The sequence below is a fragment of the Syntrophaceae bacterium genome (assembly GCA_013177825.1).
Classification (GTDB): Bacteria; Desulfobacterota; Syntrophia; order Syntrophales; family PHBD01; genus PHBD01.
Window position 1 is genome coordinate 112,677 of sequence record JABLXX010000005.1, and the last position, 230,686, is coordinate 343,362.

At 59.5% G+C, this 230,686-nt stretch carries 215 protein-coding genes, 12 tRNA genes, 1 other RNA gene and 2 riboswitches (2 of these 230 only partly in view); of the genes, 48 read left to right on the top strand and 180 right to left on the bottom strand.

Translation table 11 applies throughout. The features are described 5' to 3' along the window. The 51 genes from rpsD to ffs all read right to left on the bottom strand — a co-directional run. Window positions 1-89: the start of a 30S ribosomal protein S4 gene (gene rpsD, locus HPY65_11475; GenBank protein ID NPU85098.1), read on the bottom strand. 538 nt of this gene lie to the left of the window's left edge; the window shows 89 of its 627 coding nt (coding positions 1-89); it begins with the start codon at window positions 87-89; its stop codon lies beyond the left edge, outside the window. Between the two features lie 66 nt (window positions 90-155). Further along, entirely contained in the window at window positions 156-548 is a 393-nt protein-coding gene (rpsK, locus tag HPY65_11480) for a 30S ribosomal protein S11 (GenBank protein ID NPU85099.1), read from the bottom strand. 24 nt (window positions 549-572) lie between these two features. Then, window positions 573-941 carry a 30S ribosomal protein S13 gene (rpsM, locus tag HPY65_11485; GenBank protein NPU85100.1) on the bottom strand — a complete coding sequence of 123 codons (369 nt, stop codon included), beginning with the start codon at window positions 939-941 and terminating at the stop codon, window positions 573-575. A 20-nt stretch (window positions 942-961) separates the two neighbouring features. Then, a complete protein-coding gene (gene rpmJ / locus HPY65_11490; GenBank protein NPU85101.1) occupies window positions 962-1,075 on the bottom strand; it encodes a 50S ribosomal protein L36 in 114 nt (37 codons plus the stop codon). Between the two features lie 64 nt (window positions 1,076-1,139). Continuing rightward, complete coding sequence (infA, locus tag HPY65_11495) at window positions 1,140-1,358, bottom strand: translation initiation factor IF-1 (GenBank protein NPU85102.1); 219 nt, start codon at window positions 1,356-1,358, stop codon at window positions 1,140-1,142. A gap of 45 nt (window positions 1,359-1,403) precedes the next feature. After that, window positions 1,404-2,153, bottom strand: coding sequence for a type I methionyl aminopeptidase (gene map / locus HPY65_11500; protein ID NPU85103.1), 750 nt, complete (start codon window positions 2,151-2,153; stop codon window positions 1,404-1,406). A gap of 24 nt (window positions 2,154-2,177) precedes the next feature. Next, window positions 2,178-3,485 (bottom strand): preprotein translocase subunit SecY, encoded by a 1,308-nt coding sequence (secY, locus tag HPY65_11505; protein NPU85104.1) that lies wholly within the window; start codon window positions 3,483-3,485, stop codon window positions 2,178-2,180. Window positions 3,486-3,487: 2 nt separating this feature from the next. Further along, window positions 3,488-3,931, bottom strand: a complete 444-nt coding sequence (rplO, locus tag HPY65_11510) for a 50S ribosomal protein L15 (protein ID NPU85105.1) — start codon at window positions 3,929-3,931, stop codon at window positions 3,488-3,490. Then, entirely contained in the window at window positions 3,931-4,125 is a 195-nt protein-coding gene (gene rpmD / locus HPY65_11515) for a 50S ribosomal protein L30 (GenBank protein NPU85106.1), read from the bottom strand. The genes rplO and rpmD overlap by 1 nt, the downstream gene beginning before the upstream one ends. Before the next feature lie 19 nt (window positions 4,126-4,144). Beyond that, entirely contained in the window at window positions 4,145-4,612 is a 468-nt protein-coding gene (rpsE, locus tag HPY65_11520) for a 30S ribosomal protein S5 (protein NPU85107.1), read from the bottom strand. Between the two features lie 49 nt (window positions 4,613-4,661). After that, on the bottom strand, window positions 4,662-5,027 hold the full coding sequence (locus tag HPY65_11525; GenBank protein NPU85108.1) for a 50S ribosomal protein L18: 366 nt from the start codon (window positions 5,025-5,027) through the stop codon (window positions 4,662-4,664). Window positions 5,028-5,062: 35 nt separating this feature from the next. Continuing rightward, window positions 5,063-5,608 carry a 50S ribosomal protein L6 gene (rplF, locus tag HPY65_11530; GenBank protein ID NPU85109.1) on the bottom strand — a complete coding sequence of 182 codons (546 nt, stop codon included), beginning with the start codon at window positions 5,606-5,608 and terminating at the stop codon, window positions 5,063-5,065. Between the two features lie 36 nt (window positions 5,609-5,644). Further along, window positions 5,645-6,046, bottom strand: coding sequence for a 30S ribosomal protein S8 (rpsH, locus tag HPY65_11535; protein ID NPU85110.1), 402 nt, complete (start codon window positions 6,044-6,046; stop codon window positions 5,645-5,647). Between the two features lie 24 nt (window positions 6,047-6,070). Further along, window positions 6,071-6,256 carry a type Z 30S ribosomal protein S14 gene (locus HPY65_11540; GenBank protein NPU85111.1) on the bottom strand — a complete coding sequence of 62 codons (186 nt, stop codon included), beginning with the start codon at window positions 6,254-6,256 and terminating at the stop codon, window positions 6,071-6,073. 34 nt (window positions 6,257-6,290) lie between these two features. Then, complete coding sequence (gene rplE, locus HPY65_11545) at window positions 6,291-6,830, bottom strand: 50S ribosomal protein L5 (GenBank protein ID NPU85112.1); 540 nt, start codon at window positions 6,828-6,830, stop codon at window positions 6,291-6,293. Between the two features lie 10 nt (window positions 6,831-6,840). After that, window positions 6,841-7,152, bottom strand: coding sequence for a 50S ribosomal protein L24 (locus HPY65_11550; GenBank protein ID NPU85113.1), 312 nt, complete (start codon window positions 7,150-7,152; stop codon window positions 6,841-6,843). A gap of 43 nt (window positions 7,153-7,195) precedes the next feature. Then, window positions 7,196-7,564 carry a 50S ribosomal protein L14 gene (gene rplN / locus HPY65_11555; protein ID NPU85114.1) on the bottom strand — a complete coding sequence of 123 codons (369 nt, stop codon included), beginning with the start codon at window positions 7,562-7,564 and terminating at the stop codon, window positions 7,196-7,198. Between the two features lie 44 nt (window positions 7,565-7,608). Then, a complete protein-coding gene (gene rpsQ, locus HPY65_11560) occupies window positions 7,609-7,866 on the bottom strand; it encodes a 30S ribosomal protein S17 (protein NPU85115.1) in 258 nt (85 codons plus the stop codon). Between the two features lies 1 nt (window position 7,867). After that, on the bottom strand, window positions 7,868-8,062 hold the full coding sequence (rpmC, locus tag HPY65_11565) for a 50S ribosomal protein L29 (GenBank protein ID NPU85116.1): 195 nt from the start codon (window positions 8,060-8,062) through the stop codon (window positions 7,868-7,870). Continuing rightward, window positions 8,052-8,474 (bottom strand): 50S ribosomal protein L16, encoded by a 423-nt coding sequence (rplP, locus tag HPY65_11570; GenBank protein NPU85117.1) that lies wholly within the window; start codon window positions 8,472-8,474, stop codon window positions 8,052-8,054. Before rplP ends, rpmC begins: the two co-directional genes overlap by 11 nt. A gap of 76 nt (window positions 8,475-8,550) precedes the next feature. Continuing rightward, a complete protein-coding gene (rpsC, locus tag HPY65_11575; protein ID NPU85118.1) occupies window positions 8,551-9,201 on the bottom strand; it encodes a 30S ribosomal protein S3 in 651 nt (216 codons plus the stop codon). Between the two features lie 19 nt (window positions 9,202-9,220). After that, window positions 9,221-9,553 (bottom strand): 50S ribosomal protein L22, encoded by a 333-nt coding sequence (gene rplV / locus HPY65_11580; protein NPU85119.1) that lies wholly within the window; start codon window positions 9,551-9,553, stop codon window positions 9,221-9,223. A gap of 40 nt (window positions 9,554-9,593) precedes the next feature. Next, window positions 9,594-9,875 (bottom strand): 30S ribosomal protein S19, encoded by a 282-nt coding sequence (gene rpsS, locus HPY65_11585; protein NPU85120.1) that lies wholly within the window; start codon window positions 9,873-9,875, stop codon window positions 9,594-9,596. Window positions 9,876-9,881: 6 nt separating this feature from the next. Next, on the bottom strand, window positions 9,882-10,703 hold the full coding sequence (gene rplB, locus HPY65_11590; GenBank protein NPU85121.1) for a 50S ribosomal protein L2: 822 nt from the start codon (window positions 10,701-10,703) through the stop codon (window positions 9,882-9,884). Between the two features lie 18 nt (window positions 10,704-10,721). Further along, on the bottom strand, window positions 10,722-11,009 hold the full coding sequence (gene rplW, locus HPY65_11595) for a 50S ribosomal protein L23 (protein ID NPU85122.1): 288 nt from the start codon (window positions 11,007-11,009) through the stop codon (window positions 10,722-10,724). After that, on the bottom strand, window positions 11,009-11,632 hold the full coding sequence (gene rplD, locus HPY65_11600; protein NPU85123.1) for a 50S ribosomal protein L4: 624 nt from the start codon (window positions 11,630-11,632) through the stop codon (window positions 11,009-11,011). Before rplD ends, rplW begins: the two co-directional genes overlap by 1 nt. A gap of 19 nt (window positions 11,633-11,651) precedes the next feature. After that, window positions 11,652-12,284, bottom strand: a complete 633-nt coding sequence (gene rplC / locus HPY65_11605; GenBank protein NPU85124.1) for a 50S ribosomal protein L3 — start codon at window positions 12,282-12,284, stop codon at window positions 11,652-11,654. A gap of 58 nt (window positions 12,285-12,342) precedes the next feature. Further along, window positions 12,343-12,651: a 30S ribosomal protein S10 gene (gene rpsJ, locus HPY65_11610; protein ID NPU85125.1), complete on the bottom strand. Its 309-nt coding sequence runs from the start codon at window positions 12,649-12,651 to the stop codon at window positions 12,343-12,345. A 22-nt stretch (window positions 12,652-12,673) separates the two neighbouring features. Then, window positions 12,674-13,867 carry an elongation factor Tu gene (gene tuf, locus HPY65_11615; GenBank protein NPU85126.1) on the bottom strand — a complete coding sequence of 398 codons (1,194 nt, stop codon included), beginning with the start codon at window positions 13,865-13,867 and terminating at the stop codon, window positions 12,674-12,676. Window positions 13,868-13,976: 109 nt separating this feature from the next. Beyond that, window positions 13,977-14,450: a 30S ribosomal protein S7 gene (rpsG, locus tag HPY65_11620; GenBank protein NPU85127.1), complete on the bottom strand. Its 474-nt coding sequence runs from the start codon at window positions 14,448-14,450 to the stop codon at window positions 13,977-13,979. Between the two features lie 15 nt (window positions 14,451-14,465). Continuing rightward, window positions 14,466-14,837, bottom strand: a complete 372-nt coding sequence (locus HPY65_11625; GenBank protein NPU85128.1) for a 30S ribosomal protein S12 — start codon at window positions 14,835-14,837, stop codon at window positions 14,466-14,468. A 63-nt stretch (window positions 14,838-14,900) separates the two neighbouring features. After that, window positions 14,901-19,109, bottom strand: a complete 4,209-nt coding sequence (gene rpoC / locus HPY65_11630; protein ID NPU85129.1) for a DNA-directed RNA polymerase subunit beta' — start codon at window positions 19,107-19,109, stop codon at window positions 14,901-14,903. 41 nt (window positions 19,110-19,150) lie between these two features. Then, entirely contained in the window at window positions 19,151-23,242 is a 4,092-nt protein-coding gene (gene rpoB / locus HPY65_11635; protein NPU85130.1) for a DNA-directed RNA polymerase subunit beta, read from the bottom strand. 90 nt (window positions 23,243-23,332) lie between these two features. Continuing rightward, on the bottom strand, window positions 23,333-23,716 hold the full coding sequence (rplL, locus tag HPY65_11640) for a 50S ribosomal protein L7/L12 (protein NPU85131.1): 384 nt from the start codon (window positions 23,714-23,716) through the stop codon (window positions 23,333-23,335). Window positions 23,717-23,756: 40 nt separating this feature from the next. Next, a complete protein-coding gene (rplJ, locus tag HPY65_11645) occupies window positions 23,757-24,281 on the bottom strand; it encodes a 50S ribosomal protein L10 (protein NPU85132.1) in 525 nt (174 codons plus the stop codon). Window positions 24,282-24,504: 223 nt separating this feature from the next. Beyond that, the gene (locus tag HPY65_11650; GenBank protein NPU85133.1) at window positions 24,505-25,203 is read right to left on the bottom strand and encodes a 50S ribosomal protein L1; all 699 of its coding nucleotides are present in this window, start codon (window positions 25,201-25,203) and stop codon (window positions 24,505-24,507) included. Between the two features lie 22 nt (window positions 25,204-25,225). Then, complete coding sequence (gene rplK / locus HPY65_11655) at window positions 25,226-25,651, bottom strand: 50S ribosomal protein L11 (protein ID NPU85134.1); 426 nt, start codon at window positions 25,649-25,651, stop codon at window positions 25,226-25,228. 57 nt (window positions 25,652-25,708) lie between these two features. Further along, complete coding sequence (gene nusG, locus HPY65_11660) at window positions 25,709-26,239, bottom strand: transcription termination/antitermination protein NusG (protein NPU85135.1); 531 nt, start codon at window positions 26,237-26,239, stop codon at window positions 25,709-25,711. 5 nt (window positions 26,240-26,244) lie between these two features. After that, window positions 26,245-26,448: a preprotein translocase subunit SecE gene (gene secE, locus HPY65_11665; GenBank protein ID NPU85136.1), complete on the bottom strand. Its 204-nt coding sequence runs from the start codon at window positions 26,446-26,448 to the stop codon at window positions 26,245-26,247. Between the two features lie 44 nt (window positions 26,449-26,492). Next, a tRNA-Trp gene (locus tag HPY65_11670) sits at window positions 26,493-26,569 on the bottom strand. Between the two features lie 28 nt (window positions 26,570-26,597). Next, window positions 26,598-26,747 (bottom strand): 50S ribosomal protein L33, encoded by a 150-nt coding sequence (gene rpmG / locus HPY65_11675; protein ID NPU85137.1) that lies wholly within the window; start codon window positions 26,745-26,747, stop codon window positions 26,598-26,600. 26 nt (window positions 26,748-26,773) lie between these two features. Next, window positions 26,774-26,849 (bottom strand) — tRNA-Thr (locus HPY65_11680). Between the two features lie 78 nt (window positions 26,850-26,927). After that, window positions 26,928-27,003 (bottom strand) — tRNA-Gly (locus HPY65_11685). An 11-nt stretch (window positions 27,004-27,014) separates the two neighbouring features. Continuing rightward, window positions 27,015-27,099 (bottom strand) — tRNA-Tyr (locus HPY65_11690). Window positions 27,100-27,115: 16 nt separating this feature from the next. Then, window positions 27,116-27,190, bottom strand: a tRNA-Thr gene (locus tag HPY65_11695). Window positions 27,191-27,317: 127 nt separating this feature from the next. Further along, window positions 27,318-27,884: a TRZ/ATZ family protein gene (locus HPY65_11700; GenBank protein NPU85138.1), complete on the bottom strand. Its 567-nt coding sequence runs from the start codon at window positions 27,882-27,884 to the stop codon at window positions 27,318-27,320. After that, on the bottom strand, window positions 27,884-28,735 hold the full coding sequence (locus HPY65_11705; protein NPU85139.1) for a fumarate hydratase: 852 nt from the start codon (window positions 28,733-28,735) through the stop codon (window positions 27,884-27,886). Before HPY65_11705 ends, HPY65_11700 begins: the two co-directional genes overlap by 1 nt. Before the next feature lie 8 nt (window positions 28,736-28,743). Next, window positions 28,744-29,343: a recombination protein RecR gene (recR, locus tag HPY65_11710; protein ID NPU85140.1), complete on the bottom strand. Its 600-nt coding sequence runs from the start codon at window positions 29,341-29,343 to the stop codon at window positions 28,744-28,746. 12 nt (window positions 29,344-29,355) lie between these two features. Beyond that, the gene (locus HPY65_11715) at window positions 29,356-29,670 is read right to left on the bottom strand and encodes a YbaB/EbfC family nucleoid-associated protein (protein NPU85141.1); all 315 of its coding nucleotides are present in this window, start codon (window positions 29,668-29,670) and stop codon (window positions 29,356-29,358) included. A gap of 30 nt (window positions 29,671-29,700) precedes the next feature. After that, the gene (dnaX, locus tag HPY65_11720) at window positions 29,701-31,413 is read right to left on the bottom strand and encodes a DNA polymerase III subunit gamma/tau (GenBank protein ID NPU85142.1); all 1,713 of its coding nucleotides are present in this window, start codon (window positions 31,411-31,413) and stop codon (window positions 29,701-29,703) included. Between the two features lie 24 nt (window positions 31,414-31,437). Further along, window positions 31,438-31,536: signal recognition particle sRNA small type (ffs, locus tag HPY65_11725), an RNA gene on the bottom strand. Window positions 31,537-31,836: 300 nt separating this feature from the next. On the opposite strand from ffs, the gene HPY65_11730 reads away from it, so the two are divergent. Next, window positions 31,837-32,190, top strand: coding sequence for an STAS domain-containing protein (locus HPY65_11730; protein NPU85143.1), 354 nt, complete (start codon window positions 31,837-31,839; stop codon window positions 32,188-32,190). A 63-nt stretch (window positions 32,191-32,253) separates the two neighbouring features. Then, window positions 32,254-32,814: a hypothetical protein gene (locus HPY65_11735; protein ID NPU85144.1), complete on the top strand. Its 561-nt coding sequence runs from the start codon at window positions 32,254-32,256 to the stop codon at window positions 32,812-32,814. A 40-nt stretch (window positions 32,815-32,854) separates the two neighbouring features. On the opposite strand, the gene HPY65_11740 is transcribed toward HPY65_11735, so the two are convergent. The 10 genes from HPY65_11740 to HPY65_11785 all read right to left on the bottom strand — a co-directional run bounded on the left by HPY65_11740 (window position 32,855) and on the right by HPY65_11785 (window position 41,705). After that, the gene (locus HPY65_11740; GenBank protein NPU85145.1) at window positions 32,855-34,843 is read right to left on the bottom strand and encodes a SpoIIE family protein phosphatase; all 1,989 of its coding nucleotides are present in this window, start codon (window positions 34,841-34,843) and stop codon (window positions 32,855-32,857) included. Beyond that, window positions 34,818-35,774, bottom strand: a complete 957-nt coding sequence (locus tag HPY65_11745) for an ABC transporter substrate-binding protein (protein NPU85146.1) — start codon at window positions 35,772-35,774, stop codon at window positions 34,818-34,820. The genes HPY65_11740 and HPY65_11745 overlap by 26 nt, the downstream gene beginning before the upstream one ends. Before the next feature lie 148 nt (window positions 35,775-35,922). Continuing rightward, window positions 35,923-36,017, bottom strand: a tRNA-Ser gene (locus tag HPY65_11750). An 82-nt stretch (window positions 36,018-36,099) separates the two neighbouring features. After that, window positions 36,100-36,193: transfer RNA gene (locus HPY65_11755), tRNA-Ser, on the bottom strand. A gap of 2 nt (window positions 36,194-36,195) precedes the next feature. Then, window positions 36,196-36,717 (bottom strand): nucleoside deaminase, encoded by a 522-nt coding sequence (locus HPY65_11760; protein ID NPU85147.1) that lies wholly within the window; start codon window positions 36,715-36,717, stop codon window positions 36,196-36,198. Between the two features lie 16 nt (window positions 36,718-36,733). Continuing rightward, window positions 36,734-38,341, bottom strand: coding sequence for an MBL fold metallo-hydrolase (locus HPY65_11765; protein ID NPU85148.1), 1,608 nt, complete (start codon window positions 38,339-38,341; stop codon window positions 36,734-36,736). A gap of 85 nt (window positions 38,342-38,426) precedes the next feature. Then, window positions 38,427-39,173, bottom strand: a complete 747-nt coding sequence (cobS, locus tag HPY65_11770; protein ID NPU85149.1) for an adenosylcobinamide-GDP ribazoletransferase — start codon at window positions 39,171-39,173, stop codon at window positions 38,427-38,429. Next, window positions 39,170-40,234, bottom strand: coding sequence for a nicotinate-nucleotide--dimethylbenzimidazole phosphoribosyltransferase (gene cobT, locus HPY65_11775; protein NPU85150.1), 1,065 nt, complete (start codon window positions 40,232-40,234; stop codon window positions 39,170-39,172). The genes cobS and cobT overlap by 4 nt, the downstream gene beginning before the upstream one ends. Before the next feature lie 65 nt (window positions 40,235-40,299). After that, complete coding sequence (gene cobU / locus HPY65_11780; protein NPU85151.1) at window positions 40,300-40,911, bottom strand: bifunctional adenosylcobinamide kinase/adenosylcobinamide-phosphate guanylyltransferase; 612 nt, start codon at window positions 40,909-40,911, stop codon at window positions 40,300-40,302. Then, a complete protein-coding gene (locus HPY65_11785) occupies window positions 40,911-41,705 on the bottom strand; it encodes a sugar phosphate isomerase/epimerase (protein ID NPU85152.1) in 795 nt (264 codons plus the stop codon). Before HPY65_11785 ends, cobU begins: the two co-directional genes overlap by 1 nt. 110 nt (window positions 41,706-41,815) lie before the next feature. Between HPY65_11785 and HPY65_11790 the strand changes: the two genes are divergently transcribed. The 4 genes from HPY65_11790 (at window position 41,816) to HPY65_11805 (ending at window position 45,683) form a co-directional block, all read left to right on the top strand. After that, complete coding sequence (locus HPY65_11790; GenBank protein ID NPU85153.1) at window positions 41,816-42,712, top strand: ABC transporter substrate-binding protein; 897 nt, start codon at window positions 41,816-41,818, stop codon at window positions 42,710-42,712. Window positions 42,713-42,716: 4 nt separating this feature from the next. Next, a complete protein-coding gene (locus HPY65_11795) occupies window positions 42,717-43,484 on the top strand; it encodes an undecaprenyl-diphosphate phosphatase (protein NPU85154.1) in 768 nt (255 codons plus the stop codon). Window positions 43,485-43,598: 114 nt separating this feature from the next. Further along, window positions 43,599-44,609, top strand: coding sequence for a hypothetical protein (locus tag HPY65_11800; GenBank protein ID NPU85155.1), 1,011 nt, complete (start codon window positions 43,599-43,601; stop codon window positions 44,607-44,609). Window positions 44,610-44,636: 27 nt separating this feature from the next. Next, entirely contained in the window at window positions 44,637-45,683 is a 1,047-nt protein-coding gene (locus tag HPY65_11805; GenBank protein ID NPU85156.1) for an XdhC family protein, read from the top strand. Between the two features lie 23 nt (window positions 45,684-45,706). Here HPY65_11805 and hisC read toward each other — a convergent pair whose 3' ends face one another. The 4 genes from hisC to HPY65_11825 form a co-directional block, all read right to left on the bottom strand. Then, window positions 45,707-46,816 (bottom strand): histidinol-phosphate transaminase, encoded by a 1,110-nt coding sequence (hisC, locus tag HPY65_11810; GenBank protein ID NPU85157.1) that lies wholly within the window; start codon window positions 46,814-46,816, stop codon window positions 45,707-45,709. Then, window positions 46,813-48,147: a hypothetical protein gene (locus tag HPY65_11815; GenBank protein ID NPU85158.1), complete on the bottom strand. Its 1,335-nt coding sequence runs from the start codon at window positions 48,145-48,147 to the stop codon at window positions 46,813-46,815. The genes hisC and HPY65_11815 overlap by 4 nt, the downstream gene beginning before the upstream one ends. A 1,222-nt stretch (window positions 48,148-49,369) precedes the next feature. Next, a complete protein-coding gene (locus HPY65_11820; protein NPU85159.1) occupies window positions 49,370-50,008 on the bottom strand; it encodes a response regulator transcription factor in 639 nt (212 codons plus the stop codon). Then, window positions 50,005-52,263: a PAS domain S-box protein gene (locus HPY65_11825; protein ID NPU85160.1), complete on the bottom strand. Its 2,259-nt coding sequence runs from the start codon at window positions 52,261-52,263 to the stop codon at window positions 50,005-50,007. Before HPY65_11825 ends, HPY65_11820 begins: the two co-directional genes overlap by 4 nt. Window positions 52,264-52,422: 159 nt before the next feature. Beyond that, window positions 52,423-52,612, top strand: a riboswitch (cobalamin riboswitch). Between the two features lie 11 nt (window positions 52,613-52,623). Here HPY65_11825 and HPY65_11830 point away from each other — a divergent pair. The 4 genes from HPY65_11830 (at window position 52,624) to HPY65_11845 (ending at window position 57,781) form a co-directional block, all read left to right on the top strand. Further along, the gene (locus HPY65_11830; protein NPU85161.1) at window positions 52,624-53,652 is read left to right on the top strand and encodes an iron ABC transporter permease; all 1,029 of its coding nucleotides are present in this window, start codon (window positions 52,624-52,626) and stop codon (window positions 53,650-53,652) included. Then, on the top strand, window positions 53,652-54,482 hold the full coding sequence (locus tag HPY65_11835) for an ABC transporter ATP-binding protein (GenBank protein NPU85162.1): 831 nt from the start codon (window positions 53,652-53,654) through the stop codon (window positions 54,480-54,482). The genes HPY65_11830 and HPY65_11835 overlap by 1 nt, the downstream gene beginning before the upstream one ends. Next, a riboswitch (cobalamin riboswitch) is annotated at window positions 54,442-54,609 on the top strand. (Overlaps the previous gene by 41 nt.) A 49-nt stretch (window positions 54,610-54,658) precedes the next feature. Further along, window positions 54,659-56,713: a TonB-dependent receptor gene (locus HPY65_11840; protein NPU85163.1), complete on the top strand. Its 2,055-nt coding sequence runs from the start codon at window positions 54,659-54,661 to the stop codon at window positions 56,711-56,713. A 198-nt stretch (window positions 56,714-56,911) separates the two neighbouring features. After that, the gene (locus HPY65_11845) at window positions 56,912-57,781 is read left to right on the top strand and encodes a ribonuclease D (GenBank protein ID NPU85164.1); all 870 of its coding nucleotides are present in this window, start codon (window positions 56,912-56,914) and stop codon (window positions 57,779-57,781) included. Between the two features lie 583 nt (window positions 57,782-58,364). Here the strand turns inward: HPY65_11845 and ccsB are convergent. The 9 genes from ccsB to HPY65_11890 all read right to left on the bottom strand — a co-directional run bounded on the left by ccsB (window position 58,365) and on the right by HPY65_11890 (window position 68,990). After that, complete coding sequence (gene ccsB, locus HPY65_11850) at window positions 58,365-59,204, bottom strand: c-type cytochrome biogenesis protein CcsB (protein NPU85165.1); 840 nt, start codon at window positions 59,202-59,204, stop codon at window positions 58,365-58,367. Further along, complete coding sequence (locus HPY65_11855) at window positions 59,201-60,586, bottom strand: cytochrome c biogenesis protein ResB (protein NPU85166.1); 1,386 nt, start codon at window positions 60,584-60,586, stop codon at window positions 59,201-59,203. The genes ccsB and HPY65_11855 overlap by 4 nt, the downstream gene beginning before the upstream one ends. A gap of 179 nt (window positions 60,587-60,765) precedes the next feature. Further along, on the bottom strand, window positions 60,766-61,224 hold the full coding sequence (locus HPY65_11860; protein ID NPU85167.1) for a DUF1499 domain-containing protein: 459 nt from the start codon (window positions 61,222-61,224) through the stop codon (window positions 60,766-60,768). A 41-nt stretch (window positions 61,225-61,265) separates the two neighbouring features. Next, a complete protein-coding gene (locus tag HPY65_11865; GenBank protein NPU85168.1) occupies window positions 61,266-62,057 on the bottom strand; it encodes a hypothetical protein in 792 nt (263 codons plus the stop codon). 55 nt (window positions 62,058-62,112) lie between these two features. After that, on the bottom strand, window positions 62,113-63,984 hold the full coding sequence (locus HPY65_11870) for a cytochrome C (protein ID NPU85169.1): 1,872 nt from the start codon (window positions 63,982-63,984) through the stop codon (window positions 62,113-62,115). Window positions 63,985-64,005: 21 nt separating this feature from the next. Further along, window positions 64,006-64,809: a hypothetical protein gene (locus HPY65_11875; GenBank protein NPU85170.1), complete on the bottom strand. Its 804-nt coding sequence runs from the start codon at window positions 64,807-64,809 to the stop codon at window positions 64,006-64,008. Further along, window positions 64,802-66,790 carry a hypothetical protein gene (locus HPY65_11880; GenBank protein NPU85171.1) on the bottom strand — a complete coding sequence of 663 codons (1,989 nt, stop codon included), beginning with the start codon at window positions 66,788-66,790 and terminating at the stop codon, window positions 64,802-64,804. The genes HPY65_11875 and HPY65_11880 overlap by 8 nt, the downstream gene beginning before the upstream one ends. Window positions 66,791-67,053: 263 nt before the next feature. After that, complete coding sequence (locus tag HPY65_11885; protein ID NPU85172.1) at window positions 67,054-67,944, bottom strand: sulfurtransferase; 891 nt, start codon at window positions 67,942-67,944, stop codon at window positions 67,054-67,056. Window positions 67,945-67,967: 23 nt separating this feature from the next. Continuing rightward, complete coding sequence (locus HPY65_11890) at window positions 67,968-68,990, bottom strand: hypothetical protein (protein ID NPU85173.1); 1,023 nt, start codon at window positions 68,988-68,990, stop codon at window positions 67,968-67,970. Between the two features lie 880 nt (window positions 68,991-69,870). Between HPY65_11890 and HPY65_11895 the strand changes: the two genes are divergently transcribed. The 17 genes from HPY65_11895 (at window position 69,871) to HPY65_11975 (ending at window position 84,112) form a co-directional block, all read left to right on the top strand. Then, window positions 69,871-70,446, top strand: coding sequence for a phospholipase D family protein (locus HPY65_11895; GenBank protein ID NPU85174.1), 576 nt, complete (start codon window positions 69,871-69,873; stop codon window positions 70,444-70,446). A 51-nt stretch (window positions 70,447-70,497) separates the two neighbouring features. Beyond that, entirely contained in the window at window positions 70,498-71,043 is a 546-nt protein-coding gene (locus HPY65_11900; protein NPU85175.1) for a DUF4142 domain-containing protein, read from the top strand. Between the two features lie 200 nt (window positions 71,044-71,243). Next, complete coding sequence (locus tag HPY65_11905; protein NPU85176.1) at window positions 71,244-72,809, top strand: flavocytochrome c; 1,566 nt, start codon at window positions 71,244-71,246, stop codon at window positions 72,807-72,809. A gap of 72 nt (window positions 72,810-72,881) precedes the next feature. After that, a complete protein-coding gene (locus HPY65_11910) occupies window positions 72,882-73,595 on the top strand; it encodes a hypothetical protein (protein NPU85177.1) in 714 nt (237 codons plus the stop codon). 195 nt (window positions 73,596-73,790) lie between these two features. Further along, window positions 73,791-75,164, top strand: a complete 1,374-nt coding sequence (locus HPY65_11915; protein ID NPU85178.1) for a sigma 54-interacting transcriptional regulator — start codon at window positions 73,791-73,793, stop codon at window positions 75,162-75,164. Window positions 75,165-75,326: 162 nt separating this feature from the next. Then, entirely contained in the window at window positions 75,327-76,223 is an 897-nt protein-coding gene (locus tag HPY65_11920; protein ID NPU85179.1) for a sulfurtransferase, read from the top strand. 235 nt (window positions 76,224-76,458) lie between these two features. Continuing rightward, entirely contained in the window at window positions 76,459-76,860 is a 402-nt protein-coding gene (locus tag HPY65_11925; protein ID NPU85180.1) for a NifB/NifX family molybdenum-iron cluster-binding protein, read from the top strand. 232 nt (window positions 76,861-77,092) lie between these two features. Beyond that, entirely contained in the window at window positions 77,093-77,953 is an 861-nt protein-coding gene (locus HPY65_11930; protein ID NPU85181.1) for an Mrp/NBP35 family ATP-binding protein, read from the top strand. Window positions 77,954-77,978: 25 nt separating this feature from the next. Next, window positions 77,979-78,329 carry an ATPase gene (locus tag HPY65_11935; GenBank protein ID NPU85182.1) on the top strand — a complete coding sequence of 117 codons (351 nt, stop codon included), beginning with the start codon at window positions 77,979-77,981 and terminating at the stop codon, window positions 78,327-78,329. 34 nt (window positions 78,330-78,363) lie between these two features. Beyond that, complete coding sequence (locus HPY65_11940) at window positions 78,364-78,807, top strand: iron-sulfur cluster assembly scaffold protein (protein NPU85183.1); 444 nt, start codon at window positions 78,364-78,366, stop codon at window positions 78,805-78,807. Continuing rightward, window positions 78,804-79,832: a class I SAM-dependent methyltransferase gene (locus HPY65_11945; GenBank protein ID NPU85184.1), complete on the top strand. Its 1,029-nt coding sequence runs from the start codon at window positions 78,804-78,806 to the stop codon at window positions 79,830-79,832. The genes HPY65_11940 and HPY65_11945 overlap by 4 nt, the downstream gene beginning before the upstream one ends. A gap of 3 nt (window positions 79,833-79,835) precedes the next feature. After that, window positions 79,836-80,345 (top strand): tRNA (N6-threonylcarbamoyladenosine(37)-N6)-methyltransferase TrmO, encoded by a 510-nt coding sequence (tsaA, locus tag HPY65_11950; GenBank protein ID NPU85185.1) that lies wholly within the window; start codon window positions 79,836-79,838, stop codon window positions 80,343-80,345. A gap of 46 nt (window positions 80,346-80,391) precedes the next feature. Next, window positions 80,392-81,417 (top strand): (Fe-S)-binding protein, encoded by a 1,026-nt coding sequence (locus tag HPY65_11955; GenBank protein ID NPU85186.1) that lies wholly within the window; start codon window positions 80,392-80,394, stop codon window positions 81,415-81,417. 91 nt (window positions 81,418-81,508) lie between these two features. Beyond that, window positions 81,509-81,766 carry a redoxin domain-containing protein gene (locus HPY65_11960; protein ID NPU85187.1) on the top strand — a complete coding sequence of 86 codons (258 nt, stop codon included), beginning with the start codon at window positions 81,509-81,511 and terminating at the stop codon, window positions 81,764-81,766. A 9-nt stretch (window positions 81,767-81,775) separates the two neighbouring features. After that, window positions 81,776-82,234: a redoxin domain-containing protein gene (locus tag HPY65_11965; GenBank protein ID NPU85188.1), complete on the top strand. Its 459-nt coding sequence runs from the start codon at window positions 81,776-81,778 to the stop codon at window positions 82,232-82,234. Between the two features lie 246 nt (window positions 82,235-82,480). Next, a complete protein-coding gene (locus tag HPY65_11970; protein NPU85189.1) occupies window positions 82,481-83,437 on the top strand; it encodes an MBL fold metallo-hydrolase in 957 nt (318 codons plus the stop codon). A gap of 270 nt (window positions 83,438-83,707) precedes the next feature. Beyond that, window positions 83,708-84,112, top strand: coding sequence for a 4Fe-4S binding protein (locus HPY65_11975; protein NPU85190.1), 405 nt, complete (start codon window positions 83,708-83,710; stop codon window positions 84,110-84,112). Between the two features lie 123 nt (window positions 84,113-84,235). Here the strand turns inward: HPY65_11975 and HPY65_11980 are convergent, their stop codons facing one another. The 17 genes from HPY65_11980 to HPY65_12060 form a co-directional block, all read right to left on the bottom strand. Beyond that, window positions 84,236-86,317 carry a molybdopterin-dependent oxidoreductase gene (locus HPY65_11980; protein ID NPU85191.1) on the bottom strand — a complete coding sequence of 694 codons (2,082 nt, stop codon included), beginning with the start codon at window positions 86,315-86,317 and terminating at the stop codon, window positions 84,236-84,238. A gap of 446 nt (window positions 86,318-86,763) precedes the next feature. Continuing rightward, complete coding sequence (locus HPY65_11985) at window positions 86,764-87,054, bottom strand: GYD domain-containing protein (GenBank protein NPU85192.1); 291 nt, start codon at window positions 87,052-87,054, stop codon at window positions 86,764-86,766. Window positions 87,055-87,313: 259 nt separating this feature from the next. Beyond that, window positions 87,314-88,153 (bottom strand): MBL fold metallo-hydrolase, encoded by an 840-nt coding sequence (locus HPY65_11990; protein ID NPU85193.1) that lies wholly within the window; start codon window positions 88,151-88,153, stop codon window positions 87,314-87,316. A gap of 70 nt (window positions 88,154-88,223) precedes the next feature. Beyond that, window positions 88,224-89,096: a 4Fe-4S dicluster domain-containing protein gene (locus HPY65_11995; GenBank protein NPU85194.1), complete on the bottom strand. Its 873-nt coding sequence runs from the start codon at window positions 89,094-89,096 to the stop codon at window positions 88,224-88,226. A gap of 143 nt (window positions 89,097-89,239) precedes the next feature. After that, window positions 89,240-90,187 carry a radical SAM protein gene (locus HPY65_12000; protein NPU85195.1) on the bottom strand — a complete coding sequence of 316 codons (948 nt, stop codon included), beginning with the start codon at window positions 90,185-90,187 and terminating at the stop codon, window positions 89,240-89,242. Beyond that, window positions 90,184-90,450 carry a zinc ribbon domain-containing protein gene (locus HPY65_12005; protein ID NPU85196.1) on the bottom strand — a complete coding sequence of 89 codons (267 nt, stop codon included), beginning with the start codon at window positions 90,448-90,450 and terminating at the stop codon, window positions 90,184-90,186. Before HPY65_12005 ends, HPY65_12000 begins: the two co-directional genes overlap by 4 nt. A 3-nt stretch (window positions 90,451-90,453) precedes the next feature. Then, window positions 90,454-91,302 (bottom strand): P-loop NTPase, encoded by an 849-nt coding sequence (locus HPY65_12010; protein ID NPU85197.1) that lies wholly within the window; start codon window positions 91,300-91,302, stop codon window positions 90,454-90,456. 97 nt (window positions 91,303-91,399) lie between these two features. Then, on the bottom strand, window positions 91,400-91,762 hold the full coding sequence (locus HPY65_12015; GenBank protein ID NPU85198.1) for a dinitrogenase iron-molybdenum cofactor biosynthesis protein: 363 nt from the start codon (window positions 91,760-91,762) through the stop codon (window positions 91,400-91,402). 93 nt (window positions 91,763-91,855) lie between these two features. Continuing rightward, on the bottom strand, window positions 91,856-92,218 hold the full coding sequence (locus HPY65_12020; GenBank protein NPU85199.1) for a DUF5320 domain-containing protein: 363 nt from the start codon (window positions 92,216-92,218) through the stop codon (window positions 91,856-91,858). A 31-nt stretch (window positions 92,219-92,249) separates the two neighbouring features. Then, entirely contained in the window at window positions 92,250-92,852 is a 603-nt protein-coding gene (locus tag HPY65_12025) for a hypothetical protein (GenBank protein NPU85200.1), read from the bottom strand. A 176-nt stretch (window positions 92,853-93,028) separates the two neighbouring features. Next, window positions 93,029-94,426 carry a sigma 54-interacting transcriptional regulator gene (locus HPY65_12030; protein NPU85201.1) on the bottom strand — a complete coding sequence of 466 codons (1,398 nt, stop codon included), beginning with the start codon at window positions 94,424-94,426 and terminating at the stop codon, window positions 93,029-93,031. Between the two features lie 263 nt (window positions 94,427-94,689). Continuing rightward, on the bottom strand, window positions 94,690-96,771 hold the full coding sequence (locus HPY65_12035) for a molybdopterin-dependent oxidoreductase (GenBank protein NPU85202.1): 2,082 nt from the start codon (window positions 96,769-96,771) through the stop codon (window positions 94,690-94,692). A gap of 221 nt (window positions 96,772-96,992) precedes the next feature. Continuing rightward, a complete protein-coding gene (locus HPY65_12040) occupies window positions 96,993-97,967 on the bottom strand; it encodes a transporter (protein ID NPU85203.1) in 975 nt (324 codons plus the stop codon). Between the two features lie 37 nt (window positions 97,968-98,004). Next, window positions 98,005-100,191, bottom strand: coding sequence for a ferrous iron transport protein B (feoB, locus tag HPY65_12045; protein NPU85204.1), 2,187 nt, complete (start codon window positions 100,189-100,191; stop codon window positions 98,005-98,007). Further along, window positions 100,188-100,415, bottom strand: a complete 228-nt coding sequence (locus HPY65_12050) for a ferrous iron transport protein A (protein ID NPU85205.1) — start codon at window positions 100,413-100,415, stop codon at window positions 100,188-100,190. Before HPY65_12050 ends, feoB begins: the two co-directional genes overlap by 4 nt. Continuing rightward, entirely contained in the window at window positions 100,412-100,663 is a 252-nt protein-coding gene (locus tag HPY65_12055) for a ferrous iron transport protein A (GenBank protein NPU85206.1), read from the bottom strand. Before HPY65_12055 ends, HPY65_12050 begins: the two co-directional genes overlap by 4 nt. 500 nt (window positions 100,664-101,163) lie before the next feature. Beyond that, on the bottom strand, window positions 101,164-101,601 hold the full coding sequence (locus tag HPY65_12060) for a transcriptional repressor (GenBank protein NPU85207.1): 438 nt from the start codon (window positions 101,599-101,601) through the stop codon (window positions 101,164-101,166). A gap of 354 nt (window positions 101,602-101,955) precedes the next feature. On the opposite strand from HPY65_12060, the gene HPY65_12065 reads away from it, so the two are divergent. After that, window positions 101,956-104,061 carry a hypothetical protein gene (locus HPY65_12065; GenBank protein ID NPU85208.1) on the top strand — a complete coding sequence of 702 codons (2,106 nt, stop codon included), beginning with the start codon at window positions 101,956-101,958 and terminating at the stop codon, window positions 104,059-104,061. A gap of 49 nt (window positions 104,062-104,110) precedes the next feature. Next, window positions 104,111-104,674, top strand: coding sequence for a hypothetical protein (locus tag HPY65_12070; protein NPU85209.1), 564 nt, complete (start codon window positions 104,111-104,113; stop codon window positions 104,672-104,674). A 127-nt stretch (window positions 104,675-104,801) separates the two neighbouring features. Here HPY65_12070 and HPY65_12075 read toward each other — a convergent pair whose 3' ends face one another. The 3 genes from HPY65_12075 to HPY65_12085 form a co-directional block, all read right to left on the bottom strand. Then, on the bottom strand, window positions 104,802-106,559 hold the full coding sequence (locus HPY65_12075) for a biotin/lipoyl-binding protein (protein ID NPU85210.1): 1,758 nt from the start codon (window positions 106,557-106,559) through the stop codon (window positions 104,802-104,804). Window positions 106,560-106,730: 171 nt separating this feature from the next. Continuing rightward, entirely contained in the window at window positions 106,731-107,546 is an 816-nt protein-coding gene (locus tag HPY65_12080) for a cytochrome b/b6 domain-containing protein (GenBank protein ID NPU85211.1), read from the bottom strand. Continuing rightward, window positions 107,539-108,552 carry a 4Fe-4S dicluster domain-containing protein gene (locus HPY65_12085; GenBank protein NPU85212.1) on the bottom strand — a complete coding sequence of 338 codons (1,014 nt, stop codon included), beginning with the start codon at window positions 108,550-108,552 and terminating at the stop codon, window positions 107,539-107,541. Before HPY65_12085 ends, HPY65_12080 begins: the two co-directional genes overlap by 8 nt. A 360-nt stretch (window positions 108,553-108,912) precedes the next feature. Between HPY65_12085 and HPY65_12090 the strand changes: the two genes are divergently transcribed. Then, the gene (locus HPY65_12090) at window positions 108,913-109,386 is read left to right on the top strand and encodes a tetratricopeptide repeat protein (protein NPU85213.1); all 474 of its coding nucleotides are present in this window, start codon (window positions 108,913-108,915) and stop codon (window positions 109,384-109,386) included. A gap of 72 nt (window positions 109,387-109,458) precedes the next feature. Next, window positions 109,459-109,926 carry a DUF3617 family protein gene (locus tag HPY65_12095; protein ID NPU85214.1) on the top strand — a complete coding sequence of 156 codons (468 nt, stop codon included), beginning with the start codon at window positions 109,459-109,461 and terminating at the stop codon, window positions 109,924-109,926. On the opposite strand, the gene HPY65_12100 is transcribed toward HPY65_12095, so the two are convergent. The 3 genes from HPY65_12100 to HPY65_12110 are packed head-to-tail and all read right to left on the bottom strand — an operon-like array spanning window position 109,886 to window position 113,204. Continuing rightward, window positions 109,886-110,863: a D-alanine--D-alanine ligase gene (locus tag HPY65_12100; protein NPU85215.1), complete on the bottom strand. Its 978-nt coding sequence runs from the start codon at window positions 110,861-110,863 to the stop codon at window positions 109,886-109,888. The genes HPY65_12095 and HPY65_12100 overlap by 41 nt on opposite strands. Continuing rightward, on the bottom strand, window positions 110,860-111,879 hold the full coding sequence (locus tag HPY65_12105) for an ATP-grasp domain-containing protein (protein NPU85216.1): 1,020 nt from the start codon (window positions 111,877-111,879) through the stop codon (window positions 110,860-110,862). The genes HPY65_12100 and HPY65_12105 overlap by 4 nt, the downstream gene beginning before the upstream one ends. Before the next feature lie 11 nt (window positions 111,880-111,890). Then, a complete protein-coding gene (locus HPY65_12110; protein ID NPU85217.1) occupies window positions 111,891-113,204 on the bottom strand; it encodes a KamA family radical SAM protein in 1,314 nt (437 codons plus the stop codon). Between the two features lie 242 nt (window positions 113,205-113,446). Here HPY65_12110 and mutM point away from each other — a divergent pair, with 242 nt between their 5' ends. Continuing rightward, window positions 113,447-114,229, top strand: a complete 783-nt coding sequence (mutM, locus tag HPY65_12115; protein ID NPU85218.1) for a bifunctional DNA-formamidopyrimidine glycosylase/DNA-(apurinic or apyrimidinic site) lyase — start codon at window positions 113,447-113,449, stop codon at window positions 114,227-114,229. A gap of 144 nt (window positions 114,230-114,373) precedes the next feature. On the opposite strand, the gene HPY65_12120 is transcribed toward mutM, so the two are convergent. The 5 genes from HPY65_12120 to HPY65_12140 form a co-directional block, all read right to left on the bottom strand. After that, window positions 114,374-115,033: a hypothetical protein gene (locus HPY65_12120; protein ID NPU85219.1), complete on the bottom strand. Its 660-nt coding sequence runs from the start codon at window positions 115,031-115,033 to the stop codon at window positions 114,374-114,376. 1,475 nt (window positions 115,034-116,508) lie between these two features. Then, the gene (locus HPY65_12125; protein ID NPU85220.1) at window positions 116,509-118,686 is read right to left on the bottom strand and encodes a CoA-binding protein; all 2,178 of its coding nucleotides are present in this window, start codon (window positions 118,684-118,686) and stop codon (window positions 116,509-116,511) included. 285 nt (window positions 118,687-118,971) lie between these two features. Next, window positions 118,972-119,502 carry a TetR/AcrR family transcriptional regulator gene (locus tag HPY65_12130; GenBank protein ID NPU85221.1) on the bottom strand — a complete coding sequence of 177 codons (531 nt, stop codon included), beginning with the start codon at window positions 119,500-119,502 and terminating at the stop codon, window positions 118,972-118,974. Between the two features lie 586 nt (window positions 119,503-120,088). Then, window positions 120,089-120,883 (bottom strand): thiamine biosynthesis protein ThiF, encoded by a 795-nt coding sequence (locus HPY65_12135; GenBank protein ID NPU85222.1) that lies wholly within the window; start codon window positions 120,881-120,883, stop codon window positions 120,089-120,091. A 376-nt stretch (window positions 120,884-121,259) separates the two neighbouring features. Next, window positions 121,260-121,346 (bottom strand) — tRNA-Leu (locus HPY65_12140). A gap of 97 nt (window positions 121,347-121,443) precedes the next feature. On the opposite strand from HPY65_12140, the gene HPY65_12145 reads away from it, so the two are divergent. Both HPY65_12145 and HPY65_12150 read left to right on the top strand, forming a co-directional pair. Next, window positions 121,444-121,519, top strand: a tRNA-Ala gene (locus HPY65_12145). A gap of 409 nt (window positions 121,520-121,928) precedes the next feature. Next, the gene (locus HPY65_12150; GenBank protein NPU85223.1) at window positions 121,929-122,822 is read left to right on the top strand and encodes a 3-hydroxyacyl-CoA dehydrogenase family protein; all 894 of its coding nucleotides are present in this window, start codon (window positions 121,929-121,931) and stop codon (window positions 122,820-122,822) included. Between the two features lie 323 nt (window positions 122,823-123,145). On the opposite strand, the gene HPY65_12155 is transcribed toward HPY65_12150, so the two are convergent. Together HPY65_12155 and HPY65_12160 are read right to left on the bottom strand one after the other, a co-directional pair. Continuing rightward, window positions 123,146-124,729 (bottom strand): HDOD domain-containing protein, encoded by a 1,584-nt coding sequence (locus tag HPY65_12155; GenBank protein ID NPU85224.1) that lies wholly within the window; start codon window positions 124,727-124,729, stop codon window positions 123,146-123,148. A gap of 400 nt (window positions 124,730-125,129) precedes the next feature. Then, window positions 125,130-126,260 carry an epoxyqueuosine reductase gene (locus HPY65_12160; GenBank protein NPU85225.1) on the bottom strand — a complete coding sequence of 377 codons (1,131 nt, stop codon included), beginning with the start codon at window positions 126,258-126,260 and terminating at the stop codon, window positions 125,130-125,132. A 282-nt stretch (window positions 126,261-126,542) separates the two neighbouring features. Here HPY65_12160 and HPY65_12165 point away from each other — a divergent pair, with 282 nt between their 5' ends. After that, entirely contained in the window at window positions 126,543-127,178 is a 636-nt protein-coding gene (locus HPY65_12165) for a TetR/AcrR family transcriptional regulator (protein ID NPU85226.1), read from the top strand. Between the two features lie 194 nt (window positions 127,179-127,372). Here the strand turns inward: HPY65_12165 and HPY65_12170 are convergent, their stop codons facing one another. The 15 genes from HPY65_12170 to HPY65_12240 all read right to left on the bottom strand — a co-directional run bounded on the left by HPY65_12170 (window position 127,373) and on the right by HPY65_12240 (window position 146,921). Next, complete coding sequence (locus tag HPY65_12170) at window positions 127,373-128,998, bottom strand: AMP-binding protein (GenBank protein NPU85227.1); 1,626 nt, start codon at window positions 128,996-128,998, stop codon at window positions 127,373-127,375. A 231-nt stretch (window positions 128,999-129,229) separates the two neighbouring features. Further along, a complete protein-coding gene (locus HPY65_12175; GenBank protein NPU85228.1) occupies window positions 129,230-131,095 on the bottom strand; it encodes an acyl-CoA dehydrogenase in 1,866 nt (621 codons plus the stop codon). 85 nt (window positions 131,096-131,180) lie between these two features. After that, complete coding sequence (locus HPY65_12180; GenBank protein ID NPU85229.1) at window positions 131,181-131,921, bottom strand: crotonase; 741 nt, start codon at window positions 131,919-131,921, stop codon at window positions 131,181-131,183. Between the two features lie 308 nt (window positions 131,922-132,229). Further along, complete coding sequence (locus HPY65_12185; protein ID NPU85230.1) at window positions 132,230-133,363, bottom strand: acyl-CoA/acyl-ACP dehydrogenase; 1,134 nt, start codon at window positions 133,361-133,363, stop codon at window positions 132,230-132,232. 36 nt (window positions 133,364-133,399) lie between these two features. Then, complete coding sequence (locus HPY65_12190; protein ID NPU85231.1) at window positions 133,400-134,596, bottom strand: acyl-CoA dehydrogenase; 1,197 nt, start codon at window positions 134,594-134,596, stop codon at window positions 133,400-133,402. 111 nt (window positions 134,597-134,707) lie between these two features. Further along, window positions 134,708-136,321 (bottom strand): AMP-binding protein, encoded by a 1,614-nt coding sequence (locus tag HPY65_12195; GenBank protein ID NPU85232.1) that lies wholly within the window; start codon window positions 136,319-136,321, stop codon window positions 134,708-134,710. A gap of 158 nt (window positions 136,322-136,479) precedes the next feature. Beyond that, window positions 136,480-138,474: an FAD-dependent oxidoreductase gene (locus HPY65_12200; GenBank protein ID NPU85233.1), complete on the bottom strand. Its 1,995-nt coding sequence runs from the start codon at window positions 138,472-138,474 to the stop codon at window positions 136,480-136,482. A 40-nt stretch (window positions 138,475-138,514) separates the two neighbouring features. Further along, window positions 138,515-140,122 (bottom strand): AMP-binding protein, encoded by a 1,608-nt coding sequence (locus tag HPY65_12205; GenBank protein ID NPU85234.1) that lies wholly within the window; start codon window positions 140,120-140,122, stop codon window positions 138,515-138,517. Between the two features lie 247 nt (window positions 140,123-140,369). Next, window positions 140,370-141,506 carry an acyl-CoA dehydrogenase gene (locus HPY65_12210; protein ID NPU85235.1) on the bottom strand — a complete coding sequence of 379 codons (1,137 nt, stop codon included), beginning with the start codon at window positions 141,504-141,506 and terminating at the stop codon, window positions 140,370-140,372. 102 nt (window positions 141,507-141,608) lie between these two features. Further along, window positions 141,609-142,076, bottom strand: coding sequence for a Zn-ribbon domain-containing OB-fold protein (locus HPY65_12215; GenBank protein ID NPU85236.1), 468 nt, complete (start codon window positions 142,074-142,076; stop codon window positions 141,609-141,611). Window positions 142,077-142,136: 60 nt separating this feature from the next. Next, window positions 142,137-142,619, bottom strand: coding sequence for a Zn-ribbon domain-containing OB-fold protein (locus HPY65_12220; protein NPU85237.1), 483 nt, complete (start codon window positions 142,617-142,619; stop codon window positions 142,137-142,139). Window positions 142,620-142,673: 54 nt separating this feature from the next. Then, entirely contained in the window at window positions 142,674-143,840 is a 1,167-nt protein-coding gene (locus HPY65_12225) for a thiolase domain-containing protein (protein NPU85238.1), read from the bottom strand. A gap of 12 nt (window positions 143,841-143,852) precedes the next feature. Continuing rightward, on the bottom strand, window positions 143,853-144,989 hold the full coding sequence (locus HPY65_12230; GenBank protein ID NPU85239.1) for a thiolase family protein: 1,137 nt from the start codon (window positions 144,987-144,989) through the stop codon (window positions 143,853-143,855). A gap of 127 nt (window positions 144,990-145,116) precedes the next feature. Beyond that, entirely contained in the window at window positions 145,117-145,887 is a 771-nt protein-coding gene (locus HPY65_12235) for an enoyl-CoA hydratase (protein NPU85240.1), read from the bottom strand. A 71-nt stretch (window positions 145,888-145,958) separates the two neighbouring features. Further along, complete coding sequence (locus HPY65_12240; GenBank protein NPU85241.1) at window positions 145,959-146,921, bottom strand: 3-keto-5-aminohexanoate cleavage protein; 963 nt, start codon at window positions 146,919-146,921, stop codon at window positions 145,959-145,961. Window positions 146,922-147,212: 291 nt separating this feature from the next. Here HPY65_12240 and HPY65_12245 point away from each other — a divergent pair, with 291 nt between their 5' ends. Next, window positions 147,213-150,368: a sigma 54-interacting transcriptional regulator gene (locus tag HPY65_12245; protein NPU85242.1), complete on the top strand. Its 3,156-nt coding sequence runs from the start codon at window positions 147,213-147,215 to the stop codon at window positions 150,366-150,368. A gap of 171 nt (window positions 150,369-150,539) precedes the next feature. Here the strand turns inward: HPY65_12245 and HPY65_12250 are convergent, their stop codons facing one another. The 29 genes from HPY65_12250 to HPY65_12390 form a co-directional block, all read right to left on the bottom strand. Then, window positions 150,540-152,207: an AMP-binding protein gene (locus HPY65_12250; GenBank protein ID NPU85243.1), complete on the bottom strand. Its 1,668-nt coding sequence runs from the start codon at window positions 152,205-152,207 to the stop codon at window positions 150,540-150,542. A 423-nt stretch (window positions 152,208-152,630) separates the two neighbouring features. Further along, window positions 152,631-154,529, bottom strand: coding sequence for a propionyl-CoA synthetase (locus HPY65_12255; protein ID NPU85244.1), 1,899 nt, complete (start codon window positions 154,527-154,529; stop codon window positions 152,631-152,633). Window positions 154,530-155,001: 472 nt separating this feature from the next. Next, window positions 155,002-156,036, bottom strand: a complete 1,035-nt coding sequence (locus HPY65_12260; GenBank protein ID NPU85245.1) for a nitronate monooxygenase — start codon at window positions 156,034-156,036, stop codon at window positions 155,002-155,004. A gap of 74 nt (window positions 156,037-156,110) precedes the next feature. Then, on the bottom strand, window positions 156,111-156,827 hold the full coding sequence (locus HPY65_12265) for a crotonase (protein ID NPU85246.1): 717 nt from the start codon (window positions 156,825-156,827) through the stop codon (window positions 156,111-156,113). A 111-nt stretch (window positions 156,828-156,938) separates the two neighbouring features. Further along, the gene (locus HPY65_12270; GenBank protein NPU85247.1) at window positions 156,939-158,090 is read right to left on the bottom strand and encodes an isovaleryl-CoA dehydrogenase; all 1,152 of its coding nucleotides are present in this window, start codon (window positions 158,088-158,090) and stop codon (window positions 156,939-156,941) included. Between the two features lie 46 nt (window positions 158,091-158,136). Further along, window positions 158,137-158,943, bottom strand: a complete 807-nt coding sequence (locus tag HPY65_12275; protein NPU85248.1) for a crotonase/enoyl-CoA hydratase family protein — start codon at window positions 158,941-158,943, stop codon at window positions 158,137-158,139. A 304-nt stretch (window positions 158,944-159,247) separates the two neighbouring features. Beyond that, window positions 159,248-160,603, bottom strand: a complete 1,356-nt coding sequence (locus HPY65_12280) for a sigma-54-dependent Fis family transcriptional regulator (protein NPU85249.1) — start codon at window positions 160,601-160,603, stop codon at window positions 159,248-159,250. A gap of 49 nt (window positions 160,604-160,652) precedes the next feature. Further along, window positions 160,653-161,402, bottom strand: a complete 750-nt coding sequence (locus tag HPY65_12285) for a SpoIIE family protein phosphatase (GenBank protein ID NPU85250.1) — start codon at window positions 161,400-161,402, stop codon at window positions 160,653-160,655. After that, window positions 161,402-163,411 (bottom strand): FAD-dependent oxidoreductase, encoded by a 2,010-nt coding sequence (locus HPY65_12290; protein NPU85251.1) that lies wholly within the window; start codon window positions 163,409-163,411, stop codon window positions 161,402-161,404. Before HPY65_12290 ends, HPY65_12285 begins: the two co-directional genes overlap by 1 nt. Before the next feature lie 24 nt (window positions 163,412-163,435). Beyond that, window positions 163,436-163,915 (bottom strand): DUF4442 domain-containing protein, encoded by a 480-nt coding sequence (locus HPY65_12295; protein ID NPU85252.1) that lies wholly within the window; start codon window positions 163,913-163,915, stop codon window positions 163,436-163,438. 2 nt (window positions 163,916-163,917) lie between these two features. Next, window positions 163,918-164,724 carry an enoyl-CoA hydratase/isomerase family protein gene (locus HPY65_12300; protein NPU85253.1) on the bottom strand — a complete coding sequence of 269 codons (807 nt, stop codon included), beginning with the start codon at window positions 164,722-164,724 and terminating at the stop codon, window positions 163,918-163,920. A gap of 62 nt (window positions 164,725-164,786) precedes the next feature. Continuing rightward, a complete protein-coding gene (locus HPY65_12305) occupies window positions 164,787-165,800 on the bottom strand; it encodes a nitronate monooxygenase (protein NPU85254.1) in 1,014 nt (337 codons plus the stop codon). Between the two features lie 106 nt (window positions 165,801-165,906). Continuing rightward, a complete protein-coding gene (locus HPY65_12310) occupies window positions 165,907-167,574 on the bottom strand; it encodes a long-chain fatty acid--CoA ligase (protein NPU85255.1) in 1,668 nt (555 codons plus the stop codon). A gap of 13 nt (window positions 167,575-167,587) precedes the next feature. Further along, window positions 167,588-168,010 carry a hypothetical protein gene (locus HPY65_12315; protein NPU85256.1) on the bottom strand — a complete coding sequence of 141 codons (423 nt, stop codon included), beginning with the start codon at window positions 168,008-168,010 and terminating at the stop codon, window positions 167,588-167,590. 1,628 nt (window positions 168,011-169,638) lie between these two features. After that, window positions 169,639-170,082 carry a Zn-ribbon domain-containing OB-fold protein gene (locus HPY65_12320; GenBank protein ID NPU85257.1) on the bottom strand — a complete coding sequence of 148 codons (444 nt, stop codon included), beginning with the start codon at window positions 170,080-170,082 and terminating at the stop codon, window positions 169,639-169,641. 59 nt (window positions 170,083-170,141) lie between these two features. Beyond that, entirely contained in the window at window positions 170,142-171,338 is a 1,197-nt protein-coding gene (locus HPY65_12325) for a thiolase family protein (GenBank protein NPU85258.1), read from the bottom strand. 13 nt (window positions 171,339-171,351) lie between these two features. Then, a complete protein-coding gene (locus HPY65_12330) occupies window positions 171,352-172,488 on the bottom strand; it encodes a thiolase family protein (protein NPU85259.1) in 1,137 nt (378 codons plus the stop codon). A 17-nt stretch (window positions 172,489-172,505) separates the two neighbouring features. After that, window positions 172,506-172,964, bottom strand: coding sequence for a Zn-ribbon domain-containing OB-fold protein (locus HPY65_12335; protein NPU85260.1), 459 nt, complete (start codon window positions 172,962-172,964; stop codon window positions 172,506-172,508). A 135-nt stretch (window positions 172,965-173,099) separates the two neighbouring features. Further along, entirely contained in the window at window positions 173,100-174,062 is a 963-nt protein-coding gene (locus tag HPY65_12340) for a 3-keto-5-aminohexanoate cleavage protein (protein ID NPU85261.1), read from the bottom strand. 338 nt (window positions 174,063-174,400) lie between these two features. Continuing rightward, entirely contained in the window at window positions 174,401-176,059 is a 1,659-nt protein-coding gene (locus HPY65_12345; GenBank protein ID NPU85262.1) for a PAS domain S-box protein, read from the bottom strand. 162 nt (window positions 176,060-176,221) lie between these two features. Continuing rightward, window positions 176,222-178,087 (bottom strand): acyl-CoA dehydrogenase, encoded by a 1,866-nt coding sequence (locus HPY65_12350; protein ID NPU85263.1) that lies wholly within the window; start codon window positions 178,085-178,087, stop codon window positions 176,222-176,224. A 205-nt stretch (window positions 178,088-178,292) separates the two neighbouring features. Beyond that, window positions 178,293-178,745, bottom strand: a complete 453-nt coding sequence (locus HPY65_12355) for a hypothetical protein (protein ID NPU85264.1) — start codon at window positions 178,743-178,745, stop codon at window positions 178,293-178,295. A 9-nt stretch (window positions 178,746-178,754) separates the two neighbouring features. After that, window positions 178,755-179,228, bottom strand: a complete 474-nt coding sequence (locus tag HPY65_12360) for a MaoC family dehydratase (protein ID NPU85265.1) — start codon at window positions 179,226-179,228, stop codon at window positions 178,755-178,757. An 83-nt stretch (window positions 179,229-179,311) separates the two neighbouring features. Next, window positions 179,312-180,493: a CoA transferase gene (locus HPY65_12365; protein ID NPU85266.1), complete on the bottom strand. Its 1,182-nt coding sequence runs from the start codon at window positions 180,491-180,493 to the stop codon at window positions 179,312-179,314. 13 nt (window positions 180,494-180,506) lie between these two features. Then, the gene (locus tag HPY65_12370; protein NPU85267.1) at window positions 180,507-181,649 is read right to left on the bottom strand and encodes an acyl-CoA dehydrogenase; all 1,143 of its coding nucleotides are present in this window, start codon (window positions 181,647-181,649) and stop codon (window positions 180,507-180,509) included. Window positions 181,650-181,789: 140 nt separating this feature from the next. After that, window positions 181,790-182,998, bottom strand: a complete 1,209-nt coding sequence (locus tag HPY65_12375; protein ID NPU85268.1) for an acetyl-CoA acetyltransferase — start codon at window positions 182,996-182,998, stop codon at window positions 181,790-181,792. Window positions 182,999-183,017: 19 nt separating this feature from the next. Next, a complete protein-coding gene (locus HPY65_12380; protein NPU85269.1) occupies window positions 183,018-185,732 on the bottom strand; it encodes an SDR family NAD(P)-dependent oxidoreductase in 2,715 nt (904 codons plus the stop codon). Between the two features lie 70 nt (window positions 185,733-185,802). Further along, window positions 185,803-187,077 carry an SDR family NAD(P)-dependent oxidoreductase gene (locus HPY65_12385; GenBank protein ID NPU85270.1) on the bottom strand — a complete coding sequence of 425 codons (1,275 nt, stop codon included), beginning with the start codon at window positions 187,075-187,077 and terminating at the stop codon, window positions 185,803-185,805. An 81-nt stretch (window positions 187,078-187,158) separates the two neighbouring features. Beyond that, window positions 187,159-187,758, bottom strand: a complete 600-nt coding sequence (locus HPY65_12390; protein ID NPU85271.1) for a TetR/AcrR family transcriptional regulator — start codon at window positions 187,756-187,758, stop codon at window positions 187,159-187,161. 658 nt (window positions 187,759-188,416) lie between these two features. Between HPY65_12390 and HPY65_12395 the strand changes: the two genes are divergently transcribed. After that, window positions 188,417-189,514 (top strand): hypothetical protein, encoded by a 1,098-nt coding sequence (locus tag HPY65_12395; protein ID NPU85272.1) that lies wholly within the window; start codon window positions 188,417-188,419, stop codon window positions 189,512-189,514. Between the two features lie 204 nt (window positions 189,515-189,718). On the opposite strand, the gene HPY65_12400 is transcribed toward HPY65_12395, so the two are convergent. The 3 genes from HPY65_12400 to HPY65_12410 form a co-directional block, all read right to left on the bottom strand. Then, window positions 189,719-190,618, bottom strand: a complete 900-nt coding sequence (locus tag HPY65_12400; GenBank protein ID NPU85273.1) for a gluconolactonase — start codon at window positions 190,616-190,618, stop codon at window positions 189,719-189,721. A gap of 32 nt (window positions 190,619-190,650) precedes the next feature. Continuing rightward, on the bottom strand, window positions 190,651-192,570 hold the full coding sequence (locus HPY65_12405; protein ID NPU85274.1) for an FAD-dependent oxidoreductase: 1,920 nt from the start codon (window positions 192,568-192,570) through the stop codon (window positions 190,651-190,653). A 613-nt stretch (window positions 192,571-193,183) separates the two neighbouring features. Continuing rightward, window positions 193,184-193,259 (bottom strand) — tRNA-Glu (locus HPY65_12410). A gap of 438 nt (window positions 193,260-193,697) precedes the next feature. On the opposite strand from HPY65_12410, the gene HPY65_12415 reads away from it, so the two are divergent. The 6 genes from HPY65_12415 (at window position 193,698) to HPY65_12440 (ending at window position 198,020) form a co-directional block, all read left to right on the top strand. Next, complete coding sequence (locus HPY65_12415; GenBank protein NPU85275.1) at window positions 193,698-194,120, top strand: hypothetical protein; 423 nt, start codon at window positions 193,698-193,700, stop codon at window positions 194,118-194,120. After that, the gene (locus HPY65_12420; protein NPU85276.1) at window positions 194,098-194,556 is read left to right on the top strand and encodes a prepilin-type N-terminal cleavage/methylation domain-containing protein; all 459 of its coding nucleotides are present in this window, start codon (window positions 194,098-194,100) and stop codon (window positions 194,554-194,556) included. Before HPY65_12415 ends, HPY65_12420 begins: the two co-directional genes overlap by 23 nt. Continuing rightward, window positions 194,546-195,214 carry a prepilin-type N-terminal cleavage/methylation domain-containing protein gene (locus HPY65_12425; GenBank protein ID NPU85277.1) on the top strand — a complete coding sequence of 223 codons (669 nt, stop codon included), beginning with the start codon at window positions 194,546-194,548 and terminating at the stop codon, window positions 195,212-195,214. Before HPY65_12420 ends, HPY65_12425 begins: the two co-directional genes overlap by 11 nt. Before the next feature lie 28 nt (window positions 195,215-195,242). Then, the gene (locus tag HPY65_12430) at window positions 195,243-195,761 is read left to right on the top strand and encodes a prepilin-type N-terminal cleavage/methylation domain-containing protein (GenBank protein ID NPU85278.1); all 519 of its coding nucleotides are present in this window, start codon (window positions 195,243-195,245) and stop codon (window positions 195,759-195,761) included. An 11-nt stretch (window positions 195,762-195,772) separates the two neighbouring features. Next, complete coding sequence (locus HPY65_12435) at window positions 195,773-197,701, top strand: hypothetical protein (GenBank protein ID NPU85279.1); 1,929 nt, start codon at window positions 195,773-195,775, stop codon at window positions 197,699-197,701. A gap of 97 nt (window positions 197,702-197,798) precedes the next feature. Beyond that, window positions 197,799-198,020: a hypothetical protein gene (locus HPY65_12440; GenBank protein ID NPU85280.1), complete on the top strand. Its 222-nt coding sequence runs from the start codon at window positions 197,799-197,801 to the stop codon at window positions 198,018-198,020. 129 nt (window positions 198,021-198,149) lie between these two features. Here HPY65_12440 and HPY65_12445 read toward each other — a convergent pair whose 3' ends face one another. The 10 genes from HPY65_12445 to HPY65_12490 all read right to left on the bottom strand — a co-directional run bounded on the left by HPY65_12445 (window position 198,150) and on the right by HPY65_12490 (window position 208,177). Further along, the gene (locus HPY65_12445) at window positions 198,150-199,736 is read right to left on the bottom strand and encodes a hypothetical protein (protein NPU85281.1); all 1,587 of its coding nucleotides are present in this window, start codon (window positions 199,734-199,736) and stop codon (window positions 198,150-198,152) included. A 301-nt stretch (window positions 199,737-200,037) separates the two neighbouring features. After that, on the bottom strand, window positions 200,038-201,138 hold the full coding sequence (locus HPY65_12450; GenBank protein NPU85282.1) for an AAA domain-containing protein: 1,101 nt from the start codon (window positions 201,136-201,138) through the stop codon (window positions 200,038-200,040). 236 nt (window positions 201,139-201,374) lie between these two features. Beyond that, a tRNA-Leu gene (locus tag HPY65_12455) sits at window positions 201,375-201,461 on the bottom strand. A gap of 128 nt (window positions 201,462-201,589) precedes the next feature. Beyond that, complete coding sequence (secG, locus tag HPY65_12460; GenBank protein NPU85283.1) at window positions 201,590-201,961, bottom strand: preprotein translocase subunit SecG; 372 nt, start codon at window positions 201,959-201,961, stop codon at window positions 201,590-201,592. Window positions 201,962-201,976: 15 nt separating this feature from the next. Then, window positions 201,977-202,735, bottom strand: a complete 759-nt coding sequence (locus HPY65_12465) for a triose-phosphate isomerase (GenBank protein ID NPU85284.1) — start codon at window positions 202,733-202,735, stop codon at window positions 201,977-201,979. A gap of 9 nt (window positions 202,736-202,744) precedes the next feature. After that, complete coding sequence (gap, locus tag HPY65_12470; GenBank protein NPU85285.1) at window positions 202,745-203,755, bottom strand: type I glyceraldehyde-3-phosphate dehydrogenase; 1,011 nt, start codon at window positions 203,753-203,755, stop codon at window positions 202,745-202,747. Window positions 203,756-203,918: 163 nt separating this feature from the next. Further along, entirely contained in the window at window positions 203,919-204,467 is a 549-nt protein-coding gene (gene amrA / locus HPY65_12475) for an AmmeMemoRadiSam system protein A (GenBank protein ID NPU85286.1), read from the bottom strand. A gap of 49 nt (window positions 204,468-204,516) precedes the next feature. Beyond that, on the bottom strand, window positions 204,517-205,347 hold the full coding sequence (gene amrB, locus HPY65_12480) for an AmmeMemoRadiSam system protein B (GenBank protein NPU85287.1): 831 nt from the start codon (window positions 205,345-205,347) through the stop codon (window positions 204,517-204,519). 43 nt (window positions 205,348-205,390) lie between these two features. Continuing rightward, complete coding sequence (locus HPY65_12485; GenBank protein ID NPU85288.1) at window positions 205,391-207,700, bottom strand: cysteine--tRNA ligase; 2,310 nt, start codon at window positions 207,698-207,700, stop codon at window positions 205,391-205,393. Between the two features lie 63 nt (window positions 207,701-207,763). Then, window positions 207,764-208,177, bottom strand: a complete 414-nt coding sequence (locus HPY65_12490; GenBank protein NPU85289.1) for a DUF1178 family protein — start codon at window positions 208,175-208,177, stop codon at window positions 207,764-207,766. Window positions 208,178-208,267: 90 nt separating this feature from the next. Here HPY65_12490 and HPY65_12495 point away from each other — a divergent pair. Further along, window positions 208,268-208,344, top strand: a tRNA-Pro gene (locus HPY65_12495). A gap of 23 nt (window positions 208,345-208,367) precedes the next feature. Here the strand turns inward: HPY65_12495 and HPY65_12500 are convergent. From HPY65_12500 to rfaE1, 8 genes are read right to left on the bottom strand one after another with little or no spacing between them, the layout of a single operon-like run. Further along, window positions 208,368-209,579 (bottom strand): type II secretion system F family protein, encoded by a 1,212-nt coding sequence (locus HPY65_12500; protein ID NPU85290.1) that lies wholly within the window; start codon window positions 209,577-209,579, stop codon window positions 208,368-208,370. Between the two features lie 15 nt (window positions 209,580-209,594). After that, window positions 209,595-210,374, bottom strand: a complete 780-nt coding sequence (rlmB, locus tag HPY65_12505; protein NPU85291.1) for a 23S rRNA (guanosine(2251)-2'-O)-methyltransferase RlmB — start codon at window positions 210,372-210,374, stop codon at window positions 209,595-209,597. Between the two features lie 23 nt (window positions 210,375-210,397). Beyond that, window positions 210,398-211,153 (bottom strand): orotidine-5'-phosphate decarboxylase, encoded by a 756-nt coding sequence (gene pyrF, locus HPY65_12510; GenBank protein ID NPU85292.1) that lies wholly within the window; start codon window positions 211,151-211,153, stop codon window positions 210,398-210,400. Continuing rightward, window positions 211,137-211,409 carry a DNA-directed RNA polymerase subunit omega gene (locus HPY65_12515; GenBank protein ID NPU85293.1) on the bottom strand — a complete coding sequence of 91 codons (273 nt, stop codon included), beginning with the start codon at window positions 211,407-211,409 and terminating at the stop codon, window positions 211,137-211,139. Before HPY65_12515 ends, pyrF begins: the two co-directional genes overlap by 17 nt. Before the next feature lie 18 nt (window positions 211,410-211,427). Beyond that, window positions 211,428-212,033: a guanylate kinase gene (gene gmk, locus HPY65_12520; GenBank protein ID NPU85294.1), complete on the bottom strand. Its 606-nt coding sequence runs from the start codon at window positions 212,031-212,033 to the stop codon at window positions 211,428-211,430. A 7-nt stretch (window positions 212,034-212,040) separates the two neighbouring features. Further along, complete coding sequence (locus tag HPY65_12525) at window positions 212,041-212,922, bottom strand: YicC family protein (GenBank protein ID NPU85295.1); 882 nt, start codon at window positions 212,920-212,922, stop codon at window positions 212,041-212,043. Next, window positions 212,919-213,458 carry a DUF4416 family protein gene (locus HPY65_12530; protein ID NPU85296.1) on the bottom strand — a complete coding sequence of 180 codons (540 nt, stop codon included), beginning with the start codon at window positions 213,456-213,458 and terminating at the stop codon, window positions 212,919-212,921. The genes HPY65_12525 and HPY65_12530 overlap by 4 nt, the downstream gene beginning before the upstream one ends. Further along, window positions 213,455-214,444 carry a D-glycero-beta-D-manno-heptose-7-phosphate kinase gene (gene rfaE1, locus HPY65_12535; protein ID NPU85297.1) on the bottom strand — a complete coding sequence of 330 codons (990 nt, stop codon included), beginning with the start codon at window positions 214,442-214,444 and terminating at the stop codon, window positions 213,455-213,457. Before rfaE1 ends, HPY65_12530 begins: the two co-directional genes overlap by 4 nt. A 237-nt stretch (window positions 214,445-214,681) precedes the next feature. On the opposite strand from rfaE1, the gene HPY65_12540 reads away from it, so the two are divergent. Genes HPY65_12540 through rimO form a run of 3 tightly spaced genes read left to right on the top strand, consistent with a single transcriptional unit; the run spans window position 214,682 to window position 219,055 of the window. Beyond that, window positions 214,682-215,428 carry a 1-acyl-sn-glycerol-3-phosphate acyltransferase gene (locus HPY65_12540; GenBank protein NPU85298.1) on the top strand — a complete coding sequence of 249 codons (747 nt, stop codon included), beginning with the start codon at window positions 214,682-214,684 and terminating at the stop codon, window positions 215,426-215,428. 4 nt (window positions 215,429-215,432) lie between these two features. Continuing rightward, window positions 215,433-217,709, top strand: coding sequence for a DNA translocase FtsK (locus HPY65_12545; GenBank protein ID NPU85299.1), 2,277 nt, complete (start codon window positions 215,433-215,435; stop codon window positions 217,707-217,709). Continuing rightward, window positions 217,706-219,055 (top strand): 30S ribosomal protein S12 methylthiotransferase RimO, encoded by a 1,350-nt coding sequence (gene rimO / locus HPY65_12550; GenBank protein NPU85300.1) that lies wholly within the window; start codon window positions 217,706-217,708, stop codon window positions 219,053-219,055. Before HPY65_12545 ends, rimO begins: the two co-directional genes overlap by 4 nt. A gap of 67 nt (window positions 219,056-219,122) precedes the next feature. On the opposite strand, the gene HPY65_12555 is transcribed toward rimO, so the two are convergent. Further along, window positions 219,123-219,506, bottom strand: coding sequence for a hypothetical protein (locus HPY65_12555; GenBank protein ID NPU85301.1), 384 nt, complete (start codon window positions 219,504-219,506; stop codon window positions 219,123-219,125). A 135-nt stretch (window positions 219,507-219,641) separates the two neighbouring features. Here HPY65_12555 and HPY65_12560 point away from each other — a divergent pair, with 135 nt between their 5' ends. Further along, on the top strand, window positions 219,642-220,328 hold the full coding sequence (locus HPY65_12560) for a glycosyltransferase family 2 protein (GenBank protein ID NPU85302.1): 687 nt from the start codon (window positions 219,642-219,644) through the stop codon (window positions 220,326-220,328). A gap of 46 nt (window positions 220,329-220,374) precedes the next feature. Here HPY65_12560 and HPY65_12565 read toward each other — a convergent pair whose 3' ends face one another. From HPY65_12565 to HPY65_12610, 10 genes are all read right to left on the bottom strand, one after another. After that, on the bottom strand, window positions 220,375-221,304 hold the full coding sequence (locus HPY65_12565) for an NAD-dependent epimerase/dehydratase family protein (protein ID NPU85303.1): 930 nt from the start codon (window positions 221,302-221,304) through the stop codon (window positions 220,375-220,377). 58 nt (window positions 221,305-221,362) lie between these two features. Next, complete coding sequence (locus HPY65_12570; GenBank protein NPU85304.1) at window positions 221,363-222,331, bottom strand: glycosyltransferase family 2 protein; 969 nt, start codon at window positions 222,329-222,331, stop codon at window positions 221,363-221,365. A gap of 23 nt (window positions 222,332-222,354) precedes the next feature. Further along, window positions 222,355-223,113, bottom strand: a complete 759-nt coding sequence (locus tag HPY65_12575; GenBank protein NPU85305.1) for an ABC transporter ATP-binding protein — start codon at window positions 223,111-223,113, stop codon at window positions 222,355-222,357. A gap of 4 nt (window positions 223,114-223,117) precedes the next feature. Next, on the bottom strand, window positions 223,118-223,906 hold the full coding sequence (locus tag HPY65_12580) for an ABC transporter permease (GenBank protein NPU85306.1): 789 nt from the start codon (window positions 223,904-223,906) through the stop codon (window positions 223,118-223,120). A gap of 34 nt (window positions 223,907-223,940) precedes the next feature. After that, complete coding sequence (locus HPY65_12585; GenBank protein ID NPU85307.1) at window positions 223,941-225,314, bottom strand: glycoside hydrolase family 99-like domain-containing protein; 1,374 nt, start codon at window positions 225,312-225,314, stop codon at window positions 223,941-223,943. Further along, window positions 225,314-226,516 (bottom strand): glycosyltransferase family 4 protein, encoded by a 1,203-nt coding sequence (locus tag HPY65_12590; protein ID NPU85308.1) that lies wholly within the window; start codon window positions 226,514-226,516, stop codon window positions 225,314-225,316. The genes HPY65_12585 and HPY65_12590 overlap by 1 nt, the downstream gene beginning before the upstream one ends. Before the next feature lie 16 nt (window positions 226,517-226,532). Next, window positions 226,533-227,570 (bottom strand): glycosyltransferase family 4 protein, encoded by a 1,038-nt coding sequence (locus HPY65_12595; GenBank protein ID NPU85309.1) that lies wholly within the window; start codon window positions 227,568-227,570, stop codon window positions 226,533-226,535. Between the two features lie 42 nt (window positions 227,571-227,612). After that, a complete protein-coding gene (locus HPY65_12600; GenBank protein NPU85310.1) occupies window positions 227,613-228,698 on the bottom strand; it encodes a radical SAM protein in 1,086 nt (361 codons plus the stop codon). 80 nt (window positions 228,699-228,778) lie between these two features. Next, window positions 228,779-229,678: a glycosyltransferase family 2 protein gene (locus tag HPY65_12605; GenBank protein ID NPU85311.1), complete on the bottom strand. Its 900-nt coding sequence runs from the start codon at window positions 229,676-229,678 to the stop codon at window positions 228,779-228,781. Next, window positions 229,666-230,686 carry the 3' portion of a glycosyltransferase family 4 protein gene (locus tag HPY65_12610; protein NPU85312.1) on the bottom strand. It continues 230 nt past the right edge of the window, so 1,021 of the gene's 1,251 nt are visible here — the last part of the coding sequence; its start codon lies beyond the right edge, outside the window — the gene reads right to left on this strand; its stop codon occupies window positions 229,666-229,668. Before HPY65_12610 ends, HPY65_12605 begins: the two co-directional genes overlap by 13 nt.

Sequence of the window (230,686 nt, forward strand, 5' to 3'; positions counted from 1 at the left end):
TTTTCACTGTAACAACGGTCTCCCTTGAGGAAAAGCTTCAGCCCTTCTCTCCGGCACCGCCTGCATGCGGATTCCGTATATCTCGCCAACGGTTCCTCCCTCAGGTCATCTGCAAATGTTGTTGAAAATCTGCCCGGACGAAATTTGCCCAGGTCTTACACGCGCCGCCTCTTTGGCGGACGGCATCCGTTATGTGGAATCGGGGTAACGTCTCTGATCAGGCTGATGTTCAGGCCGGCAACCTGGAGCGCCCTCAGGGCCGACTCCCGCCCCGCACCGGGCCCACGCACATACACCTGAACGGTTCTCATCCCGTGTTCCTTGGCCTTTTTGACCGCATCCTCCGCAGCCATTTGCGCCGCGAAGGGAGTGCTCTTCCGGGAGCCCTTGAAACCCTGTACTCCCGCAGAGGACCACGCGATCACGTTCCCGCTGAGGTCCGTAATGGTGATGATCGTGTTGTTGAACGTCGACTGGATATGGGCAACCCCTTCCGCGATGTTCTTTTTTTCCTTTTTCTTGCCCGTCTTTCGCGCTGGCCTAGCCATGATTCCTCCGTGAGCGCTTCGTCTCTACTTCTTCTTGGCTCCGACACCCCGCCTGGGACCCTTCCGGCTCCGTGCGTTGGTTCGGGTACGCTGCCCCCGTACGGGCAGTCCTTTCCTGTGCCTCAGACCGCGGTAGGAACCCAGATCCATCAGCCGCTTGATGGCCATGGATATATCCCGCCGAAGATCCCCCTCCACCTTGTGATCCCGGTCGATGATATTCCGGATGGCGGTAATCTCCGCATCTGCAAGGACATCCGTCTTGGTCTCTGGAGCAATCCCCGCTTCCTTGAGGATCTGCAGGGACTTCGTCCGACCGATGCCGTAGATGTAGGTCAGGGCGATCTCCATCCGCTTGTTTTTCGGCAAATCCACTCCGGCAATGCGCGCCACTGAAAACCTCCTGGTACGAATTATCCCTGACGCTGCTTATGCTTCGGATTCTCACAGATGACCCTGAGCACGCCACGCCTCTTGACGATCTTGCATTTATCACAGATTTTCTTCACGGAAGACCGTACTTTCACGACACTCCCTCCCTGCTTTCAGGTTCCCCGACCTCTGATCGATCCGGGGAGATCCGTTGGCCTCTCATTTTGCCCGATATATGATCCTGCCCCGGGTCAGGTCATACGGAGACAGCTCCACAGTAACCCGGTCCCCAGGCAGAATCTTGATAAAATGCATCCGCATTTTTCCTGAAATGTGAGCCAGGACGCGGTGGCCGTTTTCCAGCTCCACCCGAAACATGGCATTCGGCAGCGGTTCAACGACCCTGCCTTCTACCTCAATGGGTTCTTCCTTTGCCATGGCTTCGTATCGGCTCCCTCAAATCCTCTGCTGAAGATTCTGTTCTCAATGAAGGCGGCTCAGGATTACGGGACCGTTTTTTGTGATGGCGATGGAGTGCTCGAAGTGAGCGGACAGCCTTCCATCGGCCGTCACAACCGTCCATCCGTCTTCCATCACCCGAACCCGCCATCCCCCCTGGTTGACCATGGGTTCAATGGCAAGCACCATTCCCGCCTTCAACTCGATTCCGCGCTTCTCTATTCCGTAGTTCGGAATCTGGGGTTCCTCGTGAAGCGTCTTGCCGATTCCATGACCGACGAAATCCCTTACGACGGAAAACCCCGCATTCTCAACATGTCTCTGGATGGCCGAGGAAATATCACCCAGTCGCTGACCGCCCCTCGCCTGTTCAATCCCTTTGTAGAGGCATTCTTCGGTAACGCGGATCAGCCTTTTTGCTTCTTCGGAAACTTCACCCACAGGAACCGTGATGGCGGCATCCCCATAGTATCCCTGGTACAGGGCTCCAAAGTCCAGCCCGACGATATCCCCGTCCTTGAGAACCCGGTCAGACGGCATCCCGTGGACGACTTCTGCATTCACGGAGGCGCACAGCGAAAAAGGGTAACCCCTGTATCCCTTGAAAGCGGGCTTCGCACCTTTTTTCCTGGCCAGCATTTCCGAGTGCCGGTCCAGATCCCGGGTCGTAATCCCCGGTTCCACCATCTCTTCCAGTTCGCCGAGGATTTCCGCCACAATTTGATTGGCGGTGCGAATCGTTTCTATCTCTGCCGGCGATTTCAAGATAACCATAACAGCCGTCTGGGCTTTCCGGTCTCAACGCCGCTTGGCCAGGCGGCCTTTTTTGAGGAATCCTTCGTACTGCCTCGTCAAAAGATGCGTTTCAATCTGGCCGGCCGTATCCAGGGCAACTCCCACGACGATCAGCAGCGCCGTGCCTCCGAAATAAAAAGGAACGTTGAAATTGCTGATCAGAATACTCGGCAGTACGCATACCGCGGACACGTAAATCGCGCCCCCGAAGGTCAACCTCGACAGCACGGCGTCGATATACTCGGCAGTCTTTTTCCCCGGCCTGATTCCGGGAATGTAACCGCCATACTTCTTAATATTATCAGCGACATCGACTGGATTAAAAACCACCGCCGTATAGAAATAGCAGAAGAAAACGATAAATCCGATGTACAGGAGTTCATAAGCCATTCTTCCCGGAACCAAGGCGTCGGAAACGACCTTCATCCACGGGTGGGCAATGAAGTTTGCCAGCGTCGCCGGGAACATGATGATGGAGGACGCAAAAATCGGCGGAATGACGCCTGCCGTGTTGACCTTGAGAGGCAGGTGCGTTGTCTGGCCTCCGTATACTTTTCTTCCCACAACCCGCTTCGCATACTGGATCGGGATTCGCCGCTGCGCACTCTCCACGAATACGATCACACCGACCACACCGACCATCAGGATGATCAGGAGGATAATGAAGAAAATTCCCATTTCACCGCTGGACATCAGTCGGAACGTGTTGAAGATCGCCGCTGGAGCCCGGCAGACAATTCCGGCAAAAATGATCAGTGAAATCCCGTTTCCGATACCCCTCTCCGTAATCTGCTCCCCCAGCCACATGATGAATGCCGTTCCTGCAGTAAGAGTGATCATGGTCATGAGTCGGAATCCCCAGCCCGGATCTAGAACGATCGAGGCACCGGTGGGGCCGGCCATGTTCTCGAGTCCCACCGCAATTCCGAAGCCCTGGATGATACTCAGCAGGACCGTCCCGTAACGGGTGTACTGGGTGATTTTCCTTCTTCCCGCTTCCCCCTCCTTGGAGAGCCTCTCCAGATGAGGAATGGCGATCGTCAAAAGTTGCAATATGATGGAGGAACTGATGTAGGGCATGATGCCCAGCGAGAAAACGGAAAAGTTACTCAGTGCTCCTCCCGCAAACATGTCAAAGAGCCCCAGGAGGGATCCCTTGGCGTGCTCAAAAAACGCGGCCAGCGCCACGGAATCGATCCCCGGGGTCGGGACATGGGCTCCGATCCGGTAAACCGACAACAGCAAAAGGCTGATCAGAATCCTTTTCTGTAGTTCCGGGATCTTCGGGATGTTTGAAAACCCGCCTAACAAGTTCAGGCCCCCTCGACCACAGAGCCGCCGGCAGCCTGAATTTTCTCCCGGGCCCCCCGGCTGACCATCTCAAGCTTCACAGACAGAGGCCGGTCAAGCAGCCCTTTGCCCAAGACCTTGACACCGTCCCCGAGGCGACGGACAAGCCCGCTCTGAACCAGCAGCGTCTCGTCGACGACGGTTCCTTCCGGGAATCGGTTCAACTGGCTGATATTGATAATGGCAATGTCCTTGCGAAACGGATTGCGGAATCCTCTTTTGGGAAGCCTGCGGTACAGAGGCATCTGCCCGCCTTCAAATCCCGGATTCCGGCTGCTCCCGGAGCGCGCATTCTGCCCCTTGTGGCCGCGGCATGACGTTCCTCCATGGCCGGACCCTTCCCCCCGGCCGACGCGTTTCTTTTTCTTTCGCGAGCCTTCGGCAGGCTTTAATGATCCCAGATTCATCAGCTTCGGACCTCGATTTCTTCCACCGCCACCAGGTGGATGACCTTCTGTACCATTCCACGAATCGCCGGCGTATCTTCCAGGATAACGGCCCGATTGATCTTTCCCAGCCCCATCCCTTTAAGAACTTTTCGATGAGCCTCCGGCCGGCCGATATAGCTTTTCACCTGTGTGATTTTCAGTTTCTTCTCCACGACCGCACCCCCCGGATTATCAGGATTTTCCTCGCAGGGCCGCAATATCCTCCGGCCGCCGCAACTGGGAAAGGCCCTCCAGTGTGGCCTTCACCAGATTGTGCGGGTTATGGGACCCCAGGCATTTCGTCAATATGTTATGAACACCGGCGCATTCAAGGACGGCTCGGACGGCTCCACCGGCAATCAATCCTGTTCCTTGAGAGGCCGGCTTCAGGAGAACTCTTCCGGCTCCATATTCCCCGATCACCTCGTAGGGAATGGTCCCCTGGATAACGGCAACGGGAGCCATGTTTTTCTTGGCCTGCTCCATTCCCTTGCGAATCGCTTCCGGTACTTCGTGCGCCTTCCCCAGGCCGGCTCCCACCGAACCCTTTCCATCACCGACGACGACGATGGCACTGAAGCGGAATCTTCTTCCGCCCTTGACGACTTTTGCCGTGCGGTTGATGGTGATGACGCGGTCGAGGAGCTCCGACTCCTCCATCCCTCTCTTTTCCAAGGATCCCTTCCTTCCTTCAAACTCTCGGCTCATATTAGAAATCCAGACCGGCATCTCGTGCCGCATCGGCCAAGGCTTTCACCCGGCCATGAAAGAGATAAGCTCCCCTATCGAATATGACCTGCCGGACCCCCAGATCCATCAGACGGCTCGCCACAAGCTTGCCGACCTCCCTGGCTGCGTCCTGCTTGTTCAGGTCCGTCACGCGGCCTCGAAGATCCGTATGAAGCGTGGATGCTTCAACCAGCGTTCTACCTTCCTGATCATTGATGGCCTGTACATAAATGTGCTTCGAACTGCGGAAAACCGAAAGCCGTGGCCTGGCACCCGTGCCGAAGATCTTGCCCCGCACTCTCTTCTTCCGCTTATCCCTGACCCGCTGAATCCTCTTGGACGACAATGGTTCACCTCTCTGTCGCGGCGCCTCGGCGTTTTTTACTTGGAGCCGATGGATTTCCCAACTTTCCTTCGCACGGCCTCTCCCGTATACCGGATCCCTTTCCCTTTGTAGGGCTCTGGCTTTCGAAGCGACCGGATCTCGGCGGCCACGCGGCCTACCAACTGCTTGTCAATACCCGTGACAAGCAGGTTCACCTGCTTGTCAATTTTTACGTTTACCCCTTCCGGAATGGCGTATTCCACAGGGCTGGAGTAGCCGACAATGAGTTTCAGCCGGTTGTTTTCAACCAGCTCGGCCCGATAACCGACACCCGCGATCTCCAGGCCCTTTGCAAATCCGGTGCTGACTCCCGTCACCATGTTGGCAACGAGGGTTCTCGTCAATCCGTGAAAGGATCGATCGAAACGGTTGTCTGTGTTTCGCTGGATCGTGACTTGCTTGCTCTCCACGACCATCTGAATCCCTTTGGGAATCGACGCTGAAAGGACCCCCTTCGGGCCCTCCACCCGGACGGCATCTCCCTCTTGATGAACCTTGACCCCGTCGGGGAGCGCTATCGGTTTCTTACCAATCCTGGACATGGAATCCGTTCTCCTGCACCTTAGCTTTCTGCTTCGTTACCAAACGCTGCAGATGACCTCGCCACCCACGTTCTGTTCCCTCGCCTCCCGGTCTGTCATAACGCCCTTGGACGTGGACAGAATGGCGATGCCATAGCCGTTCAGAACCTTCGGAATTTTTTCACAACCCACGTAAACCCTTCTGCCTGGCTTGCTTACCCGCTGAATTCCGGTGATGACCGTTTTTCTGGGATCGGGATACCGGAGATAAACCCGAAGGAACTCCATCCCGTCGCTGTCCTTCTTCACATCGAATCCACCGATGAATCCGGACCGCTTCAACACCTTCGCAATATCCAGGTTGATCCGGCTTAACCGGACATCAACACTCTTGAAATGTACCCGGTTGGCATTTCTGATCCGGGTTAGCATATCCGCAATCGGATCCGTCATCCCCATCGTGAAGACTCCTCGAATATTTCGTTACCAACTGGATTTGATCACGCCCGGTACATCCCCTTTAAGGGACAGATTCCGGAGACAAATCCTGCACATGTCGAATTTGCGGTAGTACGCCCGCGGCCTTCCGCAAATGGGACAACGGTTATACTGCCGAACCGAGAATTTCAACTTCCGTTTTGCCTTGGCAAGCAGGGACTTCTTCGCCACGCCCGATCCTCCCGAACTCCTCTTTTTGTTTCTCTCAGTTTCTGAAGGGCATCCCCATGAGCTTCAACAGGTATCTTGCTTCATCGTCCGACCTGGCGCTCGTCACGATCACGACATTCATCCCCTTGATCTTGTCGATCTTGTCGTAATCGATTTCCGGGAAAATAATCTGCTCTTTCAGCCCCATCGCAAAGTTCCCTCTCCCGTCGAAGGACTTCTGTGAAATCCCGCGGAAGTCACGGACCCTGGGAAGCGCTACATTGACAAGCCGGTCGTAGAATTCATACATCCGCTCGCTTCGGAGGGTTACACAGCAGCCAATGGACATCCCCTGCCTCAATTTGAAGGTGGCAATGGATTTCTTGGCTTTTGTGATGATGGGCTTCTGACCGGTGATGAGGGCAATCTCCGCGGCTGCGCTTTCCAAGATCTTCACGTTCTGGATCGCTTCTCCCAGTCCCATGTTGATAACGATCTTTTCAATCCGCGGAACCTGCATCTTGTTCCGGTACCCGAACTCCTTCATCAGAGCCGGGATCACTTCCTTTTCGTAATATGCCTTCAGTCTTGCCATCGCCATGACCCTATGCATCCAATATTTCTCGGCATTTTCGGCAGATGCGGACCTTCTTTCCATCCTCCAGGACCTGGTGTCCGATTCGGACACCCGTGTTGCATTTGCTGCAGAGAAGCATCACGTTGGAGGCATGGATGGAACTCTCCTTCTCTAGAATTCCGCCCTTGCCCTTCGCATCCGGTCTCTTGTGTCTTTTGACGACATTTACTTTCTCAACAACGACCCGGCTTTTTTCACCGACCGTCTTGAGGATTTTGCCGGTCTTGCCTTTTTCCTTGCCGGCAATGACCTTCACCATGTCGCCCTTCTTCAACAACATATCATGCATTGATCGATCCCCAGAATTTACATGCGGAGCCGGTTCAGAGAACTTCCGGAGCCAGTGAGATGATCTTCATGAACTGTTTGGCCCTGAGTTCCCGCGCCACAGGTCCGAAAATGCGGGTACCGATGGGCTCCATCTGATTCGAAATCAGGACGGCGGAATTATCATCAAATTTCAAATAGGAACCGTCCTGTCGCCGGACCTCCTTCACGGTCCTCACCACCACCGCTTTCATCACATCGCCCTTCTTCACCTTGGAGTTCGGAAGGGCTTCTTTTACCGAGACGACGATGACATCCCCCACCCGGGCATATCTTCTCCTCGAGCCTCCAAGCACCTTAACACAGGCAACCTTTTTGGCTCCCGAATTATCGGCGACATTGAGGATTGTCTGCATCTGAATCATGACTTCACCCCGCTGGACTTCATTCCGCTTCCTGCCGGTCGCAGTTACTTGGCTTTCTCAAGAACTTCCCGCATGCGCCACCGCTTCCTCCGGCTTAATGGCCTGGATTCCACGATCAGTACCCGGTCTCCGATTCCGCATTCATTCTTTTCGTCATGGGCCATGTACTGGGCATACTTTCGAATGTACTTTTGAAAGACAGGGTGCTTGACCAGCCTTTCGGAACGGACGACGATCGTCTTGTCCATCTTGTTGCTGACGACGACCCCCTGAATGGTCCTCTTGTTATCCCGCTCCCCCATGCTATCCGATCGCCTCCTTCTCCCTCAACACCGTCTTGACCCGGGCGATATTCTTCCTGACGTGTACCAGCGAGGCAGGCGACTCAAGCTGGCCGGCTGCATGACGCATCCGAAGACGGAATTGTTCCTCCCGGAGGTCCTTCTCCTTCTGCTTCAACTCGTCAGGCGACAATTCCTTGATCTCTTTATTCTTCACTGGACAACTCCCTTGTCAGGAACCGCGTGCTTATGGGAAGCTTATGGGCTGCAAGCCGGAATGCTTCCCGAGCCACTTCACTGGCGACGCCTTCCATTTCGTAGAGCACCGTTCCGGGCTTGACAACCGCCACCCAATCTTCGGGAGCTCCCTTCCCTTTTCCCATACGGGTTTCCGCAGGCTTCTTTGTAATGGACTTATGCGGGAATATCCGGATCCAGATCTTTCCGCCTCTTTTTACGTGCCGCGTCATAGCGATACGAGCAGACTCAATCTGGCGGGCTGTTATCCATCCGCATTCGGTAGCCTGAAGACCGAATTCTCCAAAGGCCACGGTGCTTCCGCGCGTTGCCTTTCCCGACATCCGGCCCCGTTGAAGCTTCCTGTATTTTACGCGTTTCGGCATTAACATCGCTATATTCTCCCTGTCCCGCCCGATCTTTTATCTCTTCAGGTTTTCACTGCCTTCCCCTGAAGCAACGGGCCCCCTATGCCTTTGGCTGTTCTTTCTTTCCCGGCAATACTTCTCCGTTAAAAATCAAGACCTTCACACCGATCTGTCCATAGGCCGTACGTGCTTCGGCAAAGCCCCAGTCAATATCGGCCCGCAGTGTATGCAGGGGAACCCTTCCTTCCCGGTACCACTCGGAACGAGCCATTTCCGCTCCCCCGAGCCGTCCGGCGCACATGACGCGAATGCCTTTCGCTCCAAACTTGAGAGCCCCGGTTACGCACTTTTTCATGGCCCGACGGAATGCAACACGACGCTCAAGTTGGAGGGCGATATTTTCCGCCACGAGCTGCGCATCCACTTCCGGCTTACGAACTTCCAGAATGTTTACGATCACTTCGCTCTTGGACAGCTGCTGCAAATCCTTTTTGAGCTTCTCTACTTCCGCGCCCTTCTTGCCGATGATGATACCGGGACGGGCTGCAAAAATATTTACCTTGGCCTTGCTGGCTGCGCGTTCAATCTCGATCCTCGACACGCCGGCCTGATAGAGTTTCTTCTTCAGGAAGCTCCGGATCCGGATATCCTCGTGAAGGAGGTCATGATAATTCTTGTCGGCATACCACTGCGAGCGCCATGTCTTGATTCCCCCCAGCCTGAAGCCGATCGGGTTTACCTTCTGCCCCAACGGGTCACCTCCTTGCTCTTTATCGCTCGTCCAGGACGACAGTTATATGGCTCATCCGCTTTTTGATTCCGGCCGCCCTGCCCTGGGCTCTCGCCCGCCATCGTTTCAGGGAAGGTCCCTGATCCACGAAGATTTTCTTCACGTACAGGACGTTCTCGTCGATGTTCGGGTTCTGCTTGGCATTCGCGAATGCTGACTTGAGAACCTTGTCGACCATGCCGGCGGCGTTTTTCCGTGCAAACTTCAGGATGTTCCGCGCGTCTTCCACGTTCTTGCCGCGGATCAGATCAACCACCAGCCGCGCTTTTTGCGGCGATATTCGAACGTATTTCGCAGATGCCTTCGTTTCCATGTATCGATCACTCCCGACAACCGGCCTCGACCGGCGACGTTCACTTCTTCACTTTCGATTTCCGGTCCCCGGCGTGGTTGAAGAATGTCCGGCTCGGAGCAAACTCACCCAGCTTGTGCCCCACCATGTTCTCCGTCACGAAAACAGGAATGAATTTCTTCCCGTTGTGGACGGCGAATGTCTGGCCGATAAACTCGGGCGTGATCGTGGACCGGCGCGACCATGTTTTGATGACCGCCTTGCTTGCCGAAGCTTCAACTTGCCGAACCTTACGGATCAGGCTTTCTTCGACGTAGGGACCTTTCTTGATTGAACGTGCCACCGCTCGCTAACCCCTTTTCTTGACGATGTACTTATCAGATCGCTTGTTTTTTCTCGTCTTGTGCCCCTTCGTCGGAATGCCCCAAGGGGTACAGGGATGTCGCCCTCCGGAAGACTTTCCTTCGCCGCCACCCATGGGATGATCGATTGGATTCATCACCACTCCTCGTGTGTGCGGACGTCGGCCAGCCCATCGGGAACGGCCTGCCTTGCCGATACTGATGTTCTCGTGATCCGTATTCCCAACCTGCCCTATGGTTGCCCTGCACTCGAGTCTGATTTTTCTGACTTCCCCAGAGGGGAGACGCACCTGCGCATACCCTCCTTCTTTTGCCATCAACTGACCGTACGTGCCTGCGGAGCGGATGAGTTGCCCACCCCGACCGATCTTCAACTCGATATTGTGGATCAGGGAACCCAGAGGAATGTTTTTCAGGATAACGGAGTTGCCCGGCTTGACGTCCGCTTTCTCGCTGCTGACGACCGTGTCTCCCACCTGAAGTTTATCGGGGGCGAGAATGTATCGCTTCTCTCCATCGACATACTTCAGAAGGGCTATTCGCGAGGAGCGGTTCGGATCATATTCGATGGTTGCCACCTTCGCGGGAATATCCGTTTTATCCCTTCGGAAATCGACCAGCCGATAGCGCCTCTTATGGCGACCGCCGACATTCCGGCTTGTCATCCGCCCTTTGTTGTTCCTTCCCCCTGTCCTGGGTAGCGGTTTCAGGAGAGACTTATCCGGATCCGAAGAAGTGATTTCCCGAAAATCCGAGCAGGTCTGGAACCTCCTCCCGGGTGATGTGGGTTTGTATTTGACGATTCCCATGCTTCCGTTCCTCTCCCCTTACACCCCTTCGTACAGTTCGATGCGACTGCCCGGGGCCAGAGTAACAACCGCCTTCTTCCAGGATTTCCGCCGGCCCAGGATTTTTCCCGTGCGCTTGCGTTTTCCCTCGATATTCAGGACATTTACGTTCAGAACCTTCACCTTGAACAATTTCTCGATGGCCTGGGTGATCTCGATCTTGTTTGCCCTCGGATCCACTTCAAAAACATACTTGTTGGCCTCTTCCTTTGCGACGGTGCTCTTCTCCGTCAGGATGGCCTTCTTGACGATTTCATAGTGTTCCATTATGAAAGCAGCGCCCCCTCTATCTTCTTAACGGAAGGCTCCAGCAGAACCACATGCTGGTACTTCAGGATATCGTACACGTTCAGACCTTCCGAACGGATCATCTTGATCTCCGGGATATTCCGGGATGACTTCTCAAGGACCACATTGGCCTGATCCAGGACAAACAGGGCCGTCTTCAGACCGAGACGGTCAACGACCGCCTGGAACTTTTTCGTCTTGATCTCCCCCAGAGGAAAATCATTCAGAACGATAATCTTTTCTTCTCGGATTTTCAGGCTCAGAGCTGACCGAAGAGCGGCTCGGCGCATCTTCTTGGGCATCTTGAAGGAATAATCCCGCGGGTGGGGACCGAAAACGACGCCACCTTTCCTCCATATAGGGGAGCGAATATTTCCCACGCGGGCTCGCCCCGTGCCCTTCTGGCGCCAAAGCTTGCGGCTGCTTCCATGGACATCGCTCCGCTCCTTGGTCGACGCCGTACCGCTGCGACGGGCGGCCATCTGCATCCTCACCACATCATGAAGAAGAGCCTCGTTGACATCCGCACCGAAAACAGCGTCATTCAACTCAAGCTCCGAGACCTTCTTGAAATCTATATCGTACACATTCACCAGCGGCATGGTTTCACCCCGGAACCGGCTAACTCGCCAATTTTTTCGATTTTTTTATCAGGATATAACCCTTCCGGCTTCCAGGGACCGGCCCCTTTACAAGCAAAAGATTCTTGTCCGGTCGCACCGCAACTACCGTGAGGTTCAGGACAGTCTTATGAATGCCCCCCATCCGGCCGGGAAGACGCGTCCCTTTGAAGACACGGGATGGATCCGCACTGGCGCCGATGGACCCTGGAGCCCGGTGAAACATGGATCCGTGGGTTGCCCTCCCGCCGCCGAATCCGTGGCGTTTGATGACGCCGGCGAACCCTTTGCCTTTCGTCACTCCCACGATATCAACATAATCGCCGGCGGCAAAAAGATCCACTTTCAGTTCCTGACCGATCTCGCAGGGCTCCGGAAATGCCCTGAACTCCCTGAGGACCCTGAAGTATCCGCGGTCTGCCGCCCGGAAGTGCCCCTGCAGCGGTTTCGTCAGACGGCTCTGTTTCACCCGGTCAAAGCCCAACTGAACGGCCTCATAGCCGTCCTTCTCTATGGTCTTCTTCTGAATGACCACAGACGGCGTTACCTCGATGACCGTCACCGGAACGGCAACGCCATCCTCCGAGAAAATCTGGGTCATCCCCAGCTTTTTACCAATCAGTCCTGCACTCATGTCCATCCCAGTCTTCCGCTGCCGGAACAAGCGAACGTCCGTTCGCCGCCCCGGACTGTTACAGTTTGATCTCCACGTCCACTCCGGCGGATAAATCCAGCTTCATGAGAGCATCCACCGTGGACTGGGTCGGCTCGATGATGTCGATGAGCCGTTTGTGCGTTCGGATCTCAAACTGCTCCCGTGATTTCTTGTCCACATGGGGGGACCGGTTGACGCAGAATTTGTGGATGTCCGTGGGAAGAGGAATCGGACCGGCCACGCGGGCACCCGTCCTCTTTGCAGTCTCCACAATATCTCCGACGGATCGGTCAAGCAGCTTGTAATCGTACGCCTTCAACCGAATGCGAATTTTCTGATCTTTCATGTGCCGCTCAATAACCCTTCATCTATTCGATGATCTTGCTCACTACGCCGGCGCCAACCGTTCTTCCGCCTTCCCTGATGGCAAAACGAAGCTGCTCTTCCATGGCGATGGGTGTGATCAGTTGAACTTCAATATTGATGTTATCCCCGGGCATGACCATCTCCACGCCTTCCGGCAGGGTGGCAACGCCGGTCACGTCGGTGGTACGGAAATAGAACTGGGGACGATACCCGCTGAAGAAAGGCGTGTGCCTTCCACCCTCTTCCTTTGTCAGAACGTACACGGCTGCGTTGAACTTGGTGTGCGGCGTGATCGAATTGGGCTTCGCCACGACCTGGCCTCTTTCCACATCCTCGCGCTTCGTACCCCTGAGAAGAACACCGATGTCGTCTCCCGCGCGCCCCTCGTCCAGGGTCTTGCGAAACATTTCCACACCGGTGCAGACGGTTTTGAAGGTCGGACGGATCCCAACGATCTCGACTTCTTCGCCGGTACGGATGATCCCGCGATCAACACGGCCCGTAACAACGGTCCCGCGTCCCGAGATGGAGAAGACATCCCCGATGGGCATCAGGAAGGGCTTGTCCGTGTCCCGTGTCGGTTCCGGAATGTAATTGTCGACTGCATCCATCAGCTCCCAGATCGACTTCACGTCCTCGGAATCGACGTCATCCGATTCCAGAGCCTTCAGGGCCGATCCGCGAATGATAGGGATATCGTCTCCAGGGAACTCATAGTTGGAGAGAAGCTCCCTCAACTCCAGTTCCACGAGATCCAGCAGTTCAGGGTCGTCCACGAGGTCAACCTTGTTCAGATACACAACGATGCAGGGGACCCGCACTTGCCGTGCCAGAAGGATGTGCTCCCGTGTCTGGGGCATCGGACCGTCGGAGGCGGCCACAACGAGAATGGCACCATCCATGTGGGCAGCACCGGAAATCATGTTCTTGATGTAGTCCGCGTGGCCGGGGCAGTCGACATGGGCATAATGCCGCTTTGCCGTTTCGTATTCCACGTGGGCGACATTGATGGTCACTCCCCGTTCCTTTTCCTCAGGGGCATTGTCGATGGAATCAAAGGGCCGAAATTCAGCGAATCCCTTCCGCGCGAGGTGCTTCGTCATCGCCGCGGTGAGGGTCGTCTTGCCGTGGTCAACGTGTCCAATGGTACCGACATTGACGTGCGGTTTGGTCCTTTCGAATTTCTTCTTTGCCATCTCGCTGTACCTCCTTATGCTCTGAATGGTTCGATTTGTTTTCCTGTAAGCCCCTTGATTGTCGTTCTTTCCGTCACGCCTCTCGGCCCACCCGCATTAATCCATGATTTCAAAAACGGTAATGGGCAAAGGCCTTGTTGGCTTCGGCCATCTTATGGACCGCTTCCCGCTTCTTGATGGCGGCGCCGCGGTTGTTTGCCGCGTCGATCAACTCCGCCGCCAGTTTCTCGCGCATGGTTTTCTCGGCGCGGCCCCTGGCATTGGCGATCAGCCAGCGGATGCCCAGGGCGAGGCGTCGATTCGCTGGCACTTCAGTCGGAACCTGATACGTGGAGCCGCCGACTCTTCTCGACTTCACTTCGATCATGGGCTTCACGTTATTGACGGCCTTTTCGAAAACCTCAACCGGAGGAGCGTCTTTGATACGCTTTTCAATAATGTCGAATGCTCCGTAGAGAATGGACTCCGCCGTACTTTTCTTGCCCCGCTTCATCAGGCTGTTGACGAACTTTGCCACCAGCCGGTTGTGAAACTTCGGGTCCGGCAGGATCTCTCTCTTGGTCACTTCTCTTCTTCTCGGCATGGAACGGTCCCCGTATTAACTGGGTTTCTTGGATCCGTACTTCGATCTTCCCTGCCTGCGGTCCTGTACACCGACCGCATCAAGGGTACCCCGGACAATGTGATAGCGGACACCGGGAAGATCCTTGACCCTCCCCCCCCGAACAAGAACAACCGAATGCTCCTGAAGGTTGTGACCGACGCCGGGAATGTAGGACGTCACTTCATAGCCGCCCGTCAGGCGAACCCTCGCCACTTTGCGAAGCGCTGAATTCGGCTTCTTCGGCGTCGTGGTGTAAACCCGGACGCACACTCCCCTTCTTTGGGGGGAACCGGCAAGAGCGGGCGAATTCGATTTTCTTTTCAGCTCGGTCCTTCCCTTCCGGATCAGCTGGTTAATCGTCGGCATGCTTCCCTCTCGAATGGTTGTTGACCCTGGATTTGCGGGCCGTTCAAAAAGATCGCCTCAATATCAATTGACGACCTCGCTGTCAAGCACTTTCTCCTCTCCCGCGGCTTCTCCGTCCGGATTTTCAGCCTCGGGAAGCTCTTCCGCTGTCTTGATCCCGAGCCTCCGGTAAATTCCAAGCCCCGTTCCCGCCGGGATCAGCCTACCCATAATCACGTTTTCCTTGAGTCCCCTCAGATAATCGATTTTCCCTGCCAGGGCCGCCTCTGTAAGCACACGCGTTGTTTCCTGGAAGGATGCCGCAGAGATGAAGCTCTGCGTGGACAGCGAGGCCTTGGTGATTCCCAGGAGCAGGGCCTCTCCGGTAGCCGGACGGCCGCCCTCCGCCAGAACCCTGGCGTTTTCCTCCTGGAACCGGAACCGTTCCACCTGCTCGTCCGCGATAAACGTCGTATCTCCCGGATCATTGATCCGGACCCGCCGGAGCATCTGGCGCACAATGATTTCCATGTGCTTGTCGTTGATCTTGACTCCCTGGAGACGGTACACTTCCTGTACTTCATCCACCAGATAACGGGCCAGCTCCTTCTCTCCCTTGATGGTCAGGAGATCGTGAGGGTTCTGAACCCCGTCCATGAGGGCTTCCCCGGCCTTGATCCGGTCTCCCTCCTGCACGCTGACATGCTTGCCTTTCGGGATCAGGTACTCCTTCTCCTCCCCGATATCGGGAGTGATGACCACCTTGCGCTTCCCCTTGGCATCCTTTCCATAGACCACAACTCCGTCGATTTCACTGATGACGGCATATTCCTTCGGCTTGCGTGCCTCGAAGAGCTCCGCAACCCGGGGAAGACCGCCCGTGATGTCCTTGGTCTTGGTGGTCTCCCGCGGAATTTTCGCGAGAATATCGCCGGCCCGTACAACGTCTCCCTCGGTGACGACGATGTTCGCTCCAACGGAAAGGAGGTGGCGCGCAACGGCAGTTGTGCCTGGCACCTTGGCTGTTTTGCCTTTCTTGTCCTTGATGGAAATGCGGGGCCTCAGATCCATGCCCTTGAATTCGACGATCACCTTCCGGGACAGGCCGGTTACCTCGTCAACCTGTTCCTGCATGGTCTTCCCTTCGATGATGTCGCCGAATTTAACCGTTCCCTCCACTTCGGAAAGAATCGGAATCGAGAAGGGATCCCATTCGGCAATCAGAGTCGACTGCTTTTCCTGCCCGGTCTTGGGATCCTTACCGGGCCCGAAGACCTTCTGGCCCTCCCGGATCTTGAGGTGTGCTCCATAAGGCACAGGATAGCGGCCACGGGCCCTCCCCTGGTCGTCCACGACATGGATCTCCCCGTTCCGGTTCATGACCACCAAGTCCGAACGCCGGACCTTCTCATCGATTTCTCCCTGGTCCGGATCCACCACGTGGAGACCTTCAAACCGGATCGTCCCGTCATGCCGGGCCTCCAGCGTCGAGTGCTCCTCAAATTTGGCCGTTCCACCGATATGGAAGGTCCGCATGGTCAACTGCGTCCCCGGTTCACCGATGGACTGAGCGGCGATGATACCCACCGCTTCCCCGATGTTCGCCAGATGACCGTGGGCGAGATCCCGGCCGTAGCACATGGCGCAAACCCCATAAACGGATTTGCAGGTCAGAACGGAACGGATATTGACCCTCTCGATCCCCACATTGTCGATCTTCTCGGCCAGAGCTTCATCGATCTCCTGATTGGCCGGGATGATTACTTCACCGGTGAAGGGATCTTTGACTTCTTCCAGCGTTACTCTGCCGAGGACGCGTTCTCCGGCGGTCTCGATGATCTCGCCGCCTTCCATCAGAGCGGAAACGAAGATGCCGTCGATGGTTCCGCAGTCCGTCTCTGTAATGATGCAGTCCTGGGCAACGTCCACGAGCCTTCGGGTAAGATAACCGGAGTTGGCCGTTTTGAGGGCCGTGTCGGCGAGCCCCTTCCGGGCACCGTGGGTGGAAATGAAGTACTGGAGAACCGTCAGACCCTCCCGGAAATTGGCCGTGATCGGAGTCTCGAGGATTTCCCCGGAGGGTTTGGCCATGAGGCCGCGCATTCCGGCCAGCTGCCGGATCTGGACAGCGCTTCCCCGGGCACCGGAATCGGCCATCATGTAGATCGGGTTGAAACTTTCCGACTTTTTCCTGGCTCCCTCCTTGCCGTCCAGAATTTCTTTTTCGATCCCGCCCATCATCTCCAAGGCAACCCGTTCCGTTGCCTGCGCCCAGATGTCGATGACCTTGTTGTAGCGTTCTCCGTCCGTGATCAAGCCATCCATGTACTGCTTCTGGATCTTGAGGACTTCCTTGTCCGCCTTCGCCACGATCTCCCGCTTATTGGCCGGGATCACCATGTTGTGGATAGCGATCGAACATCCCGAACTGGTCGCGTACTTGAATCCCAGGTCTTTCAGACGATCCGCCAGGAGAACCGTCGTCTTGTCGCCCAGATTGCGGTAGCAATGGTCGATCAGGTTCGCCAGCTCCTTCTTGTTCATGACCTTATTGACGAGATCGAAGGGAATTTCCTTGGGAATGATCTCGAAAAGGAGCATGCGCCCTGCGGTCGTTTCCTTCAGCACGCCTTCCAGGCGCACCCGGATCTTTGCCTGAAGGTCCACTTCACCTGAATCGAGGGCGCAGCGCACTTCCTCCGGTCCGGAGAAGGTCATTCCCTCTCCTTTGATCCCGGACCGGTCCCGGGTCAGGTAATAGATCCCCAGAACGATGTCCTGGCTGGGAATGATGATGGGCTTGCCGTTGGCCGGCGAGAGGATGTTGTTCGTCGACATCATGAGGACCCGGGCTTCCGTCTGGGCCTCGATGGAGAGTGGAACGTGGACGGCCATCTGGTCCCCGTCGAAGTCGGCGTTGAACGCCGTGCAGACGAGGGGGTGCAGCTGAATGGCCTTGCCCTCAATGAGGACGGGCTCGAACGCCTGGATACCCAGCCGGTGCAGGGTGGGAGCACGGTTCAGCATGACGGGATATTCCCGCACCACTTCGTCCAGGGCATCCCAGACCTCGGCGGATTCCCGCTCCACCATCTTCTTGGCGCTCTTGACGGTGGTTACATACCCCCGATCCATGAGCCGGTTGTAAACAAAGGGCTTGAACAGCTCAAGGGCCATTTTCTTGGGCAACCCGCACTGGTGAAGTCTCAGATCCGGCCCGACGGTAATGACCGAGCGTCCCGAATAATCGACTCGCTTCCCAAGGAGATTCTGACGAAACCGCCCCTGCTTCCCCTTGAGCATGTCCGAGAGGGAACGGAGCGGCCGTTTGTTCGTCCCTGTGATCGCCCTGCCCCGCCGGCCGTTGTCGAACAGCACGTCCACGGCCTCCTGCAGCATCCGCTTTTCGTTGCGGATGATGATTTCCGGGGCGTTGAGCTCCTGGAGCCGCTTCAGCCGGTTATTCCGGTTGATGACACGGCGGTACAGATCGTTCAGGTCGGATGTTGCGAACCGACCGCCATCGAGCGGTACCAGGGGCCGCAGGTCCGGCGGAATGACCGGCAGAACGGTCAGGACCATCCATTCCGGCCGGTTCGCCGATTTGCGGAGGGCCTCCACAACCTTCAGCCGCTTGATGAGTTTCTTTTTCTTCGTGTCGGAGACGGAGGTCTTCAGTTCATCCCGGAGTTCCTCGTAAAGCTGCTCCAGATCAATCTCCTCCAGGAGTTTCCGGACCGCCTCCGCGCCGATTCCCGCGACGAAGGAGTCCGCTCCGTATTCCTCGCGCTTCCGGAAAAACTCCTCCTCGTCTAGAAGCTCTTTTCTCTTGAGGGGGGTATTCTTCGGTTCCAGAACGATCCACGATTCGAAATAAAGAACTTTTTCCAGTTCCTTGAGCGTCAGGTCCAGAATGTTTCCAATCCGGCTGGGCAGGCTCTTCAGAAACCAGATATGCGCCACGGGTGTCGCCAGGGTGATATGCCCCATGCGTTCCCGGCGAACCTTCGATTGAATGACTTCGACGCCGCACTTCTCACAGACGACGCCACGATGCTTCATGCGCTTGTAACGGCCGCACAGGCACTCATAATCCTTCACGGGACCGAAGATCTTGGCACAGAACAGGCCGTCCCGTTCCGGTTTGAAAGTCCGATAATTGATCGTCTCCGGCTTCTTCACCTCTCCCTTGGACCACGAAAGTATTTTTTCGGGCGAGGCGATGCGCATCCGGATCGCGCTGAAGCGGATGGGATCCTTCGGTTTTTCGAAATAGCTGAACACGTCTTCCACGGATTACTATTCCTCCGTTTGCCTGTTGGGGGCGTTCCCCGTCACTCTTCCTCGATAAGATCCACGTCGAGGCAGAGACTCTGCAACTCCTTCACGAGGACGTTGAACGATTCGGGGAGCCCCGGTTCCAGCGTATGCTCGCCCTTCACGATCGCCTCATAGATCCGGGTCCGGCCGGCTACGTCGTCGGACTTGACCGTCAAGAACTCCTGCAGCGAGTAGGAAGCGCCGTAGGCCTCCATGGCCCAGACTTCCATTTCCCCCAGACGCTGGCCGCCGAACTGAGCCTTCCCGCCCAATGGCTGCTGGGTCACCAGCGAATAGGGACCGATGGAACGGGCATGGATCTTGTTGTCAACCAGATGGTGAAGTTTCAGCATATAGATCATGCCGACCGTGACTTCCTGGTCAAAGGGTTCTCCGGTGCGGCCATCGAACAGCAGGGTCTGTCCCTTTTCAGGCAGGTTGGCTGATTTGAGCATATCGCGGATCTGGACTTCCTCGGCCCCGTCAAAAACTGGCGTGGAGACGGCAATCCCCTTGCGGAGTCGCTCGGCAAAATGGAGGATCTCCTCGTCGGTGGCCCCGTCGACGAAACGGTCGAACTCGGGAGTGGAATAGATCGTCTTCATTTCCCGCTTGAGTTCATCGGTCGGGGTCTTGATCCGGCAAAGGTCATGGATCTTCTCTCCCAGGCCCTTGGCCGCCCATCCCAGATGGGTCTCCAGGATCTGTCCCACGTTCATGCGGGACGGAACGCCAAGGGGATTCAGGATGATGTCCACCGGGGTCCCGTCGATGAAATAAGGCATGTCTTCTTCCGGAAGGATACGCGAGAGGACGCCTTTGTTGCCGTGTCGTCCGGCCATCTTGTCACCGACCGACAGCTTCCGCTTGATGGCCACATATACCTTGACCATTTTGATTACACCGGGCGGCAGTTCGTCTCCCGCCTTGAGTCTCTCTACCTTCTCAGCGAAATACGCCTCAACGAGATCGATCTTCCGATCCAGATTCGCCATGAGGACGCTGATCTTGCGCTCCGTTTCCTCGTCTTCCGGCAGGGTGACCCCTTTCCAGAGGCTGAAAGAAGCATTCTCCAGGAATTCCGATGTGATGGCATCCCCTTTCTTAAGAACGATCTTTTTCTTCTTCGGATCGACAACCTTGGCCCCGGAGATTTTCCCCTCCAGCATGGAGGCGATCTTTCTTCTCACATTCTCCGTGATGATCCGGATCTCGTCGTCCCGGTCCTTGAGGATCCCCCGCACGGCCTCTTCCTCGATATACTGGGACCGGGAATCCCGCTCCGCTCCCTTTCGGGAAAAGATCTTGGCGTCAATGACGGTCCCTTCCACGCCCGGCGGCACACGCAACGAAGTGTCGCGGACGTCGCTCGCCTTCTCTCCGAAAATGGCCCGAAGCAGCTTCTCTTCCGGGGAAAGCTGGGTTTCTCCCTTGGGAGTGATCTTGCCCACCAGGATGTCACCGGGTTTCACCGAAACGCCCATCCGTACGATCCCGCTGTCGTCCAAATTTTTCAGCGCATCTTCTCCGACGTTCGGGATGTCCCGGGTGATCTCTTCTTTTCCCAGTTTCGTATCCCGGGCCATCGTCTCGAATTCCTCAATATGGATCGAGGTGTAGACATCTTCCTTGACGATTCGCTCGCTCACCAGGATGGAATCCTCGTAGTTGTAGCCACCCCAGGACATGAAGGCCACCATCACATTGCGGCCCAAAGCCAGCTCGCCGTTGTCCGTGGCCGGACCGTCGGCGATAATGTATCCCGCCCGGACCTCGTCTCCCGGATTGACGATGGGTTTCTGGTTGAAGCACGTATCCTGGTTGGAGCGCTGATATTTGGTCAGATTGTAGATATCGACGCCCGTATCCGTTTCGTCCTGATCATGGACGCTGCAGCGGATGACGATCCTGGAAGCGTCAACACTTTCCACCGTTCCATCCCTGCGGGCCGCCACGACCGCACCGGAGTCCCGCGCGACGACAGACTCCATGCCGGTCCCCACGAGGGGCACTTCGGGCTGCATCAGCGGCACCGCCTGTCGCTGCATGTTCGACCCCATGAGGGCACGGTTCGCGTCGTCGTGCTCCAGGAACGGAATCAGGGCCGCAGCGACGCTGACCAGCTGATTGGGCGAGACGTCCATCATGGTCACGTCGGAAGCGGCCACCGCCATGTAGTTCCCACCCTTCCGGGCGGAAATCAGGTCGTCCTGGAAGTTGCCTTCCATGTCCAGATTGACGTCGGACGGGGCGATGATCCGGCTTTCTTCCTCGATGGCCGTCAGAAACTTCACGTCTTCCAGCACTCTCCCATCATCCACGAGGCGATACGGCGTCTCGATGAAGCCGAACTCGTTGACCCGGGCATAGGTGCTGAGCGAAACAATGAGGCCGATGTTCGGCCCTTCCGGCGTTTCCACGGGACAGATCCGCCCGTAATGTGTGGGGTGAACGTCCCGCACCTCGAACCCTGCGCGCTCTCTCGTCAGGCCGCCGGGCCCCAGAGCGGACAGGCGGCGCTTGTGCGTGATTTCGGAGAGGGGATTCGTCTGGTCCATGAACTGGGACAACTGGCTGCTGCCGAAGAACTCGTTCACGACGGCTGAAACCGGTTTGGCGTTCACGAGATCGTGGGGCATCATGGTCTCGATGTCCTGGAGGCTCATTTTCTCCTTGATGGCCCGCTCCATCCGGACAAGACCAATGCGGTACTGGTTCTCGATCAACTCTCCCACGGAACGGACGCGCCGGTTTCCCAGGTGATCGATGTCGTCAACGCTCCGGTCCTGAACCCCGTTTTTCAGGTCGATCAGGTATTTCACAGCCGCCAGGATGTCCTCGTTCCGGAGAACGGCGACATCCGTAGGGACATCCAAGCCGAGCTTGTAATTCATTTTTGCCCGGCCGACGTCCGAAAGATCGTATGTTTCTTCTTCGAAGAAGAGGCTGCGGAAGAATTTGAAAGCCGTTTCGGGAGTCGGCGGATTGCTGGGACGCAGTCTGCGGTATATCTCGATGATCGCGTCTTCGGCCGAGTCAATGCGGTCCATGATCAGGGTATCCCGAATGGACGCGGACGTCGTGTCTTCATCCAGGTGAATCAGGCGAATTTCCGGGATGCCCTTCTCCCGAATCGCCTCCAGCCCCTGGCCGGTCAATTCCTCGTTACACCGCAGTAGAACTTCACCCGACTTGGGATCAAGAATGTTCGAGGCCAGAATCCGGCCCATCATGTCCGCTTCCTCGACGGGAATCCTCTGGATTCCCGCTTCGCTCATCCTCCTGATCAGCTGCTTGTTGAGCTTTCGTCCCCGTTTGACAAGGACATCCCCGCTTTTCGGGTCCTTGACATCCTCCAGTACCTTTTCCCCGATCAGGGATTCGTCCACATTGACAAACAGCCCCTCCGCGTCCAGTTGCACCTTCTCCACGCTGTAAAAGTAATTCAAGAGGAATTCCGTCGAATTCCCCATGGCTTTCAGGAGGATGGTGACGGGCATTTTCCGGCGCCGATCGATGCGGACATAAAGAATGTCCTTGGAGTCAAACTCCAGGTCGAGCCAGGACCCGCGAATCGGAATGAGCCGCGCGGAATAGATCAGCTTTCCGCTGGCAAGCGTCTTCCCCTTGTCATGATCGAAGAAGATGCCCGGCGAACGATGAAGCTGGCTGACGATCACGCGCTCCGTCCCGTTGACAATGAACGTGCCGTTCCTTGTCATGAGGGGGATCTCCCCGAAGTAGATCTCCTGCTCCTTGATATCCCGGATCGCCCGGTTGTCACTGCTGCGGTCCACATCAAACACCCGGAGCTGGACGACGATCTTCAGGGGCGCCGCATACGTCATGCCCTTCTGGACACACTCATTCACGTCATAACGGGCTTGACCGATTTTATAACTTACGAATTCAAGTGTGCATTTTCCGCTGAAGTCGGAAATTGGAAAGACACTCCTGAACGCGCCTTGAAGGCCGTAATTTTTCCTCTTGTCCGGTTCTGTATCCCATTGCAGGAATTTATCGTACGACCGCAACTGGATATCGATCAGATTCGGAATGTCGAGGATCTTTTGTATCCGGCCGAAACTTTTTCTGAATGCTCCCATAATTCCCCTTCAGAAGTCCGTGTTTCAGGGTGGCAGGCTGAAAACGGGGGCGCAGGAAACCTGTTACCCCCGTTACATTCAGGTTTCCTGCTACTTTACTTCCACGGTACCGCCGACTTTTTCGATTTTGGCCTTAATATCCGCGGCCTCATCCTTGGAAACGGCCTCCTTGACAGGCTTGGGCACTCCTTCCACGAGGTCCTTGGCTTCCTTCAATCCCAGCCCCGTAATGGCGCGGACTTCCTTAATGACCTGAATCTTCTGGTCTCCAAACCCGGTCAGGATCACGTCAAACTCCGTCTTCTCCTCGACGGGGGCTGCGGCCGCAGCAGGACCGGCGGCCACCGCCACGGCAACAGGCGCGGCCGCTGAGACTCCAAGCCGGCTTTCCAGCTCTTTGACCATCTCGGAAAGCTCCAGAACGGTCATGTTCTCGATAAACTTGATTACGTCTTCCTTCGTGATGTTCGACATGTTCAACCTTCCTTCCTGTATGATGCGATGAATGTTTTTTTTACGAAGCGCTTTCCTTCTTGTCCCGGTATGCCGCAAGAACCTGAACCAATCCGCGGGACACGCCGCTGAGCGCCGTTACCAGACCCGTCTGGACACCGATCATGACGGACAGCAGTCTCGCCTGAAGAACCTCCCGACTGGGCAGTTCCGAAAGGTCGCTGATTTGCTGCGCCGTCAGAACCTTGCCTTCCAGCATGCCCGTCCGGAGTTCCAACTCGGCATTTTTCTTGGCGAATTCAACAAGCACCTTGGTAGACTCAACCGCATCGCCGGAATTCAAAGCCATGACGAGGGGTCCCTTGACCTGCCCCTCCAGAGCGCTGAAAGGGGTTCCTCTGGCCGCGATGCGCCACAAGGTGTTTTTGATCACCTGGACATCCGTGTTGGTCTTTCGCAGGGCGTTCCTCAACTCCGTCATCTTCGCCACATTCATCCCGCTGTAGCCGGCGAGGACGGCGAGTTTGGCATCCTTCAGCTGCTCGTGAAGGGAAGCGACCACCTGCTCCTTCGTTTTCCGATCCAATCTCCAACCTCCTTTCCTCTCAAAGTCACCTACGCCCGGGAAGCTTTATGATCGCTTCCTCAGGAAAGCCGGAGACAGGTATCATCATACAGGAAAAAATGACCAGCATGGTCTTTCGACCATCCTGTACGGAACACTCGAACCTCGTCTCGGCAGGCCGGGTATAACCCGATTAAACGCTTCCTGTACCTGCTGTCTCCGACTGTTTCTGACCGGTCAGTGATTATGTTGCCTTAACATCCTGGGGGTCCACCTTGATCCCGGGACCCATGGTGGTGGAAAGGGAAATGCTTTTCAGATAGGTCCCCTTGCTTGATGCAGGCTTCAATTTGATGATCGTTTCGATAACGGCCTGGATGTTCTCCATCAGCTTTTCCGGTCCGAAGGAAACTTTTCCCACCGGCGTATGGACGATTCCCGCCTTCTCCACCCGGAATTCAACCTTACCCGCCTTCAGTTCCTTGACCGTCCTTCCAACATCAAAAGTCACCGTACCAACCTTGGGATTGGGCATGAGTCCCCTGGGGCCCAGAATCTTACCAAGTTTTCCAACGCTTCCCATCATGTCGGGCGTGGCAATCACTCGATCGAACTCCAGCCAGCCCCCCTTGATTTTCTCGACAATGTCGTCCGATCCGACCACATCGGCACCGGCATCGGCGGCTTCCTTCTCCTTCTCTCCCTTTGCAAACACGAGAACCCGTACCGTTTTACCCAATCCGTTCGGCAGAACCACACTGCCACGGACCATCTGATCGGCATGGGCGGGGTTTACTCCCAGGCGAATGGCGGCATCCACCGTTTCATCAAATTTGGCACGGGTGGTGCCAACCAGGATCTCAACCGCCTCCTTCAGGGCATAACGCGTCCCCGGGGTGACCTTCTTTTTCACTTCCTGATAGCTTTTCCCTCTGCTCGGCATGACCGTAACCTCGTGAACGATTCTAACCCTTGATGTCGATGCCCATGGATCTGGCCGTCCCTTCGATGATCCGAACAGCGCCCTCCATGTTTACCGCATTCAAGTCGTTGAATTTCAACTCTGCGATTTCCCGGATCTGTTTCTCGGTCACCGCGCCCACTTTCTCTTTCCTGGGATTGTTTGATCCCTTGGCGATCTTCGCCGCCTGTTTCAAGAGGACGGAAGCGGGCGGTGTCTTGGTTATGAAGGTGAAAGACCGGTCGGCGTATACCGTGATGATCACGGGTACAACCATGCCCTCCTGATGCTGGGTCATGGCATTGTATGCCTTGCAGAACTCCATGATGTTGACCCCGTGCTGGCCGAGGGCAGGACCGATGGGCGGCGAAGGGGTCGCCTTTCCGGCCTTGATCTGCAGTTTGATGTTTGCGATGACCTTTTTTGCCATGTGGAAACCTCTTCCTGTGAAATACCCGGCAGGCATCGGGCCTCCGGGACTGGCGGATCAGCTCTGCACGACCTGAACGAAATCGAGTTCCACCGGAGTGGAACGCCCGAAAATGCTGACGATGACTCTCAATTTCCCCTTTTCCGGCTTCACCTCGTCGATGACTCCGTCGAAGTTCGTAAACGGCCCGTCAATGATCCGTACATGGTCCCCCTCCTCGAACTTGAACTTCGGCTTGGGCTTCAATGTGCCTTCATCGATGCGGGTGCGAAGGAGATCGACATCACCGTCGGGAATGGGAGACGGTTTATCCTTGCTGCCGATGAATCCGGTTACCTTCGGCGTTTCCTTGACGATGTGCCATGTCTGATCGTTGAGCTCCATCTGGACCAGGATATACCCGGGGAAGAACTTTCTTTTGGAGGTCCGTTTCTCACCGGAGATCAACTCGACTATATCCTCCTCGGGAATGAGAATATCCGCAAACGAATCCTGCATGCCCGCCGCCTGGATTCGCTCCTGAAGGGAGTGTTTCACCCTGTTCTCGTAACCGGAGTAAGTATGGACCACGTACCAGCGGAACGCCATTGAATTCAACCCAATATAAGCCGCAGGATTTTGACCAGGCTGAAATCCACCAGCCCGAGGAACAGGGACATGATGATCACAACCACCAGCACGACGGATGTGGACGCCAATGCCTGCTTCGGTGTCGGCCACGTAACTTTCTTGAATTCCGCTTTGGCCTCCGCAAGGAATACCTTTACCTTTTCGAAAGCCTCCTTGACCTTATCCATGAAAGGCTCCTGCCAGTGCGCTCGTCAAACTGAAACAGAAGAGATGGCAGGCCAGGAGGGACTCGAACCCCCAGCATCCGGATTTGGAGTCCGGCGCTCTATCCATTAGAGCTACTGGCCTTTCCCGAACATCGCACAGCGCAAGCCGGCTACTTGGTTTCACGATGGACCGTATGCGTCTGGCAGAACTTGCAATACTTCTTGAGCTCAAGACGGTTCTGCATGGTCCTCTTGTTCTTCGTGGTGGTATAGTTCCTCTGCTTGCAGTCGGTGCAGGCCAACGTAATGATGTTTCGCATAATAAATCCGACTTTCTGAAAAAATCTGGAGCCCACGACCAGGATTGAACTGGTGACCTCATCCTTACCAAGGATGTGCTCTACCGACTGAGCTACGTGGGCGATCATCATCCGGCAGCGCCGGATCCCTTCTCCCGTCCGTGACGGACGGTCGATCCGCAACCGCCTTCCTGTCTGGTCTGGAGCGGGAAACGGGATTCGAACCCGCGACCCTCAGCTTGGAAGGCTGACGCTCTAGCCACTGAGCTACTCCCGCTTGGAAACGCATGGTGGAGGGGGGAGGATTCGAACCTCCGTAGGCTCCGCCGGCAGATTTACAGTCTGCTCCCTTTGGCCACTCGGGAACCCCTCCGATATCTTATGCTATATGGAGCTGGCGATGGGAATTGAACCCGCAACCGGCTGATTACAAATCAGCTGCTCTACCGTTGAGCTACGCCAGCCTACTCAAATAACCGATTTTCAAAGAGAACTGCCGCAAGTCCCACGTTCCTTAAAAACATGCGTCATTCGCCTGTCAAACGCGAATTACGGAGACTATTCTCTGGTATGGTTTTTGTCAAGAATTTTTTATTCATCGACACGGGCAGCCCTGAGAACCATCTCATACAGGTCCCCTCCACGAGCATCGTTGACAACAATGAGAGGAAGGTCTGCGATCTCGAGCCGGAGAACAGCCTCTGGCCCCAAGTCTTCGTAGGCCAGAAGCGTAACACTGCGAATACATCGGGAAGTGACGGCAGCGACCCCGCCCGTGGCGGCGAAATAGATGCCCTGCCTCTTCCGCACGGCTTCCACAATCTCGGGGGATCTCTTTCCCTTTCCGATCATGCCGCGGAGCCCGGCTTCCAGCAACACCGGCGTGTAGGGATCCATCCGGCCGCTTGTGGTGGGACCGATGGATCCGATGATCCGGCCGGGAGGGGCCGGAGTCGGCGCCGCATAGAAAATCGTTTCATTATCAAGAGATACGGGGAGAGGCTCCCCTCTCCGAAGGGCCTCGACAAAACGGCGGTGCGCCGCATCCCTTGCGGTCAGCACCGAGCCGCTCAGCAGAATCCGATCGCCGGCGGACAATTCACGGCAGACGTCTGCCGTCAGAGGGGTCCGCAGCGATATGACGGATGCCTGCATCATCACAGAATCGCCTCCATGTGCCGCACCGCATGACACTGAAGCTGATAGGCAACGGGCAGGGATGCGATGTGGCAGGGCGCCATTTCCGCGTGAACGGCCAGGGCGGTGGTTCTGCCGCCGAGCCCCTGAGGACCGATTCCCAGCACATTGATGTCCGCCAGAAGGGTACGTTCCAGGTCGCGCAGGCGCTCATCCGAACCGTTCGGTTCGCCGATGGGCCTCAGCAGGGCTCTGCGGGCAAGGACAATCGCCGTTTCCATTGCGCCTCCGATTCCGACGCCGACCAGAACGGGGGCACAGGCATTGGCCGCCCCCTGCGCCACCTTCTGCAGCAAGTGCTTCCTGATTCCCTCCCAACCCGCCGCCGGGAGAAGCATGGAAACGCCGCTCATGTTTTCGCTTCCTCCCCCCTTCGGCATGACAACGAGCCGGATCCGATTCCCCGGGACGATCACCATGTGTAGAACCTCCGGCGTGTTGTCGCCGGTGTTCGATCTGGAGAGGGGATCGCAGACGGATTTTCTCAGGAAGGCGTCCCGGTAGGCCTGTCGGACCCCTTCTCTGACCGCCTGCGAAAAATCGCCCCCCACGACATGTACATCCTGGCCGATTTCCGCGAAGACGATGGAAAGTCCCGTGTCCTGGCAAAGCGGTAGGCTCTCCCGGCGGGCCACATCGGCATTTTCCAGAATCTGGTCGAGGATGGAACAGGCTACGGCCGAGGTTTCCGCTTCCCGGGCATCCCGTATCGCCTTCAGGAGATCCGGGGGTGCCTCCGTGTTGGCCGCGATGAACAGGCGGCGGACCGCTTCCGTGATCTCTCGACAGGGAATCTCGCGAACCGGATGCATCGTCACTCTTACATACCTCTTCGGAATTCCAAAGCTTTTCCCAAGGTCATCCGGTCCGTGTACTTCAGTTCTCCACCGACAGGAACGCCCTGGGCGATCCGGGTGATCGTCACTTCCGTCTGGCGGAGCAGTTTCGTGATCAGGAGGGCCGTCGACTCCCCCTGGACGTTGGGGTTGGTAGCCAGGATAACCTCCCGCACTCCGCCCTGAACGACGCGGTTGAACAGTTCCTGGAGACGGAGCTGTTCCGGTCCGATGCCGTCCAGAGGCGCCAGCGCCCCGTGCAGGACGTGATAGGTTCCCCGGTAGCTCTGGCTTTCTTCGATGGCGATGAGGGCATCCGGCTCCTCGACGACGCAGACAATGCTGCGGTCACGGGACGCATCGGCGCAGACGGGACAGACGTCCCCTTCGGAAAGATGGAAACATATGGAGCACAGGTGAATCTTCCGTTTGACGTCGACGATGCTGTCAGCCAGACGCTGGGCGTCTTCACTGGAGCCCCGGATGATAAAGGTGGCCAGACGAGTGGCCGTTTTCTCCCCGACACCCGGAAAGCGGGACAGTTCCTCGATCAGACGACGGATGGGAGGGGCGTAACCGTTCATCGACTTTCCCGTTTACGCCATCCCGGGGATATTGAAGCCGCCCGTGATCTTGGACATCTCCGTCGCCATCATCTCCTGGGATTTCCGCATCCCCTCGTTGACGGCGGCCAGGATCAGATCCTGAAGCATCTCCAGGTCGTCCGGATTGACGACATCCCGCTCGATTCGGATGGACAGAAGCTCGTTTCGTCCATTGACGACCACGGTAACCATGCCTCCGCCAGCGCTGGCCTCTACGGTTCTCAGGGCAAGTTCCTCCTGGAGCTTGGCCATTTTTTCCTGAATCTTCTTCGCCTGCTTCACGATGTTGCCGAAATTTTGAGACATGAATGTTCCTCCACCACCGCCGTCGTCGATTTATCTCGATATGATTTCGCGCACCTCTGCGCCTTCAAACAGATCCAGCACTTTTTGCAGCATCGGAGAATGAAGGGCTTCCTGCCTTTTCTGGTTTCTCTCTTCGCTCTCCGCCCTCTCCCTGCTCCCGTTGTTTGCAGACGTCTCCAGGGCCACCGATTCCAGCTGGACCGTCATCTGCCCGCCGAAATAGGTGCCCGCCAGTTCCTGAAGGCGGCTCTTTTGGAGATGGAGGTCTTCCAGAAAGACGTAATCCGTCGGGAAACCGATCACGATGCGCTGGTCTTCAACAGCCCTGACTTGACCGGACTGGATCTTCGACCAGAGCGGATAGCTCTGGTTCTTGATATACTGCTTCAATCCTTCCCAGAGCTTCGAGGGATCCCCGTCCGCCGGCATGGTTGCGGAATACGATCCGTTCGGCGTCCCGGCCCCCGTGCCCGTTTCGCTCGCTGCCGCGCGTCCGGCGGACTCCATCGCGGGAGGCTTCCGCTCCATCCTTCCCGCCGCTGTTTCCTCCCGCGCCCCGGACGGGCGATTCCCCCCTCCGCCCCCACCCGGGCCGCCGGACAGGCGCGATTCCATTCGTTCCAACCTCTCCAGAACCTGCCCGATGGGAAGCAGCGGCTCCAGATAGGCCATCCTTATCAGGATCGTTTCCAGTGTCAGGCGTGGATTGCCGCTCTTCCGGACATTCTCCTCTTCGGCCAGCAGCATATCTGCATAGCGCTGGAGTTCCTCCCGGCCGACATCCTGCACCTGCTCGGCCAGCCGGGATTTTTCCTCCGGGCTCAACTCCAGAACCTCCGTCTCCGCACCCAGGACCTTTACAAGAAGCAGACTGCGAAAATGATCCAGGAGGGCGCCGAAGAACTTGGCCATGTCCATTCCCGCATAGTAGCCGTCATGAAGCATCCGGAGGCATGCTCCCGCGTCCCGGCGGAAAACGGCATCGGAGAGCTGGGGCAGGAATTTCCGTTCCGTGAATCCCAGCAGCTCTTCCACCTGGCTGTCCTCGATGGACAACCCGGCATAGGCGATCACTTGGTCGAAAATGCTCTGGCCGTCCCGGATGCTGCCGTCGGCCGACTCGGCGATCCACCGGAGGGCCTGATCGCTCAGGCACACACCCTCCGCCTCGGCGATGGCTCTCAAGTTTTCGGCGATCCGACTGATCGGCGCACGGTGGAAATCGTGGCACTGGCATCGGGAGAGGATCGTGGCAGGGATTTTGGACGTCTCGGTGGTGGCGAAAATGAACAGGGTATGCTCGGGAGGTTCTTCCAGGGTCTTCAGGAGGGCGTTGAATGCCTCCCGGGTAAGCATGTGCACTTCATCGATGATGTAGATCTTGTACCGGCAGGACACAGGAGCGAACTTGACGTTCTCCCGCAGCTCCCGGACTTCATCGATGCCGCGGTTGGAGGCTCCGTCAATCTCCCGCACATCCAGCGACACGCCGTCCCGGATCTCTCTGCAATGAACACATTCATTGCAGGGCGTCTCCGTGGGTCCGTGCTCGCAGTTTACCGCTTTCGCCAGGATGCGGGCGACGGTTGTCTTGCCGACACCCCGGGGACCGCCGAACACGAGCGCGTGGGCCAGCCGCTGGTGTCGGATGGCGTTCCGGAGCGTCCTGACGACCGGCTCCTGTCCGACTACATCTTCAAAACGCTGGGGTCGCCATTTCCTGGCCAGGACGAGGTAATCCACAGGTGTCTTTACCGAAAATAAAAGGATAGCCAGGTTTACCCGCGGCACACGCCGGTTTCTGTTACCGCTGCTTCCTTCCGGACCTCACGGGGTTCACAGTCCGCCGTTGCACGGGACCCGGCTATCCGTTCCGAATGCTGAAGAATGCGTGTTCCCTCTCGGAAGGAACAACCGACTGCTTCATCTGCAGAGCATTGGATCATACGGCAGCGGAAGCAAGGATGTCAAGGATTTCGTCCGGGGAAACGAGCCGGCTTTTATCCGGGAAGCGCCCCGGCAAGGCAACCGTTCCTGCCCAGGCGGTCAACTTCCGACAATTAAAAGGTTAACCGGAAGTCAGCATTTTTTTTGACACAAAGAAACATCTGTGAGAAAAGAACGGTCCACAAATATGAAGGTGTGCCACCTGACGATGGAGGAATCATGGAAATAACGACCACCGTGGAACGAGACATCGTTACCGTGGAACGAGACGTCATCACCGTCATACCAAAAGGCCGGATCGATGCCGTGACGGCAGCCGATTTCGAAAAGGAACTGACCCGTCTCGCCGACGAAAACCACCGCTATTTCCTGCTGGACCTGCACGCCCTGGAATACATATCGAGCGCCGGACTCAGGAGCATCCTCGCCTTCGCCAAGACCCTGAAAGGAAAGGACGGACGCCTGGTATTCTCTTCCCTTCAGGGACCCGTCAAGGATGTCTTCCGGATTTCCGGCTTCGGATCCATCTTCAAGCTCTGCGAGACGAAAGAAGAAGCGCTCCGGGAGTTCTGAAGCCAGCCCCTTGCAGCGCTTACGATACAGGCGAAATCATCCGCGCATTCTCGTGGTGACGGCATGAAGGCATGGCTGCGTTGCAAGGCCTGCGGATTCATCGCAGAGGAAAAAGAGCTCCGCGACGTCTGCCCTGCCTGCGGCGTTCCCCGCAAGATGTTCGAGCCATACCAGCATCCTGTCTCCGAGTCGCGGCGTCGCATTCTGGACCTTCACCTGCATCCCGTGATCGTGCATGCCCCGCAGGCCCTGGCCTTTCTTCTTCTTGCCCTGACGGCGCTCCTGCTCCTGGTCCGGGGACCGCTGCAGGCGGACCTGGCGGCTTCCGTCCGGATCATGGCCGTCTGCCTGCCCGTCACGATCGCCGCCGCCCTTGCCTCGGGCATCATCGACGCCCGGGTGCGGTTCCGCAGGGTCGGTACGCCTTTCCTCAGGAAGAAGATCGTGGTCGGCGCCCTGTTCGGCGCGATCTCCCTGGCACCTCCGCCGATCGCTTATCTGCTCCCGCTCGATTCCACAGGAACGGCGGCGACACTCCTGATTCTGGAAGCGGCGATGCTGGCATGCAGCTCCGTCCTGGGCATCATGGGGGTAAGGCTCCTGGACGCGAAGTTTCCCGGATAGACCGCCACCCGCCCGATATCCCGCCGTTCCCTCGTTATTCTCATCCGGCCCCTCCGTCCTCGGAATCCCCGCCGCCGGAAGCAGGCGGACCCGTCCAGCGAACCGCCAGGACCGTGATGTCGTCGGACTGGGGCTCGGTATCCGCAAACGTCCTCACCGAGTCGACGATCCGTCCGACCAGACCCGCCGGATCCCGATCCATTTTTTCATCCACGGTCCGGAGCAGCCTTGCGTCGCCGAAAAAGCCTTTCTCCGGGTTCAGCGCCTCCGTCACTCCATCCGTGTAGAGAAGGATCTCGTCGCCCGGGACGAAGCGGATGCGCTCCGTCCGGTAGACGGCATCCTTGAAAACCCCCAGCAGGATCCCCTCCGGAACGGGGAGCCAACAGGCGCTTCCTCCCAGGGAGCGCAGAACCGGCGGGTTGTGGCCGGCATTGGAATACCGCAGTTCACCCGTACGGACATCCAGAATCCCGCAAAACACCGTGACGAACATGAGCGAATCGTTTTCCCGGCAGAGCTCCCCGTTGATCCGCTCCAGGATGTCCGCCGGGTCGATGTTCCGTCGGGCGATTCCCTTCATCAGGGTAATCGTGACGGCCATGAACAGGGCCGCAGGGATTCCCTTGCCAGACACGTCGCCGACGGCAAAGAAAAGGTGATCGTCGTCGACGAGGAAAAAGCTGTACAGGTCTCCTCCCACTTCCTGCGCCGGTTCCAGGGTCCCGGAAATCTCAAAACCGGCGCCCTCCGGGAAACGTTGGGAGCGCTTCGGAATGAAGCTCATCTGAATGTTCCGGGCGATCAGAAGCTCGCTCTCCAGGCGCTCCTTGGCGGCCGTCGTCTCCCGGAGATTCCGGATGTACTCTTTCAGAGCCAGACGCATCTCCTCGAAAGAAGCCGTCAGTTCCCCCACTTCGTCCTGCGCGTGGAGCGGCGGCAGAGGAACGTCCAGATCTCCCTTCGAGATGGCACCGGCCCGGAACGCCAGCTCCCGGACGGGACGCGTGATGTTACGGGAAACACCGACCACCAGGAGGAGCAGGGCGGACAGGCCGATCCCGGCGATGGCCATGACCGCCAGGGTCAGGCGATGAATGCCCGACAGCAGCTCCCGCTCGGGAATGACGACGCCGATGGACCATCCGGTGGACGGCAGCGGCGCATAATAAAGCCATGACTTCTCCGGGGTGAAACCATCCGGGGCCGGCATGAACCCGGTCTCCCCGCGGACCATGCGGCGTCCCAGCTCCCGGAGCGCCGCATCGCCCTTTTCCTCGGCGATGCTGAAGATGCTCTCCCGCAGGATCAGCTTCCGTTCCGGATGACTTACGAAGACACCATTGCGGGATAGCAGGAAGGCGTACCCGGAGGGCGTGATGGAGATGCGGGAAACAACTTCCACCAGCCAGCCCAGGGAGATGTCCGCCGTGACGACCCCCCTGAATTTGCTCCGTCCCCCGGGCCTCTGGAAGAACGGGGCGGAAAAGGTCGACATCATGATCCCCGCGCCGCCCTCGTCGAAATACGGCTCGCTCCAGCCGTCCTCCCTCATTTCCCGGGGAATCTGGTACCAGTCCCACTGGTCATACCGGTAGGACTCGTTTCCCAGATCCCGCCGCTTCAGGAAGCGGCCTTCCCGGTAGTAGAAGGGGGCATAGTACTTCCGGGCGGGGTCGAAGGCATACGGTTCGAAGGCCACGGCAGAGCTGAAAATGTCCGGATTGGATTCCAGCATGGAACGGATCTGGTCTTCCAACTCGGCCCGGCTCAGGGCCTTCTTTTCCAGCATGGACGCCATGAACAGGGGGGTCTTCTCGACGCCCTGGACGTACAGCTCGATCCGGTTGACGACGGACTGGGTCAGGTAGCGGGCGTTGTCCTCCACATAGCGGAGTGCCAGCTGGCGGGAATAGTAATAGCTGTACCCGAAGGCCGCCAGGAAGATGACGGCCGTTCCGGCCAGGATCGTGAGCGAAAGCCGGTAGGCAAGCCCCCGCCGCCTATTCTTCCCCGGGATCCTGGACATGTACGTCTCCGTAACTGGGAATGGATCGGATGATTCCGGCATCGGCGAGAGCTTGCGCCACCCGGTCATAGTCCACCCGGTCAAGACGCCCGGGCGGGCGGTTGAGGCCGGCCGGCCGGATAAGATCTTTCATCCGGGCGAGCATCCAGCGCTGGTGGGTCCTGCTGCTGTTGATCTTCGCCTCCTCCACGTATTTCATGACGATGTCCAGCGCCTCTTCGGGGTGTTCGAAGGCATACGACCACCCTTCCAGGGTCGCCGCGGCGAAGGACCGGCATACCTCCGGGCTGCGAAGGCAGAGCTCTTCCCGACACCAGATTCCGTCCTCGGGAAAGTTTAACCCGTGATCGGCCATGGCAAAAACCGAGAGTTCTTCCTCATTGAGGCCTGCATTGAGCATGGTATGGTACTCGTTATAGACCATGGCGGAAGCGGCATCGACGCCGCCCCGCAGGAACAGGTTCGGCGTGAAGGTCTGCGGCACAATGTCCGGATGAACATTGTATCTTCGGAAGAAGGCCAGTTGCTGAGCCCGGGAATGCTCCCACACGCTGACGGTTTTCCCTTCAAAGTCCGCAGGATTGAGGATCCCGCCGGACTTTCTGGCCACCAGCAGAACCCCCGAGCGCTGCACAATCTGGGCAACATGGACCAGCTTCAGCCCCCCGTTACGCAGTCGAATCCCCTCGGCCAGGAAAAGTGTCGCAAAGTCCGCCTTTCCCTTGCGGAACGCCTCTTCAGGGGACGCCCCGGGACCTCCGCGCAGCAGAACCAGGTTGATTCCACGGTTGCGGTAGAAGCCCTTTTCCATCGCCACGAAATGTCCGGCAAACTGGGCCTGGGGAAACCATTGGGGCAGGAATGTGACCCGCCGGGGGGATCCTGCGAAGGCGGAAGGAAGCGTGGCAAGCCAGAGGAATGCAATCACCACGGCCGTAACGGACAGCCTCCTTCCGAACGGCGATCTTGGCCCGCGGAGGACGGACAGCGCTGGCGACACGGATGGACAACCTTCAGGGGAAGAGATCCCGCGACGGAGACAACGGCGCATTGCCTGCCGCCGGCGGGGAAAAATGAAATGGCGGAGAGAGGGGGATTCGAACCCCCGGTACACCTTTTTGGGGCATACACACGATTTCCAGTCGTGCCCTTTCGGCCGCTCAGGCATCTCTCCGCTTAAAGATCAGAACCGGCATTTACTTGGAACGGGGACTTGCGCGTGGCGAGACCGTCGGCCGGATACGGGATGAATGAAATGGCGGAGAGAGGGGGATTCGAACCCCCGTGGGAGCTTTTGGCCCCCAAATCGATTTCGAGTCGATCCCGTTACGACCACTTCGGTATCTCTCCGCTCAATCTTGTTTCGGCTGTTCCGAAATGTCGTGGTTTTTTACCCTTTTCCCGCGGAAAAATCCACTCAAAATTTCTCCGCACCGTACCTGCAGAACACCCCCTGTCACCTCGGGCCTGTGATTGAAAAAACCGTCATCAAAAAGCCTCCACCGGGAAACGACGGCTCCCCCCTTTGGGTCGGCGGCGCCAAAGACGACCCGGCGGATCCTGGCATGGACAACGGCCCCCACACACATGACGCAGGGTTCCAGCGTAACGTAGAGGGTCGCATCCGTCAGGCGATAGTTACCCAAGGCTTCACAGGCCCTGCGGATGGCCAGGATCTCCGCATGGGCGGTCGGATCGAGGAGGCCCTGCGGCCGGTTGTGGGCCCGGGCGATCAGGGTGCCTCCGCAAGAAACCACCGCGCCGACGGGAACCTCTCCTTCCGCCTCCGCCTGAAGAGCTTCCTCGACGGCCAGGGCCATGAAGGCCTCGTCGCCGGGCCATGCAACCCCTTCCACCGGATCTTCTCCATCCATGAAAGAGCCCCGTTCCTCAACGCCCGGGAAGGGCGGTCCCCAGGGCCCGGTTCAGCTCCGCCAGGCGGTCCCGCAGGTCCGCCTGATCTCCCCAGTTCGCGGCTTCCAGGGCCGGCCTGGATTCCCGGAGACGCGCCACGGTCGATTCCAGATCGGCCATCAGCGTCTCCCAGTCCACCTTCGGCACGGCCGCCTCCGGCGATACCCGGGCCTCGACCGCCTCGCCCGGAACGAGGGTCACCTCCTCCAGGTAATCGGGAATGTGCGCCCGGATGCCGAACCGCTCGCGGATCTTTTCCGCCAGAACCTGCTGGGCCCCGTATTCTCCGTGGACAAGAAAGATCTCCATGCCTCCGGCCTCGAAGTGGGAAAGCCAGTCGAGGAGCTGGGACTGGCCGGCATGGGCGGAAAAACCGTTGATCGTGAACACCTTCGCCCGGACGGCCACGTCTTCCCCGAGCAGGCGGACCTTTTCCGCCCCGTCGACAATGCGGCGCCCGATCGTTCCCTGGGCCTGAAAGCCCACGAAGACGACGCTCGCCCCTTCCCGCCACAGATTGTGCCGGAGATGGTGCTTGATCCTCCCGGCGTCGGCCATGCCGCTGGCCGAGATGACGATGGCCGGGCCGTCCTGTGTGTTGATGTCCATGGAGGCCTCCGTGGTCTCCGTCAGGTGGAGATTCGGCACGGCCAGGGGATTTTCTCCCTGCTTCAACATCTTCTGCGACTCCTCGTCGAAATAGGAGGCGTTCCGGTTGAAGATCTCCGTCGCCCGGATCGCCAGCGGGCTGTCCACGTAAACAGGGATGCCCTTCGGAAGGCGCCCACTCTTCGCCAGCAGGTGGATGCAATACAGGATCTCCTGGGTCCGCTCCACGGCAAAGGCCGGAATGATCACCTTTTCGCCGCGCCCGTGACTGTAGGCGACGGCCTCCGCCAGTTCGTCAAGGCTTTCCTTCTCGTTCTTGTGGTCCCGGTTTCCGTAGGTTGACTCGAGAAACAGGAAGTCCGCACGGCTGATCACGGATGGATCGTGCATCATCAGCTGGGATGGCCTTCCGATGTCACCGGAAAACACGAGCTTCGACGGTTTCCCCGCTTCGGTGATCTCCATCTCGAGCATGGCCGCGCCCAGGATATGCCCTGCGTCCCGAAAGGTGACCCGGAGCCCCGGGAAGGGCTCGAAGGGCTGGTCGTAGGGAACGGCCCGGAAACGGGGAAATGTGTTCTCCGCATCCTGCCGGGTATACAGCGGCGACACCCGCTTCTCTCCGTGGCGGAGGCGCTTCTTGTTCTGCCACAGGGCCTCCATCTCCTGGATATGGGCGCTGTCGAGGAGCATGACTTCGAGGAGTTCCTCCGTCGGCGGGGTCATGTAGATCGGCCCCCGAAATCCAGCCTGGACCAGCCGGGGCAGGAGTCCTGAGTGGTCCATATGGGCATGGGTGATCAGGAAGAATTCGATCTTTCGTGGATCGTATCCGTTCACCTGCCAGTTGCGCGACTCGATGTCACGGTTTCCCTGGTGAAAACCGCAGTCCACGGCGAAACAGTGTCCCATGGCCTCGACGAGGAAGCAGGAGCCCGTCACCGTGCGGGCGGCTCCGAGAAACTTGATTTTCATCCGTTCATATCCTCCCTTGCCATCATTCGATTTCACACTGCGGGGAATAGAAAATCCGGATCGCAACCGCCGGTTGCGCGGCGTCCTACCCGGCGACGGCCGGCCACAGGGCCAGAACAACGACCGGAACGATCTCCGCCATTTCGCAGGAGGCCCCCAGCGTGTCTCCCGTGAAGCCTCCGATCCGGCGGCGGCAGATCGCCATCCATCCGGTCAGGACTGCGAGGATCGCCGCAGCGGCGGCCAGGCCGGCCCACCCGGCCGTTCCGGCCCCGCACGCAACCAGGAAAACGAGCGCCCAGGACGCGTGAACCGGCGAACCCTTCGCGAGAAAGGCCGTGGCCAGTCCCCCTTCCGGACGGGCATAGGGCAGCCAGGCCATGGACCAGACCAGGGCCGAGCGGCCGGCGACGGGCATCAGCAGGATTGCCTGGCTCCTCAGGGATACGGGAACGGCATCCAGAAAGGCCACCTTCAGCAGGATCGCCGCCACGACCGCCACGACGCCCATGGTGCCGATCCGGCTGTCCCGCATGATCTCCAGGACTTTCTCACGCGGCCGGGCGCTTCCGAAGCCGTCCGCCGTGTCCGCCAAGCCGTCCATGTGGAGGCCTCCGGAAACGGCGATCAGGAGAAGGACGGTACAGACCGCCGCCGGCAGAGAAGGCAGGAAGGCCATGGCCACCCTGTCCGCCGCCATGGCCGCGATCCCTATGAAGAGGCCGACCGGGGGAAAGAAAAGAATGCTGCCTGCCAATTCCCCGGGTCTGTCGGGGCGGCGTCCGAGTGGCAGGATCGTCAGGAAGCGGAAGGCCGCCAGCAGGGGCTTCATGCCGGGGACCGGGAAACGGCCGCTTCCTCGAAGGTGGCCATTTCGGTGAGGATGCGGACGGCCGCTTCCACCAGATTCATGGCCAGGGCCGCCCCGGTTCCCTCTCCGAGCCTCAGGTCCAGGTCCAGGAGAGGACGCTTCCCGAGGGCCTGCAGGGCGATGCGGTGTCCCTGTTCCATGCTCCGGTGGGAGGCGATCATGTACTGCGTGGATATGGGTGCCAGCCGGGCTGCAACCAGGGCTCCCGCCGTGGAGATGAATCCGTCCACCAGGACCGGCTTCCTCCGCGATGCCGCGCCGAGGATCAGCCCGGCGATGCCTCCGATCTCGAAGCCGCCCACGGCCGCCAGGACCCCGACCGGGTCGGAGGGATCGGGCCGGTTCACATCGAGGGCCTGCCGGACGACTGCCACCTTCCGGGCAAGCTGTCCGTCGTCGATCCCCGTCCCCCGGCCGGTCGCCTCGGCGGCGTCGGCGCCGCTGAAGACGGAAACCAGGGCGCTGCTCGGCGTTGTATTGCCGATACCCATGTCTCCGGTAGCAAAGACATCCGTCTCTTCGGCCAGTTCCAGTGCCACGCCGATGCCTTCCTCCAGGGAGCGGACCGCCTCATCCCGGCTCATGGCGGGTCCCCGGGAGATGTCCCGCGTACCGGAGCCCACCCTCCGCGAGAGAATCCGTCCCTCCCGGGCCAGGTCTCCCAGGTCGCCGTCGACCCCCATGTCGACCACAACAACCCGGGCGCCCGCCAGGCGGGCCAGGACATTGATGGCCGCCCCGCCCCCGACGAAGTTGCGCACCATCTGGACCGTCACTTCCCGGGGGTAGAGGCTTACACCGGAGGCGGCGACACCGTGGTCCGCCGCCATGGTTACCACCGTCTTCCCGGCCACGGGAGGAGGCATCCGGCCCGTCATGCCCGCCAGGTCCTCCGCCAGATCCATCACCCGGCCCAGGGCCCAGTGGGGCATCGTCAGCTGCTCGAGGCGCCGCCGGGCCCGGGCGCGTGCTTCCGGATCGGCGGGAGCGATGCGGGAAAACGTCTGTTCAAGGATCGTCATGGGCACGCTATAAAGTCATTGGGGGAAACCGTCAAGGGAAACCGCCGCACCGGCCGGTCGGGACCTCATCCGTCCCGCCGCGAATCGCCGCCCTTGATCATTGCGGCGATCCCGCTGACCATCAGAACCACCCGGTCCGCCCCCCGGGCGACGACCTGGTTGCACCGTCCGGCCAGATCCCGGAAACGCCGGGAAAGGGCGTTGTCGGGGACGATCCCCATGCCGACCTCGTTGGTCACGAAGATCACCGTCCCGGGAAGATCCGCACAGGCCCGGAGTACCTCCCGGCACCGCGCCTCCATTTCGTCCTCCGACAAACCGGAGGATCCGGCCGGACCGGCGGGCGCATTCACGGCTGCCGTCCCTTCCGCCCGATCGGACCGGAGCGTCTCCTCGTACAGCAGGTTGTTCACCCAGAGGGTCAGGCAGTCCACCAGGACGACGCCGCTGCCGGCGGCCCGGCGAAGGGCCCCGGGCAGATCCACCGCCTCCTCGAGGGTGATCCAGCCGGTCCCCCTTGCCCGCTGATGCCGCCGGATCCGCTCGGCCATCTCCTCGTCGACGACGGGGCAGGTGGCGACAAAGGTCCGCTTCCCCGCGATGGATTCGGCCAGTTCCTGGGCGTAACGGCTCTTGCCGCTTCGGCTCCCCCCCGTGACCAGGACGATTTCCGCCATCAGAGCCTTTCCTCCATGGCCAGCAAGGATGTTCGCAGATCCTCCTTGGAAAAGACCTCCACGGAAAGCCCCCCCCGGTACTCCGCCAGGAAGGGCCGGAGCGTCCGCCACGCCTCCTCCGGTACGGCGGCGGCGCTCCGATGGTCCCGTCCGTCCATCAGGCCGTGCAGATGGATCATCTCCACCCTCCGCTTCATCACATCGAGCGCTATGGCGAGGTCTTCCCCGGCGGCCAGGATATGGCCCACGTCCAGGCACCAGGAAAGACCGGACTCCTCCACCAGCGGCCGGATCCATTCGAGGGGATAGCCCAGGTTCTCCACGACCGTCCGGGACCGGTCCAGGCCCCCCGCCAGCACGTCCCGGAGCGACAAAGCCAGGCGCTCCCGCCATCCGCCGAGGGAGCAAGGGCCGTCCAGACCGCCCTCTTCCAGGTGAAGGACCCAGACCGTCGGTCCGAGCGGCCGGGTGCGGTCGCAGAAACGAAGAATCGTCTCGCAGGCACGACGGCGTTCCGCCCCGTTGGCGGCTCCCAGTGACAGGCCCGTGGGCAGATGGATGTTGTACGTCAGGCCCCGCTCCTCCCCCAGGGCGCCCATCTCGGTGATCTCGCCGGGAGCGGGCAGGTTGTCCTCCCGGCCGCTCTCGAAGAGGACGATCTCCACCTCGTCCACCAGGGGAGCCAGGAAGCGGATGTTGGGCAGGATCGGGGCCGGCACGATGTAGGAGGTCGTGCCGAGACGAAAGGGATATCGGCCCTTCAGGGCGGGCCAGGCTTCGAGGGATGGATCCATTCGCGCTCCCGTTTCGGTCAGGATCAGGATGAGGAACAGAACATTCTTGCAGGATCTCTCGGCGGATGCTAAACACGGACCGACTTCCCATGTCAAGAGCCGCCGCCTTCATGAAAGAGAATCCTGCCCCGATGCACCGGTTCCTGCGGACCACTTTCCCCGGCATCGTAATTGCCATCCTTTTTGCATGGGTCTGCTTTTCTCCCTCCCCGGCGGGGGCGAATCCGCCGCAGCGGATCGTGTCCCTGGCGCCGAATCTGACGGAGATCCTCTTCGACCTCGGCCTGGGCGACCGGGTGGCCGGCGTGACCCGCTTCTGCGACTGGCCGGCGGCGGCCGGGAAAAAACCGCAGGTGGGAGGCTACACCAATCCGTCCCTGGAAGCGATCGTCGCCCTCCGTCCAGACCTGGTGGTCATGACCGATGAGGGAACACCGCGGGAGATCCACGACCGCCTTGTCCGCCTCGGGATCCCTGTTTACGTCTTCCGGGCGAAGCGACTGGAACAGCTTCCGCAGGCTCTGCGGGAGATCGGGCCCGCCGTCGGAGCGGAGGCAGCCGCGAAGAAGCGCGCCGCCGCCATCGAAGACGCGCTGCGCCGGCTTTCGTCACGGGCCGGGGAGAGGAAGGGAAACATCCGGACGGCGCTGTTCGTCATCCAGCCGGAGCCCCTGATGGTCGCCGGACCCGGCACCGTCATCGACGACGCCATGACCGTTCTGGGCGTGCGGAACATCGCCGCCGGGACGTCGGCTCCCTACCCGAAAATGAGCATCGAGGAGGTCTTCCACCGGTCTCCCGATGTGATTTTCATCGGCCGCGGATCCATGACCGGCGCCGGCGGTTCGAAACTGCTCCGCCAGTGGAGAGCCCTGCCGGCCGTCCGCATGGGACGGGTGTACGTCATGGGGGAAACTCTGTACCGCCTCTCGCCGAGGCTCCTAGAAGGAATGGAAGAAATGGCAAACCTGCTGGAACGTTCCGGCGGGTCCGCCGGAAAGAGGTAACGGGATGGACTGGCTGACTGCTCTGATTCTGGGGATCGTGGAAGGCATCTCCGAGTTCCTGCCGATCTCGTCCACGGGACACCTGATCCTCGCCTCCCAGCTGATGGGGCTCGGCCACACGGAGTTCCTGAAAAGCTTCGAGATCGCCATCCAGGTCGGCGCCATCCTCTCCGTGGTGGCCCTTTACTGGCGGCGCCTGCTCGTGGATTTCGAGACGATGAAAAAACTCGTTGTCGCCTTCCTCCCCACGGGCATCCTGGGCCTCACCCTTTACCGGGTGATCAAGACGTTCCTCCTCGGCTCGCCGAACGTGGTGCTGTGGTCCCTGTTCCTGGGGGGGATCTTCATCATCGCCTTCGAATACCTGCACCGGGAGCGGGAGGATGCGACGGAGGACCTATCCGGCATCACGTACCGGCAGGCCCTGCTGATCGGCCTCTTTCAGTCCATCGCCATGATCCCGGGGGTTTCCCGTTCCGCCGCCACGATCATCGGCGGGCTGTCCCTGGGACTGCGGCGGAAGACCATCGTCGAGTTTTCCTTTCTCCTGGCGGTGCCCACCATGCTGGCCGCCACGGCCTACGATCTCCTCAAGAGCGGTACAGCCTTCTCCATGGACCAGATGGGATTCCTGGCCATCGGCTTCGTGACTTCCTTCGTTGTGGCGCTCCTCAGCATCAAGTTCCTCCTTTCCTTCATCCAGACCCACACCTTCATTGCCTTCGGCATCTACCGGATCGCCTTCGTCGCCCTCTGGGTGCTGATCCTGTAAGCGTAGACCAGCAACAGCTTCCTCCCTGCGGCCGTCCGGCCGGGAGAAACATTCCCCCTTTACCCGGCACCGGAATTCGCCTACATATTCCGGGAAACCGCCTGAGAGGAGCTCATGAGCCAGCCGGAAGACAGCTTCGAAGTCCGCCTGATGCAGCCGGAAGACTCAGCCGGCACGGTATCGCTTTACCGCGCCACCTACGGGGACGCCTACCCGATCCGGGAGATCTACGATCCGCAGGCCCTCCTGCACCAGCAGGAAACGGGAGAGATGTACCACGTGGTCTGCCGGGCGAAACAAGGTCCCGTGGCGGGCCACTGGGGCCTCTACCGGACATCGGCGCCGTTCCCGGGCATTTACGAGGCCGGGCACGGGATGGTTCTGGCGGAATACCGGGGCCGGGGTCTGAACGACCGGATCGCCCGGTACACCCTCGAGACGCTGATCCCCCGGCTCGGCATCCCCGCGGTATGGGGAGAAGCGGTTGCCAACCACCTCTTCATGCAGAAGACCTGCGCGGTGTCCGGCTACAGCGAGACCGGGATTGAGCTGGACCTGATGCCCGCGGCCTCCTACGAGAAGGAGAAGAGCGCCTCCGGCCGGGTCGGCGCGGTCCTTGTGTTCAGGCTCTATCAAACCAGGGAGCAGACGATCCGCCTGCCGGCCCCGTATGCGGGACTTCTCCGGGAGCTTCATCGGGAGGCCCACGACGCACCCCACGTGTACCGGAACGCCCCCACGGACGCGCCGCCGGGAGGTCCGTCGGAGGTGCAATCCGTTGCCTTCGAGGGGGCGAACCTGGCCCGCCTGACGGTCCAGGCCATCGGATCCGACCTCCGGGAAATTGTAAAGGAAAGAGAGAAACTCCACGCCGGCGGCGGAGCGACGGTCTTCCAGGCCTACCTCCGACTGACGGACCCGGGGATCGGATTCGCCGTCCGGACCCTGCGTGGTTGCGGCTATTTCTTCGGAGGTGTTCTGCCCCGCTGGTTCGACGACGACGGCCTGATGATGCAGAAGACCCTTCACGAGCCGAACGTTCCAGGCATCCGGCTGTACACCGACAAGGCGAAGAGGATCCTGGACTTTATCCTTCAGGACAGGGCGGAGGTGACGGCCCGCTGAGGCCGGCACCCGACGGAAGGCACATCCATGAGGACCCCGTTTCGCTGCATTCGCGATCTCCTGGCTGACGGAACCGGCTGCGCCGTGGCCCAGATCATTTCCACCCGCGGCTCGGCGCCGCGGGCCGCGGGGACACGCATGATTGTCCCGATTGCCGGCCGCCCTGTCGGAACCGTAGGCGGAGGCATCCTCGAGGCCAGGGCCGCGGAGATCGCCCGGGGCGTCCTTGAGACCGGCGAAGCCGTCCTGGAGACCTTCGTTCTCGAAGCGGAGAAGGCGGGCGATGCCGGCATGATGTGCGGCGGTACGGTGGAGCTCTTGGTTTATCGCCTGGAAGCGGCGGACCCGGACACACTTTCGCTCTACCGGGAAGCCGCCGCCATTCTCGAGAGTCGCGGCAGGGCCCGCCTCGTCACCAGGCTCCCCGGAGGAACGGCAGGGGGGCGCATCGCCCAGTGGCTGATCCGGGTGGATGGATCCGTCCTCGGTCCCCCGGAGCCGGAGGGAGGGCTCCATGCACGGGTGCCCGCGGATGCCGGATCGGGAGAGCCGCGGCTCCTGGCGGATGCGGGCGGGCGGTTCCTGCTGGAATCCCTTTACGGCGGGGAAACGGTCCATCTGTTCGGGGCCGGCCACGTCGCCCGGTCCCTGGCCCCGCTCCTGGAGATGACGGGCTTCCGGACCGTTGTCCTCGACGACCGGGCGGAGTTCGCCAACCGGGATCGGTTCCCCGGGGCGGATCGGATCGTCCTGCTCGACGCCTGGGATCGCGCCCTGGAAGGCCTGGACGCCGGGCCGAAGGGATTCCTTGTCATCATGACCCGTGGCCATGCCTTCGACCGGGACGTCCTGCAGCAGGCCCTGCGGACCGCAGCAGGGTACATCGGCATGATCAGCAGCAGGAGAAAGCGGGACGCCATCTTCGCCGCCCTGCGGGAGGAAGGATTCACGGAAGAGGACCTGAAAAGGGTTTATGCCCCCATCGGGCTTCCCATCGGCGCCGAGACGCCGGAAGAGATCGCCGTCAGCATCGCCGCGGAGCTGATCCGTCATCGGGCCGGCATCGAGTCCTGACGGACGAGGGGCCGCCGCTTTGTTTATCGTTTCAGGATTTCATCCAAGGCCGCCACAAAGGCCTCCATGGCCTCCCGGACGGACAGGGTCACCCGGATGAAGTTGGGAAAGCGGAATCCCGTCATGGTTCGGACCATGACCCCGCGGGTCATGAGCTTCCGATAGGCCAGGGTGTCGCTCATGGGAAGACGGATCATGATGAAGTTCCCCTCCCCGGAGACAAACGGCAGGCCCCGGGCGGCCAGTTCCTCCTCCAGATAAGCGCGGCTCTCCCGGACCAGCCGCCGGCTTTCCAGGACATGATTCCCGTCGTCCAGCGCCGCCACGGCCGCCTCCTGAGCCACCGCGTTGACGGAATAGACGACACAGGCACGTCGTATGGCATCCACCACCGGAAGCGACCCGGCCAGGTAGCCGATCCGCAGGCCCGCCAGCCCGTACATCTTGGAAAAGGTCCGGAACACGACGAGGTGGGGGTATTCGTCCAGGAGGGACATGCCGTCGGGATAATCCTCCCGCTCGACGAACTCGCAGTATGCTTCGTCGACAACCACGATCGCCCGGCCGTCGACAGCCTCCAGGAAGCGCCGCAGCCGGTCCCTTCCCCAATAGGTTCCCGTCGGATTGTTGGGATTGCAGACGAAGAAGATCTTCGTCCGGCCGTCCATCCGCGCCAGCATCCCCCGGTCGTCGAAGGCATAATCCCGGAGCGGAACGAGGCGCGCCTCCAGGCCTGAAAAGGTCGCCACCCACTCGTAGACCGCAAACGTCCGGTCCGCCGTGACGATGTTGTCTCCGGCCTCGCAGAAGGCCTTGATGGCGAAGGCGATGACCTCGTTGGCGCCGTTTCCGACGAGAAACTGCTCCGGATCCTTGCCGAAGCGGTCCGCCAGTTTCCGCCGCAGGTAGAAGGAATCGCCGCTCGGATACAGGGCGGCCCGGGGCGGGACAAAACGGCGGATCACCTCCTGTGTCGCCGGCGGGGGGCCCAGGGCATTCTCGTTGTTATTCAGTCGGAAGAGGCGGGAACAGCCGTAGAGCCGCATCAGCTCGTCGTCGGGCCGGCTGGGCACATAGGGCTCGAAGCTCCGTATGTAGGGCGGCAGCAGGCTCTCCAGGGAGAGAGGGCTCATGGGCGCCCCCCTCCTGCCGCGTACTGAAAGAGGACTACATCTCCCCGGCCGCCCGCGGGAAGCATCACCCGGGGACGGAATCCGGCGTCAAGAAGCAGGGGGGTAAAAGGCGCCTGCCAGGGACGGCCGAGATCGATTTCGAAGAAGAGTGCAATCCCCGGGATTTCCCGCAAAATGCTGCGAACGTGATCCTCCAGGTTGGAGGCGGCGTCCCGGCCCCACCAGACAGGTCGAAGCACGGCCCTTCCCCGGGACCTGTTGAAAGTGGCAGACAGGACGGAATACGGATAGGATGCCTCGCCCTCTTCATGGGTCAGCCTGACCTCCCGTGCAAAAGCCAGCCGCTCGCAGGATTCCCTCAGAAACGCCTCCAGGAGGGGATGGACCCAGGATACTCCTCCCTCATCCTCCCGGATCTGCCGGTAATAAACCGGGGTCTCAACCGCTCCATTCGCGGCGGTTTCGATCAGCGATCCCAGGATCTCGAAATACTCCACAGGCAGAAACGGCGACGGGAGGCGGCTGTAAATCCCTGAAACGTCCGACTTCGCGATCGCGGCGATGCATGCCTCGACAAGGTGACGACCCGTCGTCGCCCCCTGCGGCTGGCCGAACAGGTAAGGGCCGAAGAACTCCACCAGGCCCGAACCCTCACGCCACCAGGCAATCCCCCCTCCCAGGGAGCCCCTCGCGTCCTCCGCAACGGCAACTCCATATTCTCCCGACGCTGCCATATCGGCCAGTTTTCCCGGGATCAGGAAGTCGCGGGGACAGATCCCTTCCGGTGCATGGTGCAGCAGGAGGCGGGAGAACAGCTTCAGCGTCTCCGTGTCCGGTGTTTTCACGACCGGCGCGGACAAGGGTCCGGTAATGGGAATTTCACCCAGGTTGGTCTCCGGGTAAGCCTTATCTTTCCGAAAGGTGATCTCCAGGCGGTCTTCTTCGTAATGCGCCCGGATTTTGTCCACCATCCTGGCGGCAATCAGGAGACCCGTCTCGGCCGGTAGCTCTTCCCCGTCACAGGCCACCGACGACGTCAGATTGAAGGCCCGCATATTGAAAAAGCGCGTCTGGAAAGAGAACTTCAGCTCTGCGTAGTAGAACCCGTCCCGGCAGGTCAGCGTCACATTGTCCGCGGCGGCGCCCGGCCCGGTCAGATGGGAAAAGATCTCCTCCGATGCCAGCGTCAGGGAAAGGGCCTCCGCCTTGGCGAGGCCGAAGGAGAGGGCCGATTTCTCGGCAAAGGCCGTGACAACGGGAAGAAAGGCCGCACGGGGCGGAACCGTGAGCGAAACCTCCCGGTCCGGCCTGAAAACATGCATCATGTTCATAATTTACCCTGTTCTTTCCGCTTCCTGGAGGGGACGCCGCCCGGGCGCTCCGCTTGTGGTCGAGGCGCCGTCCCCGTCCGTCGCAAAGACCGCTGGGAACGGCCTGTCGGTCAATCCATGCCCGAGGCAACGCCTCCGGCAGCCGAGGGCAGATTAGCGCAGGATTATTCATTTCTCAAGGGGAACGGTCACATAAGCAGGGAAACGGATTTCAAATCCGTTGTTCCTTCCTTTTTTCTTTTCCTTTCGTGCCAAACCGAATCCCCTTTCCTTTTACATTCAGCGCATCGGCGCGGGGGCTGCCACGGGGGCTTCCGCCGTCGCGGACGTTTTTCCCGCGAGCCGTCATCGACGGTCTGTCAGGCTGGAGGGATGGGAAAAAAGTCCCAATTGCTCCTCTGGAAACCCCCGGTCGCGCCCCCGCGAACATTGGTCGGGGAGGGGGGCTTCCCGGAGCGCGAATAGCGGCTTTTTCGGGGTACCCTGCCGTCGCAGCGCAGCGCCCGCAAAGTCAATTTTCTGTAAAATAAAGGGGAAAAAGGTAGGAGGAACGGATTTGAAATCCGTCCCTCTATCCTCACAAAGAAGAGCCCCCCTCCTTCGAAAAGGAGAGGGGCTCGGGGAGGGGTGTGGCCTCGCATGTCCGCCGGACGGCGGGCAGGGTGGTGGGACTCTGCCTAGGCGATGTCCATCGGGGTCGCCATGGGATCCACCCAGCCTTTTTCGATCTTCCGGGGGATTTTCTTTCCTTTTGCCTTCTCTTCTTTCCGTTTCATGGTTTCTTCTCCTTTCCTCTCTGCTTTATCGCATTTTTTAACCGGCCGCTTCGCCGGCCTTATTTCCCAATCATGTGGGGATAGGACATAGGGTCCACCCACAGGCCGCCTCGCTTGACGGCCCTGCTGCATCTCTCACGGTTATTTTTTTTGATGGTTTCCGTCTTCCGCATCTTCCGACCTCTCATTCCCTTCCTTTTTTTTTCGATTGCAGGATAAATGATCAAGCAGGTTTGCACTATCGGGGAGGCTCCGAAATCGAAGAAGGAAGAGGAAGGAATCTTGACTCGGTCGGGGAGAAAAATCCGGATCGGTGTCTGTCCGATGACACGCCTGCGGGGTATCCAGGACAAAGGCCGGGCAGCGGGAAGACGGACGCCCCGTGACAATGCCCGCGCCCCGGGCCGGTCAATCATCCGGTGGGGCGCGGCCGGATCCCGGCACCCTCAGCCGACGAGCTTGTTTTGGACGGCGTAGAGCGTGATCTCGGCGTTGTTCTTCATCCTCATCTTCTCGAGGATGTGGGTTCGATACGTGCTGATCGTCTTTACGCTGAGGAACAGTTCATCGGCAATGGCGGAAACGGTCTTGCCCGAGGCGATCATGAGCATCACCTGGTACTCCCGGTCCGACAGGAGTTCGTGGGGCGGCCGGGTCATGTCGGTGCCGAGAAACTCGGTGAGGCGCTCCCCCAGGGTGGCGCTGATATACTTCCCGCCCTCCGCCACTTTCCGGATGGCCGAGATCAGCTCGTTGGGAGCGCTGGCCTTGGTCAGGTAGCCCGAAGCGCCCGCCCGGAGGGCCCGGATGGCGTACTGTTCTTCGGGATACATGCTCAGGATCAGGACGGGAAGTTTCGGCTTTTCGTCCTTCAGGTCCTTCAGGACTTCCAGTCCGCTCCGTCCGGGCATCGAGATGTCCAGAAGGACCACGTCGAGCTCCTTTTTCCGGACGCAGGCCATGACCTCCTGCCCGTTTCCCGCTTCGTCCGTTACCTCCATGTCGGGTGTATCCGACAGGACCTGCTTGAAGCCGGCCCTCACAATGGGATGGTCGTCGGCAATGAGGATGCGGATTTTCTTCATGCGGCATCTCCTCTATTCTCATAAGGAATTCGAACCTTGACAGTCGTTCCCTTCCCTTTTTTCCCCGTGATGTTCACGTCTCCCCCCCAATAGGAGACTCGCTCTCGCATCCCCAGCAGGCCGAATGAATCGGGCTTGGCCATCTGCTCCTCCGTGATGCCTTTTCCGTTGTCCTTCACGGTGAGCCGGACCTCTCCGCCGGTCAGCTTCAGGGAAACCTGGACCCGTTTGGCCTCGGCATGGCGCCAGACGTTTGTCAGGGTCTCCTGGAAGATGCGGAAGACCGCCGTGGACAGGTCCGGGTTGAGCTGCATGTCCTCGGGCTCCACCGTGACCCGGCACTGGATTCCTGTCCGCTTGAAGAACTCGCTCGCCTGCCACTCGATGGCGACGGGGAGTCCCAGGTGATCCAGCATTCCCGGGCGGAGGTCCATATAGATCCGCTTGAGGGTTTTCATGGTCATGTCCACGAGTCCCGACATGGCATCGATCCGTTCCCTGATTTCAGGCTGCTCTTCCGGGACCTTGCGGTTCAGGAGGACGAGGTCCGTGTTGAGGGCCGTCAGGAGCTGCCCCAGTTCGTCGTGGAGCTCTCTGGCGATGCGTGTCCGCTCCTTTTCACGGACCGACTGCAGGTGAGCGGACAGGTTCCGCATCTGCTGGCGCGACCTTTCCAGCTCGGTCTCGGCGCGCTTCCGCTCGGTGATGTCCTCGTAGGTGATGACGATCCGTTTTTCCTGGAGGCTCTCCCCCGTCCGGGAGGCGCTGACGAGACAGTCGATATCGGTTCCGTCCTTCTTGCGGCAGGGAAACTCGACGCTCACGGTCCGCTTTTTCTCCAGCGTGTTGTAAAGGATCTCGGCAATGGCCTCGTAGTCCGTGTCCGTCCGGTAGAGAATGCGGCTGCTCATGCCGACGATATCCCGGGCCCGCCAGCCGAAGACGGTCTGAACGCCGTCGTTGGCAAAGATCACCCGGCGATCCTGCAGGCCGATCACGGCATGGGGAATGGCCTCCAGGATCGAGGCCTCCAGGGCCTCCAGCTTCGCCAGCTTGTCCCGGGCGGCGCTCTGCTCCGTGATGTCCATGGAGTTGCCCAGGACGGCCCGCCGGCCCCTGTAGGGGATGAAGGTGACCGTTTCCATGATCCACCGGATCCGGCCGTCTTTCGTGATGATCCGGAACTCGTGGGGGGATCGCCGGTCTCCGTGAAGCATCTGGTGGGAGTTTTCCCTCACCTTGAAGCGATCTTCCGGATGGACGAGCTGCATCGAGTTCATCCCCGTCAGTTCCTTCTGGCTGTACCCGGCGTACCCGGCGGCGTTCTCGTTGACAAACTGGAAGACCCCGTCCTGAACGACATAGACGCCCGCCTGGGAGCTGTCGGCCATGGTCCGGTAGGCCTCCTCGGCGAGCTTGCGGTCCGTGATGTCCTCGAAGGTGATGACGATGTTCTTTTCCTTGAGGCTCTCCCCGATGCGCGAGGCCGTGATGAGGCATTCGATGTAACGCCCGTCCTTCCGGCGGCAGGGGAACTCGGTGCTGTGGGTGCGCTGGTTCTCAAGGGTTGAATAGAGCTCCTGGGCGATGGAGTCCCAGTCCCCGTCGCTCCGGTACAGGACCCGGGTGGTGGCGCCGATCAGCTCCTCCGCTCGCCAGCCGAAGACCCGCTCGACTCCGTCGTTGGCAAAAATGATGCGGCGGTTTTTCAAGCCGATGACGGCGTGAGGGATGGCCTCGAGAATGGACGCTTCCAGGGCCTCCAGCTCCGCCAGCTTGTCCCGGGCCTCGATCTGCTCGGTGATGTCCATCGAGTTGCCCAGAACGGCCCGTTTCCCCTTGAAGCGGATGGAGGTGATGACCTCGGTAATCCACCGGATGTCGCCGCTCTTGGTGATGGTGCGGAATTCATACGAGGAAGTCCGGTTGCCCCGGAGCATCTGGATCGCCGCCTGGCGAACCCGCTCCCGGTCTTCCGGGTGGACGAGGCTCATGGACTCCATGCCCAGGAGATCCTCCCGCGGGTAGCCCCAGTAATCCGCCGCATGCAGGTTGACGAACCGGAATTTCCCCTCCTGGACGACGTAGATGCCAGCGCGGGAAGTGTGCTCCAGGGTCCTGTAGAGCCCTTCCACGAGAGGTCGGTCCGTTCCCGACGGGGCCAGTTTATCGAGTTTCCTCCGAAGCTGCCCAATCTTTCGGACCAACTGTTCCTTGGTATTGGTGCTGGTACTGGTATTCGTCTTCTCTGCCACGCCGGATCCTCCCAGGTACAGGAAATGTCGGACGAATTCTGGTGGATGTTTAACAGGTTTGCCCTTGCTGTGCAAGGTTCGAGTGACCGCTCCGGCAAGCCGCCCCCATTCCCGGCTGCTCTATTTTCACCTTGACAAGCATCGGTCTTCTTTCCTAAACATGCACATCATAGCGCGGATCCACCGCGCGGGACGGATGCCGAGGAAGAGGGGTGGAAAGCCCCCGCTGCCCCGCAGCCGTGAAGGGAACGAAAGCCCATGATGCCACTGCCGCGGGTCAACCGTGGTGGGAAGGCGGGCAAGTAGGTCGCCCGAAGCCGGAAGACCGGTCCGTCCCCATGACCTCGAGGGAGGCAACCCGTGGAAGACACGCTCCACAAAATCGTCACACCGGCCCGGCTGATCCGGGTGACGCTTCTTTTTGCCCTGGCTTTCATCTTCGTTGCCTTTATCGCGATCCTCGTCGGTCCGTCGGAAATCGCCCCCCTGGAGATCCTGAAGAGTATTTTCCGGGATCGGCAAGGGGTGGAAGCGGCCGCCGACCCGGGACGGACGATCCTGTTTTCGATCCGGATCCCCCGGGTCCTCTTTGCCGGGATCGTGGGGGCCGCCCTGTCCACCGCCGGCGTCGTCTACCAGGCCCTCCTCCGCAATCCCCTGGCGGATCCTTACATTCTGGGCGTTTCGGGCGGAGCCTCCGCGGGAGCCGTCGCGGGCATCCTTCTCGGCGCCGCCACCGTCCCCTTCGGTACGCCGCTCCTGGCCTTTGCCGGGGCCCTGGCCGCCACCTTCCTGGTCTTCGGGACGGCTCGGAAAAACGCCTCCCTGTCCTCCAACACGCTCATCCTGGCGGGGGTCATCGTCAATGCCTTCACAACCGCCCTGGTCTTTTTTTTCCTGTCCATCAGCAACAGCAAGGAGGTCCACAACGTCGTTTTCTGGATCATGGGAGACCTCGGGATCGCCTCGGGGAAGGACATCGGCCTCGTCGCCCTGGTTCTCCTGGCCGCGTTCATCCTGATCTACGCCCACGGGCGTTCCCTGAACCTCCTGGTCGTCGGTGAGGAGACCGCTCTCCGCTTGGGCGTCTCCGTCGAGAGCACAAAGAAGATCCTGCTGGCGGCGGCATCCATCCTGACGGCGGCGGCTGTCTCGCTCTGCGGAACCATCGGTTTCGTCGGGCTCATCATTCCCCACATGATGCGGATGCTTCTGGGCGCGGATCACCGCCTGCTCCTCCCGGCGTCCCTTCTTTTCGGGGGTGCATTCCTGATCGTGGCGGATACCCTTGCCCGCGTCCTGCTGGCCCCGACGGAGCTGCCCGTGGGGGTCGTCACCGCTTTTTGCGGCGCCCCATTTTTCATTTACCTGCTGCGGAGGAGAGCCTGATGCCCGCCATCCGTCTCGAAAAGGCAAGCTTCCGGTACGACCGCTCCTGGGTGCTGCGGCATGTCTCCCTGGACGCGGAGCGCGGCGCATTCCTCGGGATTCTCGGTCCCAACGGATCCGGCAAGACGACGCTCCTGAATCTGATCGACGGAGTGATCGCCCCCCGGGAAGGGCGGGTCCTCCTGGAAGGAACCGATGCCGCGTCCCTGGACCGGAACGAACTGGCCCGGATGGTGGCGGTGGTTCCCCAGGACTCTCCGCTGATTTTCTCCTTTACCGTTCAGGAAATCGTTCTCATGGGCCGTGCCCCCCACCTGGGACGATGGCGGTTTGAGGGAAAACGGGACTTCGAGATCGCCAGGGACGTCATGGAAAGAACGGGGACTCTCCCGCTGGCGGGACGGCCCATGAGCGAACTCAGCGGCGGGGAGCGCCAGCGGGTCCTCATCGCCCGGGCCCTGGCCCAGGAACCGCGGATCCTCCTCCTGGACGAACCCACGTCCAACCTGGACATCCGCCATCAGAGCGCGTTCTTCGGCCTGGTGGCGGAGCTGAACCGGACACAGGGACTGACGGTGGTTGCCGTCAGCCATGACATCAACCTGGCGTCCCTCTACTGCCGGCGGATCGTCCTCCTGAAGGACGGAGCCGTCTATGGCGAGGGAAGGCCCGAAGAGACCATTACGGAGGACAGCATTCGGAACGTCTTCGGGGTGCCCGTGCGAGTGGACAGCCATCCGCAGACAGGCAGGCCCCGTGTTACACCCATCTGCAACACACCCCCGGAGCGAGGAAGCCGGTTCAACGCCGGCGCTGCCCCGCAACTGTAAGCGGAACGAAATCTGCAGAAGGCCACGGATCCGGAACATCCCGCCCCATATCGGGGACCGGGTTGATCAAGGGGGATCGGGAAGGCGCAGAGAGTAGGATCGAAAGAGGCCGCAAGCCAGGACACTCGACCGGGGGAAACCCATTCCGATTCCCGAGGGGGAAGAAAGGAGTTTCCATGAAGAGCGTCATCCGTTTCCTTGCCGTTTCCTTTTTCACCTGTGCCTGCCTTTCCATTGCCGTCCCATTGAAGGCGGCCGACAGCCCGGCCGTCATGGAAGAGGTCGTGGTCACCGCCACGCGTGGCGCCGAGGAGGTTCGGAACGTCCCCGCGGCCGTCACGGTGATCACGGAAAAAGAGATCCGGGACTCCGGGGCCGTGAGCCTCGTCGAGGTCCTGGAAAAAGTGGAGGGCATCCAGGTCCGCTCCTACAGCGGCAACTCCCCCCAGTCGATTGTGGACCTGCGCGGGTTCGGAGGAGACAACCCTTTCGGAAAAACCGTGATCCTCCTGGACGGGCAGCGCCTGAACCGGCCGGACATGGCCTCCGTGAACTGGTTCCAGGTTCCCCTGTCCAGCATCGAGCGCGTCGAGGTGGTCCGGGGGGCGAGCTCCGTCCTGTACGGCGACGCCGCCGTGGCCGGCGTCATCAACATCATCACCAGGAAGGGAACCCCGAAGACACGGGCCTACGCCTCCGTGACGGGCGGCAGCTACGGCCTCCACAATGAAAAGGCAGGGGCGTCCGGCAGAACGGGTTCCCTCTCCTATTCCGTCCAGGGCGAAAACTACTTCTCCCTGGGCTACCGGAAGCATTCCACCCTTGCCTCGCAGAGCGCCGGCTTAAATCTCCGCTACGACGCCGCGGATGCCCTTTCCGCCTCCCTGGGGGTCTCCTTCAACCGCTCCGATTATGAACTCCCGGGAAATCTCACCAGGATGGAAATGGCCTCGGACCGCCGGCAGGCCGAACCGGCCCGTCCCTCCTACTGGACCAGTGGCGGATACGAGGATGACGGACTGGACAAGCACACGAACATCAACCTGAAGATCGAATCCCTCCTCGGCGCCTTCGGACGCCTGGAAATGAACGCCCTCTACGGCAAAAAAGAGCTGGATGCCAACATGGCCTCCTGGACGCTGTACACCAATACCGAGGCGGAGACCTACGGCCTCACGCCGAAATACATTCTCGATCACGCAATCTTCGGATTTTCCAACAAGCTGACGACGGGCATCGACGTCTACCGGGAACCCTACGTCAAGAAATTTTACGACAGCCGGGAGCGGAGGGCGAGAACGGCCATTGCGGACCTGTACAAGAACAGCCTCGCCTTCTACGTCCGGGATGAATTCAGCGTGTTCAGGAACCTGATCCTGAGCGCCGGCTACCGGACGGAGCGGGCCGCCATGGGAGGAGACTACAACAATCACACGACTCCCGCCCAGAGCTTCACGAACAAGGAAAAAATCCACCACGGCGAGGCCTGTGAAGGCGGCCTGACCTGGCTGATCGGCAAGAAATCAAGCGTATTCGCCAAGTATGCAACGGTCTTCCGCTTCCCGTTCCTGGACGAGCAGGCCTCCTACAACGGCTATGGCGGCACCCCCTTTTACACGGACATCGAAAAGGAAACCGGCAGAAGCTACGAGGCGGGAACCCAGTTCTTTCCGCTGGATTCGCTCAAGATCGCCCTTTCGGTCTTTCGCATCGACATGGAGAACGAGATCGCCTGGAACAGCCTGACCTACCGCAACGAGAATCTTGACGAGACCCGCCATGACGGTGTGGAGGCCTCCTTCTCCTGGCAGGCCGCGGAATTCGCGCGGATTTATGGAAGCCTCACCTATCACCGGGCGACCTTCGAGTCCGGCGAAAACAGCGGCAAGGAGATCCCTCTCGTCCCGAGACGCCAGGCCCGGCTGGGCGTCGAATTCAGCCTCCCTTACGCCGTGACGGTGAAGCCGGAGGTGCGTTACGTCGGCGACAGCTACATGAGCGGCGACACGGACAACAGCGGGGAAAAGCTCGAATCCCACACGGTGTTCGACCTGTATGCCTTCTACCGGCCGGAATTCAGGGGATTGAAGCTGACAGTGTTCCTCGGGGTGGAAAATCTCCTGAACGCAACGTACTCCTCGTTCGGTGTGGAGGAAACGGCCTGGACGCCCCGGGTGTATTATCCCATGCCGGAACGGACCTTCAAGGGAGGCCTGACCTTCGAGTTCTGAGGGCAGGTCCGGCGGGCCGGGGGGTGAATCCCCCTCCCTCCCCGGCCCCATCCCGCATCCGGGGATGTTTCCTTTCATGACCGGCCAGATCCATGGTTTCTGCGCCATCGTCCGTTGACAAACCCCCTCCCTTGGCGTATTGCAGCTATCATCCCGGCAGGAAATCTCAATACGTCCAGCGAACGGAAAGAACGGGCCATGAAATCGGAAACCGGATGGATCTGGGTGGACACATCGGAAAAGCGGCAGGAGGCCGGCCGCGACATCGCATCCTCTCCCTGGATCGCCCTGGACACCGAATACGACTCCTTCCGCTATTTCCGGGACAAGCTCTGCCTCATCCAGATCAAGACGCCCTTCATGACCTACCTGGTGGACCCCCTGGACGGCATTCCTCCCGAATACCTTACCCGGCCCTTCGCCAGCCGAGAGGTGCTGAAGGTGTTCCACGCCGGCGACAACGACATCCGCCTCCTCCACCGCGATTTCGGTTTCACCTTCCGGAACGTCTTCGATACGTACCGGGCGGCCACGCTCCTGGGATACCCGAACCTGTCCCTGGCGGCGCTGGTGGAGGATTGCCTCGGCATCCCCTTCCCGAAGCGAAAGAAGGTCCAGCGGTCCAATTGGGATGTTCGTCCCCTGACGGAAGAGCAGCTCGCCTATGCAGCGGAGGACACGCTGCACCTGATCCCCCTTTACGAGAGACTGGAAGCGGAAATACGGGAGAAGGGCCTCCAGGAGGAGGCCAAGCGCTCGTTCCGGGAAATCGCCGCCGCCCGCTGGCAGGAGCGGCCCTTCCGTGCGGAAGGATACCGGAGGATCCAGGGAGTCTGGGATCTGACCGCCCCGCAGCGGGAGCGGCTGAAGCGGCTCTATGCCTGGCGGTGGTGGAAATCGAAGCAGATGGACCGCTCGCCATTCATGCTTCTTTCCTCTCAGGAGATGGTGGCCTTGGCGAGTATCGAGAACCCCTCCGCCGAGATGCTCAAGCGGAGCGGGATTCTGTCCCACGAACGAACGGGCCGGTACGGCGCCGAGCTGGTAAAAGTTCTCCGGGAGGCGTGATCGGAGCCGACAAGAGTTATGGGGACGGAATGCAATCCCTCCTCAGATAATAAAGCAGAACGGATTTCAAATCTGTTCCTCCTACCTTTTTCCCCTTTTTTTTTACAGAAAATCAGACGCGGGCGCTGCGCTGCGACGGCAGGGTACCCCGAAAAAGCCGCTATTCGCGCTCCGGGAAGCCCCCCTCCCCGACCAATGTTCGCGGGGGCGCGACCGGGGGTTTCCAGAGGAGCAATTGAAACGTCCCTGCCGGAAGTGTGTGGCGGGCTGTTCAAAAATGCCCGGATGCAAGGCCCCCGAAATCCTGAGCCATGAGTCGTACCCTTTTCGGTACGTCGAATGGCGAAGGATGAGGGAAACGCCGTAGACGGGTATTTTTCAAAAGCCCGTGCGGAAAAACGTCCGCGACGGCGGCACGCCCCCGTGGCAGCCCCCGCGCCGATGCGCTGAATGTAAAAGGAAAGGGGATTCGGCTTGGCACGAAAGGAAAAGAAAAAAGGAAGGAACAACGGATTTGAAATCCGTCGCTCTTTAAGGTGAATGACGAGTGAAACGAAGTAGACGGGCGTTTTTCAACAGCCCGCTACATGTAGGCGTGGAGACTGGGCAGGTAATTCACCCCCAGGTACGTGAACAGCATCGCCGCAAAGCCCACCAGGGCAAGAACAGCCAGCCGGCGTCCCCGCCAGCCCCGCACAAACCGGGCATGGAGCAGAGCGGCATAGACGACCCAGGTGACGAGAGACCACGTCTCCTTCGGATCCCAGCTCCAGTAGGCCCCCCAGGCATAGTGAGCCCAGACGGACCCGGTGATGATCCCCAGGGTCAGGAAGATGAATCCCAGAAGCACGCTCTGGTAGAGCAGCTCCTCCAGGTCGTCCTCGTCCGGAATGAGGGCGAAGAATCGGGAGGGATTCCTTCCGGGCTTCTTCCGGTTCTTGATCAGGTGCAGGATCGCCAGGCCGAAGGCCACCGTGAAGGCGGCGTACCCCATGAAGCAGGTGATCACATGGCTGGTCAGCCAGTTGCTCTGGAGGGCCGGGATCAGGGGCTGGATCCGGTCGCTGACGCCGGGGGAAATGGAGGCATAGGCCATCAGGAGGAAGGCGACGGGAACCACGAAGACCCCGGGGGTTCGGTTCCGGGTCCGCCACTCCACCAGGAGGTACAGAAAGACCACCGCCCAGGCGAAAAACACAAGGGATTCGTAGAGGTTCGAGAGCGGGGCATGCCCCATCCCCAGGGCATAGGATTCCCTCCAGCGGAGGAGAAGGGCGGCCGTGTGGGCCAGAAGCCCCGCCGCCGCACACCAGGAAGCCAGCCTCGCCCACCGGTCCCGCCCGCGGATCAGGCCGATCAGGTATCCGGTGAAGGAAGCGAAATAGACAAAGGTTACCCAGCTCAGAATCTTCGCGCTGATCATCCCTGCGCGTCCCCCTTTTCCCGAAATACCCGGATCAGTTCCGCCAGTTCCCGGTCCAGCCCCGCCGACGTCCGCAATCCCCGCCCCGTCACGGCGACCCGCACCTTGCCTTTGGCTTCTTCCACCAGAACCCACACCCGGCGGTGATCCACGATAAACACGAGCAGCAGGCCCGCCACCAGGAACAGGCCCCCCGCCGCCACCAGGGGCACGCCGGGGTCGGTCGCGGCCTTCAGCACGGTGTAGTACCGCGCGTCGATGCCGCGGAGTGAAAAGACATAGGGGGCGAACAGTCCCGGATTGAAAAGGGGCACCTGTTCGAAGAGCCCCGGATTCCCCTCCCGGATCCGCTCGATTTCCTGAAAGACCCAGAACTGGACGGCGCCCCGGCCGGACCGGACGCCGATCTTCACCGCCGGCCCCATCTGCATCATGTTCTCCTCGACCCGCAGGACCTGCACCGTCCCTTCCCCGTCCGGAAGGGCGAAAGACTCCCCGAGCGTGACGGCTTCGTCCTTCCGGTCGCCGCCTTTCCTGGAATAGGAGAGCCGGGCCTTTCCGTCGGCGGACTGGCCATAGCTCGACTGGTAAAAGCGGATCCCTTCGAAGGTCAGGGGGTGATTCACCAGGAGCGCACCCTGGAGGGCCGGGCGGCCGTCTTTCAGGAACGTCAGGTCCGACCGGTAGGTCTTGGGCATCCCGTTTTCATACGTCTCGATCAGGAAGCGGTCGCAGCGGATTCCGAACCCGAGGCTGTGCTGTCCCTTGCCGCCCGCGAGGTCGGCTGTCGTGGCCGTTTCCCCTTCGCCGATGTGTACGTAGGCGTCAAATCCGAAGAGGGACCCCGCAACGCCCCCGGCTATGATCAGGAGGACGCCCAGATGGACGGCGTACACGCCGAGGTGGGTGATGCGCCCCTTCTGCCCGTGGAGGACGGGTCCCCGGGATACGTCCGTCCTGCGCACGTCGCGGTAGCGCCGGTGGAGCGCCTGTTCTGCCCGCGTGACGATTTCGTCCCGGGTTCCTTTGACGTACGCCGTATGCTCCGGGGGCAGATCCCGAAACAGGTGTTCCTCCGCGGAGGCCTCCGCCTTGAAACGCCGCCAGGAAGCAGGGAAACGGTTGATGGAGCAGACGACGAGGTTGGCCGTCAGCAGGCCCATCGCGAGGAGAAACCAAACGGAGTGATACAGATCGAAGATCTGGAGGGTTGCGAGGATCCGGATCGTCCCCGGCGACAGCCGCTTCGCCAGTTCCTGGGCCGATTCCTGCTGCGGAACCAGCGTTCCCACCACGGCCAGGACGGCCAGAACGGCCAGGAGGACCAGGGTAAGCTGAACGGAAGAAAAGAAGGACCAGACGGGATTTCGCTTGATGCCCAACGGGGCGGACCTCCGACTTGGATGTCGCCTCCCTGTGCCGTCCGGCCCATCCGGCCGGTTCGTGCCATGGAAGCCGGTCCCTCTTTACCATCGACAAAACAGCGTGGCAAGAGGCGAGACGACCGGAGCGTGTGCCCGGGAACGCGCCGCTCCACCTTAATGAAACTCCTTGTTTCCTTTTATGATTTCTCTCCCGAGGCCTCCCTGAACGCCCTGCGGATGGCCTCGACCCGCTTCCGGTTCACCCCCAGGTCGGAGTAGCCGACCCGGGAGGCGGAGCGGACATGGACGGCTTTTTCCGCGTCATCGAAGACGAATTCCACGTCGTCGACGAAGCGGAAGACGGTGGAGGTGAACTCGGCACGGATATACCGCTCCTCCGCAACCACAATCCGCACTCTGGGCAGGGCCTTAAGCACGTCGAGAAGACGGCGCCGGGCATCCTCGGCCGAACCGGCGTAGCGGAAGGGCTCCGCGAAGTGGGTCCGGTCCTCCCGGGGAGCCTGGGAGGAAATGCAGTTGGGCGAGGAGGGACAGGGAGCCAGCCGGCCGGCCTTCAGGCCGAGGCCGTCGGGCCTTGCCCCGGAGCAGCCGGCGAAGCAAAACCCGGCAAGAAGCAGGATCAGCGGTTTCAGAATCCGGCTCACGTCGCCCCCTGCCGGCATACCGGTCCGTATGCTCACTTTCCTGTGAATTCGGGGAGACGCTTGGCAAAAAACGCCCGGGCCCCTTCCTGGTAATCCCGGGTCTTCCCGGCCCGGATCATTCCTGATCGTTCCCGCTCCAACTGGCGCTCCAGGAGATCCATCATGGAGTGATTCATGTTCTCCTTGGCGATGGCGAAGGCCGTCGTGGCGCCCCGGGCCAGGTGCCCGGCCAGCTCGAGGGCCTCCCGCTCCAGCTCCGCGTCCTCCACGACGCGGTTGACGAGCCCCCACTCCAGGGCCTGGCGGGCATCGAACACCGGATCGAGGAGCATCAACTCGTTCGCCCTGGAGAATCCGATCAGAAGGGGAACCAGGAGTGCCCAGGCACCGTCGGGAACCAGGCCCAGGCTCGTGTAGGCCTGGCGGAACCGGGCCGAGGCCGCGCAGAGCCGCAGGTCGCAGGCGGCGGCCAGGCTGATGCCGGCCCCCCCGGCTGCCCCGTTGACGGCGGCGATCACGGGCTTGCGCATCATCCGGATGGCCAGGATGGCGATGTTCAGAAGCTTGATGATCTGCCGCAGGGGCTCCGAGGGATTGGTGTCCAGGGACTCCCGGAACTCGCCGATGTCTCCGCCGGAGCAGAAGGCCCGTCCCTGACCCGTCAGGATCACGCAGCGGACGCTCTCGTCTTCGGCGCAAATCTCCAGACCCTTCACCAGGTCCGTCAGGTGGCCCGTGCTCAGGGCGTTCAGCGACTGCGGCCTGTTCATGCGGACGACGGCGATCGAGTCCTTCCTTTCCAGCACGATGTTGTCGAATGTCATGGCCGTTCCCTCCCCTTTCAAAACACCATGGTTCGGATGGACCCTCCGGAGTGGATCAGGGCGCCAGCATCGCCCACACGATCAGCACCGTCAGGAGGAGACCCAGAAGCAGGCTTCCCAGGCCGAAGACGGCGGCAAACAGCTTCACGGCGATACCGGGGTGCTCCCGCTTGAGGCCTTCCAGTCTCTCTTCCGCCATCACCCGCTCATATTCCAGGGGACGCTGCTCCCTCATTTCATCAAGGGTATACGTGCCCGAGAAGATGAGACGATCCAGGGGAAACTTCGTCGGGATGAAGTGGGTGTTGAAAAAGTGGACCGTAAAGATGAACAGGGCCGCCAGAAGCGCTTCCTCGGAATGGACCAGGGTCGCAACGTTCAGGACCCAGCCGGGGACGATCCAGGATGACCACTCCGTCTTCCACAGGAGAAGGCCCGAGACGCCGATGGCGAACATGCCCCAGAAGACCGCCCAGAAGTCGAACTTCTCCCAGTAGGTCCAGCGCTCGAACTTCGGCATGGGCCCCCGATCGAAGAACCAGAGGAACATGTCCCGGATGTCCCGGATGTCCTTGAAGTTGGGAACCAGCGACTCGGGACCGAATATGCGGCCGACGAGGCCCTTCATACCCTGTCCTTTAGGGAAAAAGTAGATCAGGCCCTTGATCGCTACAATCGTGACCAGGACGATGAGAACGAAGGCCGCCAGCCGGTGGAAGAACCCGGCCACCTCGTTGCTTCCCCACAGTCCCAGCAGGAATTTCGACCAGAGAACGGAGGGATATTTGATGGGGAACCCCGTCAGGATGAGCGTGAAGAACGAAACAATCAGGATCACGTGCATCAGCCGCTCCCAGGGACGGAAGCGCTGGATCTGAACATGGCCGTCGGTTCCCGGGAAACACTGCTCCGGAAGGAGGCCTTCCTTTTCACGCCGGTGCTTCTCCCAGTATACCTTCCGCCACCACAGGAAGGTGTGGGTCCAGAAGAAGAGGAACACCCCTCCCAGGAGAATCTCCATGAAAATGAAGGCCCAGTAGAGGGCGGGGTAATTCTCCCGGTCGTGGTAGTCCGGGTGGGCGCTGTAGGAAACGAAACGGGGATGGAATCCCTGGTGGCAGGCGCCGCAGTTCTTCACGAGGTTGGCGGGATAGAGGCTGGAGCCGGGATCCGTCTTGGGAAGGATGTCGTGCCCCTTATGACAGTCGGCGCATCCTGCAACCTGGGACGGATAGCCGGCGCCGCGCACCTTGCCGTGATAGGTCTGCTCGTAATAGGCGACAATGTTCGGCCGGAGCTTGTTCCGCTTCACAAGATCCGCGTCGGTGTGGCATTTCACGCACCGTTCCGTGTAATGCGTCCGCGCTTCCTTCGGATATGCCCCCCCGGCCGTATGAAAAGCCCGAGTGTCGTGAAGCCCGTGGCAGTCGGCGCAGGAGGCGGCGTCCTCGTTGCCCTTCAGGACGGCCTCGGCATGCCCTGCGGTGACATATTCGTCCCGGCTGTGGCATCGCGTGCAGTCCTCGACGATGGCCTTTTTGACGCTTCCCTCCGTTTTCCGGAGCCCGTGGATCTCCCCATGGCAGTCGGCACACTGGAAATTTCCCCGGAGGAAATGAACGTTCTTCCCGAACGCCCGGGCCACTTCGCCGTGGCAGTCGCCGCAGGCCACAGGCTTCGGCTTCTCCTCACCCCTCATGTGGCGGCCCGCGTCGGTGATCCCCTGGTGGCAGCTCGTGCAGCTGTTCGCCCCGTGGGCGGAACCGGCATATCGGGATTGGAACGGCTCGCTGCTGTGGCAGCCGAGACAGGCGGAGGACGAGACCGAGGCGTAACCGGGGACCGTCGTGAGGATCCAGGCCAGGCATGCACCCGCCGCGAGCAGGAGAGCGCCATACCGACGCAGCCAGCGATATAATCGTTCCATCTTTCTACCTATCGGTTCTTCCTATCGTTTGCCCCGGGATTTCGATTCCTTTTCCAGAAACGCCTGCCACTGCCGCATCCCTCCGAAAAGGCGCACAGCATCGAGCCCCTTTCTCCGCAGATACGACGACGCGAGAAACGACCGCTCTCCGCAGTCGTCCACAACCAGAATCGGTTTGTCGAGGGGGATTTCCGGATAGCGCTCGTGAAGCTCCTCGAGGGGGATATTGAGGGCATCCCCGATATGGCCTTGCTTGTATGCATCGGTCATCCGGATGTCGAGGACCGTCAGGGGCCGTTTCTGCTCCAGCCAACCCTTGAGCACGGCTGGCCGGACCGCAGGCTGGGGCGTCCGGGGAATCCGCCCGGGCGACTCGATGGAGAACCCGGCCTCTTTCCAGGCAGCCAGGCCACCCTTGAGCACCAGGACCTTCGTGTAACCAAGGGGCCGCGCAGCCGCGAGATACGGATCCGCCTGGGGGCATTCCCGAATCACGCAGTAGAGAACCAGCGGGCGATTCCGGTCCGGCGCCAGCCGGGGAAGCAGCACCGCCGGATCCCCAACGGACGGACAGATCGAACCCGGAATCCGGCTGTCCAGGCACTCGATCCGGCTCATGACGTTCAGCACGGTGGCGCCGCCCTCCTCCAGGAGACGGTCCAGGGCCGCCGGGTCGATGGTCGCAGGACCCGCACCGGTGGCGTCTGCCGCCCAGGCGGATCCCGACAGGAGAAGCAGAAGAGCCACCAGGACAAGGCCGCCCGTTTTGAGGCCCCGGGAGACCTGCACGGCGAGCCGCCCGGAACGGAGAATCCGGTTATTCATGGGATGGAACACGGGTCAGCCCCCATTCGCTCATCTGGGGAACCGCATTGGGCTCCTTCAGGTTCGGGTAGTCGTCCTTGAGAAATCCCCTCGGATTCTTCATCTGCATCTTCGTGAAGAAAGGAGCCGCATCGTCGTGGCACTGGGTGCATCCCTTCGCTCCAAGCGTCTTCTTCTGCTTTAGGGGAGTGATGCCGTGCTCCACGGGATAGGATTTGACGGCACCGACCAGCGGCTCCGCTGCAATCCCGCTTCCCTCGGAACGGTAGACACGGTCGGAGATGAAGACCACGTTCCGGAATCCTCTCTTCTGCAGCACCTGGATCATCCCGAGGATGTCGGCATCCGACACGGCGGCGGGGAGGCGAACGTTCTTTCCGTCTCCGCCATTCACCGCCAGGGACGTCAGACCCTGAACCCCGCCTGCGGCCCGCTGCACATGCCGGAGCGGAATCGGACGGATCTCTCCGCTCTTCATTCGCTCACCGAACCACGTCTTTAACTTCGGCACGTGGGACAGGTATTTCTCACGGGACACCTCTCCCGCCCGGCCCCTGGTCTGCCAGGGAAGCCACGGCGTCCGGGCCTGCCGGCCATAGTCCGCCGGGACAAGGGCCAGAGCGAAGCCGTCCGCCGTGAAGCCCGCCTCCCGGCCGGTGCTCATATCGAGAAGTGCCAGACCCCGGGCGGGCCGTTCCGTTGCGTGACAGCCGGTGCATGCGACAAGGGAAAAGTGGAAGGATCCCCTGGGGAAGTTCCTCTCGTGGGCGCTTTGCGGATCCCTGGCCGCCGCGGGCATTCCGGGCCGGGAAGGCTTGTACTTCCTGTCGTAATGGCATCCGGCGCAGGTCTTCATGTCCCGCCCGTCCAGGTCGTTCCGCACCGCCACCGCCGGATTCCATCCCTTGGCAATCTGGTGCCGGAGGCGTTCGGCCCGGGACTTTCCGGCCAAGGGGTGGCAGTCGCTGCAGCGGAGGCCGGCTGCGGCGTGCACGTCATGGGGAGCGTCGTTGATCGTTCCGGTGTTCTTGGCGTCTCCCTCGCGGTGGCAGGCCAGGCAGTTGTCCCGCTGCACCGCCCGGGAAATGACGGATCCGCGAAGACGGCCGTCCTTTGTGAACAGGCTGCCGTCGGTCCAGGAATAGTCCACAACGGGCCGTTTCGTGAAGTTCCATGTCCCCCGGAGAAACGCCCGGGATTCCGATCCCGCTCCGGGAGCGGCATAAGTGAAGACGGCGCCGCTGACTTTCCCGAGGCCGCCGCCCGCCGTGGCGGCCCAGCGGTAATTCCGGCGGTTGATCTGCTCGATCCGTTCTTCGAACCGGTAGCCTTTCCGGTGGCAGATCAGGCAGTCCGCCTCCAGGACGCCGCTCTCCCGGAAATGGCTCCGGCCGTCCGGCGTCAGGTGGGAAGAGTAGTCGCCGTCGAGAGGGGCTTTCGCGGACCGCTCCGCCTCGATGTGGTTCGCAGTCAGGTTGCGGCGTCCGTCGGCCCGGCGTCCGTATTCGAGAGGACCGCCGCCGGGATGGCACCAGCCGCAGGCCACGGACTCGACGCCCGCTTTCTGGTTCCGTTTCCCGTAACCGCCGATCCAGTCGTACGTGGAGAGGTCTATTTCCCGGGCACTGCCGTTCGCCTTCCGGGCGACACGGCCGGCGGCGGCAAAGGGGGACCAGTTTCCGAACATGCCCGGGGAAAGGATCCAGGGCCGCTTTGGATCGTGGCGGTCGCTCATCTCATCGAAGCCCTGCTGGAAATGATAGCCCGACGTGATCACGTCGTAGTTGTGGCAGGCCCCGCAGGACTTCCTGGGGCTGTAAGGATCCGCCCGGTTCGAGAGCTGGGTGATCCGGTCGCCCTGCTCGTTCTTCAGCCAGACATCGGGATGGGCCCGGGCCGGCGCCGGGAGGACGATCACCAGCAGACAAAGCAGTAGGGCCGCGATGACGGGAGAGACATGGGGTGATTTCGTTTGCTTCATGATCCGGTCCCTACCGATTCAAACCGGAGAGCGCGGCACGGTCGGCCGGCTCCATGTCCATGGGGGAAGAAAAGCCATCCGCCCCTCCCGTCCGGAGGGGCGGATGGGAATTTGCACTCCTTTATTCAGCAGCCTGTCGAGTCGTCTTTTCCAGGCGGCTCAAACAGGGTTGAGACAACACTCCCGATGTCCCGAGCCATGGTTCATGCATCAAATGGCAAAGGATGACGGGAACACGGCACCCGGGCTTCCTGCGGAACCTACTAGGGCTCCATGGGTGCGGCCGAATCCTTTGCCCACTCCATGAAGGAGCCGTCATAGATCTTCACATCCCGGTAACCCAGCCAGGACGACATGACAAAGGCCCAGGACGTGCACGTCTTCCCGGTGTCGCAATAGAGGATGATCTCCCTGCCGGGATCCGTCCCGGCTGCTTTCGAGGCCAGGGCGGCGAGGGCATCCTTCGACTTGTAGAGTCCCTCCGGCGTGTAGAGAGCGCTCACGGGCAGGTTGACGGCTCCCTTGATGCGTCCCGTCTTCGGAACGAAGGGCAGCTTTTCCTTGCCTTCAAAGGCCGCCGGAGCGCGGACGTCGACGATCACGGCCTTTCCCAGCCTGTCTGCCACATAGGCCTTGGAAACGAACAGTCCCTTGTTCATCTTTCCCTTGAAAGGCCTGGCTTTGGGTCTGACCATGTCCTGGGAAAGAGCCTTCTTTTCCTTGACCCATTTCTCCTGGCCGCCGTCCAGGATCGCCACCTGGTCGACACCCATGTACTTCAGGGTCCAGGCCACGCGGGTCATGTCGAAGCGCGCCGGGGGAGGAGCCGTATTGCCGATCAGCACGACCCAGGAATCCGCAGCGATTCCCGCTCCGCCGATGGCGTCCGCCAGGTCGTCCGCCGGAGGCAACTCGTTCAGGAGATCCCCTTTCTTGATTGCCCAGGTCCCGTAAAAGACGTTCACCGCCCCTGGGATGTGGCCTGCCTTGTAATCCTCTACCTTCCGGACGTCTACCATGACCAGTTTCGCATTCCCCAGGTTCTTCTCCAGCCAGTCCGTGGAGACGACGGGATCCAGAACCTGCGCCCAGGCCGCCAGGGGCAGCAGCAGCGCTGCCATCACGACCGCCAACAGCATGCTCCTTCGCTTCATCGGTTATCCTCCTTGAATCGATTTTACCGCGTGATCGGCCTGATCGGACAGATCAGCCTGCTGTTCGCCGTGGAGCCGTCCCTGATGAGCTGTTCCCTGGTCAGGAATCCCGTTTTCTCCACATGGCAGGTATCGCAATTCCGGGTCCGGTCCGTCCGCTTCCGGATGTTGTGGACCGGGCTGTCCCAGTAGTTGGGAAGCGCATCGAAATGCTCCATTTTGATGCCTGCGGACGCGAATGTATCGCGCACGGCGGGAACCAGCCGCAGTGTCGTGAGGCTTTTTCCGTCCCTGGGATTGAGGCCCAGACGGAAACCGGCGGACGACTTGGAGCCGGGTCCGAGGTGGCAGCCGCTGCAGTCCCGGTACTGGCCCGAGGAGTGGCATCCGTAGCAGCTCACCTTGTCCTTGTGTCCCTCGTGGGCCGCCCGGACATAGAGCTTCGGACTCGTCATCTGCCTGTGGCAGCTGATGCAGGCAGGCCGGTCCTTCACCGCCTGCTTCGACTGATAGGCCGTACCGTCTCCGTGCATCTCCGCCTTCCGGTGGCAGTCCATGCACATCATGCCCTTCTGGTAATGCACGTCCGGGGAGCCTCCGAATTCTCCGGTAAACTCCGGGTACACGCGGCCGCCGTGGCAGAAGGCACAGGTTTTTCCCTCGTCCTTCTTGACGAACTTGTGTCCCCGGATCAGCCCCAGGCCGATGCCGGACACAGGCGGAGACTTGACATGGCAGTCTCCGCAGGAGGCATGGCAGCTCCGGCACGATTTTTCAAAGACCTTCTCCTCGAAGGCCTTGAATTCGGACGGCGAGAAACGGGGCCGGACACCCTCCCGCTGGCCCGCCGTGGTATAGTGGAGAGACTTGCCGTAGGTCTCCACGATCTTCTTGTGGCACATGGCACACTTCTGGAGATTGTCCGACGGCCTCCGGACCAGCCCCTTGTGGGCCTTGTCTTTGGAGACGATGCTGTCGTCACCCTGGTGGCAAAGCTTGCAGGGGAGCTTCAGGTGGACGTCCTTCCCGAGCAGGTCTTTGTCCACCACGTATCCTTTGTAATACTCATCCGCCTTGACCGGCGGAGGCGCCCCGGCTCACCCTTCCCCTTCGGCCCCCATTGCGGGAGGTTTCACCATGGCCTTCATGATCGATGCATTGGTATGACAGGTGACGCAGGAGCTGGTCTGAGCGGCGTCTGCGGCCAGGACCATGAGAAAAAAAAGCGGAAGGACGATTGGAAACGGTCTGAAAAGCCATCGCATGGCAGGACCCTCACGGTGGATTCACGACTTAGGGTGAATTTATAACAAACCGGTTCTCCCCTGTCAAACACCGTCAGAGAAAACGAAACAATTGTGCCCGGGAAAAGATGCGTCATGCTTTCGGGGTTCCTCCTCCCTTGAAAGTAGGGTGCAACCCTATTGTCCGCCGCCTCCGATTCGTGATTTCAGGAAACCATACCGGCGGCGTCCGGACAATCGGATGGACAAATTACCCGAACGCCGTCGCTTCAGGCTGCACAACCAAGTCCGGTTACGGGGCCTCGATATCCTGAGCCGGGCTTTGCGCCCTGCGGAACGACCACGAACGAAGGATGGGATCGACCCGTCGATCGGGCCTCGTTCAGCGGCCTGCGGAAACCCGCCGAGCGTTCAGCAATCCCGGCGGGAGTTGCCTGAGAGCGCACGATCGAACCCGAGGCTGCTCGTGCTATCATGCCGGTTGCCGCGGGTGAAGCCGGAGGAACCGAAAAAAAACTGCCATTGTTTTTTAAAATGTAGTATAAATTCCGCGCGTCAAGCGAGTCGGAACATCAAAGGCGGTTCCTGGTTTCTTTCGAAGCGTCCCTCGGGTTTTTATCGTCCATCACCCATTATAAACCTACCGAAGCGGCGTGATGCCGTTTCGTTTCGGGGATGAGTCATGTTCCGCTCGAACGGCCGTCCAGACCTTGCCCGTTGCCGCCCACACCCGCCGAAGTTTTTTCTGTTCCTTGCCTTTTTATTTGTCATCGGACCCCACGCAGCCACCGCCGCGGAGCTGATCCTCGGGAAGGACACGCCGATCCGGGTTTTTTTCAGTCCCCGGGGAGGCGCGGTCGCCGGGATCGTGCAGGCCCTGGCCGGGGCCCGTTCGCAGATCCTGGTCCAGGCCCACAGCCTCCTGAGCCCTCCCATTACCCGGTCACTCCTGGACGCCCGGGAGCGGGGCGTGAAGGTCTCCGTCATCCTCGACAAGTCGGAGCGGCAGGAAGGGATGACGCCGGCCGTACAACTGGCCAATGCCGGCGTTACGGTTTTCCTGGACGGGAAACACGCCGCCGCCAACGACCGGGTGATCGTCATCGACGGCCGCACGGTCATCACGGGATCCCTCAACTTCACGACCGTCTCGGATGAGATGAACGGAGAAAACCTCCTGATCATCGAATCCCCGGAGCTGGCTTCCCTGTACTCGGAAAACTGGAAAACACACCGGGCGCATTCGGACCCGTACTGACAAAGGAATGGCATTTCCCGACGGGGAACGGACATTCGGAAAGGAAGAAGGATGAACATCGCCAGGAGATGGAGATGGCTGCTTTACGGCCTTTTGCCGGTTCTCGCGACGTTCGGCATGGCTGTCGCCGGGGATTCGGACCGATCTCTTCCCGAACCGGACCGCTCATTTATCAGGCAGGCGGCGAAGGACAGCCTCTGGCAAATCTCCCTGGGGGCGCTTGCCCTGAAGCAGGCCGCCGGAGGAAACATCCGGCGGTACGGGGAAGACATGATCCGGGAGAATCAAAGGATTCAAGGCAACCTCATCTCCCTGGCACAGGGGAAAGGGATCTCCATCGAGATCATGCTGGATCCGCTGCAGAGCCAGACGCTGGAGTACCTCGCACGGGAGCGCGGGGCCGGCTTTGACCGCCAGTACATCAGCCTCATGATCGACGAGCAGGAAAGGAGCGGACGCCTCTACCGCAAAGAGTCCGACCATGGACAGGACCGGGAGACCCGGGCCTTCGCCGGGGACGTCCTGCCATGGATCGACGAACAACTGAAGCGGGCAAGGGAAATCCTGCTGGGAATCCCGCAGCCCTTTTTAAAATAGAAGATCTTTGTCAGCCATCCAATGAAAGGAGGCATATCGGAACGAATACAGGAAAAAAGCAGGCCGGCATTGGATCGGGCCGTCACGGCGCGGCTCCGCGCCGATTCATCGTGGGAATCGGGGGCGAGAAACCGGGCGCAAGATCGGCTCCATAGGGTTTGCGGACCCAAATCAACGTCTTTTCAAGGAGGTATTGAATGATGAAGCGTGAAGACACGGAAGCGGCAGCGACAAAGGGCGTGAGCAGGCGTTCGGTTCTCAAAGGCGCCGTAGCGATGGGAGCGGCGGCGGCCAGCGGCCTCGCCCTCAACATGGGGGTCCCCGGGACGGCGGAAGCCATGATCAAGAAACTCCCGACCAAGTGGGACGAGACATGGGACGTAGTCATTATCGGTTCCGGGTTCGCGGGACTGGCAGCGGCAGCCGAGGCGGCGGGAAAGGGCGCGAAGGTCGTCGTCCTGGAGAAGATGCCCACGTACGGTGGAAATTCCATCATCAACGGCGGCGTGTATGCCGCCTGGGACAGCGAGTTCCATTATCGCCAGAAACTGAACCTCGGGGACGACAGCCCGAAGCAGCACATCAACGACACGTTGAAGGGCGGCGACTACTACAGCATTCCTGAACTGGTGGAGGTCATGGCCAACGGCGCCGCGGGCGCCCTCAACTGGATGATCGACGAAGGCGGCGCCAAGATCCGCCCGACGGTCACCCGTGCCGGCGGCCACACGGCCTATCGGACCCATTCGGCCGTGGCCGGTGTGGGGCGCGAGTACACCGAGGCGCTTCGGAAGATCGCCGAGAAGCGAGGCGCCAAGACCGTTCTGAACTCCGAAGTCACCTGGATCTGGCGGAAAGATGCCGACCCGAAGAGCCCGGTCCTCGGCGTGGAGGTGAAACGGGGCCGGCGGACCCTCAACATCAAGGCCGCCAAGGCCCTCATCCTCGCCTCCGGCGGATTCAGCCGGGACATCAAGATGCGGATGGCCCACAATCCGCGGCTGGTGCCCGCCTTCGGCTGTACGAACCACCCGGGGGCGACTGGCGAGATGATTCGTTTCGCCCAGTCCATCGGCGCCGACACCCTGCAGATGAACTTCATTCAGCTCTATCCCTTCGCCGAGCCGGAGACGAGCATCCTCGACACACCGGCCGTGTATCCCTTCAACGGCCCGGGGTACGGCATCGTCTATGTGAACAAGCTGGGAAAGCGCTTCGTCAACGAGCTGGAGCGCCGGGACGTCTGCGCCTTCGCCCAGATCAACCTGGGAGCAAACATGAAGCCCACCTGGAGCATCTTCAACCACGCCATGATCCTCAAGATGGGCGGCTCCTACGAGGAAGTGGAAGCGGGCCTGAAGAAAGGCCGGTTCATCAAGGCCGATTCAATCGCCGAGATGGCCGGCAAGCTCGGCATTCCGGCGGACGCCCTGGTGAAGACCATCGAGGACCACAACCGTTATATCGAGCAGGGCAAGGATCCCGACTTCAACAAGCCCATCACGAAGGTCATGATCCCCCTGGTCGAGGGCCCCTTCTACTCCGTCTCCCAGTGGCCGGCGGTGCATCACTGCATGGGGGGCATCCGGATCAACCCGAACGCCCAGGTCATCGACGTCTTCGGCGCCGTGATCCCGAAGCTCTATGCGGCCGGCGAAGTCGCCGGCGGCGTCCACGGGTCGAACCGCCTGGGCAGCAATGCCATTCCCGATGCCGTGTCCTTCGGCCGCGTGGCGGGCACCAATGCCGCCAAGGAAAGGGCGTAAGCACCGTCCCCCTTGCCGGGGAGTCCGCGAAGGAGTTCCTCGCGGGCTCCCCTTTTCCAAGGAAGGTCACCCATGAAGAAGAGATATTTCCTTTTGTTCCTGTTGCCGGCGCTCCTGGCGGTTTTCTTCACGCTTCCCGGAGACAGGGCGGACGGAGCGGCACAGAAGGCGGGGGTCTCGTGCAGTTCCTGCCACGCCGACCTGAAGGCGGTCGTCTCCAAGACCCATCCCCCCGTGACGGGGAACAACCTGGCCGCCTGCCTCCAGTGCCACGCCCCCGACATGGGCGGCGAGGCGAAGAAGAATCCATTCTCCGTCAGGATCCACGCCGGTCACATTCCTCCGAAGGGCAGCCTCGACTGCCTGACCTGCCACACCTGGACGCCCGGCAAGAGCTTCGGTCTGGCCGGCATGAAGGAGAGCTGGGGCGCTCCGTCCAAGGAAGACATGGACCTGCTCAAGGAGATTTACGGCACGCTCGCCAAGGAGGAATTCACGGCCAAGCTCCATGCCAACAAGGGCGTGGCCTGTGCGAGCTGTCACGGCAAGGCGCTGCCCAAGCCGGATGACACGGTCGAAAACGCCCGCTGCCTGACCTGTCACGGTCCGCTGGAGAAACTGGCAAAGAAGACGGAGCCCAAGGACTTTGCGGACAGGAACCCCCACAAGTCCCACCTGGGGGAAATCGCGTGCACCGTCTGCCACAAGGCCCACGGTCCGTCCAAAGTGTACTGCCTCGACTGTCACACGAAATTCCAGATGAAGATCCCCGGGCAGGCAAAATGACTTTGTTCCGTCCGGGACGGCGGTTCGACTGCCGTTCCGGACGGATTCCTTCCCCGGTACCCTTTTTCCTCCGCGGACACAACCCGGACTCTCTCCACCCAAATCGGTGCCTCTCTTCGTAAAGTGCTCAACACCGGTTGAAAACCGCCGGGAGATTCCTTATGATGAAGCCATCTCACCGTCAATGGCAGGCACATGAAACCGACCTTCTCAACGGCCCGGACCGAAAACATCATCCTCGACTCCATCGCCGACGGCGTGTTCACGGTGGATCGGGACTTGCGGATCACCAGCTTCAACCGGGCGGCCGAGCAGATCACCGGGGTCTTGCGCAGGGACGCCGTCGGCCAGCCCTGCAAGGAGGTCCTGAAGGCGGACATCTGTGAAAAAACCTGCCTGCTGCGGCAGACGCAGGAAACGGGCCGGCCCATCGTCAACCGTACCGTCCGCATCATCACGGCCTCGGGGCGCCGGATCCCCATCAGCATCTCGACGGCCATCCTGAAAGACGAGGGCGGAAACGCCATCGGCGCCGTCGAGACGTTCCGCGACATCAGCGTGGAGGAAAACCTGCGGAAGAAGATCCGGGGGGGATACTCCTTCGAAGACATCCTGTCGAAGAATCCCCGAATGCACCAGCTGTTCGACATTCTCCCGGATGTGGCCATGAGCGGCAGCACCGTCCTCCTGGAGGGAGAGAGCGGCACGGGAAAGGAGATCTTCGCCCGGGCCATTCATAACCTGAGTTCCCGGAAAAACGGACCCTTTATCGCGGTCAACTGCGGCGCCCTTCCGGACACGCTCCTGGAATCGGAGCTCTTCGGGTACAAGGCGGGGGCGTTCACGGATGCGAAGCGGGACAAGCCCGGACGATTCCGGCGGGCGGAGAAGGGGACCCTCTTTCTGGACGAAGTCGGAGACATCTCCCCGGCGATGCAGGTCCGGCTGCTCCGGGTGCTCCAGGAAAAAGTGTATGAACCCCTTGGTTCCGTGGACCCTGTCCCGGCGGACGCCCGGATCATCGCCGCCACCAACCGGAGGCTCGAAGATCTGGTCCGCGAGGGGAAATTCCGGGAGGACCTCTATTACCGGATCAACGTCATCCGCCTGGTCCTGCCGCCCCTGCGGGAGCGCATGGAAGACCTTCCCCTCCTGGCCGACCATTTCATCCGCCAGATGAATGCCGTGCAGAACAAAGACATCCCGGGCATGTCCGACGAGGCAACGGCCTGCCTGATGTCCCACGGATTCCCGGGGAATATCCGGGAACTGGAAAACGTCATCGAGCGGTCTTTCATCCTCTGCAAATCGGGCCCGATCCTGCCTCAGCATCTGCCCGAGTTTCTCTGGGCGCGGGAGACGGAGGAATTGACCGGACTCCCCGCGGAGAACCTGTCCATCAAGCAAATGGAGGCCGTGTTCCTTACGAACGTTCTCCGCCGGAACGGATGGAGCCGCGTGAAGACGGCCAGGCAGCTCGGCATTCATAAAAGCACCCTTTTCCGGAAGATCCGGGCACTCGGGATACAGATCCCGGATCGCAGGGAATCGGACGGCACGGATGCATAAACGCGACTCCGGAACGCGTCCCCTATTCCGACGGATCAGCGTTTTCAGCCGATAAACCCTCTGATTCTTTCGACATAACAATCATGCGTATGTGCCGGCGATAATGGCACACCTTGTGTATGTCCATTTTTGGGGTATATTGCCCGGGAAAGGAGGAAGAACATGAAGCATTCATTTCTTCTGAAAAACCTGCTGCCGGTCCTGCTTTTTCTTGTCCTTTCCGTTCCGGCGGGGGCAAGGGAGATTGCGCCGATCGTCTCGGTCGACTGGCTTGACGCCAACCTGGACAACCCCCGGCTGATCGTGATCGACGTGCGAAAGGTCGAGCAGTACATGGAAGGCCACATCCCGAACGCCGTCAGCTCGTTCTACCGTGCCTGGGCCTTCCGGAAGGGGGAACTTTACTCCGAGATCCCGGAAGTGGACGACCTTCAGGAGATGGTCGGCGAGGCCGGAATCGGCACGGATTCCCTCGTGGTCGTCGCGGGCAGCGTCGCCACGCCCCGGGAAAGCTACCAGAGCGCCCGGGTGGCCTGTACCCTTCAGTACGCCGGGATTCCGAACGTGGCTCTCCTTGACGGGGGTATCGATGCATGGCTCCGGGGGAAGAAACGGCTCTCCACCTTACTCCGAAAGCCCGCGGCGAAACCCTTCACGGCGAAGCTCAAGCGGGATTTCATTGCCGACAAGGACTACGTGAAGGCCCGAATGGGAAAGGTCCTCCTCCTGGACGTCCGGGAACCCGAGATTTTCTCCGGCAAGAAGAAACTCGATTGCATTACCCGGGCCGGCCACATCCCGGGAGCCGTAAACATGCCCACTTCCTGCGCTTTTACCGAGGATGGCACCTTCAAGAGTCCGGCGATGCTCGCCGCCATTGCGGAGGCGGCCATCGGCAAGGATCTCTCCCGGGAGGTCGTTACCTACTGCGACGTGGGCCAGTGCTGTCCCACCTGGGCCTTCATCCTGAGAGAGCTCCTTGGTTATCACAGCGTCCGCATCTACGACGGCTCCACTCAGGAGTGGACTGCAGACCCCTCCGCACCGGTCGAGAAGTAAAGGGACGGCCCTTTATGGCAGGATGGCCGGCCGGATACGCCCGGCCGAGAGTCCAGCCTGGTTGCATTTATGCATCTCAGCGGGCACCTGACAGGCGCATAAGTGCGTCTATTTGGACAACCCCTTGCCTTGCATCCTCCTGCGCCGTCTCTTAAAACCTCATCATTCCATTATGTTATTACCTCATACCGCAATCTGGCACGCTTTCTGAAGAGATGCATGCGAGGAAAGTGCCATGAAGATCGCCGTACCGTTCTGGAACGGCCATGTCGCAACCGTCTTCGAGGCGGCCGACGAAATGGTCGTGATCGAAAACCTGCCCGGGGGGGACCGGGTTCAGCGGATGGAATTCCCGAAAGGCTCTTCTCCTCTTGAGCGGGCGGCTCATCTAAAATCCCTCGGGATTGACGTCCTGATCTGCGGCGCCCTTTCGAGACCCCTTGCGCACCGGGTCGAGGCGGCGGGCATCCGGCTGATCCCCTTTGTCCGGGGTCCCGTGGAAGAGGTGGTCAACGCTTTTCGCGAGGAAACACTGGACGGGGAGCGTTATCTTCTACCCGGATGCCGATCCGCATTCAGCAAAAGCGGAGCGCGATGCCGACGCCGACGCGGTCGAGCGGAGGCACCGGATTCATGATTGTCGCCTTTTCACACCTGTTTCGCTCTCGTTGCATCCTTCCTCCTCCGACCTCCCCCGCGCTATGGATGGCGGGGGAGGCCCCGCCGGACAGGACCGCAAGCATGCAGAACCGGAATCTTGGTTGACAAAACGGGCAGACAGAGGGAGCAAGGGAACAGGACGATCCGGGCGGAAAACGACCGCCGCGGGATTCAGAAAACGATTCAAACCTGAAGGAGGATATGGCGAGATGGAAGATTGCGGGGCAGGCGAAAAGAGGATCCCTGAAAAGAGGGAAGCCGATAACAGTGACGAACGGCTGCGGGAGCAGATGAGGCGGATCCGCCACAAGGTCATGGTCCTTTCGGGGAAGGGCGGCGTCGGGAAGAGCACCGTAGCCGCCAACATCGCCGTGGCCCTGGCCATGGAGGGGAAGATGGTGGGACTTCTGGACGTGGATTTTCACGGACCCAGCATTCCCAAGCTTCTTAATCTCGAAGGGCCGCCGCCGGTCTCGCAGGGCGCCAAGCTGTCACCGGCCGTCTACGGGGAAAGCCTCAAGGTCATCTCCCTCGGCTTCCTTCTGCCCGAAAAGGACTCGGCTGTCATCTGGCGCGGCCCGCTGAAAATGGGTGTCATCAAGCAGCTCCTGGCCGACGTTGACTGGGGCGACCTGGATTACCTGATCATCGATTTCCCTCCCGGCACCGGGGACGAACCCCTCTCGGTGGCGCAGCTCATTCCGGACAGCAACGGCGCTCTCATCGTCACGACCCCCCAGGACCTCTCCCTGTCGGACGTGCGCAAGTCCATCGATTTCTGCCGGAAGGTGAAGTTGCCCGTCCTGGGTGTGATCGAGAACATGAGCGGGTTTGTCTGCCCGAACTGCAAGACCGTCATCGACATCTTCAAGCGGGGGGGTGGGGAGAGCATGGCGCAATCCATGGGCGTCCCTTTCCTCGGCCGCATCCCCATTGATCCGCAGATCGTCGAGGCATCCGACAACGGCACGCCCTTCGTGTACCATCACAGCGGCACCGAAGCGGCGGCGGCGTTCCAGCCGATCGTCGGGATGCTTCTCGACCTGAAAGAAAAAACGAGGCTCCACTGAAGGAGCGGTACGGAAAGGAGTTTCCATGAAAACAAACGTAACCATCGCCATCCCCGTCAGCGGAGGCAGGCTCTGCGCCCACTTCGGCCATTGCGACACCTTTGTCCTTCTGGAGGCCGACCGGGACCGCCGAGTCGTTCTCCGCCGCACGGACCTCCAGGCGCCGCCCCACGAACCGGGCGTCCTCCCTGCCTGGCTGCAAGAGCAGGGCGCCGACCTGATCATCGCGGGCGGGATGGGGACCCGGGCTCAGAACCTGTTCGCGGCCCGGGGGATCCAGGTCATCGTGGGCGCTCCGGCGGATGAACCGGAACGGCTCGCAGAGGCCTGGCTGGCGGGAAACCTGGAAATGGGAATCAACACCTGCGACCATTGAGGAGGGCCACCGCTTCGAAACGATGATTCCATCCATGCGAGACCGGGGGCCAATCTTCCCGATCGCCGGGCATGTAGGCCACGGGACGGACTTTTCCGATCGGGTCCTCGATTACGGAACAAACCCCCGAAACTACGGCTCCCTGGACAACCCCGACGGGTATGCAAAATATACGGGGCCCTGCGGAGACACCGTGGAGATGTTTCTGCTCGCGGCCGACGGACGGGTCACCGGCGCTTCCTTCCGTACGGACGGCTGTACGCCGGCCCTGGCCTCTGCATCGGCCGTCACCGTCATGGCGACAGGCAAAACGATCCGGGAATGCGTGAGGATCGATCCGGAGGCCGTCCTGGCACATCTCGGAGGTCTGCCCGACGATTCGCGCCACTGCGCCCTCCTGGCCGTGAGGACCCTTCGAAGGGCCCTCAGGAACCTGGCGAAAGCCGGGAAACCCGACCGGCAGCCACCTCACCCATGATGACGAAAGAGGATTTTTCCGGAACGGTCCGGTCCATCCGGGAACGCCCGCGGGAAGACATCCCCGCCATATGGTGCAACCTGATCCGGTTTCGGGATCTCGTCTTTTTGCAGGGACAACTGTGGGTGGAAGAGAATCCGGCGGGCATCTATCGACCCCTTGCGGCCCTCGTCGATCCGCAGGATCCCGTCGAGCCGAAAGGATTCTGGCCTTCCATCTCGGCACATCCGGTCAAAGCGTCCGAGGAGACCCGCCTGGTCTCTTTCCTATCCGGCCAGGGCCCGAACGACGTGGAGCTGATCGTTCCGGAAAGGAACACCGCCCGCCTGATGGACTGGAACCGCTTCGACGAGGCCCCGGAATATCCGGTTTATCGAAACCAGATCCACCCGGCCGTCGTCGAGGCCGTGCAAGAGATCTGCGACACCATGCCGGCGCGGACAGGAAGTCTCTGCGCCGCTTACCTGTCGGGGTCGGAACGCTCGTCCCTGAAATCCGTGGAGAAGCTGCTCGATGTCGGGTGCGGCTGCGGAGACCTGATCGAGGCGCTTCTCGGCGGCAATCAGGCCGGTCCGGCGGACTGGAGGCTGTGCGGATGCGGAAACCTCTTCCGGGTCCCCGACTGCGGCCGGCCGGCGGCTCTCGACTGCCACGGCATCGACGCCAATCCGGACAATGTCGGGGAAGCGCAGCGCAGGCGTCTCGCAAACATCCACTTCGGCGACGGCGAAGACGTCACCGGATTGCCCGGGGACCTGATGTACGACATCATGATTTTTTGCGGTCTGCTCAATCGCCAGATCCTGTCCCGGGAAAAGGCGGAAAGGATTCTACGCAAATCCATGACGAGGCTTCGCAGATCGGGACACGTGATCATCACCGGTTATACGTCCTGCCACCTGACGGCGGACGACCTGTCCCGCATAGGGCTTGCGGTGCTCCGAAAATGCTTCCCCGGCTGCCTGTTCCTGGATTATAACGAGTACCATCTGCGGCAGTTTTACGTTGCCCGAAAGGATGCCTGACCCATGTCAGACCATTTCCTGTTCCGGCCCATCGGCATCATTCATTCGCCCTTTTCCAACCCTGCCGACATGCCCATCCAGCCGACCGGCGCAAAGGGTGTCCCGGGACGGGCGATCATCGAATCCGCCTACCGGGACGGGCTGAAGGACCTCGAAGGCTTCTCGCACATTCACCTGCTCTATGCCTTTCATCTCTCCGAAGGATACGCCCTCCACGTAAAGCCCTTCCTGGATGACCGGCTCCGCGGCGTCTTCGCGACACGGGCCCCCCGGCGACCCAACGCCATCGGCCTGTCGGTCGTCCGGCTGGTCCGGGTGGAGGGTAATGTTCTGCACATCGAAGATGTGGACGTGATCGACGGAACGCCGCTGTTGGACGTCAAGCCTTACGTACCGGCCTTCGACGTCCGGCCTGCGGAGCGGACGGGATGGCTGGCGTCCCGGGCGGAGGGAGCGGCCGACGTGCGGTCGGACCGGCGGTTTGCAGCACCGGATGAACGGGAGTCCCATTGACAGCAACACACTGAAATGTCATGAAATAAACCGAGAGGAGGGAATCATGTTTCACGAAGACCGATGCGATTTCTGCGGAGACTGCCTGGCACGGTGTCATTACCTGCCCTTCGACAAAGAGACGGGGGCGGCGGCGTTCCGCAAGTTCGTGGAAGAGGGGCAGGCCGACTGGCTCTACGACTGCGTCACCTGCATCGCCTGCAACGAGTACTGTCCGAGAGACGCACGCCCCTTCGACCTGATCCTGCAGAAAATGGAGGAGGCGGGGAACTTTACCGACCCCGCCCTCAAGGCCCAGATGGCCGACCGCTTCAAGGCGGAAGGAACTCCCAAGGCCGTCGCTCCGGCCGAACGGGTCATGTCCCTGTGCGTCATGGAGGGCAGCATGCCCTGGGCCCTCCACGGAAGGCTGTTCGAGGGTCTTCCGCTCCTGAAGGGTCGCCATTACTTCTGCAACGTCCTCTTCGCCCACATGGGGGACGAGTCGATCATGCGGGACCGCCTCCAGGGCCTCGTCGACAACCTGGCCCTGTCGGGAGCGAAGGAGATCGTCTTCGTCCATGACGACTGCTATGCCGTCCTGAAAGGCATGGCACCCGAGTTCGGCGTCACCCTTCCCTTCCGCCCCGTGTCCATCTTCGAGTACCTGCGGGACTACCTGAATGAGCACAAGTCCGACATCAGGCCCCTGAACATGAAGATCGCCTACCAGCGGCCCTGCGCCTCCCGGTACACCCCGGAGAAGGACCCCTTCCTGGACGAGATTCTCGACCTGATCGGCGTGGAGCGGGTCAAACGGGAGTACGACGGTGTCAACGCCATCTGCTGCGGCGTCGAGCTGGCGGGGCCGAACCTGAAGCTCTTTCCCCGGGGGAAGAACTTCGAGCCCTTCCGGGAGAAGAACATCGCCGACGCGAAGGAGCACGGCGCCGAGGCCATGCTGTATCTATGTCCCATGTGCTACAGGACCCTGAGCAAAAAGGCCAAGGGCGCGGGCCTCGCCAACTACATGATCAGCGACCTGTGCCGGCTCGCCCTGGGCGAAACCCTGCCGGAGGACAAGCCCGCCTGAGACGGGCCTTGCTGCGGCCGGTCACCCTTTACAGTGAATCCCCGAAGAGGGATGTGGATATAAACCGCATGATTCCGGAAAGGAGGTTCCCATGGCGAAAGAGATGAAAGTGGGCTGTGCCCGGCCCACGGGGGGCCCCGTGGGCGAGGCCGTGATCGAGGCAACCGGAGGAGAAACCGCGCAACCGCAGCAGAAGGAGGTGAGGCAGATGGTGACGGTCGGCAAAAAGGCCCCGGATTTTACGGCGCCGGCGTATCAAAAGGGCAAGTTCATCGAGGTGAAACTGTCGGAGTACCTCGGAAAGTGGGTCGTCCTCTGCTTCTACCCGGGTGATTTCACGTTCGTATGAGCCACGGAGATCTCGGCGGTCGCCGAGAAATACCCCGAATTCAAAAAGCTGGGCGTGGAGATCCTGTCCATGAGCGTCGACAGCGTCTTCGTCCACAAGATGTGGAATGACCATGAGCTCTCCAAGATGGTCAAGGGCGGCGTCCCCTTCCCCATGCTCTCCGACGGCGGCGGCAAGGTGGGGAGCGTATACGGCGTCTATCTGGAGGACGCGGGGGTGGAGGCCCGGGGCCGGTTCATCATCGACCCCGACGGGATCATTCAGGGCTTCGAGGTCCTGACGCCGCCGGTGGGCCGGAACGTCCTCGAGTCCATCCGCCAGATCCAGGCGTTCCAGGTCGTCCGGAAATCGAAGGGGACCGAGGCAACGCCCTCGGGCTGGAAACCCGGCAAGATGACCCTGAAGCCGGGGCCAGACCTGGTCGGAAGGGTCTGGGAAGTCTGGAAAACGAAGATGGCCTTCGACTGAGGCCTCCCGAAACGATCGGCACCGGTTCTCCCCGGTCCGGCCGGTCCGGGGAGAACGCCATCCGGTCCTTTGCCACGAACGGAACCGGCACCCGATCATCCGGACCGGCCGGCCGGAGACGCGGAGGCGGTTTCTCCGGGCCGACCCGTCACCGGAGCTGCAGAAACGATTTCATGAGGGCAACGGGATGGAGGAATTCCATCCATCCCTGCGAATCCAATAAGAAGCAGAAAGGAGATGTACCTGATGCAGTCCGTCCCCATCAACGAAGTGGACCGGGTGGAAATCCTCACCCTCCAGGACAACTACATTGAAATCACCGCCATGGACAACAGCGCAGTGGTGAACCGCGCCACGGCCCTCAAGGACATGGAGTTCAAGAGCTCCATCCTGGCGGAGCATGGTTTCTCCGCCGTGGTAAAGACCACGACGGGAGACCGGACCCGGACGCTCCTGTTCGACTTCGGCTTCTCCGAAATCGGCGCGGCCCACAACGCCCGCGTCCTGGGGGTCGACCTGTCCCAGGTGGAGGCCATCGCCCTCTCCCACGGGCACTCGGACCACACGGGGGGGTTCATCGACATGATGGCCATGATCGGGAAGAAGGGACTCGAACTGACGGTCCACCCGTCTGTCTTCAAGAAGCCCCGCTACCTGAAGATCGCACCGGAATTCAAGATTCACTTCCCGAAATTCGACCGTGAAACCGTCGAGAAGGCGGGGCTGAAGGTCGTGGAGTCGAAGGAACCGCGGCCCCTGTTGGACGGGGACGTGCTGTTCCTCGGGGAGGTCCCCCGGCGGACGGATTTCGAGAAGGGGTTCCCCATCGCCTTCTGCCAGGAGGGGGGCGAGGAGAAGTGGGACGCCATCGAGGACGACACTTCCGTCGTCATGAACCTGAAGGGCAAAGGTCTGGTGATCCTCTCCGGCTGCGCCCATTCGGGGATCGTCAACACGGCCCTCTATGCCCGGGAGGTGACGGGCGTGGAGCAGGTCCATGTCGTCATGGGGGGATTCCACCTGAGCGGCCCCCTCTTCGAATCCATCATCGGCCGGACCACGGAAGAGCTGAAGAAGATCAACCCCGCCTACGTCATCCCCACCCACTGCACGGGCCGGAAGGCCATCATGGAGATGGAAAAGGAGATGAAGGATGCCTTCATCCTGAACATGTCGGGAACGAAGCTCACCTTCGCGGCGTGACGGAAGGACGTCTCTCTCAAGGAAGAAAGCCACGAGATGCGGCCCGGCGGATTGCTCCGCCGGGCCGCCGGGCGACAGATGAAGCCGCAGGGACGTCATGTCCTTCCCGGCTGAGCAGCAGGAGAAGCGGACCGGAGTACACGACCGTCCTGGCAGCGGTGGTCTTCGTGGCCTGACTTTCAGCAACGAGGGATGCAGAGGAACAGGGCTTGTCGTATCGTCCGCGGAGTTTCCGGCGTCCCAACCTCCAATATCGGCGGCTGGAGAGCCATGGCAGGGCGGCCTCACGACACGGATTGCGAGGTCGCCAGAGCATACGCCGAAAGAACCTACAAACGGCTTACCGGCGAGGACCCGGCTGTCACGGGAGCATATGAAAGGACCGACCACACGGAAGAGACCCTGGACGCCATCGAGGCCTTCCGGTTCAAGGTCCTGACGCAGCTGCCCGGACGAGGCGGAAACGATTGCAGCATGTGCATGGTCTGCGAGGAAGGGTGCCCCTCGGGAGCCATGAATGTCGAAGTCGGCGAGGCGGACCGGGGGAAGTGCATTGCCTGTCTGGGTTGCGTCCGGAACTGCCCGGAAAACGCCCTGAAGATAAACGACATGTCCCCGGGGTGGGCGGGGAAGCGTGGCCCGGTTCGGGTTCGACCTGAACCGCGCCCTGGGTGATATCGACAGGGTGATCTGGGCAAACGGGTCCCGGGCAGGGACAGGGGTCGGATTTGTTTCCGCAAATAAATCCGACCCCTTTTTTTAAATGGGAACGTTGCAGTCAATCTTTTGAAGCTCCTGTCACTCCTTCCGGCTGATCCGGCAGGGCAGGCTCTTGAGGTTCGGCGTGCCGTATTCCTTCCCCAGCTTCACAACGGAAGTGAGCATGTTGAAATTGGCCGACTTCCAGTCGTACTGGGCAGCCGGGTCCGCCTCGGGGAACCACCAGCCGTGGGCGGCACAGACCACCCCCGGCATCAGGGCGTCCGTCAGGCGGGCCGACTGTTCCACCCGCCCGTACTTCGTCTCGATGACCACCGGATCGCCGTCGGCCAGGCCATAGAGGGCCGCCGTCTCCGGGTGGATCTCCACGAGGGGCCGGGGCTCCCTCTTCCGTATCTTTTCCACCCACCGGTAGGAGGAGTGAAGGTAATTCCCGCTCTTGGCGCTTGTCAGGACCAGGGGATAATCGGAATCGTCCTCTTCCGGCAGGCCCTTCCACTCCGGCAGGGCCGACAGGCGGAATTTCTCCGCCACGCTCAACTTCAGCTCCACCTTCCCCGTGGGGGTCCTGAAGCCCTTTTCCTTCCAGGAGCCGAAGCGGTCCGCACCCTTCAGGCAGCCCTTCTCCACAAACTGGGCATAGGTCAGTCCGGCGGGCTTCACCACGTCCTCCAGAAACTGCTCGAAGTCGTCATGCCAGAGCGAGGGATCGCTTACCCGCCTGCCCAACTCGTTCATGATTTTCATGTCGGGCCAGCACTCATCCGGCGGCTCCACGATCTTCGGCCGCGCCAGGATATAGCCATGGCCGATTCCGTAGTGCCCGATGTCGTTGATCTCGAAGGTGGTGGCCGCCGGCAGGACCACGTCCGCCATGGCCGCCGTGGGCGTCATGAAGACATCCGCCACGGCGACGAAATCAAGCTTTCGGAAGGCCTCATGGGTGAGGCGGCTGTCGGCGTAGGACAGCATGGGGTTGGAGCACATGCCGTAGAATCCCTTCACAGGGTAGGGAACTCCCTCCAGGACGGCCTTCCGGAAGTAGGCGGGGGCGATGGTCATGAGCCGCGGGATCACCCGGTGGTGGGCGCTGATCATTTCCTTGCGCTTGTCCGGGATGAGGTCCGCCCGAACGAAGGGGCCGAGGCCCATGATCCGGGGGTCATGGGCCTCCACGTTGCCGCCGGGGACATCCAGGTTTCCCGTGACGGCCATGAGGCAGATGAGAGCCCGGGTGGCGTCGAAGGTGTGGACCGTGTGCTCCAGCGGGTTCCCCCACTGGAGCACCGCCGGCTTGGCGGCGGCGTAGGACCGGGCGGCCTCGCGGATGAGTCCCGCCTCGACGCGGGTTATGGCGGAGACTGCCTCGGGGGTGTATTTTTTCACGTGCTCGGCCAGATCGGCGAATCCCTCTGTCCACTGCTCCACGAATGCCTTGTCGTAGAGGCACTCTCCAATGATGACGTTCAGGAACCCCAGGGCCAGGGCCGGGTCCGTCCCGGGCCGGATCGGGAGCCAGAACTTTGCCTTCTTCGCCAGATCGATGCGGCGAGGGTCGATGACGATCAGCTCCGTACCCTCCTTGACCTGATCCAGAAGCAGTTTGCAGATCTCCCCCTCCTCGTTCGTGGACGTGATGTTGCTGCCCCAGAGGACCGCCAGGGCGCTTTTGTGATGAAAATCAGCCACGGGATAGAAGCCGCAGGTGTGGAGCCCTGTGATCTCCCGGGGGGCGTGGCAGACATCCTGGGAAGCGATGACGTTGGGGGATCCGAAGAGGTTGGCGAGGCGGATCAGGACGAAGTGCTCCAGTCCCTTGGGCATACCGACTCCGAATGCGACTGCCTTGGGACCATGCTCATCCCGGATCTTCCGGAGGCCACCGGCAACCGTCTCCAGGGCCTCATCCCAGGAGATGCGCTCCCACCTTCCCTCTCCTCGGTCTCCCTTTCGTTTCAAAGGATACCTCAGCCGGTCCGGGTGGGTCAGCCGGTCCGGCGAGGCCACCCCCTTGGGGCAGATGTATCCCCGGCTCAAAAAGCCCTCCGGGTCCCCCTTGACCTGGACGATCCGGTTATTCTTCACGCCCACGAGCAGCGCACAGCCGCCGTGGTCCATCCTCGAGCAGTGGGTCTTCACCCAGCGGACACCCTCCTCCATGACTCCTCCTTCTTCGCATTTATTGAATGGTGACACGATACAGGCTCATGCTAAAAATAACATACTGCATGATCAAAAAAAACCGCAATACCAATCGGCTGCCCGCGCGTACCGACGCCCGGAATCGAAAGACTCCAAACATACCCAAAGGGAAACAGGGTTTTCCCATGAGATGGCATGAGCGAATCCTCCCGTGGCAGATGTCATGAGAAGGAAAGACAACGATTCATTCTTTCGTGCATCGGCCCCCTGCCCCTGTTTCCTTGTATCCGCACTCCCTGATTTACTGCCGGGGTTCCCCGGATCTTCCAAATCCGCGCCGGGGCCCGGTGAATCCGATCCGCCTGGACTTTGCCCGAAGCTGTCGGGGGCGGCGCACAGGTCCCCGGCAGGACTTCATCTTCGGCATTCCCGAAAACCTTCGTTTCTGGCGCAGACGCGAGTTTTCAGAAGCTGAACTTGAACTCGGTGACCACTTCCGGCAGGAACGCCTTGATTGTATGGGTCCTGACATTGCCCGTGGCACCGAGCCCCAGGATGAAATCGATCGCGACTTCATCGCTCGGCGCCTCACAAACGGCCAGGTAATCCCATTCCCCCATGGTCATATAAATGCCCTTCACCACACCTCCTTTCTTTTCAAAGGCTTTCTTTGCCTCGTCAATCAACTGGGTCGAATCCTTCACGGTGCGAATCCCCTGGTCCGTGAGAGTCATGAGAATGATGTAGAGTTGCATCTGTTTTCCCCCCTTTCGTATGCGGATGGGGTGTGCGCCGCCTCTTTTTTCTTCCGGCCTGCGGCGGAAGCCGACAGCCCGTTTCACATGCGGAAAGCTCATACAACTGTTTCTTCCGCACATTTGTGCAGGGTTGAAGGGGATGGTAACCGGTGAATGAAAAACTCTTTGGATACAGAATCGAGTCAAAGGGACGTATCCGTTTGTGTCTCCCTGACGCATCCCCTAATGGGGATGCGTCAGGGAGACAGGCATTTCTTCAGGCCTGGAACCGGCATCTCAATCCTGCCAAGCCCTGAATGCCCTTGCGCCCAAGGGCATCGAGCAGAACGGCGGATGCGTGTTCGCCGGTGCAGTGGCAGGGGATCACCCGGTCCGGATCCAGCGACAGGAGCGCAGACACGGTCCAATCGAGACGTTCGCGGCCGGCGTTAAGCAGATGAAAGCCGCCGATGACGGCCCGGATTCTCATCCCGCCGTTCAGCCGCTGTATGTAATGCAGCGTGTTCAAGAGCCCGGCGTGGCAACAGCCGACACAGACGACCAGTCCCCCGTCCGTCCGGATCCAGAGGGCAAGATCGTCATCGATCGAGTCCGCGAACCGCCCCTCGGGATCGAGATAAAAGGGTCCTCCCGTGTCCTCGAAAGGGTGCTCGCGAGGGATTTCCCCGGTCAGGCCGACGTTCTCCGACAAGGAAACGGGCTGCCTCACCCAGTGGACGCGGTTCACAGGCAACCCTTCAAGGGACGTCACGGATTGCCTCGGCATGTGGATCGGCCTTGCCGCGCCGCTCCGGACGCCGTAACGGGGCGACGCGACTCCCGGATGACAGTAGGCCTCGACTTGACCCGCCGCCTGGAGGACCCGGGGAATTCCTCCCGTATGATCATAGTGCCCGTGGCTCAGGACAAGGGTGTCGGTTCCGGCCAGGTCGATACCGAGGGTCGATGCGTTGGGAACCAGGGCTCCCCCTTGCCCCGTGTCAAAGAGGAAGCGCCGGCCCGCTGTTTCGATCCAGAGGGAAAGGCCGTGTTCCGCCGTCAAACCGGGGATCGTTCTGTTGTCGACAAGGATGGTAATGGAAACGGATTGGCTCATGATCGCCGGTCCCTGACATTTCCGCCCCGGAGAAACGGGCTTGCCCGGCGGACCGATTCCCGCCCGCCGGTCATTCGATGGTCGCTTCCCAGACACTCCGCACATCTTCGACACACGGAGCATCGATTTCCACGACGGCCCTTTCCTCGATCTGGGCCCGGGTCACGGAGCGGTCGTAACGGATTCGGCCGGCGATCCTTGCTCCCATCCCCAACGCCCTTTTCTCGATGCGTTCCGTCATTCCAGGGTTCAGGTCCCACTTGTTCACACAAACGGCCGCCTGAATCCGGAAATGCTTTGTCAGCGAGAGAACCCGTTCGAGATCGTGCTCCCCGGAAACGGTCGGTTCCGTCACGGCCAGCACCTGCGTCGATCCGGTCAGGGATGCGATCACGGGGCAGCCGATTCCCGGCGGGCCGTCCACCAGGATCAGGTTTCGGCTCTCCTCCTCCGCGATGCGCCGGGCCTCCCGGCGAACCGTGGAGACGAGCTTCCCCGAGTTTTCCGCTGCGATGTCCAGTCGGGCGTGAACCATCGGACCGCAGCGGGTTTCCGAGATCATCCACTCTCCGCAGAGACGCTCCGGGAAATCGATGGCCTCCGCCGGGCAGAAGCGAACGCAGACCCCGCACCCCTCACAGGAAACCGGGTCGATGGTAAACACGGAACAGCCCGATGGTTCCTCGGTCCTCTTCACGGCCTCGAAACGGCAAACGTCCAGGCACAGGCCACAGTCGATGCAGTCCTCCGGACGGATGACCGCCTCATGACCGCTGCGGAAGGCATGCCGCTCTTTTACCCGCGGCGAGAGGACCAGGTGCAGATCCGCGGCATCCACATCGCAATCCGCAATGACCGGCCGGTCCGCCAGCACGGCGAACGACGCGGCCAGACTTGTCTTCCCCGTCCCTCCCTTGCCGCTGATAATGACGATTTCCTTCATTCTCCCGTCCTTTCCGGGCCTCCGTTCCAACGCTCCGGCAACGGGCGGAATCGAACCCGCCGCACCGGTGCATGTGCCGTTCCTCCATCCTGCTTCGCCGGAGAGGCTTCTCCCGTGAGGAAACCTCCCGTGGCGCTCTTCCTTCAGGAATCCGTCGCCCGGTAAACGTTTTTCGCGCCCGAGACAACCCATCGTATGCTTCCGGCCGCAATCAGCCTGTTCAGCCGCTTGATCGCGTCGGCCACATGAATGCCGAGACCGGTCGCCACCTCCCCGGAGGTACAGGGCCGCCTCCGGAGCAGGGCAAGGATATCCGAGTCTTCGACCGGGACAGGCGATGCGTCGTTCCCGTTTCCCGCCGTGCGATCGCAGAGGACATCGACCGGCTCCGGGAAGAGTCCCCTAAGGGCCTGCATCTGCCCGTCTGAAAGCGGAAAAGCGAACTCGTCAGCAGGTGGCCGGCTGACGGTGTTCAGCTGAATCCTGGCCGGTCCGATGCGCGCGGCGAGATCTGCGATTTTCCGCACCTCGGCCGGCATGCCCGTCACCCCGGCCAACAGGAGGATCTCGAGCCACGTTTCCCCCGGGAAGCGCCGGACGAATTCGGCCATGCCATCCATCACCCGTTCGAACGAAAGCTCTTCATGCGGCCGGTTGACGGTCTGAAACAGGCGATCATCTCCGGCATCCAGCGAGGGAATCACAAGCTCCGCCTGCATCAGGTCGTCCTGCACGTCCTTCATCCACAGCAGGGAGCCGTTGGTCAGGACCGCCACGGGCACATCCGTCCGCTCCCGGATCCGTGCGATGACGCGACCGATGCCGGAGTGCAGCGTGGGCTCCCCGGAACCGGCAAGGGTGATGCAATCCGGGACATCCCCTCCTGCCAGTTTCCTCTCCAGTTCCGCCAGGACCGCATCGACAGGCACGTACGCATCCCTTACCAGGGTCCGGTTCGTCGTCCGTCCCAGCTGGCAGTAGACGCAGTCATACGTACAGGTCTTGAAGGGAACGAGATCGACCCCCAGGGAGCGGCCCAGCCGTCGCGAAGGGACAGGACCATACACGTACTGAAAGGCGCCCAAGCTCATCTTCCTCCCGAACATGGCGAATCGTCACATCGCTCGCCCCTCCCGCAACAGGTCCTGCCTGTCCGGGCCAGGGAACAGTCCTCCCCGTGCCGCGCCGCCCGCGACGAACCGGCCCCCTTCATGATGAAGCCTCCCCCGCCGCTGATGAGCCGTCTCACACTGCCGCGACACTCCGGGCATTCCATGAGGGGCGCCTCGCTGATCCCCTGTTTCCGCTCGAACCGGACACCGCACCGGTCACACTCGTATTCGTACGTCGGCATGACTCAACCCCTCTTGTTCATTTTCCCTTGCATGATTTTCTCAACAAGCCCGTGGAAAAGATTTCCGTATTCCGGAAGCGCCTCCACGATGAGTTCTCCCCGGGAATACGCCTCGGCGATGCGTCGGTCGTCCGGGATTTCCAGGAGAACCGGGATGCCTTCCTCCCGGCAGTAGGCATGGACCCGGTCATCGCCGACTCCGACCCGGTTGATCACGACCCCGAAGGGGATCCCGAGTTCCCGCACCGTCTCCACGGCAAGCTTCAAGTCGTGGAGGCCGAAGGGCGTCGGCTCCGTGACCAGAACGACGAAGTCGACGTCCCGGAGCGTGGCGATCACGGGGCACGACGTCCCGGGGGGCGCGTCCAGGATCGCGGGGGTGCCGTCCCGGAGGCGGGCCTTCACCGCCCGGATGAGGGGGGGCGCCATGGCCACACCGACATCGAGGCGCCCCTGGATCAGGGTGATGTTCCCCGTTCGGATCGCCTCGATCACCCCGATGCGCCGGTCGACTTCCCGGATCGCCTTCGGAGGACACACCATCGTGCATCCTCCGCAGCCGTGGCACATCTCGGGAAAGACGAGGGGAAGGGTCCCGAAGGAAACGATGGCATGGTACTCGCAGAAGGATCCGCAATCGCCGCAGCCGTCGCAGAGGGATTCGTCCACCTGCGGTACCGGGATGCTGACGGTATCCGCCGCGTTGACACGACCAGGCAGGAACAGATGGGCGTTCGGCTCCTCCACGTCACAATCCAGAAGCAGCACCTCGGAGCCGAGGACTCTGGCCGCATTCACCGCCACCGTCGTCTTGCCGGTGCCGCCTTTCCCGGATGCAATGGCCAGAATCATTCCGCCTCCCCCCATGTCTTCCCGACAGGGAATTCATGGCAAGAACTCCCACCGACCCTTGGCTGGAACCCTGAACGGCCTTCGCCGGAGCCGCTTCTCACGACCAGTGTCCCTCGACGTTGGCGGCATCCGCTTCGGTCAGGCCTCCCGCACGGTAGAGCTCCAGGGCCTCCTGAATCGTCGGGGCGCCGGTGTTGAAAATCCGGATCCCGGCGGAGGAAAGCACGCGAAAGGCCTTGGGCCCGCAGTTTCCGGTCACAACGGCTTTCGCGCCCGAACGCGCCACGGTTTCCGCCGACTGGATGCCCGCTCCCTGAGCCGAATCCATGGTCTTCCGGTTATCGATCACCGTGAAGGTTTTCGTTTCCAGGTCATAAATGAGGAACCTCGGGGCCCGACCAAAACGGGCGTCCAGCGGCGCGCTGAGATTTTCTCCCGACGTTGAAAATGCAATCTTCACAAATGGACCTCCTTCCATGTTGGACGGCAATGCCGCCGGTCGCACTGAATGATTGCGACGCTACCTGCCCGGAAAGGCCTCCGGCGGCCGTAATCAGGCCTCCGTCCCGGTCTCCATCTCGTTGAGACGCTTTCGAATCAGATTGAGTTCCGATTCCAGGACATCCGCCTGAGTCCGGAGAGTCCGCCTTTCCGTTTCCGGATCTGGATTCGGGTAGGAAGCCGGCTGGCCGTAAGGCGCCGCATAGGCACCAAACCGCATCCATCCGAAAAACCTGTTTCTCCAACCTCGTCCACCGCCGAAACCCCGTCCGCGACCGAGGCCCATCCCAAACCCGCCGCCCCTTCCGGGCATCGCGCTCGTGAACCCCGGAACGCCGAAGCCCGCGCAGAAGCCGGCAGCGCGACCGCTCATCGCACCCAGTCCCCTGGGTCCCGTTCCATCTCCTCTTGGCATGTTCATATCCTCCTTCCGTCTTGATTTTCCTTTATTCTCTCGCCATTTTGGTACCGCATTCCGGGCACTGCCGCATGAAGCAGGGCACACCCCGCTGATGGGGCTCCCGGTGTCCGCACTGGGGACAGACACACTCACCCGTCGGTCCCGCCATCTTCCGGCCTCCCATGCGGCCCAGTCCCTGACCGGCGCCGCCCTGGCCGCGCCCGCCGCCCTGACCTCTTCCTCCGCCTCTCCCGTTCATGATGAAATCCTCCCAATTTGTGCCATTCATTTGCCTGAACCGGCCCCGCCCCCTCCCGGAGCAGCCCGGCATGGCAAAGGCGTCACCCTTCAGGCCGCCCTGGATCCATGCCTGGACGACTTCCCGCAGGTCCCCCGCCACGAAGGGGATCACCCGGATGCCATAGGCAATGACCATCCCGTGGAGGGAACGAGAAATCGCGCCGCACACCAGCGTGCCGATTCCCAGCTCCGCGAGGCGCAACGCCTTCTGAACCGGAAGATCCCCGGGAAGGACCATCTGTTCTTCCCCGATGATCCGCCCCAAGTCGACCCGGACGAGCAGGACCTGCCGGGCGCTGTCGAAGACCGGCGCAATTCTATTGTTCCAGCAGGCAAACGCTGCCTTCATGCAGAGCCCCCGTCACTCTTTTGATCTTGAAAGTTGCATTCTCCATGCCAGATCATCCGGGCGGAGGAGATCATGCTTATCTATTTGTATTATTATATTGTTTTACGATTATTGGGTCCGGAGGGAAGAATTGGACGGTATCTTTACCGCTACCGAATGAAGGATATACAGGTGCGTCAATGCTTCTCTATTCCGGTACCGCTGGAGCGGCCGTCCTGTTTCGGAAGGGAAATCCCGAGTCTTTTCAGTTTCCGGAAAAGAGTGGTCTTGTGGATGCCGAGTTCCCGAGCCGCCGCCAGGCGATTGTATCCGTTCCTTTCCAGTGCCGCTTTGATGGATTGAATGTCGAGCAGATCATGGGCGGAACGAACATCCGCATCGGCGTCCGTCGCAATCGCGCGGGACGTCAATTCGTCGGGGAGGTGGGCGATGCAGATGGATCCCTCCCGGCAGAGTATGAAGGCCCGCTCGATCACGTTTTCGAGCTCCCGCACGTTACCCGGCCAGTCGTGGGCCATGAGCAGGGCGACGGCCTCGGCGGTGATTCCCGGGATGGACTTGCCCTGCAGCCGGTTGAACCGCTGGACGAACTGCTCCGCCAGAAGCGGGATGTCTTCCTTGCGCCGGCGGAGAGGCGGCAATTCGACCCGCACCACGTTTACGCGGTAGTAGAGGTCCTCCCGGAAGGCGCCCGCACGCATCCGCTCCGCAAGGTCCCGGTTGGTGGCGACAATCACCCGCGCGTCCGCCTTCTCGGTGCGCGTCCCCCCCAACGGTTCATAGGTCCGCTCCTGCAGGACCCGGAGGAGGCGGATCTGCAGGGCCGGGCTGATCTCCCCGATCTCGTCGAGAAAGATGCTTCCGCCCCTCGCCAGTGCGAAACGGCCGGGCTTGTCCTTGCCCGCTCCCGTGAAGGCGCCGGCCTTGTAACCGAAGAGTTCGGACTCGAGAAGCGTGTCCGGCAGAGCACCGCAGTTCACGGCAATGAAGGGCCCTTCGCGCCGGGGACTCAGATCGTGGATGGTCCGCGCGATCAGTTCCTTGCCCGTTCCCGTATCCCCAAGCACAAGGACCGTACTCGGGCTGGCCGCGATGGCCGGCAGGACCTCGAAGACCCTCTGCATCAGGGGGCTCCGGCTCACGAGGTCGCCCACCCGCACCCGGCCCGCCAGTTCCTGGCGCAGGGCCTCCACCTCGGAGAGGTCCCGGAAGGTCTCGGCGCCCCCGATCACGCGGCCGTCGGCTTCCTTGAGCACCGCCGTGGAGACGCTGATGGGGATACGGTTCCCCGCCGCGTCGATGATGTACCCGGATTTTCCGATGACGGGCCTGCCGGTTTTCAGCGTCTTCTGGAGGGCGCAGCCGGCACCGCACATGCTGGACCGGAACACCTCCGAGCAGGGACGGCCGACTGCCTCCCGGCGGGGCACTCCGGTGATCTCCTCGGCGGCGCGGTTGAAGGAGGAAATGCGCCACTCCATGTCCACGGTGAAGACACCGTCGGAGATGCTCTCCAGGATGGCCTCGGTGGGCGTCGTGATCGTTGCCTGTCCACTGGTTTTCCGACGGCCCATTCCGGACGCCTCCTCTTTGGATACTTCGGTTCCCCCGTTGAACGGCAGGCCGATTGCCTCGTCCCGATCGGGACCGCCCCTTTACACGATTCAGCGGGAGTTCTTTGTCAAGGATGAGCCCCAGGGAACGGAACGCCGGGACGATCTCAAAAAAGCCCGGATGCGAGGCCCCTGAAGTCCCGAGCCGCAAGGCACACTTTTAGGTGCGTCGAGTGACCCGGGACAGGGGGAACGAAGCAGGCGGGCGTTTTTCAACGTCCCCGCTAAGCCTTTCGGCGGATCCGGCACGGCAGATTCTTCAGATTCGGCGTACCGAACTCCTTTCCCAGCTTCCCGGCGGAGGTCAGCATGTTGAAGTTGGCCGACTGCCATTCGTACTGGCCCGCCGGGTCTCCCTCAGGGAACCACCAACCCAGGGAGGCGCTGACAACGAGGGGATGGACGATGTCGGTGACACGGGCCTTCTGGGTGATGGTGCCGTACTTCGTCTCGATGACGACGTCGTCGCCGTCCCGGATGTCCAACCGGGCCGCCGTGTCGGGATGGATCTCCACCGTCGGATGGGGGCGCTTCTCCCGAAGCCGCTTGACCCACCGGTAGGACGAGAGGAGATAGTACCGGCTCTTGGCGCTGATGAGGAGCAGGGGGTACTCCGGATCGTCCTCCTCCGGGAAACCGGTGAACTCCGGCAGCGGCTTGAGGCCGAACTTTTCCGCCGTGCTGAGGCGCAGCTCCACCTTGCCCGTCGGCGTCGGGAACCCCTTCGCTTCGTAGGAGCGGGCAATCTCCGGACCCTTGAGGTAGCCTTTCCCGACAAACTCCGGGTAGGTCAATCCCGCCGGGCGGACGAGGTCCTCGAGGAACTGCTCGTGATCCTCGGGCCACAGGTCCGGGGGCGACACGCGCTTGCCCAGCTCGTTCATGATCTTCATGTCGGGCCAGCACTCCTCCGGCGGCTCGACGATCTTGGGGCGGGCGAAGATCATGCCGTGGCCGATGCCGTAGTGGCCGATGTCGTTCATCTCGTACTGGTGTGCCACAGGAAGGACGATGTCCGCCATGGCGGCCGTGGGCGTCATGAAGATCTCCGCGACGGCCATGAAGTCGAGGCTCCGGAAGGCCTCGTGGGTCAGGCGGCTGTCCGCCCAGTTGACCATCGGATTCGTGCACATGCCGTAGTATCCCCGGACAGGGTATGGAACCCCCTCCAGGACGGCCTTCCGGAAGAAGGCAGGGGCAATGGTCATGAGACGGGGGATCACCCGGTGGTGGGCGCTGATCATGTCCTTGCGCTTGTCCGGGATGAGGTCCGCCCGAACGAACTGAGCCAGCCCCATGACTTTCGGATCCCGGGCATGAACGTTGCCGCCGGGAACCTCCAGGTTGCCGCAGAGGGCCATCAGGCAGGCGAGCGACCGGACGGCGTCGAAGGCGTGGACGTCGTGCTCGATGGGGTTCCCCCACTGGAGCGCCGCCGGTTTCGCCTCGGCGTACATCCGGGCGGCCTGGCGGATCCTGTCGGCGGGAACCCAGGTAACCGCCGCCATCTTTTCGGGGGAATAGGTCTTCAGGTGCTCGCGGAGATCCTCGAACCCGTGGGTGTACTTCTCCACGAACTCCCGGTCGTAGAGGGATTCCTCGCAGATCACGTGCATGATCGAAAGCGCCAGGGCCTGGGCCGTACCCGGACGGAGCTGCAGCCAGAGGTCCGCCCGATCGGCCAGCTCGGTCCGCCGGGGATCCACGACAATCATCCGGGCGCCTTTTTTCAACTGGTCATGGAGGAGGCTGACGATCTGCCCCTCCTCGTTGGTGGCCGTCAAGTTGCTGGCCCAGAGGAAAAGGAGCCTGGACGGATTGTGCAGATCCGCCACGGGATAGAAGCCGCAGGTATGGACCCCCGTGACCTCCCGCGGGGCGTGGCACACGTCCTGGGAGGCGATCACGTTGGGGGATCCGAAGATATTGGCCAGGCGGATCAGGACAAAGTGCTCCAGTCCTTTGGGCATGCCGACGCCGAATCCGACGGCCCGGGCGCCGTGTTTCTCCTTGATCTTGAGAAGATTCTCCGCCGTCTCCTCCAGGGCCTGGTCCCAGGAGATGCGCTGCCAGCGTCCTTCCCCCCGTTCTCCGACCCGTTTCAGGGGATGCCGGAGACGGTCCGGGTGCGTGAGGCGGTCCGCCGACACCCGTCCCTTGAAGCAGGTGTAGCCGTGGTTCAGGTACCCCTCGGGGTCCCCCTTGATCTGGACGATCTCGTTTCCCTTCACACCCACGAGCAGCGCGCAGCCGCCGTGATCCATCCTCGCACAATGGGTCTTCACCCAGCGGACGCCTTCCTCCATAACCCCTCCCTCTTTTGATTCGCGGAACCGGCGGCAGAATTGGGACCGCCGTTTGCAGAACCATACAATACGGACGGGAATCGGCACAATGAATAGTTTGCCCGTTCGCCCGGAGCAGAAGAAGGGAGAGGTTTGGAGCGTGATACGACGTCCGCGGGGCTGACCGCAGATGGGCCCGTCCGCGACGGAAGGCGCCGGGACGGGCCCGCAGGCAATGCCGCCTAGAACAGAAACGTGATGCCGAAGAGGTAGGTCACGTCCGTTTCCGCTTTGTTCAGGCCGAACTTGACCCCACCGTCCAGCCGGATCTTTTCCGTGACGGCACAGGAGACCCCGCCCAGGGCATAGGCCGGGTGGGTATCGTCGCCGGGAGCCGGGTTCCGGCTCGCACCGACATCGGCCATCAGCTTCCAGTCCTTTACGACCTCGTACTCCGCCGCCAGGGAGGCGTGCCAGAGGTCCTGGTGGATCCCTTCGTTATTCGGGGTCCGGAGATAGCCCAGGTTCGCATGGAAGGCGACCGGTCCCAGTTCCCTGCTGCCGATCAGGAACAGGCGGTAGCTCGTCCGCCCGTCGCCCAGTCCCTTGTCTTCGTTGCCCGTGGGAAAAGTGATGCCCGGTTTCAGCGCCAGCCCCCAGCCTTCCTGTTCGAAAAACCGCCACTTGACGTCGAGGCCGATGTCGCCGATCCCGCTTTCCCGGGAAACGAGCGCATCGTTTGTCTCCACGGACTGCCAGGCATAGGGAACGGCCATGACCAGGTCCACCCGGTCGTGAAGGCCGACCGACATGGACGCCGCGATTTCACCCCCCTCGGACTTGTCGGTCGTCACCGCATCGGCGACGTTCTTGTGATACCAGAGCTGAGAGCCGATCTCCACCTGCGCCTTCCCCCGCCCGAGGGTGCCCGCGTCGTCCGTGACGAGGGGATGGCCGGCCCAGGCCGCCGTAGAAGCGAAGAGGAGGCACACGGAAACGACGGCCAGGCGTAGCGGCTTTTTTCCATTCCGCCCGACGTCCTCGGGTGCGCCGACAGGGTGATCCAGGGATTCGTCACACGTTTTTTCCCCGCTCTTTCCGCAGGCGCAACCGGTGCAGCCCGCACAGGCCCCTTTGAGCCGGAAGAGGGACACATACAGGATCCATCCTGCAGCCGTGAGGATGGAAACCGCCAGAACAGCATCGAAAATATTCATGCAAACCTCCTTCAACGATATTCGTTTGGTACTTCTTTCAAGCAAGACCGAGCAGGGCGCCTCCCTGGTAGACAAGAAAGGCCGTCCCCCAGGCGAGAACGGTCTGGTACAGGACGGCGAGGACGGCCCATTTCCAGGTTCCGAACTCCTGGCGCATGGCGACGATCACGACGACGCAGGGCATATATAGTAGCACGAAAATCATAAATGCGTACGCAGAAAGCGGCGTAAAGGCTCTTTCGACCGCCGCTCTCAGTCCCGGCTGCTCCCCTTCTTCCCCGGTGGTCAGACTTGCGACACCGAACGTCAAGACGACGTTCCTCCCTGCCTCCCGGCAGGCCGCCAGGAACGAAGCGCCCAATTCCTTCAGGTCATCCGCGAGGGGAGGAATCGCTTCCTTCCCTTTCTTTTCGGAATTTTCCGCATATACCTCCGCCATGGTCCCGACGACGATCTCTTTGGCGATGACGCCGCTGATGAGCGACGCCGACGCCTCCCACGTACCGAAGCCCAGGGGAGCAAATACCGGTGCAACAGCCCGGCCCGCCTTACCCAGATAGGAATCCGCTTTCTGGGCAACGCCCCATGGAAGATTCAGCAAAAACCAGACAAAGACGGATACGGCCAGGATGTAAGTCCCCGCCTTGACGAGAAAATGCTTTCCTTTTTCCCAGGTGTGGACGGCGAGGCTTTGGGCCGTCGGCATCCGGTAAGGCGGCAGTTCCATGATGAACAGGGGCGATTCACCGCGGAAAAGCGTTCTTTTGAAGACGAGGCCCATGACGACGGCCATCACGATGCCGAGGACGTAGATGGACCAGAGAACCGTCCCCGCATACCCGGCGAAGAAAGCTCCCGTGAACACAACATAAACAGGCAACCTGGCACCGCAGGACATCAGAGGGACCAGCAGCGCCGTGAGCGCCTTGTCCCCGGGATTCTCCAGGGTCCGGGTCGCATAGATTGCCGGTACGTTGCAGCCGAATCCGAGGAGCATGGGAATGAAGGACCGTCCGTGGAGACCGATCGCATGCATGGCCCGGTCCATGACGAAAGCGGCCCTTGCCATGTAGCCGCTCCCCTCCAGGAACGTAATGAAAAACATCATGGCAAAGATGGCCGGCACAAAGGTCAGGACCATGCCCACGCCGGCAATGACGCCGTCGGCGGCCAGTGAGACGGTCCAGTCCGGGGCGCTCAGCCAGACCAGAAGGGCCGACGCCTGGCGGCGGATGGATCCGGATGCGCTCTGGTCGATCCAGTCCGTAAAAGGCGCCGTCAGATCGAAGGTCAGCTTGAACACAAGCCACATGGCCAGAAAAAAAACGGGCAGACCCAGATAACGGTTCAGTACAACTGCATCAATCCGTTCGGTCATCTCCCTCTTCCTTTTCTCCGGTTTCTTGAGCACCTCCCGAACCAGTCCCGCCGCCAGGCCGTATCGCAGGTCGGCCATCACGCTCTCCAGGTCTTCCCCGTGATTCTCCCGGAGGTGGCGGGTCGCCTGCAGGCGACCCGTATCATCCTCACGGATTCCAACGTCCCGGAGGACCTCTCCGTCACCCTCGATGATTTTCAAAGCCAGCCAGCGGCGGGGATACGCTTCAAAAAGCCCGGCATGATCTGCTTCCAGATCGGCTGGGAGACGGCGAACCGCATCCTCGACGTCGCTTCCGTATTGTATCTTCCTCCGCTCCTCCCCATGGAAAGGTTCTGCGGCCGCAACAACGGTTTCGATCAGACGGTCGAGCCCCTCCCCTCTGCTGGCAACGGTGGGAACAACCCCCGCCCCCAGCATGACCGCCATGGCTCCCGTATCGATGACCAGCCCCTTGTCCTCTGCCTCGTCCATCATGTTGAGGGCCACGACGACGGGAATGTCGAGTTCCAGAAGCTGGAGCGTGAAATAGAGGTTCCGTTCCAGGTTGGTCGCGTCCACGACGTCGATGATGACGTCCGGTCTTTCCCGCACCAGATAGTCCCGGGCGATGATCTCCTCCTGGGAATGGGGACTGAGGCTGTAGGTCCCCGGAAGATCGACGAGCTTGATCCATCGATCCCGGTATCGAAAATCGGCGGTCTTCTTCTCAACGGTGACGCCCGGCCAGTTTCCGACATGGAGGCGCGCGTCCGCCAAGGCGTTGATCAGCGTTGATTTTCCCGCGTTCGGATTGCCGGCCACGGCTACAACCAGTTCGTTTGCATTCGCCAACGGTTCTTTCATGGCCGGATCTCCACCTCGATTTTCCCCGCCTCGGCCTTTCTCAGAGACAGGCGGTATTGTTTGATCCAGACCTCGACGGGATCGCCCAGCGGGGCGATCTTCTCCACGGAGACGGACGTGCCGGGAACGACCCCCATGTCCATCAGTCGGCGCCTGAGGGGACCCGTGGCCCACACCCCCGTGACTGTCCCGGATTGTCCGGGCTTCAAATCGTTAAGCGTCATGGTTCTTTCCTCCTGACATAGATTTTCATGGCGATTCCCCGGCCCAGGGCGATACGCGCTTCTTCAAGGCGCACGACAAGCGGCCCCCGGCCCCGGTTGCTCACCATCTCCACCCGCTGTCCCGGCCTGAATCCCAGGTCGGAAAGATGCTCCCTCCGGCGGCATCCTTCGAGGAGGGAACGGCGCGGGCCGGCAACGGAAATGATTTCGGCGGCCTCCCCCTCCTTCAGCAAAGCCAACGGCGACATTTCGACTCTCCTTTCTGCCGTGGCGGCCCTATTTGATATTGATTCCTGTTATCATGTCCCATCAACAAAAATCCCTTCCTGCGAGTCGATCCGGCGACTCGTTGTCATTCCGATTCGTGAAAAGCTCTTATGGATCCGTTTCAGAAGACATCGGACGAACGCGACGGATGCTGCTATGCCTTTTATGCAGGCGGGCTGGGTTTCAGGCCAGACGGAAAGGAATCCGTTCCGGCCGGTTCATGCACGCCGCGTAAACAGCAAGACGATTTGCCGGGATATCGGCTGCTCGGCATCGGATGGATTCCGATGCCCCGCGCCTTCATCCGTCCGGATATACTGCACGGACGGTAATGCGGACTATCGAGGCTACGCAATATCTTCCTGTTTTCGATCCCATCCTCGCGTCACCCCTGCATTCACGGGTGGCCGGCCGAACGGGGAGAATGCATCCGCCGCAGATTGTATAATGACAATCATTATCACACCATCCCAAAAAAATTTTACTCCCCCTTCCCCCGGCATTCCTCACAGTGGCCGTACAGGTACATTTCGTGGTCCAGAAGAACAAACCCGTGCTGGGCTGCCAGGCGCTGCTGCAACTCTTCGATGACGGGATCGAAGACTTCAACGGTTCGGCCGCAGGCCCGGCACACGAGGTGGTCGTGATGCTGCCGGCCGTACAGGCGTTCATAGCGCATGACGCCGTCGCCGAAATCGACCTCCCGTGCCAACCCTGCCTCGCACAAAAGTTTGAGAATCCGGTAGACTGTGGCCTGGCCAATGGTGCGGTCCCGCTTCTTGACGATGTCATAGAGCTCTTCCGCGGTGATGTGCTGCTCACGCTGCAGATACTCGTCCAGGACGAGACTTCGCTGCGGCGTCTCGCGGAGGTTTTTCCTGATCAGGAAGTCGTCGAAAATCTGCTTTTCCGTCCTCATCACCCAAACAGTCCAATAATGAAAATCATTATCGAAAGCGTTTCTACAGAAGGTAACGTGCAGTGTCAAGAAAATATTGATCCATGACGAAGATAAGGCCACCGGTTTCACGGGGAGGACTTTTTCAAAGGCAAAACAGGGGAAAAAGCCTTCTCCGGAATATTTCGCTTCATCGCCGGTCCGTCCCCATTCTCTCCTGTATCTTGCCTGTTCTGATGTCGCGTGAATCACCTGCGGGAATTTCAAGAAGTTCCACTTGAAACGGCCCGTCCTATCCGTTAACATGCGGGACGAAACGGCCCTCTTGCATGCAGCCGGGCCATCTATCAAACCTGGGACAAGATCGACTCGAACATGTGGAAGACACTTCAGCGGGGAGTTTCCCCGGAACGGCCCTATCGGGTTTCCTGGTCCGAAACCGGCTTCGACGGAGAAGGCGCGGCGACGCAGGCCGACGGAAGCACTTACTCCGGCGAATTCCTCAACGGCCGTTTTCACGGATTCGGCGTCTATACCTGGCCCGACGGCAGCCGATATGAAGGCTCCTGGGAGGACGGCGTTCCCGAGGGTTCGGGACGGCTGACCCATGCCGACGGGTCGGTCCTGGAAGGAACCTGGACGGCGGGCAGCAGGGTGATGGAAGAACCGCCTGTCGTTCCGGAAACCGTCGAAACGGCCGAAGAGGAGCCCATCGCCCCGGAAAAGGAGGCGCAACCAGAGCCCGCAATACCACCTGTCGCGATGGAATTGGAGGGCTCCATCCCCGAAGCAGCCGTCGTGCCCAAACCGCCTGGAGAACCGGAACCGCCGCCCCCGGAAACACAGGTTTCTGCGGATATGGAAACTGTTGCTCCGCCGCCTTCGGAGGAACCGGAACAGCCGGTCGATGAAACGCCAGCCCCGGGAAAGGCGTCCAGGAGAGGAAAACGGGTCGTCGAAGAACTTCCTGCCGTTTCAACAGAGGTCGAAACGGAACCCATCGTACCGGAGAAACGGGAAGGAGCGCTTCCAGAGGAAACGCCCATCACCGAACTACCGCCTCAGGAAGAACCGATGATCCGTGTCCTGCCCGAAGCTGCCCCGGAACCGACGGAAGCCGTTCGGGCCGAATCGCTTGCAGAAACGGAGCAGCTGGAGCCTGCCGCGGCTGAAACCATCCCCGAGCCCGAAGAAATCCCGGAATCGTATCCCTCCGAAGAGCCGTCCCCCTTGTCCGCGACAGCCTCCGGACTTGAACGGGAGGCCGTCCTCCCTGAAACGGCCTCCTTGCCCGAACCACTTCAGGAACCCGAAGTATCGGCGGCGGAACCGCTTCAGCCGTTGGATGAAGAGCCGGAGCAGCCGGTCGAGGAAGAAAGACCCGCCGCAGTACAGGCCGTCCGGGAAGAGCCCCCCGCCGATAACGGGGTGGAAGCAATGCCGGAGCCGCCGGAATTTGAAGCGGCCGAGATTCCCGAGGACAAGCCCCTCGAAGAACCGGAGATACCCATGGCAGCATCGCCGAGAAAACAGGGACGACAAGCGCGGGAAAGCGCGAAGGCCGAAGCGCAGGAGGAAGAAAAAGAGCGATTGAAGCCCGCAACGGCACGAGTTGAAAAGCAGGAGCCGCTTGAAGAACCGGCGCCGACCGAACCGGAGGAAGAATCTCCCCGGCTCCGGGGATCGAAGGCCCGCCGGAAGGCCAAGCCACCGGTGGAGATGGAGGAAGCTCCCGCTCCCCCCCCTGTTGAGACTCCCAGCGACTTGTTCGAGGATCTGGGCAGGGATCTTGGCGATGAGATGGGAAAGGCGGAACCGGAGGCAGCGGAACCGGAGGCAGCGGCACCCGAGCCAACTGCGACGGAACTTCCCGACGGCAGTCTGTACACGGGCGACATGGAAGCGGACCGCCCTCACGGCAGGGGCATCGCGACTCATCCGGACGGGCAGAGTTACATGGGGGAATGGCGCGTCGGCTTCCGGGACGGCATGGGAGTCCTTCATTACGTCGATGGAGCCGCCTACATGGGCGGTTGGCGCAACGACCGGAAGGAAGGGCTGGGAATCATGACCTACCCCAGCGGCCGCACCTACATGGGAGAATGGCGGGACGATCGCTGCCACGGCCAGGGGACCGATATCTTCCCGGACGGCATGCGCTACGAAGGACAGTTCGAAAAGGGCAAATTCAACGGGATCGGAACACTGATCCTTCCGGACGGCCGGAAATACATCGGCCGTTTCGTTGACGGTCTCTTCAGCGGAAAGGGCATCCTGACGTTCCCCAACGGGGACCGCTACGAGGGCGAATTCCGGGAGAACAAGTATCACGGCCTCGGCGTCATGACGATGGTGGATGGAAGGAAGTACGTGGGGCAGCTGGAAAACGGCCGTCCCCACGGCGAGGGAACCATGACCATGGCGGACGGACGCCGCCTGCAGGGTGAGTTCAGAAACGGCAAATTCATCGCCAGGAAATGATCCGCCTCCATGCGGCGGGTTCCCAATACGGCTGACTGGGCAGAGCACCATGAATGAATACTTAAAAAAGATCACAGATGGAGATCGCATTTCCCTCCTCCGGGAGGACTTCCTGCAGGAAGGCGAGGGAACGATCGCTTTCCCCGATGGAGGAAGCTATACGGGCTCGTTCCATCCGGGCCGCTTTTCCGGTTCCGGAAAATACACCTGGCCCGATGAGGCCGTTTATAACGGCCAATGGGAGGATGGCCTGCCCAACGGGACGGGATGGATGATTCTCCCCGACGGGAGGATTTACGACGGCGAATGGCGGGATGGGATGCCCCACGGCACGGGAACGGAAACCCTGGCCGAAGGAGGCCGTTACGATGGCGAGTGGCTGATGGGACAGAAATCAGGCAAAGGCATGATGATCTTTGCCGACGGGAAGAAATATGACGGCGAATGGGATCACGATGTCTGTCACGGGCAGGGGACCCTGCACTTCGCAGACGGATCGCGATATACCGGCATCTGGAAGGATGGGGATTTCTTCGGGAAAGGGACCCTGACCCTGGCCAGCGGCTCGTCCTTCGAGGGGGAGTGGAAGGGGGAGGAGTTCATCATGCACTGACGGCGCCCGGCGGTTCTCCAAGGCCCCGTCCGCCTACCGGCAGCCCTGCCGGGCAGAGCATGTCTCCTTCGCGCCGGATTAAGAAATCATCTGCACGAACAAAACGACCCGCCGGTCCGGAACCGCTTCAGATATCCCCGGTGCATACCACGATCATGGTGTCGCCCACGTCGACGGAGTCTCCCGGCTCGATCAGCACGTCCGACACCCGGCCGTCCAGCTCGGCGACGACATGGGTGTGCATCTTCATTGCCTCCAGATCGATCAGGATGTCGCCCACGAAAACCTCGTCTCCCACATCGACGAGGACGCGGTTGACCTTCCCCTTGATGGACGACTTGATGATCCCTTCCCGCTTGAGCTCTTCGATTTCCTGGGTCGTCAGGATCCGCTTCTCCAGGAGGCGGCGCGTCCGCTCCTTCCGCTCCCGGTCGTCCGTGATCACGGCCTGGCCGTGCTCGTCGACGGTCACACTGGTCTTGTAGACCGTCTCCTCCAGGATGTAGTGGTCCAGATCGGGATAGCGAAAAATGGCCGGATGGGTTTCCAGGTAGGACGTATCGAATTTCCGCGACAGGAAATCGGGCTCGTCGCAGATGGCCAGATACAGGGGTATCGTCGTCTTGGGCCAGACGATGGTGAAGTCCTTCAACGCCCGCTTCAGCCGCTGCACCGTCTGGTCCCACTGGTATCCTCTAACGATCAGTTTCACCAGGAGCGAGTCGTACACCGTGGGGACCCGGTATCCCTTGTAGATGGCCCCGTCCACCCGGACCCCGGGCCCGCCGGGGGACTCGTAGATCTCGATCATCTTCCCGCCTTCCGGCAGGAAGCTGCTCTTGGGATCCTCTGCGTTGATGCGGACCTCGATGGCGATCCCGTTGAACTGGATATCTTCCTGCCTGAGGCCCAATGGATGGCCTTCGGCGATCCGGATCTGGTGCTGGACGATATCCTCCCCGGTGATCATCTCGCTGACCGTGTGCTCCACCTGCAGGCGGGTGTTGACCTCCATGAACCAGAACTCGCTGGTCTTCGCATCGACGAGGAACTCCACCGTGCCGGCGTTGACGTATCCGGCCGTCACGGCCGCTTTTACGGCGGCGGCATGGATCGCCGCCGTCACGTCGGAAGGCAGTTCCGCCGGCGCAATCTCCAGGAGTTTCTGATGCCGGCGTTGGATGGAGCAGTCGCGGGTACCCAGGTGAACCACGTTTCCCTGAGTGTCGGCGAGGATCTGGACCTCAATGTGGCGGGGGTTTACGATGAATTTTTCCGCGTAGATGCGGTCGTCGTGAAACGCGAGCAGCGCCTCCGCCCTGGCCAGGGGCATTTCTTTCATGAGTTCCTGCTCGTTCTCGATCTTCCGGACTCCGCGGCCGCCTCCGCCGGCCGTCGCCTTGAGAATGATGGGATATCCGCATTGCCGGGCGAAGGCCAGAGCTTCCTCAATCCCCGCATTACCGGGAGAAAAGCTGTTCGTCCCCGGAATGATTGGAATCCCGGCCTTGTGCATGGTTTCCCGTGCCAGGACCTTGTCTCCCAGGTCCCGGATGACCGAGGGCGGCGGTCCGATGAACAGGATGCCCGCCCGTTCGCAGGCAGCAGCCAGATTCGGGTTTTCCGCGAGGAAACCGTAGCCGGGGTGAACGGCATCGGCCCCGCTCTTCAGGGCTGCATCGATGATCCGTTCAATATTCAGATAGCCCTTGCCCGGTTCGTCGCTGATCTTGATGGCCCGATCGGCGAACCGCAGGAAATAGGCGTCGTAATCCGGTTTTTCATAGACGGCGATGGCCTCGATCCCCATCTCCTTGAGAGTATTCATGATTCGGAGAGCGATCTCGCCCCGGTTGGCAATCAAGACTTTCCTGATCGTCTTCATGGCGTGTCCTGTGCTGTTTTCGGAGTGCTTGGAAAATCAAGCAGTGGCGATCACGGATGGTATCTGCGTGCAAGGCGATCCGCAATCAACGGGCGAGGTGATACCACATTTGATGTCCCCTGACAATCCTTGATTGAAGCAACGGGACAAATTCCGGCCCGGTTTCTGCAATCAGGGTTCCTGCTTTGTCTCATCGTCCGCCGGTTCTGAAACGGAAGCGGAAGCGGCTCCCGCCGATTCTTCGGACTCAGGAGGGTGCCCGGTTGCCGGCTCTTCCGGAACGGGCGCATCCGCGGCAACGGGAACCACGGACTGAGGAGGCTCCAGCCCGGCGATCCAGAGCGGGTGGCGGTGCCGGGCATAGTCGAGGCGGACCGTCCCGGTCAGAATACCCCGGAACATCGGGCGGTTGGGTTTGAGGAGGATGGCCCCGACATGGGCCAGGAACGCAAGGAAGAACAGCATGAAGAACACGTTATGCGCCCAAGTGGCCCACAGGAGAACCGTCAGGGACATGTCGGGCGCATAGATATTCTTGTATGTTTTCACCAGCCCCGAGACGATCAGTCCCGCGATGATCACCGCCATGCCCAGGTAGGCCAGGCGCTGCTCCGGCAGGTATTTGTGAAAGGGCGGCTCTTCCCCCTTGCCGAAAAAGCTCCGGATCACCTGCCAGGACTCCCTGAGATCACCCTTGCGCGGCAGGAGGTCATAGTCCCCACGGATGGCATGGTAGATGAGGTGGAAGACCGCCGCGGCGATGAATACGACGGATGCCGCGTAATGCACATTCAGAGACGTTATGAAATCGCCCGACCAGGCCAGACCGGGCAGCTTGTTGATGGAATAGCGGGCCGCGACCGGCAGCTCAAAGATTCCGGAAAGCAGCAGCAGGAGTCCCGAGAGCGCAATCGTCCAGTGCTCCAGAAGCTCCACGAGGCCGTGACGGACCACCCACCCTTTTTCTTCCAGGATTCGTTCAGCCATCCTGCTTTTCCTCCTCCTTCACACGCTCTTTCCGCTTGGACAGATAACCAAGAGCCCCGGCGATGCCCGCCGCCGCTCCCGCCACCGGCGAGATGAGAACCGCGCGGCCCAGGCCGTCGGTCTTCTCCATCTTCCGCGGCATCGGGCCGAATCCGGGGCGTCCCTTGCCTTTTGCAACCGCCCGGTCAAGAACATTGAAGGGAACCGGCGACACGTAGAGCGTGGACGTGCCCCCGTTCTCCTTCTTCCCGTATAGGTAGCCGCCGGATTTTCCCGCCCGCTCTTCCGCAAGGGCGAAGATTTTTTCCCGCGGCCCGATCAGAAGGGCCTGGCGGGGACATGCCTCGACGCAGGCGGGCAGGCCGCCGTCTTTCAAGCGGTCCGCACAGAGATCACACTTGAACATCACGCCGTTGCCGGCCAGCGTCGGCAGAACGTGCAGGTAGATCCCCACGCCCGACTGGCGCTGGGGAATTTCCCAGGGGCAGACGGTGCGGCACTTGGCGCCGCCGAAGCAGAGATCGGGATCGATGACGACGGCCCCGCTCTCGTTCTTGTGATTGGCCGCGAAGGGACAGATGGTGGCGCAGGCGGGATTGTCACAGTGCATGCACCGCCTCGGGATGGAGAGCGTCCGCATTGCTCCGTCGACCTCCACGTCCGCCTTCTGGACGAAGATCCGGTTGTAGGGGGTCAACCGGTCATGGACGTCCTGCTTGTTCGACCAGTCCTCGATCCCCTTGTTTCCGACGGGGAAAGGCGCGGGTATGGGATCGACCGGTTTCGGAACCTGGGCGTTCCTCGCGGATTTGCATGCAGTAACGCAGGCCGGGACCGGACGATCCGGGCAGCCGTCGCAGAGATTCAGGTCGATCAGGGTTGCGAGCCGCCCTTCCCTCTGTTCCGCCGTTGCCACACGGGGAACCATAAGTCCGCCCGCTGCGGCAAGTCCCGCCCCTGCCTTGAAAAAGTTCCGGCGGGATATCCCTTCTTCCTTTTTTTTCATGACAGCCACCCTGGATTTCGCTTTCAGATTTTCTATATCTCTACCGATAAGTACGAGTGAAATCATCCGCACATCGTAGGTGAGATGATAGTAAGCGGGATTGGGTTTGTCAAACAGGGCACCCTGCCGTTCCTGTGGAAATGCAGAATCGGCTTGAATATCCTCGGAAAACGGGTTATCAGAAGTTTGGTGGATACAGGCGGCAGGACATGCCGCCCGGGCGGGATGCCAGGACCCCGTAATCCGGATCATTCGTTTCGCTCGCCGGAACACCGAACGGCCAAGGATGGCGAGGGGAAAGCGGCACGATAACCGTATCTCAACCGCCTGACAGGAACCTTTGATCGAAGGAGGAAGGATATGGCAGCATTGAAGTTATCGTTCGGTCGCGGAGCGAAGAAGGAAAAAACCCCTGCGCAGACGAACACGGTCCCCGTCAGGAGCAAGACCAAGGACGCCGACTCGCCGGGCGAGGAATGGCGGATCCGGGGACTTTCCTTCCTGATGAAGGACGACTTCACCAGCGCCATCGAGGCCTTCACCCAGGCCGTTTCCGCCGACCCAAGCTATGGCCGGGCCTTCCACAATCGAGGTTTCGCCGCCTATAAACTCGAACAGTTCGAGGCAGCCGTCCGGGATTTCGACAAAGCCATCGACCTGGACCCGGGTCATGCCGAGGAGGCGGGCAGCTATGTCTACCGGGGCCTGTGCAACGAAAAGATCGGCAGGCACGAGCAGGCCATCGAGGACATGAAACTGGCCGTCACCTTCAAGAACAAGGATGCCGAGCACTACCTGCTGTGGCTCAGCCGCGGGGGCGATTCACAGCGTTAGGCGCCGGACGGGATGATCCGGTTCGCGATCCTCCCGTTGGAAACTTGAAATCACAGGAACGGAAGGATTGCCATGAACAGGATGTTCTTCGTTATCATGGCGCTTCTTCCGTTTTTTTTCACTCCCTCCGCCGCAGCGCAGCCCGCATTTTCCGAGGGATTCTGGGAAATCACGGTAACGATGGAAATTCAGGGGCTTGATCCCGGCCTGTCGCGCCCTCACGTCTACCGGCGTTGTCTCACCGCGAAGGATCCGATTCCACGGGAACCCGAGCGGGACCAGCACTGCCGCCTCCTCCGGTCAGGCCTCGAAGGCGAAGCCCTCACATGGAGCGTCCAGTGCGGAATGGAAAGGGGCTCGATGACCGGGAAGGGACGGGCTCTTTTTTACGGGGAAACGCTGAGGGGTGTCATGAGGGGAAAGATCCGGGGAGAGGGGAAGAAAACCCTTTCCATGATCCAACGGATCGAAGGGAGGCGGATCGGAGACTGCCCGGAGGCTACGGAAGATCCGCGCAGATCCGGGCCACCACATCGGTAATTCCCAGCCCAGCCTCCCCGGCCGCCGCCAGGAACCCCGCATCCGGCGACAGGCAGGGATTCGTGTTGACCTCCAGCACCCAGGGACGACCGTCCCCGTCCACACGGAAATCAACCCGCCCGTATCCCCTAAGCCGGAAAACCTCCCAGCAGCGCAGGGCGATTCTCCTCAGGGAGGCCAGCAGGTCCGCATCCGCATCCGGGAAGCGAAAACACCTCGGCGTCTGCCGGTACTCGAAGGAATCGGTGTCCCATTTGGCCCGATAGTCCACCAGGCGCAGCTTTCCGGGCGGAAAGTTCTCAAAGAGAATCTCAGCCGGGGGAAGAACCCGGGGATCTTTTTCATCCGCCAGCAGGGAAAGATTGAATTCCCGTCCCTCGACATAGGCCTCGGCAAAGCAAGGTCCGCCGATCGTTTCACGGCGGAGGCGGAGGGCCTGCCGGAGTGCGGCGGCTCCGTCCGCGTAAAGGACCGACCGTTCATCGATCCCGATGGAGGCATGCTCCCAGACGGACTTGAGGATATATCGCCCCGGTGCGACCGGACCGGGAGGATTCTCTTCCACCGCAAGCCAGGGCGGTGTATCGATTCCCTCCAGGGTCATGATCCGCTTGGCCAGAGGCTTGTTCGACGTCAGGTAGGTTGCATCGGCGGAGGCCCCGGTGAAGGGGATGTTCAGGAAGTCCAGGGTCATCGGGCCCAGAGCGATGAGGCTCCCCTTCCCTGCCACGGACTCGACGAGATTAAAGGCAAAACGGGGCTGGAGACGGTGGAGGGATTCAATGGCTACCCCAAGGTCCAGGCTCAGGGGTACGGGAACGGGCCGATGCCCCAGCGCCGCCAGGGCCTGACAGACGGTCTCCACCTCCACCAGCACATCCTGCTCATCCATCCCGGAACCGTCGGCGACGGCTCCATGCAGCACGACCACGGTCATCGTCCGGCCCCGCCTTCTCCACCTGCCGTGCGCCGCAGGGCCGACTGCATGATCCGGTCGATCAGGTCCCGGTAGGATATCCCGCCGAGGGTGCAGAGAATGGGGAGGTCCGAGTGCTCCGGATGGAGGCCCGCCAGCGGGTTCACCTCTATGAAATGGGGTTCGCCCCGCTCGTTCGAGCGTATATCCACCCGCCCCCCGTCGCGACAGCCCAGGCCGCGCCACGCATCCAGGGAGACCGCCGCGGCCCGGCGCGCTTCGGCGTCATCGGCCAGGCGGTACCGGACAAACCGCTCGCAGTACTCCTTGTTGAGGTACGAATAGACCTCCTTTTCCGCCTCCGCAAGCAGCAGAACCTCCATGACCCCGACCGTCTCCGCATCTTCTCCGGTGCCGACGACACCCACGGTGAATTCGCGCCCCGGGAGGAACCGTTCCACCAGGACGGGCTGGCCGTAGGAGCCGAGCAGGCGGCGGCAGACCCTGTCCAGCGCTTCGGGAGATCGGATTACCGACTCTTCCGTGATGCCCTTGCCCGTTCCTTCCGCCACGGGCTTGATGAAGAGCGGAAAGGGGAGGCCGACGGCAGCGATGTCCGCTTCCTTCTCCACAACGGCGAAGTCCGGTGTGGGAATGCCAAGGTCCCGGATGACCCGCTTGCACATGCCCTTGTGGAGCGTCAGAGAGAGAACGAGGGGATCGGAAAAGACATACGGGATGCCGTAGGCCTCCAGCAGGGCCGGCACCAGGCTTTCCCTGCCATAGCCCCGGAGACCCTCGGCAATGTTGAAGACCAGATTCCACCGGGCTCCCGCTGCGAGCCGGCCGATGAGAGCGCGGGCATGGCCGATCCGTTCCGTCCGGTACGACAGGGAGCGGAGTGTGTCTTCGATGGCGTCGATCGTCTCGGCGCGGTCGAACTCCGCCGTCTCCTCTTCCGAGTATCCTTCCGCCAGGTAGTCGTCGCGAAGGTCGTAGACAAGGCCGATGGTGAGACCCGTTCCAGGAAGCGTCACGGGAGCCGGCCTTAATGGATCTCGTGCCGGACGGGGCCCCCGTCCGGGTAGCGGAAGACCTTCCCCTCATAATTGCGGATGAGGAGATCCGGACCGTCACGCCCGACCACATATTCGGGCAGGAGGGGGATCTTGCCTCCCCCGCCGGGGGCGTCGATGACAAAGGTCGGAACGGCGTAACCCGAGGTGTGTCCCCGCAGGCCCTCGATAATCTCGATTCCCCGGATGACCGGAGTCCGGAAGTGAGCAGATCCCGGGATGGGGTCGCACTGGTAGAGATAGTAAGGCCTGACCCGGATCTTGAGCAGCCCCTGGAAGAGCCGCCGCATCACCTCCACCGAATCGTTGACGCCGGCCAGAAGCACCGTCTGGCTGCCCAGGGGAACTCCCCCGTCGGCCAGGCGCATGCAGGCCTGGCGCATTTCCGGGGTCAACTCGTCGGGGTGGGTCACGTGGATGCTGACCCAAAGCGGGTGGTATCGCTTGAGGATCTTTACGAGTTCGGGCGTGATCCTCTGCGGAAGGGTTACGGGGACTTTCGTGCCGATCCGGAGCATTTCCACGTGCGGGATCCGGCTGAGCCGGGAAAGCAGCCACTCGATCTTGCGGTCGTGGAGGGTCAGGGGATCGCCGCCGGACAGGAGGACATCCCGAATCGTCGGATGGGATGCGATGTAGTCGATCGCCTTCTCCCAGTGAGCCCGCAGGCTGCCCTCGGCACCGGAGCGCCCGATGATGCGGGAGCGCGTGCAGTACCGGCAGTAGGCCGCGCACGTTCCCGTTACGAGAAAGAGGACGCGGTCCGGGTAGCGATGGACCAGGCCGGGCACCGGGCTGTCCTTTTCCTCATCCAGGGGGTCTTCCTTTTCCCCGTCCACGCGGAAACATTCCTGCATCACGGGAATCACCGAGCGGCGAAGGGGATGGGACACATCCATCGCGTCCAGCAGACTGGCATAGTAAGGGGTGACGGCCACCGGACGGGGTCCTGCTGCATAGGTCATGGCGCTCCTCTCTTCCTCGGAAAGCCAGACCATCAATCCCAGGGACTCATGATCGTTGATACGATTCTTCAACTGCCAGCGCCAATCCTGCCAGTCATCCCGGGTAACGCCCGGATAGAAGCGCTTGCGGAAGGCCTGGGAGCGGCGGCTGTCGGTAAAACGGGAAGGATGCCGTTCGGGGCGGACCGGAACTGCGGTCGGTTGCGAATAGCCGGGTTCGTGTGGAAAAATCAGGTCATGGGCGGCCTTCTCCAGGCCGGTCAAGCCAGCCAGCGGACCGGGGGGCTCCACTTCTTCACTGAACAGGGACTCGATCTCCATCGTCTGACGCCTCCGGCTCGTTGAACTTTTTTTTACGGTCTCCGATCAGAATTTCCATTCTGCCGGTGCTGCCATTCAACCCCGGAAAAGCCCGTTATCATGAGCATTTTCTATTGCGTCTCATAAGGCCAACGGAGACATCTTGTCAACAAAAAAGGCGTCGTAAATTTCACTTTTCTTTTCTCTTGACCGGGCGGTCTTCCCGGCCTTACATGCCCTTGAATTCAGAAGGAGTCCTGCATATGCCCGAGTTGCCGGAAGTGGAGACGCTGCGCCGCCAGTTGGACCGGAAAATCAGGAGAAAAAGGATTCGGGAACTTGTCGTATACGATGCAAAGCTGGGAGCCGCCCCGAATCTGAAAGGAAGAATGGTCTGCGGCGTCCGGCGGGAGGGAAAGTTCCTGGAGATCATGCTCGACGACGGATCCGCCCTCAGGCTTCATCTCCGGATGACCGGCCGCCTGTTCTGGCGTACGGCAAAGAATGCGGAGATACCCGCTCATACGCGGTTCCGTCTGGTCTTTGCAGGGCACGAAATCCTCGGCGTCGATCCCCGGCGATTCGCCACCCTGACCCTGGTGCAGCCGTCCCGGTCAGGCAGTTCACCGGCGGACCTCCTGGAAAACCCGGATCCATCGGCCTTTCACCATGCCGCCCGGCGGAGACGCCTGGCAGTCAAGGCATTTCTCCTGGATCAGTCGGTATTCCCAGGCATGGGAAACATTTACGCCTGCGAGATTCTCCATGCAGCGGCCGTAGATCCGAGGCGGCCTGCATCAAGTGTCTCACAGCGTGAATGGGGGATAATCGGTCGCGAGGCAAAACGAATTCTGGATCTGGCCATCCTCTGCCGGGGAACATCCATGTCGGACTGGCGCGACCTCCATGGACACATCGGTGACTTCCAATACCACCTTCACGTGTACGGCCGGAAAGGGATCCCTTGCCCCCGCTGCGGGGCCGGTATCGAGCGGATCGCATTGGGCGGCAGGGGGACCTGGTTCTGCCCCGGCTGCCAGAAATAACGGGAAGAAACCTGTTTACAATCCTGCATCGCCGTTATTCCCGCCGCCGGATACGATCCTACGCCACCTGGTTGACGGCCGAAAGCTGCCTGGCACCAATCTCCATGGTCCGCATGGAGTTGTTTTTCCGAACGATCGCCCCGTTCATTCTTTTCTTAGAAGCAGCATGATAATGATCGTAAAAGAGGTTAATACAAGAAGAAGAACGGATAATAGTATGAATAAATTGGCAATGCCATAATCGATGACCGTTGCCATGACTCCCCTTACTTCCATCGGGAAGTCAACATAAGACGTGTCGCCCGGATAATGAACTCTGTATCTTTTGTCAAATCTTCCCTTGGGAACCGTCGTCCATGAATCCGTCCAGACAATTACGTTAATATCATCTGCCGGCTGCAGGGAGCCGACGGGTATTTTTCTGTCGTACTTGGAGGATAAAATTACTCTCTCGTTTCTGGTAATCTGGAAGATGCCCTCGAAAGGAACGTCTAAATTGATACCGGAAATTTCTTTATCGGTTTGATTTCTTAATGAAAAAACATATAAAGAATTGACTTCGGAAAATCTCTTAACATTCTCTCTTGCCTCAACATCATTTATTTTCCAGACTTCCCTCTTTATGGAATCCGGAATGTGATATACGTAATAATGACCGTCTACTTCCAATCCATGAAAGCTTGGTTTGATGAAATCATAGAACTGAACTGCGATCCATATGATGCCAAAAAGAACGGATATTCTGAGGATCAGCATCCATATATGACGCAATCTTGTCAGTCCGTTTCCTTCTTTATCATTCATTCCGTTTGCCGTTCGAACCAATCCTGCAATCTACAAACGCATCTTTATAAGGTGAACCTGAATCCGATGGGAAAAGTAGGAAGAGAATGGCGGGGTGTTTTTCGAGAAGCAAATAAAGGATTAAACAGAAGTTAAACAATTCATTTTCTCGCCGCCTTCGTTCCATTAACATATATTTACATTTTACCTATCACAAACAATAGGGGGTTGCAATGCCGGCAAAAGAAATTGGTTCAGAGTTTAAAGACTGCTGCGATTATGATCATCCAACCCGAAGCACGGTATCAGGCGACCTGCCCCCGAATCATGTGCCGCACACGGATATCGGATTCCACCCGTTTGATGGCTCTTTTAATCTCGTTCCAAAAGCCATTGCCTTTCTCATGGCGTTTCAACTTCTTTCTTCCCTTAAATCCTCCGGGAGGAGTCGACGGTCCGCGGCGAGGAGGCCCGGCGGATTTGCCTGCTTACAGAGGCAACCGACCGACTGCGAATGGATCTCAAAACCAGCCGGGACCGGAACGATCGGGAAGCAGCCCGGATCTTGACATCATGGGCCAAAACGGAATGATCGGTCACAGGACATAAATCTCTGGCCATGAGCCTGAAAAAAGGCGGGCTGAAGCGCAGGGAACCTCGGGAAAAGAATACGGGGGAAAGTGACTGCCGATGTGGAAGGATGGGCCAATTTACATCCGGGAGCGGTCATCGGGTTTCTGACCGGGACGTAAATGTTGCCGTGCCGAAAAAGGGGGGAAAAGCAAGCCCGCCCACGCGGGAACATGATCCGGGCTCCCGCTTTTCCTATCATCTATCCCTGTTTGTGTTCACCCTTCGGACGGTTATTTTATACCACACCGTTTGCCAAAAAAGAATGCATATGTGTCAATAGGTGTTAAATTTAAGTTAACAAACAAGCTATGTCCGTTGTTCTGGCGGTGGCATGAGTTCATTGCCCTGGGATCGAACCGGCTGTAAAAACAGGGAAATTACCTGACATTCAGGCTGCGGACCGGGGAAATCTGCGGAAGCGGGTGATAGAAGCGGCAAGAAAAGCGAAAGCCCGGTCCATGTTCCCGCATGGCCGGGCTCTCTAAATCTCGTTCCAGAGGTTTTGAACACATAACAGGGAAGAGAAGACTTCCGGAACGGACCTGAACGCATTATGCAAATTATGTCATAACTGTCAATACACCTTTCCGGAAAATTTATGAAAATTCGATGACAGTGAAACGCAAGGAAGCCCGCTCCCGGTCCTGCTTGTTTGATCTCTGGCCAACGAGCGTTACGATCTGCTGGAAGGATTATCCGCAACGGGGAAGGTTCGTTTAAGAGAAAATACCATAAATGACTCAACTATACGGAAGAGTTCCAATCATGAAGACAGATTTTCAGGCGATTTTTCAGGGGGGAAGGAGCCCCCCCCTTTTTCGAACAATGTAAAACAACCAACCCCTTGATATCCGGAAAGCCCGTTACTCATTTCCGGCCCGGGAAAGCCACTTCCCGTATTCCACCATCCGGGCCAGGACCCGGACGGCGCGCTCGGGTGTCGGAAAGGAAATCCCCTTGAGGTTACCGCCGTCGATATCCGTCACGATCTTGCCGTTCATCGAGACGCCAAGGATCGGTTTGCCGTATTTTTTCATCAGTTCAATTGTATGGGTGACAAATTGTTCATAAATCCCATCCAGGATACGGTCGCTGTCTTCCAGCCACTCCGGAACGGCCTCCGGATGAGCCATCTTGAATATACCGGCCTTCTTCGCTCCGAACAATCCTCTTTCACCGGTCCCGAGATGGAACACGGCGTCGCACCCGTCCCAGGATGCAAGCACCTCCAGCACGCGCAGCGGGAGTTCCAGGTCGGAAACAGCGACCATATCCACGGGATTCGAGCGGCTCCAATAATCAGGGAGAAGTTCGTTGATTTGCGAAATCAAGTGTTCCGGCAGGGGGGGTATTTCCAGCCCGGATTCGATGCAGGCATCCGTCGCAACTACGCCCATGCCGCCCCCCATGGTCATGATGGCTACCCGCTTCCCCTTCGGCAAAGGAAGGAAAGAAAAGGCCGCGGCAAGGTCGAACAGGTCCAGGGGCTGCCTCGCCAGCACGGCCCCTGCCTGCCTGCAGGCCGTTTCAAAAATCCGGGTGTTGGAAGCCAGGGCGCCCGTGTGGCTGGCCGTCGCCCGCTGTCCGGCTTCCGTCCTCCCCCCTTTCAGGATGATGACCGGTTTTCCCCTGGATACATGGGAGACTTCCTCGAAGAACCGCCGACCGTTCTTGATGCTTTCGATGAAGAGAACGATCGTGTTTGTCCGGTCATCCTGCGCGAATCCGCTGAGATAATCCTCGATGGTGATCATCGCCTCGTTGCCCGTACCACTGAAGGCCCGGATTCCATAGTTTTCCTCATCGGCAAAATGCAGGAACAAGGCCCCCATGGTCCCCGATTGAGAAATCATGCTGATGGAACCCGGTTTCGGGCAGTAAGGAGCCCACACGCAGTTGAATTTTGCATGCGGACTGGAGAGCCCCATGGTGTTGGGGCCCAGGATCACGATACCGGCTTCGTCGGCCTTCCGGACCAGATCTCTTTCAAGTGTTTTTCCCTCGCTCCCCACCTCCGCAAATCCGGAGGTCGTGAGAAGCATATGCCGGACCCCCTTGGCCTGGAATTCCGGGATCAATCCGGAGACCAGGGCCGCCGGTATCGTCACGACTGCGAGATCGACCTTTCCGGGGATCTCGCCGATTGACCGGTAAACCTCCCTGCCGAAGATTTCTCCCCCTCTGTTATTCACGAGATGGATCTTTCCTTCGTATCCGCCCGCCAGGACGTTCGTGTAGAGCGCCTCTCCCCATTTCCCGAACTGGGACGAGGCGCCGACGAACGCAACGGATTCAGGGACGAAGAACTTGAAAACGTCCCGGACGTCAACAGGGGGACGGGCGGCTGGAGGAGCAGGCCTTTCCCCAAGGACAACCAGGGCATCGACGGCAGTCACACGTCCGTCGGCGCCGACAATGAGGGGATTGATGTCCACCTCCGTGACATCCGTCAACTCCAGGCCGAGACGGGACAGCCCGACCAGTGTCCTGATCATTTCCTCCCTCCGGGCGGGCGCTTCCCCTCTGAAAGCCCGCAGCAGACGGGAGGAATGGAGTTCCTCGATCATCGTCTCCGCCTGCCCCCCGCTGATCGGGGCGATCCGAAAGACGACATCTTCCAGGGCCTCTGTGAAAATGCCCCCCAGGCCGAACATGACAACAGGGCCGAACTGGGGATCGCAGAAGAGCCCCGCAACAAACTCGCGTCGTCCGCTTATCATGGGTTGAACGAGATAGCCTTCCAGGTCATTTCCAGCCGCACCGGCCACTGCTCTTGCCGCAGCAAGAAGCTCTTCTTCGTCTCGGATATTCAGATGGACAAGGCCCTTTTCCGTCTTATGGGTCAGCTTTGCCCCCAGGCCTTTCAGGACGGCGGGATAACCGATTTTATTCCCGAGCAGGACCGCCTCCTCGGCTGTATTCGCTGCACCTTCTTCAACAACGGGAATGCCATAGCAACCCAGCATCTGTTTTGATTCCGCTTCGGTAAGAGTTGATCTGCCTTCATTTTTTGCTTTTTCAACCAGACGCCTTGGATCCATTTCCCTTCTCCTTCATGCAAACTGTGTCTACTATGTGGTCCGCTGGGGAGCTTCCCGCCGGGAGGCCCTCCTCTCCGTTTCCCGCCAATGGCAACGCCGGGATCCCACCGTTACCCGGATTTCGTCGGCATCCAACAAATCGAGGCCGGTTCTGGCCCGCCCTAATGGACAGTCTTTGCCCGGTGTATTTGCGATGCTGATTTTTTCCAGCTCTGCGATGTAACAGGCAGGATTGATGCAATGATTCACATCAACATGGTCGGGCGACGTTTTCACAACTCTTTCTTATCCGGAGAAAACACTTCGCAGGATGCTTCTGAACTCTTTTTCGTCATAGTGATGCTTGAGCTGCTGAAGTCCTATGAAAAACGAGTAATCGCGACGAGACAGCTGTTGTGCCTTATCGGCGGACATACCCGATTCCACATACAGTGCCTTCGCGTATTCCAGCCTGCGCCGGTCCAGGCGATCCTGAAACGTTCTCACCTTTGGATCGTATAACGCCCATGCACGCATGGCCAGTTCCAGTTCGCCCGAAATCTGAAAGGCCAGCTTCGTGAGCTTCTTCATTCTTGCATGAGGATCGCCGGCTTCATTTGTCCGTTCCACGACTTCATCCACCATGCTCTTTTCGTGATATTCAAGCAGTGCCTCAATGTAACTGTCACGGCTGCTGAAGTGATGGTAGAAGGAACCCTTCGTTTTCCCGATGGCGAGGGTGAGCCTGTCGATGGAAAGTGAACTGGGTCCTTCTTTCGCCAGGATTTTCAAACCCTCTTCAAGCCAGATTGTCTTTGTGTCTCTTTCTTTTGACATGACCTGCCTCATACCATACCGTATGGTATGTTAACCATCACAAAATCCAACCTGCTGAGAATATTTTTTATGCCGGATTTTCCTAACGAATGTTCGATGGCTGCAGCACCAAGATGAATGGATAACCTGCCTCCGGGGCCTGCATGGCAACCAGCGGCCGATTGCTGCAGGATGTCCTCTCTGCGGCCATGCTCATGAGGCCTTGAAACGCCGGACCGGTGGGAGAGTGAGAAATGCGAGAGAAAGGGAACGGACGAATTTAAGCGGGCGGAATATCTCCCCACAAGTCTCAATCGGCCTGGGATGACTTACCGCTCGTTCATATCCCGTGCGTCCCGCTCCGGCAAAACGATCAGATCATCGTCCTTCAGGCCGAGGGCCTGCCGGGCTTTCAATGTGCATCGGAAGACCATGGCACTTTGCTTGTTCGTGCGATTAAGGAGGGTATCCAAAAGAAAAAAGGGCCCAACGGCTGTTTAATACCGTATGAGCCCTTGATAGCGGAGGTCTCCATCAAATAGGCATTATACATGCACATTTTTCCCCGAAGATCGTGATCCGACGGCTTCTCGTCTGCTTCATCGTTTCACTTTTCCGTGATATCAACCACTTCCATAGCCATCCTCAAAAGACAAACTGTAACAAACTTCGGAGCAAAAATGATGTCGCGGTTCACGAGATCTGTATCACGAAGAAGATACGCCAGTACTTCCGACGCAAGAAGGGCTCCTGATACGGATCCTCCGATACTTGTCGTTGCCAGTTTACCCGTTCTTGCGGCGTTCTCCAGTCGTTTCATTGTGGTAGGCTCGAATTTATCTGAAACGAAAGAAGGAAAGAAGCCTCCCATGTTAGATTTCTTCTTCAATAATCCCCAAAATTCATCGGGCATCATGCCGTCAGGATGATGGGCGACCAGGAGAGCACCGAATCCAAACGCACCGGCCGTAAAAAGGGGGATATTAAACCGCATGAGCAATTCTGGGGTCATGGCTTTAACATCTGCACCCTTTTCAACGTCAATCACACCCACATAAACATCGCAGCCATCGAGGAATTGCTCAAGATTGCCAACGGTCGTTCCTTCGGGGAACAACTCTAATTGAACCTCAGGATTGATCTCGCGGGCAAGCCGTTCATAAACTTCAATCTTGGGTTGGCCCATCGTCGAAGCAAAGGCTGCAACCTGCCTGTTCATATCGGGTGGATCAAAGACACCGTTTTCAGACAATCGAAACCGTTTCACCCCACAGCGGACCAGATTCAAAAAAGCACCTCCGCCGACGCCACCGAGTCCGGCAAAAGCAATCAGCGCGGTTGAAAGCGCCTCGACCCCTTCCTTCTCTAATAAAGGGAATGTACGATCTAGAAAATCCTGCATAAATTCAATCTCCCATAAGCCAACAATAACGAGAGTGATCCGTATAACATACCCAATTGGGGTTTCCTGTCCGAATAAAATGCCATTAGATCGATTGCCAAAGGTGCGACAAGATCTTTATATTCGACTGGTTACGCTATAAATCGCAGTCTTTCACGGCATCTTTTTGATCGGTATAAGGCAACCTCCTTGATTGTGTCATAGTTTGTGCGTCGGACTGCGAACACCCGCTGGTCCACGACGGTTGGCATGGATATGGATCATCGCGGTCTTGACGTCACGATAGTCCTCGCGTTCTTGTACCGTTCTCGCAGGGTGAAGAAAAAGAAAAAGGGCTCGACAGCCCTTTGAAACTGCAGAAGCCCTTGATTTCATCTGGTGCCGGAGGTCGGAATCGAACCGACATGACCTTGCGATCGGGGGATTTTGAGTCCCCTGCGTCTACCAGTTTCACCACTCCGGCACGGCGGCGAGATTAGCCGCCGGGGTATGCAAAGTCAAGAGAATTGTATTGACAATGCCGGAAACGCTGTGCTAGTTTCCCGTCCTCTTTGAGACATGGGGTTGTAGCTCAGTTGGGAGAGCGCTTGAATGGCATTCAAGAGGTCGCGAGTTCGATTCTCGCCAGCTCCACCATGAAAATCAAGGGGTCAGGCTTAAGCCTGACCCCTTTTTCGTAGTCACTCAATCGCAACATACTTCGCCCGACCTTCAGGCAGCATTTCCAGCGAGCCTTCCATCCAACATCTTCCTGGATTCGTTCAAGCCTCCACGGCGGCAACGATCCATCCCGTCTCTCCCGCCCCTCTCGCCTCCACCGCCTCACAGGAACTTATGCCCGCCAGGCCGTCCAGGCCCACCTTCCGCCTTGACTAAGGGAAGCACCTCGGGCATTTATGGCCGGGATGTTTTGTTTTCGACTTTACTCCAGCGGAGCGGCAGCGGGAAAACATGGAAACCAGGCTGGAAGACGGCCTTCCGCGGAGCAGCCGAAAGGCGACTTCGATGAACCGTCCCGGCGAAAACGGACAAAGGAGAGAGCAACATGAACATCAAGAACATCAGCGTTATCGGATTGGGCACCCTCGGGACCCAGATCGCCGTTCAGGCGGCTTCCTACGGCTGCAATGTCCGGGGTTACGACCAGGATCCCGGAATCTTCCAGAAAACAGTGGAAAAAATGACGTTCATGATGGCCGCCATGGGTAAAGGCCCCACGGTTTCCAAGGAAGAATGGGAGAAGGCGGCGGCTTCCGTGAAACGGACCGGGGATCTCGCCGAGGCCGTGGCGGATGCGGACCTTGTCATCGAGGCCGTTCCCGAGGTCTTGGAATTGAAGAGGAAGGTCTTCGCCGAGCTGGACGCCCTGGCGCCCAAGACGGCACTCCTGGCCTCCAACAGCTCATCCATCCCGATTTCCCGGATCGAAGACGCCACCAAGCGTCCTGAGAAATGCCTGAATATGCATTTCTACCAGCCGGCCGTGGGCTTCATCCTCTGCGACATCATGGGCGGCACCAAGACCCCACCTGAAGTGATCGAGGCAGCCCGGCAGTGGGTCCGCTCCCTCGAACTGATCCCGCTGAAGGTCAACAAGGAGATCCTGGGGTTCTGCTTCAACAGCGTCTGGCGGGCCGTGAAGAAGCAGGTGCTTTACATGGCCTGCAACGGCTTCGTGGACTACCAGGACATCGACCGCGCCTGGCGGGTCTTTACGGGCATGCCTTATGGCCCCTTTGCCATGATGGACATGGTGGGGCTCGACGTGGTCTACGACATCGAGATGTCCTACTACAACGAATCCAAGGATCCGAAGGATTTGCCGCCCCAGGCCTTCAAGGACATGATCGAACGGAAAGAACTGGGCGCAAAGACGGGCAAGGGATTCTATACCTATCCCGATGCCGACTGGGCCAAGCCCGATTTCCTCAAGGGATGATTCGATCGCGGGGAAGAAGCCTTCGCATGAGCAGCCTTCCTGCACCGGGACGGCTGCATCGGTAAGCCCTGCCACACCGAGGTCGTCCTCGTCATCCCGGGTCTCAGGGGCTCTGAAATCGTAATTTTCAATCCTGCTCCGGAAGGGGCCGGCATTCCCGCCGGCCTCCTCCGGATCGTTCCGATTCATAGACGATTTTCAAGCGGTCTGTTCCCGGATCCGCGCCGGATTGTTCATGGGAAGGATGCCACGAAACCGGACCGACCGGAATCCGCAGACGGGCGATTTAGCGGCCGGGAAAGGCCAGGCCGGGGTGTGATTTTCTACAGATGCTTCTGCGTGATCACTTCAACGGCCATATCGCGCAGATCTTCCATTTGCAGGCACTGGCTTTCCGTGAGGAGAGGCCCGCTCTCGTTCCGGTCTGCATAAAACAGACCGAGGCACTTTCCCTTGATGGTAAGCGGATAGACAAGAAAAGCCGGCGCCGCGACGGACGCCTGATACCATGCAGGAAGATTCTGGATAATATTGGGGGCATTGGCGTCGGCGATGATGATCCCCCGGCCCTGCGAAATAGCGATGTTGAAAATATCGGAGGCCTGGCCGATCTGGATCTGAAACAGCGCCACCATTTCTTCCGACCTTTCGCCGAGACCGAAGCGCCCGGTTACCTTTTTCCCGCTCACGTCCCGCAGGCAGAAGATGACCCGATTGAACTCAAACCCCCGGTACATCGTCTCCAGGATCATGTATATGACGTCGCTTAAGTTGTATGAACCTTTCATAACGTCTGCAATTTCGCTGATGCCGCTCGTGACGATCCGTTTCTTTTCCTGGGCGAGGACGGCCGCCGATTTGGGTGGCGATTGCATCATTCCGGCGGCAATTTCCTTTTGCGGCCGTTGATCATCAGGCGTTCCGGAGGGCAGTTCCTTTTCATCGGTCTTGCGGTGTGCGGATAGTTTGTTCAGGAGTGTGCTGGATTTCTTATCGAGGTTCACAACCCCTGAGAAATTATCGATTTTCACCGCCGCCGAATCCAGGAGAGTCTCCATCTGCTGCACGGGCAGTGGTATGACTTTCTGATAGCGGATCGACATCTCGGACATGGCCGCCCCCCATCCGTCTTCCTGGGAGGTCGATACGGCCGCGCATAGATCATGGGCATAATGGGTAAGGTACCGCATACGCTCGAGTTCCGTCATCGGAGGTTCAATGATGCCCGGGGGAGGACTTTCCATGCTCCGGACGATCATGTCCGGAAAGTTCCAGGACCGCGAAACGGCCATGCCCAGCTCATTGAACGAGATGCCGATGATGGCGCGAGCGGCCTTGTCCTCAACCAGCCCCTTTTCCCGGATCTCCTCTTTGATCGCTTCGTATTCTTCAGGGAAATAGCAGATTACAAGCAGTTTCCCGAGGTGGTGAAGCATGGCGCAAATGAACGCCTCTTCAGCCCGGCCCATTTTCATTTTATCGGCGAGATCCATGGCGATGACACCGCTCAGAAAAGACTCCATGGCAACTTCTTTCAACTCCGCTGCCTGGCTTTTGTTCTGAAGGTGCTCGAAGATCATCAGGGCCGTGGCAATCATGCGCACCTTTTCGAATCCCAACAGCATCACAGCCTTGGAAACGGTCGTCACCCTGCCCGCAAGATTGCCATAGACGGCGGAATTGACAATCTTGAGGAGTTTGTTGGTCAGAGAAAAATCCTTCAGGATGATCTTGGCCAGATCCCCCGTGGCGGAAAGGGTGATTGCCTTCAGGGATGAGAGCTTGCTGTTGATCTCGACGATGTGCTTGGAAAATGCGGGAAGGTCTCCCTTGTGGCGCATCCGCCTCAGGAGAAACTCGACTGTTCCATGTGCGCTCTGGGCATTCGTTTCATTCTGGTTCGTCATGGATGAACAATTCCTTCGTGTTCAAAAGAATAGGGGAGTGAGCGCATTTGTGTCAAGACAATTCAGGGTGCGCGGCACGGACAGAAATGGCATAATAAGTCCTGTTTTCATATGTTTCCAGAAGCCAGGGTTGCATCTGAACGATCGTCCGGAAACAGGTTGTTCCACGCCGGCAAAGATGCTGCCAATAATCGGGGGGAAGGTTCGGGATCCGGCGATCGGATGAATACGACAGGGACGTTTCAAATCGACGGCAACCGCCGATCCAGTCTCCAACCAACGGGGTCCCGACAAAGGGAAGAGCCGGATCTTCGAGAAACCGGCAGCGATGATTCTCCGTTGTCTCAAAAAAGGACAGGGCCGGCCTCAATGAAAACAGGAGCAGCGGGGTGCCCTGCTTTCACATTCCTCCGGCTGATCCGGCCATGGCGTGCTCCATCTCCTCCTGCAGGATTTTCCCGGAGCAGTCCGACACCCGCCGGAGGGCCTTCCCCGCCTCCTCACCCCCGATCCGTGCCAGCGCCCACACGGCCATCCCCCGCACCCGCTCGTCACCGTCCTCCTCCAGCACGCGAGCGAGGTCCCGGACGTAAGCCGGATCGAGGCTGTTTCCCATGGCCCGGGCCGCGTTCATTTTCCAGCGCCACAATTCTTCCGGCGGCATGTAGAACATGTGCGGCCAAACCCGGCTTTCAAAGTAGGACCTGTCCATATGGAGAAGGCTTGACAGGTTGAGGAAAGGCGCCTTGGCGGCCGCGCGGGCATTGGGGGGTCGCTCCCGAACCGACCATGGCTCATTGCGGGGACAGACATTCTGGCACCGGTCGCATCCATAGACATACAGCCCCATAGGCTCCCGGAGTTCACGGGGCGTGATCCCCTCGCCGAAATACGTCAGGTAGGAGATGCACTTGCGGGGATCCATCCGCCCGTTCCCCTGCAGGGCTCGCGTCGGGCAGGCAACGACGCAGGTGCTGCGGCACCATTCGGGACAACCGATGGAAACGGTCGGCTCATCCGGCGGAAACTCCCGATCGAGAATAAGCGTAATCGGCAAAATCCAGGAGCTCCCGCCAACGGCCCTGTTGGCGTAGAGTAGGCAGTTCTTGCCGAAAGTCCCCAACCCGGCCCGGGCTGCGGCGAGGCGATGGGGGAGATGGGGAGGCACACGCGATCCGATACCGCGCTCCTTCATAAAGTTCCGGAAGGCCCTGATCCTGGGGGCAAGGCTGTCCTGGGTGATCCGGTCGTCGTCCAGGTAACAGCGCCCGAAAAGCCTCTCCAACTGGGGAGGAAAAGACTCCCGGAAGTATCCTTCCAGAAGGACGAGGATGGTCTTCGCACCCGGCATGATCGCGCCGGGATCGATTCCGGACAGCAGGGATATCCCTTTCGTCTCGGCCCACTGATATTCGTCCTGATGCTCCAGCAGATAGTCCCGGTGAGACTGGAAGGGTTCGGCGCTCGTGAATCCGGCATCCACAAATCCAAGCCTTGCCGCTTCCATCAGGATTTCCTCTCTTGTCAGCATTACAGTCCCGCCTCCGCAAGGAATCGTCGTTCAAGAACCGCCCAGGAACAGCCAAGGCGATATACCATGAAATGCAAACGTGTGAAACGGCGCCGTTCCCGGTATCAATCACTCGTTCCTGCAAATACGTCCCGGCCCGCATTTTGACTGCCCGTCCGGTCGTGCGGCCGGAGATCGGTATTCCATGCCGCCCTCAGGCACAATCAGACTTTCGTCTTGACTTTGGTCTGATTATCCAAATAAAATTTAAGGATAATTTGTTATCAGATAGAGGATATATTCATGAGAACACCATTGGAAAAAGCCAAAAGAGATCCGGAATCAACCAAAGCAAGAATCCTGAAAGTCGCCAGAAAGATCTTCGGCGAATACGGCTATCACGGGGGGACGACCCGGATGATCGCCGAAGAGGTGGGGATCGATCTGTCCACTATTCATTACCACTGGGGTGAAAAAAAAGACCTTTACGAGGCGGTCGTTCTCGACATCAACAACGACCTGGGACAAATGCTCCGGAACGTGGAGAAAAAGGCCCAGGGCTGTTCGTTGGATGAGCGCATGCGGATCGCCTTCGACATGATGACGGATTACCTGCTCGACCATCCGGAGATATCGAACCTGATTCTTCTGAACTATTTCTCGAAAACGCGCATCGATTCCAGCCTCGACGTTGCGGTGCCCGAGTTCACCAGCGACATCGTCAGGGCCATGGGGCTCACGAAGGGGAAAAAAGAGGCATCTCCCAGGGCCATGCTGGAAGTCATGATCGTCATGAACGCGGTTCACGGCCTGATATCCGGCGAAAGTTTCTTTCTGAAAGTACTGAATATTGACCGGGATGCCTATACAAAGCTGGTCAAGGAAACCCTGAAGTTCGTCCTGATTCCCGGATTTACGGCCAGGGAAAACGGAGATTAGGACAGTCTGTCAAAGGCCATCGGCGACGCTTCCTGTTTCAGGGTGAAAAGGGGACAGACTCGAGTCTGTCCCCTTTTCCTGTGATGCACGCCCCATGGCCCGCAATGCAGGGTGCATGGCATCCGCCACCTTTTTGAACGGCCCGAAAATGCGATCCGGCCGGTTGCCGGGAGAGTCAAAGATACGGGAAACGATCAGTCCTCCGCTATGCCGGGATGTGTCCTGTCTGTTGATTCATCCCTGTATTTCTTCCTCAGGACGGATTTCTGAACCTTGCCGATCGCCGTCCGGGGAAAGTCGTCCACAAAATCGACGGACTTCGGAATCCGATATCCGGCCATCTTCCCCCGGCACCACTCGATAATTTCCCGGGCCGTCGATGTCTTCCCGGGCTCCAGACGGATGATCGCCTTGACGCTCTCCCCCCATTTTTCGTCGGGAACACCGATCACGGCAATCTCCGCAATAACAGGGTGCCCGATCATGACGGCCTCGATCTCGGCCGGATAGATGTTCATGCCTCCGCTGATGATCATGTCGGATTTCCGGTCCACTATATAGACGTACCCTTTGTCGTCCATATAGCCCATGTCGCCGATGCCCATGAAACGGTCGTGGAAAGCCTGCCGGTTGGCTTCCGGGTTCTTGTTGTATCCCCGGGTTACCATGGGACCGGCGACGCAGATCTCTCCCACCTGGTTGCGGGGAAGGTCCCTGCCGTTCATGTCGATGATCTTCACTTCCTGCCCCAGGGCGGTTCGACCGCAGCTTCCAGGGTACTTCAGGACTTCATTCGGTTTCAGGCAGGTGGCCACGCCCATTTCCGTAGCCGAGTATTCGACGTAAAGCACGCCGGGACCAAAGAGATGAACCGCCTTTTCCCTCGTCCGCTGCGGGGTGGGCGCCCCGACGGAGACGAGGGTGCGAACGCTGCTCACGTCGTACTTGCCCGGTGACGCCTCCAGAAAGGCGTTGATGAAATCGATCATGATGGGGGCCATGGTCATATGGTTGATCCGTTCCCGATCGATGATCTCGAGAATTCCCACAGGATCGAACGGAGGCAGCGGGGCGATGAAAAGGGTGCCGCCGTGGAACAGCGTCGCACCCCAGTCATAGGCTATTCCCGCCGAGCTGTACGACGGCATCGCATGAAGGCCGTGATCCTCTTCGCGGTAGTTGTGGATGAAACAGATCTGATAGAGGATGCCGCCGATGTGGCGGTGACTGAAGAGCACGCCCTTCGGACGGCCCGTGGTCCCTCCGGTCTGGGCCAGCCCCACGAGATCTCCCTCCCAGACGTCGATGTCCGGCTCCCGGTCGGCCGCCGAGTCCAGGAGGCCTTCGTAACGAAGCATATCAGGGGGAAGCGCTCCATCGCTCCGCATGACGATGACATGCCTGGTGCGGAGTCTGTCGGAAATGCCGGTGATCACGTCCAAAAGGGGGGCATCCACGAAAACGGCCACGGCCTCGTTGAATGTGAGGATATACTCCACCTCGTGCCCGACCAGGCGGAAATTGATCGGGATGAAGATCCCGCCCGCCTTGGCGATGGCCATGGCCGCCTCGACGTAACAGTCGGAGTTGTGGGCGAACACGCCGATGCAATCGCCTTTCTTGATCCCCAAGGTGATCAGGCTGTTGGCCATCCGGTTCACACGGGCATTGAATTCTTCATAGGTATGCCGGCGATTCCGATAGACGACCGCCGGCCGATCCGGATAGCGTTCCGCATTGCGGCGCAGGATCTCGCCCAGGACCAGTTCCCTCGGATACTGAATGTCCTTCTCCTTCGCTCGGTACCATTCTTCCACCATCCTGCCGCCCTCCTCGAATGCGCCTTTCACGAATCCCCGCAGCGGTCGGTCGCACGCGGGTAATTCAAAAATCATGTTCCCGCAAAACCGGAAGTCATGAATTCCCCGCACGGCCGATCTCACGCAATGCGACCCTCCCGGCGGACCGGAACAGCGCCGCCAAAACCTGCATGACATTCTTGAGATGATAACGGTCAGAGATAAAAAAGACGATGATCCGCCTGCCGCTGCTCAGGCGGCAAAGCATTCCTCGGGGATATCGATCATGGAGAGATCCCCGCTCCGGATGGACTTCACCGCCGCTTCCACTTCGGGCAGAACGTGTTTTATGAAGTATGTCGCCGCAGCGATTTTTCCGACATAGAAGGCGGCATCGGCATGGTCTCCGGACAGCGAGGCGAGGGTCTTTGCCGTCACCGGCTCCGTCCCTTTCCAGCCGCACAGGTTTTCCAGCCTTTCCTGGGCCACTCCCGCCTCCCAGAGGAGCAGCCAGGCCATGACAACCTTTCCCATCATCATGAGGAACGGATAGGCGTTACCGACGGGTATCAGATACTTTCCCGACCCGGCGCTTTCGGAAAAGTACGCCGCCGTCTCCACCAGGACGTTTACCGCCCGCCTGACATCATCGGCCATCGCTTTCAGGGCGGGGTTCTCCCCGTATCGATCCGCCGAAGCGTTCATCTCGCCGACCAGGCCCAGAAAGCAGAGCCCCTTCTTGAGCCCCAGTTTTCTCCCGACGAGATCCAGCGCCTGGATGCCGTTGGCTCCTTCATAGATCGACGCGATCTTCACATCCCTCAGGAACTGTTCCACGGGGTATTCGGCACAGTAGCCGTACCCTCCGTAAACCTGGACTGCGAGTTCCGTAACCCGGAAGGCCATGTCGGAGCAATAGGCCTTGCAGATCGGCGTCAGGATCTCCACGATCCCCATGCGCTTTTCGCGCTCTTCCTCCGTCTCGCAGGCATGGGCCAGATCGAGGCAGTAGGCGGCGTAGTACGTCAGCACCCGAAACCCCTCCACGTGAGCCTTCATCCACAGGAGCATCCGGCGAATGTCGGCATGACGGATGATCGGGACCCGGGGGGCCTCGGGGTTCCGGACGTCGCTGAGCGAGGAGCCCTGGATGCGTTCCCTGGCGTATTGGAGTGCGTGAAGATAAGCGATGCTCCCCGCAGACAGTGACTGGATTCCCACACCGATTCGGGATTCGTTCATGAGCTGGAACATGATCCTGATTCCCTGGCGCTCCTCGCCCAGGAGCTCGGCGTAGCAGTCGCCGTTGTCTCCCATGTTCATGATGCAGGTGGCACTCCCGTGCAGCCCCATCTTCTCCTCGATGCCGCCGATGGTGTAGTCGTTGCGGCGGCCCAGGGACCCGTCTTCACGGACCAGGTACTTGGGGACCAGAAAGATGGAAATGCCCCCGGTCCCCGGAGGGTCTCCCTCGATCCGGGCCAGGACGGGGTGGATGATATTCGTAACCAGGTCGTGGTCGCCGCAGGTGATGAACTGTTTCGTCCCCTGAAGGCGGAACGTCCCGTCGGGTTGACGCACGGCCTTTGTCCTCAGACTTCCCACGTCGGTACCTGCCCCCGGCTCCGTCAGGGCCATGGACCCTCCCCATTCACAGGCGTACATCCTGTCCATGTATTTTCGCCTCTGCTCCTCCGTTCCGTACACCTCGATCAGATGGGCGGCGCCCTCCGTGATATGGGGATAACAGATCATGGCGAAATTATGGATGAACCACTCCTTGGCCGCCGAGGCCATCACCAGGGGGAAGCCCTGGCCGCCCGCCTCCGGCGACACGCTCATGGTGCCCCAACCGCCTTCCCGGTAGAGTCGAAACGGCCGGTGGAAGCACGCGGGCACCCGTACCTCTCCGTTTTCGAGCCTGCATCCCACCCGGTCGCCTTCCGCCAGTGTCGGGAAAAGCACCTCCGTTCCGAACTTCTCGCCTTCCGCCAGAACCATGTCAAAGGTCTCCCGCGAAAAGTCCGCGAATTTTTTCGTCCGGAAGAGGTTTTCAACCTGGAGCAATTCGTAAAGAACAAATTTCTGATCCCTTGCGTCTACAATCAAACCGGCCATATCTTTTCTTTCTCCCTTGACGTCGCCCTGCGGGCCCGTCCTCTTTCAGGTCGGAGAGAAGAACCGGCGGACGGGATGAAACCCCTCACCTGCGCCGGAACACGGGAAACCGTTTCTCCACGAAGGCGCCCGCCCCCTCCCTGATGTCTTCCGTCATGAACAGGTCGGCGACCAGCCCCGCCTCGAAAACAAGGCCATCCTCCAGAGACATTTCCACCCCCTCATTGATGGCCCTCTTTCCCGCCTCGACGGCGAGTGGGGCGTTGGCGAGAATGCTGCCGGCCAGTTTTTTCGCTTCAGCAAGGAGATCCGCCGCCGGAACGACTTTTTCCAACAGCCCCATTTGAAAGGCATCCCGGGCACTGAAGAAATCACCCGACAGGACCATCCATTTGGCCCTTCCTTTCCCCAGCAGCCTGGCCAGCCGCTGGGTGCCGCCCGCCCCGGGGATCAGTCCCAGCTTGACCTCCGGAACGCCAATGATGACATTGTCGGCGGCGATCCGGATGTCGCAGGCGGCGGCCAGCTCACAGCCGCCCCCGAGGGCCAGGCCGTTGATGGCGGCGATGACGACCAGGCGCGAGTTCTCGATCTTCGAGAAGCAGTCCTGCATGCCCCTGGCTCCCTCGAAAACCGCGTCCCGGTGACCGATGATGTCCTTGAATCCCTTGATGTCCGCACCGGCGACGAACGCCTTTCCGCCTCCGCCGGTGAGAATGGCCACGCCGATCTCCGTGCGGAGCTCCAGTTCATCAAACACCGCACCGAGCTCTTCGACGACCGGCCGGCTCAGGGCATTCATCTTCGGGTTGCTGATCGTCACCATCGCCAGACGGCCTTCCACTTCATACGTCACGTGCGTTCTCTCCACGTTCGGACTCCTCCTCTTTTCTTCGGTTCCGCCTGCAGCCGCTCTCCCCGGCTCGCCGGTACATCGAACGGTAAAGGATGCAGAGCAATGGAGCAGACGGATGTCTTTCAACGGCCCGCCAATGACGTCATCTTCCCGGGCTGTTCAAGAATGTCTGCATGCGAGGCCCCCGAAGTCCCGAGCCGCGAGGCGTACTTTTTCGTACGTCGAGCGGCAAGGGACGAGGGAAACGAAGCAGACGGGCATTTTTCAACGGCCTTGGGCTATAGCTCGAGACGGACCGCCACCCTCTCCCTGTGCACATCGCCATGTCCCAGCTGGAGGTCCCCCGTCATGGACCGTTTATGGTAGAGGTGCATGTCATGTTCTTTGGTAAAGCCGATGCCCCCGAAAATCTGGTGCCCCTGGAGCGTGACCCGCCGGAACGCCTCCCCGATCCGCGCCTTGGCCATGGCCGCCTCCATCCCGGCCTCCATGCCCTCGCTGATTTTCCACGCGGCCTTGTACAGAAGGTAGCGGGAGCCGTGAATGTCCATCCACATGTCGGCCAGGTAGTGCTGAATGGCCTGGAAACTGCCGATGGGATGGTTGAACTGTACCCTTTCCCGGGCATACCGGAGGCTCATCTCCAGGACCGCCTGCGCGCCGCCGATCATCTCGGCGCACAGGACTACGGAGGCCTTCTCCAGCGTATTCTCCACGACCGGCCATCCCAGGTCCGACTTCCCGAGAACGCTGTCTTTTGGCACCCGGACATCTTTAAACAACAATTCACACTGCCGGTCCCGAACCAGCGTCTTGAGGCCTGTTTTCTGGATTCCCGGGACTCCGTTTTTCACCACGAAAACGGTGATGCCGTCCCCGGCGTTCTCCCCGTGGCCGGTTCGCCCCACCCACAGTATGGAGTCGGCATGCTCCCCGTATGGAACAAAGAGCTTGACGCCACCGAGACGGAATTCGTCTCCGGCAGGGGTCGCACCGGCCATTATGGAGGAGGCGTCCCCGTTGGAATCCGGCTCGGCAAGGGCCATCGTCATCAGATGTTCACCCCTGGCGATTGCCGGCAGGATCGCTTTCTTCTGTGCCTCGCTTCCCGCCGCCAGAACCGGCAGGGCGCCCAGAACAACCGTTGAGAAAAACGGCCCCGGACAGATATGGAACCCCATCACCTCGAACAGGACTGTCAGATCCAGGAATGAGCCGCCGCTGCCTCCGTATTCTTCCGGGATGATCAGTCCCATCCATCCGAGCCCCGCCATCTTTCGCCACAACTCCGGAGGATACGCCTCGCCGGTTTCTTCGAATTCCCGCACCCGTTCCCTGGGGCATTCCCGAGCCAGAAAATCGCGGGCCGATTCCTGGAGCAGCTTCTGTTCCACGGTCAGATCAAAGTCCATGACGTCACCCCTGTATTCATTCCTGTAATCGGCATGTCACTTTCGCGGCATCCCCAACCCCCGGGTGGCGATGATCCCCCGCTGCACCTCGGACGTACCGGCCCCGATGGCCCCGGAGATGGAATCCATGTATCCGAGGTTCATCAATCCCCGCAGTGGCGCCCACTTGGAGCCCCGTTCCAACTGGCCGCAGGGTCCCAGGATTTCCATGGCCGTCCCGGCAAGCCGGCGGCTGAGCTCCGTTCCGAACAGCTTCAGCGCCGAGGCTTCCGGTTCCGGGGCCTGCCCCCGATCCATCATCCAGGCGGTCCTCCAGTAAAACCCGTACAGTGTCTCGATCTCGATGGCCATGGCCGCCAGTTTGTTCCGGATCAGCGGATCTTTTCCCATGGTCATTCCCTGCCGCTTCGTCTCCTTCACATAGAGGACAAGCTCCTCCAAAACCCGCCGGAACGCCCCCATCCCGACGAAAAGCCGCTCGTACTGCAGGGCAAGCATGACGCAGTAAAATCCCTGGTTGATCTGGCCGACAACATTTTTCTTGGGGACACGGACATCGTCGAAGAACACCTCGTTGAAGGAGTGGATGCCGCAAATATTGATGATGGGACGGATGGTGATGCCCGGGGTCCGGTTGTCTACGAGCATCAGGGTCTCCCCCCTGTACCTCGCCGCATTCATGTCCGTCTTGGCCAGCACCCACCCGTAATCGGCAATGTGGGCGCCGCTGCTCCATATCTTCTGGCCGTTGAGGACAAACGCATCCCCGTCATCGTCGGCCCTTGTTTTTATGGATGCGAGATCGGATCCGGCATTGGGTTCGCTATAGCCCAACCAGAAGCGGAGCTCCCCGGCGGCAATCCGCGGCAGCCACTCCTTTTTCATCTCGTCGCTGGCGATGAGCGCCAGGGTCGGAGCGGCGATGGCCGTGGACACGTCGCCGCCCGGCGCCCGGTGATAGCTCATGACGTCGTCCAGGATGACGTGCCGGGTCATGGAATTCATGCCGCCGCATTCCTTCGGCCAGCCCAGGCTGAGCCATCCTTTCCGGCCCAGCTTGCGGAGCAGTTCGTCGTACATGTCCTTGAACGACGCCTCGATCCCGGGAAACGTTCCATACCCCGCAGGCCAGTACAGGGCCTTCTCATCCCAGTCGGGCGGGAGTTCCGTCCGCGCAAAATCCTCGACTTCCTCCCGGAAGGCCTTTTCCTCATCGGTGAAATCAAACCTCATGTCTTTTCCACCCCCATTGATTGATGAGCTTCCCTTTTCTCACCGTCAGCGGATTCCCGGAGACGCCCATGATCCCTGTCCGTCCAGGCTTCCCCTATATTGCCCGGGTATTCAGGACTTCTGCGCCGCGAGATCTTTGTATTGCTTTCTCAGTTCCTTCTTCAGGATCTTGCCGGTCGGGTTGCGTGGAAAGTCCTCCACGATCAGGATGTATTTCGGCACCTTGAATCGCGGCAGCTTCGCCCGGCAGTATTCCAGCATCTCCTCTTCCCCGAGCGTTTCTCCAGGCTTGGGGATGATGGCAACCGTCAACACCTCCATCCACTCCGGATGGGGAATTCCGAAGGCCGCACACTCCGCAACCTTCGGGTGCGTACTGATGAAGAATTCCACACCCGCCGAGGAGATGTTTTCGCCGCCGCTTTTCACCATGTCCTTGATCCGGTCCACGAAGAAGACATCGCCATCCTGATTCATCTTCCCCACGTCGCCCGAGTGGAACCAGCCTCCGGCAAAGGTCTCGCGGCTTTTCTCCTCGTTTCCGAAATAGCCCTTCATGACGCCGGGTCCCCGGAAGACCATTTCTCCCGCCTCTCCGGGCGGGACATCGTTGCCGTTCATGTCCACGATTCTCAGCTCGAGTGCGGGGGCCGGCTTTCCGACCCAGTTCATATCCCCGCCGGGGATTTCCCCGATCCGCCGGAAACTCCCGCAGGTCCCCAGCGCGGTGAGTTCGCTCGACGCATAGAGGGACACCCACTCGACATGGGGAGCAATCCGGTTCCAGTTGACGATCATCTGCTCCGGAATCGTGGCGCCGAAAGAGACGCACTTTCTCAGCGACTTCACGTCACTCTCGATCCCCGATATCTGCAACAACCGGTTGTAGAGCGTCGGAGGAAGAACCGTGTACGTCGCCTCGTAGGTTCGTATCAGCGCCGCGAGCGTTTCAGCCTGGGGCATGTAGACCAGGATGACCGTCCCGGCCAGCATGAGACAGAATGTCGCCACGGCGATGCCACCCGTGTAAAACAGGGGCAGGGCCTGCAGGCCGATATCGTCCTGCCGGACATCGAGATAATATCCCGTCTGCACGGAAGAGACGGCGGCATGGTAATTCCCGTGCGTCAGCATGACCCCCTTGGGAAGGGCCTCCGTTCCGCTGGTATAGGTGATGGTGGCGACGTCTTCCGTGTCGATCTCCACCTCCGGCTCCTGATCGGAAGCGTGATCGAGCAGCTCCGCCATGTCGATCCATCCGTGGGGCTTCTTTTTCAGGCCGGTGACGCCGATGTATCCGGGACGGACGCCGGGCAGACCCGCCAGCACAGGATTCATGTGATCGATGAAGGTATCCTCGATGAAGAGGATCTTTGCCCCGGAGTCATTCACGACAAAGCGGATGTCATCCTCCTTGAATGTGACATTGACGGGCGTGATTGCAGCGCCGATCTTGGCCAGGCCATAGATGAGAAAGAGGAATGCAGGACAGTTCAGGGAATAGACCGCAACCTTGTCACCCTTTCCGATGCCCAGGGACAGAAGGCTGTTGGCAACCCGGTTGATCGTCCGGTTCAGTTCATCCCAGGTGTATCGAAAAACCTCGCCGCCGGGGGCGGGAAAGATCAAGGCCGTCCGGTTCCCGAATCTTTTTGCATTCCTGCGGAAGGCATCGCCCAGGGCAAATCGCCGCAGGAGATTCATTCTTCTGGCTTCCAGTTCCATACGCACCCCTCCATGACCTGCTGGGGAAATCATGTGGAATGTCCGAGATGCTCGATTGGGAAAGGAGATCCCGCCGGATGTTCAGCCCTGCCTTTTTAAAAAATGGTTGCCCCGTCTTGCGTTTATCTGCCCCGCTCGCAGGCGGAAGAATTCGTCGTTTACAGGTTTCTTCCCGCATGGAACCCCTCATGGATCGCTTCAAAGGCCTTCCGGGGAGACTTGGCGTCCCCGATGATCAACACGTCCCCGCCCAATCCCTTCCAGGCACCGTTCGGGCGAACCGAGCGCGTTCCGCAGGCAAGAACGACCGTCCGGCAACGGATCACTTCCATCGCTCCATTCCGGGATACGACCAGTCCCTCCGGAGTCATCCTTTCGGCTTTGGTCCCCGTTCTGATCTCGATCCCGCAGCGTTTCAGCATCCGCAGCGCGACCCAGCGCGTGGAGATCCCCATGTCGGCGGCAATCCGCGGCAGCATCTCGACAATCGTCACTTTTCCCGACGTCTTCGTGGCCAGGTCCCGCAACGTATCCGTGTCTTCCGCTCCCGAGAGGAAGAGAAACCGCAGGGTCTGCGCATCGATCGTTCCCGCTTTCGCCATGTGAAGGGCCGTCTCCACGCCGACGGCCCCGCCCCCAATGATCACGATCTCTTCCCCCAGGGGAGGCACGTTCTGCAGTGCATCCCAGGCCTGAACGACATGGCCGTGTTCCATGCCCTCGATGTCGGGCCGGACGGGAGATCCGCCGGTGGCGACAACGACGGCGTCGGGCCGGTTCTCCCGGATCAGACGTCTGCTCACCGTTTTGCCCGTCCTGATCCTGACTCCCGAGCTTACGGCCTGCCTTCTGAATGCCTCCACGAGGAGCTTGAAATCTCCCTTGCCCTCCGGCGAGCCGGCCACGCGGAACTGGCCGCCGAGGCCATCCGACTTTTCATAAAGGGTCACACGATGCCCCGCTGCGGCAGCCGTTTTTGCCGCGGAAAGTCCCGCCGGCCCTCCGCCGATGACCAGCACCTTTTTCGGACGGCCGGATGCGCCCGGCGCGTTCTCCAGCTCGTGTCCGCAGCGCGGATTCACCATGCATTCAATCGGCTGGAGGGCAAAGATGTGGTCGAAACAGCCCTGGTTGCAGGCGACGCAGGGCGTGATCTCCTCCGGCCTCCCCTCCCGAGCCTTCACCGGCAGGTCCGGGTCGGCCAGGAGCTCGCGGGCAAAACCGACCATGTCGGTCCGTCCCTGGGCAATGAGCGCCTCGGCGATGAAGGGGTTGTGGATCCGGTTGCAGGCGATGACCGGCCTGGAGGTGGCACATTTCACCCCTTGGGCGAGATAGGCAAACGCGCCCTTGGGAACTTCCGTGGTCAGCTGCGGCACCCGGCTCTCGTGCCAGCCGCCGGTGATATTGAAGGCGTCGATCCCGTGTTTCTCCAGCTCCCGGGCAAAGAGACAGACCTCCCTGTTCGTGTTCCCCCCGGGAATGAAATCGCTCCCGGAGAGGCGGATCAGGAGCGGATAATCAGGCCCCACCGCCGTGCGGACGGCATCGACCACCTCCAGGCAGAAGCGCATCCTGTTCGCGAAGGTTCCCCCGTATTCGTCCGTTCGCCGGTTGGTCAGGGGAGAGAGAAACTGGTTAAAGAGGTATCCCGAGCAGCTGATGATCTCCACGGCATCGAAGCCCGCCTCCCGGGCCCTGAGGGCCGCCCGGACATAGTTTTCGATCGTCTCGCAAATGTCTTCCCGGGTCATCGCCCGGGGCTCTTCCTTGGAAAACCCGGATACGACGGCCGACGGCGCCATGGCCTGGCAGCCGATCAGGATCGAGTGAGCGCTCCCTCCCGCATGGTACAGCTGTGCGGATACCCGGGCGCCGTCCGCATGGAGCGCGTCGGTGAACCGTCTGAGTCCCGGGACGAACCGGTCTTCCGAAAGATTGATCATGCTCGGCGATCCGCCGTACCGGTCGATGACGCATCCCCCCACGACGATGAGCGCCGCACCTCCCTGCGCCCGGGCCCGGTAAAAGGCGGTCAGCCTTTCCGTTACCTCGCCCTCGGGCGTGTAATTGAGGTGCATGGCCGTCATGACAATCCGGTTTTTCAACCGGAGCGTTCCGATATCGATCCCGGAAAAGAGATGGCTGAACATGGGTCACCCTCGCAAAGGCTTCATCATGGCGGGTTGTCCGCTACTTGCCTTTCACATCTTTGAAAACGTCCTGATACATCTTCCTCAGCTCCCGCTTGAGGATCTTCCCGGTGGGGCTCACGGGAAGCTCATGCCCCTTGATCAGGATGAATTTCTTGGGGATTTTGTAACCGGCCATGCGGCTCCTGGCATATTCCAGCAACGCGGCTTCCGTTAACCCTTCGGCCTTTGGAACGATCACCGCGGTCACGCCCTCCACCCAGTAGGGATGGGGAACGCCGAAGACGGCGCTCACCAGCACGTCGGGGTGGGTGTTGAGCACGTCCTCCACCTCCAGGCATGACACGTTCTCACCCCCCGTCTTGATCATGTCCTTCAGGCGGTCCACGAAGTAGTAGTTCCCGTCTTCGCCCAGGCGGCCCACGTCGCCCGTATGCAGCCAGCCGTTCCGAAGCGTATCCGCCGTGTTCTTTGCATCCTTGTAGTATTCGGTCATGACCGACGGGCTCCTGAGCACGATTTCTCCCACCTCCCCCGGCGCAACGTCCCGGTCGTGCAGGTCGACGATGCGGATTTCCGCATCCAGCAGGGGGCGGCCGATGATGTTTCCCGCCTCGGGAAGCTTCCCATCGGTGAACCAGGTGATGGTCCCGGTGATGTTGATCTCGGTCTGGCTCCAGTGAACCGCAAAGGTCGCCCCGGGGCAGAGATCCATCCACTTCCGCAGCACGTCCAGGGGCATGGCCCCGCCGAACCAGACGCATTTCTTCAGGGAGCTCAGGTCGTACTTCTCGACGGGAAAGGACAGCAGAGCGGCGAACAGGGTGGGCGGCCAGATCAGGCTCGTGATTTTCTCTTTCTGAATGATCTCAAGGCATTCGACAGGATCGATCCCGTACGTATAGACGACTCCCGCGCCGATCTTCGCAAAGGCGACGGAGATGGAAGAGGCCCCGACGTGAAACAGGGGGATGTTCATCATGATCTTGTCGTGCGCCTCGATCCAGGGCCCCGCGGAGGTAAGAAAGCTGGCCGCCTGCGAAAAGTAGCTGCCGTTGGAAAGCAGGGCGCCCTTGGGCGCCGCCGTGGTGCCGCTGGTGTAAATGATCGAGGCCACGTCCTTCCCGTCGATGAGGACATCCGGCTCGGTGTCGGGATATTGCTCCGAGAAGAGTGTGTCCACGTCGATCCAACCCTCCGGCAACGCGATGCCCGCCAGGTTGATCAACCCGTATTTTTCCACCGTCTTCAGTTCGCCCATGATCGGCCGCACCGCATCCAGCAGCCCGCTCTCCACGAAGAACGCCTTGGCGTCGCAATGGTTGACCTGGTAGACGATCTCCGGGCCGCGCAGCAGGAAATTCACCGGCGCATACCAGATCCCCGATTTGAAGCAGGCCCACATGAGAATGGCCATCTGGTGGCAGTTCTGGGACAAAATGGCCAGGCAGTCGCCCTTCTTCAGGCCCATGTCCTGCAGGCCGTGACAGACGCGATTGGCCGCCGCATCCATCCGGGCATATGTAAAAACCCGGTCGCGAAACATGAACGCGATTCTCTCGGGCGATCGTTTTGCCGTACGCTTCAGGAAGTCGCCCACGGCCTGCCGGTGCAAACGATTCTGACTGAGCTTGTCGTCCTCTTTCATCTGGCTCCTCCCAGAGCAGATCCGTCATTGTGGACGGATGCATTTCATGAGCCGTCCGGGCAAAAAGACCGGATGGATGGCCGATCAGAAGAAAAGCGGGTTGACGCGGACCCTTTCCGAAAGGGAACGACTCGCATGAGGACAGGAAGACATCAGAAGGGCGGACGGCGTATGGGGAATCGGCACAGGGATCGGGATCCGGTTTTTTCCTTCCCAGGGCAACGGTTGTCTCACCGGCAGGATCATCCTAGTACCCTTCCAGCCTGGCGATGATCTCGCACATCACCTCGTCCGCCCCCCCGCCGATGGAGAGAATCCGGCCGTCCCGGTAATACCGGGAGATCAGGGTCTCGTTCATGAAGCCCATGCCGCCGAACATCTGCAGGCACCCGTCGGCAACGCGCCGGAACAGCCGGCCGCCCACCAGTTTCCCCATGGAGACCTCCCGGGTGACATCGAAACCGGCCATCTTCATCCGGACGATGTGGTAGGTCAGGTGCTTCAGGCATTCCGCCTCCGTGACCCAGCCCACCAGCCTGTGCCGGAGGACTTGCCTGCTCAGGAGCGGCTTCCCGAAAACCATGCGCTGCCGGATGTAGTCCACGGTCATGTCGATCATGTCCCGGACGCAGACATACGTTCCGGGGAGGGTCGCAAACCGCTCGTGCTGGAACTGCTTCATCTGGTAGATGAACCCCTCCCCCTCCTCGCCGATGCGGTTTTCCACCGGGATCCGGACATCATCGAAAAACAGCTCCGCCGTATCACTGCTCCTCAGGCCGAGCTTGTCGAGCTTCTTGCTGATGACAAAGCCCGGCAGGTTCGTCGGAACCACGAAAAGACCGAAGGAGTGATAGCCCGGCTCATCGGAGGTCTTCGCCAGCAGCGTCAGGAAGTCCGCCTGGGTGCCGTTGGTGATGTACGTTTTCGACCCGTTCAGCACGTAATGGTCGCCTTTTCTGGCCGCCCTGCTCGTAATGGCGAAGACGTCCGAACCGGCGCCGGGCTCCGTCACGGCAAGGGCCGTCACGACGTCCCCGGCGATGGCCGGTTTCAGGTACTTCTCCTTCAGCCAGGGACTCCCGAACATGTCGATGGACGGGGTGGCCAGGTGGGTCTGGACCACGATGGCGGTCGACACCCCCAGGCCCCGGATATGACCGAGTTCCTCCAGAAACACGGTGTCAAACCAGTAGTCGAGTCCCTGACCTCCATACTGCGGATCGTAGCGGATCCCCAGGAAACCCAGATCCCCCATTTTCTTCAGCAGGGGATGCAGCGGAACGCCCGACTCCTCCCATTCGTCCATGAACGGGTTGATCTCCCGGTCGACGAATCGTCGAACGGATTCCCGAAAAGCTTCATGCGTCTCGTTGAAGTACATGTTCGCCCGCTCCGTTCATTGTCATGACGATTCGCCCTCCTTTTCATGCCGGAGAGTGAACCGGACGAGAGAAATGGCCCCAAACATCCGATGCGCCGCCGATTACACGTCCACCGGCTCGAAACAGGAAAGGTCATGGATATCGGCATTCTTCTCCCCGCTCCACGCCGCCTTGACCCGCACCCCCGGCTTGAGTATCCCGCGGGCTTTCGTCGTGTCCGACCAGTCGATCCCCCCGAGGAAATGAATGAAATCGCAATCCGTTCCATCCAGGCGGATCAGCCCCAGGGCATAGGGAGGCTGCCTCACCTGCCCGAAATGGCTCTTTTTGACCAGGGTCCACGATTTCAGCGTCCCTTCCTGCGAAACGGCCGTCCACTCGTCCAGATCGCCGAAACAATCAGGACAGAAAGACTTGGCCGGCACAAAGACCTTCCCGCAGGCCCCGCACCGGGTTCCGTATATTGTTTCCTCCTTCAGCCCGTCGAAAAACCGCGTCCAGGTGGCCCCCAGGGCCCAGCGATACGGGAGAACGACGGTATTGACGATGGTTCCATATTCCTTTGTCATGGTGTGCAGCCTCCTTTGCCGGTCCGCTTCGTTATGCCGACGAACGGAATACCCGCCATCCTATTCCGGGATGAGCTCGAAGTAATCGATATCGAAAATGTTTCCTTTCTTCTCCCTGCTCCAGACCACCCGGACCCGTCCCCCGGATTTCACCCGTTTCCGGACCGTCTCGAAATCCGACAGGTCGAATCCGGCAATCCGGTGCTGGAGTCCCACGTCCGTTCCGTCCAGGTGCACCTGCACGGCGATGAACGGCGGTTTCAGCGTCTGGCCGTAAAACATCAGGTTGGAGTAGCACCAGGTCTCGATTGTGCCCTGCTGCCCGACCTCCACCCATTCCTCGTTGTCTTCGAAGCACCGCGGGCAGAACGACCGGGGGGGGACAAAGACCCTGCTGCATTTCCCGCACCGGGTCCCCATGATCCTCTCTTCCTTCAGGTTCTCAAAAAAGCGGTGCCAGTTGCGCCCCATGGCCATCTCATAGGGAACGGTCACCTGGGCTTTCATTTCTCTGTATTTTTCCTTCGGTTTTTCATCCGCCATGTCCGAAACCTCCTTGCGCAACCCTCATGCCGATGTGGCAATCATTCGATTTGACTAAAGCTTCGCCCCGACAATGGTCACCCCGTTGAACTGATCGATGCCGCCCATGGCGTGAGACAATGCCAGTTGGGCCCCCTCGATCTGCCGGGCACCGGCCTTGCCGGTCACCTGAAGCGCCGCCTCCGCCAGCCGGATCAGACCCGAGGCGCCGATCGGATTGGTGCACAACACCCCCCCCGACGGATCGCAGGGCAACTCGCCCGTCCTGTTGAATTTTCCCTTCAGGACGTATTCGGGGGCCTCACCCCGGGGACAGAAGCCGAAGCACTCGTAAAAAATCATTTCCTGGTACGTGAACGGGTTGTAGACCTCCGCGACGTCCAGTTCCTTCATGGGATCCCTGATTCCCGCCTGCTCGTAGGCATGCCGGGCCGCCTCGGTGGCACTCGGCCAGATCGACTTGTTGCTCTCCCCGTAGAAGAACTCCTCCCCCCGGAATCCAAGCCCCCGGATCCAGGCCTGTTTTCTGCCTATCTTCTTCGCCGCTTCCTCCGAGGCAAAAACGACCGCACAGGCCCCGTCCGAGGTGGGACACACGTCGAACAGGCGGACCGGGTAGGTGATGATGGGGGCGTTCTTCGCCTCGTCCATGCTGATCTTGATCTTGATATGGGCGTACGGATTCTCCAGGGCGCTGTCGTGATGCGTGACGGAAATGACCGCCGCCGCTTCGTGGGCCTTGTCTTCGGGGATGTTGAACCGGTGCATCCACTCCATGGCCTGCATCGTAAAAACCCCGGGGGCGCCCGCGGAAAAGGGTTTCAGGAACCAGGGATCGGCGACGGTGCTCATGGTGGCCTGGCCGTCCCCTTCGAACATCTTTTCCATCCCCACCACCAGGACAAGATCCGCCATTCCGGAAGCCACCCAGTAAAAACCGCAATGCGCGATGGACTGGCCCGTGCTTCCGCAGCTCTCCACCTTCAGCACGGGCTTCCCCACTTCGCAGAGCGCTTCCGCAAAATAGAGATGGGTATCGGAAATGCCCTCCATCATGGACGGCATCGTCCCCGAAACAACCCCTTCGATGTCCTTCGGCGTGATCCCCGCGTCTTCGAGGGCCAGTTTTACCGCTTCCCTGACCAGGTCCGGATAGCTGACGTCGTTTCGTCGCCCGTGTCTCGTCTGGCCTGTTCCGATAACCGCCACGGCTCTTCCCATGTTCGTCACCTCCTACCCTTCCAGAATAACGACGGAATGGCATTGCCCGGCAAATCCGTGGGTTCCGTGGGCCAATGCCGTCCTGACTTTCTTGTCCACCTGGTGCTCCCCCGCCCGGCCCCGGATCTGCATGGCCGCTTCGATCACGCGGTACAGACCCCGCGACACGTAGGGATTCATGGCCAGCACACCCCCGGAGGGATTGACCGGGAAGGCCCCGTACATCTGCGTTTCACCGCTGTCGATGAGCCTGCCTCCTTCTCCATCCGGACAGAATCCCAGCTTCTCGCACCAGAGCAGTTCCTGAAACGCGTAGGGCTCGCAGATCTCAGCCAGGTCGATTTCCTTTCCCGGCTCGCGGATCCCCGCCATCCGGTAAGCCCTTTCCGCTGCGACGGTCAGTTGACCGTTCAGGAGATCCCTGTCTCCCAGGTTGAAATGGTCCATGGAGGTCCCGAATCCCTTGATCCAGACGGGCTTGTCCGTGAACTTTTCCGCCACCTCACCGGCCGCGAGCAGAACCGACGCCACTCCTTCCGATTTGGGGGCGCACTCCAGGGCCTTCAGCGGGTCGCTGACCGTTTCCGAATTCAGGACGTCCTCGACGGTGAGGCGCTTTTTCACATGGGCATGGGGATTGAAAAGGGCGTTCCCCAGGTTCTTCACGGCGACTTTGGCACACTGCTCCTCCGTAACGCCGAAGCGATGCATGTATTCCCGCATCTGGAAGGCCGCCGCCGTCGTCTCGTTGATCCCCAGCGGGCGCATATAGAAGGGATCGGCGAAAAATCCCGTCAGCGTGTCGTTGTCGGGATTTTCCGAGCCTTTGACAATGGAGGTGACCAGCACCGTGTCAAAATGCCCGGACAGAATGCGCATGGCGGCATAGATGAGGGCGAACATCGAGTCTTCGGCCCGCGTACCCTCGATCATGAAGGCGCCGGAACCGTCCCAGTCGACGGCATTGGCGCAGGACAGGCCGCTGTGAAAGATATCCGAGGAGGCGATCATGACGCATCCCACCTCACTTCTTTTCAGGCCGGCCTTGTCGAGAACCTCCTTGTTGATCCGGTACGTAAAATCCATCAGGTTGTCCCCGGACTCCACACCGGAACTCTGTGCGAACCGGGTTAAGGCCACTTTTCGCATGCGAAAACCTCCTTGGCTTGATTGGAAAAGATTCAGCGGTCCCGTCGCGGCACATCGCGGGGGTCGATCCCGCCGCAGGGTTGAAGCGCGTCCGGAGATGCGCGTGCCCATCCCTCCTCAGCGGCGTTCATCCCTTGCCGCGGGTCTGGAAAAACAGCTTCACGGTCGCCTTCAACGCCTCCTTCTGCGTCATGACGGCCTGATGAGCCGCCTCCCACTCGAGAGCCGTCGCGAGGGACATCTCAAGGCCCGCATCCAGTCCCTCCTTGATCAGCGCCATGACGTCCGGGCACTTCCCGGCCAGCCTCCGGGCGAGGGCGTCCACGACGGCATCCAGTTCGGCCTCCGGCACGGCCCTGTAAATCAGGCCCATGCCTGCAGCCGCCCTGCCGTCGAAGACATCGCCGAGATAGGCCAGTTCCCTGGCCTTGGCCAGCCCCACGAGGCGCGTCAGAAAGTAGTTCCCCGCCGCATCGACAATGATGCCGATGTTGGAGAAATTTTCGCAAAAGACCGCGTCTTCGGCTGCGACGACGAAATCGCACGCCAGGGCGAGGTTGGCGCCGCCGCCGATGGCTGCTCCGCGGACTTTTGCGATGACCGGCTGGGGAATCCCCCGCATGGACAGGATCAGGTCCCTGACCTTTCTCATCCCGTCCAGCCAGGCGGGCGCCGGATGCTCCTCCCGGAACAGGGTGTAATCGGCCCCCGACGAGAAATCACGGCCCATGCCTTCCATGACGACGACGTGGATGTTCCGGTCCCGGCCGATGTTCAGAAAGGCATCCCTCAACCCTTCCACGACTTCCAGGGACCAGGCGTTCTTGACGCGGGGTCTGTTGATCGTCACGGTGCAGATCGCATCCTGCGTCCGTACCAGAATTTCATTCTCGGTCATTCCGGGTCTTCCTTTCTCCTGAGGAAAACGCTCTCCGGCACCGCCGTCTCCGCCCCGGGAGAGCGGGAGCATCATTTCGCGGGCAGTCCCAGCATCTCACGGGCCTGTGCGACGGTGGCCACCTCGCGGTTCATCGTCTCGGCGAGACTCCGGACCCGCGCGACCAGCTGGGCGTTGCTCTTCACCTTCTCGCGCTTGCGGAAGTAGATGTTGTCCTCCATGCCGACGCGGACATGGCCGCCCATCATGATTCCCATGGCATTCATGGGAAGCTGGAACGGTCCGACGCCGATCACGGTGAAGAGCGACCGGGGAGGCAGCTCGTGAATCAGGGAAAGGACATTGGCCGGCGTCGGGAAGGAGGATGTCTGGAAACCCATGACGAACTGAACCATGTATGGAGGATCGATATTGCCCTCCCGGATCAGGTCCTGAAGGACCCAGTACTGTCCCGGATGGTACAGCTCCAGCTCCGGCTTGATCCCCCTCTCCTTCATCGTCTTGCCGTACAGGTTGATGTCGGCGTAACTGGCGGGAAGGCAGCTGTCGAAAAGAAAGCCGTCGCGGGGATTGGGCAGCGGGGGCTTCCTGTCCTTGAGCGGCATCTTCAGGACGAATGGGCCCAGGTTCAGGCTGGCCATATCGGGGGCGGGATCGGCATACAGGCAGCACATCCGCTGCTCCGTCGTCAGCCAGGGTCCGCCGCCGGTTGTGTTGTTGATGATGATGTCCGGGCAACGTTCCCGGATCAGCCGGTTGATCCGCGAATAGTCTTCCGCATTGGACGTGGTCAGCCAGAGATTCTCCGGCACCCTGGCATGGATGTGAACGGAAACCGCACCGGCCCGATAGGCTTCATACACTTGGTCCGCCTGCTCCTCCGCCGTTTCGGGAAGGTTTTCGTTGTACTCCTTTCCCTGAACCCCGCCGGTCACGGCACAGGTGATCATCATGGGCGGCAGGCTGCCCGCCATGGTCCTGGTCATCCATTCATAGGGATTGCGAAAGTCCCACATGTAATCTTCCGGCTTCATGGCTTATCCTCCTCAAGGGCTATCATGCATTCCCCGGTTCACCGGTCTTCCCGTACCATCCGGAACGGAACCGCAACAACCGACGTTCCTTTCCAACAGTGCAATGGTGATACCAAGTGCCCGTATCGATATATAATGTTTATTATTGAATGGTTGCGTGATCACACAGGCCGGTTGCCGATCCCGATTATGCCTATATGTCGGCTTTTGACTATATATAGGCAAAATTTGACTTCTCTTTACGGCACGGATATACAATGGATCCGGACATGTTCAGAAAGGGGTCGGGGCATGGAAAGGACGAGGCAGAGTCTTGAAAGGCTGACCGAGGAAGAAAAGGCCATCCTGTATCGCTTTCTGGCCTTTGCCGATGCATTTTCCGTGGACTGGTTCGTGGGCCGGGAAAACATGCTTCCGTCCCGGTTGTTCTCCGTGGTCACATTCCTCGTTCAGCGCCACTGGATCCGGAAACACGGGTCTGCCGAAGGCCATTACGAGTGGACGGCCACGGCACCGCGGCAGGAAATCCTGAAACTGGTCCCGGCCGAACAGATGTCCCAGTACTACCGCGAAGCCATCGACACCTACGCGAAACACCGCCCCCACGGCGACGATGAGGTTGTTAAAATCGCGAATCTCTGCATGCTGGCGGGAATCGAAGACAAAGACGTTGACGTGATTTATCAGGCCGCCTGCATCGAGGAGAACCGTCACAAAATATCGTCGGCCATCGGACTGTACGACCAACTGCTGGATTTCGTCGAGAAACTGCTGGATCGCGCCCCGGAGGACAAATCAGGAAATCTCCGTGCGATGTTCATCCGGACGGTGGAACGGCGGGCCTCCCTGTCTCCTTTCTATCCGAACCTGAAGAAGCTTTATTCCAGCCTGTGCAGGGCCCTGGAAATCGCCGACGGCACGGGAGACAAAAATTCACAGACTTCCATCCATCTGCTGATGGGGCAGAATTACTGGATGTCTTTTCAATACGGCGAGGCGGAGAAGCACTTCGACAGGGCGTGGCAGTTGATCCGGAAAACGAAGAACAACAGCCTGTTCCGGATGGGTCTGCAGTCTCAGGGGCTGTCCTTCTGGATGCGCGGCAACTTTTCCAGGGCGATCCGCTATTACGAGCGATCGATCGGCATGATCGATTCGCCGGCGGCGGACGACTTTTCGATGCTCGCCTCCCTCCAGCTGGCCCTTTGCTACACCCAGGTGGGCATGCCGCAGAGAGGACTGGGGCTGTCCGAGAGCGTGTACCGCCATGCGGAAAAGACAAGCAACCATCCGCTGGCTGCGTTCGCCCTCTCCACGACGGGCCTGATTCTCCTGGAGATGAAGGAATACAAGAACAGCCACGTATACTTCAGCATGGCCCTGGACATTTCGAAGAAGGAGGCCATCCCCATGGCCGAGATCATCTCCGCGCTCGGCCTCGCAAACATCGAGTGCATCCAGGGCAACGACGACACCGCGGCGCAGTTGTTCAGGATCATCTACAAAATCAGGAAATCAAGCTGGTACCACACCTTCAACATCACGCCCGCCTTCGAGACCGGACTGATGCTGTACCAGAAAGGGTTTCATTTCGCAGAGCTGGCACCCGTCATCGATTACGTCGGCAAAATCACGAAAGAGCAGGTGAACCCGCTTCTGTACGGCATCATCCGCCGGCTGCAGATCCAGTTCCAGGCCCAAAATGATCCCGCCGCCCTGAAAGAAAGAATTGCGAACCTGATCGAACTGGAAAACCACGTCAGGCAGGTCGGCGAAACCTTTGAGCTCGCGAAGATCAGAATCGAAATCGCCCGATTGAATCTCCGCCTCAACCAGTGGCCGGAAGCCGAGAAATACGGGAGGAAGGCATGGGCCTTCCTGAAACCCATCGCCAGATCCGCCTACCCTTCCGATTTGATGCGAGTCATCCCCGATGAAGAGCTTTCCGGAGAGAACCACCTGTTTGACGCGGTCATCGAGATGGGGGAAGCCCTCGGCACCCAGAAGGCCGTCGCCCCCCTGCTGACAGGCATCGTCACCTTCCTCTCCAGGTTGACCGGAGCGGAGCGGGCGGCTCTCTTCGTTCCGGATCGGGACACGCAGGATCTCAGGATGGTGGCGTCCCGAAACCTCGCCCAGGACCAGCTCTCCGACCCGCAATTCAAGATTCCCATGGACATGATGCGCTCAAAAATCGCCGGAGGCGACGGGAAGATCGCTCATTTCAAAACGGAGCATAAAAGCAGGATCGGATTTCACGACGTGATCATCGCCCCCCTGCAGTTGGACCGGAAGATTGTCGGCGTCCTCTATCAGGAAAGCAGATTCTTCTCGTTCAACACGGGCTCCAGCGACATGCGGCTTCTCTCGGCCCTGGTACCCCAGATCGCCGTCGCCATGGACCGTGCCCAGGCTCACCAGGAAATTGCGCGGCTGAACGATGAATTGAACCGGCGGAACCGGTCGCACCAGGAGGAAAAGGCGGATGCCGCCCCACTCCACGGAATCGTCGGCCGCCACCCTTCCATGCTCAAGCTTTACCAGGTGATCAGAAAATTCGCGCCCACGCCGTTGACGGTTACAATCTACGGGGAAACGGGCGTCGGAAAAGAACTGGTTGCCAGGGCCATTCACCTGGAAAGCACCCGAAGCAAGGGGCCCTTCGTCCGGGTAAATTGCGCCGCCCTTTCGGAGAGCCTGATCGAAAGCGAACTCTTCGGTCACGACAAAGGGGCGTTCACGGGGGCCATCAAAACCAAAGCCGGTCGGTTCGAACTGGCCCATAACGGTACGATTTTTCTGGATGAAATATCCGAGATGCCGCTCCAGACACAAAGCAAGCTGCTGAGAGTGATTCAGGAGAAGGAATTCCAGCGCGTCGGAGGCACGGAGACGCTGTACTCCGACTTCCGCCTGATTGCCGCGACCAACAAGGATCTGAAACAGGAAATGAACCGCGGCAATTTCCGGTCCGACCTTTTCTACCGCCTGAACGTGGCCCCTGTCACCCTGATTCCCCTTCGGGAGAGAAGCTCGGACATCCCCCTCCTGGCGACCCACTTCGCCAGACTCTACTGCCAGAAATACGACAAGGTCTTCGAAGGGATTTCAGAGCACGAGATGGAGAAATTCATGTCTTACCCGTGGCCGGGCAACGTGCGCGAGCTTTCCAACATGATCGAGCAGTCCATTTTGTTGCACGGTCCAGGGATCACATTCCCGGAAATACAGAGCGCGGATCCGGTGGTGAATGCGGGCGACATGACGCACCAGAGGCTGGAGGACGTGGAACGGACCCACATCATCGGCATCCTGAAATGCACGAACGGGAAGATCAGCGGTAAGAACAGCGCCTCATCCCTGCTGGGACTGAAAAGGAGCACCTTGATCCACCGGATGAAGAAACTCGGCATTTCCATCGACAGGGTCCTGAAAGCCGATTCCTGATCCGGTCTGCCCCTCCTCGAATCTGCGGGCCGGGGCCTTCTCCGGAGCGGCCGCTGCTCGAATCCCGATATTTGGACGGACGCCGAAAGAGTGCGATCGGCGTCGGATTTTTCTCCGGCGCCGTCGCCGCCCCTTTCCTTCACCTGTAAACGATCCGGATGCCGTACGCCGCTAGTCTGCCGCCTGCATGATCTTCCGGAGTTCCCGCTTGAGCACCTTGCCCACGGCGCTCATGGGCAATGCGTCCATGAACCGGATGATCTTCGGAACCTTGTATGGCGACACCTTCTCCTTCATGAAACCGGCGATCTTCTCCCGCATCGCCTCGTCCCCCGTCCGGCCCGGCTTCAGAACGACGGCGCAGGCCACGATCTCCGAGCCGGGGCGCCTCGGATCCGGCAGGCCGATCGTCGCTGCGATGTCGATGTCCGGATGGCCGATCAGTACGTCGTCCACCTCGCGGGTAAAGACCTTGAAGCCGGATACGCTCACCATGTCCTTCAGGCGATCCACGATGAAGAAGTACCCGTCCTCATCCATCACCGCCACGTCCCCCGTGTAGATCCAGCCATCCCGGAGAGTATTGGCCGTTTCTTCCGGTTTGTTGTGATATCCCCGGGAGAAGACCTGGGGACCCCGGGCCACCAGCTCCCCTGGTTCTCCGACGGCGGCGAGTTTTCCCGTTCCCGGATCGACCAGCTTCACCTCCGTGTCGCTGACGGGCATGCCGACGGACCCGATTTTCTTCACACCGTCCCGGGGCAGGGCCACGAGGATCGGACTGGTCTCCGTCATGCCGCAGACCTCGATCAGCTTTCCCCTGCCGACAATTTCTTCGAACTCCCGGATGTTCTCGGCCGGAAAGGCGGAAGCACCGCTGACGAAGAAATGGACCCCCGAAAAATCAAGCCTCCGGAACTCCTCCAGCTTCATCAGCTCGAGGAAAATGGTGGGGACGTTTACGATGACGGTCGGTTTGTGCGTCTCGATGGCCTTGACGATGTACTGGAGGTCCCGGGGATTGGGAATGGCAATGAGCGTGCTGCCCATCGCCAGGTTCCACATGACGATGAAATTCCCCGCCTGGTGGAACATGGGGAAGGCGGACAGCACGACGTGCTCCCCCATCTGCAGCTGTACCCAGGGATTCAGCTGCACGATGTGGTGGACGATGTTGTTGTTCGTGAGGAGCGCCCCCTTCGGCGGTCCCGTGGTCCCGCCGGTGTACATCATGAGGCAGGGGGCGTTAGGGTCGATCTTCACCTCCACCGGGTCGGCCGGCATGGGTCCGATGGCATCCTTGAAGCTGAGCGTGTCGACCCGGGGAATCGGAGTCACCGGAGAAGCGGGGATGTCCTGGGGCATGTAATCGAAAATGGAGGCGACCACGACGATCTTCACGCCGGTTTTTTCAACGGCCTTGGCGACCACGGGAAACAGCAGATCCACGGTGACAAGGATCTTCGCTCCCGAATCGTTCAACTGGTAGGCAAGCTCCTCCGCGCTCAGGAGCGGGCTCACTCCCGTAAAGACGCAGCCCGCCTTCTGGATGCCGGCGGATCCGATGTAGCTGGCAGGGATGTTGGGGAGATGGGAGCCGACCACATCGCCGGGGCGGCATCCCGCTTCGATCAGAAACCGGGCGAATTGATTGGAGAGCCCGTCCAGTTCGCGGTATGTGATCGCCGTCCCCATGTAATGGACGGCAACCCTGGAGGGGACCTCCCGGAAGGCCTTCTTCAATGCATCGGCATAGGCCAGGGATGGGTATTCGAGCTTCTCCGGAACCGTTTTGTCGTAATGCTTCAGCCAGGGCTTCGCCGCGTACACATCTTCCATGTCACCCTCCTTGATGAATAAAACCGATAGGGGTTTGCAGGAATTGCAGACGCCGTGAACTCTCACTGGCGCAGCAGCCGCGCGTCCAACCGAAATGCCGGTACGATCCGTGTGCCAAAGAACTTCGAAGAGTTGCAATGATAAGGATTTTCCTGCGGCGAGGCAAGGTTTTCTGCCTGCAGGATTCAATTAAAAATGACGGCCGGATGAAGCCCGACCGATTCCGGAATGGCATGAACGGGCCACCCCTCCGCTCTCGCTTCGGGATGGCCCGTCATTGCCGCACATTCAGAAGAGGAATGATGATCCCGTGCCTCCCGCGTCCCGGTCTTCCCCTTCAGGACGCGGCGAGACCCGGCAGTCCAAAACGCCCGTGCCGCATTCGGTCACGGCTGCAGGGCGTCCGACGATCCCCGTGAAGGATCAGGATTTCGCATAGCCCATCTCTTTCGCGGAATCGGTAATGGCATCCAGGACAGAGGGGTCATCGATGGTCGAAGGCACCGCGTATTCCTTGCCATCCACGATCTTGCGCATGGTACTCCGCAGGATCTTGCCCGATCTTGTCTTCGGAAGGGCCTTCACGACCGCCGCCTGCTTGAAGCAGGCCAGCGCCCCGAGCTCCGAGCGCACCATCCGGACGAGCTCTTCCACGATTTCCTCCGGCTTGTGCTCAACGCCCGCCTTCAGCACGACGAAGCCGACGGGAACCTGGCCCTTGAGCTTGTCATCGGCCCCCAGGACCGCGCACTCCGCCACATCCTTGTGCCGGGAGACGATCTCCTCCATGGAGCCCGTGGAAAGGCGGTGCCCCGCCACGTTGATCACGTCGTCGATGCGGCCCATGATGAAGATATAACCGTCCCGGTCGATAAATCCGCCGTCTCCGGTGACGTAATACCCGGGCCTTTCCGTGACGTACTCCAGGAAGCGCCCGTCATCCTGCCAGAGTGTCGGAAGACATCCGGGAGGCAGGGGCAGCTTGATCACCACGGCCCCCTCTTCGCCCCTGGGAAGCTCGTTCCCCTCGGAGTCCAGGATCTGGACATTGTACCCCGGGACGGACTTGGTCGGCGAGCCCGCCTTGACGGGAAACGGCTCGACGCCCATGCAGTTCGCCGCGATGGGCCAACCCGTCTCCGTCTGCCACCAGTGATCGATGACGGGCCGTTTCAGCATGTCGCTGGCCCAGTGATACGTGTCCGGGTCGAGACGCTCCCCCGCCAGGAAGAGATAGCGCAGGGAGGAAATGTCGAATTTTTTCAGGTGCTCGGCATTCGGATCTTCTTTCTTGATCGCCCGGAATGCCGTGGGTGCCGTGAACAGCACGGACACGCCGTGCTGCGAGATCACCCGCCAGAAGGCCCCGGGATCCGGCGTCCCCACCGGCTTCCCCTCGTAGAGAACGGTCGTGCACCCGTGAAGCAGCGGGGCATAAACAATATAGGAGTGGCCGACGACCCAGCCGACGTCGGAGGCCGCCCAGAAGACCTCGCCGGGCTTCACGTCGTAGATGTACTTCATCGACCACTTCAGGGCGACAGCGTACCCGCCGTTGTCCCGGACCACGCCTTTCGGCTTTCCCGTCGTACCCGAGGTATAAAGGATGTACAGGGGGTCCGTCGCCGCGACGGGCGTGCAGGGAACCGCCTTGGCTCCGTCGACCAGGGCGTTCCAGTCCAGGTCCCTGCCCGCGGTCATGGCGGCCTCCACCTGGGGCCGCTGGTAGATGATGCAATTCTGTGGCTTGTGTCCGGCGATCCGGACCGCTTCATCGAGAAGCGGCTTGTAGGGAAGCACCTTGCTGCCTTCGATTCCGCAGGATGCCGAGACGATGACCTTCGGTTTGGCGTCGTCGATGCGGATGGCCAGCTCCGTGGGTGCGAAGCCGCCGAAAACGACGGAGTGCACCGCCCCGATGCGCGCGCAGGCCAGCATGGCCACGACGGCTTCGGGAATCATGGGCATGTAGATGATGACCGTCTCTCCCTTTGCCACGCCCAGGCCGGAGAGAGCGCCGGCAAACTTCGACACCTTTCCCAAGAGCTCCCCGTACGTGATTTTCCGGACCGTGTTTGTGACGGGGCTGTCATAGATGATCGCCGCCTGCTCCCCCCGTCCGGACTCGACATGATGGTCCAGCGCGTTGTAGCAGGTGTTCAGCTCTCCTCCGACAAACCACCGGTAAAAGGGGGCCCGGGTGTCATCGAGAACGCCGTTCCATTTCTTGAACCACTGAATCTCCTGTGCCGCTTTGCCCCAGAACGCTTCGGGCCGCTCAATGGATTCTCCGTAAACCGCTTCATACTTGCTGACTGACATTCCATCTTTCTCCTTCTTTTTTTATATATTTCCAGCGGCGCACGGGAAAAAACCGTCATCTGTGCAACTCTGCATCTCGGGACGCTTCCGTTCCATGCGGCGCCGGAACACTCGCAAGACTCCGTCGGGGCGGTTTCTTTGCAGGGACCGCCCTGACGCCGGCATATCAACGGCCGTTTCTCCAACGTAGCGGCCGTCGCCGCGCCAATACGGAAAAGCGGCCCCTTCCTCCGCGAGCGGAGAAGGGGCTTGCATTCAACCATACAGGGGGGTGAGTCGGGTCAAAATGAAGGAGGGACATTCGGATGCGCTTTGCAGAAGCTCGTGAGAAAGTATGGAATGCCACCATGGACTCCGCCGGAGGTCGGCGGAGTCCACACCTGTTCGTGCCGTCTTCACCCGGTATGTCGAACACGGGATTGTGAAACAGAGTCGGACCCGGCGGATTCCGGGTCCAACGATGGCGTGGATACTACATCATGGCGTATCGATCCGCAAGGACGGACTTCGCTTCCTGGACGATCCGCTCCATGAGTTCGGCTACCGTCGGCTCGTCCTGGATCAGGCCCGTCACCTGACCCATGGGCAGGAGCCCCCCTACCGTATCCCCCCGCTCCGTCGCCGCCAGGATCAGCTTGTAGGCATTGGCGAAATAGGCGAGCTGGCGGGCGCTTTTCCATCCCGAGAGCAGGACACCGAAGAACAGTTTCCAATAAGGGAGTCGCAACTGTCTGGCAATGATCTGTGAGTTGAAAAAGGCGGCCGGCAGGTTCAGTCTCTTTTTCAGCATCGCCCGGGAGATCCTGTTTTCCATGACCCGGCAGGGGATGCCGTCAAAGCGGGTGGAATACAGCGTACTGTAGATGTCCTTTTCAATGGATATCTTCTTGTAGTTTGCATGCAGGGTGCTTTCCCGGGTCGTCATGAAGCGGGTCCCCATGGCAACGGCGGATGCCCCGAGGGACAGGGCGGCCGCCAGTCCGCGTCCGTCGGCAAAACCGCCGGCGGCAACGACGGGAATTTCCAGCATGTCCACCAGGTGGGGGATCAGGACGAGCGAGGTCGCATCCCCGCCGTGACCGGCCGCCTCGTGACCCGTCGCGATGACCCCGTCGGCCCCCTGCTCCTGGGCGCGACGGGCATGAAGATCGTTCACAACGGTGGAGAGCACCTTGCCCCCGTAGGCATGGACCTCGCGAATCAGCCAGTCTCCCTTCCCGAGGGCGTAGTTGATTACGGGAACCCGCTCCTCGATCAGGACGCGGGCATTGTCCCGCGCACCGGGAAGCACCAGCGGGGCATTGGCTCCAAAAGGCTTGTCCGTCAGACTCCGGATTTCCCGGATCGCCTCCCGCGTCTCGTCGGGATTGAAAGGCCCGGTGGCGAGGATCCCCAGGCCGCCGGCATTGGATACGGCGGCGACCATCTTCGGAACACTGATCCAGCTCATGCCGGACAGGATGAGGGGATATTGGATCCCCAGCATCTCCGTGATTTTCGTCTTCATGCTTGGACTTCTCCTGAATATGGAATAGCCCCGGCATCACGCCGGGGCCTTGTCCTGAAACGGATGCCTGTTATTTACTTCCCCTTGAAGACGGGGAACCGCTTCTCTACAAACGCACCGGCCCCCTCCCGGAGGTCTTCCGTCAGGAACAGGTCCCCGACCAGGCCGGCCTCGAACACCAGACCGTCCTCCAGGGACATCTCCACGCCCTGGTTGATGGCCTTCTTGCCGGCCTCCACGGCGAGAGGGGCATTGGAGAGAATCGAGCCGGCCAGTTTCTTCGCCTCGGCCATCAAGTCTTTCGCAGGGACGACCTTTTCCAGAAGCCCCATCTGGAAAGCGTCCTGGGCCGTGAAGAAATCCCCCGACAGCACCATGAGCTTGGCGCGTCCCTTCCCCAGCAGCCGTCCCAGGCGTTGCGTGCCACCGGCGCCGGGAATCAACCCCAGCTTTACCTCGGGAACCCCGATGATGACCGTGTCCGCGGCGATCCGGATATCGCAGGCCGACGCCAGCTCACACCCGCCTCCCAGGGCCAGGCCGTTGATGGCGGCGATGACGACCAGCCGGGACTTCTCGATTTTCGTGAAACAGGCCTGCATTTTTCTCGCGCTGTCAAAGGCAATGTCCTTCCGGCCGAAGACGTCCTTGAATCCCTTGATGTCCGCCCCGGCGACGAAGGCCCGCTCCCCGGCGCCCGTGATGATGGCCACCCCGATGTCCTTCCGGCCTTCCAGCTCGTCGAATACCGCCTCCAGGTCCGCCACCACGGGCATCCCCAGGGCGTTCATCTTCGGATTGTCGATGGTCACGACCGCCAGGCGGCCTTCCACTTCATACCGTACATACTTTCTGTCCACGTTCTTCCTCCTGTCGAGTATTTCACGATCTTGCGGCTGCCGTCACGCACCGCCCTTCCGGATCAGCTCCTGGGCGATGATAAGCTTCTGGATCTGGGTCGTTCCGGCGCCGAATTCGATGCCTTTCATGTCGCGGTACATCCTCTCCACGGGAAACTCGCTGATGAAGCCGTATCCGCCGAGAATCTGCACAGCCTTGTCCACGGTGCGCATCCCCACCTGGGAGCAGAACAGCTTGGCATAGGAGGCCTCCAGGCGGACCCGTCCGCCCTGGTCGGCGGTGGTGGCCGCCCAATAGGCCATGAGCCGGGCCGCGTGGATCTCCGTCGCCATCTCCGCCAGCATCTCCTGGATCATCTGGAAGCTGATGATGGGCAGTCCGAACTGGATCCGTTCCTGGGCGTAGCGGAAGGCGACGTCGAAAGCCCCCTGGGCCACGCCGATGGGGCAGATGGAGTAGACGATCCGCTCCCGGTCCAGGCCGTTCATGAGGACCCGGATGCCGCCGTTTTCCTCCCCGACGAGGTTCTCCGCGGGCACTTCGCAATCCTCGAAAACAAGCTCCCCCGTCGGCGATCCTTTCACGCCCATCTTCTTCAGCGTCTTGCCGCTGGAGAACCCCTTGAACCCTCTCTCGACGATGAAGGCCGAAATGCCCTTCGGGCCCGCATCCGGATTTGTCTTGGCGTACACGAGCACGACATCGCAGACGGGACCGTTGGTGATAAACATCTTTGTTCCGTTCAGGATGTAGCGGTCGCCCTTCCGGACGGCCCGCGTCTTCATGGAAAGGGCGTCCGAGCCGGCCTCCGGTTCGGTGATGGCGATGGCGCCGATCTTTTTGCCCTCGATCAGGTCGGGAAGGTATTTTTTCTTCTGCGCATCGTTTCCGTTGCGGCAGATGTTCTCCGTGCAGAGAATCGCGTGGGAACCGAAGGTGTTCGCCGTGGAGGCGCATCCCCGTCCGAGTTCCTCCATGGCCAGCACACAGGACATGATGCCCTCGCCGCTGCCGCCGTGCTCCTGGGGGATGGAGATGCCGAACAGGCCGAGATCCGCCATGGCCTTGAAATTTTCCGTCGGGAAAATCCCGTCCTGATCCACCTCCGGCGCCCGCGGGATAATCACTTCATCGACGAACTTGTGCAGGGTCGCCTTGAAGATCTTCTGGTCTTCGTTCAACTGGAAATCCATGTTCTTCCATCCTTTCTTCGCCCTGGTCCGGACCGGGACCGGGCATCTATTTTCCCTTGTAGACGGGCACCCGCTTTTCCATGAACGCCATGGCGGCCTCGATCATGTCTTCGGAGGGAACGACGGCGGCGTTCTTCTGGGCGGTGTATTCCAGGCCGGCGTGGATTCCCTTGTCCCTGCTGTACAGGAACACGTCCTTCGTTCCCTGCACGGCCAGGGGCGAATAGGATGCGATCTGCTGCGCCAGGTTCCTCGCCCCCGCGACCACGTCCTGTCGATCCTCGAAAATCCCGGTGATGAACCCCATCTTCAGGGCCTCTTCGGCTCCGAAATCCCGGCCCGTCAGGGCGAGGTCGCGGAACCAGCCGTGGCCGATGATATGGGGAAGCCGCTGCAGGGTTCCCACGTCGGCAATGAAGGCCACCCGCACTTCCCGGATGCTGAAAACGGCGTCCCGGGAGGCGATGCGGATGTCGCATGCGGACAGGAGATCGACTCCACCTCCGAGGCAGTGGCCGTGCACCGCGGCGATGACGGGCTTCCGGCAGCGCTCGATCCAGTCCATGCCCTCCTGGGCCTTGCGTATCGTGAGGCGAAGGTCCTCCCGCTGACCGGCGTTCTTCTGGCCGTAAAACGTTGCCAGCTCACTCAGATCGGTCCCCGATGTAAAACTCTTCCCCTCCGCCCGCATCACCACGACGCGCACGTCGGGATCTTCGTCGAATGCCTTGAAGTGCTTCCCGAGTTCGTCATAAAAATTCAATCCCATGGAATTGCGCTTCTCCGGGCGATCCAGAATCAGCCAGGCAATGTGCCCCTCGCGCTCGACCCGGAAAGGATCTTTTTTCTCCATCGTCCCCCTCCTTGAAGCAGAAAATGCGGTTCCGAACGCAGTCCGTGCAGCAAAAGACATGCCCACCCCACAGGAAGAACGGCGGCCGATCCGCTGCGGAGCGAGAAAGCCTCTGCATTAACGGGGTTTGAGGGGGTGATGGAAACGGGATGATGGATTGCGCGGAGAAGCAGAGCGGGGTCCCGGGCCGGCGACTGGATGAAGACCATCCATTTCCGGTCGGGGCAAGAGGTCCATCCCTACCCAACTTCAATGGAATCAAAGGCATGCCGGTGGATGAAATCGAATCAGCCCACGGTCCGATTTAATCCGGCAGAGACTTGAGAATCCTGCGCAGCCTCTGCCTCGTGATGCCCAGGACGTCCGATGCCTTCGTCCGGTTATTCTTGTGACGGGCCAGAATGCTCTCGGTATAGTTCTTGATAAGCAGATCCAGGGGCATATCCTCGATATATTTGACATTTGACGCTTCCGGGCCGTTGTGCCTCCCCGAGATCTCCAGGGGAACATCCTGCAGGCCGATTTCCGTGTCGTCGCTCAACAGCACGGCCCGCTCGATCACGTTCCGCAGCTCCCGGACATTTCCGGGCCAGGGATAGCGGATCAGGGAATCCATCGCCTCTCTGCTGAACCGGCGGCCGCTTTTTCCCAGCAGACGGCCGTACAGATCCAGGAAATGGTCGGTCAGGAGGGGGATGTCCTCCCTTCGCTCACGCAACGGAGGGATATTGAAGGCGATGACATTCAGGCGGTAGTAAAGGTCTTCCCGGAACCGGCCCTCTTCGACCCGCTTCATCAGGTTCCGGTTCGTCGCGGCAATGATTCGCACATCCACGTTGATCTTCTTGGTCCCGCCCACCCGCTGCAGCTCGCGCTCTTCCAGGAAGCGCAGGAGCTTGATCTGGGTCGCCGGGCTGATTTCTCCGATCTCGTCGAGAAAGAGCGTTCCCTGATCGGCAAGCTCGAAAACCCCCTTCTTCTGCTTGACCGCACCCGTGAAGGCCCCTTTCTCATGCCCGAAAAGCTCACTTTCCAGCACCCCCTCCGAGAGCATGGCGCAGTTCACCGCCACCAGCGGATGATTCGCCCGCTGCCCACTGTAGTGGATGGCGTTGGCGAACAACTCCTTTCCCGTCCCGCTTTCTCCCTGAATGAGGACCGTGGAACGGCTTCCGATGGCCACCCGCTGGCTCATGTCGATGATCGGCTTCATCGTCGGGCTGCAGGTGATGATTTTGCTGAAGCTGTAAAGCTCCTTCTTCGTCGACCGCATGTGGTCGACTTCGGCCTCGACCTTGCGGGACGCCAGGCACCGCGCGACGATGATCTTCAGCTCATCGATGTCGAAGGGCTTGGCGACGTAATCATAGGCCCCGGACTTCATGGCCTCCACGGCCCCCTTGATCCCGCTGTAGGCCGTCATCACGATGATGGGGGTCTTGGCGTCCACCTGTCTGATTTTCTGCAATACCTGAATGCCGTCGATGTCCGGGAGCTTGACATCCAGGAGGATCAGATCCGGGCCGTTTTCCTCGTAGGACAGAAGCGCATCCTTTCCCGTGGCTGCCGTCAGGATGTCATATCCTTCCCGGGAAAGGGCTTTCCGGAGGGATTCGGCAATCAGTTGTGTATCATCGACGATGAGAATGGTTGACTTCATGACGACTCCTGGTCATCGGATGCCTGTCCCGTCGGACAGGGAGTGCCGTTTACGGAAAAAACGACGGGGCCGCGATCTCCCTGACGGCACCGGACAGTCTCTCCGGCTTCACGACCACGACGCCGATATCGTCAAGCCCTCGATCGATCCGGCGGGCAGACTCGCATATGCTCTCCATCATGTCTACCGGTGTTCCGCATTCCCTCATCAGGCCGCCGATGAATGCCGCCGTCGTCCGGCCGGAAGAGCGCGCCAGGGATGCCAGACCGTCGGAAGCGATCAGAAAAAGATCCTCCTCCCGGAACGACGCCTCTTCGGCCTGAAACAGGCTCGCCGTCCGGCCGACCAGGCAGTGGTTGGTCCGGCTGATCTGAGCGACTTCTCCCGTCGACGGCGTGAGCAGAAAGATCAGGCTGTCTCCCGCATGCAGGACGGCATACCGGTTGCCCTCTCCCAGAACCACGGCGGAGAACGTCGTGCCGTCATGGTAGGTCGTCTCGCGAACCAGGAGGTTGGTGGCGGACACCAGGTCCGTGAAGCCGCTGTCGAGGAACGACCAGGCCTTCCCCGGTTTCATCAGATCGGCCATCCCCGCCCGGAACCGCTTCAGGAACGCGGAAGACGCCTCCGGGTTTCGTGCCGGACCGTCGGCAACGGCCACGATGCGCCTTTGCCCGTCAACCAGGACCGCGTCTCCGATCCCTTCCCAGTCCGCCTTGTCCGATCCGGGAATCAGGAGAACCGACAGGATGCCGGGCACGTCGTATTTCACCGGTCCGTTGCCGTTGCGTCCCGCCATTACAGGTTCCGAGCCTCTGCATACCCCTCGGCGATGGCGTCGCTGAATTTCCTGGGTGCTTTTGCGTCACCGACCACGATCACTTCGACGCCCAGGGGCCGAAGCTCTTCCACCAGGCCGTTCACGGACCTGGACCCCACGGCCATCACGACCGTATCCGCCTCGATGCGCTCCTGTCCCGCACCCGTCTCGACGACGACGGCATCATCGAGGATCTCGACCAGCCTAGTCCCGGTGCGAAGCTCCACCCCGTGCCGCTTCAGGCTCTGCATGAGCACCCAGCGGGTCGAGGGTCCCACGTTGGCCCCGATGCGGTCCACCATGTCGATCACGGTGATCCGGCGGCCGTTGCAGACCCCCAGAGATTGCAGCTTCTCCGTGGTTTCCGCGCCGTGGCAGGCAAGAAACATGAATGTCTCCGGGTCCGGCAACCCGTCCGTGGCGATCCATTCCGCCGTCTCGCAACCGACCGCGTTTCCGCCGACAACGACGACCCGTTTCCCGATGCGGGCAACATCCCCCCGGAGCACGTCCCAGGCATCCGCGACGTGGGGTTTGTCCATGCCCGGAACGCGGATGGCGATCGGCTCCGCCCCGGTGGCCACGACCACGACGTCGGGCTGTTCCCGCTTCACGTCCTCGGCCGTCAGGGAACGGCCGAACCGGATTTCCACGTTCGTCCGCCCGAGCCGCCTCGCCATGCCGTCCCGGATGTGGAGAAGTTCCTCCTTGGACGGCGGACCCGCAGCAACCGGGATCTGGCCTCCCAGGCTCTCTTCCTTTTCGAAAATCGTAACGGCATGGCCGCGCCCTGAAGCAGTCAATGCAAACTGCATCCCCGCAGGGCCGCCTCCGGCGACAAACACCTTCTTCCGTTGCGGGGATTTCGCAGCCGGCGGTTCTCCCTCGTGCCCGACGGTCGGATTCACGGCGCAGAAAATCCCCCTGCCGAGGAAGATGCTGTCGAAGCAGCCCTGGTTGCAGGAGACGCAGCGGATGATCTCGTCGAACCGGCCCTCCCGGACCTTGCGGGGCAGATCCGGATCGGCGATCAGCGGCCGCCCCCAGCAGATCATGTCGGCCGCCCCCGACCGGAGGACCCGCTCCGCAACATCGGGGTCGCCCAGGCGGTTGGAGGCGAACACGGGTACGGAGACTTTTTCACGGATGCCCCGGGCCAGGTAAGCGTAAGCACCGGGGGGAACGCCCTGCGTCAGCTGGGGAACGAGCGTCTCATGCCAGCCGCCCGTCACGTTGACCGCGTCAACACCCGCCTTCTCAGCCTCTGCGCAAAAAAGGGCCGATTCGGCGTTCGTATTGCTGCCCTCCATGAAGTCGTTCCCGGCCACCCGGATGCCCAGGGCGATATCGGGACCGACGGCCGTCCGCACCCGGCGGATCAGCTCCAGGCCGAAGCGCATCCGGTTCTCCCAGGATCCGCCGTAGCCGTCGGTGCGGAGGTTCGTCAGCGGGGACAGGAACTGGCTGACCAGGTATCCCGTGCAGGCGATGATCTCGACGAAATCAAATCCCGCAGCAACGGCCCGCTCGGCCGCGCGGGCAAAGGAAACCTGGACGCGGTCGATGTCCTCCTCCGTCATGGCCTTGGGAACGTCCCCGGTGAGCCGGCTCCGCACGGCGGAAGGCGCCAGGGGCGGCTCTCCCGTAAAGAGCCGGGTCGGGGCATTTCTTCCCATGTGGAAGAGCTGAACGCCGATCTTCGCCTTCGTATCCCTGTGCAGCTCGGCATTGAGCGCCGAGAGGATCTTCATGTTCCTGTCGTCGAACAGGCCGGGCATGACCGGAGCCCCGCCATAGAGATCGACCGCCAGGGGACCGACGATCATCAGTCCCACGCCCCCGTGGGCCCGGGTCCTGTAAAACGCGGAATACCGGTCGCTGAACGTGTAATCGTCCGTGTAATGAAGGCCCATGGCAGGCATCACCGCGCGATTTTCCACGGCCAGCCGATTGATCCGGATGGGCTCGAACAGCCGGATGTGTTTCATGACGGAATCCCCTTCCCCTGCCGGCTACGCCTTTGCCCACGGGATGACAAAGCCGTCGGGAATCCTTCTCGCCTGCCAGGTCCCATGGACGATGGCAACCACTTCCTCCTGCGCATCCTTGAGCTCCAGGTCGAGGGGGATGTCCGCTTTGTCCTTCTCCCTCAGCTCCGCATCGATCCGGGCGACGTCTTCCTCCGAGATCTCGGCGACCAGGGTGACGTCGGTCAGGGCGGGGCGGCGATAGCGGATGGAGACTTCCTTCGCGATGGGAACATATTTCATGTAGTCGAAGGCGGCCCCGAACAGCGCACCGCCGATCACCTCTCCCAGTCCGAAAAGGGCACCAGCGTACATGATGCCGACGTGGTTCACGTTCCCCTGGATGGGCATCAGCATCTTGACGTATCGGTCGCGCATTTCGACCACCCGGACGCCCGTCCGCTTGATGGCTTCGATGCCGTTGCATGAAAAGTCGGCCACGTTTTTGTACTTCTCTTCGATCATCGTCATCTCCTTTTCCAATCCGGTTTTCGCCCTTCCATCAGGGCCTTCACCCCTTCCTGAAAATCTTCGCCGCGGAGGAGAGCGCTCTGGAGCGTGACTTCCATGCCCAGGTGGGTCATGAGGTCGACTCCGTCTCCGCCCCTGACGATCCGCTTGACCGCGCCCACGGCCACGGGACCCATGGCGATGATGTCCTTTGCCATCCGCTCCGCTTCCTCCAGCAGGGAGTCACCCGGACATATACCATTGATCAGTCCGAATTCAAGCGCCTGGGCGGCCGTATATGTTCGTCCCGTCATCAGGATTTCCATGGCCTTGGCGGCTCCGACAACCCGGGTCAGGCGGGCCGTCCCTCCCAGGTCCGGAACGACGCCGAACTTGAGCTCCGGCATGCTCCAGAGACAGTCGTCGCTCATCAGGCGGATGTCGCAAGCCAGGGTCAGCTCCAGCCCCAGCCCCAGCACGCGGTGCTGCATGGCGCAGATGATCGGAATCTCGATGGCCTCCAGGCGGTTGATGTAATGCTGATAACGGGAAATGTCGGCCCGGATGGACGCCCCCCCGGCGGCCGAATCGGCCATGAAGCGCCCGACGAGAGCGGCCAGGGAACTGAAATCGACCCCGGCGGAAAAAACCTTGCCTTCTCCCTTCAGGATGACGACCCGGACCTCGGGATCGATGATCAGATCCTCGACCATCCGCGAGATCGTCTCGATCATCTCGAAGGTGATGGCGTTCCGCTGCTCCGGACGATTCAGGGTCAAATAGAAAATGGCGCCTTTTTTTTCACCGCGTACAAAGTCGTTCACGATCAGCCTCCCCGCTTATGGTTCACCTCATTGCCGTTCCCGGCTCGTCACGCCCGCCCCCGTCATGCATGTGCGGCGCCGGCGCGGGTTCCCGTTCCCGGCTCTTCCATGTTCCGGACCCGTGAGAGAATCGCATGGGCCCCTTCCACGATGTCGGCCACGACATCGGCGATCGGCTTCACGTCGTGAATGAGGGCGGCTCCCAGACTGCAGGCGACGGGTACGCCGTCGGGGTCTCCCTTGGCGTAGGTATCCCGGCTCACCTGCCCCCCCACGACCGTCAGCAGCTCGAGGAGCGACGCCCCCCGCGCCTCCATCTCCAGAACCCGCTCCGTCGCCGCGTTCTTATAACACCGAAAGGGGTTTTTCAGGGAACGCATAATGAGGGTCGTGTCTTTTTCCGTGATCTCGAGATACCGCTTCTTGATGCTCTCGCACATGGTGCTTTCCTCCGTGACCACAAAACGGGTCCCCATGAGGACGCCGTCCGCCCCCAGGCAGAGGGCCGAAGCAAAGCCCCGGGCGTCGGCGATGCCGCCGGCGGCGACGACCGGAACGGGCAGTTCGTCGACGGCCCTCGGCAGGATGATCGACAGCGGCACATCGTCCATCCCGGGATGCCCGCCGCATTCAAAGCCGACGATGATGATCCCGTCGACGCCGCCGGCGACGGCCTTCTTCGCGAACCGGATCGAAGGCACCTTATGGAAGACCTTGACGCCGGCCTCCTTCAGGATCGGAACCATGAACGCCGGATCGCTTCCCGCCGTTTCGACGGCGGCCACCTTCTCTTCCGCGGCGATCCCGGCAAAGGTCAACGAGCGCTCACCCCGCCCGGTATCCGGCAGCATGCTGATGTTCACCCCGAAAGGCCGGTCCGTCAGGCGGCGCGTTTTCCGGATCTCCTCCCGCAGGGCCTCCGGCGAGGGGAACGTCTCCGCCGTGAGAAAAGCCATGATCCCCGCATTGGCGGCCGCAGCCGTAAACTCCGCTGTAGACAGCAACTGCATCCCGCCCATCATGATGGGATGGGGTATGCCGAGCATTTCCGTCAACCTTGTTTTAAACATTCTCATCTCCCTGCCGATAATGAGCATCCGTTCCTGAAATCACTCCGGGCCATGCCTGCCGGCCTCTTTCCCGCCGGCAAAACCGGCGGGAAAGGGGCTTCGCAAACGGCGGTCACGGCTTCTGTTTCATGGCCATTTCCCTGAGTTCACGGCGAAGAATCTTGCCCACTGCCGACTTGGGCAGGCCTTCGACGATTTCGTAGATTTTCGGGACTTTATAGGCAGCCAGTTTCTGCCGGCAGAACTGGTCCAGCTCCGCCGACGTGACGATTTCACCGGGACGGGGAACCACGTACGCCTTCACGGTCTCCCCCCGGTAGTCGTGGGGAACTCCGACGGTGCAGGCCTCCAGCACTTTCGGATGCTGGTACAGGACTTCGTCGATGTCCCGCGGATAGATGTTGTATCCCCCCGCGATGATCATGTCTTTCTTGCGATCCACGATGTAGAGGAAGCCGTCTTCGTCCATCCGGCCGATGTCCCCCGTGTAGAACCAGCCGTCCCGCAGGGACTGCGCCGTCTCTTCCGGCATGTCGTAATAGCCCTTGCACTGCTGCGGCCCCTTGAAGAGGATTTCCCCGGATTCTCCGACGGGCATGTCGACGGTGCCCGTATCCAGATCGACGATCCGGATATCCGTGTTGGGCAGCGGAACCCCGACGCTCCCCGGTTTCAGCTTGCCGCGCCAGGGCGTCATGTGGGTGATGGACGTCGACTCCGTCATCCCGTACCCCTCCACGATCGAAGCCCCCGTGGCATCCTGAAGCGCCTGGATGGTCTCCACGGAGAGCGGCGCCGCCCCGGAGAAGAAGCCCTTGATGAAGGACAGGTCCGCCTTCTTGAACTCCGGCAGAGCCATGACGCCCACATAGATCGTCGGGACCGCCAGGAAGATCGACGGTTTGTATTTCAGCGTCATCTCCATCACGGCCTTGGGCTCCGGCCTCGGGACCAGAATGGCCGTCCATCCCTTGTAGATGCTCAGGTTCATCACCAGGTTGAAACCGGCCATGTGGAAAAAGGGAAAGATGGCCAGCTCGCTATCCAGTCCGTCTTTCAGATCGAAAAACCAGGCCCCGAGGATCTGATTGATGGACGAAATGTTGCGATGGGTGATGATCGCGCCCTTGGAAACACCCGTGGTCCCGCCGGTATAGGGAATCAGGGCCAGATCGTCCATTTTGGGACTCTCCAGGGTCACGCCCGGCGTGGCATTCTTCATCAGATCCAGGAACGGGAGGAAACCGTCCATCCTGTCGTCGGAGCGGTACATTCCCTTCTTGACGAACGGAAAAAGCTGCTTCGCCGGGAAAGGAAGATAATCGCTGATGTGGGCGGTGATGACCGTCTTGAGAGGCGTTTTCGGCTTCAACGCCATCACGCGCGGGACAATCAGATCGAGGACAACGGCGGCCGTCGCGCCGGAGAGGTTGACCTGATGAACGATCTCCTCTTCCGTGTAAAGAGGATTGCAGGGAACGGCGACGGCACCGGCCCGCCAGATTCCGTAATAGGCAATCACGATCTGGGGGATGTTGGGCAGGAGCAGGGCAACCCGGTCTCCCGGCCCGACACCGATTTTTCTCAATGATTTTGCAAAAGTCGTCGCCAACGCATCGAGTTCGGAAAAGGAAATCCTTTTCCCCATGAAGATGAGGGCGTCCCTCCGGGGAAAACGCCGGGCCGTGCGCGAGAGATATTCCGGCATCGTCAGATCCTCGAAGATCACTTCCCGTGGGACGCCCTGCATATACTCCTTGTGCCAAAGACGCTCTTCCATCATTGCAGAATCCTCAATTTGCGGCCGCTGCCGTCTTCTCGGCTCCCTGCGAAGCGTTGCTCTTCCGCTTCATCTCCATGTCCCTGAGCTCCCGCCGCAGGATCTTGCCGACGGCGCTCTTCGGCATCTCGCTGATGAACGCCACCTGCCTCGGAACCTTGTACGGGCTGAGCTTCTCCCGACAGAAGGCGATGACCTCCTCCGCCGTTACGGTTTCACCCGGTTTCAGCACGACATAGGCCTTGACGGTCTCCCCCCGGTAGTCATCCGGGACGCCGATGGTGCAGGCCTCCAGGATCTTCGGGTGCTCGTAGAGAACTTCGTCGACCTCCTTGGGATAGACATTGAAGCCGCCGGTGATGATCACGTCCTTCTTCCGGTCTACGATGCTGAGGAAGCCGTCCTCGTCCACGACGCCGATATCGCCCGTGTACATCCAGCCGTCCCGGAGGACGTTGGCCGTCTCGTCGGGATTCTTGAGGTATTCCTTCATCACCTGGGGGCCTTTCAGGCAGATCTCTCCGGACTCGCCGATCCCCATCTCCCGTGTTCCCGAATCCACGTCGACGATCTTCATGTCCGTACTCGGGAAGGGGATCCCGACGGTGCCCACCCGGATGGGCTTGCGCCAGGGTGTACCGGTCACGATCCCGGCCTCGGTCATCCCGTACAGCTCGAGCATCGTGGACCCGGTCAATTCCTTGAGCTGATTGATGATCTCGATGGGAAGCGGCGCGGCTCCGGAGAAAAACCCCTTGATGAAGGAAACGTCCGAATTCCGGAACTTCTTCTCCCGGAGAAGCGCCGTGTAGATCGTTGGGACGGCGCCGATGAAATTCGGCTTCCCGCTCCGGATGGCATCCGCCAGAAGGGGCGGCTCCGGCCTGGGGATGAGGACGTTTGTCAGCTTCATGCAGAGGCACAGGTGAGAACAGAAATGGCCGGCGATGTGGAAGGTCGGGAAGATGAACAGCAGACGATCCCCGGGCTCGATGTCGTACATGTGGGCCGCAAGCTGCTGCACGTTCGTGGACAGGCCGGCATGGGTGTGGACCACCCCCTTGCTGACGCCCGTGGTCCCGCCGGAATACATCACGACGGCCGTTTCCTCCCAGCGGGCCGCGTTTTTCACGGGCGTGCCCGGCGCCTTTTCGATCAGGCTCAGGAACTCGTGCATTCCCTGCTCGGACGGGATCTTCCGGAACATGTCCTTCTTGAGAATGGGAAAGAGCTGCTTTTTCGGGAAGGGCAGGTAGTCGCTGATGTGACAGGCGATGATGTCTTTCAGCCGGGTGGCGGCCCGGATCCTCTCGATCTTGGGCAGCACGAGGTCCAGGGTGAGCGCCATCTTCGACTCGGAATTGGAGATCTGGTACTCCAGCTCCCGGTCCGTGTAGAGAGGGTTCAGCATGACGGGAATCGCCCCCAGCCTCATGACGGCCAGGTTGGCGATGAGGACCTGGGGGATGTTGGGAAGCAGGATGGCCATCCTGTCCCCGCGCCGGAGGCCGAGGCCGGTCAGGGCGTTGGCGAAACGATTCACCAGGCCGTCGAACTCCTCGAAGGACAGGCTCTTCCCCATGTAGTAAATGGCCGGCAGTTTCGGATATTGTTTGGCGTCGTCGGCCAGTATCTCCGGCATGGTCTTCTTCTGGACCTTGATCTCGGGAGGTACGCTGGGATGGTTCTGCTTGTGCCAGACTCTTTGAAACGACATGATATCTCCTTTCATGGCGAAGATTGAGATATCGAATCATGCGTGGCGACAGGTTTCGCGATGCTCACGACAGGATCACGACCCCGGGGATGGAGAAGCGTTCCGCTCATGGGAACGCCTTTGACAAAATTCGGATCTTTACCGGGGTTACGATCAGGCATCGGGACATGTTCGCTCGAACCAACCGTCAGAACCTGTTCATGCTTATTCGTTGAATCTCATGAGTAGAAGAACGAAAATGATACCTGTGATTACAGGCCCTCCCCGCGATGTTCCGATCCCGTCCGGGGTCGTCCTCCGCTCGGAGGAGCCCCGGACGGGGCAAGGGTCGTTGACGGCAATCCGGATCACAGCACGGCGAAGTGCTTGATGTCCATCAGGTTGCCCGTTCTTTTTTCCTCAAAGACGGCTTTGACGCGAGCGCCTACTTTCACCTTCTCCGGATCGGTGCTGTCCAGGAAGTGAGTCAGGCAGGTATCCGCGCCGTCCAGTTTCACAAAGGCCCAGGTGTACGGAACGGGGCGCTGTATTCCCGTGCTGGGGTCCACGAACCCGAACTGGACGATCGTGCAGACGTAAACGGTCCCCTCGTCCGAAACGGGAATGATATCGTCCAGCGTCAGCCCCTTGAAGCAATGACCGCAGACCGGCCGCGGGGGAACATATACCCGCTGGCACCCGGGACACTTGATACCGACGATCTTCCTTTTGTCCCTGAGTTGCTGGAGAAAATAAGAGCCGTGCTTTCCGACGCTCCAGTTGAAAGGCTGGCTGGCTTCGCCCGAAGAGATGGAAAGAAGTTCCATTTCTTCCTGCTTTTTTTCGTTCATGACCTCCTCCCGATAGGTAATTACGCTGGCTTCTTCTTTCCCAGAAGCATGATGTCACCCCAGTAGCAGCCGCCGAAGCCCGTGGCGAAGGCGAGATTGACGTCCCCGCCCTTGACCTGGCGGGCGCCCGCCCTGCCCATGACCTGCAGTGCCGCCTCGCCGACCCGGATCAGGGCCGTCGCCCCGATGGCATTGGAAGACATGACGCCGCCGGACGGATTGATCGGAAGCTCGCCGTCCATGTCGGTGACCCCGTCCCAGAGGAGCCTGGGGCCCTCGCCATAGGCGCAGAAGCCGATGTCTTCGATCCACTTCAAGCCCGCATAGGAGTACGGAAGGTACAGTTCGCAGACGTCGATTTCCTTCAGGGGCTCCTTGACGCCGGCCTTCTTGAAGACCGCCTTCGAGGCCTCGGCGATGGTGGTGTTGCGATCCATGTCCACGTCACCGGCATAGACGAAATTGTGCCGGTTCGCCGTAGCGTGAACCCAGGCCGGGACAGGGGCGATCTTCTCCGCCTTCCCTTCCGCGGCAAAGATGACCGCCGCGGCTCCGTCGGTCCGGGGGCACATGTCGCTCATCCGGAGCGGATAGGCGAGCATGGCGTTCTGCTCCGAGCCGACGATCAGGTCGACCAGCTTCTCGGGCGGGATCCCTTTCATCCATTCCTGGTGAAGGTGCGCATAGGGGTTGTTCAGCGCATGGAGCCGCTCCCGGACGGCCACCCGCGCCCCGTCGCGCTCGGTGGCCCCATAGTTGTGCATGTATTTGCTGGCCTCGATGGCCAGACCGGCGACGGCGCCGCCGAGGGTCGGCCTTTCCCAGACCGGATGAAAGGCGGTGATGATGGCGCCGGTCGTATCCGATTCGGAATTCTTTTCCCAGCCGATCGCCAGGACCCTGTCGAACATGCCCGATGCAACGTGATAATAGGCGCACATGGCGACGGTCGTTCCCGTCGTTCCTCCCGTGCAAACCTTGATGACCGGCTTCATCACGGCGCCGGATCCTTCCGCGGACCACATGTCGACGTAGTTGATCCCCTCGAAGTGATCCATGTTGCCGATGACGATGGCGTCGATATCCCGAATGGTCAGTTCCGCATCCGCGAGCGCGGTGACGACGGCCTCGTTGATCAGTTCCACGCCGTTGACGTCTTTCCGGGAACTTCGCTGATAGGTCTGACCAAAACCGACAATGGCTACCCGTTTGCCCATAAATAGTTCCTCCTTACGCTCCCACGACATACACGCAGTGAGCCTGGCCACAGGGACCGTTGATCCCGTGAGCAAGTGCCGTCTTTGCTCCCTTCACCTGCCGCTTTCCCGCCTCGCCTCTGACCTGAAGGGTTGCCTCGATCAGACGCAGCATTCCGGCCACGAATACCGGGTGGCTGGAAATGACGCCCCCGGACGGATTGACCGGCAGCTCGCCCTTCATTCCCGTGGCGTTCTCCCGGATGAGTTCGTATCCCTTTCCCTCGGGAGCAAACCCCAGCCCCTCGTACCACATGAGTTCCATGTAGGAGTAAGCGTCATAGACCTCCGCCACGTCCAGATCCTTGAGCGGATTCTTGATGCCGGCCATCTTGTAGGCCTTCTTCGCCGCCTCTTTCAGGGCCCTGGACTTGGCCAGGTCGCGGTAGCCCAGCGTGAAGGCGTCAGAGCAGTGCGCTACGCCCTTGATCCAGACGGGGTCCTTCTTGAAACGCTTCAGCCCTTTTTTGTTGGACAGGACCATCGCCGCGGCTCCGTCGCCGATGGGCGAGCAGTCCAGGAGTTTCAGCGGCTCGGCGATCTTCCGGGAGGCCATGACGTCCCCGACGGTGATCTTCATCGGAAGCTGGGCGTAGGGATTGCTTTTCGCGTTGCCGTGATTCTTGACGGAAACGCGGGCAAAGTCCTCTTCGGTCGCCCCGCTCATGGTCATGTAGGACCGGGCCTGCAGGGCAGCGGCCGACGTCGCGTCGATCCCCAGGCCCCGCTGGTAGATGGGGTCGAACATGGCGTTCGTAATGAGGTTCATGATGCTTTCGGACCCCTTCATATGGGAAACGACCAGCGTCGTATCGAACGAGCCGGAGAGAATGCGCATCATGCCGTAAAGGGCGCCGAACGTCCCGTCCCCCTCCACCGTGGAGACGTCCTTCCCCCAGGAGCCGGCCGCCTCCTGAACCGCCATGGACGAGATGGTCCGGCCGTCCCAGAAGTCGTTGGACACGGTGACTACGTTGTCGATGTCGCCGACCTCCGCGCCGGCATCGGCCAGCGCCCTGGAGGCCGCTTCAAACACCATTTCCTCGAACGTATCGATCTTGCTGCGGGTGCAGGCAGTCTGACCCACACCGACAATTGCGATTTTGCTCATATCTCCTCCATGACTCCCTATGCCGGCGTAAAGTGTTTGATATCGGCAATCGTGCCTTCACGCTGCTCGGCAAAGACCGCCTTGACCTTCATGCCCGTTTTCAGCTTCGCAAAGTCCGTATCGTCGATCAGATGAAGAATGGCGCCGTCGGCCCCATCGAGTTTGATGAGCCCGTAGGCCAGCGGAGCCTTCCGCGGCTGCATCTCGTGGCTGTAGTGAACCACTGTGAAGGATTCCAGAACTCCTTTGTCGCTCACCTTGACCCATTCTTCCGTCGGGACGAAGCACTCGCCGCACGATTTCACAGGGGGAACATAAACCCGTTTGCACCCGGGGCACCGGGTGCCCCAGATTTCCTTCTTATCCCGGATGGCGACCAGAAAACGGCTGCCCGTTTTCCCGACGTTCCAGAGATAGGGGACCTTGATGCGGCCCGTATAAACCATGTTCTCAACTTTATCTTTCCAGTCGGTCATACAAAACCTCCATCCTGCGGCCGGGCTTCGGTTCGCCGGAACCTGCCCGGCCGTGTCTCCTGGGTATGAACTTGGCGCCCGCGAATCCGTACGATGGCACCGGGTCCGCGAAGACGCGCCTTCACCGCATGACGGTCACTTCTTGGGCAGACCGAGCATCTCCCGGGCCTGGGCGACCGTCGCCACCTCGCGGTTCATGATCTCGGCCATCTGCTTGACCCGCGTCACGAGCTGGGCATTGCTCTTCACTTTCTCGCCCTTCTTGAAATACAGGTTGTCCTCCATGCCAACGCGGACGTGGCCGCCCAGCATGATGCCCATGGCGTTCATGGGAATCTGGAAGCTCCCCACGCCGATCACGGCAAACATGGAGTCGGGGGGCATTTCGTTGATGAAGGACAGGACATTGGCGGGGGTCGGGTAGGAGGACGTCTGGAACCCCATGACGAACTGGATCATGTATGGAGTATCGATGCTGCCCTCCCGGATCAGGTCCTGCAGCACCCAGTACTGCCCCGGATGGTAGATCTCCACTTCCGGTTTGATTCCCTTCTCCTTCATCGTCTTGGCATATAGATTGACATCGGTGTAAGAGCAGGGGATGCAGGCGTCGAACACAAAGCCGTCTCTGGGATTGGCAATGGGGGGCTTCCGGTCTTTCAGGGGCATCTTCAGCATGAAGGGCCCCAGGTTCAGACTCGCCATGTCCGGGGGAGTGGAGGCGTACAGGCAGCACATCCTCTGCTCCGTCGTCAGCCAGGGCCCGCCGCCCGTCGTGTTGTTGATGATGATGTCGGGGCAGCGCTCACGGATCAGTTTGTTGATCCGCGCATAATCCTCGGCGTTGGACGAGGTCATCGAAAGATTATCCGGCACCCGGGCGTGGATGTGAACGGAGACGGCTCCGGCCTTGTATGCCTCGTAGACCTGGTCCGCCTGCTCTTCCGCCGTCTCCGGCAGGTTCATGTTGAATTCCTTGCCCTGGACGCCACCGGTAATGGCACAGGTGATCATCATCGGCGGGAAATTTCCCGTCACGTTCCTGGTCATCCACTCGTACGGATTTCGATAATCCCAGATGTAATCCTCCTTCTTCATAGGTCACCTCCAGTTCATGATTTTGTCGAGTCTGCTCCGGCGGCCGGCGGCCGGACCGGAGCCTTGCGGAAAACACGCTCACCGCGAAGTCAAGAGCAAGGGGCATGCCGCTTCCGAGACACGAACGGCCGGGCGCGTCTTTGCACGGATTCTCGAATAGATGTGGATTTAAAGGAGGGAATCTTCCGGCGGCGGGACAGGACCGGCTGTATGAATATGGACCATCTCCGCCGGATCCGACGCTACAGATGTCGGCAGATGGAGTGTAACAAATCAATATTACTGACGGTCATGCGGTTCGGATGAATCCGGTCCACGGGGTGGATGGAAACGATCCATCAAGCGACAGGCAGGGTGATACGGAAATTCGTTCCCCGTTTTTCATGGCTTTCGACCTCGATCATGCCGTTGTGATCCTGGATGATCCGGTGGGATACAGCCAGACCGAGGCCGGTTCCGACCTTCTTCGTGGTGAAGAACGGATCGAAGATTTTATTGAGATGATTGACGGGAATGCCGATTCCGTTATCCTTGAAATTGATTACGATTCTCTTGTCCTGATCGGGCTGGTTCCGGACGGTTGTTGCACGGATGACGATTTCGCCCTGCTCGCCGATCGCCTCGAGCGCGTTGAGCGTCAGATTGAGGAAGACCTGGCGAAGCCGCTGCGGGTCCGCTTTGATGGAAATGGCGCGACAGTCGAAGTCCTTCCGGATCGTGATGCGTCTCTTGACGGCCTCCTTGTTCAAGAGTGCGATCGTCGATCCCAGGAGGTCGATGATATCGATGTCTTCCATCTGCAACTGGAGCGGCCGTGCAAGGTCGAGGACCTCCCGGAGCATCTTCTCCAGCCGATCCACCTCTCCGATGATGCTCTGCAGGTCCTTCTTCTGGGGGCTGTCTTCCTCGTACTCCATCTCCAGATTCTGAACCGTCGTGGCAATTCCGGACAGGGGATTGCGAATCTCATGGGCGATGACGGACGCGACATGGCCCAGGGCGGCAAACTTCTCGACTCGTACCAGGTAATCATCCATCCGCTTTTTCTCAGTAACGTCCGTTACTTCCGTCACAACGCCCAGTGTTTCCTGATCCGCGTCCACAATGGCGAAGCAGCTCAGGTTCAGGACCAGCCGTTTGCCGTCGTTGCGCCGGTACGTCCTTTCGTAATGGCTGATGTTCTCCTGGCGTTTGAATACGTTGTACAGCCGGTTCCGTTCGTCATCGTCGAGATCCGACAGTTCCTGGGCAAGAATCTTGCGGGCTTCGTCTTCCGTGATCCCCAGGATCTCCTCCGCCTTGGGGTTGAAATGAAGGATGTTGCCCATGATGTCGCTGATGACGATGCCGTCGACGGAGCACTTGATCACCCCTTCAAGGAGGACCTGCTTCTCATGCAATTTGTTGTAAAGACGTGCATTTTCGATGACGATGGATGCCTGGTTGGCAAAGATGACGAGGGCCTCGATTTCATCCTGGGTGATATCGATGCGCGTCCGGTAACGGTCCGCGCCGATAAAACCCATGATCTTCCCTTTGTGCTTCAGGGGGACGTAAATCAGGCTCATCCGCTCCTGTCCCTGGCGGATGTGAATCTGATTGATGGCCTGGTCCAGGGGGGTGGCATGGGGGTCATCCGACGCATTCTGGATGAACAGGGGAACACCGGAGCGAATGACACGCGTTTCATAACAGTCGTGACGCTCGATGCTCAAGGGGGTCGCCCGGGCGTGCCTTTCTCCCTCTTTTGTAAAGCCTTTCAGGCATTGACACTTCAGCTTCGCTCCATCGTCGCTCAGGAGCATGATGACCGCCCGGTCGAAATGGAGGGCGGCCATCGCACGATCCAGAATCTCGTGAAAAACCTGTTCAAGATCGGGAGCTTTGGTCAAGAGGGATGTGAGGTCGTGGATGTGGTTGAGAAGGGAGTTCTTCAGGGCGAGCTTGTCGGTGAGCCTCTGGTTTTGAGCTGCGTGATCCGCATTCAATCCCCTCACGACGTACCTCGCTACGGAAGCCGCTGAGAACGAATTCAGGGCGGGAAGCCTTCCGCCGGAAGATTTCCCGCCCTTTCTCGAGATCCGGAATTGCCGTCCATCGATACCGCACTATGAACCGGATGGCAACCCCCGTTCATGAACAATCGCCTTCTTTATGCTCTAACCCGCAAAACTCTCCTCCGGGATCTCGATCATGGAGAGATCTTCACTCTTGATCGCCTTTACGGCAGCATCCACTTCCGGCAGGACATGGTTGATGAAGTATTTTGCCTCTTCGACCTTGCCGATGTAGAAAGCCGCCTCGGAGTCGCTCCCGGCGAGGGCTGCGAGTTTCGCCTTGTCTTTGCCGTCGACCTTCTTCGCAGCGCAGATGGACTCCAGCTTTTCCTCGGCCACGCCGGCTTCCCACAGGAGGAGCCAGGCCATCACGATCTTGCCCATCATCATCATGAAGGGGTACGCGTTGCTGATGGGAACCATGAACTTGCCGGACTTGACGCTGCCGGCGAAATACATCGCCATCTCCGCCAGGGTGTTCACCGCCTGCTGCACGTCGGCGGCCAGCGGCTTCAGGGTTTCATTCGCCTGGTACTTCGCCACGGTCGCGTTCATCTCGCCGAGCAGGCTCATGAAATAGAGGCCCTTCTTCTGGCCCAGTTTCCGGCCCACCAGGTCCAGCGCCTGGATGCCGTTCGTTCCCTCGTAAATCGAGGCGATCTTGATGTCCCGCATGATCTGCTCCACGGGATACTCGGCGCAATAGCCGTACCCGCCGTAGGTCTGGATAGCGAGCTCCGTCACCCGGAAGGCGATGTCCGAACAGTAGGCCTTGCAGAGCGGCGTCAGGACTTCCATGATTCCCCTGTACTTCTCGCGGTCCGCTTCCGACTCCATGCCCTCCTCGCGGTCCAGGCAATAGGCCGTGTAGTACAGCAAGGCACGCATCCCGTCGACATGCGCCTTCATCCACAGGAGCATCCGCCGGACGTCGGCGTGCTGGATGATCGGGACCCGGGGGGCCTCCGGATTCTTCATGTTGAGAAGCGAAGAACCCTGCAGGCGTTCTTTTGAATACTGGAGGGCGTGAAGGTAGGACATGGATGCGGCGGCCAGCGACTGGAGCCCCACGCCGATGCGGGCCTCGTTCATCATCTGGAACATCACCTTGATTCCTTCGCGCTCTTTGCCCAGGAGCTCCGCGTAGCAGTCGCCGTTGTCGCCGAAATTCATGACGCAGGTGGAGCTTCCGTGGAGTCCCATTTTATGCTCGATTCCGCCGATCGAAAAATCGTTGCGACGGCCCAGCGTCCCGTCGTCGTTGACGACGTACTTGGGAACCAGGAAAATGGAGATGCCGGACGTTCCCGCCGGATCGCCTTCAATCCGGGCCAGGACGGGATGGATGATGTTTTCCGTCAGGTCATGATCGCCACCGGTGATGAACTGTTTCGTTCCCTGGAGGCGGAACGTGCCGTCGGGCTTCCGGATCGCCTTGCATTTCAGGGCGCCCACGTCGGACCCGGCGGAAGGCTCCGTCAGCGCCATCGTGCCGCCCCAGATTCCGGCGTACATCTTTTCCATATACTTATTCTTCTGGGCGTCCGTGCCGAAGACTTCAATGAGGTGGGCGGCCGCCTGTGCCGGCTCCGGATAGATGAAAAATGAAAAGTTATGGATGAACCACTCCTTGGCCGCCAGGGTGATCGCATAAGGAAATCCCTGGCCGCCCGCTTCCTGCGACACGCCCATGTTGATCCAGCCGCCGTCCCGGTATACATCGTAGCAGCGGCGGAAGGACGGCGGCACATAGACCTGGCCTTCTTCCAGCCGGCAGCCTTCCCGGTCTCCCGACGCCAGGGTCGGGAAGATGACGTCCACCGCCATGCGCTCCGCTTCCTTCAGCACCATCTCGAACGTGTCCTGCGAAAAGTCCGACCACTTCGACATCCCGCACAGGTCTTCCGTCTTGAGCAATTCCTGCAGGACAAATATCTGATCCCGTCGATCCAAAATCAAACTCGCCATATATCCTCCACAATACAACAGGTTTCCCGGCCGTCTGCAATTTGCTCCCGTTCCGGTCCGCAGCCGCGGACATCCGCCTGGCGGATCCATGCTCCGGATATGGCATACGGCGGATGAAAATTGAACTTCTCCCGGGAGCGTCGTTTCAGAAGAAAAAGGCGTCACCGCTCCCGGATGCGGCACGGGAGCGGTGACAAGGGGGTTCCTAGGAAACGGCCGCCACGAACGATCCCATGATCTTGACGCTGCCGGTGGCGTCCGCGGCCTGGACCTCGCAGCGGATCCTCTTCTCGCCCGCCTCCTCGAACTTCTCGACGACCGTGCCGGTCACGATGATCGTCGCCCTGTCCTTGGAGCTCGGATCGTCCAGATCCATGGGTTCCGTCATCGCGGAGAACCGGACGCCGAACTTGCGCAGATTCTTGTCGTCGATCCACTCCGTGATGGCGCGTCCCGTAATGCCCATCACGAGCATCCCGTGGGAGATGACCCGCGGCATGCCGAACATCTTGGCGAACGTCTCGTCGTGGTGCAGGGGGTTGAAGTCTCCCGACGCCCCCGCATAGCGGACCAGATGCGTGCGTGTAAGGGGATCCGATGTGAACGTCGGCATGGCATCGCCGACGTTGATGCTTTCATACGTCAATGCTTTCGTCATGGCCTCCTCCTATCTCTCAACCAGGGTCGTCCGATTCCGGATCACGATCTCGCCCCGCTGATTTTTGATTTCCGTCTCCAGAACCGTGAATTCCATGAATTTCCCGGGCTTGCCCTTTTTCTCCTTGTCGTACATGTCGACCACCTTGGTCACCCCGGTCACGACGTCACCCGGATAAATCGGCGCCAGGTATTCATATTCCTCCTCGCCGTGAAGCAGCCGGCCCAGGTTGATGCTGAGCGCCTGAATCATGGGCATCAGTCCCTCCCCGCCCCACAGGGCGAAGCACGTCTGGAACGTAGGGGAAGGAATAACGTCCTTGTAGCCCGCCGCTTTCGCCGCCGCGCTGTCGGCATAGATCTGCTTGATCTGGCTTTTGTTCTCCTTTTGCGAGATGGCGATGGCGAACTCGGCGATCTTCCCCTTTTCCACTTCGTAGACGTAGGGTGGAAACTCCAGTCCCAATTTAGATTTGTCTGCCATGTGAACCTCCCATTCTGTTTGATCTTCTTTTGTGTTTTCCCGGCGACGGGAACGGGAGGGCGAGGACGCCCCCCTTCTCCTCGTTACGAGAAGAGTCCCGTCTTTTCGAATCCGTCGATTTCCTCCTCGCCGTAACCCAGTTCGAGGAGAACCGTCCTGTTGTGTGTTCCCGCTTTCACTCCCGTACGGCCGTAGGCGGCGGGCGTCGCCGAAAACCGGATCGGACAGGCGGGCTGCCTGACGGTGCGGCCGTCGGGCAGCGCAGCCTCGGCCACCCATCCCCGCTCCTTCGCCAGATCGCTGTCAAACGCCTCCGACAGCGACAGGACAGGCTCCATACAGGCATCCGCCGCGGCAAAGATCGCCTCCCATTCCCGGCGCGTCTTCCCCGCAAAAATCGCCCGGACCTCTTCCTTCACCTTCGCGCAGTCCGGCGGCGCAATCCCGCCGGCAATCAGGTCCGGCCGGCCGATGGCCTTGCAGAAGGAACTGAAGAACTGGGGCTCGATGCCCCCGAAGCCGAAATACTCGCCGTCTGCCGTCCGGTAGAAATCGTAAAGGGAGCCGCCGTTCAGGATGAAGCCTTCCCTTTTCAGCTCCTCCCCTGCCGCCAGGCAGGCCGCGGCGGCCATGGCATTGAAGGCGGCCGCTCCGTCCGTCATGGAGATGTCGATATACTGGCCCGTCCCCGTTTTCTGCCGATGGATGACGGCGGCCAGGATGGCGATGAGGGAGTGGTTGGAGCCCGACGCCACGTCGGCGACCTGCATGGGAAGCGGAACGGGGCCCTCCTCTTTTCGCCCTCCGTAGCCCATGAGCCCCGAGAGGGACAGGTAGTTGATGTCGTGGCCGGCCCTGTCCTTCAGCGGTCCCGTCTGGCCGTAACCCGTCAGGGAGCAGTAGATCAGGGCAGGGAACTTCTCCGCCAGCTGATCGTAGGCCAGGCCGAATTTCGCCATGACCCCGGGACGGAACTGCTCGATGATGACGTCGTAACGATCCAGCAGTCGGTGAACGACCCGGACCGCCCGCTGATCCTTGAGATTCAGCGTCAGGGAACGCTTGCCGCGCCCCAGGTAGGCCGAAGCGACGGACAGGTCGGTGCCCGGCAGGAACGGCGGCATGAAGGCCGTCAGGTCCGGCCGGCTTCCGGAGACCACGGAAAGGACGTCCGCTCCCAGATCGGCGAGGGTCATCGTGGCGTAGGGCCCCGGCAACAGCGTCGTAAAATCCAGAATCTTCAACCCTTCCAACGGTCCCGGCATGGAATCGCCCCTCCTACAGGCCCATGAACCGGGCGATGATGGTCTTCATGATCTCGTTCGTGCCGGCGAAAATCCGGGTCACCCGGAGATCCCGCCAGGCGCGGGAGATGGGATACTCGTCGCAGTAACCATAGCCGCCGTGGAGCTGCAGGCACCGGTCGGCGACGCGGTTGGCCATGTCGCTGATCCAGTACTTGGCCATGGACGTCTCGATGATGATCTGCTTCCCTTCCATGTGGTCCGCCACCAGCTTGTCGACGAAGGTCCGGCCGATCTTGATCTCCGTGGCCATCTCCACGATCTCGAACTGGCTGTGTTGAAACTTGGAAATCGGCTTACCGAAAACCGGCCGCTCCTGGCAGTACTTGATGGTGAACTCGAGCATGAACTCGGCCGCAGCGACGGCTCCGATCGACAGGACCAGGCGCTCCTGCTGGAGCTTCTGCATGAGCTTCAGGAAGCCCGTGCCCTTGTCCCCGAGGCGGTTGCTCTTCGGGATCCGGCAGTCCGTAAAATACAGCTCCGATGTATCCTGGCTGTGCCAGCCGGCCTTCTTGAGCTGCCGGCCCTTCTCGAACCCGGGCGTACCGGTCTCGACGAGGAAAAGATCCACGGCCTTGTGGGGATTGCTTTCCGCCGGGTCCTTTGCGGCCACGACACACAGATCGCAGTTGATCCCGTTCGAGATGAAGGTTTTCTGACCGTTGAGGATGAAGGAATCCCCGCTCTCCGCGGCGGTCATCTTCATGGCCGCCAGGTCGCTCCCCGCATTGGGCTCCGTCATGGCAACCGCCGTGATGCAGTCGCCGCTGACGCAGCCGGGGAGGTACTTCTGCTTGTGCTCCTCGGAACCATAGGAAAGAATATAGGGAACGATGATGTCGCTGTGCAGCGCGGCGGTGAGACCCCAGAAATTCGCCCGGGCCATTTCCTCGTTGACGATCACCGAGTACAGAAAATCCGCCCCCGGTCCGCCGTACTCCACGGGAACCGATGTCCCCAGAAATCCCTGCTGTCCCATCTTCTGCCATGCGCTCTTGGGAACGATGCCGGCCTCCTCCCACTCTTCGACGTGGGGGATCAGCTCGTTCGCGACAAACTTGCGCAGGGTATCGCGGAACATCTTGTGTTCATCCGTGTAATTGAGAATATCCATACGTTGTCTCCTTGACGAAAAGCCGATGGTTCAGAATGCAACGTCAATCGCTGCGGATACCGTATCTCTCACGTCCGGGTTGCCTGCCGGGGCGAAGGGGACGGGCCCCTTCACCTCCGGCAGGACGTAACGGATGGGAACTATTTACCGAGTTTGCCGATAATGGAGATGGCGCACACGTTCTGGTGGGGGAACCCGCCCAGGTTGTGCGTCAAGCCGTAACGGGGATCCTTCAACTGGCGTTCCCCCGCCTTGCCCTGCAGCTGCAGGTACATCTCGTAGATCATCCGGAGCCCCGAGGCCCCGATGGGATGGCCGAAACACTTGAGGCCACCGTCGATCTGCGCCGGCACCTTGCCGTCCCGGTCGTACATGCCGTCCAGGGCGTCCTTCCAGGCCTGGCCCGGCTCGGAGATGTGGAGATCTTCGTAGCTGACCAGCTCCGTGATGGAAAAGCAGTCGTGGAGCTCAATCATGCTGAGCTCTTCCTTCGGATTGGTGATGCCGGCCTCTTTGTATGCGGCGGTGCTGCACTTGCTCGCCGTAACGAAATGATCACCGGCCCACTCGTTGAAGCCGCCTTCATAGCCGTTGCTGACGGACAACTGGACCGCCTTGACGGTGATGAGGTCTTTTTTCCCGAGCTTCTTGGCGATTTCCGGGGTCGTCACGATCGCACAGGCCGATCCGTCGGAGACGCCGCAGCAGTCAAACAGGCCCAGGGGCCAGGCAATGATCGGGGCGCCCATGATCTGTTCCATCGTGACGGCCTTCCGCAGGTGGGCCTTGGGATTCAGGGCACCGTTGGCGTGGCTCTTCATCGAAACGTGGGCGATGGCCCGCTTGATGTCGTCGTTCTTGATCCGGTTCTTGGCCACATAGGCCGACGCGAGCTGGGCGAACAGGCCCGGCGCCGTCGCATTGGGAAACCACTGCCAGACCAGGCTGCCCGCCGTAGCCCCCCACGCGGGGAGACCGCCGTACCCCGTATCCTTCAGCTTCTCGACGCCCAGCGCCAGACAGATGTCGTAGGCGCCCGAGGCGACGCCGTATACCGCCCCGCGGAATGCCTCGGTCCCCGTGGCGCAATAGTTCTCCATCCTCGAAACGGGGATGTTGGGCAGGCGGAGGGCGACGCTCATGGACGGCGAGCCCTTGCCGACGTTGACCTCATCCATGCAGACCCCGAACCAGGCGGCCTGGATTTCCTTCTTTTCGATCCCCGCATCGGCGATCGCTTCCTGAAAGGCCTCGACCATCAGGCCCTCCGCTCCCATATCCCATCGCTCTCCGAACCGGGTGCAACCCATGCCGATGATCGCGACTTTGTCTCTAATTCCCGAAGCCATGGTAGTACCTCCCCAATCGTTAGAATTTGAACAGCTTGCCGATGAGCTGGGATTTCATCATGTCGCCGCTCACCTTCAGTTTGCCGGCGGAGAAGGCCTTCATGCCGTCCAGTTTGCCGGTGATGAGATCGACAAAGTCCGCGTCGGCCATGCCAATGGTGGTGGTGGCGCCGTCGACCTTTCCCGTCGATACCTTGCAGGCACCGTCCTTCACGACGACATACCAGTCGCCGCCCGACGGGCCGGAGATGTTGAACTGGAAGACCACGTCCTTGCCGGCGGCCGCGGCTGCGTTGAAGGCAGACGGCATCTTGTCGAAGATCGACTTGACGTCCATTGCTCCATCGCTCTTGGGCGCCTCGCTGCCCGCCGGTGCCGGCGGCATGAGGAACGTCATGATGGCCGCGTTCAGCTCTCCGTAGTATTTCGCGCCGGCCATGCTGTTGATCTTTTCCCAGTTGTCGCGGATGTCCTCCGGCGTCGGCACTTTCCCGCCGTCGCCCAGCGTGATCCCGGGGCCGGTCATGATGGCCGCGCGGCTGTAGTACCCGGCGCCCACGTTGAAAACGCTTCCGTTTTCCTTGCAGTCCTCGGAGCAGAGATAAATGGTGAGGCCGGCGACGTAATCGGGGCTCATCTTCTTGAACATCTCAGGCGGCATGACGTCTTCCGTCAGCCGGGACGCCGCGATCGGCGCGACCGTGTTGACGAGTATGTTGTACTTCCCGCCCTCCGCCTTGAGCGTGTTCATGAAGCCCACCAGCCCCAGCTTGGCCGAGGAATAGTTGGTCTGGCCGAAGTTGCCGTACAGGCCCGCTGCGGACGTCGTCATGACGATCCGGCCGTACCCGTTTTCCCGCATGGCCTTGAAGGCCGGGCGCGTCACGTTGTAGGCGCCGTTCAGGTGGACCGCCAGGACGGCCGCCCAGTGCTCCGGCTCCATCTTGAGAATGCCCTTGTCGCGGAGGATGCCCGCGTTGTTGATGAGGATGTCGACCTTGCCGAAAGCATCGAGGGCCGTCTTCACGATTCCCTCGCCGCCCTGGGGCGTGGCCACGTTGTCGTAATTGGCGACGGCCTCGCCTCCCAATGCCTTGATTTCATTGACGACCAGGTCGGCAGGCCCGGCTGCACCCGCTCCCGATCCGTCCCGAGCACCGCCGAAGTCGTTCACCACGACCTTCGCACCGCGGCGACCCAGTTCCAATGCATAGGCTCTTCCCAAACCGGCGCCGGCGCCCGTCACGATGGCCACCCTGCCCTGGAAGTCGACCTCGGGAATCCAGTCGGTCTCCGGTACTGGCTTCCAGAAATACTGGGAGAATCCGCGCGCCTTGTCGGCAACCCTTCGGCGGAAGGACAGCGTCACGGGCATGCCGACCTTGAGGTCGTTCAGCTCGCAGTCGGTGAAGTCGGCCACGAAGCGGCCGCCGCCCTCAAACTGCACCAGGCCGTAGATCGCGGGCGGATCGACCGACACCGCCAGAAGGTCGCCGGTGAAGCTCTTGATTCGCGCCGGAACGCCGGCGAATTCGTAGTCTTCCATGGGCCCCACGTGGCCGCAGGCGGGGTTCACGCAGATGTCCGCCGGCGGGAACTGGGGCGTCCCGCAGGCCGTGCACTTGCCGCCGACCATGCCGAGGATCATCTTGCGGTTCCGCCAGAGGGCCGTCATGGCCGTCTGGACCGGTGCCTCCGCCCGGATGCCCGTCTCCGGATCGATCAGCTCGCGGAACTTGAGGAACTTCATGTAGTTGTCCGTTGTTTTCTTCTTGGCCAGCGAACCCTTCACGCCCGCCCGCGCGGCGAGCTTCGTGATGTTCTCCGTCACCTTGAAGTACATGGCGTCGCATCCCTGGCCGAAGCCGGCCACCAGGATTCCGTCGCCCGGCTTGGCCGTCTCGAGGGCCGATACGAACATCAGAAGGGCGTGGGCCGTGCCGGTTTCCCCGCAGACTTCGTGCATCGTGTCTACGAGTTTGTCGCCGGTGGCGCCGAGCTTCTTGGCGATGGACCGGTGCTCGGCCTTGAAGATGCACGGGAAGACGAGTTTCTGGACGTCGTCCATGGTGATCTTCAGCTTCTTCATGAGACCGCCGACCGCCTCGGGGATGAACTTGGAGTAGCCTTCCTCACGGAGCCAGCGCTCTTCCCAGGTGTAGTCGAACTCGGACCAGGAACCGCGAAAATGGTCCACGAAGTCGTAAGTCACGCTGTAGGAGCCCTTGAATTCCGCCACGACGTCATCGCTGCCGACCATCAGGGCCGCCGCGCCGTCTCCGAACCACATTTCATAGAAGCCGGCCGTCCTGGTGTGGCGCTTGTCCGAAGCGGCGACCAGAATGGTCTTGCGGTTGCCCGCTTTCGCAACGTCGAGGGCCGTGAGCAGGCCCGTGGTCCCTGCCCGCTGAGAGGACGTGAAGTCCGCCGTGTTGATGTCGCTCCGCAGGTTCAGCGCCGTCACCAGGATTCCCGCGTTCTGTCGGTCACTGAAGGGGAGAGTCGTCGAGCAGAGATAACCTGCGTCGATCTTCTTCTTGTCCTTGCCGATCAGGCAGTCCTGGGCCGCCGCGACCGCCATGGTAAGGCTGTCTTCGTCATAGTTGCACATGGAGCGCTCGCCCTGGGCGACGCTGATGAGCGCCGGGGCGAACCAGCCCATGGCCTGGTAGATCGCCATCCGGTCCAATCTCAGGCGAGGGATATAGGCTCCAAATGATGTGATACCGATCATTGTTTTACCTCCTTCATTCACATGTGTTGCTTTCGTGATTTTCGAATCGTTCGTCCCGAAGGATCCCGCCTCAGAATTTGAACAGCTTCTCCAGGAGCTGCGACTTCATCAGGTCCCCTTCTATTTTGAGCTTCCCGGACGTATAGGCCTTCATGGCGTTCATTTTTCCGTTCATGAGGTCAATGTAATCGGCCGCCGCCATCTTCAACGTGCAGCCGGGGCTCGCATGGGTGCCGGCCGCCACGGTCAGGGCGCCGCCCTTGATCTCCGCATACCAGTCGCCGCCGCCGTCGCCGGCGATGCAGTACTGAAAGACAACGTCCGTCGTGGCCGCACCCGCCTGGAAGGCACCGGGCATGGCGGCGAAGACATCTTTCACCGCGGTGAATCCGCCGCTGCTCTTCGGGGCTTCCTTCTTCCCCTCCAGGGCCGCGAGGACATCGCCGAGAACGAGTTCGTTCAGGTTGCTATATTCCCTGGCACCCTTCAGATCGGCGATCTTCGCCCAGTTGACGGACACGTCCTCAACGGTGGGGATCTTCGTTCCGCCGCCGAGAACAACGCCGGGGGCCGTCATGATGGCGGCGCGATTGTAGAAGCCGGCGCCGCAATTGTAGATGTGGCCTGTGTCCGCGCACTCCTCCGAGCAAAGATAAAGGACGATGGGGGACACGTACTCCGGTTTCAGCTTGTCCAGCATGTCCGGCGGCAGGACGTCTTCCGTCAGCCGCGAGGCGGCGATCGGGGCGATGGTGTTCACCTTGAAGTTGAACTTCCCGCCTTCCAGCTTCAGGGTGTTCATGAAGCCCACGAGACCCAGTTTGGCCGAGCTGTAGTTCGTCTGGCCGAAATTGCCGTACAGTCCCGCCGCGGAGGTCGTCATGACGATCCGCCCGAATCCGTTTTCTTTCATGGCGGCGAAGGCCGGGCGTGTCACGTTGTAGGCCCCCGTCAGATGGACATCGAGAACGATCTGCCAGTTCTCAGGCTCCAGCTTGAGGAGTCCCTTGTCGCGGAGAATGCCCGCGTTGTTGATCAGGATGTCCACCTTTCCGAAGGCGTCGACGGCCGTTTTCACGATGTTCGCGCCGCCTTCCGCAGTCGCCACGCTGTCGTAGTTGGCAACCGCCTCTCCTCCCAGCGCCTTGATCTCCTCGACGACCTTGTCCGCTGGAGCTGCGGCGCCGGTTCCCGAACCGTCACGGGCCCCTCCAAAGTCGTTGACGACAACCTTCGCTCCACGTTTGCCCAGTTCCAGGGCATACACACGGCCCAGGCCGCCGCCTGCTCCGGTTACGATGGCCACGCGACCATCAAAACGAATGCTGCTAGCTCCCATAGTCATTCTCCTTTTCTGCAAAATGCGTGCTGCAAGCGTTCTGTTATATTCTTCGGACGGCCCATCCCGAGGACAGGCGCATCCTTGTCATTCCCGCGCGTAATCCGACCCCTGGGCAAACGCCGGAATATGGATGAACTTCAGCGTCTCCTTGACCAGCTGGATGTAGTTCTCCCGGCTCATGTTCACCATGGGACGGAAAAGGCTCTCGCCCGACACGAAATTGTGGATCGAATTCATCAGGGCCAGAACTTCCATCCTCACATGAGGAGGAAGGTTTCTCTTGTCTTTCGCCAACCCCATGGATCGGGCGACATCCGCCGTGAACTCTGGAATCTTGAAGTCGAGCCCGTCGCCTTCCCGCGTCATGCCGAAATAGCGGAACAGAATCAGATTGGAACATTCGGGATGGTCAAAGAGGTAGTCCGTCATCATCTCGATGGAGATGGCCAGGCGGTCGTTCCGCGGCATGCCGTGGATGATCTTTTCGACCTCGATCAGTTTCTGGCCGAGATCGCTGCAGATGTCGAGAACGACGGCCTCGTAGAGATCGCCCTTCTCCCCCCAGTGATAATGAAGCGTGGAGATGTCGATGGCGACTTCCCGGGCGATCATGCGGGTCGTCGTGCCGTGGAAGCCGTTCTGCCCGAAGAGCCGGCGGGCCACCGCCAGAATCCTCCCTTTCATCGATGTGGGGTCTTTCCGGGCTTTCTCTAGAATCGTGGCCATCTCAGGTTTCCGTCAACGCATCCAGCATACCGTTCCATTACCCTGTTCCATCTGGCTATTCCATATGCTTGTTCCATCAAATGATGGGTAGAGTATTCAGAAAGGTTTTTCTTGTCAAGAAATTTGTACAAAAATTTTCCCGGCATCCTATCTATATGTATTCGTGATTGGTTTATGAATGGCGATTCGGAGCCGCCGGCCGGTCACGATCTTCCCTCTTCATAGCGGCGACGGGAGGCGTCGCATCGGTGTACGTAAGAAAGGTTTCGACCCGGCGGGATCTGAAACATTGTCAGATGGAAGAGAGCAGGCTCATTCTGACAACGGCATGCTCAACAACAGGAAAGAACAATGGTTCTTATGATCCGTGCTGCCTGTAAAGCCGGAGAGAGGCCGTCATGATACGATATACCCTGCACGGAGTATCCGGCTGCCCGCCCGGGTTCGCCTGCAGCCGTCAATCCGCGCCTGTTCGCCTGCCGGATAAAGGAAAATACACACTACTATCGGGTTGTTGTTTACGAATGGGCTCTCTGCCTGCACCTCATGCGATTGACAATCTTCATCGGCTCTCATATGGTGCAGCAAATCCACCCAAAACCCAGGAGCGGAACCCATGAAAAAACGTTTCGAAGGCAGCCGTCGTATCCTGTTCTTCCTGATCGCAATGGTCTTCATTTTCCCGGCATTCCCGGCGCTCTCATACGAGCGGGAGATTGCCAACCTCTCATCCATCCTTGCCGCAGATATGGCGAAGTCCGGCAAGAAGACCATTGCGGTGGTCGACTTCACCGATCTTCAGGGACGGGTGAACGAGCTGGGGAGATTCATCGCGGAAGAGATTTCCGGGAATCTGACCTCGCAGTCCCACGACTTCGATGTCCTCGACCGGAATCACATGAAACGCATCCTCGAAGAGCAGAAGCTCTCCCTGACCGGCCTGATGGATCCCAATGCGATCAAGAAAATCGGCAAGCTGGCGGGAGCCGATATCATTGTCACCGGGACCATCACCCCGTTCGGCGACAGCATTCGCGTATCCTGCAAGGCCATCGATACGGAAACCGCGAAGGTAACGGCATCCGCCCGCGGGGACATCGCCAAAACGGTGACCATCGCCGATCTCTTGAAACTCGGCATCGTCGGTGATTCTCAACCGGCTGCCGTTTCCGCCCGGCCGGCAGGCCGGAATGACGGTGCCGTCAGACCCGTTGAGCCGAAGAGGAATGTTCCCGCCGGAAACATAACCTGGGATTTTGAGACAGGCGACCTGCACGGCTGGCAGAGCACCGGAACCGCGTTCAATACTCAGCCGACCTACGGGGACAACCCGACAGCCCGTCATCGCGGCCAGCCTTCCCTTCACCAGGGGGATTACTGGATCGGCGGCTATGAAAACCGGCACTCCCCCTCCGATCCGCCCGGGCACATTCAGGGTGACGGCCCCCAGGGAACCCTGACGTCCGATCCGTTCACGATCGCCACTCCCTCCATCAGTTTTCTGATCGGCGGCGGGTGCGACATCAATACAGAACGGGTCGAGCTCATCGTAAACGGCCAGATCGTCCAGAGGGCAACGGGAAGATGCACGGAGACGATGGAGCGTATGACCTGGGACGTCAGGACCTACCAGGGCCAATCGGCACAGATCCGGCTGATCGACTTCTCCGGCGGCGGCTGGGGGCACATCAATTTCGATGACGTGAGATTTTAGCGGTCTCCTGGATTCAATCCGATTGACGAAATAACCATCCGAAGCAACCGTTGCGGACGGGGTCAGCCGAAAGGCGGCCCCCGTTTTTTTATCCTGTACGGGGACCCCTGTGAGATACAGTCGTCCTTTCCAGAGACCGCCAGGGTCAAGAGGGGCGTGATTGCCCCTCTTGACCCGGTTGAACCTCATCCATCCAGATTGTTTTCAGGGCCGCCCCGCACCGCGCACAGTCACTTTCACGGCCCAGATGGCGGCCTCACGGGCACCTTTCCGCAGGTGTTCCTGGAAATCGGGAGCGACGCACAGGAACAGCGTCCGGCGGTCGGGTCCACCCAGCGCACAGGCAAACACGGCTAGATTCCCCGTGGAAATTTCGTCCAGCACCAGGCCCCCTTCCGCCACGTGAAGCACCCTGTTGCCAATTGCATCGGCAATCCACACGGCTCCCTCGGCATCCATCGCTCCTCCGTCGGGCGCCACCTTGGCCTGGGGGAACACCTCCGCCAGTTCCTGCCCCCTGGGAAGGGGGCCAAAGACGGCCCAGTCGCGCCTCGGTCCCAGGGTGCCGTCGGCCTGGATGTCAAAGGCCGAGATCCGGTTGCCGAAGGTTTCGTTGACGATCAGGGTCCGGCCGTCGGGTGTGATCATGACTGCGTTGGGGAAATACAGGTTTTCCGCCGCCACGCTGACTTTGCCGTTGGGTTCCACGAGAGCAAGCTTGGCGGTTTTGAGAGGGGCACCACCCATCAGGTCGAATCCGAAGTTGCCGACATAAGCCCGGCCCTGTCCATCGACGACCATGTCATTGCACGGGCCGTCTGCAATGCCGGACAGGTCCGCGTGCACGGCAAGCGATCCGTCCGGTTCGCGCCGCAACAGTTTTTTGTCGAGCATGGAGACGATCAGCAGGCGGCCGTCCGGCAGCCAGCCCAGGCCGGACGGCTGTTGGGTGATCGTGGCGATCTTCTCCACCTTGCCATCCATGTCGGCGGCGATCACCTGCTGGGTGTAGAAGTCCGAAATCCACAGACGGCCGTTATGCCATCGGGGCGCCTCCAGATAATCATAGCCGGAAATCAATGTGGTAAAATTGTGCGTCGTCATGACTCGGAGACCTCCTTTCAAGGTTAGAGCATTTATGCGTTCATCCCCGCAAGGTAGCCTGCCTCGATTGCATCAATAACTTTGCCGACTTTGACCGCATCGCCGACTGACACAACCTTATACGGCTTGCCGGAGAGTTTCGACTCCAATCCGCCATCGTGGATGCTACCCGAAGCGACAATCACCGTGTCGGCGGTTATCGATTCCGCGGCGTTGTCCCTGACCACGAGAACCCCATCCACCAGCACCTCTTTAACGGTCGTATTTACAAGGATCTTCACCTTGCCTCTTTCCAGATCCTGCAGCAGGGCGCTCCTGTTTATGGCTTGTATTTCCGTGGCGATGTCGGGGAGCATTTCGATCAGTGTAACCGACTTGCCGTGGTTGACCAGATGATTGGCGGTTTCGGCGCCTACCATACCGCCTCCGATTACGACCGCTCTGGCACCGACAAAGACCTTCCCCGCGAGAACGTCATACGCATTGACGACGTTCGGTTTTGTAATACCCGGAATCTCTGGCGTTGCCGGGATGCCACCCGTTGCATTGATGACGACATCCGGTTTTTCTTCATCGATCAATTCGGGTGTAACATCGGCATTCAACGTGACGTTGACTTTGAATTTCTCCAATTGTTTGATCTGGTATTCTACAAAGTTTCCGATTTCGCCCTTGTTGGGTGGCACGCTCGCCAGGTAAAAAAGTCCGCCCAACCTGGCTTCTTTTTCAAACAGGCTGACCTTATGACCGGCTTTTGCAGCTGTTGCCGCGGCTTCCATCCCGGCGGGGCCACCTCCAATGACCACAACCTTTTTCGCCTTCTCCGCGGGTTTTATGATCCATTCTGCTTCTCTGCCGAGCATTGGATTCAAGACGCACTTGATGGGTTGATCCATGAACAATATCCCGATGCAACCCTCATTACAGGCTATGCACGGGCGAATCTCATCGAACAGCCCGGCCTCTGCCTTTTTCGGAAATTCGGGATCGGCGAGCGATGCCCTGCCCATGGCGACAAAATCCGCTTTCCCGCTGGCAATGATAGACTCCGCAACAAATGGGTCATTGATCCTACCCACCGTGATAACCGGTATTCTGACGGCTTTCTTTACCTCTTCAGCATAGCCGGCAAGCCATCCATGCGGCACGGAGGAAGCTGGAACAATTTTATCTGCACTCGCATAAACGCCTGCCGAGACATGCAAAACATCAATCCCGGCCTCTTCCAACATAACAGCAATGGCTTTTGTATCTTCGATTGTTCTTCCGCCGGGGACAAACTCGTCGCAGGAAATCCTGAACCCGACACCGAAATCTTTTCCACATTTCGCTCTGATATTGGACACAATCTTCAATGGGAAGCGCATCCTGTTTAAAAGATGTCCACCATATTCATCCGTTCTCTTGTTCGAATACGGAGACATAAATTCTGAAATCAGGTATCCATGGGCTCCATGTATCTCGACGCCGTCGAATCCCGCTTTTTTTGCCCTTAAAGCCGTATCACCGAATTGCCCCACGATCTTCTCTATCTCATCCACCGGCAGTTCCTTGGGTAACTCCTGCATGGTCGGACATGGGATCGGGGAGGGCGCCAGAGGCTGACAACCCGTGATGGCACTCGCTGTCTGTCTTCCACAATGGTATATTTGTGCAAATATCTTGCTCTTGTACTGATGAACGATCCTGGTTAATTCGGCATGGTTGGCGAGCTGGCTGTCATTCCACAAGCCGGCTACGCAGGAAAACCCTTTACCTGACGGATCAACCGCATAATCCTCCGTTATGATGAGCCCCCATCCCCCTTTTGCCTTAGCCTCATGATATGCGATGTACCTTTCGGTTGCAGTGCCATCTTGATTGCAATAATTGGTAACCATGGGAGATACAACGAGTCTGTTCGGAATCTCGACACTTCCTATCTTCAATGGACTAAACAATCTCTTAAACATACTCTCTCTCCTCCTTTCCTATAATCGTTGAGATATCTGTTTCTATTGCCAAACTCGTTTATTCCGTGTTGGACATGATAATGATTCTTGGACCTGAGTTTGACCGGAATCGTGTAAAAAAGCGCCGGAATTCAGAATGGATTACTATATCCTCATGGATACAGCCGCGAACGAAGGCCAGCAGTATTTTCCTGACACAGTTCGGAACGTTTCTGGTTATTGAGATTGTTTGGAGGAAAAAACTATTGGACTATTTCAACAATTGATCATTCTTCCGTAAAGGATCCAACCTGTCAACGGATTCATGGAAGCAGAACGGTTGCGGAGAGTGAATCAAGTAGATTAGTAAATTCGATAGGTTGAAGAATGCATGTTTTTTTCAGAAAGTCAAGCATTAACAATATTAAGCAAATTACCAACATCCAGATCCCATCCATTGCATGGGGAGTGTTGTTGAGGAGAGGTTTCTCCCGGTAGGCCTGTCCCCCGAAAACGGGTCCATTCTTTTTCAAAAGGAGAGGGGCACGGGATGTAGGGGAGAGTGTGGGGACAGGTAAGAAAAAACCAAAAGAATGGGTTGCGAAAAACATCCGCAACCCATTGGCTTTATTATTGGCGTCCCCACAGGGAGTCGAACCCTGGTTACCGGCGTGAAAGGCCGGTGTCCTAGGCCACTAGACGATGGGGACGTTCTGTCCGGTAAGAGGCGCCATATATCCGGATGGACAGAGGTTGTCAAGGAACAATTGCCCGACCGGCGGCGTAATGGGATAGAATCAACCTGTCCGCTAGGAACCGTTCTTCATGTCATCGAAAATGATCGGGATTTCTATCACAATTATGCGCCCGTTTAAGGGCACAGGATGAAAACTGTGACTTTTCTGCGGCATGGGCTGTATACATTTTAAAAATCGGAACAAAAGAGAATCATGTACAGCGATCAACACATCATTCGTCTTCTAAAAAAAATGCCAGACGTTCAGGCAACGGATGATTTTACAGCACGCGTCATGGCGGCCGTGAATCAGGAACAGCAGGGAAGCTTCGTGAACATGCGGGATCTCTTCTCCAGACACCGGACTGCTGCATACAGCAAATCCCCGCCGTTTCAGACGGAGGGACACATTATGGATCTCGTGTGGCATTTCCTCATCGCCGGATTCATGTATGCAATCATTGGGACATTCATGCTGATCGGTTTTTCGGGCATCAAGTACATAACAACGCTTTCGGGGTGGATCTCATTTCAGCCGTATTTATGGCTGGCAAGCGCATTGACATTCCTGGCCTGCGGCATTGTTCTCCACAGGGACTTGAGCCACGGGATGACCCTGGTGCGGTTTTACGTGGCCTTTCACATTGTCTTGACGGTCATCAACGGAATTTTCATCAGCCTGTCGTCGGCCCTTCCCCTCACCATCATGTACACCGTTCTTTTCGCTACGCCGATCGTTCTTGTCGGCAGTTCCCTTTTTACAAATAAACTGCAAATCACAAAGCTTTTCAGCCAAGGAGAGATCTTGAACCATGCGATGCACCAAAAGTCATAATGCCGGCTTCTCCCTGATTGAACTGGTTGTCACGATGCTGGTCATGGCAATCCTGTTTGCTATCGTGATGAACAGCGTAGGCACCGATCAATCCAACCTGAGAGCGGAGATAAACAACCTGAAGGCTGCCCTGCGCTACACACAGCAGTTGTCTATCGCATCGGACAATACCGTCACATACGGCATCACCGTGACGGGCACCGGCTACACCCTTGTCCGAACCGGCGGGTCCGGAAACGTTCCCCTTCTGCCGGGGGAGAATACTTCGACCCACGCATTCAGCGGCGGGGTCAGTTCGTCGGGAGGTGCCTTCAACTTCACCGAATGGGGCGGACTGGCAACGGGAAGTTCCACGTCGACAACCCTGACAAAGAGCGGCAGCGGATCGAAAACGATCAATCTCATTAGTGAAACGGGGTATGCTTATGAATCATGACAGGAGACGGGAAAAAGGCTTTACCCTGGTAGAAACCATTATTTCCCTGGTGATCATCGCAGTCGTGGCGACGATGCTTTTCACCTATTCGGCATCGAAAGCTAACACCGGCAGCCCGACCGCGATCCAGTGGTCCCAATCCGCCAACAATATTCACGCGATCATGGAAAGGATAACGGCGGATTACCAGGGCTACCCCCGATGGAAGCCGAACACGGCCTATATATTGGGTAGCCGCGTCACCCCGATCCGAAGGGACGGCTACTTCTACCAGCCCAAGACCGCCTGCACGAGCGGCACGGCGGAACCCTCGACCTGGGATCACACCACCCCCATAAGTGAATCATCCGACGTCGGCACGGGTTGTACCTGGCGACCGACAGCCGGTACACCTGCCAACCCCAACCCGATCATGCCCCTGGTAGAACTTAGGGAAAGGATTGCCGGGGGAATGGCCAACGTCAGCGGAGAAGGTCAAACCGTTTATTACAACAATGATCCGTCGACGGGCATGCAATACACGATCCTGAACAATCGCTATATCGACCCGAACGTCAGCTGGGACACGGCAAGCGCAACCGCGACGGGATTTTTGAAAGTGACCATCCAGACGAGCGGCAACGAGAGATTGACCTCGATTTTTACAGGAGAACTCTAACCCTCATCATAAGCCGAGCAGGTGCGACGTGATAAAAAATGCCAGGAACAAGAGATTGGACGCCCGCGGATTCACCCTCATCGAAGTGATCGCCACCCTCGTGCTGATCACGATCATCGCGGCTATGGCGGGCTTGGGAATCGTTGAAATCACGAAGCAGTATCTATTTGCGCAAAAGGCCGGAGAGACCGCCCAGGTGTCTCAAGTCGCCATGGCCCGCATGGTCAAGGAACTGACCCTGATCCGCAGCGGCACATCGAGCGGCTCGACATCAATAACCTTCAACACGCCCGCCGCCGCGGGAAGAACGATCAGCTGGACGGGAGGCAACTCCGGCAGCTTCGTGAAACCCATTATGATGAACAACCAGCCCCTGATCGAAAACGTGCAGAACTTGACGCTTCAATATTTTAACTCGTATGACGACACGGTGTTAACACGTCCCTACAGCCAGACCGACACGGTCCTGATCGGAATCTCCTTCACGGTCACCGGCGCGGACGGCATAACGAGCACTTTCACAGGCAGGGCATTCGTCAGAAACTGAGGTTTAAAACCATGAAAAACGGAAAGATTTCGCAGGATGGAAGCGCGCTGATCGTCCTGATCATCACGATGATCATCATGGGAGTGCTCGGCACAAGCATGTACCTGCTGACAACAACGGGTACCTTCGGCAGCCTGTTCGCCAACAAGGCAAACCGGGCCCTGTTGCTCGCCGAATCGGGAATCCGCTACGACCAGAGCGCTCTCCTGGCCGATGGGACCTACACGGTCAACCTGAATAGCGGCAATGACCAGTTTGTCATCAACAAGTCTACGGACAGCGGCACGGGAGTCAAAACGACCATATCCACCGGCATCGCCGATGCAAGCGGTGTCTGGGCCGTGCGGAGGAAGCTGACGTACGTGTCAAGCGGATCGGGAGGAGGCTCGGGAACCGGAGCGCCGACGGCCGTTCCAACGGGGACCATCGCAGGAGGCACCGGAAATTCCACGGGTACTTTCACACTCGGAAATTATTACGGAAATGAAGGGGCCGTGAAAGTCACGGGGGTCAAGGGGGATGTCGACAATCCTTACTCATACCCCGAAGCATATGGCGCCCCCACATGGACAACGAATCCGTTTTGCCAGGCTTGGCTCAATTCAGGAAAATATCTCAGTTATGATGTTCAATTGAAACTTTCTGAAGAGCATGACAGGGCTCCGGCCACATGGGTTCTTGGCCAGCATTACAATTATGACGCCGTAGTGCGAGACTGGGGCGGAAATGATTTGTTGTGTAATGATAGAAATCATGGATGCACGGGTGGGGATTATTTTTCCGGATGGGCAAATGTTGTCTATGTTTTCAATCTGGGAGGCCTCTTCAGAATGGTCGGACTCAACCCTCAGACCACTGCATATGGGCTTTCATTTTATCGCACTTCGACGCTGGCGAATGATGGCACGGACGAATATATGAGGCCGTCAACTTTGGGCGAGAATGAGCCGGCGATCATGCTCTTTTCGAGAGACGGGGGAGCAAACACGGGGCAGCAAAGCCGCTGGCTCGCCTATATGCCGTTGAGCGTGAACAACTTCGTGGTCGATGATGAAGACTTCCTGAAGCGCTGGAATACGCTCCTGGCCCGTGTGATCGAAGCCGCTTCCATCAAACTGTCGGCAAGCAGCGCACCCAACATCAACGTCGGCGACCAGGTGACCGGGGGAACAGGCTCGGGAACGATCATCAAGAAGATCAACGACAGTGACGGGAGAGTGGTCCTGCTTCTGAACAACGTCAGCGGTTCATTCACTTCACCTGTAACCGTAGGCGGAACGAATTACAGTACATATAATGGTTGGGGAGATGCCGCCAGTGTTCCTGCATGGCAATCTGGAATTTTATACCATGTTGGTGACTGGGTAATCTATAACAATGTAACATATCAGTGTATTCTTGAACATACATCTAAAAACTCGAATCCAGGCCGCATTCGTCCCCCAAATTCAACCTACTGGCTACAGGACACGCCGCCTTCATTCTATCGTTCCCGGGACAATTACATCTGGGCTTTTTACGCCGACACGGATAACCATCAGACCTATAACGCCACGGCAACGGACGACACACGGCGAGAGAAAGACCTGTTCCCAAACGATCTAACAAACTTCACCCCTCCATTCCCCCTGATCGACGTTCAGGCCTGGGATGCTGCAAACGACGATTTCACTTTGGTCACGTGGGCTTACTTGAATACCTCTGCCGATTCATCGCTGCGGCGCCTGGGAACGGGCAAAGAATTGAACGCCATCATCCGGACGAACAAATGGACAACCGGGTCGTACCCGACAAGCTGCTCATCCTGGTCGTCGGAGATCGGCATCGTCGCGAAAGGAACCGAAGCGATGCAGTATGCCTATGATGATCTTGCATACCGTGTTCTGTTTGGCGCCGGCAGTGGCGGTGGAACGCCGTCCGCAGGTTACTATACCTACTAAGAACGATGCGACCGGCGGCACCAGGGTATCGAAGAACAATGGCCTGATGGAATAAAAACATTCGCAGGCATAAACAGAATCAGGGAGGTAGTTCAGAATGAAACGGTTCATTGTACTAGCAATCAGCTTGTCATTTCTTCTCACGACGTCGCTATCCGCACAACCGACGACAACGACGCCCGCGGACAAAGGCGCTGCGGTCACCAAAGGGCAGGCGTCATCCGTCGAGACAAAAGAGAAAAAGAATCTGAAGACTGTCAAGAAGAACAAAAGGGGGGGAAAGACCGGCGCACCGGGACTGAAGACTGTCGTCCGGTAAGCATCGGGGGCATGCTGTTTTCCGAAAGGTGCGGATTTCCCGGATGAAACCGGTTGCTATTGCGATACGAGGTGGGACGGATTTCAAATCCGTCCCACCTTTTTTTTCTGCAGTTCATGCCGGGATGCTTCAGATGGACAGGAAGCGGTACAGGTCGTCGGGTGTATTGTATATCCCGTCGGGCCCGGCGGAGATCACAAGGGCCACATCCGGTCGATATCGAATATAGAGATAGCTGTGTCCCCACGGATCTTTCACATCTCCGCCCGGTATCTTCTTGTCGGGCAGGGGGTCGGGAAATGTTGCACTCGCTACAATTCCCTTCTGATACAGGGACATGATGATAGAGCCCATTTCATTCTCGGCCCTTGTCTTCTGACTGTACTCAACGAGTGACAACCACCACCGCAATTCCCGCCAAGTCCGCTCGAAGCGTTCAAACAGCGTATGATTGGCGTCCAGCGAGGGGGCGCTTTCCGAAAGCATTTTCATTTCCGCGGCACTCAGCTCTCTTATCTCCACGGCCTTTTCATTTCTCAACAACTGAATCGCCTGCCCCTGTTTGACTTCGTGCCATTCCGCGGAGGTCTGCGCCTGGGCCGTTTCCGGATCGGTAACGTTCAAGACGCCTGTAAGCACGGATACATCGGTGATGACGGCATCGGGTTGGTGATCTACGGAAAAGATTGTTCCCCGAACTCCGCATGTTGCATTCGGGGTCGACACCTCGATCTTGAAGATCGTTTTGTCTTTGAATCTCTTCAACTTTGCCGAGACGATGTTTACGAATATCTTGCCTTTGGCGACAAAGCCCTGGATCCGGCTTGTCTTTTTGGGTTTTTCCTCCAGCCTGACCGTGCTGTTTTTCGCAATCCGGACGATCATCCCCTCATCCGTCAGGAGATCGACCGTGGAGTCGGAGCCCGTCTCGATGATGATTCTGGATCCGGCGGCGATAACGGTGCCCTCCTTCAGCGGGGTCCATTCTCCATCGACTTGGAAAGTGAGTCCCTTGCCTTTTGCCTGATCGCCCGTATACTCGGTCTGGTACTTCATGTAGGCGCGGCCTTCAACTTTCGTTACGACATACTCGTTATCGTTGATGATTCCCAAACCCGGTATCGGAACGGCAAAAAAGAACGCAACAGCGATCAAAAGGAGGGCAAGGCCGGCCTTTATTTTGAATGTTCTGCTTTCCAGCAGACCTCTTATCTTCGAAGTCTCGGCCAGGGTCTCACGCCGGTCGAACCCCTCCTCGCGCCGGTCGAACCCTGCCAGACGCCGGTCAGCCCCCTCCTGACGCCGGTCGTACCCCGCCTTGCGCCGCTCGACTCCCTGATAGTCGGTCAGGGCCTCCTTACGCCGGTCGGACCCCTCCTCGCGCCGGTCGAACCCCTCCTCACGCCGGTCGGCCCCCTCCTGCCGCCGGTCATACCCCTCCTTACGCCGGTCGTACCCCTTTTCCTGCAGGGTTTTCTCGCAGGCGTCCGATAATTCCTGCATGGACAATCCTGATTCTTTTGTAGATCCCACACGGCGGTCGAGCCCCTCATATTCGGTCGGGGCATTTTTTCGCCGGTCGAACTCCTCCTTGCGCCGCTCGATTCCCTGATAGTCGGTCGAGGCCTCCTTGCGCCGATCGTACCCCTTTTCCCGCAGGGTTTTCTCGCAGGCGTCCGATAATTCCTGCATGGACACTTCGGATTCTTTCGTCACAAAGACCTCTTTCCTCGAGGGCTGCGACTGCGCCGGCTGGCGGGATGAATCATCCTCATTCGACTTGGTGGATTCCATAGGACCGAACCTCCTCTGGAAGCTTGCGGAATGTCAGGAAAGTGGTTTAATCGGCGGCAATGTACTGAAAATGGCGGCGAGAGTCGAGGTGTTTTTTTTAAGAAGAATGCTTCATTCTGGACGCTTCATGGCCGGGATCGACGGTTTAAGAATGGTTCTCGCCGGAGGGCACAAGAGTGGCCGACATGATTCCCGATTCGGAATCCGGATGACCGGCAATGCTCTATCTGTTTAAATGATTTGCCACCGTGTTTCGGTCAATGGTCAGGACAGGCTTGCCGTCGCCGGTTTTCGTGATCCCTTCCGACTGGTATGGATTAAATTCATAATCAGCGATAATTCGCCCAAAAACTTCCCGCAAGGCCCGCGCACCGATGCGCAGATCATCCAGGGCGTAGGTAGCGATCAGGTCAAGGGCATCGTCTGTGATCCGTATCTCGATGCCCATGGACTCGAAGTATTCACGGGCGTATTGAAACGGGGAATCCTCGGCCTGCAGCATGATCTGCTTCAAATCGGTCTTGCGGAGATTGTCCAGCACGGCAATGGTACTGAAGCGAGAGATGAACTGCGGGTACATCCCGTACGTGAACAGGTCGGAAAGCTTGAGAGATTCCTTGAGGCTGAAACGGACTTTATAGCGGATGCCTCCCTGGTCATCCAGTTGCGCGGTCTCCCTGAACATCCTCTCATCGCCGTGCCTGGCGATCAGGTCGTGAACCTGATCGTGGAGCTCCTCGAATGCGCCGCCACAGATGAACAGCATCCTGGAGGTATCGATGGGCAGCTTCACTTTGCGCTTGCCGTCCTCTTCATACAGTCCCGTTTCCAGGAGAATCGTCTCACCCTCCAGCAAGGTCAGGAGAGATTGCTGAATGCTGATTCCCGTCGGATTGATCTTGCCGGATATCTTGGAGGATATCTTGTCGATCTCGTCGATGCAGACCGTGGCGTTTTCAATGTATTCCTTCATTTCCTCTGCGGTGGCCTTGAATCCTGTCGCTGCCAGGACTTCCGATTCAAGATTCTTGAACAGCCGGATGGTGTTGATTGTCCCCTCCTGATCCATCAGCATGTTGGCATTGGTGATGGTCATGATTTTGAACGGATCCAGTCCTTCATGTTCTTTGTAAAACTGCTGAATCGACTTCATGATCGTGGTCTTGCCGGTGCCGCTGTTGCCGATCAGGAGCACGCTTCCCAACCGAAGGCCTTGAATGTGCTTGTAGAGTGCCACGGAGATCTTCCTGAGCACATCCTCCTGACCCAGGACCTTGCCGGATAAATACTGGAAGATATCAACAGGGAAATATGCCTTTGTCATAAACGTTCACCTGTACCGATCCTTAGTGATGGGAACCTGCTTCTATTGACGGAAACCATAAGCAAATCATTCCCATATGTCAATCATAACAAACCAGATAACAAGAGGTTACAATTTGACGTGGGTTGACCAAACACTCCGCTGCAGAATGGGGGACGGATTTGAAATCCGTCCCCCATTCTGCAGCCAAAAATGAGAAGGGGGACAGGTTTTAACCTGTCCCCCTTCTTTATTCATGGTGCCGAAGCCGGGATTTGAACCCGGACGGGCGTGGCCCACTACCCCCTCAAGATAGCGTGTCTACCAAGTTCCACCACTTCGGCATGATCTTCTTTTTCGCTTCTTCTCCGGGAAGTTACCATCCCGGAAGCCTTTGTCTTACAGGGGCGCAAGACTACAGGGTCCGGCGTTTTTTGTCAACCCGAAAACCGCTCGCAGACAGGCAGCCCGGCTACTTTGCGGCCGGTGCGGCAGGAGCGGGCGTCGGTGCTGCGGGTCCCTGCGTTCCCTGTGCAGCCGGTGCTGCAGGAAGCTGTGGGGCCGGCTGAGCTTTTTCCGCCGCGGGCCGGGCACCGCCCTTCATGACGGAGCTGGCTCCCTGGAAAGTCGGATGGGAAAGCACGAGGGACGTCAGCATAAAGATAACGGCCACGGCGGTCGTCATCTTGCTCAGGAAAGTCCCCGGTCCACTGCTTCCGAAGACGGTCTGGCTCGATCCCCCGAAGGCGGCTCCCATATTGGCACCCTTCCCCGCCTGGAGAAGCACCACGGCGATAAGAACGAGGCACATCAGGATGTGAATGATACTGATCAAGGTTTGCACGGAAGAAAGCTCCTTTTATCCTTGTTGATAGCGAATGATCCTTGAGAAGGACTCAATGTTCAGACTCGCCCCCCCCACAAGGGCCCCGTTTATCTCTTTGCTTTCCATCAGCCGGTCTATGTTCTCCGGCGTGACGCTTCCTCCGTAGAGGATCGTGAGATCGACGGATTGCGTCTCTCCAAAAAGCGCCGCGACACGGCACCGGATGAAGGCATGAACCTCTTCGGCCTGTTCCGGCGTGGCCGTTCGCCCGGTTCCGATGGCCCAGACGGGCTCATAGGCGACAATGCACCGGCCTATATCACCGGCATCCAAATTCTTCAACCCCGCATTTATCTGTCCGGCGATAACGGAGAATGCATCTCCCGCTTCCCGCTGGTCCAGGGTCTCGCCGACGCAAAGGATCGGAGTCAATCCCGCCTTCAGGACCGCGATCAGTTTCCGGTTGATCCGTGAATCTTCCTCGCCGAAGATCTTGCGGCGCTCCGAGTGACCCACAATGACATAACGGCACCCCGCATCCGCCAGCATGCCGGCGGATATCTCACCCGTGAAAGCGCCCTTGGGCTCGTCGCAGACATTCTGGGCACCCACGCCGACGGGAGAATCCGCCAGAACCCGGGAAACCGGCCAGAGGGCCGTGAACGGCGGTGCGATCGCAATGTCCCGGTCGATGGACTCCGGAAACAGCTCCCGGAGCCGCCGGGCATAATCCACAGCCTCGCCCACGTTCATGTGCATCTTCCAGTTCCCGGCGATCAAGGGTCTTGGCATTTCTTCCCTTTACAGTTTTCTGCCGACGTGAATGGCCAGGTCCCGCATGCGGCACGCGTAGCCGCTCTCGTTGTCGTACCAGGAGAAGACCTTGACGAAGTTCCCGTCGATGACGCTCGTCAGAGGGGCATCCACAATGGACGAGTAGGAACTGCTGGTAAAATCCACCGAGACCAGTTCCTCTTCGCAGTACAGTAGAATTCCCTTCATCGGGCCTTCGGCGGCTTCCTTAAAAGCTTCGTTCACCTCGTTGACCGTCACGTTCTGCCCCAACTCCGCCACGAAATCCACCACCGAGACGTTCGGGGTGGGAACGCGCATGGCCAGGCCGTCCATCTTGCCTTTCAGGTCCGGGATCACCTCGGTAACCGCCTTGGCGGCGCCGGTCGTCGTGGGAACGATGGACATGGCCGCCGCCCTGGCCCGCCGCAGGTCCTTGTGGGAGCCGTCGAGCAGGCGCTGATCCATCGTGTAGGCGTGGACCGTCGTCATGAATCCCCGTTTGATCTTGAACCGGTCGTGAAGGACCTTTACCACGGGGGCCAGACAGTTGGTCGTGCAGGAAGCGTTGGAGATGATGTGATGCTTCGCCGGATCATAGGAGGCCTCGTTGACGCCCATGACGAAGGTTCCGTCGATCCCCTTCCCAGGAACGGCGAGAATGACCTTTTTCGCACCGGCGGCCAGATGTCCGGAAACCTCGTCCTTCTTGCGAAACTTGCCCGTCGATTCGAGGACGATGTCCACGCCGAGTTCCTTCCAGGGGAGATCCGTCAAGGGAGAGGAGACATTCGTAATGACGATCTTCCGGCCGTTCACCACCAGGTCTTTGCCTTCTACGGCCACATCGCCCCCAAATTTCCCGTGAACCGAATCGTATTTCAGGAGATGAGCCAGAATCTCCGGCTTCGCCCGGGAATTGATCGCTACGATTTCGATGTCGTTTTCATACCCGAGACAGGCCCGGATGAGGTAACGCCCGACCCTGCCGAATCCGTTGATCGCTGCCTTTACCGCCATGATCGTACCTCTCTGTGTGCTCGTATTTGCCGGCGATCCGGATAAGGACCGGGATCGAAATCGTCCGGGTTTTCCAGCGGCCCTTTCTCGCCCGGCGGGCGGATGATAACCGCCGAGACCGGCCAAGTCAACCCGTTTCTTCCCGGCTTATAACTGACGGATATTACGCGAGATCACCGAATATTTCCGCAGAAAAGACGTAAATTCGAGTCGCTTCATCACGCCAGGCTTCGGCAGAAAGACCGGCTTTATGGCATGTTTCCTTAAGGAACGTTTCGGTATCCCATCCATACTCCACGGCTACCTGGGGCAGGAGCAAACCGGACCGCGGCCCCCGGACGATGAAAAGCCCGTGGACGCCGACCCGGATTTCCCCTACATCCTGAATCTCCCTGAGCGGGGTCAGGACGGAGATCTCCACGGACAGGTCCTTCAACTCCTCCTTCCGGAGGGCTGGAAAGCGGGGATCCTCGAAGGCGGCCGCCAGGGCCATCCGCTCGATCGTCTCGTACAGCGGCTTGACCGGCTGGATGTAGCCGATGCATCCCCGGAGCTGTCCCCGCTTTTTAAGGGTCACAAAGGCACCCCGCTTCTCCCGGAGGATCGGGGTTGTTTCCTTCATCCCGGGCGGTGCTTTCCCCTCCAGTCCGGTCTTGATGGCCGACAGGGCCAGGTCGAGGAGCTCCTGCTTTTCTTTTTCCGTCAGTTCCATGGCTTTCCTGCTTTCCGGGGACTTGCCGGAGATCCTTGTCCGTAACGACTCAAGAAGCGGCATAGAAGACCGCCGAGGCGTATCCCACCACCTCCCGCCGGTCTCCCGTCACGTCCCCCGAATTGGCGTATTTCAGAAGCTCCGCCCGGTCCGCCCCCAGGGCCCGGGCCGCCATCATCGTCGCCGCCGCCGGTCCGCCGCCGCAGGCCTCGCAGTTTCGGCGTGCCAGGTCCCGGAGCAGCCCGTCCGGGCTGAAGTTCTTCAGGTGATCGAGCACGACGGAATCGAGACGGACGGCCTCGCTGTGCGAGTGAAAATGCGAGAGGTCGGAGCTGCCCACGACGAGCGTCCGCCGTCCTGCGACGGCTCCGGCGATCACCTCCGCCAGCAGCCGGCATGTCCGCTCGTCCTGGGTTCCCATGACCAGCGGCACGAACGAGAACTCCCCGAGGGTCTCCTGCAGAAAGGGGAGCTGAATCTCCAGGGAGTGCTCCTGCGCATGGGCGGCGGGGATCTCGGCGACCGGGCCGTCCGCGGCCAGGAGCGCCTCCGCCAGTTCCTGGTCCACCGGCACCACGCCAAGAGGGGTCTCATAACCGCTCCCCCGCCAGATTGCAACGCCGTCAAAGTGCATGCGGTGGGAGGGGGAAATAACGATCACCTTCTCATAGGACACATTCCGGACCAGTTTGTAGGCATGGGCCGCAACCTGGCCGGAATAGACATAGCCCGCGTGCGGGGCCACGATGCCGATGACGCGACCCGGAATCTCCCGGTCGGGGACGTTCCGGAAGTACGTTTCGATATCTCCCCGCAACGTCTCGGGCCGGCCGGGGTACCAGGTACCGGCCAGGATCGACCGCCGGATCTCTTTTCTCATGGCTATCGCCCCCCGCAAAGGACGGCGCGGCACGCCGCCCCGCTTACCTGAGCCGCCAGACCACGCCGTCGGGCGTGTCGGAGACCTCCACCCCCGTCTCCAGGAGAAGCTTCCGGATGCGGTCCGCTTCCGCCCATTGCGCCGTCTTGCGAAGGGACTCGCGCTCCTGGATCAACCGGAAGGCCTCGTCGCTGAGCAGCTCTTCCTCGAACTTCATGATTCCCAGTACGCCGTCCACCTTCCGGAGGACCTCCAGCACCCGGTCCCTCTCCTTTGCGGTCAGCAGCCCCTGGGAGAGGGGAATGTTCATCCGGCGGACGAACTCGAAGAGCACCGCCGTCGCGACCGAGATGTTCAGGTCGTCGTCCATGGCGGCGGCAAAGCCTTCCTTGATGTCGTAGATGTTCTGGTCGGTATCCGGAAAACCCGGCCCCGGCGTGAACCGGAGGAGCCTCTGGATGAAGCCGTCGAGGCGCCGCACCGTGTTCCGGGCCGTATCGAGGGCACCGTAGGAAAAATTCAGGGGCTTCCGGTAGTGGGAGCCGAGGAGGAAGAGGCGGATCTCCCGGCCGCCGTATCCCCGTTCCTCCAGTTCGTCGAGCGTCACGATGTTCCCCAGGGACCGGGACATCTTCTTCGCTTCCACCATCACCAACTCCGTGTTCAGCCAGTAATTCGCCGGCGCCTTGCCCGAAAAGGCGCGGCCGATGGCGTACACGTTCTCGCAGTGGGGAAAGACGATGTCGGAGCCGCTGGCGTGGATGTCGAAGGTCTCCGCCAGGTATTTCAGCGAGATCGCGGCACACTCCAGGTGCCAGCTGGGCCGGACGTTCCCCCAGCGGGTCTTGTAGTAGATCCCCCGTTTCAGCTCGCCCAGGGTGGATCGCTTCAGGAGCGTGAAATCCACCGGGCTGTCCTTCTCGTACTCGTCCAGGTCCACCGTCTTCCCCTGCTTGACCTTGCCCAGGTCGATGTTGGACAGGCAGCCGTAGGCATCGAGCTTGGAGATGTCGAAATAGACGGAGCGCAGCTTCTCGTAAGCGTATCCCCGCTCCACCAGCTTCTCGACGAGCTGGATCATGGCGTCTACGTTTTCGCTCGCCCTGGGGAAGGCCTCGTCGCGGGTGATGCCCAGCCGGTCAAGCCCCCGGAGGAAGGCCTCCATGCACCGCTCCGTGTAGGTCGCCAGCTCCATGCCGGCCCGCTCCGCCCCCCGGATGGACCGGTCCGCCAGGTCCACGATGTTCATGATGTGCTTGACCTGGTATCCCTTGTAGGCCAGGTAGCGGCGGATCAGATCGGAGACAACGAAGCGGCGGTAGCTCCCAATGTGGGGCACGTCGTGCACCGTGGGACCGCAGGAGTGCATCAGGACGAGGTCCGGGCGGATCGGCCGGAAGAACTCCTTCTCCCGGGTCAGGGTGTTGTAGAATTTCAGCGTCGTCTCCTCCCGGTCCACGAACAGGCTGGTGCTTAGGTACCGCTCCCCTCCGTCGGGAATGATGACGACGATGAGTCCTTCCTCCATCTCCCGTGCCTTTTCCAGGGCAACATGAACGGCGGCGCCGGAGCTCATGCCGGAGAAGATCCCTTCTTCCCGGGCCAGCCGGCGGGCCGTCTCGAAGGCGTCCTCGTCGAGGATGTTCACTTTCTCGTCCAGCCTCTTCCGGTCGTAAATGCCGGGGACGTAAGATTCCTTCATGTTCTTGAGTCCCTGGATCTTATGCTGGAGATAGGGCTCGACACCGATGATGCGGACGGCGGGGTTCAGCTCCTTGAGGCGCCTGGACAGGCCCATGGCCGTGCCGCTCGTCCCGAGGGCGCAGACCACCATTGTCACCGTGCCTTCCGTCTGACGCCAGATTTCCTCGGCGGTGCCGTTGTAATGAGCCAGGATGTTGTCGGGATTGTTGAACTGGTCGGGGGCATAATATTTTCCGGGGTTGTCCCGGACCAGCTGATACCCCCGCTCGATCGCCCCGTCCGTTCCCAGGTTGGCCGGGGTGAACAGCAGCTCGGCCCCCATGGCCTTGAGGATCCGCTTGCGCTCCTCGCTCACCGCCTCAGACATGATCAGGCAGATCCGGTATCCCTTGACCGCGGCGATCAGGGCCAGGCCGATCCCGGTGTTGCCGCTCGTGGCCTCGAGGATGATCTTGTCCCTTGTCAGCTCGCCACGCCTCTCCGCCCCCTCGATCATGGCCAGAGCGGGTCGGTCCTTGATGGAGCCGCCGGGATTGAAACTCTCCAGTTTCGCGAGGATGCGGACTTTCGGGTTGGGGTTCAGACGGCGGATCTCGACGAGGGGGGTATTGCCAATGGCCTGGAGAATGTCTGGATAGGTTCCGTCCATGAGGGTTTCCGGTGAATGGGTGTGACGCCCGGACCGGCCGTCGGTCCGGAGCGGGCGGGATTCTCAGCTGTTGAGCTTCGGCACCGGAATCTTCAGGAACTCGATGCCCTCTTCCCGGAGGGTATCCTCTTCCTGCGGAGTCGTGGTGCCCTTGATATTCCGCTTCTCCTCGTCTCCGCGATGGATCTTGAGGGCGACCTCCGCGAACCGGTCTCCCACGTCGTCGAAGTGCTTGTTGAGAAATTCATGGAACATGCGGAAGGCTTTCGCCGGCGAGAGTTCCTGAGGGTCCCGCGACTCCGACCGGGACTCCCGCCCGACATAGGCACGGCTGGACGGAACGACGGATACGTCCATCTCGCCACAGACAGGGCAGGTAATGAAGTTCCCGTCCCTCTGCTTTTCGAAGGCGGTCCGGTCCTGGAACCAGCCCTCGAAGGTGTGATTGTTTTTGCAGCGCAGGTCGTAGATGATCACGGTTGCTTCCTAACTTGCCGGGATTACCGGAATCCGGAGAAAAAAAGGGGTGGACATTTATACCCGGATTGTATATGGTGCCGCCCGTGTCGGGATGTGGCCCAGCCTGGTAGGGCACTGCATTCGGGATGCAGGAGTCGCGCGTTCAAATCGCGCCATCCCGACCATTTTTTCTCCCCCCGCCTTCCTTCTATCCCCCCACCACAGAGGCCATCTTGAAGATCGGCAGATACATGGCGATGATCATGCCGCCGACCACGCCGCCGAGGAACACCATCATAAAGGGTTCCAGGAGGGCGGTCATGGCCTCCACCGCCGAGTCCACCTCGTCGTCGTAAAAATCGGCAATCTTCGACAGCATCGTATCCAGGGCGCCCGTTGCTTCTCCAACGGCGATCATCTGCACCACCATGGGCGGGAAGATATCCGCCTCCTGAAGGGGCTCGGCGATGGTCTTGCCCTCGCTGATGCTCTGCCGGACCTTGACCAGGGCGTTCTCGATGATCTTGTTTCCGGCCGTCTTGCTGACGATGGACAGCCCCTCGAGAATGGGCACGCCGCTGGACATCATGGTTGAGAGCGTGCGGGTGAACTTGGCTACGGCCACCTTCTTGATGAGAGGGCCGAAGACGGGGGCTTTGAGGACCATGGCGTCGATGGTAAGGGTCCCCTTCTCGGTGGCGTAAAACCTCTTGAATACATAGCCGATGGCCACCAGGATCCCGATCATGAGAAGAAAGTACTTCTGCGTAAAGGCGCTGGCGTCGACCAGGAACTGCGTCGGCCCGGGAAGCTCCCCTCCCATGCCCTCGAACATCTTCTGGAAGACCGGGATGACCTTGAGGAGCAGAAGGGCCACGACGGCAATGGAGATGACGAGAACGGAGGCGGGGTAGGTCATGGCGCCCTTCACCTTCGATCTCAGCTTCATCGCCTTCTCCATGTAGTTCGAGAGCCGCTGGAGGATCACGTCGAGGATACCGCCACTCTCCCCGGCCGCAACGAGGTTGACGAAGAGCTGGTCAAAGATGTCGGGGTATTTCTTCAGGGCGTCCGTCAGGGTCGTGCCGCCCTCGATGTCTTCCTTGATGGCCCGGATGATCTTCTGAAACGTCTTGTTCGCCTCCTGCGCCGCCAAGAGATCGAGACACTGGATCAGGGGCAGACCCGCATTGATCATGGTGGAGAAGATCCGGCAAAAGACAACGATCTCCTTTTCTTTCACCTTTTGTTTCAGGAAAGGCAGGTACTCCAGCAGGTCTTTGGGCTTCGCCTTGACAGTAATGGATTTGAAGCCCTGCCGCCGCAGCAGGGTTCGGACAGACGCCGGATCGACCGCATCGAGTTCCCCCTTCTTTACGGCACCCGCCCTGGTCGTCGCCTCCCAAACGTATGCAGGCATAGTCCCTTCCTTTCTTCAGACGGTTGGTTTCCCGACATGTGCCCGGTCGGGATTCCGCCGGCGCGAGATCTCGTACAGGATGATCCCCGCCGCCACGGAAACGTTCAGGGAATCGAAGCCCCCTCCCATGGGAATGGAAAGCAGGAAGTCGCACTTCCCGCGAATCAGGGGTCGCAATCCCGATCCCTCACTTCCCATGACCACCGCCGCATCCCCTTCAAAAGACGCGGCCGCAGCCTCCGTGCCGCCGGCTGCATCCGTTCCGTATACCCAGAATCCCATCTCCTTGAGGGCCTCGACAGCCCGGGCGAGGTTCCCGACCCTGGCCACGGGGATTCTCCCCGCCGCGCCGGCGGATGCCTTCATCACCGCCGGCGTCACCGGCGCCGCCCGGTGCTCCGGGATCACAACACCGGAAGCCCCGAAACAGCAGGCCGTCCGGATGATCGCCCCCAGGTTCTGGGGATCCGTCACGCCGTCCAGGATGACAACGAGCCGCCGTCCCCGGTCGTTGTCCTTTCCGGCTGCCTCCTCCAGGGAGACGTATCGATAGGGCCGGCAGAGGGCCGCCGCCCCTTGATGGGCCGTCCGGCCGGTCAGCCTGTCAAGCTCCCGGCGATCCACGAAACCCAGGGGAATGCCGCGCTCTTCCGCCAGCTGCATCACCGGTTCGATGGCTGCCCCCCCGCGGCCTTTCGCAATCAGGACCCGCTCTATGGGCAATTCACCGGAGCGAAGCGCCTCCAGAACGGGATTCACCCCATAAATCACCTCGATGTCCCGCGGCAGCGCCATTCCCACACCGAAACCGGTTCTTTTTATTCCGACCTTTTGGACAACCCCTCCCCGATCTGAGCGACGATGCAATCCGCTTCCGCAGCCGGATCCCGGGCCAGCCGGATGGGCCTCCCGACGACGACAAAGTCGGCTCCCGCCCGAACGGCCTCCTCCGCAGACCAGGCCCGCTTCTGGTCATCCCCGGCTACCGCGTCGGCCCCTCGAATCCCCGGGGTGACAATGATGAAATCCCTTCCACAGGCCTTCCGGATCGCCGCCGCGTCGTGGGGTGATGCCACCACACCGCCCGCCCCCGCGTCACGGGCCATACCGGCCAGGCGGAGGACCATCCCGTCCACGTCGAAGGCAAAACCGATGTCCTGAAGATCATTTCCGTCGAGGCTCGTCAGGACCGTCACTGCGAGAACGACCGGGGGATCGGTCCCCCGTTCGCCGGACCAGCTGCGAACAGCCTTCGCCGCATCGGCGATCATCCGCCTTCCGCCGGAGGCGTGGACGTTGAACATCGCCACCCCCAGGCCGCAGGCCGCTTCCGCCGCCCGGGCCACCGTATTGGGGATGTCGTGGAACTTGAGATCCAGAAAGACCTCCGCCCCTTCCTGCCGGATCCGGTGCACGATCTCCGGCCCCAGGGACGTGAAGGCCTCCTTGCCGACTTTGAACAGGCCCACGTGGTCCCGGAGACGGCGGACCCACGACAGGGCCTCGTCGATCCCGTCTCCGACATCGAGGGCAAAGATCAGCCGGCTTCTCGCCCGATCATTCGGAGTCGTCATCATCCCCGATGAATTCCGTATGGTCCAGCGGAACCCTGAAGGATTCCTGCAGTGCCTGCAGGTATTCCGGATGGGCGAAGGTTACCTTGCCTGCCGCGATCTCCCGCAGGGCCGCTACAATCTCCCGGTTATTTCGAATGTCCGCCAGCGGTGCGGACCCCTTCAGAAGCTGCCGGGAGCGCTTCGCCGCCAGGATCACCAGGGCAAACCGGTTGCCGGCGTTGCGAAGTGCGTCTTCAACGGTTATTCTAGCCATGAATCGATGTTTCCTCCGTTATTCTGGAATCAGTTGCTCAATTTTGCCGGTCCAGCGGGCCGCCCGGCACCGCTCGGCCATGTAGATGGACCGGATGCTGTCCACCGCTTCCTCCACTCGGTCGTTGCAGACGACGTAATCGTAACCGAACGCCTCCCGGATCTCATCGATGGCACGGCTGAAGCGGCGCTCCATCGTTTCCCGGGCCTCGCTTCCCCTCCGGGAGAGGCGCGACCGCAATGCGTTCAAATCCGGCGGCAGAATGAATACATAGATACCACCGGGAAAGTTTTTTTTCAATGCCCGAGCCCCGCGGGTATCGATGTCCAGAAGAAGGTCTTCCCCCTTTTCCAGAAATTCCCGCATTGTCTTCGCCGACGTGCCGTAAAGGTTCCCGTAATTCTCCGCCCATTCGGCGAATTCTCCCTCGGCGATGCGACGCCGGAAATCCTCCTCCGGAATGAAATGATAGTCCCGGCCGTCCACTTCGCCGCGACGGGGAGAACGGGTCGTGTAGGACACGGAGAAGCGCATCCCCGGGGCCTTCTTCAGAAACTCGCGGCAGACCGTGGTCTTCCCCGTCCCGGACGGGGCGGAGATCACCAGGAAGATCCCGGATTTCACGGTACCGTCACTCAATGTTCTGCACCTGCTCCCGGATCTTCGCCAGCTCCGTCTTGATCTCGATGACCTGCCGGGCGATTTCCGAATCGCCGCTCTTGGAGCCGATCGTATTGGCCTCCCGGTTCATCTCCTGGATCAGGAAGTCGATCTTGCGGCCCACGGCGTCGCCCGCCGCCAGCATCTCCCGGAACTGGTCCGTATGCCCGCGGAAACGGACGATCTCCTCGGTGATGTCGGTCTTCTCCGCCAGGATTGCCACCTCCTGGACCAGCCGGGCCTCGTCGGTGATGACCCCGCCCGCCAGTTCTCGCACTCTCTCGGAAAGCCGTTTCTGGTATTCCAGGACCAGGACGGGCCCCTTGGCGGCGATGGCATCCAGCCACCCGGCCAGCAATTCAAGGCGGGCACTCAGGTCCCGGCAGAGGATCTCCCCTTCCCGCTCGCGCATTTCCAGCGCCGAGGCAACCGCCTTTTCCACCACTTCCGACACGGCCTCGCCGGCCTCGGACCACGTATCCGCATCGTCTTCCCGAGTGAAGGCGTCCCGGAACGAGGCGATCATCTCCAGGGTCACAGACCCCTCCAGGGCCAGTTTCTCCTTGATCTCATCCAGCATGCGCCGGTAGCCGAGAACGGCCGGCCAGTTGACCCGCAGGTTTCCGTTTTCGGGATCCGTCTCGCCGTTTACCCGGATCGTGACCTCGACGCGCCCCCGGACAAACCGCTCGCTCACCTTGCGACGGATGTCCAGCTCCATGGCCGACAGGACCGAGGGAAAACGGACCGTCACCTCCAGGTAGCGGTGGTTCAGCGACTTGATCTCCGCCGTTATCTTTCGGCCGCTGCGGACGATTTCTGCCCGGCCGTATCCTGTCATGCTTCGGATCATGAAGATGCTCCCATCTGTTTGAGTTGCAGGACATACCGCTCCCGGAGGGTCCGGAACATCTCCCGGGTCTCCTCCGCGGCGTAGTCCGGGTACGTCCAGGGAAGGGTCCGGAACCGGCGCTCCTGGTACAGCAGGGTCAGATCGGCATAAACGCCGTCCCGCAGATACGGCCGGTGCGTGTATCCCTTACAGGTGGCCAGGATCAGGTGAGCCAGCGAAATGTATCCCGGATCCACGTTGACGGTCCGCCGGCCTTCTTCCGACAGCCGCTCCTCCAGCGAATTGGACTGGAGCTTGACGGCCGGAAGGCTGTCGGGTGCGACCAGGCGTTCGAAGGAAACGAAGCGCCGGCGGAGGGGGGATCCGAGCTCGTCCTGGTAGTATTCGGTAAAGGAGAAAGGGTGGCAGGGGCCGATAAAATCGGGGTCGCCGCAGACATCGGCAAGGCCCCGGATCGCCTCCGCGATCCGCTCGTCCCGGACGGAAAGAAAACTTGCCACCAGCTTCACCGGATCCGCGCTCCTGGGCCGGCTCATAAAACCCTTTTCAGCTCCTGCTGCGAGACCGTAGCGGTTCCGACCTTGCCGACCACGATTCCCGCGGCGTAGTTCGCCAGGAAGGCCGCCTCCTTGAAAGTCGCTCCCGAGGCCACGGCCAGGGCGAAAACGCCGATAACCGTATCGCCGGCGCCCGTTACATCGAAGACTTCCTTGGCCTGGGTGGGGAAAAAGGTGTGGCGGATCCGGCCGTCCCGTTCAAAGAGGCTCATTCCCTCCTCCCCCCGGGTGACCAGGAGCGCCTGGAAACCGTATCGCTCCAGCAGGGAGTTGCCCACGTTCACGAGATCAGCGCCGGGGATGTACTCCGTCCCAAAGGCCCGCGCGGCTTCATGGTGGTTCGGCGTGATGACGTCAAACCCCCGGTAGAGGCCGAAATCGTTCTGCTTCGGATCCACGCAGACCACTGTCGGCCGGTCGGCCAGGGCCTCGCGGATGCCGTCCAGGAGAACCTTCGTCACCACTCCCTTGTTGTAATCGGAAATGACGACCGCACCCAGCTCTTCACGGAGGCTCCGGACATAGGAGAGAATCCGCTCGATGCTGACCGATGCCACGGCCCGGCGGCTTTCCCGGTCGAAACGCACCACCTGCTGGGAATGGGCCACGATCCGCGTCTTCAGTGTCGTCGGACGCTCTTCTTCCCGAACGACGCCGCCGATATCGAGTCCGCGCTTCCGGAACTCCTCCACCACCCGGTCGCCCATGGAATCCGTACCGACCACACCGGCGCCGAATACCTGTCCTCCCATTGCGTAAATGTTGTTCAGAACGTTGGCGCATCCCCCCAGGAGAAGGTTGTCCGCCTGGACATCCACCACCGGCACCGGTGCCTCCGGAGAGATGCGGGACACACGCCCCCAGATGAAATGGTCCACCATGATGTCGCCCACCACCAGGACCTTCGCCCCGGGGAAGCCCTCGATGATCGATTCCGCCCTTTTTTTCGTCAGAATGCCCTTCACGCTGAACCTCAGGGACCGCGGGGAACACCGCCGGCCCGGCTTGAAACGACGGATGCTATGTTTCCGGAGTCAGTTTGTCAATTCTTTTATTCCGTTCCGCCGTTTCAACCGCTGCGTTCCCGCGTGCAAAGCCAATTCCGTATTGACTTCCCCATGGGAGTAGGTCATAATACTATCGTATTCGGTGAATAAAATCAAATAAATACACCACATCTCCGAACAGGAGCCTTACAGACTATGGCTTCCAACATTCTGCGTTCCGCGATCCTTGTATCGCTCGGTGTTGCAGTAACCGGTTTCTTCTCCACCTGTGCAGTTGCCTTCTCCCTGATGTCCCCGGGAGAAAACAAGGTCCACCGGCTGGCCCGGATGTGGTCCAGGACCCTCCTGGCCATGTCCAGCGTCAAGGTCAGGGTCATCGGCGGGGATAACGTTCTTGAAGACAAGCCGCAGATTTTCATGGCCAATCACCAGAGCGACTACGACATCTTCGTCGTCCTCGGCCATATCCCCAGCCAGTTCCGCTGGATCGCCAAGAAAGAGCTCTTCAAGATTCCCGTCTTCGGCAAGGCCATGCGCAACGCAGGCTACATCGAGATCGACCGCCGGCACCACGAAAAGGCCCTGCGCAGTATCGACGAGGCGGCGGAAAAGATCCGGGAGGGGAAATCCGTCATGTCCTTCCCCGAAGGGACCCGCAGCCGGGACATGACGCTGAAGCCCTTCAAGCAGGGGGCGTTCCACCTGGCCATCCAGTCGGGTGTACCGATCATCCCCATCTCTCTGGTCGGAACGGGGCGGATTCTGCCGAAACGATCCCTTCAGATCAACCCGGGCAACGTCATCATGGTGATCGACAAGCCCATCGAAACAAAGGAATACACCATCGAGACCCGGCACGAGCTGATCGAGCGCGTACGCAACACGATTCTTCGCAATTACGAGGCATACTCCACCCAGGACACGACGAGGGGAGCGGCCTGAAGCCATGGCGGGCAAGGGTCGGGAAAACAACCGCAGAAAGAGAGAAATCCTTGGCGTCGTCGGCCTCGCCCTTTCCTTTTTTCTCTTTCTTTCGCTCATATCCTATTCGCCGGCCGATCCCTCCCTGACCCAGTACATATCGGACGATCCGTCGGTGCGGAACATTTTCGGGGCCGCCGGTTCCTACACGGCCGACGCCCTCATCCGCCTCCTGGGATTCGGCGCCTTTCTGATCCCCATCCTGTCGCTCGTCGCCTCGTTCCGGTTTTTCCTTGAAGAATCCTTCCACATCAGGGCCGTTACGGCCCTGGGAGCGGTTGCCCTGCTTCTCGCCTGCTCCGGATTCCTGAGCCTGATTCTTCCCAAAGTGAGCATTTACGGAGTGCGGCTCCAGGCCGGCGGCCTCCTGGGAAGCATTCTGTCGGGGCTTCTGATTCCCTTGCTGAACCGGGCGGGAACGTTCCTTCTTTTCCTGCTTGTTCTCCTCCTCTCCCTGATGATCGTCGCGGACGTCTCCGTCGTAACTCTCGGAAGCGGTGTGAAATCGGCCTCGATTGCCGTCTGGTCCGCCCTGCGCAGGATCGGCGGCAAGAAGGCCGCCTCCCGGGCAATGGAGCCTGAGCCCCCGGAAGAGAAGCCGGCGGAGGGTCTGCCCGTACCGATCATCGAGGCACCGGAGCCGGCGGAAAAGTCGAAGCAGAAAAAGATCGAGCAGACCCATTTCGATTTTCTGGAACGGGTAGGGGATTATCAGCTTCCCCCCCTCTCACTCCTCGACCAGGCGGAGAAGAGGGACTCCCGGGTCAAGCGGGACAGTCTGATCGCCAATGCCCGGATCCTGGAGAAGAAGCTGGCCGATTTCGGCGTTGAGGGCCGCGTCCTGGAGGTGAAGCCGGGACCGGTCATCACGATGTACGAGCTGGAGCCGGCCCCGGGGGTGAAGATCAACCGGATCACCAACCTGACCGACGACCTGGCGCTGGCGCTCCGAGCCCCGAGCATCCGCATCATCGCTCCCATCCCCGGCAAGGGGGCCATCGGCATCGAGATCCCGAACCACGAGCGTGAGCCGGTGCGCCTCCGTAACGTGCTGGACACCGATGCCTTCCGGGAGGCGAAGCTCCGCCTGCCCATCGCACTGGGAGATGACATCGTGGGTGCCCCCGTCATGGCCGACCTGGCCCGGATGCCCCATCTTCTCATTGCCGGCACGACGGGCTCCGGGAAGAGCGTCTCGCTGAATGCCATGATCTGCAGCATCCTGTTCCGGGCGACTCCCGACGAGGTCAAGTTCCTCCTCATCGACCCGAAGCGCCTGGAGTTGTCGGCCTACGAGGGGATCCCCCACCTGCTCCACCCCGTGGTGGTGGACCCGAAGAAGGCTTCCATGGTCCTGAAGTGGGCCGTCGAGGAGATGGAGCGGCGCTACCGGATCATGGGCGAGGTGGGCGCCAAGGGCGTCGACGGCTACAACCGGATGATCGAAAAGGCGAAAAACGAAAAGGCGAAACGGCAGGCCTTCGGACTCGAATCCGCAGCGGCCAAGCCGGAAGCCGCCCCGGAAGCGGAGGACGCCCTGCCCCCGGAGGCGGAGGGCCAGGCCCTGGCCGCCATCGCCAAGGCCCCGCAGGAACATGTCCGTCTTCCCTACATCGTCATCGTCATTGACGAGCTGGCAGACCTGATGATGGTGGCCCAGCGGTACGTGGAAGAATCGCTGGCCCGGCTGGCCCAGATGGCCCGTGCCGCGGGCATCCACCTGATACTGGCGACCCAGCGGCCCTCGGTGGACGTCATCACCGGCGTCATCAAGGCGAACTTCCCCACCCGCATCTCCTTCCAGGTATCCTCGAAGGTGGACTCGCGGACGATCCTCGACCAACTCGGGGCGGAGAGCCTGCTCGGCGCCGGCGACATGCTCTTCATGCCGCCGGGGACCTCCAAGCTGGCCCGCATCCACGGCCCGTTCGTCTCGGAGAAGGAGATCGACCGTATCGTCATGTTCATCAAGAGACAGGGGCAGCCCAACTTCGATCCCTCCATCACCGAATACCGGCCCGAGACGTCCTCCGCCGAGAGTGACGAGGACGTGGACGAGAAGTACGACGAGGCGGTGGCCCTCGTGGCGGACCTCGGGCAGGCCTCCATCTCGCTGGTCCAGCGCTACCTGAAGGTGGGCTACAACCGGGCCGCCCGGATCATCGAGCACATGGAGGCCGAGGGCATCGTGGGACCCGCCGACGGCGCCAAGCCCCGCAAGGTCCTCGTCAAGAAGCTATGAAAAACAGGGAACGAAAGGGGCCTGTCCCCTTTTTCCTCTTGAGCCTCGGCTGCCCAAAGAACGAGATCGATGCCGAGGTCATGGCGGGGCTGCTTCAGGAGGCGGGGTACCGGCTGGTGGAGCGGCCCGAAGACGCCAGTCTGATCCTCGTCAACACCTGCGCTTTTATCCTCCCGGCGAAGGAGGAGTCCATCGAGGCAATCCTGACCCTGGCCGAGTACAAGCAGCGGGGCTTCTGCCGGCACCTGGTCGTCACGGGCTGCCTGCCCCAGCGCTATGGCCCGGAGCTGGCGCGGGACCTGCCGGAGGTGGACCTGTTCCTGGGGATCGACGGGATTCCGCGAATTGCCGAACACGTTGCAGCTCTCACCAATCGAGGTTCAAAGGACCGCCTGGTCTCTGCCCGGCGCCCGTCTTTCCTGATGGACGCATCCCTTCCCCGGCAGGTATCGGGTCCTCGCCACACAGCCTATCTGAAGATCGCCGACGGCTGCTCCAATCGCTGCGCCTACTGCGCCATCCCGGAAATCCGCGGCCCTTACCGGAGCCGTTCCCTGGACGACGTCCTCTGTGAAGCGGAGAGCTTAGTTCAGAACGGCGCCCGGGAGATTATCCTCACCGCCCAGGACACGACGGCCTGGGGCAGGGACCGCGAGGGAGGAGAGCGCCTGCCACGCCTGCTTCGGGAGCTGGCCCGCATAAAAGATCTCCGCTGGGTCCGCCTTCTCTATACCTACCCGGCGGGCCTCACGAACGGCATCCTGGAGGCAGTGGCAGAGGAAGAGAAAATCTGTGAATACCTGGATATCCCGATCCAGCACATCGACGACGGGATTCTGGCAGCCATGAACCGCCGGGGCGGGAGCGCGGGAATCCGGAAGGCGATCCGGCGGGCCCGGGAAATCATCCCCGGAGTCGCCTTGCGGACCTCCCTCATCGTCGGCTTCCCTGGCGAGACGATCCACAGATTCAACGCCCTCGTGGATTTCGTCCGGGAGACCCGGTTCGACCACCTGGGTGTCTTCGTCTACTCCAGGGAGGAAGGGACCCCGGCGGCGGGAATGCCCCATCGGATGTCAAAGAAGGAGAAGGAGCGGAGACGGCAGGTCCTGATGGAGGAGCAGGCGGAAATCTCGGCGGAGATCAACGCCTCACTTGTCGGAACCAGCCAGGAAGTGCTGATCGAGGGTCCGGGCGAGAACCCCGATTACCCCGTCATCGGCCGCTGCCGCCGGCAGGCGCCGGAGATCGACGGGATGACCTATCTGAAGAAGAAGGGCCTGAAGCCCGGGCAATTCAAGGCTTTCCGGATCACCGCATCGGATGTGTATGATCTTTTCGCATGAAAAACGAAGGGGGCCGGATTTCAATCCGTCCCCCTGCATTGCTTCAATACAACCAAACCCTTTTCAACTAAAGTGAACAGGTCCTCACTTCATTGATGAAGTCATCCAGCTTTGCCTGATCGAACACCCCCATCCATTTGAACCGGACCCCCCGGCGACGGTAGTAACCGGACTGACTCTGCAGAGGGATATCGGAAGCGGTGTCGAAATGAACTTTTTCCAGGAAGGTTTCATTCTCCGACAGGAGCTGCAGGATCCCCGATTCGACCAACTGCTCTTTGGATCCGTCATAAACGAAGGCCAGTCCTCCCTTGCTGATGTCCAGAATCTGGACTCTTTGTTCATTGTCCGTCGATGGGGCGATGATGACGATGGCCTTGCCCGTTACGGAAAAGCGGTCCCCTTGCCGCCCCTTGAAGACGCGCCGCATTCTTTCAAAGAAGCCGCCCATCGGTCCCCCCTCCTTCCTTTTATGTCAATATAATATATTCCTAATAAAGAGTCAAATCATCAGTGATTATCGAGGTTGACAACGAGAGCCGGTTTCTCTAAACATAATCTGAAGATTATTCAGGATGACTGCCCGTTGAAACTCTCAATTATCATTCCCTGTTACAATGAGATCCATTCGATCGAAACGGTTCTTGAGGCCGTCGGTCACGCTTCCTATCCCGACAAGGAGATCATCGTGGTCGACGACGGATCGACGGACGGGACGAGGGAAAAGCTGAATGCGCTGAAGGACCGGATCGACCGCCTGATCCTGCAACCAGCCAACCGGGGAAAGGGCGCAGCCCTTCGAGAAGGTGTCCGCGCCGCGACGGGCGATATCGTCCTGATCCAGGATGCCGACCTGGAATACGATCCCCGGGAATACACGAAACTTCTCCAGCCGATCCTGGACGGCAAGGCGGACGTCGTATACGGATCGCGCTTCCTCGGCGGCGAGGCCCATCGGGTTCTCTACTTCTGGCACCGGCTGGGAAACGGCTTCCTCACCCTTCTCTCCAATATGCTGACGGACCTGAACCTGACGGACATGGAGACCTGCTACAAGGTCTTCCGCCGGGAGATCATCCAGTCCATCACCATCGAGGAGGACCGCTTCGGGTTCGAACCGGAAATCACGGCCAAGATCGCCCGGAAAGACTGCCGCATCTACGAGGTCGGCATTTCCTACTATGGACGCACGTACAAGGAGGGAAAGAAGATCAACTGGAAGGACGGGATCCGGGCGCTCTACTGCATCCTGAAATACAATCTGATCCGGTAAGTTTCATGCAGCGGCAAGACAAGGCGGACCGGTTGAATGCAGTCCTTCATTCTTCACGCTCGCTGCGGAAATAGTCAACCGTGAGACGCAGCCCTTCTTCCAGCGGGTACGTCAAACTCCATCCAAGCTCCCTGACCGCTTTGCCCGCATCCAGGACACTTCTCAACTGTTCGCCTTTTTTCCCATCCGCGTGCTTCTCCGCACAGTTCGATCCCGTCAGCGCCTTCAGGTTCCGGAAAAGGGCGTTCACGTCCGTCTCCACACCCGTGCCGATATTGAAGATCCCGGATCCCCCGTAGCGGAGAGCCAGCAGATTTGCGCGGACCACATCTCCCACGTAGACATAGTCGCGAGTCTGCTTCCCGTCCCCGTTGATGACCGGTTGCTCTCCGCGGAACATTTTCTTTGCGAAGATGGCGATCACGCCGGCTTCCCCCTCGGGGTTCTGGCGGGGGCCGTAAACGTTTGCGTAGCGAAGGCTGACGGAATCCAGGCCGTACGTCACACGGTAAAAATGGAGATACCGCTCTGTTGCCAGCTTGGTGACACCATAGGGCGACACAGGTCGGGCCGGATGCTTCTCGTCCGCCGGGAAATAGTCCTGCTCGCCGTACATGGCACCTCCTGTGGACGCGAAAATGACTTTCTTCACTCCGTGCCGGATGGCCGCTTCAAGAAGGGTCAGGACGCCGATAACGTTGACCGAGGCGTCAAAAACAGGCTCCGCCACGGATCGCCGAACGTCCATCTGGGCCGCATGATGGCAGAGGACATCGAAGCGTCCCGTCCCGAACAGACGCTCAATCGCACCCGCATCGCGGATATCGGCCTTCATAAAGGACGCGCCGTGCGGAACATTGCGCTCCCTCCCCGTAGAGAGATCGTCCATGATCGATACCGAGTGCCCTTCCGCAAGAAAAGCATCCGCGACGTGAGAACCGATGAATCCGGCACCGCCGGTGACGAGAATATTCATGCTTCGTTACCCTTTCAACCCGATTTCACTTTCCTGCACCGGCTCCTCTGCGGATCCCTCAATTTGAACCGCGGCCGGTCTTTAAAACCCGCTTGTCCAGTATGCGCCATATGGCACTCGACGAAGCGATGCGTTCTGCTTGAATGCTTTTCCGCTTTCTCCACATGCGCGGGACGCCAAGAAGTGCATCCCACTTGGCCTTCAGGATCACCTTCCCCTGTCCCCCCATCGTGAATACCGCAATGGACGCAAGATTGAGAACGATATGCAGCGGCAGTAGGAGCCAGAAAAGGGCACCCGGCATATTCTTGACGAATGTCCAGACCTGGTTGCGAAAGCCGTGATAGACGGCGAAATTGCTGTTCTGCCCCCCCGTCGCCGCCGAACCCACGTGATGAACCACCGCATCAGGAACATACATGGCCTTGTGACCCGCCAGGCGGAGCCGGAATCCGAGGTCCACATCCTCCAGGTAGCAGAAGAAATCCTCTTCGAATCCGCCGATAGCCACCAAGGCCTGCCGCCGATACATGGCCGCTGCAGCACAGGGGGAAAAGATCTCGCGCGCGACCAAATCGCCCGGCTGCTGCCTCTCTCCATAGCGATCACGCCAAGCCAATCCGCTCATGTGATAGACGTCTCCGATTCCATCCAAAACGCCGGGTGTTCCATGGCGCATCTGGCGGGATCCGAAAGAGGCGACATCCGGTCGGGCGTCGGCGGCGGCCAGCAACTGCTCGAGCCAGTCGGAAGCCGGAAAGGCGTCGGGATTCAGGAAAGCGACGAACTCCGTGTCGCACGCCGCCAAGGCTCGGTTGTTGGCCGCCGCAAATCCCAGGTTTTCGTGCATCTCAAGAACCGTAACGTTCCTGAATTCCCTCACAAGGTCCAGAGATCCGTCAGAGCTCCCGTTATCCGCGAGAAGAATGCGATCGGGCCGAACCGTCTGGGCATCGAGACCCCTCAGGCATTCTGCGAGAAGTTTCCCGCCGTTCCAATTTACGATGATGACCGTGATCGACGCCATTCACTCAGAATCCCAAGAGACCGTTACGATTCCCTGGTATCGGGAGCCAGCAGCCGAACGTAGGATTTCGCTATTTCCTCTCCGCTTCCTTCCTGAACGATTTTTCCGCCCTCGAGAAGAAAAGCTCTACCACAAAACCGCTCGATATCCTTGGGAGTATGACTGACTAAAATGACCGTATGCCCCGCATTGCGTATTTCTTCATATCGCTGATAGCATCGTTCTCTGAATTCGATGTCCCCCACTGCAAATATCTCGTCCAGAATGAGCAGTCCCCGGACCGCCCGAAAAGCCACGGAATAGGCCAGGCGCATTGCCATGCCCGATGAATAGTGCTTCAGAGGAAGTCGCTCCATTCCCCTCAGCCCTGCAAATTCGAGGATTTCATCCTTGGATGTCTTAATTTCGCGAAGCGTAAGGCCCATCACCGTGCCCAGCAAACAGATATTGTCGACGGCGTCCAACTCCGGATTCCAGCCCACGCCCAAATCCAGGATCGGCGTGATCGGAATGGTTCGCTCGATTTGTCCGTGATCGGGCTGATAAATGCCAGAGATGATCTTCAGCAGCGTGCTCTTGCCGGACGCATTTCTTCCCATGATTCCAATGGTTTCCCCGTCCTTTACGGAGAAGCTCACGCCGTCCAGAACCTTCAGCTCCCGCCGGTTGTTCAACCTGTATTTGAATTTGAAGCTGTCGAGGACATGCTCGCGAATGGTATCCCTTCTGGCGTCGGGAATCAGAAAACTCTTTTTAACTTCTCGAACTTCCAATGCATCCATGTTTCTACAACCTCTCCAGGGACCGTTGGACGAGCCAGTAATACAGCAAAGCACCCACCAGCAGCACCGCTACCGCGCTTCCGGCAAGCATTGCATTAGCCGTCAGCGACGGGATCTGGCCTTTAATGAGAACGGATCTTGAAAACTGAATCACGGCTGTGGGCAACCACATATACAGGTAAAAATGAAATTTATGCGGCACGATATCCAGTGGGTAGATGATCGGCGTGATGAAAAAGCCCGCTTGAATCAACAAATCCCATATCTGATTAATATCCCTGTACCGGAGAAACAGGACGCTTCCCGCCAGTGCGATCCCGATAGTTATAATAAGAAATAGAATGATATAAGAATAAAAAACACCAATTTCCAGAAAGCTCAGGCTACGTCTGAATATCGAGATATAGGCACATACGGCAATACTGAAGATCGTTACCGTAATCAAAGCGCTTGAAACGGACGTCAATACGACGACCCACGACGGAAATTTTGTCTTTGTTAGCAAAAAATTCTTTTCCTGAAGGGACATGATACCCGTTCTGGTTGCTTCTCCAAAAAACTCCCACAGAAACAACCCGATGATCAGGTTTAGATTGTAATTTGGATCCATCGTGAAAATGACGGAAAAGACCATATATAGGACAATAAACATGGTTAAGGGCTTGACGAGCGCCCACAGATATCCCCCTATTGTCCCATGGTATCGGGTCTTGAAGTCCGTACGGATAAGTGTCCAGATCAAACCGGGCAGATAAGCGCCATTCTGATGGGCCGCACTGATTTTATTTTCCAATATTCATTCCCATTTCAATTATTCGTTCATTTCTTTATGTAAAAAACTTGTCATACAACTTGCGAAGAGGAGCCGTTATCTTCCAGCTCAATGAATCAAATATCGACTGAATAATGGCGTCTTTCCCCCTGAGTAATTGGTCCACCTGATCATTCAATTCAGAATCGAGAACCATCATTTTGGGCGGATTCGTCAAATTTCCGAAAGCTCTAAGCAGGATCGCTTCCTTCTCCGTAAGTCTGTCGCCGGACGAATAGACGCGATCAAGGTTCTCAAGCCAAGTTTGCAGGGCTCCTTCATCGGCATCCCGCAAATGCCGGATCTTGTCAATCAGCAGGGCATAGTCTTCGGACTGGCGAAACACCATCCTCGTGGCTCTCAGATAGCGCAGACCGTATTTCTCATCCGGTTCCAGGTGGCATCCCTCGCCCCATTCATTCCAGGCGTTGATGAATACGATCCTGTCATCCCCTTCAAACATGTTGACCGTTTGCTTCAGAATCAGGGAAAGCCAGTACGCGTACTTCTCGGGTGATGAATCAATGAATATTGTCGGACCGTTGTTTCTCCGTGGTGAATTGTCCCAGCCTGTGAATATCCCCCTGAACAGCTTGTACGAGGGAAGAGGACGGTTCAACATCGCCTTCATACAGTCGTCATAACTGTAAGCCCGTATGTCGGTCGGGAGGTCTACTTCCGCCCGTTCCAGCCTCCTTCCCACAAATCCCCAGTAGGGGGCGAACTCCATAGCCGCATCAAAGCCGACATCCCCGGGGGCCGGCTCCGGTCCGTGCATGAAATTCTCAATCCGCACCAGATAAAGATCGCCGACTCCCTCTTCCTTCATTGCCTTGCGCCATATCTCCGCCACTTTCCCTGGATTCGGCAGAAGACCCGTTCTGTAAACAAGCAAAAGCGGCCTTCCGTCGACCCGAATGTAACGGCGGTCCTGAAATGCCGGGATCAATGAACGAATGAAGTTCAAGCTGTCCTCGTCACTGTATTTCTGCTCAATAAGTACTTTCTGGCTTTGCCCGTCCCATCTCCTCGTCCAGTTCTCGTTTGCCCAGCATAGACAAAAAGGGAAATCGGGTTCGCCTGTCTTCAGCACTTCCTCGAAAGGTAGTTCCAAAAGTCGTCTGCCATTGAACCAGTAATGGTAATAGCAAAAGCCGTGGATGCCATGTTCCCTTGCAAGCTCTGCCTGGGCAGATCGAACCTTGGCATCGCGCAGGTCGTAATACCCGAGTTGTCCGGGGACATGCGGCTGATAATGTCCATGAAACCGGGGAGTGCCGGCCCTTACCCTGGCCCACTCGGTAAAACCTTCTCCCCACCACCTGTCGTTTTCAGGCGTCTGATGGTATTGTGGAAGATACATGGAGATGAGACGTGGAGATGTCTGCATTAGTGTGCCCGAACGATCCGATCGATTAATCCGGCGGCGACGGAGTAATTGAATTTTTGTTCCACAAACACTCTCGCTTCTTCCGCCTTGCATCTCAAGAGTTCAATATCGTTATAATATTTTACGATTTCATTTGAAAATTCATACGGATCATCAATCGGCTTTATAATATCGAGAATATCTTCTATCCCTTCCACGCCGACGCTGGTTGAAACTACCGGGACGCCATGATACAGCGCTTCGACCGTCTTGCCCTTGACCCCCGCCCCGAACCGCAACGGAATGACAACCAGCCTTACCCTATTGTAAATATTCACCAACTCAACGTCACTGACCTGTCCCAGAAGCTTTACATTTTCCGATGAAAGATCCCTGATCCGGCTCGGTGGATTTCCACCGACAATGAAAAAACGAACATGGGGTATTTTCTCAACGACTTGAGGAAATATATCTTTTACGAACCAGTTTACCGCATCAACATTCGGCGAATGACCAAAACCACCAACAAACAGTATTCCTTCGCAGCTTTCGAATATGATCTTTCGATCGGACATTTTCTCATAGAAATAGAGAGGGACCACCTCGATCTGCTTGTCAGGCATTTCTTTGAGAAGTATTTCTTTTTCCTTGCTGCTGAAGGTCAAAATAACATCCGCTTTTGAAAATATCTCCTCTTCTTTTTTTCTGTATATTGAAGCAATATTGAACAATTTCTCATCTTGTTCAATTTCATACTTACCCTGTAATCTCAAATAGTGCAAATCATGCATCTGGTATAGAATTTTGGCATTCGTATTTAAGCGAAAGGAATCTAAAAAAATGGTTGTAGGATCCGGTTTATTAAAGAATACAACATCCAGCCCGTCCGCAACTTCCTTTATCCATTGATGCCAGTTTTTTCTGAACCATGCCCCATGAAGAACGTCAATCCCTTCTTTCTCGTATTGAGTAGTGTATGGTTCGACTCCCCGGAAATCGGCGGGAAGCAGTTTCACGTTATGCCCCAATCCCGCGAGCAGTTTCAGGTAGAGATAATTAGCCCTTGATCCCGCATACATGTCATAACGAGGCACTTCGTAATCAACAAACAATATGTTTTTCCCAGCCGTTTTATTATTTAAAAATACCTTTCTCCTGTCTTCAGGCTCTACAGGAACAAAGTCTAAAATTTTTCGCGGCAGTCGTCTCAACCAGCTACCCATAAACATCCAACCAGACTCAATGATTCCAGATAAGGTTGTAGATCTGCAGCATTTGCTTGCCTACGACATTCCAGTCGAACTCCAGTGACTTTATCCGTGCCGCTTTGCTCATGTCGGTCTTTTTTTGAACGTTTCCCGACAACTCAAGCACCGCTTCATAAAGCTCCGAATCGTTTCCGGCTCCGGAGAGGACGGCAAAGCTGTCGTCCACATAGCCTCGGATACCGCCCACATCCGTTGTGAGAACCGGAACGCCGCAGGCCATTGCCTCCAGGATCGCGTTATTGGCGGTGCAGTCTTTCATGGGAAGAAGCAAGGCGTCGGCATTCTGATACATTCGCTTCAGTTCGTCGTCGCTTATCCCGCTGTAGAGATTTACGTTCTTCAATCCGCCGTAATGTTCGAAATATTGCGGGAAAGTCACGATATTGAATTCGACTTCCAAGGCTTCCTCGTTTGCCCTCCGGATAATTCTCTTTATCATATCCACGTCGCGCTGCCACCAGCCGACCGAGATTATATTGAATCGATCGCCATCAGGCTTTTTGTCAGGGGGTGTAAAGTATCCCGTATCAACGCCATGGGGCAGATAATAAACATTTTTTCTGCCCGTGAACTTCTCCATGTATTCCAGTTGGTTCAGGCCGCATACAATAATAGCATCAGCGGTTGCAACGATAGATTTGTCCTTGATGACTTCTTCGAACAAGTCCGGCGGCTGATGATAGGTCACTACGATCTTGCTTCCCGAACGGAATGGAAGTCTTCCTCCCCAATAAAAATCATCCTCTCCATACAAATAGTGATAAATCCCTCTTCTAAGCGGAAGATTCAACGCAATCTGAATCTCCTTGGCGAAGGACTCCTTATTGTACCAGCCGCCGACCCAAGTCCATCTTTTCAGTTTTTCTTCAGGGATTCTATTGAGTATGTTTTCAACTGTCTTTCTGAAAGAAACGCTTAACGATTTTGACGGTAAATATTTTACCAACTGATCATAACCGGAAAAGGAAGAATGGTGAGGAATTTTTTTAAAGATGTTGTATATATTCATGCAATAAATCTCATAACCTTGAATTTGCTCCCATGTGCTTGATCACTCCTTCTTTCTTGTTATTGCTTTTTCATAAGAAGCCAGATTCCTGGGGACTATTCTGTTGCAATTTCTGCATGCGCCATAATATTCTCCACTGATCATTCCCCTTCGATACCTCTGTGCTTCCTCTCCGTTCCAGATTTCTTCTATGGAAGACTCTTTCAAATCTCCGATTGGCGTCAGTCCCTGACAACACAGCAGCACCGACCCATTCTCAAAGATCTGTATTGTATTCCATGGATCTGAGCAAGGGAGTTTTTCATAATCTACTGACTTATTTGCAAGATTACGCGTTATTCGGTTTTTCATCATGCCCCAGTATGAATGCTTCTTTGGGACGGGCACAACTGAAATATCGTCGGATATTCGCCGTTCTTTATCCCTGTTAAAATACAATTGAAATATTTCGTCGTATATCTCTACTTCGATGCCGGTCCGCATTCCAAGATGCCGTACTTTGGGAAGCAACTCCCGTAGAATATCCGCTTCAGCATCCTCAGGCTTGATAAATTCCTCTTTTGTTCTGTCGTCAATGATCCACATCGGCTTGAAGACCAGCGAATCGAAGCCCAGTTCTCTACAAAATTCGACGCTTTTATCGATGTCTGATATATTTCGTTTCATAATGATACATTCAACAGACGTCTTTATCTTCATGCCGGCGTCATTTCTCACCTGCTTAAAAACGGCAAGATTATGAAGCAGCTTATCATATTTCCCGCCAACCATAATTGATTCATAATTATTTTTACTGAATGCATTGATCGAAAATCTGAACATATCGATCGCATGGACAGCTTCTCTCACAAGCGTTGGCGAATCCAGCAAAAGACCGTTTGTGAATACTTCAATAAATACAGCCTTGTTAAGATGCCTGATCCTGTCAAGTCGATGGAATATATCTTTATCGATGAACGGCTCCCCATTGCCTCCCAGTGTCAATTGTTTCAGAAAAGGGAAAAACGGCTCTATCTTACTGAAAACCGTCGAACTCATCGTCGGATACTCTTCCAGCACGCCCTTTTTGTAATGCACATTGCACATGTAGCATGCAATATTGCACTTCTTTGTCAGGGCCAGAATCATTTTTGTCGGCGGAGATACCGTCATCAACCTAACCAATTCAGACCATGATGCATTCTATTGAGATTAATTTGTTCCGGATACTATAATCCGGGAGCCGCGACAAACAGAAACCTTACACCCATCAACAGTCCGACGGAATAATATTTCAATCGTTTCAATGCGAATTTCAAATCCGCCTTATTGCTGTGCTTTATCTGCCAATAAACACGATAGATTATTTCTCTTCCCCTCTCATCAAGATATGAAGGCGCAACACGGTCTAATTTAAGCGCATATTTCATAAATACGGCGACTGAAGCAAGAATATAGTCGCATTCCAGCGCCGCGGACTTTTCGCGCGTCAGCCAGTTATCGTGATAAACAAGCGGAGCAGGTGAATAGCAGACCTTCATTCTTGAACGTAATACCCGATACGTCAGGTCCGTATCTTCTCCGCCTTTCATCCATGTTCCGGCCCCCAGACTCTCAATATACAGGCCGACTTTCCTGAACACATCTTTCCGGAAGGACATATTGTTACCGTGTCCCAAAACGTTGTACGGAATGATGGGCTTGTTTACAATCCGCCTTTCCATGGAATCAATCAGGCATTGGCAGACCATTCCTTCCCGGCCGTCGCCGAAGGGAAGAACTCTTCCATAAACCCCCATCATGTTCGGATCCTGGTCGTACTCCGCTGCTATCGATCCGAGCCAATCCCTGTCGCAGATGCAATCGTCATCCGTGAATACGATAATTTCCGCTTTGCTTTCACGGATCGCGACATTCCTCGATCTTGAAAGACCAACCGTGTCCGTATGGATGTACCTGATTCTCTTGTCATCGTAGCCATCCATGACGGCGCCGGTTGCCCCTTCCGTGCTTTGATCCACAACGAGAAGTTCATAATCCTGAAATGAATTGGATAGGATTGATTCGACCGCATTACGGGTTTTCTCGCTCCTGTTCCTTGTACAGACTGCAACCGTCAGGAACGGCATGATTCTCGACCCATCGTGATTTTTTGATAAAGTTCAATCATTTGCTTTGCGATTACCCCATGGCCATAAGCGGTTACGATTCTCTCGCGGGCCCTTCGCCCGAGAGCCCGTATTTGTTCGCTGTTGATGAGTTCCAGGATCTTTTTTGCCAGATCTTCGTGATCTCTTGATTGAAAGAGAAAACCGTTCAGGCCGTCGGTGATTATTTCGGGAAACCCGCCCACATTGCTTCCCACGACGGGAGTGCCGCAAGACATCGCTTCCAGGCAGGTATAGGGAAGATTCTCCCAGAGGGACGGCAGCACGCAAGCGTCGGCATTCTGATAATATCCGACGATCTTTTCCTTCGGAACTTCCCCTGCAAATTCTACATGCCGTGAAATCCCACGTTCTTCAAAGCAGCGATTCAACCATGCCTTCATGGAAGTGCCGCCTTCCGCCGTCGGCGTATCTCTTCCCACCATTTGTATCTTCACATTCGGAACCCGGTCGACAACAAGAGGAATCGCTTTCGCCAACAGCTCCACCCCTTTTCGTCTTTCCAACCGGCCGGCATACATGATGATCCAATCCTTCTTTTGCCCCTCCTTTTCCTTGAAGGAAAAATATTCCGTATCGATGCAGTTCGGTAAAACCTCCGCTTCCGGGATACCGTATTCCGCACCGACAATCTCAGAAAGACTTTTCGTAGGAGAAATAAGTTTTGTCGCATGCATTATGGAATACTTCTCCATCCACTTCCTCAGTCTTACGGCAATATCGTTATCGGGAACGGAATTGAGTCGCTGCGTCAAAAAAAGAGGAGTATGCAGTTTCACGACCACAGGGATCGGGATTTTCTCCTTGAACAGACCCCAGAATGCCTCCCCGCCGTAATCCGGATACTCAATGATATCAAATGGTCCGTTTTCTCTGATCCAAGCCGCTATGGCTGCGCTGCGGCGGAGAGTATTCAAAGGATATTGAAGAAAAGCAGATCGAAGGGAAGGACTTGGGATCTTGTTTACA

Bases quoted from the DNA above. Each gene is read 5' to 3' on its own strand.
- HPY65_11550 (NPU85113.1), bottom strand. From the start codon at position 7,152: ATGTTGTTGAAGAAGGGCGACATGGTGAAGGTCATTGCCGGCAAGGAA.
- HPY65_12035 (NPU85202.1), bottom strand. From the start codon at position 96,771: ATGGAGGAAGGCGTCCGCTGGGTGAAGACCCATTGTGCGAGGATGGAT.
- HPY65_11885 (NPU85172.1), bottom strand. From the start codon at position 67,944: ATGAAGCGAAGGAGCATGCTGTTGGCGGTCGTGATGGCAGCGCTGCTG.
- HPY65_12305 (NPU85254.1), bottom strand. From the start codon at position 165,800: ATGAGAATGTTTAAAACAAGGTTGACGGAAATGCTCGGCATACCCCAT.
- map (NPU85103.1), bottom strand. From the start codon at position 2,153: ATGGTTATCTTGAAATCGCCGGCAGAGATAGAAACGATTCGCACCGCC.
- cobT (NPU85150.1), bottom strand. From the start codon at position 40,234: ATGACGATCCTTGAACAGACGTTTTCCCGCATCGCTCCCGCCGATCCG.
- HPY65_11650 (NPU85133.1), bottom strand. From the start codon at position 25,203: ATGCCGAGCAGAGGGAAAAGCTATCAGGAAGTGAAAAAGAAGGTCACC.
- rplB (NPU85121.1), bottom strand. From the start codon at position 10,703: ATGGGAATCGTCAAATACAAACCCACATCACCCGGGAGGAGGTTCCAG.
- HPY65_12390 (NPU85271.1), bottom strand. From the start codon at position 187,758: ATGAAAGGGAGGATTCTGGCGGTGGCCCGCCGGCTCTTCGGGCAGAAC.
- HPY65_11945 (NPU85184.1), top strand. From the start codon at position 78,804: ATGATGACGAAAGAGGATTTTTCCGGAACGGTCCGGTCCATCCGGGAA.
- HPY65_12235 (NPU85240.1), bottom strand. From the start codon at position 145,887: ATGACCGAGAATGAAATTCTGGTACGGACGCAGGATGCGATCTGCACC.
- rlmB (NPU85291.1), bottom strand. From the start codon at position 210,374: ATGGCGCTGCCGCGGGACATCGAGGTGATTTATGGGGTGAATCCCGTT.
- rplW (NPU85122.1), bottom strand. From the start codon at position 11,009: ATGGAACACTATGAAATCGTCAAGAAGGCCATCCTGACGGAGAAGAGC.
- HPY65_11795 (NPU85154.1), top strand. From the start codon at position 42,717: ATGGACTGGCTGACTGCTCTGATTCTGGGGATCGTGGAAGGCATCTCC.
- HPY65_11790 (NPU85153.1), top strand. From the start codon at position 41,816: ATGAAAGAGAATCCTGCCCCGATGCACCGGTTCCTGCGGACCACTTTC.
- HPY65_12225 (NPU85238.1), bottom strand. From the start codon at position 143,840: ATGGGAAGAGCCGTGGCGGTTATCGGAACAGGCCAGACGAGACACGGG.
- HPY65_11935 (NPU85182.1), top strand. From the start codon at position 77,979: ATGAAAACAAACGTAACCATCGCCATCCCCGTCAGCGGAGGCAGGCTC.
- HPY65_12590 (NPU85308.1), bottom strand. From the start codon at position 226,516: ATGGGTAGCTGGTTGAGACGACTGCCGCGAAAAATTTTAGACTTTGTT.
- HPY65_12220 (NPU85237.1), bottom strand. From the start codon at position 142,619: ATGGCGGATGAAAAACCGAAGGAAAAATACAGAGAAATGAAAGCCCAG.
- rplO (NPU85105.1), bottom strand. From the start codon at position 3,931: ATGAATCTGGGATCATTAAAGCCTGCCGAAGGCTCGCGAAAGAAAAAG.
- amrA (NPU85286.1), bottom strand. From the start codon at position 204,467: ATGGAACTGACGGAAAAAGAAAAGCAGGAGCTCCTCGACCTGGCCCTG.
- HPY65_12180 (NPU85229.1), bottom strand. From the start codon at position 131,921: ATGGTGACGATCAGCAACCCGAAGATGAATGCCCTGAGCCGGCCGGTC.
- pyrF (NPU85292.1), bottom strand. From the start codon at position 211,153: ATGACGACTCCGAATGATCGGGCGAGAAGCCGGCTGATCTTTGCCCTC.
- rplL (NPU85131.1), bottom strand. From the start codon at position 23,716: ATGTCGAACATCACGAAGGAAGACGTAATCAAGTTTATCGAGAACATG.
- HPY65_12425 (NPU85277.1), top strand. From the start codon at position 194,546: ATGAATCATGACAGGAGACGGGAAAAAGGCTTTACCCTGGTAGAAACC.
- HPY65_12100 (NPU85215.1), bottom strand. From the start codon at position 110,863: ATGACCGTGGTCGTGCTGCATGGAGCCGTCGCCGACGGTTCCGGGATG.
- HPY65_12325 (NPU85258.1), bottom strand. From the start codon at position 171,338: ATGGGCAAACGGGTAGCCATTGTCGGTTTTGGTCAGACCTATCAGCGA.
- HPY65_11865 (NPU85168.1), bottom strand. From the start codon at position 62,057: ATGACATTCGACAACATCGTGCTGGAAAGGAAGGACTCGATCGCCGTC.
- HPY65_12315 (NPU85256.1), bottom strand. From the start codon at position 168,010: ATGTACACGGGCGATATCGGCGTCGTGGACGAGGACGGCTTCCTCAGC.
- HPY65_12355 (NPU85264.1), bottom strand. From the start codon at position 178,745: ATGACGAAAGCATTGACGTATGAAAGCATCAACGTCGGCGATGCCATG.
- HPY65_12240 (NPU85241.1), bottom strand. From the start codon at position 146,921: ATGAAGCCGGAAGATTACATGTGGGACTTTCGCAATCCCTATGAATGG.
- HPY65_11835 (NPU85162.1), top strand. From the start codon at position 53,652: ATGCCCGCCATCCGTCTCGAAAAGGCAAGCTTCCGGTACGACCGCTCC.
- HPY65_12020 (NPU85199.1), bottom strand. From the start codon at position 92,218: ATGCCAAGAGGAGATGGAACGGGACCCAGGGGACTGGGTGCGATGAGC.
- HPY65_12295 (NPU85252.1), bottom strand. From the start codon at position 163,915: ATGATCGAAGAGAAGTACAAAAACGTGGCCGACTTTTCATGCAACGGC.
- HPY65_12065 (NPU85208.1), top strand. From the start codon at position 101,956: ATGTGGAAGACACTTCAGCGGGGAGTTTCCCCGGAACGGCCCTATCGG.
- rplV (NPU85119.1), bottom strand. From the start codon at position 9,553: ATGGAAACGAAGGCATCTGCGAAATACGTTCGAATATCGCCGCAAAAA.
- HPY65_12360 (NPU85265.1), bottom strand. From the start codon at position 179,228: ATGGCAGACAAATCTAAATTGGGACTGGAGTTTCCACCCTACGTCTAC.
- HPY65_12595 (NPU85309.1), bottom strand. From the start codon at position 227,570: ATGAATATATACAACATCTTTAAAAAAATTCCTCACCATTCTTCCTTT.
- rplD (NPU85123.1), bottom strand. From the start codon at position 11,632: ATGCCGCTGGTGAATGTGTACGATATAGATTTCAAGAAGGTCTCGGAG.
- HPY65_12075 (NPU85210.1), bottom strand. From the start codon at position 106,559: ATGAAGACGATCAGGAAAGTCTTGATTGCCAACCGGGGCGAGATCGCT.
- HPY65_12095 (NPU85214.1), top strand. From the start codon at position 109,459: ATGAACAGGATGTTCTTCGTTATCATGGCGCTTCTTCCGTTTTTTTTC.
- HPY65_11960 (NPU85187.1), top strand. From the start codon at position 81,509: ATGGCGAAAGAGATGAAAGTGGGCTGTGCCCGGCCCACGGGGGGCCCC.
- HPY65_12085 (NPU85212.1), bottom strand. From the start codon at position 108,552: ATGAAAAAAAAGGAAGAAGGGATATCCCGCCGGAACTTTTTCAAGGCA.
- HPY65_12000 (NPU85195.1), bottom strand. From the start codon at position 90,187: ATGAGCTTGGGCGCCTTTCAGTACGTGTATGGTCCTGTCCCTTCGCGA.
- rplE (NPU85112.1), bottom strand. From the start codon at position 6,830: ATGGCAAGACTGAAGGCATATTACGAAAAGGAAGTGATCCCGGCTCTG.
- nusG (NPU85135.1), bottom strand. From the start codon at position 26,239: ATGGCGTTCCGCTGGTACGTGGTCCATACTTACTCCGGTTACGAGAAC.
- HPY65_12250 (NPU85243.1), bottom strand. From the start codon at position 152,207: ATGGAAGATGTGTACGCGGCGAAGCCCTGGCTGAAGCATTACGACAAA.
- amrB (NPU85287.1), bottom strand. From the start codon at position 205,347: ATGAGAAAAGAGATCCGGCGGTCGATCCTGGCCGGTACCTGGTACCCC.
- HPY65_12210 (NPU85235.1), bottom strand. From the start codon at position 141,506: ATGTACTTCAACGAGACGCATGAAGCTTTTCGGGAATCCGTTCGACGA.
- HPY65_12465 (NPU85284.1), bottom strand. From the start codon at position 202,735: ATGCCAAGACCCTTGATCGCCGGGAACTGGAAGATGCACATGAACGTG.
- recR (NPU85140.1), bottom strand. From the start codon at position 29,343: ATGAACGGTTACGCCCCTCCCATCCGTCGTCTGATCGAGGAACTGTCC.
- HPY65_11880 (NPU85171.1), bottom strand. From the start codon at position 66,790: ATGAAGCAAACGAAATCACCCCATGTCTCTCCCGTCATCGCGGCCCTA.
- HPY65_11815 (NPU85158.1), bottom strand. From the start codon at position 48,147: ATGAACATGATGCATGTTTTCAGGCCGGACCGGGAGGTTTCGCTCACG.
- HPY65_11925 (NPU85180.1), top strand. From the start codon at position 76,459: ATGAAGATCGCCGTACCGTTCTGGAACGGCCATGTCGCAACCGTCTTC.
- HPY65_12175 (NPU85228.1), bottom strand. From the start codon at position 131,095: ATGGCCGGTTTGATTGTAGACGCAAGGGATCAGAAATTTGTTCTTTAC.
- HPY65_12395 (NPU85272.1), top strand. From the start codon at position 188,417: ATGAAAAAACGTTTCGAAGGCAGCCGTCGTATCCTGTTCTTCCTGATC.
- HPY65_12165 (NPU85226.1), top strand. From the start codon at position 126,543: ATGAGAACACCATTGGAAAAAGCCAAAAGAGATCCGGAATCAACCAAA.
- rpmG (NPU85137.1), bottom strand. From the start codon at position 26,747: ATGCGAAACATCATTACGTTGGCCTGCACCGACTGCAAGCAGAGGAAC.
- HPY65_12515 (NPU85293.1), bottom strand. From the start codon at position 211,409: ATGGCTAGAATAACCGTTGAAGACGCACTTCGCAACGCCGGCAACCGG.
- HPY65_12070 (NPU85209.1), top strand. From the start codon at position 104,111: ATGAATGAATACTTAAAAAAGATCACAGATGGAGATCGCATTTCCCTC.
- HPY65_12545 (NPU85299.1), top strand. From the start codon at position 215,433: ATGGCGGGCAAGGGTCGGGAAAACAACCGCAGAAAGAGAGAAATCCTT.
- HPY65_11875 (NPU85170.1), bottom strand. From the start codon at position 64,809: ATGAATAACCGGATTCTCCGTTCCGGGCGGCTCGCCGTGCAGGTCTCC.
- rplC (NPU85124.1), bottom strand. From the start codon at position 12,284: ATGAGTGCAGGACTGATTGGTAAAAAGCTGGGGATGACCCAGATTTTC.
- HPY65_11900 (NPU85175.1), top strand. From the start codon at position 70,498: ATGAACATCGCCAGGAGATGGAGATGGCTGCTTTACGGCCTTTTGCCG.
- HPY65_12280 (NPU85249.1), bottom strand. From the start codon at position 160,603: ATGAAGTCAACCATTCTCATCGTCGATGATACACAACTGATTGCCGAA.
- HPY65_12190 (NPU85231.1), bottom strand. From the start codon at position 134,596: ATGAGGTTTGATTTCACCGATGAGGAAAAGGCCTTCCGGGAGGAAGTC.
- HPY65_11800 (NPU85155.1), top strand. From the start codon at position 43,599: ATGAGCCAGCCGGAAGACAGCTTCGAAGTCCGCCTGATGCAGCCGGAA.
- HPY65_11955 (NPU85186.1), top strand. From the start codon at position 80,392: ATGTTTCACGAAGACCGATGCGATTTCTGCGGAGACTGCCTGGCACGG.
- HPY65_12080 (NPU85211.1), bottom strand. From the start codon at position 107,546: ATGGCTGAACGAATCCTGGAAGAAAAAGGGTGGGTGGTCCGTCACGGC.
- HPY65_12420 (NPU85276.1), top strand. From the start codon at position 194,098: ATGCGATGCACCAAAAGTCATAATGCCGGCTTCTCCCTGATTGAACTG.
- rpsG (NPU85127.1), bottom strand. From the start codon at position 14,450: ATGCCGAGAAGAAGAGAAGTGACCAAGAGAGAGATCCTGCCGGACCCG.
- HPY65_12120 (NPU85219.1), bottom strand. From the start codon at position 115,033: ATGAATGATAAAGAAGGAAACGGACTGACAAGATTGCGTCATATATGG.
- HPY65_12005 (NPU85196.1), bottom strand. From the start codon at position 90,450: ATGCCGACGTACGAATACGAGTGTGACCGGTGCGGTGTCCGGTTCGAG.
- HPY65_12365 (NPU85266.1), bottom strand. From the start codon at position 180,493: ATGCCGGGACCGTTGGAAGGGTTGAAGATTCTGGATTTTACGACGCTG.
- HPY65_11785 (NPU85152.1), bottom strand. From the start codon at position 41,705: ATGGATCCATCCCTCGAAGCCTGGCCCGCCCTGAAGGGCCGATATCCC.
- HPY65_12330 (NPU85259.1), bottom strand. From the start codon at position 172,488: ATGAGCAAAATCGCAATTGTCGGTGTGGGTCAGACTGCCTGCACCCGC.
- HPY65_11740 (NPU85145.1), bottom strand. From the start codon at position 34,843: ATGTCCAGGATCCCGGGGAAGAATAGGCGGCGGGGGCTTGCCTACCGG.
- HPY65_12450 (NPU85282.1), bottom strand. From the start codon at position 201,138: ATGACAAAGGCATATTTCCCTGTTGATATCTTCCAGTATTTATCCGGC.
- HPY65_12400 (NPU85273.1), bottom strand. From the start codon at position 190,618: ATGACGACGCACAATTTTACCACATTGATTTCCGGCTATGATTATCTG.
- HPY65_12155 (NPU85224.1), bottom strand. From the start codon at position 124,729: ATGACGAACCAGAATGAAACGAATGCCCAGAGCGCACATGGAACAGTC.
- HPY65_11905 (NPU85176.1), top strand. From the start codon at position 71,244: ATGAAGCGTGAAGACACGGAAGCGGCAGCGACAAAGGGCGTGAGCAGG.
- HPY65_11735 (NPU85144.1), top strand. From the start codon at position 32,254: ATGAAGGCATGGCTGCGTTGCAAGGCCTGCGGATTCATCGCAGAGGAA.
- secE (NPU85136.1), bottom strand. From the start codon at position 26,448: ATGGATAAGGTCAAGGAGGCTTTCGAAAAGGTAAAGGTATTCCTTGCG.
- gap (NPU85285.1), bottom strand. From the start codon at position 203,755: ATGGCGGTAAAGGCAGCGATCAACGGATTCGGCAGGGTCGGGCGTTAC.
- HPY65_11920 (NPU85179.1), top strand. From the start codon at position 75,327: ATGAAGCATTCATTTCTTCTGAAAAACCTGCTGCCGGTCCTGCTTTTT.
- HPY65_12585 (NPU85307.1), bottom strand. From the start codon at position 225,314: ATGCAGACATCTCCACGTCTCATCTCCATGTATCTTCCACAATACCAT.
- tuf (NPU85126.1), bottom strand. From the start codon at position 13,867: ATGGCAAAGAAGAAATTCGAAAGGACCAAACCGCACGTCAATGTCGGT.
- HPY65_12010 (NPU85197.1), bottom strand. From the start codon at position 91,302: ATGATTCTGGCCATTGCATCCGGGAAAGGCGGCACCGGCAAGACGACG.
- HPY65_12540 (NPU85298.1), top strand. From the start codon at position 214,682: ATGGCTTCCAACATTCTGCGTTCCGCGATCCTTGTATCGCTCGGTGTT.
- HPY65_11765 (NPU85148.1), bottom strand. From the start codon at position 38,341: ATGAAAATCAAGTTTCTCGGAGCCGCCCGCACGGTGACGGGCTCCTGC.
- HPY65_12195 (NPU85232.1), bottom strand. From the start codon at position 136,321: ATGGAACTGGAAGCCAGAAGAATGAATCTCCTGCGGCGATTTGCCCTG.
- HPY65_12340 (NPU85261.1), bottom strand. From the start codon at position 174,062: ATGAAGAAGGAGGATTACATCTGGGATTATCGAAATCCGTACGAGTGG.
- HPY65_12135 (NPU85222.1), bottom strand. From the start codon at position 120,883: ATGCAGGATTTTCTAGATCGTACATTCCCTTTATTAGAGAAGGAAGGG.
- rpsK (NPU85099.1), bottom strand. From the start codon at position 548: ATGGCTAGGCCAGCGCGAAAGACGGGCAAGAAAAAGGAAAAAAAGAAC.
- HPY65_12350 (NPU85263.1), bottom strand. From the start codon at position 178,087: ATGGCGAGTTTGATTTTGGATCGACGGGATCAGATATTTGTCCTGCAG.
- cobU (NPU85151.1), bottom strand. From the start codon at position 40,911: ATGGCGGAAATCGTCCTGGTCACGGGGGGGAGCCGAAGCGGCAAGAGC.
- HPY65_11760 (NPU85147.1), bottom strand. From the start codon at position 36,717: ATGGATGGAGAAGATCCGGTGGAAGGGGTTGCATGGCCCGGCGACGAG.
- HPY65_11845 (NPU85164.1), top strand. From the start codon at position 56,912: ATGAAATCGGAAACCGGATGGATCTGGGTGGACACATCGGAAAAGCGG.
- HPY65_12125 (NPU85220.1), bottom strand. From the start codon at position 118,686: ATGGATCCAAGGCGTCTGGTTGAAAAAGCAAAAAATGAAGGCAGATCA.
- HPY65_12255 (NPU85244.1), bottom strand. From the start codon at position 154,529: ATGTCAGTCAGCAAGTATGAAGCGGTTTACGGAGAATCCATTGAGCGG.
- HPY65_12270 (NPU85247.1), bottom strand. From the start codon at position 158,090: ATGGATTTCCAGTTGAACGAAGACCAGAAGATCTTCAAGGCGACCCTG.
- HPY65_12290 (NPU85251.1), bottom strand. From the start codon at position 163,411: ATGAAACACATCCGGCTGTTCGAGCCCATCCGGATCAATCGGCTGGCC.
- HPY65_12575 (NPU85305.1), bottom strand. From the start codon at position 223,113: ATGGATGCATTGGAAGTTCGAGAAGTTAAAAAGAGTTTTCTGATTCCC.
- HPY65_12130 (NPU85221.1), bottom strand. From the start codon at position 119,502: ATGTCAAAAGAAAGAGACACAAAGACAATCTGGCTTGAAGAGGGTTTG.
- HPY65_12600 (NPU85310.1), bottom strand. From the start codon at position 228,698: ATGATTCTGGCCCTGACAAAGAAGTGCAATATTGCATGCTACATGTGC.
- HPY65_11805 (NPU85156.1), top strand. From the start codon at position 44,637: ATGAGGACCCCGTTTCGCTGCATTCGCGATCTCCTGGCTGACGGAACC.
- HPY65_12530 (NPU85296.1), bottom strand. From the start codon at position 213,458: ATGAGCCGGCCCAGGAGCGCGGATCCGGTGAAGCTGGTGGCAAGTTTT.
- rpoB (NPU85130.1), bottom strand. From the start codon at position 23,242: ATGGGAGCATTCAGAAAAAGTTTCGGCCGGATACAAAAGATCCTCGAC.
- HPY65_12370 (NPU85267.1), bottom strand. From the start codon at position 181,649: ATGGATATTCTCAATTACACGGATGAACACAAGATGTTCCGCGATACC.
- HPY65_12060 (NPU85207.1), bottom strand. From the start codon at position 101,601: ATGAGGACGGAAAAGCAGATTTTCGACGACTTCCTGATCAGGAAAAAC.
- HPY65_12485 (NPU85288.1), bottom strand. From the start codon at position 207,700: ATGGACGGAACCTATCCAGACATTCTCCAGGCCATTGGCAATACCCCC.
- rplK (NPU85134.1), bottom strand. From the start codon at position 25,651: ATGGCAAAAAAGGTCATCGCAAACATCAAACTGCAGATCAAGGCCGGA.
- feoB (NPU85204.1), bottom strand. From the start codon at position 100,191: ATGAAAGAACCGTTGGCGAATGCAAACGAACTGGTTGTAGCCGTGGCC.
- HPY65_11820 (NPU85159.1), bottom strand. From the start codon at position 50,008: ATGAAGAAAATCCGCATCCTCATTGCCGACGACCATCCCATTGTGAGG.
- HPY65_12265 (NPU85246.1), bottom strand. From the start codon at position 156,827: ATGAACGCCCTGGGGATGCCCGTGGTGGCGGACCTGGAGGCGGTATTC.
- tsaA (NPU85185.1), top strand. From the start codon at position 79,836: ATGTCAGACCATTTCCTGTTCCGGCCCATCGGCATCATTCATTCGCCC.
- HPY65_11985 (NPU85192.1), bottom strand. From the start codon at position 87,054: ATGCAACTCTACATCATTCTCATGACTCTCACGGACCAGGGGATTCGC.
- ccsB (NPU85165.1), bottom strand. From the start codon at position 59,204: ATGATCAGCGCGAAGATTCTGAGCTGGGTAACCTTTGTCTATTTCGCT.
- HPY65_12380 (NPU85269.1), bottom strand. From the start codon at position 185,732: ATGATCGGTATCACATCATTTGGAGCCTATATCCCTCGCCTGAGATTG.
- HPY65_11930 (NPU85181.1), top strand. From the start codon at position 77,093: ATGGAAGATTGCGGGGCAGGCGAAAAGAGGATCCCTGAAAAGAGGGAA.
- HPY65_12230 (NPU85239.1), bottom strand. From the start codon at position 144,989: ATGCGAAAAGTGGCCTTAACCCGGTTCGCACAGAGTTCCGGTGTGGAG.
- HPY65_12050 (NPU85205.1), bottom strand. From the start codon at position 100,415: ATGACGCTTAACGATTTGAAGCCCGGACAATCCGGGACAGTCACGGGG.
- rpsH (NPU85110.1), bottom strand. From the start codon at position 6,046: ATGGGGATGACGGATCCGATTGCGGATATGCTAACCCGGATCAGAAAT.
- rplP (NPU85117.1), bottom strand. From the start codon at position 8,474: ATGTTAATGCCGAAACGCGTAAAATACAGGAAGCTTCAACGGGGCCGG.
- HPY65_12375 (NPU85268.1), bottom strand. From the start codon at position 182,998: ATGGCTTCGGGAATTAGAGACAAAGTCGCGATCATCGGCATGGGTTGC.
- HPY65_11915 (NPU85178.1), top strand. From the start codon at position 73,791: ATGAAACCGACCTTCTCAACGGCCCGGACCGAAAACATCATCCTCGAC.
- HPY65_11705 (NPU85139.1), bottom strand. From the start codon at position 28,735: ATGCATCCGGTTCGCGAGATTCCCTGTCGAGAGATCACGGAAGCGGTC.
- hisC (NPU85157.1), bottom strand. From the start codon at position 46,816: ATGAGCCCTCTCTCCCTGGAGAGCCTGCTGCCGCCCTACATACGGAGC.
- HPY65_12245 (NPU85242.1), top strand. From the start codon at position 147,213: ATGGAAAGGACGAGGCAGAGTCTTGAAAGGCTGACCGAGGAAGAAAAG.
- HPY65_12565 (NPU85303.1), bottom strand. From the start codon at position 221,304: ATGAATATTCTCGTCACCGGCGGTGCCGGATTCATCGGTTCTCACGTC.
- HPY65_12500 (NPU85290.1), bottom strand. From the start codon at position 209,579: ATGCCTGCATACGTTTGGGAGGCGACGACCAGGGCGGGTGCCGTAAAG.
- HPY65_11895 (NPU85174.1), top strand. From the start codon at position 69,871: ATGTTCCGCTCGAACGGCCGTCCAGACCTTGCCCGTTGCCGCCCACAC.
- HPY65_11625 (NPU85128.1), bottom strand. From the start codon at position 14,837: ATGCCGACGATTAACCAGCTGATCCGGAAGGGAAGGACCGAGCTGAAA.
- HPY65_11700 (NPU85138.1), bottom strand. From the start codon at position 27,884: ATGATGCAGGCATCCGTCATATCGCTGCGGACCCCTCTGACGGCAGAC.
- HPY65_12055 (NPU85206.1), bottom strand. From the start codon at position 100,663: ATGTCGCCGTTGGCTTTGCTGAAGGAGGGGGAGGCCGCCGAAATCATT.
- HPY65_12025 (NPU85200.1), bottom strand. From the start codon at position 92,852: ATGAAGGCAGCGTTTGCCTGCTGGAACAATAGAATTGCGCCGGTCTTC.
- HPY65_12555 (NPU85301.1), bottom strand. From the start codon at position 219,506: ATGGGCGGCTTCTTTGAAAGAATGCGGCGCGTCTTCAAGGGGCGGCAA.
- HPY65_12570 (NPU85304.1), bottom strand. From the start codon at position 222,331: ATGGCGTCGATCACGGTCATCATCGTAAATTGGAACGGCGGGAAACTT.
- HPY65_12275 (NPU85248.1), bottom strand. From the start codon at position 158,943: ATGGAGAAAAAAGATCCTTTCCGGGTCGAGCGCGAGGGGCACATTGCC.
- HPY65_12385 (NPU85270.1), bottom strand. From the start codon at position 187,077: ATGACTATGGGAGCTAGCAGCATTCGTTTTGATGGTCGCGTGGCCATC.
- HPY65_12260 (NPU85245.1), bottom strand. From the start codon at position 156,036: ATGAAGACGAAAATCACGGAGATGCTGGGGATCCAATATCCCCTCATC.
- HPY65_12030 (NPU85201.1), bottom strand. From the start codon at position 94,426: ATGGGCCGTCGGAAAACCAGTGGACAGGCAACGATCACGACGCCCACC.
- HPY65_11910 (NPU85177.1), top strand. From the start codon at position 72,882: ATGAAGAAGAGATATTTCCTTTTGTTCCTGTTGCCGGCGCTCCTGGCG.
- HPY65_11975 (NPU85190.1), top strand. From the start codon at position 83,708: ATGGCAGGGCGGCCTCACGACACGGATTGCGAGGTCGCCAGAGCATAC.
- HPY65_11970 (NPU85189.1), top strand. From the start codon at position 82,481: ATGCAGTCCGTCCCCATCAACGAAGTGGACCGGGTGGAAATCCTCACC.
- HPY65_11715 (NPU85141.1), bottom strand. From the start codon at position 29,670: ATGTCTCAAAATTTCGGCAACATCGTGAAGCAGGCGAAGAAGATTCAG.
- HPY65_12310 (NPU85255.1), bottom strand. From the start codon at position 167,574: ATGGAAGAGCGTCTTTGGCACAAGGAGTATATGCAGGGCGTCCCACGG.
- HPY65_12090 (NPU85213.1), top strand. From the start codon at position 108,913: ATGGCAGCATTGAAGTTATCGTTCGGTCGCGGAGCGAAGAAGGAAAAA.
- rpsQ (NPU85115.1), bottom strand. From the start codon at position 7,866: ATGGGGGAGCGGGATAACAAGAGGACCATTCAGGGGGTCGTCGTCAGC.
- HPY65_11940 (NPU85183.1), top strand. From the start codon at position 78,364: ATGCGAGACCGGGGGCCAATCTTCCCGATCGCCGGGCATGTAGGCCAC.
- HPY65_11990 (NPU85193.1), bottom strand. From the start codon at position 88,153: ATGAGCCAATCCGTTTCCATTACCATCCTTGTCGACAACAGAACGATC.
- HPY65_11980 (NPU85191.1), bottom strand. From the start codon at position 86,317: ATGGAGGAGGGTGTCCGCTGGGTGAAGACCCACTGCTCGAGGATGGAC.
- rpsJ (NPU85125.1), bottom strand. From the start codon at position 12,651: ATGAAAGATCAGAAAATTCGCATTCGGTTGAAGGCGTACGATTACAAG.
- HPY65_12200 (NPU85233.1), bottom strand. From the start codon at position 138,474: ATGTTCAGCCATCTCTTTTCCGGGATCGATATCGGAACGCTCCGGTTG.
- rimO (NPU85300.1), top strand. From the start codon at position 217,706: ATGAAAAACAGGGAACGAAAGGGGCCTGTCCCCTTTTTCCTCTTGAGC.
- HPY65_11870 (NPU85169.1), bottom strand. From the start codon at position 63,984: ATGGAACGATTATATCGCTGGCTGCGTCGGTATGGCGCTCTCCTGCTC.
- rplN (NPU85114.1), bottom strand. From the start codon at position 7,564: ATGATTCAGATGCAGACAATCCTCAATGTCGCCGATAATTCGGGAGCC.
- rpsE (NPU85107.1), bottom strand. From the start codon at position 4,612: ATGGAGGAGTCGGAGCTCCTCGACCGCGTCATCACCATCAACCGCACG.
- HPY65_12525 (NPU85295.1), bottom strand. From the start codon at position 212,922: ATGATCCGAAGCATGACAGGATACGGCCGGGCAGAAATCGTCCGCAGC.
- HPY65_12150 (NPU85223.1), top strand. From the start codon at position 121,929: ATGAACATCAAGAACATCAGCGTTATCGGATTGGGCACCCTCGGGACC.
- HPY65_11840 (NPU85163.1), top strand. From the start codon at position 54,659: ATGAAGAGCGTCATCCGTTTCCTTGCCGTTTCCTTTTTCACCTGTGCC.
- HPY65_12215 (NPU85236.1), bottom strand. From the start codon at position 142,076: ATGACAAAGGAATATGGAACCATCGTCAATACCGTCGTTCTCCCGTAT.
- HPY65_12170 (NPU85227.1), bottom strand. From the start codon at position 128,998: ATGGTGGAAGAATGGTACCGAGCGAAGGAGAAGGACATTCAGTATCCG.
- HPY65_12440 (NPU85280.1), top strand. From the start codon at position 197,799: ATGAAACGGTTCATTGTACTAGCAATCAGCTTGTCATTTCTTCTCACG.
- rplF (NPU85109.1), bottom strand. From the start codon at position 5,608: ATGTCCAGGATTGGTAAGAAACCGATAGCGCTCCCCGACGGGGTCAAG.
- HPY65_12160 (NPU85225.1), bottom strand. From the start codon at position 126,260: ATGCTGACAAGAGAGGAAATCCTGATGGAAGCGGCAAGGCTTGGATTT.
- HPY65_12405 (NPU85274.1), bottom strand. From the start codon at position 192,570: ATGTTTAAGAGATTGTTTAGTCCATTGAAGATAGGAAGTGTCGAGATT.
- HPY65_12110 (NPU85217.1), bottom strand. From the start codon at position 113,204: ATGGAGATCGAGTCCCTGTTCAGTGAAGAAGTGGAGCCCCCCGGTCCG.
- HPY65_11995 (NPU85194.1), bottom strand. From the start codon at position 89,096: ATGAAGGAAATCGTCATTATCAGCGGCAAGGGAGGGACGGGGAAGACA.
- HPY65_12285 (NPU85250.1), bottom strand. From the start codon at position 161,402: ATGGCGGGACGCAACGGCAACGGACCGGTGAAATACGACGTGCCCGGC.
- HPY65_12185 (NPU85230.1), bottom strand. From the start codon at position 133,363: ATGGACTTTGATCTGACCGTGGAACAGAAGCTGCTCCAGGAATCGGCC.
- HPY65_12335 (NPU85260.1), bottom strand. From the start codon at position 172,964: ATGACCGACTGGAAAGATAAAGTTGAGAACATGGTTTATACGGGCCGC.
- HPY65_12205 (NPU85234.1), bottom strand. From the start codon at position 140,122: ATGAAAGAGGACGACAAGCTCAGTCAGAATCGTTTGCACCGGCAGGCC.
- HPY65_12415 (NPU85275.1), top strand. From the start codon at position 193,698: ATGGATCTCGTGTGGCATTTCCTCATCGCCGGATTCATGTATGCAATC.
- mutM (NPU85218.1), top strand. From the start codon at position 113,447: ATGCCCGAGTTGCCGGAAGTGGAGACGCTGCGCCGCCAGTTGGACCGG.
- HPY65_12435 (NPU85279.1), top strand. From the start codon at position 195,773: ATGAAAAACGGAAAGATTTCGCAGGATGGAAGCGCGCTGATCGTCCTG.
- HPY65_12605 (NPU85311.1), bottom strand. From the start codon at position 229,678: ATGCCGTTCCTGACGGTTGCAGTCTGTACAAGGAACAGGAGCGAGAAA.
- cobS (NPU85149.1), bottom strand. From the start codon at position 39,173: ATGAAGCCCCTGCTGGCGGCCTTCCGCTTCCTGACGATCCTGCCACTC.
- infA (NPU85102.1), bottom strand. From the start codon at position 1,358: ATGGCAAAGGAAGAACCCATTGAGGTAGAAGGCAGGGTCGTTGAACCG.
- HPY65_11730 (NPU85143.1), top strand. From the start codon at position 31,837: ATGGAAATAACGACCACCGTGGAACGAGACATCGTTACCGTGGAACGA.
- HPY65_12040 (NPU85203.1), bottom strand. From the start codon at position 97,967: ATGAATATTTTCGATGCTGTTCTGGCGGTTTCCATCCTCACGGCTGCA.